The 168,238-nt window shown below is 66.8% G+C and carries 169 protein-coding genes and 2 tRNA genes; 71 read left to right on the top strand and 100 right to left on the bottom strand.

The features are described from left to right. Positions 1 to 511, top strand: a 511-nt coding sequence (locus RT97_RS10070; RefSeq protein ID WP_042578635.1) for a lysylphosphatidylglycerol synthase domain-containing protein, incomplete at its 5' end; no start/stop codon positions are given. Between the two features lie 22 nt (positions 512 to 533). Here the strand turns inward: RT97_RS10070 and RT97_RS10065 are convergent. From RT97_RS10065 to RT97_RS10050, 4 genes are all read right to left on the bottom strand, one after another. Then, positions 534 to 773: a hypothetical protein gene (locus RT97_RS10065; RefSeq protein WP_042578634.1), complete on the bottom strand. Its 240-nt coding sequence runs from the start codon at positions 771 to 773 to the stop codon at positions 534 to 536. 161 nt (positions 774 to 934) lie between these two features. Then, positions 935 to 2,059 (bottom strand): phosphatidate phosphatase App1 family protein, encoded by a 1,125-nt coding sequence (locus RT97_RS10060; protein ID WP_042578633.1) that lies wholly within the window; start codon positions 2,057 to 2,059, stop codon positions 935 to 937. Continuing rightward, the gene (locus RT97_RS10055) at positions 2,056 to 2,571 is read right to left on the bottom strand and encodes a dihydrofolate reductase (protein WP_042578632.1); all 516 of its coding nucleotides are present in this window, start codon (positions 2,569 to 2,571) and stop codon (positions 2,056 to 2,058) included. The genes RT97_RS10060 and RT97_RS10055 overlap by 4 nt, the downstream gene beginning before the upstream one ends. A gap of 13 nt (positions 2,572 to 2,584) precedes the next feature. Further along, positions 2,585 to 3,427 (bottom strand): thymidylate synthase, encoded by an 843-nt coding sequence (locus RT97_RS10050; protein WP_042578631.1) that lies wholly within the window; start codon positions 3,425 to 3,427, stop codon positions 2,585 to 2,587. Between the two features lie 63 nt (positions 3,428 to 3,490). On the opposite strand from RT97_RS10050, the gene nthA reads away from it, so the two are divergent. From nthA to RT97_RS10035, 3 genes are read left to right on the top strand one after another with little or no spacing between them, the layout of a single operon-like run. Next, positions 3,491 to 4,147 carry a nitrile hydratase subunit alpha gene (nthA, locus tag RT97_RS10045; RefSeq protein ID WP_042578630.1) on the top strand — a complete coding sequence of 219 codons (657 nt, stop codon included), beginning with the start codon at positions 3,491 to 3,493 and terminating at the stop codon, positions 4,145 to 4,147. Beyond that, positions 4,144 to 4,809, top strand: a complete 666-nt coding sequence (nthB, locus tag RT97_RS10040) for a nitrile hydratase subunit beta (protein ID WP_042578629.1) — start codon at positions 4,144 to 4,146, stop codon at positions 4,807 to 4,809. Before nthA ends, nthB begins: the two co-directional genes overlap by 4 nt. Beyond that, a complete protein-coding gene (locus RT97_RS10035; RefSeq protein WP_042578628.1) occupies positions 4,806 to 5,174 on the top strand; it encodes a nitrile hydratase accessory protein in 369 nt (122 codons plus the stop codon). The genes nthB and RT97_RS10035 overlap by 4 nt, the downstream gene beginning before the upstream one ends. Before the next feature lie 128 nt (positions 5,175 to 5,302). Here the strand turns inward: RT97_RS10035 and RT97_RS10030 are convergent, their stop codons facing one another. Further along, a complete protein-coding gene (locus RT97_RS10030) occupies positions 5,303 to 6,739 on the bottom strand; it encodes an FAD-binding oxidoreductase (protein ID WP_042578627.1) in 1,437 nt (478 codons plus the stop codon). Beyond that, positions 6,736 to 7,149 carry a DUF2069 domain-containing protein gene (locus RT97_RS10025; protein WP_042578626.1) on the bottom strand — a complete coding sequence of 138 codons (414 nt, stop codon included), beginning with the start codon at positions 7,147 to 7,149 and terminating at the stop codon, positions 6,736 to 6,738. The genes RT97_RS10030 and RT97_RS10025 overlap by 4 nt, the downstream gene beginning before the upstream one ends. Positions 7,150 to 7,256: 107 nt before the next feature. On the opposite strand from RT97_RS10025, the gene RT97_RS10020 reads away from it, so the two are divergent. Then, complete coding sequence (locus RT97_RS10020; protein WP_042578625.1) at positions 7,257 to 8,468, top strand: YihY family inner membrane protein; 1,212 nt, start codon at positions 7,257 to 7,259, stop codon at positions 8,466 to 8,468. A gap of 6 nt (positions 8,469 to 8,474) precedes the next feature. Here the strand turns inward: RT97_RS10020 and RT97_RS10015 are convergent, their stop codons facing one another. Further along, positions 8,475 to 8,813 (bottom strand): Mpo1-like protein, encoded by a 339-nt coding sequence (locus RT97_RS10015; protein WP_042578624.1) that lies wholly within the window; start codon positions 8,811 to 8,813, stop codon positions 8,475 to 8,477. 109 nt (positions 8,814 to 8,922) lie between these two features. On the opposite strand from RT97_RS10015, the gene RT97_RS10010 reads away from it, so the two are divergent. Genes RT97_RS10010 through RT97_RS10000 form a run of 3 tightly spaced genes read left to right on the top strand, consistent with a single transcriptional unit; the run spans position 8,923 to position 11,056 of the window. Then, positions 8,923 to 9,324, top strand: coding sequence for a thioredoxin family protein (locus RT97_RS10010; protein WP_042578623.1), 402 nt, complete (start codon positions 8,923 to 8,925; stop codon positions 9,322 to 9,324). Positions 9,325 to 9,339: 15 nt separating this feature from the next. Next, positions 9,340 to 10,002, top strand: a complete 663-nt coding sequence (locus tag RT97_RS10005) for an NAD-dependent epimerase/dehydratase family protein (RefSeq protein WP_042578622.1) — start codon at positions 9,340 to 9,342, stop codon at positions 10,000 to 10,002. Between the two features lie 55 nt (positions 10,003 to 10,057). After that, complete coding sequence (locus tag RT97_RS10000) at positions 10,058 to 11,056, top strand: Bug family tripartite tricarboxylate transporter substrate binding protein (RefSeq protein WP_253278200.1); 999 nt, start codon at positions 10,058 to 10,060, stop codon at positions 11,054 to 11,056. Between the two features lie 8 nt (positions 11,057 to 11,064). Here RT97_RS10000 and RT97_RS09995 read toward each other — a convergent pair whose 3' ends face one another. Together RT97_RS09995 and RT97_RS09990 are read right to left on the bottom strand one after the other, a co-directional pair. Beyond that, complete coding sequence (locus RT97_RS09995) at positions 11,065 to 11,880, bottom strand: alpha/beta fold hydrolase (protein WP_042578621.1); 816 nt, start codon at positions 11,878 to 11,880, stop codon at positions 11,065 to 11,067. A gap of 1 nt (position 11,881) precedes the next feature. Beyond that, complete coding sequence (locus RT97_RS09990; RefSeq protein WP_042578620.1) at positions 11,882 to 13,192, bottom strand: O-acetylhomoserine aminocarboxypropyltransferase; 1,311 nt, start codon at positions 13,190 to 13,192, stop codon at positions 11,882 to 11,884. A 152-nt stretch (positions 13,193 to 13,344) separates the two neighbouring features. Here RT97_RS09990 and RT97_RS09985 point away from each other — a divergent pair, with 152 nt between their 5' ends. Further along, entirely contained in the window at positions 13,345 to 13,800 is a 456-nt protein-coding gene (locus RT97_RS09985; RefSeq protein ID WP_042578619.1) for a CBS domain-containing protein, read from the top strand. A gap of 25 nt (positions 13,801 to 13,825) precedes the next feature. Here the strand turns inward: RT97_RS09985 and RT97_RS09980 are convergent, their stop codons facing one another. Beyond that, complete coding sequence (locus tag RT97_RS09980) at positions 13,826 to 14,803, bottom strand: Bug family tripartite tricarboxylate transporter substrate binding protein (RefSeq protein ID WP_042578649.1); 978 nt, start codon at positions 14,801 to 14,803, stop codon at positions 13,826 to 13,828. 8 nt (positions 14,804 to 14,811) lie between these two features. After that, positions 14,812 to 15,903, bottom strand: coding sequence for an adenosine deaminase family protein (locus tag RT97_RS09975; RefSeq protein WP_172672181.1), 1,092 nt, complete (start codon positions 15,901 to 15,903; stop codon positions 14,812 to 14,814). A 95-nt stretch (positions 15,904 to 15,998) separates the two neighbouring features. Between RT97_RS09975 and RT97_RS09970 the strand changes: the two genes are divergently transcribed. Next, entirely contained in the window at positions 15,999 to 16,961 is a 963-nt protein-coding gene (locus RT97_RS09970) for a LysR family transcriptional regulator (protein WP_042578617.1), read from the top strand. 232 nt (positions 16,962 to 17,193) lie between these two features. Here RT97_RS09970 and RT97_RS09965 read toward each other — a convergent pair whose 3' ends face one another. After that, the gene (locus tag RT97_RS09965; protein ID WP_042578616.1) at positions 17,194 to 18,411 is read right to left on the bottom strand and encodes a polyhydroxyalkanoate depolymerase; all 1,218 of its coding nucleotides are present in this window, start codon (positions 18,409 to 18,411) and stop codon (positions 17,194 to 17,196) included. Positions 18,412 to 18,493: 82 nt separating this feature from the next. On the opposite strand from RT97_RS09965, the gene RT97_RS09960 reads away from it, so the two are divergent. Continuing rightward, positions 18,494 to 19,150 (top strand): glutathione S-transferase, encoded by a 657-nt coding sequence (locus tag RT97_RS09960; protein WP_042578615.1) that lies wholly within the window; start codon positions 18,494 to 18,496, stop codon positions 19,148 to 19,150. Here the strand turns inward: RT97_RS09960 and RT97_RS09955 are convergent. From RT97_RS09955 to RT97_RS09930, 6 genes are read right to left on the bottom strand one after another with little or no spacing between them, the layout of a single operon-like run. Then, on the bottom strand, positions 19,147 to 19,494 hold the full coding sequence (locus tag RT97_RS09955; RefSeq protein ID WP_042578614.1) for a DOPA 4,5-dioxygenase family protein: 348 nt from the start codon (positions 19,492 to 19,494) through the stop codon (positions 19,147 to 19,149). The two genes, RT97_RS09960 and RT97_RS09955, sit on opposite strands and share 4 nt — an antisense overlap. 7 nt (positions 19,495 to 19,501) lie before the next feature. After that, complete coding sequence (locus tag RT97_RS09950; protein WP_042578613.1) at positions 19,502 to 20,140, bottom strand: DUF4166 domain-containing protein; 639 nt, start codon at positions 20,138 to 20,140, stop codon at positions 19,502 to 19,504. After that, entirely contained in the window at positions 20,137 to 21,186 is a 1,050-nt protein-coding gene (locus RT97_RS09945) for an SRPBCC domain-containing protein (RefSeq protein ID WP_155403773.1), read from the bottom strand. The genes RT97_RS09950 and RT97_RS09945 overlap by 4 nt, the downstream gene beginning before the upstream one ends. Positions 21,187 to 21,229: 43 nt before the next feature. After that, positions 21,230 to 22,180 (bottom strand): SAM-dependent methyltransferase, encoded by a 951-nt coding sequence (locus tag RT97_RS09940; protein ID WP_042578612.1) that lies wholly within the window; start codon positions 22,178 to 22,180, stop codon positions 21,230 to 21,232. A 58-nt stretch (positions 22,181 to 22,238) separates the two neighbouring features. Beyond that, on the bottom strand, positions 22,239 to 22,670 hold the full coding sequence (locus RT97_RS09935; protein ID WP_042578611.1) for a thiol-disulfide oxidoreductase DCC family protein: 432 nt from the start codon (positions 22,668 to 22,670) through the stop codon (positions 22,239 to 22,241). Between the two features lie 59 nt (positions 22,671 to 22,729). Next, positions 22,730 to 23,323 (bottom strand): GbsR/MarR family transcriptional regulator, encoded by a 594-nt coding sequence (locus RT97_RS09930; protein ID WP_042578610.1) that lies wholly within the window; start codon positions 23,321 to 23,323, stop codon positions 22,730 to 22,732. Between the two features lie 119 nt (positions 23,324 to 23,442). Here RT97_RS09930 and RT97_RS09925 point away from each other — a divergent pair, with 119 nt between their 5' ends. Further along, positions 23,443 to 24,549 (top strand): PA0069 family radical SAM protein, encoded by a 1,107-nt coding sequence (locus tag RT97_RS09925; RefSeq protein WP_042578609.1) that lies wholly within the window; start codon positions 23,443 to 23,445, stop codon positions 24,547 to 24,549. Between the two features lie 31 nt (positions 24,550 to 24,580). Here the strand turns inward: RT97_RS09925 and RT97_RS09920 are convergent, their stop codons facing one another. From RT97_RS09920 to RT97_RS09910, 3 genes are all read right to left on the bottom strand, one after another. Next, positions 24,581 to 26,026 carry an efflux transporter outer membrane subunit gene (locus RT97_RS09920; RefSeq protein WP_042578608.1) on the bottom strand — a complete coding sequence of 482 codons (1,446 nt, stop codon included), beginning with the start codon at positions 26,024 to 26,026 and terminating at the stop codon, positions 24,581 to 24,583. Further along, complete coding sequence (locus RT97_RS09915; RefSeq protein WP_042578607.1) at positions 26,023 to 27,276, bottom strand: efflux RND transporter periplasmic adaptor subunit; 1,254 nt, start codon at positions 27,274 to 27,276, stop codon at positions 26,023 to 26,025. The genes RT97_RS09920 and RT97_RS09915 overlap by 4 nt, the downstream gene beginning before the upstream one ends. Positions 27,277 to 27,368: 92 nt before the next feature. Then, positions 27,369 to 30,599 (bottom strand): efflux RND transporter permease subunit, encoded by a 3,231-nt coding sequence (locus tag RT97_RS09910; RefSeq protein ID WP_042578606.1) that lies wholly within the window; start codon positions 30,597 to 30,599, stop codon positions 27,369 to 27,371. Between the two features lie 247 nt (positions 30,600 to 30,846). Between RT97_RS09910 and RT97_RS09905 the strand changes: the two genes are divergently transcribed. Continuing rightward, on the top strand, positions 30,847 to 31,608 hold the full coding sequence (locus tag RT97_RS09905) for a TetR/AcrR family transcriptional regulator (RefSeq protein WP_042578605.1): 762 nt from the start codon (positions 30,847 to 30,849) through the stop codon (positions 31,606 to 31,608). Then, positions 31,605 to 32,045, top strand: a complete 441-nt coding sequence (locus RT97_RS09900) for a DUF2000 domain-containing protein (protein WP_042578604.1) — start codon at positions 31,605 to 31,607, stop codon at positions 32,043 to 32,045. Before RT97_RS09905 ends, RT97_RS09900 begins: the two co-directional genes overlap by 4 nt. Before the next feature lie 7 nt (positions 32,046 to 32,052). On the opposite strand, the gene RT97_RS09895 is transcribed toward RT97_RS09900, so the two are convergent. Beyond that, the gene (locus RT97_RS09895) at positions 32,053 to 32,616 is read right to left on the bottom strand and encodes a GNAT family N-acetyltransferase (protein WP_042578603.1); all 564 of its coding nucleotides are present in this window, start codon (positions 32,614 to 32,616) and stop codon (positions 32,053 to 32,055) included. Positions 32,617 to 32,769: 153 nt separating this feature from the next. Beyond that, entirely contained in the window at positions 32,770 to 34,191 is a 1,422-nt protein-coding gene (gnd, locus tag RT97_RS09890; protein WP_042578647.1) for a decarboxylating NADP(+)-dependent phosphogluconate dehydrogenase, read from the bottom strand. 137 nt (positions 34,192 to 34,328) lie between these two features. On the opposite strand from gnd, the gene RT97_RS09885 reads away from it, so the two are divergent. Further along, complete coding sequence (locus RT97_RS09885) at positions 34,329 to 35,300, top strand: helix-turn-helix domain-containing protein (RefSeq protein WP_042578602.1); 972 nt, start codon at positions 34,329 to 34,331, stop codon at positions 35,298 to 35,300. Between the two features lie 17 nt (positions 35,301 to 35,317). Here the strand turns inward: RT97_RS09885 and arsH are convergent, their stop codons facing one another. From arsH to RT97_RS09865, 4 genes are read right to left on the bottom strand one after another with little or no spacing between them, the layout of a single operon-like run. Further along, positions 35,318 to 36,073, bottom strand: coding sequence for an arsenical resistance protein ArsH (gene arsH / locus RT97_RS09880; protein WP_042578601.1), 756 nt, complete (start codon positions 36,071 to 36,073; stop codon positions 35,318 to 35,320). Continuing rightward, on the bottom strand, positions 36,024 to 36,455 hold the full coding sequence (gene arsC / locus RT97_RS09875) for an arsenate reductase (glutaredoxin) (protein ID WP_042578600.1): 432 nt from the start codon (positions 36,453 to 36,455) through the stop codon (positions 36,024 to 36,026). The genes arsH and arsC overlap by 50 nt, the downstream gene beginning before the upstream one ends. Next, positions 36,452 to 37,744 (bottom strand): arsenic transporter, encoded by a 1,293-nt coding sequence (locus RT97_RS09870; protein ID WP_042578599.1) that lies wholly within the window; start codon positions 37,742 to 37,744, stop codon positions 36,452 to 36,454. Before RT97_RS09870 ends, arsC begins: the two co-directional genes overlap by 4 nt. A 19-nt stretch (positions 37,745 to 37,763) precedes the next feature. Beyond that, positions 37,764 to 38,090 (bottom strand): ArsR/SmtB family transcription factor, encoded by a 327-nt coding sequence (locus tag RT97_RS09865; protein ID WP_042578646.1) that lies wholly within the window; start codon positions 38,088 to 38,090, stop codon positions 37,764 to 37,766. Between the two features lie 143 nt (positions 38,091 to 38,233). Here RT97_RS09865 and RT97_RS09860 point away from each other — a divergent pair, with 143 nt between their 5' ends. Then, complete coding sequence (locus tag RT97_RS09860; protein WP_042578598.1) at positions 38,234 to 38,962, top strand: alpha/beta fold hydrolase; 729 nt, start codon at positions 38,234 to 38,236, stop codon at positions 38,960 to 38,962. A gap of 24 nt (positions 38,963 to 38,986) precedes the next feature. Here the strand turns inward: RT97_RS09860 and RT97_RS09855 are convergent, their stop codons facing one another. Genes RT97_RS09855 through RT97_RS09805 form a run of 11 tightly spaced genes read right to left on the bottom strand, consistent with a single transcriptional unit; the run spans position 38,987 to position 46,485 of the window. Beyond that, entirely contained in the window at positions 38,987 to 39,598 is a 612-nt protein-coding gene (locus RT97_RS09855) for a 3'-5' exonuclease (RefSeq protein ID WP_042578597.1), read from the bottom strand. Next, positions 39,595 to 40,020 carry a TfoX/Sxy family protein gene (locus RT97_RS09850; RefSeq protein WP_042578596.1) on the bottom strand — a complete coding sequence of 142 codons (426 nt, stop codon included), beginning with the start codon at positions 40,018 to 40,020 and terminating at the stop codon, positions 39,595 to 39,597. Before RT97_RS09850 ends, RT97_RS09855 begins: the two co-directional genes overlap by 4 nt. Then, positions 40,017 to 40,334: a YciI-like protein gene (locus RT97_RS09845; RefSeq protein ID WP_042578595.1), complete on the bottom strand. Its 318-nt coding sequence runs from the start codon at positions 40,332 to 40,334 to the stop codon at positions 40,017 to 40,019. The genes RT97_RS09850 and RT97_RS09845 overlap by 4 nt, the downstream gene beginning before the upstream one ends. 19 nt (positions 40,335 to 40,353) lie before the next feature. Beyond that, complete coding sequence (locus RT97_RS09840) at positions 40,354 to 40,743, bottom strand: VOC family protein (RefSeq protein WP_042578594.1); 390 nt, start codon at positions 40,741 to 40,743, stop codon at positions 40,354 to 40,356. A 25-nt stretch (positions 40,744 to 40,768) separates the two neighbouring features. After that, a complete protein-coding gene (locus RT97_RS09835) occupies positions 40,769 to 41,263 on the bottom strand; it encodes a GNAT family N-acetyltransferase (protein ID WP_253278199.1) in 495 nt (164 codons plus the stop codon). A gap of 36 nt (positions 41,264 to 41,299) precedes the next feature. After that, the gene (gene fghA / locus RT97_RS09830) at positions 41,300 to 42,178 is read right to left on the bottom strand and encodes an S-formylglutathione hydrolase (RefSeq protein ID WP_042578592.1); all 879 of its coding nucleotides are present in this window, start codon (positions 42,176 to 42,178) and stop codon (positions 41,300 to 41,302) included. After that, positions 42,175 to 43,095, bottom strand: coding sequence for an alpha/beta fold hydrolase (locus RT97_RS09825; protein ID WP_042578591.1), 921 nt, complete (start codon positions 43,093 to 43,095; stop codon positions 42,175 to 42,177). The genes fghA and RT97_RS09825 overlap by 4 nt, the downstream gene beginning before the upstream one ends. Positions 43,096 to 43,114: 19 nt before the next feature. Next, positions 43,115 to 44,221, bottom strand: a complete 1,107-nt coding sequence (locus RT97_RS09820) for an S-(hydroxymethyl)glutathione dehydrogenase/class III alcohol dehydrogenase (protein WP_042578590.1) — start codon at positions 44,219 to 44,221, stop codon at positions 43,115 to 43,117. Positions 44,222 to 44,281: 60 nt separating this feature from the next. After that, complete coding sequence (locus tag RT97_RS09815) at positions 44,282 to 44,932, bottom strand: glutathione S-transferase family protein (protein ID WP_042578589.1); 651 nt, start codon at positions 44,930 to 44,932, stop codon at positions 44,282 to 44,284. Further along, entirely contained in the window at positions 44,929 to 45,792 is an 864-nt protein-coding gene (locus RT97_RS09810) for an aromatic ring-hydroxylating oxygenase subunit alpha (RefSeq protein WP_042578588.1), read from the bottom strand. Before RT97_RS09810 ends, RT97_RS09815 begins: the two co-directional genes overlap by 4 nt. A 9-nt stretch (positions 45,793 to 45,801) precedes the next feature. Next, a complete protein-coding gene (locus RT97_RS09805) occupies positions 45,802 to 46,485 on the bottom strand; it encodes a Rieske 2Fe-2S domain-containing protein (protein ID WP_042578587.1) in 684 nt (227 codons plus the stop codon). 71 nt (positions 46,486 to 46,556) lie between these two features. Between RT97_RS09805 and aroQ the strand changes: the two genes are divergently transcribed. Next, complete coding sequence (aroQ, locus tag RT97_RS09800; RefSeq protein ID WP_042578586.1) at positions 46,557 to 46,997, top strand: type II 3-dehydroquinate dehydratase; 441 nt, start codon at positions 46,557 to 46,559, stop codon at positions 46,995 to 46,997. A 16-nt stretch (positions 46,998 to 47,013) separates the two neighbouring features. On the opposite strand, the gene RT97_RS09795 is transcribed toward aroQ, so the two are convergent. The 19 genes from RT97_RS09795 to RT97_RS09705 all read right to left on the bottom strand — a co-directional run bounded on the left by RT97_RS09795 (position 47,014) and on the right by RT97_RS09705 (position 68,891). Beyond that, positions 47,014 to 48,567: a SpoVR family protein gene (locus RT97_RS09795; RefSeq protein WP_042578585.1), complete on the bottom strand. Its 1,554-nt coding sequence runs from the start codon at positions 48,565 to 48,567 to the stop codon at positions 47,014 to 47,016. 61 nt (positions 48,568 to 48,628) lie between these two features. Then, the gene (locus RT97_RS09790) at positions 48,629 to 49,921 is read right to left on the bottom strand and encodes a YeaH/YhbH family protein (RefSeq protein ID WP_042578584.1); all 1,293 of its coding nucleotides are present in this window, start codon (positions 49,919 to 49,921) and stop codon (positions 48,629 to 48,631) included. 49 nt (positions 49,922 to 49,970) lie between these two features. Continuing rightward, positions 49,971 to 51,893, bottom strand: coding sequence for a PrkA family serine protein kinase (locus RT97_RS09785; RefSeq protein WP_042578583.1), 1,923 nt, complete (start codon positions 51,891 to 51,893; stop codon positions 49,971 to 49,973). Positions 51,894 to 52,626: 733 nt separating this feature from the next. After that, positions 52,627 to 53,766 (bottom strand): molecular chaperone DnaJ, encoded by a 1,140-nt coding sequence (gene dnaJ, locus RT97_RS09780; RefSeq protein ID WP_042578582.1) that lies wholly within the window; start codon positions 53,764 to 53,766, stop codon positions 52,627 to 52,629. A 108-nt stretch (positions 53,767 to 53,874) separates the two neighbouring features. After that, entirely contained in the window at positions 53,875 to 55,812 is a 1,938-nt protein-coding gene (gene dnaK / locus RT97_RS09775) for a molecular chaperone DnaK (RefSeq protein WP_042578581.1), read from the bottom strand. 108 nt (positions 55,813 to 55,920) lie between these two features. After that, positions 55,921 to 56,487 (bottom strand): nucleotide exchange factor GrpE, encoded by a 567-nt coding sequence (grpE, locus tag RT97_RS09770; RefSeq protein ID WP_080898243.1) that lies wholly within the window; start codon positions 56,485 to 56,487, stop codon positions 55,921 to 55,923. A gap of 156 nt (positions 56,488 to 56,643) precedes the next feature. Then, positions 56,644 to 56,994: an FKBP-type peptidyl-prolyl cis-trans isomerase gene (locus RT97_RS09765; protein WP_042578579.1), complete on the bottom strand. Its 351-nt coding sequence runs from the start codon at positions 56,992 to 56,994 to the stop codon at positions 56,644 to 56,646. Positions 56,995 to 57,072: 78 nt separating this feature from the next. Beyond that, complete coding sequence (locus RT97_RS09760; protein ID WP_042578645.1) at positions 57,073 to 57,489, bottom strand: winged helix-turn-helix transcriptional regulator; 417 nt, start codon at positions 57,487 to 57,489, stop codon at positions 57,073 to 57,075. A 179-nt stretch (positions 57,490 to 57,668) separates the two neighbouring features. After that, positions 57,669 to 58,520, bottom strand: coding sequence for an archaetidylserine decarboxylase (asd, locus tag RT97_RS09755; protein WP_042578644.1), 852 nt, complete (start codon positions 58,518 to 58,520; stop codon positions 57,669 to 57,671). Positions 58,521 to 58,629: 109 nt separating this feature from the next. Further along, the gene (locus RT97_RS09750) at positions 58,630 to 59,622 is read right to left on the bottom strand and encodes a Bug family tripartite tricarboxylate transporter substrate binding protein (RefSeq protein WP_042578643.1); all 993 of its coding nucleotides are present in this window, start codon (positions 59,620 to 59,622) and stop codon (positions 58,630 to 58,632) included. A 60-nt stretch (positions 59,623 to 59,682) separates the two neighbouring features. Beyond that, positions 59,683 to 60,747, bottom strand: coding sequence for a lactonase family protein (locus RT97_RS09745; protein WP_042578578.1), 1,065 nt, complete (start codon positions 60,745 to 60,747; stop codon positions 59,683 to 59,685). Positions 60,748 to 60,757: 10 nt separating this feature from the next. Beyond that, complete coding sequence (locus tag RT97_RS09740; RefSeq protein WP_042578577.1) at positions 60,758 to 61,741, bottom strand: tripartite tricarboxylate transporter substrate binding protein; 984 nt, start codon at positions 61,739 to 61,741, stop codon at positions 60,758 to 60,760. 70 nt (positions 61,742 to 61,811) lie between these two features. After that, positions 61,812 to 62,573: an SDR family NAD(P)-dependent oxidoreductase gene (locus RT97_RS09735; RefSeq protein WP_042578576.1), complete on the bottom strand. Its 762-nt coding sequence runs from the start codon at positions 62,571 to 62,573 to the stop codon at positions 61,812 to 61,814. A gap of 19 nt (positions 62,574 to 62,592) precedes the next feature. Further along, complete coding sequence (gene garD, locus RT97_RS09730; RefSeq protein WP_042578575.1) at positions 62,593 to 64,179, bottom strand: galactarate dehydratase; 1,587 nt, start codon at positions 64,177 to 64,179, stop codon at positions 62,593 to 62,595. A 30-nt stretch (positions 64,180 to 64,209) separates the two neighbouring features. Beyond that, complete coding sequence (locus tag RT97_RS09725; protein ID WP_042578574.1) at positions 64,210 to 65,505, bottom strand: TRAP transporter large permease; 1,296 nt, start codon at positions 65,503 to 65,505, stop codon at positions 64,210 to 64,212. Positions 65,506 to 65,512: 7 nt separating this feature from the next. Then, entirely contained in the window at positions 65,513 to 66,001 is a 489-nt protein-coding gene (locus RT97_RS09720) for a TRAP transporter small permease (protein WP_042578573.1), read from the bottom strand. Between the two features lie 144 nt (positions 66,002 to 66,145). Further along, positions 66,146 to 67,123 (bottom strand): TRAP transporter substrate-binding protein, encoded by a 978-nt coding sequence (locus tag RT97_RS09715; protein ID WP_042578572.1) that lies wholly within the window; start codon positions 67,121 to 67,123, stop codon positions 66,146 to 66,148. Positions 67,124 to 67,171: 48 nt separating this feature from the next. Further along, positions 67,172 to 68,068: an SMP-30/gluconolactonase/LRE family protein gene (locus tag RT97_RS09710; RefSeq protein ID WP_042578571.1), complete on the bottom strand. Its 897-nt coding sequence runs from the start codon at positions 68,066 to 68,068 to the stop codon at positions 67,172 to 67,174. Next, positions 68,058 to 68,891: an NAD-dependent epimerase/dehydratase family protein gene (locus tag RT97_RS09705; protein ID WP_042578570.1), complete on the bottom strand. Its 834-nt coding sequence runs from the start codon at positions 68,889 to 68,891 to the stop codon at positions 68,058 to 68,060. Before RT97_RS09705 ends, RT97_RS09710 begins: the two co-directional genes overlap by 11 nt. A 146-nt stretch (positions 68,892 to 69,037) precedes the next feature. Between RT97_RS09705 and RT97_RS09700 the strand changes: the two genes are divergently transcribed. The 8 genes from RT97_RS09700 to RT97_RS09665 all read left to right on the top strand — a co-directional run bounded on the left by RT97_RS09700 (position 69,038) and on the right by RT97_RS09665 (position 77,715). Further along, entirely contained in the window at positions 69,038 to 69,904 is an 867-nt protein-coding gene (locus tag RT97_RS09700; RefSeq protein WP_042578569.1) for a FadR/GntR family transcriptional regulator, read from the top strand. A gap of 124 nt (positions 69,905 to 70,028) precedes the next feature. After that, complete coding sequence (locus tag RT97_RS09695) at positions 70,029 to 71,018, top strand: Bug family tripartite tricarboxylate transporter substrate binding protein (protein ID WP_042578568.1); 990 nt, start codon at positions 70,029 to 70,031, stop codon at positions 71,016 to 71,018. A 55-nt stretch (positions 71,019 to 71,073) separates the two neighbouring features. Beyond that, on the top strand, positions 71,074 to 71,985 hold the full coding sequence (gene kdgD, locus RT97_RS09690; protein ID WP_042578567.1) for a 5-dehydro-4-deoxyglucarate dehydratase: 912 nt from the start codon (positions 71,074 to 71,076) through the stop codon (positions 71,983 to 71,985). Positions 71,986 to 72,044: 59 nt separating this feature from the next. Then, on the top strand, positions 72,045 to 72,494 hold the full coding sequence (locus RT97_RS09685) for a nuclear transport factor 2 family protein (RefSeq protein WP_042578566.1): 450 nt from the start codon (positions 72,045 to 72,047) through the stop codon (positions 72,492 to 72,494). Positions 72,495 to 72,639: 145 nt separating this feature from the next. Then, complete coding sequence (locus RT97_RS09680) at positions 72,640 to 73,626, top strand: Bug family tripartite tricarboxylate transporter substrate binding protein (RefSeq protein ID WP_080898242.1); 987 nt, start codon at positions 72,640 to 72,642, stop codon at positions 73,624 to 73,626. Positions 73,627 to 73,642: 16 nt separating this feature from the next. Beyond that, positions 73,643 to 75,013: a glucarate dehydratase gene (gudD, locus tag RT97_RS09675; protein ID WP_042578565.1), complete on the top strand. Its 1,371-nt coding sequence runs from the start codon at positions 73,643 to 73,645 to the stop codon at positions 75,011 to 75,013. Positions 75,014 to 75,127: 114 nt separating this feature from the next. After that, positions 75,128 to 76,225 carry an SMP-30/gluconolactonase/LRE family protein gene (locus RT97_RS09670; RefSeq protein WP_042578564.1) on the top strand — a complete coding sequence of 366 codons (1,098 nt, stop codon included), beginning with the start codon at positions 75,128 to 75,130 and terminating at the stop codon, positions 76,223 to 76,225. A 53-nt stretch (positions 76,226 to 76,278) separates the two neighbouring features. After that, positions 76,279 to 77,715: an aldehyde dehydrogenase family protein gene (locus tag RT97_RS09665; RefSeq protein ID WP_042578563.1), complete on the top strand. Its 1,437-nt coding sequence runs from the start codon at positions 76,279 to 76,281 to the stop codon at positions 77,713 to 77,715. Positions 77,716 to 77,721: 6 nt separating this feature from the next. Here the strand turns inward: RT97_RS09665 and RT97_RS09660 are convergent, their stop codons facing one another. Beyond that, positions 77,722 to 79,281 carry an ABC transporter permease/substrate-binding protein gene (locus RT97_RS09660; RefSeq protein WP_042578562.1) on the bottom strand — a complete coding sequence of 520 codons (1,560 nt, stop codon included), beginning with the start codon at positions 79,279 to 79,281 and terminating at the stop codon, positions 77,722 to 77,724. A 111-nt stretch (positions 79,282 to 79,392) separates the two neighbouring features. Here RT97_RS09660 and RT97_RS09655 point away from each other — a divergent pair, with 111 nt between their 5' ends. Further along, on the top strand, positions 79,393 to 80,481 hold the full coding sequence (locus tag RT97_RS09655) for an ROK family protein (RefSeq protein ID WP_042578561.1): 1,089 nt from the start codon (positions 79,393 to 79,395) through the stop codon (positions 80,479 to 80,481). Here the strand turns inward: RT97_RS09655 and RT97_RS09650 are convergent. From RT97_RS09650 to RT97_RS09630, 5 genes are read right to left on the bottom strand one after another with little or no spacing between them, the layout of a single operon-like run. Further along, complete coding sequence (locus RT97_RS09650; RefSeq protein ID WP_042578560.1) at positions 80,465 to 82,000, bottom strand: efflux transporter outer membrane subunit; 1,536 nt, start codon at positions 81,998 to 82,000, stop codon at positions 80,465 to 80,467. The genes RT97_RS09655 and RT97_RS09650 overlap by 17 nt on opposite strands. A gap of 15 nt (positions 82,001 to 82,015) precedes the next feature. Then, a complete protein-coding gene (locus RT97_RS09645) occupies positions 82,016 to 83,134 on the bottom strand; it encodes an ABC transporter permease (protein ID WP_042578559.1) in 1,119 nt (372 codons plus the stop codon). Positions 83,135 to 83,147: 13 nt separating this feature from the next. Then, positions 83,148 to 84,284, bottom strand: coding sequence for an ABC transporter permease (locus RT97_RS09640; RefSeq protein ID WP_042578558.1), 1,137 nt, complete (start codon positions 84,282 to 84,284; stop codon positions 83,148 to 83,150). Then, the gene (locus RT97_RS09635; protein WP_042578557.1) at positions 84,281 to 86,071 is read right to left on the bottom strand and encodes an ATP-binding cassette domain-containing protein; all 1,791 of its coding nucleotides are present in this window, start codon (positions 86,069 to 86,071) and stop codon (positions 84,281 to 84,283) included. The genes RT97_RS09640 and RT97_RS09635 overlap by 4 nt, the downstream gene beginning before the upstream one ends. Then, positions 86,071 to 87,084: an HlyD family efflux transporter periplasmic adaptor subunit gene (locus RT97_RS09630; protein ID WP_042578556.1), complete on the bottom strand. Its 1,014-nt coding sequence runs from the start codon at positions 87,082 to 87,084 to the stop codon at positions 86,071 to 86,073. Before RT97_RS09630 ends, RT97_RS09635 begins: the two co-directional genes overlap by 1 nt. 100 nt (positions 87,085 to 87,184) lie before the next feature. On the opposite strand from RT97_RS09630, the gene RT97_RS09625 reads away from it, so the two are divergent. Next, positions 87,185 to 87,883: a TetR/AcrR family transcriptional regulator gene (locus tag RT97_RS09625; RefSeq protein ID WP_042578555.1), complete on the top strand. Its 699-nt coding sequence runs from the start codon at positions 87,185 to 87,187 to the stop codon at positions 87,881 to 87,883. On the opposite strand, the gene RT97_RS09620 is transcribed toward RT97_RS09625, so the two are convergent. Genes RT97_RS09620 through RT97_RS09610 form a run of 3 tightly spaced genes read right to left on the bottom strand, consistent with a single transcriptional unit; the run spans position 87,861 to position 91,099 of the window. Continuing rightward, a complete protein-coding gene (locus RT97_RS09620) occupies positions 87,861 to 89,240 on the bottom strand; it encodes a phospholipase D-like domain-containing protein (protein WP_052810611.1) in 1,380 nt (459 codons plus the stop codon). The two genes, RT97_RS09625 and RT97_RS09620, sit on opposite strands and share 23 nt — an antisense overlap. Positions 89,241 to 89,275: 35 nt before the next feature. Further along, positions 89,276 to 89,950 (bottom strand): glutathione S-transferase family protein, encoded by a 675-nt coding sequence (locus RT97_RS09615; RefSeq protein WP_042578554.1) that lies wholly within the window; start codon positions 89,948 to 89,950, stop codon positions 89,276 to 89,278. Between the two features lie 27 nt (positions 89,951 to 89,977). Beyond that, the gene (locus tag RT97_RS09610; RefSeq protein WP_013540365.1) at positions 89,978 to 91,099 is read right to left on the bottom strand and encodes a 5-methyltetrahydropteroyltriglutamate--homocysteine S-methyltransferase; all 1,122 of its coding nucleotides are present in this window, start codon (positions 91,097 to 91,099) and stop codon (positions 89,978 to 89,980) included. Positions 91,100 to 91,246: 147 nt separating this feature from the next. Between RT97_RS09610 and RT97_RS09605 the strand changes: the two genes are divergently transcribed. The 10 genes from RT97_RS09605 (at position 91,247) to RT97_RS09560 (ending at position 101,379) form a co-directional block, all read left to right on the top strand. Beyond that, positions 91,247 to 92,356 carry an aromatic ring-hydroxylating dioxygenase subunit alpha gene (locus tag RT97_RS09605; protein ID WP_042578553.1) on the top strand — a complete coding sequence of 370 codons (1,110 nt, stop codon included), beginning with the start codon at positions 91,247 to 91,249 and terminating at the stop codon, positions 92,354 to 92,356. Then, the gene (locus RT97_RS09600) at positions 92,353 to 93,126 is read left to right on the top strand and encodes a GntR family transcriptional regulator (protein ID WP_042578552.1); all 774 of its coding nucleotides are present in this window, start codon (positions 92,353 to 92,355) and stop codon (positions 93,124 to 93,126) included. Before RT97_RS09605 ends, RT97_RS09600 begins: the two co-directional genes overlap by 4 nt. Positions 93,127 to 93,159: 33 nt before the next feature. After that, complete coding sequence (locus tag RT97_RS09595) at positions 93,160 to 94,146, top strand: PDR/VanB family oxidoreductase (protein ID WP_042578551.1); 987 nt, start codon at positions 93,160 to 93,162, stop codon at positions 94,144 to 94,146. A 229-nt stretch (positions 94,147 to 94,375) separates the two neighbouring features. Continuing rightward, positions 94,376 to 95,560 carry an ABC transporter substrate-binding protein gene (locus tag RT97_RS09590; RefSeq protein ID WP_042578550.1) on the top strand — a complete coding sequence of 395 codons (1,185 nt, stop codon included), beginning with the start codon at positions 94,376 to 94,378 and terminating at the stop codon, positions 95,558 to 95,560. 190 nt (positions 95,561 to 95,750) lie between these two features. Then, positions 95,751 to 96,623: a branched-chain amino acid ABC transporter permease gene (locus RT97_RS09585; protein WP_042578549.1), complete on the top strand. Its 873-nt coding sequence runs from the start codon at positions 95,751 to 95,753 to the stop codon at positions 96,621 to 96,623. 121 nt (positions 96,624 to 96,744) lie between these two features. After that, positions 96,745 to 97,737 (top strand): branched-chain amino acid ABC transporter permease, encoded by a 993-nt coding sequence (locus tag RT97_RS09580; RefSeq protein ID WP_042578548.1) that lies wholly within the window; start codon positions 96,745 to 96,747, stop codon positions 97,735 to 97,737. After that, the gene (locus tag RT97_RS09575) at positions 97,734 to 98,507 is read left to right on the top strand and encodes an ABC transporter ATP-binding protein (protein ID WP_042578547.1); all 774 of its coding nucleotides are present in this window, start codon (positions 97,734 to 97,736) and stop codon (positions 98,505 to 98,507) included. Before RT97_RS09580 ends, RT97_RS09575 begins: the two co-directional genes overlap by 4 nt. Then, on the top strand, positions 98,500 to 99,204 hold the full coding sequence (locus tag RT97_RS09570) for an ABC transporter ATP-binding protein (protein ID WP_013540373.1): 705 nt from the start codon (positions 98,500 to 98,502) through the stop codon (positions 99,202 to 99,204). Before RT97_RS09575 ends, RT97_RS09570 begins: the two co-directional genes overlap by 8 nt. 32 nt (positions 99,205 to 99,236) lie before the next feature. Beyond that, positions 99,237 to 100,937: a tannase/feruloyl esterase family alpha/beta hydrolase gene (locus tag RT97_RS09565; RefSeq protein ID WP_042578546.1), complete on the top strand. Its 1,701-nt coding sequence runs from the start codon at positions 99,237 to 99,239 to the stop codon at positions 100,935 to 100,937. A 139-nt stretch (positions 100,938 to 101,076) separates the two neighbouring features. Then, complete coding sequence (locus tag RT97_RS09560; RefSeq protein ID WP_172672183.1) at positions 101,077 to 101,379, top strand: putative quinol monooxygenase; 303 nt, start codon at positions 101,077 to 101,079, stop codon at positions 101,377 to 101,379. Here the strand turns inward: RT97_RS09560 and RT97_RS09555 are convergent. From RT97_RS09555 to RT97_RS09545, 3 genes are all read right to left on the bottom strand, one after another. After that, positions 101,376 to 102,107, bottom strand: coding sequence for a DsbA family protein (locus RT97_RS09555; RefSeq protein WP_042578544.1), 732 nt, complete (start codon positions 102,105 to 102,107; stop codon positions 101,376 to 101,378). The genes RT97_RS09560 and RT97_RS09555 overlap by 4 nt on opposite strands. After that, on the bottom strand, positions 102,095 to 103,012 hold the full coding sequence (locus RT97_RS09550; protein ID WP_042578543.1) for an MBL fold metallo-hydrolase: 918 nt from the start codon (positions 103,010 to 103,012) through the stop codon (positions 102,095 to 102,097). Before RT97_RS09550 ends, RT97_RS09555 begins: the two co-directional genes overlap by 13 nt. A 118-nt stretch (positions 103,013 to 103,130) precedes the next feature. Then, a complete protein-coding gene (locus tag RT97_RS09545; RefSeq protein ID WP_042578542.1) occupies positions 103,131 to 104,048 on the bottom strand; it encodes a LysR family transcriptional regulator in 918 nt (305 codons plus the stop codon). Between the two features lie 100 nt (positions 104,049 to 104,148). Between RT97_RS09545 and RT97_RS09540 the strand changes: the two genes are divergently transcribed. Genes RT97_RS09540 through RT97_RS09530 form a run of 3 tightly spaced genes read left to right on the top strand, consistent with a single transcriptional unit; the run spans position 104,149 to position 107,344 of the window. After that, entirely contained in the window at positions 104,149 to 105,114 is a 966-nt protein-coding gene (locus RT97_RS09540) for a hydroxymethylglutaryl-CoA lyase (RefSeq protein ID WP_042578541.1), read from the top strand. After that, positions 105,111 to 106,319: a CaiB/BaiF CoA transferase family protein gene (locus RT97_RS09535; protein ID WP_042578540.1), complete on the top strand. Its 1,209-nt coding sequence runs from the start codon at positions 105,111 to 105,113 to the stop codon at positions 106,317 to 106,319. Before RT97_RS09540 ends, RT97_RS09535 begins: the two co-directional genes overlap by 4 nt. Before the next feature lie 38 nt (positions 106,320 to 106,357). Continuing rightward, the gene (locus RT97_RS09530) at positions 106,358 to 107,344 is read left to right on the top strand and encodes a Bug family tripartite tricarboxylate transporter substrate binding protein (RefSeq protein WP_042578539.1); all 987 of its coding nucleotides are present in this window, start codon (positions 106,358 to 106,360) and stop codon (positions 107,342 to 107,344) included. A gap of 13 nt (positions 107,345 to 107,357) precedes the next feature. On the opposite strand, the gene sugE is transcribed toward RT97_RS09530, so the two are convergent. From sugE to RT97_RS09515, 3 genes are all read right to left on the bottom strand, one after another. Further along, positions 107,358 to 107,678 (bottom strand): quaternary ammonium compound efflux SMR transporter SugE, encoded by a 321-nt coding sequence (gene sugE, locus RT97_RS09525; protein ID WP_042578538.1) that lies wholly within the window; start codon positions 107,676 to 107,678, stop codon positions 107,358 to 107,360. Positions 107,679 to 107,716: 38 nt separating this feature from the next. Beyond that, positions 107,717 to 108,859, bottom strand: coding sequence for an HPP family protein (locus tag RT97_RS09520; RefSeq protein WP_042578537.1), 1,143 nt, complete (start codon positions 108,857 to 108,859; stop codon positions 107,717 to 107,719). Positions 108,860 to 109,033: 174 nt separating this feature from the next. After that, the gene (locus tag RT97_RS09515; RefSeq protein WP_042578536.1) at positions 109,034 to 110,269 is read right to left on the bottom strand and encodes a multidrug effflux MFS transporter; all 1,236 of its coding nucleotides are present in this window, start codon (positions 110,267 to 110,269) and stop codon (positions 109,034 to 109,036) included. Between the two features lie 140 nt (positions 110,270 to 110,409). On the opposite strand from RT97_RS09515, the gene RT97_RS09510 reads away from it, so the two are divergent. Beyond that, a complete protein-coding gene (locus RT97_RS09510; RefSeq protein ID WP_042578535.1) occupies positions 110,410 to 111,585 on the top strand; it encodes a hypothetical protein in 1,176 nt (391 codons plus the stop codon). A gap of 104 nt (positions 111,586 to 111,689) precedes the next feature. On the opposite strand, the gene rpoD is transcribed toward RT97_RS09510, so the two are convergent. After that, positions 111,690 to 114,026, bottom strand: coding sequence for an RNA polymerase sigma factor RpoD (gene rpoD / locus RT97_RS09505; protein ID WP_042578534.1), 2,337 nt, complete (start codon positions 114,024 to 114,026; stop codon positions 111,690 to 111,692). Between the two features lie 299 nt (positions 114,027 to 114,325). Next, on the bottom strand, positions 114,326 to 116,317 hold the full coding sequence (gene dnaG, locus RT97_RS09500) for a DNA primase (protein WP_042578640.1): 1,992 nt from the start codon (positions 116,315 to 116,317) through the stop codon (positions 114,326 to 114,328). A gap of 85 nt (positions 116,318 to 116,402) precedes the next feature. On the opposite strand from dnaG, the gene RT97_RS09495 reads away from it, so the two are divergent. After that, positions 116,403 to 117,356 carry a YihY/virulence factor BrkB family protein gene (locus tag RT97_RS09495; protein ID WP_042578533.1) on the top strand — a complete coding sequence of 318 codons (954 nt, stop codon included), beginning with the start codon at positions 116,403 to 116,405 and terminating at the stop codon, positions 117,354 to 117,356. Here RT97_RS09495 and RT97_RS09490 read toward each other — a convergent pair. Next, positions 117,304 to 118,062, bottom strand: a complete 759-nt coding sequence (locus RT97_RS09490) for a 3-hydroxyacyl-CoA dehydrogenase (RefSeq protein WP_042578532.1) — start codon at positions 118,060 to 118,062, stop codon at positions 117,304 to 117,306. The genes RT97_RS09495 and RT97_RS09490 overlap by 53 nt on opposite strands. 232 nt (positions 118,063 to 118,294) lie before the next feature. Then, positions 118,295 to 118,846: a phasin family protein gene (locus RT97_RS09485; RefSeq protein ID WP_013540389.1), complete on the bottom strand. Its 552-nt coding sequence runs from the start codon at positions 118,844 to 118,846 to the stop codon at positions 118,295 to 118,297. A 169-nt stretch (positions 118,847 to 119,015) separates the two neighbouring features. On the opposite strand from RT97_RS09485, the gene RT97_RS09480 reads away from it, so the two are divergent. After that, a complete protein-coding gene (locus RT97_RS09480) occupies positions 119,016 to 119,951 on the top strand; it encodes a histone deacetylase family protein (RefSeq protein WP_042578531.1) in 936 nt (311 codons plus the stop codon). Then, positions 119,948 to 120,394 (top strand): acyl-CoA thioesterase, encoded by a 447-nt coding sequence (locus RT97_RS09475; RefSeq protein ID WP_042578530.1) that lies wholly within the window; start codon positions 119,948 to 119,950, stop codon positions 120,392 to 120,394. The genes RT97_RS09480 and RT97_RS09475 overlap by 4 nt, the downstream gene beginning before the upstream one ends. A gap of 76 nt (positions 120,395 to 120,470) precedes the next feature. Here the strand turns inward: RT97_RS09475 and RT97_RS09470 are convergent, their stop codons facing one another. Then, positions 120,471 to 120,878: a hypothetical protein gene (locus RT97_RS09470; protein WP_042578529.1), complete on the bottom strand. Its 408-nt coding sequence runs from the start codon at positions 120,876 to 120,878 to the stop codon at positions 120,471 to 120,473. Between the two features lie 67 nt (positions 120,879 to 120,945). Then, complete coding sequence (locus RT97_RS09465) at positions 120,946 to 121,179, bottom strand: CsbD family protein (RefSeq protein WP_042578528.1); 234 nt, start codon at positions 121,177 to 121,179, stop codon at positions 120,946 to 120,948. A 181-nt stretch (positions 121,180 to 121,360) separates the two neighbouring features. Here RT97_RS09465 and pncB point away from each other — a divergent pair, with 181 nt between their 5' ends. From pncB to RT97_RS09435, 6 genes are all read left to right on the top strand, one after another. After that, positions 121,361 to 122,581, top strand: a complete 1,221-nt coding sequence (pncB, locus tag RT97_RS09460; protein ID WP_042578527.1) for a nicotinate phosphoribosyltransferase — start codon at positions 121,361 to 121,363, stop codon at positions 122,579 to 122,581. A 26-nt stretch (positions 122,582 to 122,607) separates the two neighbouring features. Then, positions 122,608 to 124,029 (top strand): sodium:proton antiporter, encoded by a 1,422-nt coding sequence (locus RT97_RS09455; RefSeq protein WP_042578526.1) that lies wholly within the window; start codon positions 122,608 to 122,610, stop codon positions 124,027 to 124,029. 11 nt (positions 124,030 to 124,040) lie between these two features. Continuing rightward, entirely contained in the window at positions 124,041 to 125,027 is a 987-nt protein-coding gene (locus tag RT97_RS09450) for a 2-hydroxyacid dehydrogenase (protein ID WP_042578525.1), read from the top strand. A gap of 27 nt (positions 125,028 to 125,054) precedes the next feature. Beyond that, the gene (locus tag RT97_RS09445; protein WP_042578639.1) at positions 125,055 to 126,425 is read left to right on the top strand and encodes a DNA recombination protein RmuC; all 1,371 of its coding nucleotides are present in this window, start codon (positions 125,055 to 125,057) and stop codon (positions 126,423 to 126,425) included. Then, positions 126,422 to 127,585, top strand: coding sequence for an MFS transporter (locus RT97_RS09440; protein ID WP_042578524.1), 1,164 nt, complete (start codon positions 126,422 to 126,424; stop codon positions 127,583 to 127,585). The genes RT97_RS09445 and RT97_RS09440 overlap by 4 nt, the downstream gene beginning before the upstream one ends. Before the next feature lie 109 nt (positions 127,586 to 127,694). Next, entirely contained in the window at positions 127,695 to 128,339 is a 645-nt protein-coding gene (locus tag RT97_RS09435; protein WP_042578523.1) for a TetR/AcrR family transcriptional regulator, read from the top strand. Between the two features lie 123 nt (positions 128,340 to 128,462). Here the strand turns inward: RT97_RS09435 and RT97_RS09430 are convergent, their stop codons facing one another. The 3 genes from RT97_RS09430 to earP form a co-directional block, all read right to left on the bottom strand. After that, positions 128,463 to 129,326, bottom strand: coding sequence for a TIGR00730 family Rossman fold protein (locus RT97_RS09430; RefSeq protein ID WP_042578522.1), 864 nt, complete (start codon positions 129,324 to 129,326; stop codon positions 128,463 to 128,465). A 209-nt stretch (positions 129,327 to 129,535) separates the two neighbouring features. Next, positions 129,536 to 130,090: an elongation factor P gene (efp, locus tag RT97_RS09425; protein WP_007830687.1), complete on the bottom strand. Its 555-nt coding sequence runs from the start codon at positions 130,088 to 130,090 to the stop codon at positions 129,536 to 129,538. A 175-nt stretch (positions 130,091 to 130,265) separates the two neighbouring features. Then, positions 130,266 to 131,372, bottom strand: a complete 1,107-nt coding sequence (gene earP / locus RT97_RS09420) for an elongation factor P maturation arginine rhamnosyltransferase EarP (RefSeq protein WP_042578521.1) — start codon at positions 131,370 to 131,372, stop codon at positions 130,266 to 130,268. A gap of 87 nt (positions 131,373 to 131,459) precedes the next feature. On the opposite strand from earP, the gene RT97_RS09415 reads away from it, so the two are divergent. Next, a complete protein-coding gene (locus tag RT97_RS09415) occupies positions 131,460 to 132,911 on the top strand; it encodes a M20/M25/M40 family metallo-hydrolase (RefSeq protein WP_042578520.1) in 1,452 nt (483 codons plus the stop codon). 38 nt (positions 132,912 to 132,949) lie between these two features. Here RT97_RS09415 and ggt read toward each other — a convergent pair whose 3' ends face one another. Next, positions 132,950 to 135,022 (bottom strand): gamma-glutamyltransferase, encoded by a 2,073-nt coding sequence (gene ggt / locus RT97_RS09410; protein ID WP_042578519.1) that lies wholly within the window; start codon positions 135,020 to 135,022, stop codon positions 132,950 to 132,952. Positions 135,023 to 135,165: 143 nt separating this feature from the next. Here ggt and uvrC point away from each other — a divergent pair, with 143 nt between their 5' ends. The 3 genes from uvrC to RT97_RS09395 are packed head-to-tail and all read left to right on the top strand — an operon-like array spanning position 135,166 to position 138,668. Beyond that, the gene (gene uvrC, locus RT97_RS09405) at positions 135,166 to 137,148 is read left to right on the top strand and encodes an excinuclease ABC subunit UvrC (protein WP_042578518.1); all 1,983 of its coding nucleotides are present in this window, start codon (positions 135,166 to 135,168) and stop codon (positions 137,146 to 137,148) included. Positions 137,149 to 137,208: 60 nt separating this feature from the next. Further along, on the top strand, positions 137,209 to 137,775 hold the full coding sequence (gene pgsA / locus RT97_RS09400) for a CDP-diacylglycerol--glycerol-3-phosphate 3-phosphatidyltransferase (protein ID WP_042578517.1): 567 nt from the start codon (positions 137,209 to 137,211) through the stop codon (positions 137,773 to 137,775). Then, positions 137,772 to 138,668: a DMT family transporter gene (locus RT97_RS09395; RefSeq protein WP_042578516.1), complete on the top strand. Its 897-nt coding sequence runs from the start codon at positions 137,772 to 137,774 to the stop codon at positions 138,666 to 138,668. The genes pgsA and RT97_RS09395 overlap by 4 nt, the downstream gene beginning before the upstream one ends. Before the next feature lie 6 nt (positions 138,669 to 138,674). Here the strand turns inward: RT97_RS09395 and RT97_RS09390 are convergent, their stop codons facing one another. Continuing rightward, entirely contained in the window at positions 138,675 to 139,634 is a 960-nt protein-coding gene (locus RT97_RS09390) for a LysR substrate-binding domain-containing protein (protein ID WP_042578515.1), read from the bottom strand. A 38-nt stretch (positions 139,635 to 139,672) separates the two neighbouring features. On the opposite strand from RT97_RS09390, the gene RT97_RS09385 reads away from it, so the two are divergent. The 6 genes from RT97_RS09385 to RT97_RS09360 all read left to right on the top strand — a co-directional run bounded on the left by RT97_RS09385 (position 139,673) and on the right by RT97_RS09360 (position 145,099). After that, positions 139,673 to 140,638: an alpha/beta fold hydrolase gene (locus RT97_RS09385; protein WP_253278201.1), complete on the top strand. Its 966-nt coding sequence runs from the start codon at positions 139,673 to 139,675 to the stop codon at positions 140,636 to 140,638. Further along, positions 140,635 to 141,720, top strand: coding sequence for a tartrate dehydrogenase (locus tag RT97_RS09380; RefSeq protein WP_042578514.1), 1,086 nt, complete (start codon positions 140,635 to 140,637; stop codon positions 141,718 to 141,720). The genes RT97_RS09385 and RT97_RS09380 overlap by 4 nt, the downstream gene beginning before the upstream one ends. A 234-nt stretch (positions 141,721 to 141,954) precedes the next feature. Beyond that, entirely contained in the window at positions 141,955 to 142,227 is a 273-nt protein-coding gene (locus tag RT97_RS09375) for an HU family DNA-binding protein (protein ID WP_007830705.1), read from the top strand. Positions 142,228 to 142,253: 26 nt separating this feature from the next. Then, positions 142,254 to 142,329, top strand: a tRNA-Val gene (locus tag RT97_RS09370). 77 nt (positions 142,330 to 142,406) lie between these two features. Continuing rightward, positions 142,407 to 144,323: a SurA N-terminal domain-containing protein gene (locus tag RT97_RS09365; protein ID WP_042578513.1), complete on the top strand. Its 1,917-nt coding sequence runs from the start codon at positions 142,407 to 142,409 to the stop codon at positions 144,321 to 144,323. Between the two features lie 101 nt (positions 144,324 to 144,424). After that, positions 144,425 to 145,099, top strand: coding sequence for a histidine phosphatase family protein (locus RT97_RS09360; RefSeq protein WP_042578512.1), 675 nt, complete (start codon positions 144,425 to 144,427; stop codon positions 145,097 to 145,099). 27 nt (positions 145,100 to 145,126) lie between these two features. On the opposite strand, the gene RT97_RS09355 is transcribed toward RT97_RS09360, so the two are convergent. Both RT97_RS09355 and RT97_RS09350 read right to left on the bottom strand, forming a co-directional pair. Beyond that, positions 145,127 to 145,459, bottom strand: a complete 333-nt coding sequence (locus RT97_RS09355; RefSeq protein ID WP_013540414.1) for a hypothetical protein — start codon at positions 145,457 to 145,459, stop codon at positions 145,127 to 145,129. Positions 145,460 to 145,508: 49 nt separating this feature from the next. Continuing rightward, the gene (locus RT97_RS09350; RefSeq protein WP_013540415.1) at positions 145,509 to 145,757 is read right to left on the bottom strand and encodes a GlsB/YeaQ/YmgE family stress response membrane protein; all 249 of its coding nucleotides are present in this window, start codon (positions 145,755 to 145,757) and stop codon (positions 145,509 to 145,511) included. 185 nt (positions 145,758 to 145,942) lie between these two features. On the opposite strand from RT97_RS09350, the gene RT97_RS09345 reads away from it, so the two are divergent. The 3 genes from RT97_RS09345 (at position 145,943) to RT97_RS09335 (ending at position 147,370) form a co-directional block, all read left to right on the top strand. Continuing rightward, complete coding sequence (locus RT97_RS09345; protein WP_253278197.1) at positions 145,943 to 146,596, top strand: YbhB/YbcL family Raf kinase inhibitor-like protein; 654 nt, start codon at positions 145,943 to 145,945, stop codon at positions 146,594 to 146,596. A 76-nt stretch (positions 146,597 to 146,672) separates the two neighbouring features. Continuing rightward, positions 146,673 to 146,748 (top strand) — tRNA-His (locus RT97_RS09340). A 277-nt stretch (positions 146,749 to 147,025) separates the two neighbouring features. Beyond that, a complete protein-coding gene (locus RT97_RS09335; protein WP_042578511.1) occupies positions 147,026 to 147,370 on the top strand; it encodes an H-NS histone family protein in 345 nt (114 codons plus the stop codon). Between the two features lie 81 nt (positions 147,371 to 147,451). Here RT97_RS09335 and RT97_RS09330 read toward each other — a convergent pair whose 3' ends face one another. Next, a complete protein-coding gene (locus tag RT97_RS09330; protein WP_042578510.1) occupies positions 147,452 to 148,438 on the bottom strand; it encodes an NADPH:quinone oxidoreductase family protein in 987 nt (328 codons plus the stop codon). A 127-nt stretch (positions 148,439 to 148,565) separates the two neighbouring features. On the opposite strand from RT97_RS09330, the gene surE reads away from it, so the two are divergent. From surE to rlmD, 5 genes are read left to right on the top strand one after another with little or no spacing between them, the layout of a single operon-like run. Further along, positions 148,566 to 149,324 carry a 5'/3'-nucleotidase SurE gene (surE, locus tag RT97_RS09325; protein ID WP_042578509.1) on the top strand — a complete coding sequence of 253 codons (759 nt, stop codon included), beginning with the start codon at positions 148,566 to 148,568 and terminating at the stop codon, positions 149,322 to 149,324. A gap of 1 nt (position 149,325) precedes the next feature. Further along, a complete protein-coding gene (locus RT97_RS09320; RefSeq protein WP_042578508.1) occupies positions 149,326 to 150,099 on the top strand; it encodes a protein-L-isoaspartate(D-aspartate) O-methyltransferase in 774 nt (257 codons plus the stop codon). 11 nt (positions 150,100 to 150,110) lie between these two features. Next, positions 150,111 to 151,019 (top strand): peptidoglycan DD-metalloendopeptidase family protein, encoded by a 909-nt coding sequence (locus RT97_RS09315; protein ID WP_042578507.1) that lies wholly within the window; start codon positions 150,111 to 150,113, stop codon positions 151,017 to 151,019. Positions 151,020 to 151,023: 4 nt separating this feature from the next. Next, on the top strand, positions 151,024 to 152,046 hold the full coding sequence (locus tag RT97_RS09310; protein ID WP_042578506.1) for a sigma-70 family RNA polymerase sigma factor: 1,023 nt from the start codon (positions 151,024 to 151,026) through the stop codon (positions 152,044 to 152,046). A 42-nt stretch (positions 152,047 to 152,088) separates the two neighbouring features. Continuing rightward, entirely contained in the window at positions 152,089 to 153,525 is a 1,437-nt protein-coding gene (gene rlmD / locus RT97_RS09305) for a 23S rRNA (uracil(1939)-C(5))-methyltransferase RlmD (protein WP_042578505.1), read from the top strand. A 44-nt stretch (positions 153,526 to 153,569) separates the two neighbouring features. Here the strand turns inward: rlmD and RT97_RS09300 are convergent, their stop codons facing one another. Beyond that, on the bottom strand, positions 153,570 to 154,271 hold the full coding sequence (locus tag RT97_RS09300; RefSeq protein WP_042578504.1) for a Bax inhibitor-1/YccA family protein: 702 nt from the start codon (positions 154,269 to 154,271) through the stop codon (positions 153,570 to 153,572). Between the two features lie 162 nt (positions 154,272 to 154,433). Between RT97_RS09300 and RT97_RS09295 the strand changes: the two genes are divergently transcribed. Beyond that, a complete protein-coding gene (locus tag RT97_RS09295) occupies positions 154,434 to 154,841 on the top strand; it encodes a GlcG/HbpS family heme-binding protein (RefSeq protein ID WP_042578503.1) in 408 nt (135 codons plus the stop codon). A gap of 181 nt (positions 154,842 to 155,022) precedes the next feature. Here the strand turns inward: RT97_RS09295 and hemP are convergent, their stop codons facing one another. From hemP to bfr, 13 genes are all read right to left on the bottom strand, one after another. Then, the gene (gene hemP, locus RT97_RS09290) at positions 155,023 to 155,235 is read right to left on the bottom strand and encodes a hemin uptake protein HemP (protein ID WP_013540500.1); all 213 of its coding nucleotides are present in this window, start codon (positions 155,233 to 155,235) and stop codon (positions 155,023 to 155,025) included. Positions 155,236 to 155,332: 97 nt separating this feature from the next. Next, positions 155,333 to 155,746: an ExbD/TolR family protein gene (locus RT97_RS09285; RefSeq protein ID WP_042578502.1), complete on the bottom strand. Its 414-nt coding sequence runs from the start codon at positions 155,744 to 155,746 to the stop codon at positions 155,333 to 155,335. Between the two features lie 5 nt (positions 155,747 to 155,751). Beyond that, positions 155,752 to 156,468 carry a MotA/TolQ/ExbB proton channel family protein gene (locus tag RT97_RS09280; protein WP_042578501.1) on the bottom strand — a complete coding sequence of 239 codons (717 nt, stop codon included), beginning with the start codon at positions 156,466 to 156,468 and terminating at the stop codon, positions 155,752 to 155,754. Between the two features lie 12 nt (positions 156,469 to 156,480). Beyond that, the gene (locus RT97_RS09275) at positions 156,481 to 157,200 is read right to left on the bottom strand and encodes an energy transducer TonB (protein ID WP_080898241.1); all 720 of its coding nucleotides are present in this window, start codon (positions 157,198 to 157,200) and stop codon (positions 156,481 to 156,483) included. A gap of 80 nt (positions 157,201 to 157,280) precedes the next feature. After that, positions 157,281 to 157,553, bottom strand: coding sequence for a (2Fe-2S)-binding protein (locus RT97_RS32450; protein WP_080898240.1), 273 nt, complete (start codon positions 157,551 to 157,553; stop codon positions 157,281 to 157,283). Between the two features lie 115 nt (positions 157,554 to 157,668). Next, the gene (locus tag RT97_RS09270) at positions 157,669 to 158,349 is read right to left on the bottom strand and encodes a Fe2+-dependent dioxygenase (RefSeq protein ID WP_042578499.1); all 681 of its coding nucleotides are present in this window, start codon (positions 158,347 to 158,349) and stop codon (positions 157,669 to 157,671) included. An 87-nt stretch (positions 158,350 to 158,436) separates the two neighbouring features. Further along, positions 158,437 to 160,815 (bottom strand): catecholate siderophore receptor Fiu, encoded by a 2,379-nt coding sequence (locus tag RT97_RS09265; protein WP_042578498.1) that lies wholly within the window; start codon positions 160,813 to 160,815, stop codon positions 158,437 to 158,439. A gap of 235 nt (positions 160,816 to 161,050) precedes the next feature. Next, on the bottom strand, positions 161,051 to 162,409 hold the full coding sequence (locus RT97_RS09260; RefSeq protein ID WP_042578497.1) for a sulfite reductase subunit alpha: 1,359 nt from the start codon (positions 162,407 to 162,409) through the stop codon (positions 161,051 to 161,053). Beyond that, positions 162,406 to 163,410: an FAD:protein FMN transferase gene (locus tag RT97_RS09255; RefSeq protein WP_042578496.1), complete on the bottom strand. Its 1,005-nt coding sequence runs from the start codon at positions 163,408 to 163,410 to the stop codon at positions 162,406 to 162,408. Before RT97_RS09255 ends, RT97_RS09260 begins: the two co-directional genes overlap by 4 nt. A 15-nt stretch (positions 163,411 to 163,425) precedes the next feature. Further along, a complete protein-coding gene (locus RT97_RS09250; RefSeq protein ID WP_042578495.1) occupies positions 163,426 to 164,235 on the bottom strand; it encodes a DUF4198 domain-containing protein in 810 nt (269 codons plus the stop codon). A 51-nt stretch (positions 164,236 to 164,286) separates the two neighbouring features. Continuing rightward, positions 164,287 to 164,787: a DUF2271 domain-containing protein gene (locus tag RT97_RS09245; protein ID WP_172672182.1), complete on the bottom strand. Its 501-nt coding sequence runs from the start codon at positions 164,785 to 164,787 to the stop codon at positions 164,287 to 164,289. 65 nt (positions 164,788 to 164,852) lie between these two features. Continuing rightward, the gene (locus tag RT97_RS09240) at positions 164,853 to 165,497 is read right to left on the bottom strand and encodes a PepSY-associated TM helix domain-containing protein (RefSeq protein WP_042578494.1); all 645 of its coding nucleotides are present in this window, start codon (positions 165,495 to 165,497) and stop codon (positions 164,853 to 164,855) included. Positions 165,498 to 165,615: 118 nt separating this feature from the next. Continuing rightward, complete coding sequence (gene bfr / locus RT97_RS09235; protein WP_042578493.1) at positions 165,616 to 166,092, bottom strand: bacterioferritin; 477 nt, start codon at positions 166,090 to 166,092, stop codon at positions 165,616 to 165,618. Between the two features lie 251 nt (positions 166,093 to 166,343). Here bfr and ahpC point away from each other — a divergent pair, with 251 nt between their 5' ends. Together ahpC and ahpF are read left to right on the top strand one after the other, a co-directional pair. Continuing rightward, positions 166,344 to 166,907 carry an alkyl hydroperoxide reductase subunit C gene (ahpC, locus tag RT97_RS09230; RefSeq protein ID WP_007830764.1) on the top strand — a complete coding sequence of 188 codons (564 nt, stop codon included), beginning with the start codon at positions 166,344 to 166,346 and terminating at the stop codon, positions 166,905 to 166,907. Positions 166,908 to 166,997: 90 nt separating this feature from the next. Beyond that, positions 166,998 to 168,238: alkyl hydroperoxide reductase subunit F (ahpF, locus tag RT97_RS09225; RefSeq protein ID WP_042578492.1), on the top strand; the 1,241-nt coding region annotated here is incomplete at its 3' end.

The following is a 168,238-nucleotide window of genomic DNA, read 5'->3' as shown; positions in this document are numbered from 1 at the left end:
GGCGGGCGCCATCGCGCCGCCGAGCCGTGCGCCGATCGGATCGGGCGCATTGCGTGCGATCGGCGTTGTGATGATCCTGCTGGCCGTGGGCTATGTCGTCGCCTGCGCGATCCTGCGCGGACGTGAATGGCGCGTGAGGAACCGGCGGCTCAAGCTGCCTTCTGCACGACTTGCGTTGGTGCAACTCTCGCTGTCGGCAACCAATTGGGCGCTGATGGGTTCCGCGATGTACCTGCTGCTCGGCCAGCAGGTGCCGTATGCAACGACGCTGGGCGTCCTGTTGGCCGCATCCATCGTCGGTGTCATCACGCCGATTCCGGCGGGGCTCGGCGTGCTCGAAGGGGTTTATCTGGCGCTGCTGTCAGGCACCGTGAAGCAGGGTGCGCTGATGGGTGCGGTTCTGGCGTATCGCGCGCTGTATTACCTGTTGCCGTTGGCCGGCGGGTTGGTGCTCTATGTGTTCCTGGAGCGGTATGCAGCGAGCCATCCGCTGGAAGGTGCGCAGCCTTGATGCTGATGAGGGACCCGCGAACTCACAACTCGATGAATGCCGACGTGGCCTTGTTGAGAGCCAGCTTGCCCTTGGCGGTGATCGATTCGACCTGCGCGAGCTGACGAATCGCGCGCTCGTCCGGCGTGCGTTCGGATGGGGGAATGAATGCGGTGACCAGGTCGGCCGCACGCAGCACGCGCAGCCTGTCGATGTCTGCAGGCGTGTGCACGACATAGGGCAATCTCTGCTCCGAAATCACCCGAAGAAACTCCATGGACATGAGCCGTCTCCTTGTCTTGATGGCGGTTCGGACATTGTGCGCACAAACAATTAGCTGTGGCTAATCCCTCTGCAGGGCATGCCCTTTTGACACTTGTACTGAAGTCCTCACCTTGACCGGGCGGCGCATGCGCAACCGTTTGCCGCTGCACTGCAGCAGTGCTATCTGCTGGCTTGATGCGGCCAGTCGGTGGTGTCGGTCGTGAGGATGTGCCAGAGCACCGGGTCGATGCCTTCGAAGGTCGCGCGGTAGCGATCGGACAGCCGGCCTTCGTCGGTCACGTCGCGGATCACGATGCTGTCGATGCGCTGCGGGTTCGCGCGATACACCTGCGCGTAGATCTCCGGATCGGCTTCGCCCGAATCGCCCACGAGCACGAAACGGCGCTGCGGAAATTCGGTGAGCAGCCGGTCGATCACGCCCAGCTTGTGCGCGCGCGAATCTTCCGCGCCCGGGATCAGCGTGCGCCACGTGGTGCTCTCGCGCAGGTGCATGCTGCCGGCGGGAAAGTCGTTGTCGCGAACGAAATCCGCAAGCGCCGGATAGAGCTGCATCGGGCTGGCCGAGAGGTAGTGAAAGCGCGTGTCGGGCGCCTGCGCGAGCGCGCGGTAATACGCCGCCATGCGGGGCGCCGCCTCGAAGCGCCGCGCGAAGGTGTTCAGCAGCATCTCGCGCCGGTCGCGTACTTGCGTGCGCTTGATGGTGTCGTCGATGTCCGAGATCACGGACACGCCTTGTGCGGGCACGACCAGCGCCTGACCCCTGAAGCGATGCAGCAGTTCGCCCGGCCCCGTCACGCCGTGGAACTGCAGCCACTGCACCGGCGCCGTGGTGCGCGGCGCCTCGACCACCACGCGCAGGTTGGTGCGGCCGTCCGCGGCCGAGGCCGGCATCTTCACGCGGGTCTGCGTGCCGTCGAAGACGACGTCGATCACCTTGCCTTCTTCGGATTCCGCATGGAACAGCGCGGTGCGCTGGTTGAAGCGCAGCCTCGCCGTGGGCGAGAGCTTCTTGAGGTTCAGCCCGAGGTAGCGGGCCAGCGCGGCATCGAGGCCCCAGCGCCGTTCGCGCTCGAAGATCCAGGCGTGGATGTCGACCTCGATGCGGCCGTCGGCAGTCGGGCGCGCCGTGCCGGGCATGAACAGCGCTTCTTCGTCGGGTTCGAGCGGCTCGGCAGCCTGCAGCACCTGCAGTGGCGCCAGGCCCGCGAGCAGCACCGCGCCCATCACCAAGGACCGGCGCCGCGGTTGCGGCGCGGGCGGCTGCAAAGACCCGTCGTCGCTCATGCTTGCGCGATGCGTTCGTAGGTCACGAAGCTGAACGCCAGGCCGTCCTTGGCCGAGACGTGCGATTCGCGTTGTGTCTCGCGCCATGCAGCGCCGTCGAGCACCGGCGCATGCGCATCGCCTTCGTAGTCGCGCGCGATTTCGGTCACCACTGCGCGCTGTGCGAGCGGCTCGGCTTCGGCGTAGATCTGCGCGCCGCCGATCACCCACACCTCGGGGGATGCCGCCTCCGTGCAGAGCGAGAGCGCATCGCGGAGATTGCCCACCGGCAGCGCACCCTCGGCGCGCCAATCGGCCTGCCGCGTGACCACGATGTTCCGGCGTCCCGGCAGCGGGCGAAAGCGCGGCGGCAGCGAGTCCCAGGTCTTGCGGCCCATGATCACCGGCGCGCCAGCGGTCTGCTGCTTGAAGTGCGCCATGTCCTCCGGCAGGTGCCAGGGGATGGTGCCGTTGGCGCCGATGACGCCGTTGGCGGCGCGGGCGTAGATGAGGTTGATGCGGGGCTCGCTCATGGGGTCGGGCCGCTCAGACCGCCACAGGCGCCTTGATCGGATCACCGTGCTTGTAGTCGAGCACCTCGAAGTCCTCGTACTGGTAGTCGAAGATCGAGGCCGGCTTGCGCTTGATGTTCAGCGTGGGGTACGGGTACGGATCGCGGCTCAGCTGCAGCTTCACCTGCTCGGCGTGGTTGCTGTAGATGTGGCAGTCGCCGCCGGTCCAGATGAAGTCGCCCACGTCCAGGTCGCATTGCTGCGCGACCATGTGCGTGAGGAGCGCGTAGCTCGCGATGTTGAAGGGCACGCCCAGGAAGATGTCTGCGCTGCGCTGGTAGAGCTGGCAGCTGAGCTTGCCGCGTTCGCCCTCGGCCTGCGGCGGCGCCACGTAGAACTGGAAGAACGCATGGCAGGGCATCAGCGCCATCTTGGAGAGCTCGGCCACGTTCCAGGCGCTCACGATGATGCGGCGCGAATCGGGGTTGGTCTTCAGGGTCTTGATGACGTCGGAGATCTGGTCGATGTGCCCGCCATCGGGCGTGGGCCAGCTGCGCCATTGCACGCCGTACACCGGGCCCAGGTCGCCGTCTTCGCGCGCCCATTCGTCCCAGATGGTGACCCCGCGTTCCTTGAGCCAGTTGTTGTTGCTCGAGCCGGTCAGGAACCACAGCAGTTCCTGGATGATGGATTTGAGGTGCACCTTCTTCGTGGTCACCAGCGGAAAGCCCTCGTTCAGGTCGAAGCGCATCTGGTGGCCGAACACGCTCTTGGTGCCCGTGCCGGTGCGGTCGCTCTTGAACACGCCGTGGGTGTCCACGTGGCGCATGAAATCTTCGTACTGGGAGCGGACGGGGCGGGTGGGCGTGGAGGTCATGGAGGAGGGGGCTCTCGGGGACGGGTTTTCGAATTTTAAGTGCCCGGGCTTAGCATGGCGGGCATGAGCCAAGACCACCCCACGAATGGCCACGAACACGGCCACGAACACCCGCACGACCACAGCGAACTCGGCGAGATGGACCTGCGGGTCCGCGCCCTGGAAAGCGTGCTCACGCAGAAGGGCTACATCGACCCTGCCGCGCTCGACGCGCTGATCGACACCTACCAGACCCGCATCGGCCCGCGCAACGGTGCCCGGGTGGTGGCGCGGGCGTGGGTCGACCGCGCGTTCCACGACTGGCTGATGGCCGATGCCACGGCGGCCATCGCCTCGCTCGGCTACACCGGTCGACAGGGCGAGCACATGGTGGCGGTGGAAAACACCGACGAACAGCACCACATGGTCGTCTGCACGCTGTGCAGCTGCTACCCCTGGCCCGTGCTCGGCCTGCCACCCACCTGGTACAAGAGCGCGCCATACCGCTCGCGGGCCGTGAAGGACCCGCGCGGCGTGCTGGCCGATTTCGGCACGACGCTGCCCGAGACGACGCGCATCCGCGTCTGGGACTCGACCGCCGAGGTGCGCTACCTCGTGATTCCGCAGCGCCCCGCCGGCACCGAAGGGTTGAGCGAGGAAGAACTCGCCGCGCTGGTCTCGCGCGATTCGATGATCGGCACGCGGCTGGTCGAAGCGCCCTCCGCGGGGAGCGCCGCATGAGCTACCTCACGCATGCCGACCTCGGCGGCCAGCCCGGCTTCGGCGCGGTCACGCCCGAGCCCGAGGGCGAACTCTTCCACGCCGACTGGGAGCCGCGCGTGCTGGCCCTCACCCTCGCGATGGGCGCGACCGGCTCGTGGAACATCGATGCGAGCCGCGCCGTGCGCGAGACGCTGCCGAACTACCGCGACCTGAGCTATTACCAGATATGGCTCGGCGCCCTGGAGCAATTGATGCTGCAGCGCGCACAGGTCTTCCCAGACGAGATCGCTTCCGGCGAACTGAGGCATCCGCCCGCGCCCGTCGCCCGCGTGTTGCAGGCCGCGAACGTGCCGGCGGTGCTCGCGAAGGGCTCGCCCACCGAGCGCCCCGAGCCGGGCCCCGCGCTCTTCGCCGTCGGGCAGGCCGTGCGCATGCACCTGGGCAAGGTCGACCACCACACGCGGCTGCCGGGCTATGTGCAGGGCAAGCGCGGCACGATCGAGCATGTCCACGGCGCGCATGTGTTCGCCGATGCGCATGCGCAGGGTCTCGGCGAACAGCCGCAGTGGCTTTACACGGTGGTCTTCGACGAAGCCGAGCTTTGGGGCGAGCAGGCGGCGCCGCAGAATCTTTCGGTGTCGGTCGATGCGTGGGAAAGTTATCTGGAAGCGATCGCATGAAGGGCGGCGACATTCCGCTTGCACCCGGCATGCCGCGCGATGCCGACGGCCCGGTGTTCAAGGAGCCCTGGGAAGCGCAGGCCTTCGCGATGACGCTGGCGCTGCACGAGCGCGGCCTGTTCACCTGGGTCGAGTGGGCCGAGGCGCTGGCCGCGCAGATCGCCGCCGCGCAGGCCGCGGGCGACCCCGACATCGGCGACACCTACTACCGCCACTGGCTTGCAGCGCTCGAAGGCCTCGTGGCCCGCAAGGGCGCGAGCTCGGGCGACGAACTCGCGCGCTACCGCCACGCCTGGGACCACGCGGCCGATCGCACACCGCACGGGCAGCCGATCGAGCTGCGCGGCGAAGACTTTCCCGGCTGATCTGTCTTGCTCCTTCCCCCTTTGGGGAAGGTTGGGATGGGGGCAAGCGGCGCCAATTCGGCGCTGTGCTTCATCGAGCGCCGCGTGCCTCCACCCCAGCCCTCATCCAGAGAGGGAGGGGGAAAAATCTACACCCGGATCACGCGCCCGGGGTTGAGCGTGTTCTTCGGATCGAGCCCGCGCTTGATCGCCCGCATCATCTCCAGCGCCACCGGCGACTTGTGCTTCTCGAGCTTGTCGACCTTGAGCGAACCCACGCCATGTTCGGCCGAGAACGAACCGCCGAACTTCTCGACTGCGTCGTACACCAGCGTATTGATGCGGTCTTCCTCGTTCTTCAAAAAGGCCTTGGTGTCGATGTTCTCCGGTGCCTGCACGTTGTAGTGCAGGTTGCCGTCGCCCAGGTGGCCGAAGTTCACGAGCCGCACACCGGCGATTTCGCTTTTCAGCAGCGCATCGGTTTCGGCCACGAAGGCCGGAATGCGCGACACCGGAATGGAGATGTCGTGCTTGATGTTCAGGCCTTCCTCGGCCTGCGCGAGCGGAATGCTTTCGCGGATGTGCCAGAGCTGGTGCGCCTGCGTGAGGTTCTCGGCCACCACCGCATCGGTGACGCAGCCGTCCTCGAAGGCAGTTTCCAGCAGCGCTTCGAAGCGGGCGCGCGCATGGTCTTCGGATTCGCTGTCGGAGTTCTCCAGCAGCACGCAGTAGGGCACCGCCTCGTCGGCGATGAAGGGCACGAGCAGTTGCGGCATGTGCTTGTCGACCAGGCTCAGCGCGAACTTGCCCATCACCTCGAAGCCCGTGAGGCCCGAGCCCAGGTGCTTGTGTGCCAGGCCCAGCAGCGTGACCGCGTGGTCCAGCGAGGGTACGGCGGCCCAGGCCGTGAGCTGCGCGGCCGGCAGCGGGTAGAGCTTCATCGTCGCGGCGGTGATGATGCCCAGCGTGCCTTCGCTGCCGATCATGAGGTCGCGCAGGTCATAGCCCGTGTTGTCCTTGCGAAGGCCGCTCGTGCCCTCCCAGATCTCGCCCTGCGGCGTGACCACTTCCAGGCCCAGGCAGAGTTCCCGCGTGTTGCCGTAGCGCACGACCTGCGTGCCGCCCGCGTTGGTGGCGAGGTTGCCGCCGATGGTGCAGCTGCCCTCGGCCGCGAGGCTCAACGGGAACAGGTAGCCCTCTTTTTCCGCGGCCTCCTGCAGCGTCTGCAGGATGCAGCCGGACTCCACCGTCATCGTGAGGTTGGCGCCGTCGATGGTGCGGATCGCGTTCAGCCGCTGCAGGCTCAGCACCACCTGCGTGCCGCTGTCGTCGGGAATCGAGCCGACCGCCAGGCCCGTGTTGCCGCCCTGCGGCACGATGGCCGTGCCGGCCGCGGCACAGGCCTTGACCACGTCGGCCACCTGCTGCGCATTGGCCGGCCGCACCACCGCGAGCGACTTGCCGCGCGAACGCTTGCGCCAGTCCTGCTCGTAGGCGGTGAGGTCGCCCTCGTCGAGCACATGCGAGGCGCCGACGATGGCGCGCAGTCGGTCGATCAATGCAGCAGGGGAAACAGAAGAAGTCATTGGGCGGAAGCCTCCAGTTGACGGGCAGCGGCGGCCTTGGCGTGGCGCAGGCGAAGGCGCACATGCCAGGCGCAGGCCGCGAAGAGCACCAGGCACAGCAGCACCTCGACGAGGGCGAGCACCTGCCCCACGCCGTTGGTGTCGCTCCAGGCGCGCACCACGCCCTCGGTGAAATAGAGCCAGATCATCAGGCTGACCCAGCGGTAGGTGTACATGCGGTTCTTGTAGAGCCCCGCGAGCGGAATGACCAGCGGCAGCACCTTCAGCGCCAGCAGCGAGCCGCCGGGCCGCAGCGGTGCGAGCCACAGCTCCCAGGCCAGGCCCAGCACGATCAGGCCGACGAGGCTGCCCACGGCAAGCCATCGGGTGGCACGGACGGAAGAGGGCGGGAGCGGCGAGTTGGGTTGCATGGGCGGACACCGCGGAGCCGGCTTCGCCGGGCCGCTGGCGTTGCCCCCGGAAGGGGGTTGGCGCAGCGACACGAAGTGCGCGGAGGCTGGGGGAGAGTTCAGATCCTATGATACCGGCCATGAATCGCAGGCAGCTTTGGAGGGATCTTTCGCGTTTTCCGTGGCGCAATACCGCAGCGGTGTTGGGCGAGCGTTTTCGCGAAGACCGCCTGGGCCTCACGGCCAGCAGCCTGACCTTCACGACCACCATCGCGATGGTCCCGTTCTTCACGGTGGCGCTGGCCCTCTTCACCGTGTTCCCCATGTTCGCCAAGATGCAGGGCCGCCTGCAGCGCTGGCTCATCGAGAGCCTCATTCCCGACAACATCGCGCGCCAGGTGCTCGGCTACCTGAACCAGTTCGCGAGCAAGGCCAGCGGCCTCGGGATCGCGGGCCTGATCGTGCTGCTCATCACCGCCATCGCGCTGATCCTCACGATCGACAAGACGCTCAACAACATCTGGCGCGTGCCGCGGCCACGACCGCTGGCGCAGCGGGTGCTCATCTACTGGGCCACCATCACGCTCGGCCCGCTGATCCTGGCCGTGAGCCTGTCGACCACCTCGTACGTGTTCGCCGCCTCGCGCGACGTGGTGGGTGGCGCGATGGTGAAGCTGGCGTTCGACAGCCTCGAATTCTTGCTGCTCGCCGCCGGCATGGCGGCGCTCTACCACTACGTGCCGAACACCAACGTGCGCTGGTCGCATGCGTGGGCGGGCGGCATCTTCGTGGCCGCGGCCATCGAGATCGCCAAGCGCGTGCTGGGCTACTACCTCAGCCTGGTGCCGACCTACTCGGTGTTGTACGGCGCGTTCGCCACTTTCCCGATCCTCCTGGTGTGGATCTACGTGGCATGGGTGATCGTGCTGCTCGGCGCGGTGATCGCGGCCTACCTGCCGAGCCTGCTCACGGGCGTGGCGCGGCGCGGCGGGGCGGCGGGCTGGCCGCTGCAACTGGCCATGGAAGCGTTGCAGCACCTGGCGCGCGCGCAGGCGACGCCGGCCAAGGGCATGGGCGCGAGCGAGCTGGTGACGCGCATGCGGGTCGATACGCTGCAGCTCACGCCCGTGCTCGAGACGCTGGTCGCGCTCGACTGGATCGCGCCGCTGGCAGAGGAGCCCGCCAACGAAGACCCGCGCTACGTGCTGCTGGCCGACCCCTCCACGTCCATCGAGCCGCTGCTCAAGGCGTTGCTGATGCCGCAGGCCGAGCCGCTGGAAGACCTCTGGCAGAAGGGGCCGCTGCGGTCGCTGCGCCTGGGCGACGTGCTGCTGATCTAGCTGCAGCTAGATCTTCACCTTGCCCAGCCAGATGTCGCGGTACATCGCCCAGTCGCCCATGAAGGAATAGAGCGGCCGCTTGAACGAGGCCGGCTTGTTCTTCTCGAAGCCGAAGTGCCCCACCCAGGCGAAGGCGTAGCCCACCAGCACCCCGGCCAGGAGCCACCACGGGTTGAGCGTGACCGCCAGCGCCACGAGGCACAGCAGCGACAGCGTCGAGCCCGCGAAGTGCAGGCGCCGGCAGGTGCGGTTGGCGTGCTCGGTCAGGTAGAACGGGTAGAACCCCGCGAAGCTCTTGAAACGGCGCGGATCGACGGCAGATTCCGGGGCGGTCGTGGTGTTCATGGGCTTGTCTCCTGGCGCCGGAGCGCCTTGTGTGGGCTTTGTCCATAATAGCCACGACCCTGCGGCCGCACCACCCCGGCCACCCCTTCACACCACCGACGCATCAGCCTTGAGCGCCTTGCCCGATCCCTCCGCAGCCACAGATTCCGCCGGCCCCGCCGATCCGGCCGGCAATGCGCCGTGGGTCGTGTGCCTGTGCGCCGAATGGTGCGGCACCTGCCGCGACTACCGCCCGCTGTTCGAGCAGGTGGCACGCGCGCATCCGCAGTTGCGCTTCGGCTGGGTCGACATCGAGGACCACGCCGACATCGCCGACGGGTTCGACGTCGAGACCTTCCCCACGCTGCTGGTCGCCGGTGCCGACGGCACGCGCTTCCTGGGCCCGCTGCTGCCGCATGCCGAAACCTTGTCGCGCATGCTCGGCGCCTTGCAGACGCCGCAGCCTTCGAGCCTCGACGTCGACCTGCTCCTCGCCGTGCTGAACAAGAAGCCCGGAACGTTCTCGGTTTAACCGGACCCGTCTCCCATGAACATCCTGATCTTCGGTGCCACCGGCATGGTGGGGCAGGGCGTGCTGCGCGAGTGCCTTCTGGCCCCCGATGTGGAACGGGTCGTCGCGATCGGCCGCACGGCGACCGGAAAGCAAGACCCCAAGCTGCAGGAGCTGGTCGTGAAGGACATGTACGACTATTCGGCGGTCGAGCAGCAGCTGAAGGGCTTCGACGCCTGCTTCTTCTGTCTGGGCGTCTCGTCGGTCGGCATGAAGGAAGACGACTACCGCCGCATCACCTACGACCTCACGATGGCCGCGGCCACCGTGCTTGCGCGGCTCAACCCGGGCATGACTTTCACCTACATCACGGGCGCCGGCACCGACAGCAGCGAGCGCGGCAGCAGCATGTGGGCGCGCGTGAAGGGCGCGACCGAGAACGCCTTGCTGCGCCTGCCGTTCAAGGCGGCCTACATGTTCCGCCCCGGCGCGATCCAGCCGCTGCACGGCGCGCGCTCCAAGACGCCGCTGTACCACGGCATCTACGTGGTGATCGCCCCGCTCCTGAGCCTGGCCTTGCGGCTCTGGCCGGACAAGATGACGACCACCGAGCAGATCGGCCTGGCCATGCTGGCCGTGGCCCGCGGCGGCACGCCAAAGGTGCTGCTCGACCCGGCGGACATCAACGCGCTGCGTTGACCGGCCGACCTTCGCGACCCGCCGTGGCCCCTCATTCTCCGTGCCCACGCGCCCCTTGAAACAGACCGCCTTCGGCATCTCGCGCCGCGTGCTTCTGTTTGGCGCCTCGGGCGCGGCACTGGCGGCGCATGCGGCGGGAGCGGGCCTGGGGCCCTGGCCGCAGAAACCGATCCGCCTCGTCGTTCCGCTCGCGGCGGGCGGCGGCACGGACATCGTGGCGCGCATGATCGGCCAGGCTCTCTCGCAGCAGCTTGGCCAGCCCATCGTGATCGACAACCGGCCCGGCGCCTCCACCCTCATCGGCACCGAGATCGTGGCCCGCGCCCGGCCCGACGGCCACACGCTATTGCTGGCGGGCTCCACCAGCTACAGCGTGAACCCGGCACTGCGCGCCGCCCGCGCCTATCGCCCGTCGCGCGACCTGGCCCTCATCGCCATCGTGGCGCGGGTGCCGCTGGTGCTGGTCGTGGGCAGCGCAGCGCCGTGGAACTCGCTGACCGAGCTCATCGATGGGGCGAAGGCGCGTCCCGGGCGCATCCGCTATGCCACCTTCGGCACCGCATCGGGATCGCACCTCACGGGCGAACTGTTCGCGCTGGCCGCGGGCATCCAGTTGCAGGACATCGCGTACCGGGGCAGCAGCCAGGCGCTGGTGGGCGTGATGGGCGGGGAGGTCGAGATGGGCATCGACACCGTGGCCTCGGTCGCGCCCTACGTGCATTCGGGCAGGCTGCGCGCGCTGGGCGTCATGGGCGCTGCGCCCTCGAGCCTCCTGCCCGGCGTGCGCACGCTGGCAGAGCAGGGGCTGGCCGAGGCCAGCTTCGACGCCTGGTACGGCATTGCCGCACCGCCGCGCACGCCTGCGCCGGTGCTCGCCACGCTCACGCGCGCCATCGTGGAGACGATGGCCAGCCCCGCATTGCAGGCGCAGCTTCGCGCACAAGGCATCGAGCCGACGATGGTCGGCGCGGACGCCTTCATGGCGCAGATCGAGAAGGAGATCCCGCGCTACCGTGCGCTGGCGCACCGCGCGGGCATCGCCACGAACGAATAGTCCGCGGTTCAGGCCGCCGGAGAGCCGAGAAAATCGCGCAGTGCGAACAGCGTCTCGTCCGGTGCCTCGCTCATCAGCGAGTGGCCGGCACGCACCGTCACCACCTTCGCGTTGCGCGCCTTGCCGACCAGCGCCTTGGTGGCGCGCGCCGGCGTCATCTGGTCGGCATCGCCGAGCAGGAACAGCACCGGGCACTGCACCGCATCCATCGCGGCATCGCCCCCCGCGTAGTCGTTGCAGGCCTTGAAGCCGATGTGGAACACGTTGTGCGTGCGGTTGCTCGCGAGCACGCGGCGCATGAGCGCGCGCGAGCTGCCGTAGAGCCAGGTGCCGGGACCCAGCGACGAGGGCGGCGGTGCGAGCAGCGAATGCGAGAAGGTGTTGACCATCGCGATCGCGCGCTGCGGGTCGTTGAGCGCGCCCTCGAGCAGCGCCGGCGACACCACCATCGGATAGGCCGTGCCCACCAGCGCCAGGTGCGTCACGCGATCGGGCTTGCGCGAAGCCGCTTCTAACGCGATCAGCGAGCCGAAGCTGTGCCCCACGAGCGCCGCCTTCTGCACGCCGGCCGCGTCGAGCAGCGCGACGACGAACTGCGCGGCCTCTTCCACGCTCGCGGGCGGCGGTCCTTCGCTCTTGCAATGGCCCGGCAGGTCGACCGCGAGCACGTTCCAGCCATGGTTGGCGAACCAGCGGCTCTGCAGGATCCACACGCTGTGGTCGTTGAGCACGCCGTGGATGAAGGCGACCGTGGGTCTGGCCGGATCGAAGGGCTTGCCGCCGGTGTAGCAGTAGGTGGCGTGGCCGTTGACGGTGTAGTGCATGTCAGGCACCCACCTTTTCCGCGGCCTTCAGGGCGCGCTTCAAGTCGTCGATCAGGTCGGCGGGGTCTTCGAGCCCGATCGAGAGACGGATCGTTCCCTGCGAAATGCCCGCGCCCGCGAGCGCTTCGTCGGTCATGCGAAAGTGCGTGGTGCTGGCCGGATGGATCACCAGGCTGCGGCAGTCGCCCACGTTGGCCAGGTGGCTGAAGAGCTTGAGCGCCTCGATGAACGCCTTGCCCTGCGCACGGCTGCCCTTGATGTCGAAGCTGAACACCGCGCCCGCGCCGCGCGCGCCGTGGCGCAGCAGCTTCTGCGCGAGTGCGTGGCTCGGGTGCGACTCGATCAGCGGATGTCCCACACGCGAGACGAACGGATGGCTCGCGAGGAACTGGACCACCTTCTGCGTGTTGTCGATGTGCCGCTCCATGCGCAGCGGCAGCGTCTCGATGCCCTGCAGGATGAGCCACGCGGTGTGCGGGCTCATCGAGGCACCGAAGTCGCGCAGGCCCTCGCGGCGTGCGCGCAGGAGGAAGGCGCCGACGGTGCTTTCCTCGCTGAAGACCATGTTGTGGAAGCCGTCGTAGGCCTGGGTGAGCTCGGCGAATTTGCCCGACTTTTCCCAGTCGAAGCTGCCGCCATCGACCACCACGCCGCCGATCACCGTGCCGTGGCCCGAGAGGAACTTGGTCGCCGAGTGATAGACCAGGTCGGCGCCCCAGTCGAAGGGCTTGATGAGGTAGGGCGAGGTGAGCGTGGAATCGACCAGCAGCGGCACGCCGGCCTCATGTGCGATGTCGCTCACGGCGGGGATGTCCAGCACGTCGAGCCCGGGATTGCCCACCGTCTCGCCGAAGAAGAGCTTGGTCTCGGGCCGTACCGCGGCGCGCCAGCCGTCCAGGTCGCCGGGCTTCACGAACGTGGTCTCGATGCCGAAGCGGCGCATCGTGTAGTGCAGCAGGTTCTGCGAGCCGCCGTAGAGGGCGGTGCTCGCCACGATGTGCGAGCCGGCGCCCATCAGCGTGGCGATCGACAGGTGCAGCGCGGCCTGTCCGCTCGCGGTGGCGATGGCGCCGATGCCGCCTTCGAGCGCCGACACCCGCTGCTCCAGCACCGCGTTGGTCGGGTTGCTGATGCGCGAATACACGTGGCCCGCGCGCTCCAGGTTGAAGAGCGCGGCCGCATGGTCGCTCGACTCGAATACGAACGAGGTGGTCAGGTGGATCGGCACCGCCCGCGCGCCGGTGGCGGGGTCGGGCGAGGCGCCGGCGTGCAGCGCGAGGGTGTCGAAACCGGGGTCGGAATAGCCGGGCATGAGGGCCTTTCTGTTGTCTCTACGCAATGCCCCGTTACGTCTGCAAAGCATGCGTGGGCGACAGGGGCGTTCAGGTCGGCGTCGATTGTGGGCTATATTCAAATCGGCACCCCGCCCAGTACGAGAGTTCGAGAGTCCGAGAGGAGCACACGATGAAAGTCAGCGACATCCTTCGCGTCAAGGGCAACACGCTCTTCACCATCACGCCAGACGACCTGCTGGCAGAAGCCGCCACCACGATGGCGGAAAAGGACATCGGCTCCCTGGTGGTCATGGAACACGGCGACCTGGTGGGCATGCTCACTTTCCGCGAAGTTATCGTGGCCATCGTGGGCAACGGCGGACAGGTCGGGACCACGCTGGTGCGCAAGGCCATGGACGACGCCCCCGTCACCTGCACCCTGGAAACCGACCTCGACGAGATCCGCCGCATCATGCTGGAGCGCCACGCGCGCTACATGCCCGTGATGGACAAGCGCATGCTGATGGGCGTGATCAGCTTCTACGACGTGGCCAAGGCCGTGGTCGACAGCCAGAACTTCGAGAACAAGATGCTCAAGGCCTACATCCGCGACTGGCCGGCGGAAGACGAGAGCAAGACCGGCTGATCTGCCGGCCCGGCCGCTAGCAGCATCACTCCTTGATGTTGGCGGTCTGCACGATCTTCTGATTGCGGCTGTATTCGGCCTGCACGAACTTCCCGAACGCCTCCGGCGTGCCGCTGCCCGGCAGCGCGCCTTGCTCCATCAGCTTGGAGCGCACCCCTTCCTCCTGCAGCACCGCATTGAGTTCCTGGTTGATCTGCGCAACCACCGCCGGCGACGTCTTCGCGGGCGCGAAGATGCCCGTCCAGCTCACCATGTCGAAGCCTTTGAGGCCCGGCATCTCGTCGAAGGTGGGCACGCCGGGCAGCGCGGCCAGGCGCTTGTTGCTGGTGATGCCCAGCGCCTTCAGCCGCTTGCCGTTCACATGCGGAATGGCGCTGGTGCTCACCAGCATCGCGAGGTCGACCTGGTTGCCGATCACGTCGGTGGCGATCTGCGCGCCGCCGCGGTACGGCACGTGCGTGACGAAGATGCCGCTGCGCTCCTTGAGCAGTTCCATCGCCAGCTGCAGCACGGTGCCCACGCCCGAGGTCGCGTAGTTGTACTGGCCAGGCTTGGCCTTCGCGAGCTTCACGAAGTCGGCGAAGGTCTGCGCCTCCAGGCCCGGCCTTGCCACCAGCACCATCGGCGCCGTGTTGAGCAGGCCCACCGGCGCGAGGTCCTTGAGCGGATCGAAGCGGAAGGCCGTCGGGTTCACCAGCTTGCCGATGGCGATCGCGCTGTCGGGGCCGACCACCAGCGTGTAGCCGTCGGGCGCTGCATTCACCGCCTTGGCTACGCCGATGGCCCCGCCCGCGCCGCTCACGTTGTCGATCACGACCGATTGCTTCAACCGCTCGCCCAGGCGCTGCGCGACCAGGCGCGCGTTGACGTCCACGCTGCCGCCGGCCGTGTAAGGAACGATCAGCGTGATGGGCTTGGCCGTCGGCCATGCCTGGGCGAGCGCGGCGGTGGGCAGGGCGGCGCAGAGCGCGGCGGCGAGGAGAAGGCGGCGGGGCGTGTTCATGGCGTGGTTCATCCGGCAATAGAAGAGGTGGGTTCGATGTCGAGGCGGGCGCGCAGCGTGTCGAACGCCTCGCTCCACTGCGTGCGCCATGCGCGGCGCTGGGTGTCGTCGATCCAGGCGCCATCGAGGCCGTTGTGCATGAAGCCGCGCAGGTCATCCAGGCCGAAGCCGAAGTCGCGCACCATCATCAGCCAGGCCCCGGTGGGCGTGACCTTGTGCAGCGTCGGGTCGTCGGTGTTGGGGTGGATGCGAAGGCCCAGGCCCGGCATGCGGCGGATCGGATGGTCCAGCGCCCAGCGCTCGGGCGGCAGCGTGCGCAGGTAGTACGAGTTGGTCGGCACCACGGTGAAGAGCACGCCGCGCTCGGCGCATTCGCGCGCGAAGTCGGGCTGGTCGACCACCGTGTAGCCGTGGTCGATGCGGTCCACCTGCAGCACGTCGAGCGCGGTGCGCACGTTCGTCCAGGGCATGCCGAACTCGCCGGCGTGCGCGGTGGTCTTGAGGCCCGCCTTCTTCGCCGCGGCATAGGCCTCGGTGAACAGTTCGGGCGGCCGGTCGTTCTCGCGGTAGTCGATGCCGATGCCGATCACCTTGTCGCAGCGGTGGGCCTTGACCCACGCGACCATCTCCAGCGCCGCCTGCGGGCTCGCCTCGCGGTCGATGGCCGCGATGAGCCGGCCGGTGATGCCGAACTCCTGCTGCGCGTCCTGTATCGCGCGCACGATCGCGGCCTGCGCCATCGGGTACGGAATGCCCGAGGCGTGGACCGTGCCGGTCGGGTTCCAGAAGAACTCGGCGTAGCGCACGTTGTGCGAGGCCGCGTCCTGCAGGTATTCGAGCGTGAGCTGGTACAGGTCGCCGGGGCCGCGCACCAGTTGGGCGTCGAGCGCGCGCAGCACCCGCAGCACGCCGACCGGTTTCTCGCCGCGCGTATAGAAGCCTTCGATCTCGTCGGCCGCGAGCGGCGCGCCGGCGCGCAGGTTCAGCTGCTTGAACGTCTCGTGGCGCACCGTGCCGAACAGATGGCAGTGCAGCTCGACCTTGGGGATCGCGCGCAGGAACGATTCCAGGGTAAATGCAGGCGGGATGGGGCTGGTCATGCTGACCAGTCTAGGCAGCCGAGGCCCATAAGGAAAATTTTGAATTTCTATAATTTGATTCACCGGATCAATAACCACCAGTGACTGGAGATGCCATGGCCACTGCCGCCTTGCCCCTGCGTGCGCTCACGCTGCGCCAGCTGCAGTTCTTCTCGGTGCTGGTGGAGGAGGGGCAGTTCGGCCGCGCAGCCCGGCGCCTGGCCATCACGCAGCCCGCGCTCAGCAACGCCATCAAGCAGATGGAAAAGCTGCTCGGCGCCGAGCTGCTCACCCGTTCCACCCACCGCCTCGAACTCACGCCCGTGGGCGCCGAGGTGCTCGCGCGCACCGACTTCCTGGTCAACACCTTCGAGGTGGCGCTGCGCGACATCGAGAGCACCGTGCAGCGCGGCCGCGCCTTCGTGCGCGTGGGCGTGATCCCCTCGGCTGCCGCGCGCGTCGCCGCGGCCGTGAGCGAATTCCTCCAGCGGGACGGCCAGCGCGAGGTCGAGCTCGCCTGGCGCGATGCGCCCTCGACCACCCTGCTGGCCGAGTTGCGCAGCGGCCAGCTCGACATGGCGGTGGCCGCCATCACCGAGCCGCCGAACGGCCTGACCTGCATCGACCTGTTCCGCGACCCGCTCGTGCTGGTGGTGCGCCGCGACCACCCGCTGGCCGCGGCCGGCGATGCGGATTGGGAGGCCATCGGCAGCGAGCGCCTCGTGCTGTTCGAGAGCGGCAGCATGCCCGCGCTGGGCAACCCGGCGCGCGGGCAGTTCGCGCAGGGCGCGGAGCCGTACCGCGTGAGCTATTCCGAAACGCTCTATGCGCTGGTGCGCAGCGGCCAGGCGCTCGGGTTGATGCCGCGCCTGTACACCACGTCGCTGCGCGACCCGGAGCTCGCGGTGGTGCCGCTGCAGAAGCCCCGCATCGAGCGCCGCGTGGTGCTGGCCTATCTCCCGGGGCCGATGCGCAACGTGGTGGCGCAGGATCTCATCGCGTTGCTGCGCGACAGGTTGCCGCAGGCCGGGGAGGTGACGGTGCGCCGCATGACCAGGAGGACGCGCGCGCGGCGTTAGCGAAGTTTGCGGCGTCACGGCTCGATGCCGTCGAGAAGATAGAGGGGGTCACAAACTGTGATCACCTCTCGAAGCTGAAGTCTTGCAGATCACTGCCGTACGCATTCACGGAGTTCGAGGCAGGTCTTCGAGGCGATCCGCGAACTGACGATGCTGCCCAAGCGACCGATAGGGTTTGTGACGACCGAAGACAAGAAGGGCTGAGCGGCGGCGCTTGGATGCACCCGCGTGATCAGTGCAACTCCGACGCGGCGTGGATCGTCTCGCGGACCCGCGGATAGATCTGCGCGTTCCACTTGCTGCCGCTGAACACGCCGTAGTGCCCGACGCCCGCCTGGAGGTGGTGCGTCTTGAGGTATGGCCGGATACCGGTGCAGAGGTCTTGCGCGGCCACCGTCTGCCCGACCGCGCAGATGTCGTCGCGCTCGCCTTCGACCGTGAGCAGCGCGGTGCGTCGGATGGCCGCAGGGTTCACCGTGCGGTCGCCCACGGTGAGCACGCCGCGCGGCAGGTCGTAGGTCTGGAACACCCGCTCCACCGTCTCCAGGTAGAACTCGGCCGGCAGGTCGTTCACCGCGAGGTACTCTTCGTAGAAGTTGGCGATGGTGCCGGCCTTCTCGATGTCGCCTTCCACCAGGTGCTGGAACATGTCCTGGAACTGCTTCTTGTGGCGCTCGGGGTTCATGCTCATGAAGGCCGAGAGCTGCAAAAAGCCCGGGTACACCCGCCGCATCGCGCCCGCATGCGGCCACGGCACGTGGCTGATGAGGTTGCGGCGGAACCACTCGATGGGCTTGCTGGTTGCGAGCACGTTCACGCCCGTGGGGTTGATGCGGCAATCGACGGGCCCCGCCATCAGCGTGAGGCTGCGCGGCGTGGCGGGGTTGTCGTCCTCGGCCATGAGCGCGGTGGCAGCCAGCGCGGCTACGCAAGGCTGGCAGACCGCCACCATGTGCGCGCCGGGGCCGATGGCCTCGAGGAACCGGATGAGCTGCAGCGTGTAGTCGTCCAGGCTGAAGCCGCCATGCCACAGCGGCACGTCGCGCGCGTTGTGCCAGTCGGTCAGGTACACGTCGTGGTCGCGCAGCAGGGTGCGCACGGTTTCGCGCAGCAGCGTGGCGAAATGGCCCGACAGTGGTGCAACCAGCAGCACGGGCGGGTGCACGGTCTTGATGTCCTTTCGGAAGTGCAGCAGCGTTCCGAACGGCGAGACCAGCGTTTTCTCTTCGTGGACAACCACTTGCGCGCCATCGACCATCACCGAGTCGATGCCGTAGGCGGGCCGCGAGTGCGTCAGCCGCATGCGCGAGAACACATCGAACTGGGCCGCCAGGCGCCGCATCATGGTGCGGTCGGTCCCGTCCTTCCAGAGCGCCTTGCCCCAGTACTGCGCCGCGAGCCGCATGGGCGAGAGCAGGTCGGCTTGGTTCTGGTAGGCCCGGTACAGCATGGCTTGGATGCAGGCAAGTTGCGGGCCAGTACCAAGTGGCATGGCGCTTGCACGCGAAGCAGCAACGTCAAGGAGCTTCCCGATGGCCAAACCCGTTCTCACCATCAGCAGCAAGAACTACGGCGCGTGGTCGCTGCGTGGCTGGCTGATGTGCAGGCTGGCGGGGCTGGACTTCAGCGAGAAGATCATTCCGCCCGACGATCCGGCCATGAAGGCCGAGATGCTGCTGCTCTCTTCCTCGATGCTGGTGCCGTCGCTGCAGCACGGTGGCGTGAAGGTGTGGGACACGCTGGCCATCGGCGAATACCTCCACGAGATCAAGCCCAAGGCCGGGCTGCTGCCCGCCGACGCAGCGGCCCGCGCGCACTGCCGCGCGATCTGCGGCGAGATGCATTCGGGCTTCTCCTCGATGCGCGGCGCGCTGCCGATGAACATCAAGGCCCACTTCAAGAACTTCAAGGTGTGGTCGCGCGCGCAGGCCGACATCGACCGCATCGTGGCGATCTGGCGCGAGTGCCTGAAGGCCTACGGCGGGCCGTTTTTGTTCGGCAAGCAGCCGGGCATTGCCGATGCGATGTATGCGCCGGTGGTCACGCGGTTCCTGAGCTACGACGTGGCGCTCGACAGTGCGTGCGCGGCCTACTGCAAGCGGGTGATGGAGCTGCCGGCGATGAAGGAGTGGGTGGCGGCGGCCAAGCAGGAGCCGGAGGAAATCGACGAGCTGGACGCGGAGTTCTAGCGCCGGAACATCCGCAGGTCGAGCGCGCTTCCTTCGCCGAGCCACATCGCATGCGCCGTGTGGTCGGCGAGGTAGTCGCCCGTCACTCCGTGCACGAAGATGTCCAGGCCGTCGCGGTTGGCGTCGAGCCATGCGATGACCTGGTCGAACTCGGCCGCATCGAACGCGAGCTGGCAGCTCCAGTGCGGATGCGGCCCCACGAGCCGCTCGTGCACGCGGCCCACGACGACCATCAGCTCGCGGCCCGCGCGCTCGCAGAGCTCGCGCGCCTGCGCCACCGTGGCGGGGGCGAAGTAGACGTGGGCGTGGTACTGGGGATAGAGGTTCTCGGGGCGGCGCGGCATGGTGCGCTCATTGTGAACCCAGGCGCGGGCCCAGGTGGAAGCGCCCGCTGTAGCGGAACACGTCGCCGAACCAGCGGTGGCGCAGCAGCATCTTCATCGTGAAGTGATCGGGGCTCGTGGGGTCGGGCCGTTCCTCGACGTACGCGGTGCCCATGAAGAGCCCGAGCGGCAGCGGGATGCGCAGGCTCGCGATGCGCCAGACGTAGCCCTTGTCGCGAAACACCAGCGCGCCGTCTTCCGCGCTCACCGCCAGGCGCATGCCGATGCCGAAGCGAACGTACTCGACCACCTCGGCGCCGTGCGCGGCGGTGTGTTCCATGTGCGAGCGGAAGTGGAAGGGCTGGCGGCCCGCGAAGTGGAAGACGCGGTCCCAGTACAGGTTGGCGTCGTCGGGGTGGCAGCGGTAGTGCACCTCGATCGGCACGTCGGTGCCGGTGTAGGGCACGAGCGCGCCGAAGAGGCGGCCCAAGGGCATCAGCAGCGCGGCCCACGGCGCGTGATGGACCTCGTTCATGGTGCCGCGCACGCACACGTAGGCGTCGGAGAACGGCGCCATCGTGTAGTGCCGGCGAATCACGTCGCCCAGGCGTTCCCAGTCCGCGCCGAGCGCCTGCTGGAAGACCGGCCGTGCGTTGCTGCGCGTCATTGCGCCGCCACCGCCACGGTGCCTTCGCTGCGCGCCTTGTAGAAGCGCAGGATGTGCTCCGCGCCGTCGCCGAGCAGGAAACCCGCGACCCGGTCCGCATACCAGTTGAAGCGCGTGCTCACGCGCCACGCCACCTCGACGCGCAGCTCGGTGCCGCCGTCCTTCGGGGTGAGTGTGAAGGCCGAGTCGCGCAGGTCGAAGTACTGGCCGCCGATCATCACGTGGTCGTCCAGTGCGCCGGCCGGAAACGAGTCGGGCGCGAATCGGTAGCGCCACTTGAGCAGCCGCCCGGGTTGCCACTCGGTGATGACCTCCTCGAAGTGCACGTTCTTCTGCCACAGCACCTTGCGTACGCGGCCTTCGGGCGTCTCCTCGGTCACGCCGGCCAGCGGCAGCGGCACGCCGATGCGGTAGGCCCAGGCGTCGTCGACTTCGGCGGGCCGGATGTCGCGCGCATTGTTGAGCTCGTGCCACACGCGCTCGGCCGGTGCGGCGATGAAGAGCGTGCGCGAGGTGGTCGAGAACTGGTCGGGGTTGGGCAGGTGCGGCTCGATGGCGCCGAGCACGAGCGGCAGCATCGCGAAGCTGTAGAGCGCGGGCCGGGGCCAGTTGGTGACGCGGCACACGAGGCCCATCGCGAGGCCGCCTACGCTGCCCATGACCGCGAAGAGCGGCACGATGACGACGGCGCAGATCATTCCCTCGATGAAGACCAGCAGCGTGCCGATGACGAAGAGCGCGGTCGAGACCCACGGCGCCCAGAGGTAGTAGCCCCAGCTGCGCCGCTCGATGCGCTCGGCCATGTACACCGTGACCGCGCCGCACACCGCGGGCGCGAGGTAGACGAAGGCGCCGAGCATCGCCGAGAACGGATGGCCCGGCCCGCCGCTGAAGGCGATGCGCAGCACGAGCGCGGCGGCCGCGCCGACCAGCAGCGGCCAGAACCAGGCGAAGGGCATGCGGCGGCGGGGCGGCTCTTCGTCTGCATCGAGGGGGGTGATGGGAGCCAGCTCGGAGAGCCTGCCTTCTTCGGATTCGGTGCGCATGGAAACGTCTTCTCCTCGTTGTGTTTTATCTGCCGGTGCGTTTTCAGTTGCTGCGCGTGGCGGTCACCATGCCGTAGTCGAAGTCGCGCCAGAACATGCCCAGCGCCAGCGCGCAATAGCTCGCCACGATGTGCTTGCGGCGCCACGGGCTCAGCCTGCCGCGTGCCTTCCAGAGTTCGGACAGTGTGAAGCGCGTGGCCAGCAGCGGGATGTGCAGCGCGCTCGGTGCGACGCGCCAGCGCAGCGACTTGAATTCGATGTCCTCGAAGCCGTGATCGCCGAGCGCCGCGGTGAAGTCGTCGCGCGTGGCCAGCGTGGGCACGGCCCAGCTGTCGGCCCAGAGGCGGTGCAGCCAGCCGGCGATGCGGCCGGGGTTCTTCCGCAAGAGGAAGCCGTCGATCACCACGAGCCGTGCGCCGGGCTTGAGCAGGCGCGCCGCCTCGCGCACGAAATCGGCCTTGGCGGTGCCCTCGGCATAGCAGGCGCTCTCCAGCGCCCAGGCGCCATCGGCCTGCGCGGCGGGAAGGCCCGTGCACGTGTAGTCGGCCTCGATGTGGGCCACGCGGTCGGCGACGCCCGCCGCCGCATCGAGCCGCGCGGCGATGCGGTTCTGCACCGGCACGTTCGTGACAGTGACCGCGTAGAGCGATGCGTCGTCGCCGACCAGCGTGCGTGCGGTGGCGCCGGCGCCGCAGCCCATGTCGATGACGCAGCGGCGCGTGCCTGCGGCGGGTGGCGAATCATCGAGCCGCAGTGCGCGGCCGATCGCTCGGTTCATCTCGACCAGCATGCCTTCGCGGCGCAGCGGGTTGAGCCCCGCGCGCCAGAAGCCGAAGTGCATGTTGTAGCTCGGGCTCCAGGCGCTGTAGTCGACCGCCACTTCGGTGAAGTAGTCCTGCGTGTCCTCGGCCGTGACGGGGGCGCTGCCGCTGTGCGCGGATGCGTGGGGCGTGGCGGACGGCAGGCGGAAGTCGGGCTGGAAGACGGTGGGCATCGAGGCTCCTTTTGACGTTGGTTCTTGTTTTGCCCTGGCGCGTGACAGCGTGATCGGTTCAGAGGCGGCAGTGGTCGTCGGCGCAGGTGGCGGGCGCGATGGCGCCGCGGCCTGCCAGGCGTGCGACCAGCCAGCGGGGCAGGCGGTAGCGGTTGCGCGCGAGCACCGCATAGGCGCGGTCTGCGAGGGCGCCGACGATAGGCAGATCGAGCAGCGCGCCGCCCGCGGGCAGGCCGACCGCGGCGCGGCAAGCGCGGATCGCCGCGACGCCGGACAGAACCTGGCCTGCGGCATCGACCGCATGCATCGCCGTCATCAGCGCCTCGCGCGGTGCCGGGCCGGCGGAAAAGCCGGCAGGCGAACAGTCGACGAGGTTCAGCCGGCCCGCCGCGTCGCGTTCGCGCATCGCGCGCATCTCGGCCACGCACAGCGGGCAGGTGGCGTCGTAGTAGACGGTCAGCGGGTAGGTCGCGGCGGCGGTACGGGTCATGATGTTCTTGGTTCTCGATATTTCTGTCAGAACAGAAATTGATGGGCAAAAAAAGGAGGTCAGATCATCGGAAGGCTGGCGTGGTGCGCGTCCGGATCGTCGCCCTTGCCGGGAGGCGCGGCGGGCGCTGCATCGCCGCGCACGAACTTCTGCACGCTTGCCCCGAGCGTCAGCACCTTGTCGAGCGTGCCGGGCGAAAGCCGCAGCATTTCGTCGGCCCAGGTGGCGAGCTTGTTCATGAGGTCCATGGTGGAACGGATGCGGTCCTGCGCATCGGCCGGCTCCTTCTGGAAATCGGGGCTGGACACGAGCTCGCGCAGCACGCGGATGGTGGGATCGAACTCGCGCTCCTTGCGCTCGCGCACCACGGTGCGAAACAGCTCCCACACGTCGACGCTGGTCTCGAAATAGTCGCGCCGGTCGCCCAGGATGTGGGTCACGCGCACGAGGTTCCAGGCCTGCAGTTCCTTCAGGCTGTTGCTGATGTTGGAGCGGGCGACGCCCAGGGTGTCGCAGAGCTCTTCGGCGTGCATCGGCTTGCCGTGGGCGAAGAGCAGCGCGTGGATCTGCGAGACGGTGCGGTTGACGCCCCACATGGAGCCCATTTCGCCCCAGTGGACGACGAACTTGCGTTGAATTTCTGTGAGTTCCATGCGGTCGAGTCTAGGATTTCCTGAATTTCTGTCAAGAAAGAAATAGAAAATTCGACAGGCTCATGTGATTAGTGGAATACTGTATGAATAAACAGTAAATTCCATCCCGAGGATTTGCCATGCCACCCGCATCACCCTCATCCATCGTCCCCATCCACATCATCAAAGGCCGAGGCGCGGCCACGCGGCTGGCGCATCGCTTTTCCAAAGATGAGCGCAACGCCTTCGACGACGGCTGGGGCACGCTCGAAGAAGGCGCGGCCGAGGCCGACGAACTCATGCCGCTCGCGACCGAGGTGCGCTTGGAGGACGTGAAGTCGGTGCTCACCGGAAACGAGTCGCCCGACATCTACTTCGACCGGTCGCTCAACCCGTACCGCGGCTGCGAGCACGGTTGCATCTACTGCTTCGCGCGGCCTACCCACAGCTACCTGAACCTCTCGCCGGGCCTGGACTTCGAGACCAAGCTCATCGCCAAGCGCAACATCGTCGAGGTGCTGCGCGCCGAGCTCGGGCGCAAGGGCTATCGACCGAGCCAGATCGCGATCGGCACCGCCACCGATTGCTACCAGCCGATCGAGCGCGAGCTGCGGCTCACGCGCTCCGTCATCGAGTTGCTCAAGGAAGTGCGGCATCCGTTCGCGCTGGTCACCAAGTCGAGCGCCATCGAGCGCGACCTCGACCTGATCGGGCCGATGGCGGCCGAGCACCTCGCGGCGGTGTACGTGACCGTGACGACGCTCGACGGCGAACTCGCCCGCAAGCTCGAGCCGCGCGCCGCCGCGCCGCACCGGCGGCTGCGCACCATCCGCACCCTGGCCGAGGCGGGCGTGCCGGTGGGCGTGAGCGTGGCGCCGCAGATTCCCTTTGTCACCGAGGACATGGAGCACGTGCTCGAAGCCGCCTGGGAGGCCGGCGCGCGCAGCGCCTTCTACACCGTGGTGCGCCTGCCGTGGGAGGTGGCGCCTCTTTTCAAGGAATGGCTCGCGCTGCATTACCCGCAACGCGCGGACCGCATCATGGCCCGCATCCACGAGATGCGCGGCGGCAAGGACTACGACGCCGATTTCGCCACCCGCATGAAGGGCTCGGGCCTCTGGGCCGACCTGATCCACCAGCGCTTCCAGAAGGCGACGCAGCGCCTGGGCTTCAACCGCGAGCGCGTTCCGCTGGACCTCACGGCGTTCCGGCCGCCGGGAGCGGCGGGGCAGGGCAATCTGTTCTAGCGACCGCGCCGATGGACGGCGCCTGGTGCCGTCATTCCTTTTTTGCGAGCGGGCCGAGGGTGCCCGGGCCTTCCCAGTCGCCGCCCAGCGCCTTCACCAGAAACACCGCGGTCAAGAGACGCTGCCCCTGCAACTGCGCGGCCTGCCGCTCGACCGTCAGCAGCGATTGCTGCGAGGTGATCACATCCAGGTAGGTCGACGCGCCGCCTTCGTAGCGGCTGGTCGCCATGTCGAGCACGCGGCGCGCGGCGGCGACGGCCGCCTGCGCCTGCGTGGTGGCGCTGTCGAGCGCCGAGAGGCCTGTGATGCCGTCTTCCACTTCCTGCATCGCGGTGAGCACCGTGCGGCGGTAGTTGCCCACGGTGGCGTCGTAGCCGGCCCTGGCGAAGTCGACGTTCGCGCGCACGCGCCCACCGTCGAACAGCACCTGCGTGGCCGACACGCCCACCGACCACAGCAGGCTCGGTCCGTTGAACAGCGACTCGATCAACCGGCTGTCCACGCCCACGGTCGGCGAGATGATGAAGCTCGGATAGAACGCCGCGGTCGCAACGCCGATCTGCGCATTCGCGGCCGCCATCGATCGTTCGGCCGAAGCCACGTCGGGCCGGCGCTGGAGGATTTCGGACGGCACGCCGAGCGGCACCGCCGGGGGGCGGATCTCGCGCAGGTCCACCGGCAGCGCGAAGCTCGGCGCCGGCGTGCCGGTGAGCGTGGCGAGCGCGTGTTCGTACTGGGCGCGCTGCTTCTTCAGCACGTCGACCTGCGTCAGCGTGGTCTCCAGCAGCGCCTGCTGCTGCGCCACGTCGAGGCCCGAGACGGCGCCCAGGTCGTGCCGCGCCGTGACCAGCTCGAGCGCGCGGCGCTGCAGGCCGATGGAGCGCGAGATCACGTCGAGTTCGATGTCGGTCGAGCGCAGGTTGAAGTAGTTGTTCGCCACGTCGGCGGTGAGCACGAGGCGCGTGTTCGCGAGGTCGGCGGCCGACTGCTCGGCCGAGGCCGTCGCGCCTTCGACGGTGCGCTGCACGCGGCCCGCGAGGTCGAGCTCGTAGCTCGCGTTCAGCGACAGCGCGAAGTCGTTCTGCACCGTCGATGCGTTGGTGGTCGCGTAGTTCGTGAGCGGCCGGTTGGCCGAGATCTTCAGGCGCGAAGCGCGGGCGCCGAGGCCCAGCTGCGGGAACCGGCTGGCCGAGCTGACATCGAGATTGGCGCGCGCCTGGGCGAGCCGGGCGTTGGCGATCGTCAGCGTCGGGCTGCCGGCGAGGGCCTTGTCCTGCAGCGCGTCGAGCTGCGCATCGCTGAAGCGCTTCCACCACGGGCCCTTGTCGGCCACGTCGTTCGGCGTGGCCTGGCGCCAGGGCGCCTCGAGCGTCCAGCTGACGGGCAGCGGTGTCTCGGGCGTCTTGTAGTCGGGGCCGACCGCGCAGCCCGCGGCCAGCACGGCCGCGATGGCGGCGGCAATGACCCGCAGTCTCACGCCGGTTCCTTCTTCGCGGCTGCCTTCGCAGCGGGCGCGGGTTCGTCGGGCGCCACCGTCACCACGTCGCCTTCGGCGAGCGAGTCGGAGGGGTTGAGCACCATCCGGTCGTTGTTGCCGAGGCCGTCGATCACCTCGACGTTCTCGCCGTAGTTGCGGCCCAGCGTCACCGCGCGCAGGCCGACGCGGCCCTGCGCATCGACCACCGCGATGCGCGTGCCCTCGGCGCGGAACAGGAGCGCATTGGCCGGCACCGTGATCGTGCGGGCCGCGGCCAGCGGCAGCGACACCTGCACGTAGGCGCCCGGAAGCAGCACGCCGTCGCGGTTGGGCAGCGACACCTCGACCTGCATCATCCGCGTGGTCGCGTCGATGGAGCCCGAGGTGCGCGCCACCTCGCCCTTGAAGCTCTGGCCGCGCAGCTCGGACTGCGTCACCACCACAGGCTGGCCGGCCTTCACGAGCTGCGCATAGGCCTGCGGCACGTTGATGTACACGCGCAGCGGATCGGTCTGCGCCAGCATGAAGAGCGCGCGCCCGGCACCGCCGCCCGCGCCGGCATCGATGAGGTCGCCCACGTCCACGTTGCGGCGCGTGATGACGCCCGCGAACGGCGCGACGACGCGCTTGAAGCCTTCGGTCTGCTTCAGGCGCTGCACGTTGGCATCGGCGGCGGCCACGTTCGAGGTGGCCTGTGCGACGGCGCTGCGGCGCTCGTCCAGGTCCTGCTGGGAGACCACGTCCTTCTTGCGCAGGTTTTCCCAGCGCTCGGCCGTACTCTGCGCGAGCGAGAGGCCCGAGGCGGCCTGTGCGCGCGCGGCCACGGCCTGCGACAGCTGCTGGTCGATTTCGGGCGTTTCGATTTCCGCGAGCAGCTCGCCCTTTTCGACGCGGCTGCCGATGTCCTTGGTCCAGCGCTTCAGATACCCGCTCGCCCGCGCCGAGATCGGCGACTGCACGAAGCCCTGCAGCGTGCCCGGCAGCGCCAGCGTCTGGCCGGCGGTGGGCGTGCGCGGCAGCGCGGTCTGCACGTAGAGCTTGGCGCGCTCCGTGGTGCCCGCCTCGAGCGCGCGCGCGTTGGCGATGCGCACGAACACCGTGCGGGCCGCACCGAGCGCCAGCAGCACGAGCACGATCACGACGAGCCAGCGCGTGCGCTTGACGATCTGCCGGCGGCGCAGCAGTTCGCCTTCGCCTTCTTCGACGGCGATGGGGTGGATGGCCAATGCCGAGTGGCGTTGTTCCGTCATGACCAGCTCGGCGCCGGGCCGCTCCCAAGGCGAGCTGCGGCCCCCTCGGGGGGCAGCGAATACACGAAGTGAATGAGCGTGGGGGTCAAGTCCTAGTTCTCCTGGGGCGCTGCGCCCGCTGGCGGTTGCGCCGAATGGCCGGCTTCTTCGCGTGCCGCCTTGCGATGCGCAAGCCGACTGTGCACCCCCGCGAACACGGCGGGGACGAAAAACAATGTCGACACCGTGGCAAAAAGCAGGCCACCGATGACCGCTCGGCCGAGCGGCGCGTTCTGCTCGGCGCCTTCGCCCAGGCCCAGCGCCATGGGGATCATGCCGATGATCATCGCCAGCGCCGTCATCAGCACCGGGCGGATGCGGGTGGCGCCGCCTTCGAGCGCGGCCGAGAGCGGCGGAATGCCGGCCTGCAGGCGCTCGCGTGCGAACGACACCAGCAGGATCGAGTTGGCCGTGGCCACCCCCATCGTCATGATCGCGCCGGTGAGCGCGGGCACGCTCAGCGTGGTGCCGGTGATGAACAGCATCCAAGCGATGCCCGCGAGCGCCGCGGGCAGGGCGGTGATGATGATGGTGGCATCCAGCCACGACTGGAAGGTGACCACGATCAGCAGGTACACCAGCACGATCGCCATCACCAGACCCACGCCCAGCCCGATGAACGACGACTGCATCGTCTGCACCTGCCCGCGGATGGTGACCTGGCTGCCGCGCGAGAGCCTGGGCCGCATCTCGTCGACCAGCACCTGCACCTTGGAGGCGACGGTCGCGAGGTCGGTGCCCTGCACGCTCACGTACACGTCGATGACCGGCGCGATGTTGTAGCGCGACTGGATGGCCGGCTGGCGCGAGGCCTGCGCCTCGACCAGGTTGCCCAGCAGCTGTTGCGAGGCGCCGCTGGCCGCCGCGGCGCCGCCCGTGCCCACCGGGATGTTGAGCAGCGAATCGAGCGAGTCGATGTTGTATTGCGGCGTCTGCACCGCGATGCTGTAGACCACGCCGTTCACCGGGTTGAGCCAGAAGGCCGGCGCCGTCTGCGAGCTGCCCGACAGCGCGATCAGCACGTTCTGCCCGACGTTGGCCGCCGTGAGGCCGTACTGCTGCAGCCGCGTGCGGTCCATCTGCAGGCTGAGGCTGGGGCCGTCGAGCCGCTGGTGCACGTGCGCATCCACCGCGCCCGGGATCTGCTTGATCGCTTTCGTGAGCTCGGCCGCGCGGGCTGCGTTGCCGGCCGTGTCGTTGCCGCTGAACTGCACGTCGATGGCCGCGGGCAGGCCGAAGTTCAGGATCTGCGTGACGATGTCCGCCGGCTGAAAGAAGAACTCGATGCCCGGAAAACGCTTGGGGAGCTCCGCGCGCAGCACCGAGACGAAGTGCTCGGTGGGCCGGTGGCCTTCCTTCAGCGAGAGCAGCAGCTCCGCATCGAAGGTGCCGATGGTGCCGGCGTTGCTGTACGAGAGGTTGATGCCGCTGTTGGGGATGCCCAGGTTGTCCAGGATGGTCTCCAGTTGGTCGGGCGGCACCAGCTCGCGGATGGCCACTTCCACCCGGTCGGTGAGGCGCGCGGTTTCCTCGATGCGGGTGCCGGTGGGCGCGCGCACGTGCAGGCGGATCTGGCCGGCGTCCACGGTCGGGAAGAAGTCGCGGCCCAGCACCGGGTACAGCAGGCAGGACAGCAGGCAGAAGCCGAGGAAGAGGCCGATGAAGCCGCCGCGCTTCGAAAGCACCACCGACAGCAGCAGCGTGTAGGCGCGGCGCACGCGCTCGAAGCGGCGGTCGAAGCTTTGATAGACGCGCTGCAGCGCGCTGGGTTTCCTGGGCGCGGCACCGTCGGCCGGCTGCGTATGCACGCCGCCCATCAGCAGCATCACCAGCGTCGGCACCAGGGTGCGCGAGAGCAGGTAGGAGGCCAGCATCGCGAACACCACCGCCTCGGCCAGCGGCACGAACAGGAAGCGCGCCACGCCCGAGAGAAAGAACATCGGCACGAACACGATGCAGATGCACAGCGTGGAGACGAAGGCGGCGCTGCCGATTTCGCCCGCGCCCACCTCGATGGCTTCCTTCAGCGGCGTGCCCATGTGCAGGTGGCGCTCGATGTTCTCGATGGTCACGATCGCCTGGTCCACCAATATGCCCACCGAGAGTGCGAGGCCCCCGAGCGTCATGAGGTTGAGCGTTTCGCCCAGCGAATACAGGACCAGGATCGAGGCCAGGATCGACAGCGGAATCGTGAGGCCGATGATGAGCGTGCTGCGCCAGTTGCCCAGGAAGAGAAGCACCATCGCGGCCGTGAGCGCGGCCGCCAGGATGGCTTCGAACACCACGCCCTTCACGGCGGCTTTCACGAACACCGACTGGTCGAAGAGCGGCGTGACCTTGATGTCCTGCGGCATCGACTGGGTGGCGATCGGCAGCATCGCGCGGATGTTCGCCACGATGTCCAGCGTGGACGCGCCGCCGTTCTTGAGCACCGACAGCAGCACGCCGCGCACGCCGTCCTGGCGCACGATGTTGGTCTGCGGCGAGAAGCCGTCGCGCACGAAGGCCACGTCGCGCAGGTATGTGGTGGCGCCGTTCACGGTGCGCACCGGCAGGTCGTTCAGGCCTGCGATGGCGTCGGGCGAACCGTTCATGCGCACGCTGTATTCGGTGGCGCCGAACTTGGCGGTGCCCGAGGGGAGGATCAGGTTCTGCGTGTTGACCGCGTTCACCACGTCGGCCGGCGTGAGGCCGCGCGCCTGCATCGCCTGGGTGTCCAGGTCCACCGAAATGAGCCTGTTCTTGCCGCCGTAGGGAAAGGGAATCGCCGCGCCCGGCACGGTGATGAGCTGCGGGCGCAGCTGGTTGACGGTGGCGTCGAAGAGCGAGTTTTCAGAGCGCGTGGGGCTGGAGAGCGCCAGCTGGATCACCGGCACGCTGGAAGCCGAATACTTGATGACCAGCGGCGGCGTGATGCCCGGCGGCAATTGCCGCACCTGCGCCTGCATCGAGGCCACCACCTGCGAGATCGCCATCTCGATGTTGGCCGTGGGCTGGAAGAACACCTTGATGATCGACACGCCCGCGAGCGACTGCGACTCGATGTGCTCGATGTCGCTCACCGTGGTGGTCAGGCCCCGCTCGACCTGGCCCGAGATGCGCTGGCCCATCTCCTGGGCCGGCAGGCCGGTGTAGTTCCAGATGACGCTGACCACCGGGATGTTGATCTCCGGAAAGATGTCGGTGGCCATGCGCGCCAGGACAAAGGGCGTGGCCAGCACGATCAGCATCGCCATGACGATGAAGGTGTAAGGACGACGCAACGCGAGCTGGACCATGGACAGGGCTCTCTGCTTCCGGCGGAAAAAGGTTTCGCATCATAAGGAAGTAGATTTAAGTTTGCTGCCGCCATTTCTTCGGGTGTGGCGCTTTACCAAAAGGGTGCATGTGGACGGGGGCCGGCTGGTCGCCGCACAGCCTCGGAGCGCGGGCGCGGTGGTGCAATGGTTTTCAAGTAAGGCTCAATTAATCTGAGGAGCCGATGATTTTCAGAGTGAACTATGATCAAGTGACACTCAGAAAACTTCATTCATGCCCCAGAACGCCACCACGAAGCCGCCGCGCGCGGCCCACAGCGGGAAATCCGGCCGCCGCATCGAGAGCCTGCTTGCAGTTGCCAAGGAGGTCTTCGCCGAGAAGGGTTTCGAGCGCGCCACCACGCTGGAGATCGCGCAGCGCCTGGGCGTCTCCGAGGCCACCGTGTTCACCTATTTCGGCAGCAAGCGCGAGCTGTGCCTCGAAGTCATCCGCCGCTGGTACGACCAGATCTCCGAAGAGGTCGAGCGCGAGCTGCCGCAGCTCAACGGACTGCGCGCGCAGTTGGCATTTACCGTGCGCAAGCACCTGGTCAACCTGATGGGCGAGGGCGCCGGCATCTGCGCACTGGTGCTGAGCGAAGGGCGCACGGCCGATGCGGCGTTCGGCGGCGTCATCGCCGACCTCAAGCGCCGCTATACCGGGCCGTTCATGCATGCGCTGGCCGCTGCGCGCGAGGCTGGCGAGTTGCGCGACGGCTTGCCGCTGCGGCTGCTGCGCGACATGGTCTTCGGTTCGATGGAACACGTGCTTTGGGACTACGTGGTCTCCGGCAGGAAACCCGACATCGAGGAGACCGCGTCGCAGCTCACCGACCTGCTGTGGAGCGCCTTCGTGCCCGCCGATGCGTCGCTGCACGCGCTCTCGCGGTTCCGCGCCGAGGTGGGCCATGCGCTGCGGCGGCTCGATGCGCCTCCATCAGCGTCGCCGTCGTCCCCGTCGTCCCCGTCTTCAAAATCCCGCAAGACCTCTTCATGAACGATTCCGTCCCTTCCCCTTCTTCCGCACTTCCCGAACGCTGCGTGATCGTCGTCGACAACGCCTTGCCCGCCGGGCTCGCGGCCAACGCCGCGGCCGTCGTGGCGCTCACCGTCGGCCAACGCCATCCGGGGCTGGTGGGCGCGCCGCTGGTCGATGCGTCGGGCGGCGTGCATCCGGGCCTCATCCCGATCGGCATCGCCGTGCTCGGCGCGAGCCAGGACGAGCTGGCCGCGGTGCGCCACAAGGCGATGGCGACGACCGAATGCGACGTGGTCGATTTTCCGGTGCAGGGCCAGCAGACCACCAACTATGCGGCCTTCGGCGAAGCCGTGGCCGCCGTGCCGGGACAGGCGCTTCGCTACGTGGCGGTGGCGCTCGTGGGCGAGCGCAAGCCGCTGGGCAAGGTGGTGTCCAAGCTCGGGCTGCTGGGCTAGGGCCTCGTTACCGCGCGGGCGCATCGAGCGCCAGCTGCAGCCGCGTGACGTTCGGATTGCCCGGATCGCGCTGCACCTTGAACCCCAGCTTGCGCGCGAGCGCGAGCATGCCGACGTTGTCGTAGAGCGTGATGTCCGCCAGCTGCTTCACGCCAGCCGCGGTGGCCGCGTCGATCAGCTTCCGCAGGAGCTTGAGCGCGACGCCGCGGTGCTGCCACGCATCGCCGATCACCACGGCGAATTCGGCGACGTGCGCCGTCTCGGGCGTGTCGCCACGCACGTATCGCACCACGCCCATCTGCTGCTCGGCGCCATCGACCACCGTGGTCGCGATGAGCGCGAGCTCGCGGTCGTAGTCGATGTGGGTCATGCGCCAGAGCTCGTCGGGCTGCGGCTTGCGCGGCGAGAGCAGGCGGTGGTAGCCGGTTTCCTTCGAGAGTCCGTCCACGAACGCCGTGTGCATCGCCAGGTCGTCCGCGTGGATCGGCCGGATGCGCACGCGCGTGCCGTCCGCGAGCTGCCAGTCCTCCACGAGGTGACTGGGGTAGTCATGGGGTTCCGGCGCATGCATGCCGCGTTGTGCCACGCGAGCCCGTCACGGTCAATCGGGCAGGCCCTTTCGGGAAACACCGCGGAACCGGCTTTGCCGGGCCGCAGGTGTTGCCCCCGGAAGGGGGTTGGCGAAGCGACACGAAGTGCGCGCAGCCTGGGGGAGAGCCAGAACTTAGCCGATCACTTCGGGCCAGTCGGTATGGAAGAACTGGCCTTCGGGCTTGTCCGTGCGCTCGTAGGTGTGCGCGCCGAAGAAGTCGCGCTGTGCCTGCAAGAGGTTCGCCGGCAGGCGCTCGGTGCGGTAGCTGTCGTAGTAGGCGAGCGAGGCGCTGAACGCCGGCACCGGGATGCCGTTGCTCACCGCCAGCGCCACCACCTCGCGCCAGTTCTGCTGGGTGCGATTGAGCAGGTCCTTGAAGAACGGATCGAGCATCAGGTTGGCCAGCGCCGGGTCGGTGCGGAAGGCGTCGGTGATGCGGTTCAGGAAGCGCGCGCGGATGATGCAGCCGCCGCGCCAGATTGCCGCGATGCGGCCCAGGTCGAGCTTCCAGTCCTTCTTGTCGCCCATCGTCTTGATGAGGTCGAAGCCCTGCGTGTAGCTGATGACCTTGGAGGCATAGAGCGCGTCGTGCACCTTGGCCACCAGCGCCTTCTTCTCCAGCGAGAGTTCGATCTTCGGGCCCTGCAGCACCTTGCTCGCCGCCACGCGCGCCTTCTTCTGCGACGAGAGCACGCGCGCCTCGACCGCTGCGTTGATGGTGCTGATGACCACCGCGTTCTCGGCCGCGTTGATGAGCGTCCACTGGCCCGTTCCCTTCTGGCCGGCCTTGTCCAGGATCACGTCGACGATCGGCTTGCCCGTTTCGGGTTCCTTCTGCTCGAGCGCCTTGGCGGTGATCTGGATCAGGTAGCTCTGCAGCTCGCCGTCGTTCCACTCGTTGAAGATAGCGGCCATCTCGTCGGTGGTGAAGCCGGCGGCCTTGAACAGGCTGTAGGCCTCGCAGATCAGCTGCATGTCGCCGTACTCGATGCCGTTGTGCACCATCTTCACGTAGTGGCCCGCGCCGCCGGGGCCGATGTGGATCACGCAGGGCTCGCCGTCCACCTTGGCCGCGATGCTCTCGAAGATCGGCTTCATCACCTCCCAGGTGGAAAGCGGGCCGCCCGGCATGATCGAGGGTCCCTTGCGCGCGCCTTCCTCGCCGCCCGAGACGCCCGCGCCGATGAAGCGCAAGCCTTTGCTCGAGAGGTACGCGTCGCGGCGCTCGGTGTCGGTGTAGAGGCTGTTGCCTCCGTCGATGACGATGTCGTCCTTGTCCAGCAGCGGAATGAGTTGTTCGATCACCTGGTCCACCGGTGCGCCGGCCTTGACCATGATCTGGATCTTGCGGGGCTTGGCCAGGCTCTGGACGAACTCCTCGAGCGTCTTGGCGCCCACCAGCTTCTTGCCGGGGTTCGCGGCGACGAAGGCCTCGGTGGTGGCCTCGGTGCGGTTGTAGACGCTGACCTGGAAGCCGCGGCTTTCCACGTTTAGCACGAGGTTCTGGCCCATGACGGCCAGGCCGATCAGTCCGAAATCGCTTTTGTTGCTCATGTCCGTTGCGCCCTTCTTGCGTGTGCGGTTGGTGATGGTCGGTGTGGCGGCCATTGTGCCGGGGGCCATCGCCGCCCGCAGTCGGAGGGCGTCTATACCCGCTTGGCAAACGCGCCCGGGCTGGCTATGTTGGCGGGATGTCGCACGCCGTCGCCCCTGCCGCCATCCAGACCTGGTCGACCGAGGCCGTGCCGCAGCACCAGCGCCTGGACTACTGGATCGGCGCGATCTGCGAGGGCTTCCTCGAAATGGACGTGACCAGCACCGAGGCCCGCACCTTCGGCGCCACGCTCGAATCCGTGCCGCTCGGCCCGCTGGGCGTGAACCGGGTGCGCGGCACGGCGCAGGACGTCTACCGCACGCGCCGCGCCATCGCCCACAGCCGCAGCAACTACTACTACCTGCTCTGCAAGACCGACTCGCCCTGGGTGGTCGTGCAGGACGACCGCTCCGCGCGCATGCTGCCCGGCGACGTGGTGCTGGTCGATTCGCGGCGCTGCTACGCCTTTCACCTGCTGCAGTCGGCCGACACGATCTCGCTGGAGCTGCCGACCGCCTGGGTCGACGCATGGCTGCCCGATGCCGGCGACCTCGTGGCGCACCGCCTCGACGGGCGCACAGGCTGGGGCGGTGTGCTCGCCGGCTTCGCGCAGCAACTCTCGCCCGAGGTGGCCGCCCGGCCGCCGCTGCCGCCGGCGCTCCTGACCGACCAGCTGGGCGGGCTGCTTTCGCTGGCGTTCGGGCAATCGGCCGCAATGCCCGCGGCGCCCGATCGGGGGGGCCGCGCCGCGCTGCGGCAGCGCGTGCTCGACGCCACCCGCGAGCGCCATGCCGAGCCGGGCCTCACGGCCGCGGGCGTGGCGCGCGAGCTCGGCATTTCGGAACGCAGCCTGCACCGGTGCCTGGCCGATGGCGCCACCACCTTCGCCACCGCGCTCACCGGCTTTCGCATGCAGGTGGCGCAGCGCATGCTGGCCGATGCGCGCTTCGACCGGTTGAGCGTCGCCGAAATCGGCTTTCGCGTCGGGCTGAGCGATGCCTCGCACTTCGTGCGGCAGTGCCGCCGGCACCTGGGGCACACGCCGGGCGAGCTGCGGCGCCTGCGCTGAGCCGCGCCGCGCCGCGTTCAGATGCTGCGCAGGTTGACCCGCTTCGACAGGGCCTCCGCACTCTCGCGCCGCTCGCTGTAGCGGTCGACCAGGTGGTCCGCACAGTCGCGCGTGAGCAGCGTGAACTTCACCAGTTCTTCCATCACGTCCACCACGCGCTCGTAATACGGCGAAGGCTTCATGCGCCCGTCGTCGTCGAACTCCATGAATGCCTTGGCCACCGACGACTGGTTGGGGATCGTGATCATGCGCATCCAGCGGCCGAGCACGCGCAGCTGGTTCACCGCGTTGAACGACTGCGAGCCGCCCGACACCTCCATCACCGCGAGCGTCTTGCCCTGGGTGGGTCGCACCGAGCCGACGGCCAGCGGAATCCAGTCGATCTGCGCTTTCATGATGCCGGTCATCGCGCCGTGGCGTTCGGGCGATGTCCACACCATGCCTTCGGACCATTGCGCGAGCGTGCGAAGTTCCTGCACCTTCGGATGGTCTTCGGGTGCGCCGTCGGGCAGCGGCAGGCCGCGCGGATCGTAGATGCGCGGCTCGGCGCCCATCGCGCGCAGCAGGCGTGCGGCCTCTTCGGTCAGCAGCCGGCTGTAGGAACGCTCGCGCACCGAGCCGTAGAGCAGCAGGATGCGTGGTGCGTGCGCCGCGCGCCTGTCGGGCAGCAGCGCCTGCAGGGCGGGCTGGCGAAACGCTGCAGCGTCGAGGTTGGGAAGATCGTCAAGGCCTGGCAACACGCTGGCCTTTCGCGTCGACGACGGCTTCGCCATCTTCCTTGCTGAACGCGCCGCGCTGAGGGCGCGGCAGGATGTCGAGCACCGCTTCGGACGGCCGGCACAGGCGCGTGGCGATCGGCGTCACCACGATCGGGCGGTTGATGAGGATCGGGTGCTGAAGCATGAAGTCGATCAGCTCGTCGTCGCGCCACTTCGCATCGCCGAGGCCGAGTTCGTCGTAGGGCGTTCCCTTCTGGCGCAGCACCTCGCGCACCGGCACGCCCATCGCAGCAATCAGCCGTTGCAGCGTGGCGCGGTCGGGCGGGGTCTTCAGGTACTCGATGACGGTGGGCTCGTCGCCCGTGTTGCGGATCAGTGCGAGCACGTTGCGCGACGTGCCGCAGGCGGGGTTGTGATAGATGGTGATGTCGTTCATGGCAGTGGGAGGGTCAATCGGAGCGCCAGCGCGGCCAGCGCGGCGAGCAGCACTGGCACCGTCAGCACGATGCCGGTCCTGAAGTAGTGGCCCCAGGCGATGCGCGTGCCTTTCTTTTCGAGCACGTGCAGCCAGAGCAGCGTGGCGAGGCTGCCGATGGGCGTGATCTTCGGGCCGAGGTCGCAGCCGATCACGTTGGCGTAGACCATCGCTTCCTTCACGAGGCCGCTCGCGCCCGATGCGTCGATGGACAGCGCGCCGACCAGCACCGTCGGCATGTTGTTCATGACCGAAGAGAGCGCCGCCGCGAGAAAGCCGGTGCCCATGGCCGCGCCCCAGATGCCGCCCTGCGCGAAGACGTCCAGAAGCGAGGCGATCCGGCCGGTGAGCCCCGCATTCCGAAGGCCGTAGACCACCAGGTACATGCCCAGCGAGAACACGACGATCTGCCACGGCGCGCCATGCAGCACCTTGCGCGTGCTGATGACATGGCCGCGCGCAGCCACCGCGAGCAGGAGGGCCGCACCCGCGGCAGCCACCGCGCTGACCGGCACGCCCAGCGGCTCCAGGCCGAAGAAGCCCACGAGCAGCAGCACCAGCACGACCCAGCCCGCACGGAATGTCGCGCGGTCGCGCACGGCATCGGCCGGCGCCCTGAGCTGCGCCACGTCGTAGCGCGCGGGAATGTCGCGGCCGAAATACAGCATCAGCACCGCGAGGCTGGCGAGCACCGCCGCGATGTTCACGGGAACCATGACCGACGCATAGGCGTTGAAGCCGATCCCGAAGAAGTCGGCCGAGACGATGTTCACCAGGTTCGACACGACGAGCGGCAGGCTGGCGGTATCGGCAATGAAGCCTGCCGCCATGACGAATGCGAGCGTGGCGGCGGGGGTGAAGCCCAGCGCGACGAGCATGGCCATCACGATGGGCGTGAGGATCAGCGCCGCGCCGTCGTTGGCGAACAGCGCCGAGACCGCGGCGCCCAACAAAACGATGAATGCGAAGAGCAACCGCCCGCGCCCCTTGCCCCAGCGTGCCACGTGAAGCGCGGCCCACTCGAAGAAGCCGGCCTCGTCGAGCAGCAGGCTGATGAGGATGACGGCGATGAACGTGGCGGTCGCGTTCCACACGATGCCCCAGACGACCGGGATGTCGGCCAGTTGCACGACGCCGAAAAGCAAGGCGAGCACCGCGCCGAGCGAGGCGCTCCAGCCGATGCCCAGCCCGCGCGGCTGCCAGATCACCAGCACGAGCGTGAAGACGAAGATGAAGACGGCCGGGAGCATTCGGATGAAGGCTTCTGTCTCAGCAACCGCAGGCTGCGGCCTTGCCGTCGACCGCGCACGCTTCGCCTTCGCAGCAATGCTCGGTGAGATAGCCGAGGAGGGTGTTCATCCGCTCGAACGATGCGCGGCAGATGAGGTTGCGGCCCTGGCGCTCCTGCGAGATCAGGCCCGCGTGAACGAGCTCCTTGAGATGGAAAGACAGGCCCGTCGCCGGGACCCCCAGCGTTTCGGTCAGTGCGCCGGGCGTCAGGCCCGACGGGCCGGCCACCACGAGAGCGCGAAATACCCGCAGGCGTATCGGCTGCGCCAGCGCGGCGAGGGATCGGACGACGTCGTTTTCTTCCATCATTCAAGTATCGTTGAATTATTGAACCACAACAAACCCACGCGTGGCGCGAACCGGCCATGTCCGTGGCAGGCCGCGGCCATCCGCATCGCGCAGCCGTTCGTAAAGTCGTTCTCCTTGCCACCCCCAGAAAGGAGACACCCATGTCCGACACCTATGTTCTCGTCCACGGCGCCTGGCACACCGGCGCGGAAATCGAAGCCGTGGCCGATGGCCTGCGCAAAGCCGGCCACACCGTGCATTGCCCGACGCTTGCGGGTAACCGCGCCGGCGACGACCGCGCAGCGACCACCCTCGAAGACGCCATTGCCTCGGCCGTGCGCTACATCGAGGAGAAAGATTTGACCGAGGTTCGCCTGGCAGGCCACAGCTACGGCGGCATGGTGATCTCGGGCGTGGCGGACCGCATCGCGCACCGGTTGAAGCGCCTGGTCTACATCAACGCATTCGTGCCGCTCGACGGGGAATCGCTCAACGACATGGTGCCGCCGCACTACATCGCGATGTTCGACGCCATCGCCGCAGCGAACGGCAACGCCGTGACCTTGCCGTTCGAGGTGTGGCGCGATGCCTTCATCAACGACGCCGACCTGCCGCTTGCCCAGGCCGCCTACGAAAAGCTGAACCCGCACCCGTACCGCACCTTCACCGACAAGATCCGGTTGAAGCAGCCGCTTGCGGCCCTTGCGCTCGGGAAGTCCTACGTCAACTGCCAGCAGGACATCGCGCTGCCGCACAGCCTGCCGTGGCATCCGCGCCTGTCGGAGCGGCTGGGGCTTTTCAGGCTGGTGGAGTGCCCCGGCAGCCACGAGATGTTCTTCTCGAACCCCGCGCGGCTCGCGCAGGCGATCCTGGAGGCCGGGCGCGACTGAGGCGCCGTTATCGGCCCTGTGGGTTCAGGCGCCGGCGAATAGCGCGTCGTACACGCGGATCGATGCGTAGGCATCGTTGGCCGCATAGCGGATCTGCGAGTCGGTCAGCTGCCTGTTGGCCCAGTTCGAGGTGGTCGCCTTGCGCGACTTCATGAAGCGCCGGTCGAACACCAGCGCCACCGCGGTCTTCACGCCCACCGACTTGCGGTAGCCGCGCCGGCGGAATTCGTTGTCGATGTCGTACACCGCGCCCGGCTCGATATTCAGGCGGTTGCGGATCAGCGTGAGGTCGGTCGAAAGGCCGAAGCCGACCTTCTTCAGTTCGGTCGAGGCGATCAGCGCGGCGACCACCGGGTTGCATTCGGTGCGGTGCAGCTGGAAAAGCCAGGCCCGCTCGCGCGTGGCGAACTGCACCACGTGCGGGCCGCCCGAGACCTCGTTCTTCGCGAAGGTGGGCTTGGATTCGGTGTCGAAGCCAGCGACACCCGCCGCCAGCAAGGTGGCGGCGGCGTGCTCGGCCTCCTGCAGCGTGGTGACGACGACGATGTCTTTCAGGTCGAGGCCCTCGAAGGGCTCAAGCAGGGCGATCTGCTCGCGTTCGGGCAGGGGCTGCAACGTGGATGTGTCGTCGCTCACCGGGAGGATGCTTTCTTGGTCTTCACTGAGGCTTTCTTTGCGGGCGTCTTTTTCGCCGCGGATTTTTTTGCGACGGTCTTGGGTTTGGGTTGTTTCGGCGGCTGGCCCGAGCGCAGCGCGGCTTCGTAGGCCAGGCGGCCCCAGCGCGCGGCCTCTTCGCGGTCCTCGAAGAGATCGGCCGGTGCGAGCCGGTACGACATGGGCATCTCCTTGCCCTGGCGCACGTAGGTGAAGGGCGGCAGGTCGAGCCTGTCGAAATGCCCGGCGCTGCCGGTATCGGACTTCAGGTAGAGCGCGTCCTTCGCGACGAGCGCGATCATGCGGCCCTCGTGCCACACGCCGTGGCCGCCGAACATGCGGCGCGTCTGGATGCGGCCCAGCCGCTCGAAGACCTCGTGAAGGCTCTGGACGAAATCGCTCATCGCCGGGCGTTCGCCGCGGGCCTGACGGGTGTCGATGCCTCCGCGCCGACCACGGTGTTCCAGGCCGTGACGCGCCAGCCCGTCACGATGCCGTTGAGCACATACGGGTCGGCCTTGGCGAAAGCCTCGGGCACTTCGGGCGAGTCGGCTTCGAACAAGAGCAGCGCGCCGTCGGGCGGGTTGCCGGTGGCGCCGCCGAGCAGCAGCTCGCCGCGTTCCACGGCCTGCCACGCGAAGGCCAGGTGCACGTCGCGGAACTCGCCGCGGCGCTGGAGGTAGTCGGGGGCGGTGTCGTAGATCAACAGGAAGTGCATGAGGGTGTCTCCGTGAGGTTCAGGACGTGATCTCGATGCGGTTGCCGTCCGGGTCGAGCACCACGCTCTCGTAGTAGCCGCCGCCGGTGCGGCGCGGGCCGTCGAGCAGCGGATAGCCGTCGGCCTCGAGCCGCTGCGTGAGCGCATCGACCGCGGCATCGGAGCCCACGCTGATCGCCAGGTGCGTCCAGCCCATGCGCTGCGCGCCGGCTTCGGCCGCCACGGGTGAAAGGGTGCTGGTGGTCATCGCCTCGATGCGGGCGCCATCGCCCAGGCTCAGGAAGCACGAGGCGAAACCCTTGGCCGGGTTGACGTAGCCCGCGCCGGCCGTCGCACCGAAGTAATCGACATAGAAACGCTTGCAGCGTTCGAGATCGGTGGTCCAGAGTGCGATGTGGTCGATGCGCATGTGGCAAGACAAATGAAGGGGCCGCTCAGTTCGTGCGCCATGGCGGGCGCGAGGGCGACCAATGGTAGGCAATGCGTTCGCGCCCGCTGGTGGGGTGATGGTCGACCGTGCCGCGCAGGAGGCCGTAGCGTTCGTAGAAGCGCTGCGCGGCGGTGTTGGTGGTGGCCACGTGCAGGCGCCAGCCGGTCGGTATGCGCACGCAGGCTTCGTCGAGCAGCGCCTGTCCGAGGCCCTGGTTGCGCAGGTGCGGCTCGACGAACAGTTGCGCCACGTATTCGCGCCGCTCCAGCAGCACCATGAATGCAAGCACCTGGCCGTCGCGTTCGGCCAGCACCACATCGGCCGGCGGCACGAACTCGGCCTGTACGCGCTTGAGCCAGTGCGAGATGGGTTCGATGAAGGCGGCGCCGCGGTTGGCCGAGATCCATGCGCGGCGCCAGATGCCGGCCAGCACGATGCTCTCTTCGGCGGTGCCATCGCGCGACCGCAGGTGGAAGGCGGGGATTTGTGCGGCGGACATGCGTTTCATGATACGGCGGGCATCCGCCGCAGTCGATCAGGTGTGCAGCGATTGCGCGTGGTGCGCGATGTGGTCGGCCATGAAGCTCTGGATGAAGTAGTAGCCGTGGTCGTAGCCCGCGTGGCGGCGCAGCGTGAGCGGCTGGCCGGCGGCAAAGCAGGCGGCCTCGAAGGCCTCGGGCTTAAGTTGCTCGGTGAGGAATTTGTCGGCCAGCCCCTGGTCGATGAGGATGCCTTGCGGATAGGGCGCCACGGTCTGCGAGCGCATGAGCGCGCTCGCGTCGTGCGCGAGCCACTGCGCGCGGTCCACGCCGGGGGCACCCAGGTAGCCGCTGAACGCCTTCTCGCCCCATGGGCACTCGGTGGGCGCGCAGATCGGCGCGAATGCCGAGAGCGACTTGAAGCGCCCCGGATGCCGCAACGCCAGCGTGAGCGCGCCGTGGCCGCCCATGGAATGGCCGAAGATGCCGATGCGCTGGCCGTCGATCGCGAAGTGCTGCGCCACCAGGGGCAGCAGCTCGTGGACGATCCAGCTTTCCATGCGCCAGTGCGTGGCCCAGGGCTCGCGCGTGGCATCCAGGTAGAAGCCGGCGCCGATGCCGAAGTCCCAGTCGTCCTTCGCGCCGGGCGCGCTCTCCGCGGCGGGGCCGCGCGGGCTGGTGTCGGGCGCGATCAGCGCAAGTCCCAGGCTCGCGGCCATGCGCTGCGCGCCGGCCTTGATGGCGAAGGTTTCCTCGTTGCAGGTAAGGCCCGCGAGGTACAGCAAGGCCGGCACCGGCCCGTTTGCGGCCTGCGGCGGCAGGTAGACCGAGAAGCGCATCGGCAACCCGATTTCCTGCGAGGCGTGCTCGTGAAAACTCTGCACGCCGCCGAAGCAGGGGTGTTCGGACAAGGTCTTGGGGGTGTGGTCGGTCATGGCTTGTTGTTGCGCAATGCGGGCACCAGTTCCAGCACCGCATCGGCGAAGGTGCGGGGTGCTTCCTGCGGCAGGTTGTGGCCTGCGCCGGGCACGAGGCGGTGCGAGCGCGGGCCGCTGAAACGGTGCGCGTGCGCCGAGGCATCGGCCGGTGGCCGCACGCCGTCGTCGATGCCGTCGAAGGTGATGGCGGGCACGGCGATCGCGGGCTGCGCGGCGAGGCGGCGCTCGATGTCCGCATACGCCGGGTCGCCCGGCACGAGGCCGAAACGGTGGCGGTACGAATGGATCACCACGTCGACGAAGTCGGGGTGGTCGAAGGCGGCGGCGCTGCGGGCGAAGGTGGCGTCGTCGAACTGCCAGGTCGGCGACCACAGCTTCCACAGCAGCTTCGCGATGGCGTTGCGGTCCTTCGCGAGGCCGGCGCGGCCGCGCTCGCTGTGAAAGTAGTACTGGTACCAAAGGCTGTGCTCGTTCTCGGCCGTGTCCGGCTCCATCGCCTTGGCGATGTTCTGGATGTTGTAGCTGTTGAGCGAGACCAGCCCCGCGCAGCGCTCGGGCCACAGCGCCGCGACCACGCAGGCGGCGCGGCCGCCCCAGTCGTAACCGGCGAGGACCGCGCGATCGATCTTCAATGCATCGAGCAGCGCGAGCAGGTCGGCACCGAATGCGGCCTGCTCGCCCGAGCGCGGCGTGGCATCGGCCAGAAAGCGCGTGCCGCCGTAGCCGCGCATGTACGGCACGATGACGCGGCAGTCGTGGGCGGCGAGCATCGGCGCGACTTCGGCGTAGGTGTGGATGTCGTACGGAAAGCCGTGCATCAGCAGCACGGGCGGCCCGTCTGCGGGGCCGGTTTCGTAGTAGGCGACTTCGAGGACGCCTGCCTCGATCTTGCGCAATGGCTCCATGCGATTCATGGCTGGTGCCTTGCGAGCGTCAGTAAAGCACCACGCCGCGAATGGACTCGCCACGCTTCATGAGGTCGAAGCCCTTGTTGATGTCTTCGAGCGGCATCGTGTGCGTGATCAGGTCGTCGATGTTGATCTTGCCTTCCATGTACCAATCGACGATCTTGGGCACGTCGGTTCGGCCGCGCGCGCCGCCGAAGGCCGACCCTTCCCATTTGCGGCCGGTGACCAGCTGGAACGGCCGGGTGCTGATTTCCGCACCCGCCTCGGCCACGCCGATGATGATGCTGCGGCCCCAGCCCTTGTGCGTGCATTCGAGCGCCTGGCGCATCACCTTGGTGTTGCCGATGCACTCGAAGCTGTAGTCGGCGCCGCCGTCGGTCAGCTGCACGATCGCGTCGACCACGTTCTCGGTGTCCTTGGGGTTGATGAAGTGCGTCATGCCGAACTTGCGGGCCATGGCCTCGCGCTCGGGGTTCAGGTCAACGCCGATGATCTTGTCGGCGCCCACCATCCTGGCGCCCTGGATCACGTTGAGGCCGATGCCGCCGAGGCCGAACACCACCACGTTGGCGCCGGCTTCCACCTTGGCCGTGAAGATCACCGCGCCGATGCCGGTGGTGACGCCGCAGCCGATGTAGCAGACCTTGTCGAAGGGGGCGTCTTCGCGGATCTTGGCGAGCGAGATTTCGGGGGCGACCGTGTAGTTGCTGAAGGTCGAGGTGCCCATGTAGTGCGCGATGGGCTTGCCGTCCATGCTGAAGCGCGAGGTGCCGTCGGGCATCAGGCCCTTGCCCTGCGTGCCGCGGATCAGCTGGCACAGGTTGGTCTTGCGCGAGAGGCAGAACTTGCAGTGGCGGCACTCGGGCGTGTAGAGCGGGATGACGTGGTCGCCTTTCTTGAGCGTGGTGACGCCCGGGCCCACGTCGACCACGATGCCCGCGCCTTCATGGCCCAGGATCGCGGGGAAGATGCCTTCGGGGTCGGCGCCCGAGAGCGTGTAGTAGTCGGTGTGGCAGATGCCGGTGGCCTTGATCTCGACCAGCACTTCGCCGAACTTGGGGCCTTCGAGGTCCACGGTTTCGATGGTGAGGGGGGCTCCGGATTTCCAGGCGACGGCGGCTTTGGTTTTCATGGCGGATTCGGGGGAATGAGGGGGGAGGGAGGTAATGGGGAGGCGAGCGCCCAAGAATACTCAGGCCGGGCCAGCAGGGAAGATACCCGACATCCCGATGAACCCGGGCAGGTGTCGGAAATCCCAGACCCAGTTTCGGAGGGCCGGGAACTCGTCGAGCGAGATGCCGCCTTCGCTGGCCAGCGCGACATACGGGAAGCAGGCGAGGTCGGCAATCGTCGGATCGGACGCCGAAGCCAGCCAGCGCAGGCCTGCGCTCGCCTGCTCGGCGAGGTGGTCGTCGAGCACGCGGAAGATGGCGCGCGCGCCGCTGCGGCACGCCTCGATGTCCAGGTGGTGGTAGCCCAGCGCATCGTGGAGCCGGGCGGCCGAGGCGGTGCGGGTGATCTCGTCTGCGGTGGCGAGCCACATCGCGACCTGACCGCGCAGCCTGGAGTCGCCTGGGTACCAGCGGTGGTGCGCGTCATAGCCGCTCGCAAGGTAGACCAGGATCGCCTGGGCATCGCGCAGCACGAAGCCGCCGTCGTCGATCACCGGAATCTGCCCGAGCGGATTGACGTTCGCGAGGAACGCCGCCGACTTGTGCGCGCGGCCGGGATGGAAATCGACCGGTACGCACGCGTGCGCAACGCCGAGCCACGCCAGCATCTGCCGCACCTTGAAGCAATTGCCCGAAAGCGGGTGGTCGTAGAGCTTCAGCGTTGCCGTCATGCGGCCGCCCTCGTGCCGAAGCGCATGCCGCGCTCGCGCAGCCAGCGGCGGTAGGTGACCGAGGAGGTGTCGCCGCGCGTCGGCGTCTCGGCGCGGCCTTCGAGCGGCATGCGCTTGAACGCGTGGTTCTCCAGGATCGGCTTGTCCTGTCCGAAGATGGTCTGCTGGAAGGCGATGAGTTCGGCGTCGGTGGACACGTCGTCGAAGCAGGCGAGGATCGTGTGCGCGACCACATGCTCGTCGTCGATCGGCTGAAGGAAGAGGCCGATCGCGTCCTGCGCGTCGGGCCGCATGCTCGACTTGTAGAGCATCGCCGAGAAGGGCTGCATCACCCGGTAGGTGTAGCGCACGTCGGCGCCGCTGTCGTGCGCGGCCGAGGCGCGGGGCTGCCAGAAGCGGCAGTCGGTCGCCCAGATCTCGCCGGTGGCGGGGTCCATGTCCACTTTGTACTGCGCGACTTCGGTGTGCGGCACCTTGCCGAGATAGTCGGCGTGAACGAAGGGGAAGTGCGCCATGTCCAGGAAGTTCTCGATCACGCGCAAGCCCGACACCGCGACGCCGATGCCGCCGCAATCGACGGTCCGTCGGCCGGGCTCGGTGTATTCGGGGAACGCGAAAAGCGGTCGCGCGGGGCGGCCGCTGGGGCAGACCCAGAGGTAGCCGTAGCGCGATTGCACGGCCAGCGGTTGTGCGCCGATGCGGCATTGCGGTGCGCCGTCGGAATCGGCCCAGAGCGCCAGCGTTTCGCCGAGGAGGCGGGTGGCATGCGGCCTCTGTTCCGAGGCAACTGCGATCGCGGTCGCGGGGCCGGCGACGAGCCAGTCGTCGAGCATGTTGGGGTCGTCTGTGACGAAGGGCATCGGGTTCCTTCAGCCTTGGGTTTCGATGGCGCTGCGCAGGTTGCGGGCGGCGCTGTGGAGTGTCTTCATCGCATCGGAATCGGGGGAGGCCTCGGTCCACAGGTGGACGAAGGTGAGTTGCGGCTGGGCATCGAGGATCAGCGCGATGGTCTTCACCGCGTCGAGCGCGCCTTGCCATGCACCTTGCGCCACCCCGGCGACGAAACCGTGCCGCGCAAGCGCATCGCGCACCTCGTGCGCACCGGCACGCAGCGTCAGCGTGCGGCAGAAGTGCCAGCCGGCCGGCACGGCATCGGCCAGCGAGGGCGGTGCAGCCGCCGCGTCCTGCGCGAGGTTGACCCACAGCATGCCGGCCGCATCGACCGCGCCGAACACCTTGGCGCAGACGTTGCGCGGCGCCTGCATCGCCGGGTGCGCGGGAATGCTCACGCACTGCCCATTGCCCGCGGCGTACTGCCAGCCGTGGTACGCGCAGGCGAGGCGGTCCTCGATGACCTGGCCGAGCGTGAAGCGCACGCTGCGGTGCGGGCAGCGGTTCTCCCAGGCCTGGGCCGCACCGCCGGCGGAGCGCCAGAGCGCGAGCTCCTGGCCCTCTGCGAAGCCCGCGACGATGTTGGCTCCGGGGCGCAGGTCGGCCGAGGGGGCCACGGGGTGCCAGCGGGATATGTCGTGAGGGGTGGCGTCAGTGTTCATGGGGGCGGATTTCTCAGGGCCGGGAGGCGACCATAATTGTCGTCTCCGCCTCGACCCGACCCTCATTCATCATGAAGAAAATCCTCGTCCTCAACGGCCCGAACCTCAACCTGCTCGGCACGCGCGAGCCCGAGCAATACGGACGCGACACGCTGGCCGATGTCGAGCGCCTGTGCAAGGACACGGGCGCGAAGCTCGGCGTCGAGATCGAATGCCGACAGTCGAACCACGAGGGCGTGCTGGTCGACTGGATCCAGGAGGCAGGCCGCGAAGTGGCCGCGGGCCACATGCTCGGCGTGGTGATGAACCCCGGCGCCTACACCCACACCTCGATCGCGCTGCACGATGCCATCAAGGGCGCGAGCGTGCCGCTGATCGAGCTGCACATCTCGAACGTGCATGCGCGGGAGGAGTTCCGCCACAAGTCGTACATCTCGCCCGCGGCGCGCGGGATCATCGTGGGACTGGGCGTGAAGGGCTACACGCTGGCGATCGCCGCGCTGGTGCCCTGATGCGCCGACGCGCCAGCTAGTACATCTGCCTGGGGGCAGTCGCCTTCCAGCTGCGGCTGATGCGGCCCGCACTGTCGATGCTCTCCAGGTGCACATCGAAGCCCCAGAGCCGCGCGACGTGCTTGAGCACTTCTTCGGCCCCATCGTGCAGCGGCAGGTTGTTGCGCTGCGTGTGCCGCAGCGTGAGCGACCGGTCGCCGCGCGTGGCCACGTTCCACACCTGGATGTCGGGCTCGCGGCTGCTGATGTCGTACTGGCGCGAGAGCGATTCGCGCAGCGACTGGTAGCCGCTGTCGTCGTGTATGGCGGAGACCTCGAGCTCGGCTTCGCTCTGGAAGTCGCGAATCGAGAACAGGCGGAAGTCGCGCATCGTCTTCGGGCTCAGGAACTGACCGATGAAGCTCTCGTCCTTGAAGTTGCGCATCGCGTAGTCGAGCGTCTTGACCCAGTCGCTGCCCGCGAAGTCGGGGAACCAGCGGCGGTCTTCCGCGGTCGGCTTCTCGCAGATGCGGCGCAGCTCGGTGAACATCGCAAAGCCCAGCGCATAGGGGTTGATGCCGCTGTAGGCGCGGTGGCCCACCGGTGGCTGGAAGATCACGCCCGTGTGCGAGCTGAGCCATTCCATCATGAAGCCGTCGGCCAGCTGGCCGCGCTCGTACATCGTGTTGAGCAGCGTGTAGTGCCAGAAGGTGGCCCAGCCTTCGTTCATCACCTGGGTCTGGCGCTGCGGGTAGAAGTACTGCGCGATCTTGCGCACGATGCGCACCACTTCGCGCTGCCAGGGTTCGAGCAGCGCCGCATTCTTCTCGATGAAGTAGAGCAGGTTCTCCTGCGGTTCGGATGGAAAGCGGCGCGTCGCGTCGGATTCGGCCGCCTGCTCGGCGCGCTTGGGCAGCGTGCGCCACAGGTCGTTGACCTGCTGCTGCATGTGGCGCTCGCGGTCCGCGCGCTGCACGCTCTCTTGCGCGAGCGAGCGCTTCTGCGGACGGCGATAGCGGTCCACGCCGTAGTTCATCAGCGCGTGGCAGGAGTCGAGCAGTTCCTCGACCGCATCGAGGCCGTGCCGCTCCTCGCACTCGGCGATGTAGTGGCGCGCATAGACGAGGTAGTCGATGATCGACGACGCATCGGTCCACATCCGGAACAGGTAGTTGCCCTTGAAGAAGCTGTTGTGGCCATAGGCCGCGTGCGCGATCACCAGGGCCTGCATGGCCATGGTGTTTTCTTCCATGAGGTAGGCGATGCACGGGTCGGAGTTGATGACGATCTCGTACGCCAGGCCCATGTGGCCGCGCTTGTAGTTCTTCTCGGTCGCGATGAACTGTTTGCCGTACGACCAGTGGCGATAGATCATGGGCATGCCCACGCTGGCGTAGGCATCCATCATCTGCTCGGCGGTGATCACCTCCAGCTGGTTGGGGTAGGTGTCCAGGCCGAAGCCCTTGGCCGTCTTGGCGATTTCGGTGTGGTAAGTCTCGATGAGCTCGAAGGTCCAGTCCGAGGGGCTGGGCAGGCGCTCCAGTTTCGGGCCCGACTCTGCAGGAGGGCGGTCGGTGGCGGAAGTGGTCATTGGAGTACCTCCGTGCTTCGCACTGCGGTGCGAGCTTGCTTGGGGCGGCCGGGCGCGGCGCTCATGAGGTCACCCCTTCCTTCTTGAACAGGTCGCGAAACACGGGGTAGATGTCCTGTGCGTCGGAGACCTTGCGCATCGCGAAGTTGGGCTGCACGCCCTCGAGCTGCGCGTATTCCTGCCAGAGGTTCTGCTCGGTCTCGGCCACCTGCACGTAGGCGTAGTAGCGCACCATCGGCAGGATGTCGTTGACCAGCAGCTCGCGGCAGCGGCCGCTGTCCTGGTGCCAGTTGTCGCCGTCGCTGGCCTGCGCGCCGTAGACATTCCATTCGCCGCTGGGGTAGCGCGCCTTGATGATCTCGTCCATCAGCACCAGCGCGCTCGAGACCACGGTGCCGCCGGTCTCGGTGGCGTGGAAGAACTCTTCCTCGGTCACTTCCTGCGCCTGCGTGTGGTGGCGCAGGAACACGAGGTCGATCTTCTCGTAGTGCCGCGTGAGGAACATATAAAGCAGCATGAAGAAGCGCTTGGCCATGTCCTTGCGCGCCTCGTCCATCGAGCCCGACACGTCCATGAGGCAGAACATCACGGCCTTGGCGCTGGGCACCGGGGTCTTCACGCGGTTGCGGTAGCGCAGGTCGATCGGATCGATGTAGGGCACGTGCCGCATGGTGCGGCGCAGTTCGGCGATGAGCTCCTCGGTCTCGCGGATTTCCTTCTCGATCAGCGCCGTCGCGGCCTGCGGATGCGCCTTCAGATGGAGCAAATGTGCCTCGAGGCGCTTGAGCTCCTTGCGCGGTTCGCCGCCCAGCGCGATGCGGCGCGCGAGCGCCCCGCGCATCGAGCGCACCACATGCAGGTTGTTGGGCGACCCGTCGCTCGTGAAGCCCGCGCGATGGCTCTTCCACTCGGGCACGTCGGCGATCTGCGTGCGGATGAGATGCGGCAGCGCCAGGTCGTCGAAGAAGACGCGCATGAACTCTTCGCGCGTGAGGCGAAAGACGAAGTCGTCCTCGCCTTCGCCCCCGTCGCCCGCCTCGCCGCTGCCCGAGCCGCCGCCGCCCTGGCCTTCGGGGCGCGCGATGCGGTCGCCTTTCAGGTACTCCTGGTTTCCCGGATGCACGTATTCGCGGTCACCGCCACGGGCGTGCCCGAACACCGGCTCGGACACATCGTGCCGCGGCAGGGTCACGTCTTCGCCTTGCTCCAGCTCGCGGATGTTGCGGCCGCTCACTGCGCGCCGCACCGCCTCCTGGATCTGCCCCTTGTAGCGCCGAAGGAAGCGCTCGCGGTTGCCGATGGACTTGTTCTTGCCCGATAGCCGGCGGTCGATGATCTGCTGCAGGATGGCCACGATGATGTCAAAGCTCCTTGCAAAGAAGAGGACGATTCAGGTGCCGACGTTATGAACTCTTGCGCACGCGCAGGTACCACTCGCAGAGCAGGCGCACCTGCTTGGCGGTGTAGCCCTTCTCGACCATGCGCGTGACGAAGTCCTCGTGCTTCTTCTGCTCGTCGGCGCTGCTCTTGGTGTTGAAGCTGATCACCGGCAGAAGCTCTTCGGTGTTGGAGAACATCTTCTTCTCGATCACTGCGCGCAGCTTTTCATAACTGGTCCACGCCGGGTTGCGCCCCGCGTTGCCGGCCCGTGCGCGCAGCACGAAGTTGACGATCTCGTTGCGGAAGTCCTTCGGGTTGCCGATGCCAGCGGGCCGCTCGATCTTCTCGAGTTCGGCGTTGAGCGAGGCGCGGTCGAACACTTCGCCCGTGTCCACGTCGCGGAACTCCTGGTCTTGGATCCAGTAGTCGGCGTAGGTGACGTAGCGGTCGAAGATGTTCTGGCCGTACTCGCTGTAGCTCTCCAAGTACGCGGTCTGGATCTCCTTGCCGATGAACTCGGCATAGCGCGGCGCCAGCAACTCCTTGATGTAGCTGATGTACTTCTGCTCGACCTCCGGCGCGAACTGCTCGCGCTCGATCTGCTGCTCGAGCACGTACATCAGGTGCACCGGGTTGGCTGCGACCTCGGAGCTGTCGAAGTTGAAGACCTTGGAGATGATCTTGAAGGCGAAGCGCGTGGAGACGCCGCTCATGCCCTCGTCGACGCCCGCGTAGTCGCGGTACTCCTGGATCGACTTGGCCTTGGGGTCGGTGTCCTTCAGGCTTTCGCCGTCGTACACCTGCATCTTGCTGAAGGTGCTGGAGTTCTCGGGCTCCTTCAGGCGGGTGAGCACCGACAGCTGCGCCATCATGCGCAAGGTGCCGGGCGCGCAGGGCGCCTGGGCAAGGGACGAGTTGCGCACCAGCTTCTCGTAGATCTTGATCTCTTCCGATGCGCGCAGGCAGTAGGGCACCTTGACGATGTAGATCCGGTCGAGGAAGGCCTCGTTGTTCTTGTTGTTGCGGAAGGCCTTCCACTCGCTCTCGTTGCTGTGGGCCAGCACGATGCCGTCGAACGGGATGGCGCCGAAACCTTCGGTGCCCTTGAAGTTGCTCTCCTGCGTCGCCGTGAGCAGCGGGTGCAGCACCTTGATGGGCGCCTTGAACATTTCCACGAATTCCAGGAGGCCCTGGTTGGCCAGGCACAGCCCACCGGAGTAGGCGTAGGCGTCCGGGTCATCCTGGGCATAGGTCTCCAGCTTGCGGATGTCGACCTTGCCGACCAGCGAGGAGATGTCCTGGTTGTTCTCGTCGCCCGGCTCGGTCTTGGCGACCGCGATCTGCCTGAGCACCGACGGGAAGCGCTTGACCACCTTGAACTGGCGGATGTCGCCGCCGTATTCCTCCAGGCGCTTGACGGCCCAGGGAGAGAGAATTCGATTCAGGTAACGGCGCGGAATGCCGTATTCCTTTTCAAGGATCTCGCCGTCTTCGAGCAGGTCGAAGAGCCCCAGCGGCGATTCGTTCACCGGAGAGCCGTGGATCGCATAGAAGGGCACGTGCTCCATGAGCTGCTTCAGGCGCTCCGCGATGGAGCTCTTGCCGCCGCCGACCGGACCCAGGAGGTAAAGGATTTGCTTCTTTTCTTCCAGCCCCTGCGCGGCATGTCGGAAATAGGACACCACCTGTTCGATGGCGTCCTCCATGCCGTAGAACTCCTTGAACGCCGGGTAGATCTTGATGACCTTGTTGGCGAAGATGCGCGAAAGGCGGGGGTCGTTGCGCGTATCGACCAGCTCCGGCTCGCCAATGGCCTTGAGCATTCGCTCGGAGGCAGTGGCGTAGGCGGTGCGATCTCGCTTGCAGATATCCAGGTATTCCTGCAGGGAGATCACCTCCTCGCGGGTGCGCTCGTAGCGGGCGGCAAAGTTGCTGATCACATCCATGGTCACGCCTCCATCAGGTCAGTGGGGCTTTTGGCCCCGAGGCCTGCAGCAAAGGCAATGCGCGCCATTTAAAAGGTGCCCGCCCCGCTGCATGCGGTGGAAAACTCCCCTACAACATTCTGCTAACAATCAGGATAAAGCAAACATTGAACCTGGCAAATCTTTTATTTATTGCGAACCACACCGGCAAGTAAAGTTCCTGAAAAAAGACGGAACTAGTTTTCAAATTTCGGCTAAATTAAAAGGCTCGTCTCGCGTAATTCTCTCCGGGTGAAATGCCTATATCGAATGGCATTGGTGTTTTCCCGAGAACACAACGCCTATTGAGCGCTCCAGCTCAATAAAAACATACGCTCCTGTGCAATAACGCGCGATCTGTCGTTTGGTTTATTGCACATCCAAAAAATATCTAAAAGCAATCATCACGCCACCCCGGGATAGGCGCCTGGCTCATGTACGCGTGGGATGCGAGCGCGGATGCCGACCGGCAGGTGTTGCATTGGTGCGATGCGCACCGCCCGTGTGCTTCAACGCGGTTTGGCATCTCGGAGTGCACCAGTCCGAGGAGATATGGCGCTCTGGCGCGGCGCCTTGCCTCTTCAGCCGGGTGAGACGCGAATGCTTGTTACAGACGAAGAAAAGCCCCGAGGCCTGCGGCAATCGATGCGCGCAGAGGCTCGGGGCCTCGAACATTCCCGCACGGCTTTGGTGCCCGGGGGGTTGGCCGCTCAGGTCAGCTGAAAAATTCCTTGGCCTTGTCGAACCAGCCCTTGTCGGTCGGGCTGTGCTTGTCGCCGCCCTTCTTGAGCGACTCGTCCAGTTCCTTCAGCAGCTTGCGTTGGTGCTCGGTGAGCTTGACTGGCGTCTCCACGCGCACGTGGCAGTACAGGTCGCCCGGGTAGCTCGAGCGCACGCCCTTGATGCCCTTGCCGCGGAGGCGGAACTGCTTGCCGCTTTGCGTGCCGTCGGGAATGTCGATGGCTGCCGCGCCCTTGAGCGTGGGTACGCTGATCTCGCCGCCGAGCGCCGCCGTGGTCACGCTGACCGGCACCACACAGTGCAGGTCGTCGCCGTCGCGCTCGAAGAGCTCGTGCTTCTTCAGGCGGATCTCGATGTACAGGTCGCCCGGAGGCCCGCCGTTGGTGCCCGGCTCGCCGTTGCCGGTGCTGCGGATGCGCATGCCGTCGTCGATGCCGGCCGGGATCTTCACCTCGAGCGTCTTGTTGTTCTTGATCTTGCCCTGGCCATGGCACACCGTGCAGGGCTCGGGAATGATCTTGCCGCTGCCGTGGCAGGTGGGGCAGGTCTGCTGCACGCTGAAGAAGCCCTGGCGCATCTGCACCGCGCCCGCGCCGTGGCAGGTCGTGCAGGTGATCGGCTTGGTGCCGGGCTTGGCGCCCGAGCCCTTGCAGGTGTCGCAGTTGTCCCAGCTGGGAATGCGGATCTGGGCTTCCTTGCCCTCGGCCGCTTCCTCGAGCGTGACTTCCATCGCGTAGCTCAGGTCGCTGCCGCGGAACACCTGGCGCCCGCCGCTCTGGCGGCCGCCGCGCGCTCCGCCGAACACGTCGCCGAAGATGTCGCCGAAGGCCTCCGCGAAGCCGCCGAAGCCTTCCGCGCCCGGGCCGCCGCGCATGTTGGGATCGACGCCGGCATGGCCGTACTGGTCGTAGGCCGCGCGCTTCTGGCCGTCCGACAGCATTTCGTAGGCTTCCTTCACCTCCTTGAACTTGGCCTCGGCGTCCTTGCTGGTGTCGCCGTGGTTGCGGTCAGGGTGGTGCTTCATCGCAAGCTTGCGATAAGCCTTCTTGATTTCTTCCTCGCTGGCGTTCTTTGGGACGCCGAGGGTTTCGTAGTAGTCGCGTTTGGTGGCCATGGCAGGTCGATCAGGGGGCTCGGGAGACAGCGGGAACTCGGGTGACTTGAAGCGAGAAAGGCTGGAGCACCCCGCAGGGTGATCCAGCCTTGGTCAAGCGGCTGCGGATCAGCCCTTCTTGACTTCCTTGACTTCGGCGTCGACCACGTTGTCGTCGGCCTGCGCATGCGCAGCAGCTTCCGCGCCAGCCGGGCCGCTCGCTGCCGAGGCGCCTGCCGCAGCCTGCGATTCCGCGTACATCTTCTCGCCGAGCTTCTGGCTAGCCGTCATCAGCGTGTTGGTCTTTTCCTCGATCACGGTCTTGTCTTCACCCTTGAGGGCTTCTTCCAGGTCCTTGATCGCGGCTTCGATCGCATCCTTTTCGGCCGCTTCCAGGCTCGCACCATGTTCGCCCAGCGACTTCTTCACGCTGTGCACCATGGCCTCGCCCTGGTTGCGGGCCTGCACGATCTCGAGCTTCTTCTTGTCGTCTTCGGCATTGAGCTCGGCGTCCTTCACCATCTTCTGGATTTCGTCCTCCGACAGGCCCGAGTTCGCCTTGATGGTGATCTTGTTTTCCTTGCCGGTGCCCTTGTCCTTGGCGCCCACGTGCAGGATGCCGTTGGCGTCGATGTCGAAGCTCACTTCGATCTGCGGCGTGCCGCGCGATGCCGGCGGAATGCCTTCGAGGTTGAATTCGCCCAGCGCCTTGTTGCCCGAGGCGATGTCGCGCTCGCCCTGGAACACCTTGATCGTCACGGCCGGCTGGTTGTCCTCGGCGGTCGAGAAGGTCTGCGCGAACTTCGTCGGGATCGTGGTGTTCTTCGTGATCATCTTGGTCATCACGCCGCCCATCGTCTCGATGCCGAGCGACAGCGGGGTCACGTCCAGCAGCAGCACGTCCTTGCGGTCGCCCGAGAGCACTTGCCCTTGAATGGCGGCGCCGACAGCCACGGCTTCGTCGGGGTTCACGTCCTTGCGCGGTTCCTTGCCGAAGAAGGCCTTCACCTTTTCCTGCACCTTGGGCATGCGGGTCATGCCGCCGACCAGGATCACGTCGTTGATGTCGCTCACGCTGATGCCGGCATCCTTGATGGCCAGGCGGCAGGGCGCGATGGTGCGCTCGACCAGCTCGTCGACCAGGCTCTCCAGCTTGGCGCGGGTGAGCTTGATGTTCAGGTGCTTCGGACCCGAGGCGTCGGCGGTGATGTAGGGCAGATTGATGTCGGTCTGCGCGCTGTTCGACAGTTCGATCTTGGCTTTTTCAGCGGCTTCCTTCAGGCGCTGCAGTGCCAGCACGTCCTTGCTCAGGTCGACGCCCTGTTCCTTTTTGAACTCGGCAATGATGTAGTCGATGATGCGCTGGTCGAAGTCTTCGCCGCCCAGGAAGGTGTCGCCGTTGGTCGACAACACTTCGAACTGCTTCTCGCCGTCCACGTCCGCGATCTCGATGATCGACACGTCGAAGGTACCGCCACCCAGGTCATACACGGCGATCTTGCGGTCGGCCTTGTCCTGCTTGTCCAGGCCGAAGGCCAGGGCCGCAGCGGTGGGCTCGTTGATGATGCGCTTGACGTCCAGGCCCGCGATGCGGCCGGCGTCTTTCGTGGCTTGGCGCTGGGCGTCGTTGAAGTAGGCCGGCACCGTGATCACGGCTTCGGTCACGGGCTCGCCCAGGTAGTCCTCGGCGGTCTTCTTCATCTTGCGCAGGATGTCGGCGCTGACCTGCTGCGGGGCCATCTTCTTGCCGCGCACTTCGACCCATGCGTCGCCGTTGTCTGCCTTGGCGATGGTGTAGGGCATCAGGTCGATGTCCTTCTGCACTTCCTTTTCCTCGAACTTGCGGCCGATCAGACGCTTGATCGCGTACAGCGTGTTCTTGGGGTTGGTCACGGCCTGGCGCTTGGCCGAGGCACCGACCAGCACTTCACCGTCTTCCTGGTACGCGACGATCGACGGCGTGGTGCGTGCACCTTCCGAGTTCTCGATCACACGCGTGGTGTTGCCTTCCATGATCGACACGCACGAGTTGGTGGTGCCGAGGTCGATGCCGATGATCTTTGCCATGTTCTTTACTCCTGAAAGCCTGAAAAATATGTTGTTATGAACTTGTGGATAACCCAGCTCGATTCAAGGGACGGAGCGGGGATTTCCTGTGGGAATCTTGTGTGCTGATTACTTCGGTGCGCTGACGGTGACCAGCGCCGGGCGCAGCACGCGCTCGTTGATGGTGTAGCCCTTCTGGAGCACGCTCACCACGGTGTTGGGTTCCTGTTCGGGCGCGGGCACCACCGAGATGGCCTGGTGCTGGTGCGGATCGAATCTGGCGCCGGCGGCCGGGGCCACTTCGATCACCTTGTTGCGCTCGAGCGCGCTCTTGAGTTGCCGCAGCGTGGCTTCGGCACCTTCGCGGATCTGCTCCGGCGTGGCGTCCTTGATGGCCAGGCCCGCTTCCAGGCTGTCGGTCACCGGCAGCAGGCTCTCGGCAAAGGCCTCGACCGCGAATTTGCGGGCCTTGGTGATTTCGTCGTCGGCGCGGCGGCGGGCGTTTTGAACGTCGGCCTGGGCGCGCAGGTATTGATCGGCCAATTCGGCGTTCTTGGCCTGCAGCGCTGCGAGCTCGCCTTGCGCCGCGGCCAGAGCGTCGGCTTCGTTGGCGGCCTGCGCGGCCTCCAGTTCTTCGGGACTGGGCTCGCCTTGCAGCATTTGCGAATTCTGTGCGGATTGTTGCGGGTCAGACATTTTTCAAAGAACGGCGTGCGCCGGAAAACAAACGATAGCCAGCCACTTGGGGCTGGCTGGGGGCATTTCAAGCGAAAAAATGCGGAAAAAGGGGCCGCGTGGGCATGAAAAAGGCCCGAAATCGGGCCTGTGCGCCAAGACTTGGCTCGGGAGCGATCAGTGCGCGTCGAGCAGCTCGACGTCGAACTTGAGGGTAGCGTTCGGGGGAATGACACCGCCAGCGCCGCGGGCGCCATAGCCCAGCGATGCCGGAATGATCAGCGTGCGCTTGCCGCCGATCTTCATGCCGGCGACGCCTTCGTCCCAGCCCTTGATGACCTGGCCTGCACCCAGCGAGAAGGCGAAAGGGTCGTTGCGGTCGCGGCTCGAATCGAACTTGGCGCCTTGCACGCCGTCGTTGTAGAGCCAGCCGGTGTAGTGCACATGCACGTGCTGGCCAGCCTTGGCTTCGGGGCCGGTGCCGACTTCGGTGTCTTCGTACTGGAGGCCGGAGGGGGTGGTAGGCATGGGAAAACGCTCCTTGCGTCGATGAATGGTGAATCGGATCGAAGGCGCGAAGTTTACCGATGCCCGATGTCGGCCTGCTCAGTTCGTCGTATCGGTGGGCGGCGCAGGGGGCGGGGGAGGCGGCGAAGAGGGCGCCTGAGGCGCGACGGGCACGGCCGGCGCACTGGCCGCGGGGGCAGCCGGCGCGGCCGCCTTCTTGAGCTGGCCCAGCTGCCATTTGCCAGCAAAGGCCTGCAGGTCGGACAGCCGCTTGAGCAGGTCCTGCCCGCTGAGGGTGAGGCAATAACCGTCGCTGCCGTGGCTCACGATGCCGGCTTCGCGCAGTTCCTTGATGCGGGTGTTCAGGGTGTTGGGAGTGATGCCGCCCACGCTGTCCTGCAGCAGGCGGAAGGTCTGGGCATGTCCGTCGCGAAGGGCCCAGAGCACACGCAGTGCATAGCGGGCTTCGAGCAGTGCGAGCAACTGGCTGACGGCTGCATTTTCCTTGGTACTCATCGACATCATCTCCTCGAAGCTGGGCGGGCCGCGGGCCTGTGGGTGGCCGATGCCGCGCGCTCTTGTTTGTGATTGGTTATGGACCGTCCTGCCGGCCGGCGACTATAGCGCAAACGATGTGGATGCTACTAGTTTTATAGCTGTAAGGGCAAGCTGCATGCGGGTTGTGAGACAAAGCCTCACAAATTCGTGTAGTCGGCCATGGCTTCGCCCAGACGGATCGCGCGGGTGGGCGACCAGTCGGGGTTGAACGCCAGCGCGGGCGCCGGGAACAGCATGACGACGGTGGAGCCGAGCAAGAAGCGGCCCATCTCGTCGCCCTTCTTGATGTCGATCTGCTGGTCGTTGTAGTGCCACTCGCGCAACTCGCCCACGCGCGGCGGATTGACCACGCCGTGCCACACGGTGGCCATGCTGCCGACGATGGTGGCGCCCACCAGCACCAGCACGAAGGGGCCGCGCGCCGATTCGAAGACGCACACCACGCGCTCGTTGCGCGCGAAGAGCCCCGGCACGCCGCGCGCGGTGGTCGGGTTCACCGAGAAGAGGTCGCCGGGCACGTGGATCATGCGCACCAGGCGCCCGTCGCACGGCATGTGGATGCGGTGGTAATCCTTGGGGCTCAGGTAGAGCGTGGCGAAGCTGCCGTGCGCGAACTTCGCGGCGAGCGCCGCGTCGCCGCCGACCAGCGCGGTGGTCGTGTAGTTGTGGCCCTTGGCCTGGAAGATCTGGTCGCCTTCGATCGCGCCGAACTGGCTGATCGCGCCATCCACGGGGCACACCAGGTCGGCCTGCGCGAGCGGGCGCATGCCGGGCTTGAGCGCGCGCGTGAAGAACTGGTTAAAGCTTTTGTAGTGCTCGATGTCCGACTCGAGCGCCTCGCCCATGTCCACGCCGTACTTGGCGACGAAGCGGCGAATGATCCATGTCGTGACGGCGCCGCGTTCCTTCCCCGCGACCCAGCCAGCGAAATTGGTCAGGGCCTGTTTGGGAAACAGGTATTGGGGCAGAACTGCGGAGCGGTCGGACACGTTGGGGGAAGCCTCGAATGCGGATCGGAGGGGCATTCTATAAAGCGCCTCCGCTGAGGAGCGTAGGAGGCTTCCCTCGGTTTTGCGAGTGCGAAGATGCAGCGGCGAATTACTCCGCCTTGATATTCGCTGCCTTGATCACCGCGGCCCACTTCTCCACTTCGCCCTTCTGGAACGCCGCGATCTGCGCGGTCGTCAGGTCGGTGGGCTCCATGCCGAAGCCCTTGAGCTTGTCCTGCATCTCCGGCGTCGCGAGGATCTTGCGGATCTCGGTGTGCAGCCGCTCCACGACCGGCGCCGGCGTGCCCGCGGGCACGAAGATCGCCTGCCAGGACACCACCTCGAAATCCTTCAGCCCCGCGATGCCCGACTCGGCCACCGTCGGCACGTCGGGCATCGAGGCCAGGCGCTTGGACGAGGTCACGGCAATGGCGCGCAGCTTGCCGCTCTGGATGTGCGGGCCTGCGACCACCGTGGTGTCGAACATCATGTCGACCTGGCCGCCGATCACGTCCTGGATCGCCGGGCCGCTGCCCTTGTACGGGATGTGCGTGAACTTCACGCCCGACTTGAACGCCAGCAGCTCCAGCGCCAGGTGCTGCGAGGTGCCCGTGCCGGCCGATGCCGACGAGAGCCCGCCCGACTTGGCCTTGCTCGCATCCAGCACGTCCTTGAGCGTCTTGTAGGGGCTCGCCTGGTTCACCACCAGCACCACAGGGTTGGTGCCGATCAGCGTGACCGGCGCGAACGACTTCTGCGGGTCGTAGCCGATCTTGGGGTACAGGCTCACGTTGATCGCGTGCGAGCTGATCGTGCCGCCCACCAGCGTGAAGCCGTCGGGCGCTGCGCGCGCGCCGACCTCCGAGCCCACGCTGCCGCCGGCACCGCCCTTGTTGTCGATGATCACGCTCGTGCCGAGCACGGTGCCCAGCTTCTGCCCGATCAGCCGGCCCAGCACGTCGGTGGTGCCGCCCGCAGGAAAGGGCACGAGATAGGTGATGGCCTTGCCCGTGGGCCAGGTGTTGCCGCCCTGCGCGAACGCGGGCAGTGCCGTCGCGAGCGAGGCGGCCAGGGTGGTTCGAATGAGCGTGCGGCGTTGCATGGTCATGGCGTCTGTCTCCGGTTTGTTGAAAGTCGGTGGAATGCGATGGATGCCGGCCGCTCAGGGCAACTCGACGATCTCGATCCAGTTCGGGTTCTTGCCCACGGCAAGGCGCTCGGGCCTGCCGAGCGCGCCCGTCGCGGCGTCGATGGCGTAGAGCGCGACGCTGTGCGACTCCTGCCCCGCGGCGATCAGGTAGCGCCCGGCCGGATCGATCGCGAAGCCGCGCGGACCCTTCTCGGTCGGCGTCTGGCCGAGCGGTTGCAGCTGCCCGGAGGCCGCATCGACACGGAATGCCGACAGCGTGCTCGACGTGCGCTCCGATGCGTACAGGTAGCGCCCGTCGGGCGTGAGATGCAGGTCCGCGGCCCAGGGCTTGCCGCTGAATCCTGTAGGCAGCGTGGTCGTGCTCTGCACGAGCTTCAGCGTGCCGCGCGCGGCATCCCAGTCGAACACGTGCAGCGCCGCATCGAGCTCGTCGAGCAGGTAGACGTGGCGCTGCGCCTTGTCCCAGACGAAGTGGCGCGGCCCGGCTTTCGCCGCTGTGGTGGTCAGTGGCGGATCGTTCGGCGACAGCAGGCCCTTGTCGGCGTCGAAGCGCCAGCTGGAGACGTTGTCGCCGCCCAGGCTGGTTGCGAGCACGAAGCGGTTGGCCGCATCCGCATGGATCGCGTGCGCGTTGGGCCCCGTTGGCACCAGCTGCTGGATGGCACCGACCGCGCCATCCTTGCCGATGGCATTCACCGAGATCTTGCCGCCCTGGTAGGAGGCCGCGAAGAGCCACTTGCCGCTCGCGTCGATGTCGATGTTGGCCATGCTGTCGGCCAGCGGCGCCTCGCCGAGCTTCTGCAGCCGGCCGGTGGCGGCGTCGATCGAGATCGACGCCACGCGAAACGGCTGCGAGCGCAGCGCGGCGTACAGCACCCGCTTGTCGTGGCTCACCGCCATCGGCATCACCGTGCCACCGACGTTGAGCGTCTGCACCGGCGCGAGCGTGCCCTTTTCGCGGTCCAGCGCCAGCACCGAGATCTCCTGGCTGTCCGCGTTCGACACATAGACCCAGGTCGCGGCGCATGCGTGGCCGGCCAGGCCCAGCCACAGCAGCGATGCGATGGTTTTTTTCATGGCCGCGGACTCAGGGCTTGATGTTGAGCTTGGTGATCAGCTGCTTGAAGTAGACGTTGTCCTTGGCCAGCGTCTCCTTGAACACGGCGCCGTCGGTGTAGACGTAGCCCAGGTTCTGCTTGTCCATCACCTCGTGCATGAGCGGCTCGGCCGCCGTCTTGGCGGTGATCTCGCGCAGCTTGGCCATCACTTCGGGCGGCGTGTTCTTCGGCGCGCCGATGCCGCGCCAGGTGCCGATCGACAGGTCGATGCCGCGCTCCTTGGCGGTGGGCACCTTCTCGAAGCCCTTCACGCGCTTGTCGGCCATCACCATCAGCACCTTGAGCTTGCCGCCCTGCACGTGCGTCGTCACTTCGGCAGGGCTGACCGCCACCGCTTCGATGTGGCCGCCCAGGAGGGCGAGCACCGCGGGCGCCGCGCCCTGGAAGGGGATGTGGCCGAACTTCGTGCCGGTCTTGTCTTCGAGCGCCGCGGCCGCCAGGTGCCAGATCGAGCCGTTGCCCGAGTTGCCCACGCGGATGCCTTCGGGCGACTTCTTCGCGGCGGCAAGGAACTCCTCGACGGTGTTCCACGGCGCATCGGCCTTCACGGTGATCGCGGCCGGATCGGCGTTGAGCTGCGCGATCGGCTGGAAGTCGTCGTAGTTGAACTTTGCAAGACCCAGGTGTGGCAGCGTGAGCAGCTCGACCGTGAGCACCGCGAGCTTGTAGCCGTCGGGCTTGGCGTTGATCACCTCGGTCCAGCCGATGGCGCCGCCCGCGCCGGGGCGATTGACGATCACGATGCTCTGCGAGATGTGCTTGCGGCTCGCTTCCGAGAAGGCGCGCGCGAGGCCGTCGGTGCCGCCGCCCGGCTGGTAGGGCACCAGCAGTTCGATGCTGCGGTTCGGAAAGTCGTTGGCCGCCTGCGCCGCGGCCGTCGAGGCGAGGCCGAGCGAGAGCGTGGCCGTGGCCGAGAGGGCGGCGAGGCCGCGAACGAGGGTGCTTCTTTTCATGATGTCTCTTGTCTCCGTTGTTGATCCGATCCACGAACGCCCTTGTTGCGAGGGCGTCTCTCCAAAAATGTCAGGGCATGTACTGCCCGCCATTCACCTCGATGACCTGGCCCGTCACATAGCCCGAGAGCTGCTCCGAAGCGAGGTACAGGAAAGCACCGACGCATTCCTCGGGCTCGCCGATGCGGCCCATCGGAATGCTCGCCCTGAAGTTCTCCAGCATCGCGGGCGTCGAGAAGCGGTCTTGAAACGGCGTCTGGATGACGCCCGGCGCCACCGCGTTCACACGAATCCTGTCGCCCACCAGTTCCTTGGCCAGGCCGTGCGTCGCCGTGCTCACGAAGCCCTTGGAGCCCGCGTACAGGTATGCGGCCGGTCCGCCACCGGTGCGCGCCGCGACCGAGGTCACGTTGATGATGTTGCCGCTGCCCTGCGTGCGCATCAGTGGAACCACCTCCCGGCAGAACGCGAGCACCGAGCGCGCGTTGATGTGCATCACCTCGTCGAAGAGCGCATCGTCGAATTCGGCGATCGGCACGCGCTTGACCAGGCTGCCCGCGTTGTTCACCAGCACGTCGATGCGGCCGAACTCCGCCTGCGTCTTCTTCACGCACTCGCGGATCGCGCCGGTGTCGCGCACGTCGGCCTGCACCGCGAACGCGGTGCCGCCGGCCGCGCGGATCGTCTCGACGACCTGGTTGGCCGCATCGGCCGAGCTGTTGTAGTGCACCGCCACGCGCATGCCGCGCGCGGCGAAGGCGATGGCCACCGCGGCGCCGATGCCGGTGCTGGCACCGGTCACGAGGGCGGTCTTGTCCTTGAGGTCTTCCATGGTTGTTTCCTTTTCGATGTCAGGTCACGGGGGCGGGATTGAAGAGCACGAGTGCGTTGTGCAGCTTCCATTGCTCCGCCCAGGTCTTCTTCTTGCCGCTGGCCACGTCGAGCATCAGCCGGAACAGCTCCCAGCCCACGTCCTCGATGGTGGCGTCGCCGTCGGCGATGCGGCCCGCGTTCACGTCCATCAGGTCGTGCCAGCGGCGCGCGAGGTCGCTGCGCGTGGCGACCTTGATGACCGGCACTTCGGCCAGGCCGTAAGGCGTGCCGCGGCCGGTCGTGAAGATGTGCAGGTTGATGCCCGCTGCCAGCTGCAGCGTGCCGCAGATGAAATCGCTGGCGGGCGTCGCCGCGTAGATCAGGCCCTTCTGCCTGACCTTCTCGCCTGGCGAGAGAACGCCCGAGATCGGCGCGGAGCCCGATTTCACGATCGAGCCCATCGCCTTCTCGACGATGTTCGAGAGCCCGCCCTTCTTGTTGCCCGGCGTGGTGTTGGCGCTGCGGTCGACGCGCCCCTTCTGCAGGTAGGCGTCGTACCAGGCCATCTCTCGGATCATGGCCTCGGCCACTTCGGGCGACGACGCGCGCGAGGTGAGCTGGTCGATGCCGTCGCGCACCTCGGTGGTTTCCGAGAACATCACGGTGGCGCCTGCGCGCACCAGGAGGTCGGTGGCAAAGCCCACGGCCGGATTCGCGGTCACACCGGAAAAGGCATCGCTGCCGCCGCATTGCACGCCCACCACGAGTTCGCTCGCGGGCACGGTTTCGCGCCGGCGTGCGTTCAGCCGCGCGAGGTGCACCTCGGCCTGGCGCATCACCGAATCGATCATCGACATGAAGCCGACGTGCGCGTCGTCCTGCAGGCACACGACGTCGAGCGCCTCGGCCGCACTGGATGCGGCGCCTTCGCCGCGCTGGTCCGTGATCGGAATGGTGCCGGGCGGCAGCAGGCGCTCGGGCTGCAGCTTCTCGCAGCCCAGGCTCACCACCATCACCTCGCCGCCGAAATTCGGATTGAGGCTGATGTTGCGCAGCGTGCGGATCGGAATGATCGCGTCGGGCGCGTCGATGGCAACGCCGCAGCCGTAGCTGTGTTCCAGCGCCACCACGTCGTCGACGTTGGGAAACTTCGGCAGCAGCTCGGCCTTGATGCGCTGCACCGCGAACTCGGTGACGCCGGCCACGCACTGCACGGTCTGCGTGATGGCCAGGATGTTGCGCGAGCCCACCGAGCCGTCCGCATTGCGGTAGCCCTCGAAGGTGTAGCCCTCCAATGGCGACAGGGCAGGGGGCTTGACCGTCGCGATGGGCAGCCCGTCGAGCTCGGGCGCCGTGGGCATGCGCATCACGCGCTCGTGCACCCAGCTGCCGCGCGGCAGCGCCTTCTGCGCGTAGCCGATCACCACGTTGTAGCGAACGATGGCGTCGCCCTCGGACAGGTCGGCGAGCGCCACCTTGTGGCCTTGCGGCACGTTGTCCACCAGCACGAGGCCGTCGGCGAACGTGGCTCCCGCCTTCAGGCCTCCGTCGTTGGCGACGATGGCGACGTTGTCGGCCGCGTGGATGCGGATGTAGAGCGGAGGGCGGGTGTTCGTATCGGCCATCGTGGGGCCCTTTCTTGCTTGCTTCTTTGCTTACTTCACGACCATGAAGAGGCCCGGCAGCCAGGTCGAGAACGCGGGCACGAAGGTGACCACGCCGAGCGCGAAGATCAGCGCGCCGTAGAACGGCCAGATGGTCTTCATCACCGTGCCCACCGAGACACCGCCGATCGCGCAGCCCACGAATTGCGTGGTGCCCACCGGTGGCGTGTTCAGGCCGAGCGCGCAGTTGATGAGCATCACCACGCCGAACTGCACCGAGGTCATGCCGTAGTGCTGGGCGATCGGCAGGAAGATCGGCGTGCACAGGAGGATCGTCGCGGCCATGTCCAGGAAAGTGCCCAGCACGAACAGGATGATGTTGATGAGCAGGAAGATCATCCACGGCGTGGTGGTCACCTGCGACAGCATCTGGCCCGTGAGCTCGGCCACGCCGTAGAGGCTGATGAGGTAGCCGAAGGTGCTCGAGATGCCGATCAGCAGCAGGATCACGCCCGTGGTGCGCACCGCCTTCGATGCGGCCTTGATGAAGTGCTCCCACTTCAGCGTGCGGTACACGAAGATCGTGAGGCCCAGCGCATAGAGCACTGCCACCGCGGCAGACTCGGTCGCCGTGAAGATGCCCGACAGGATGCCGCCGAGGATCAGCACCACGATGAAGAGGCCCGGCAGTGCCGCCGCGAACGAACGCGCCACGATCGACCAGCCCGGGAAGCTGCCGGCCGGGTAGCCGCGCTTTACGGCGACCAGGTAGGCGGCCGCGAGGTTGCTGATGGTGAGCACGGCTGCCGGCAGCAGCGCCGCCAGGATCAGCGCGGCGATCGACACCTTGCCGCCCGCCGCGAGCGAATAGATGATCAGGTTGTGGCTGGTCGGCATCAGCGCGCCGACCAGGGCCGCGTGGGTCGTCACGTTGACCGCGTAGTCGGCGTGGTAGCCCTCCTTCTTCATCATCGGGATCATCACGGCGCCCATGGCCGAGACGTCCGCCACGGGCGAGCCCGAAACCCCGCCGAAGAGGGTGCAGGCCACCACGTTCGACATGCCCAGGCCCCCGCGCACATGGCCCACGAGGTTGCGTGCGAAGTTGACGATGCGGTCCGCGATGCCGCCGTAGAGCATCAGCTCGCCGGCGAAGATGAAGAACGGAATCGCAAGGAACGAGAAGATGCCCATGCCCGAGGTCATCTGCTGGAAGCCCACCGCGAGCGGCAGGCCTTCATAGAGCAGCGTGGCCAGAGCCGACAGGCCGATCGAGAAAGCGACCGGCACGCCCAGCAGCAGGAAGACCGTGAACGAGAGGCAAAGAATGAGGAGAGGGATCGTCATGGTTCGTTCAGCCCCAGGCGGGTTCGACTTCGCGGCCCTGGGCCAGGGCGATGATGTGTTCGATGGAGAACATCACGATGAGCACGCCGGCGATCGTCGCGGGCACGTATTTCCAGCCTTCGGAAATCCAGAGCGTGGGCAAGCGGTAGTCCCACACCGATTCGGCGAGCGAGGCGCAGTTCCAGGCCATGGCCATGCCGAAGACGAGGATGAGCGCGTGGATCAGGTATTCCATCTTCAGGCGCAGCCAGTCGGGCGCGAGCACGAGGAACGACTCCAGGCCGATGTGGCCCGCGTCGCGCACACCCACGGCCACGCCGAACATCGTGACGTAGAGCACCAGCAGGAGCGCCAGGCTTTCGGCCCAGGTGGGGGTGTTGTTGAGCACGTAGCGGCCGAACACCTGCCAGCTCACCGCGCAGATCACCGCGACGAGACCGAGGATGCCCAACCACATGCAGGCACGGGCGAGGGTGCGGCAAAGTTTGGTGTACATGTGAGTTCTTCTTTGTCTTTCTCCCTCCCCTTCCGGGGGAGGGCAGGGGTGGGGGCAATCGGCGCCTCTATGCCAGCGCCGTGGTGACCCCAACCCAACCTTCCCCCGGGAAGGGGAAGGAGCCAATTCAACGATCCGACTTGCTTACTTCGTGTCCTGCACGCGCTTGACCAGGTCCTTGAGCTTCGCGTCGGTGATGAACTTGTCGTACACCGGCTTCATCGCGGCCTGGAACGGGGCCTTGTCGACTTCGATGATCTCGGCGCCGCCGGCCTTCACCGTGGCGAGCGACTTGATCTCGCGCTCTTCCCATTGCTTGCGCATGTAGGGCACCGACTCCTTGGCGGCCTGGCGGATCCAGCCTTGCTCTTCGGGCGAGAGCTTGTCCCATACGCGCTTGGAGAACAGCAGCATCTCGGGCGCCATCGAGTGCTCGGTCTTGCTGTAGTACTTGGCCACTTCGAAGGCGCGGGCGCTTTCATAGGTGGGGTAGTTGTTCTCGGCGGCGTCGATCAGGCCGGTCTTCAGGCCCGTGTAGACCTCGCCCATGGGCATCGGCGTGGCGTTGGCGCCCATGGCTTCGAGCATCGACACCCACAGGTCCGACTGCTGCACGCGGACCTTCAGGCCCTTCATGTCGGCGAAGGTGCGCACCGGCTTCTTGGCGGTGAACATCGAGCGCGCGCCGCTGTCGTAGTAGGCCAGGCCCACGAAGCCCTGCTTCTCGCACGACTTCAGGATCTCCTCGCCGATCGGGCCGTCCAGCACCTTGTGCAGGTGGTCCACCGAGCGGAACAGGAAGGGCATGGTCGGCACCTGCGTCTCGGCGCAGATGTTGTTCATGGGGGCGATGTTCACGCGCACCATCTGCAGCGCGCCGATCTTGGTCTGCTCGATGGTGTCTTTCTCGCTGCCGAGCGAGCTGTTGTTGAACACCTTGATGGTGTGCTTGCCGCCCGACAGTGCCTTGAGCCGTTCGCTCATGAACTTGACCGCGGTCACGGTCGGATAGTCGTCGGGGTGGATGTCTGCCGAGCGGAACTCGGTGGCACTGGCAGCCAGTGTGGACAGCGCGGCTGCGGCGCCGACGGCAAGTGCGATCAGGGTCTTGTGGAGTTTCATTTGTCTCTTCCTATGCTTGGTGGTTATCGAAAACGTGAAAAGAAATGGTCAGCCGACCGCGCTGAACGCGGGCTCCGGCACACCCGCCACGCCAGGCCGCAGCGCGAACACGCCGCCAGCCAGCGGCTGGTCTGCGAGGTCGATGCCGCCGGGGCGGATGGAGGTGACGAACAGCGTGTCGAGCGACGCACCGCCGAAGGCGCACATCGCGGGCTTCTTCACCGGCACTTCGAGCGAGCGGTCCAGGCGGCCGTCGGGCGTGAAGCGGTGCACCAGGCCGGCGTCGTTGCCGCAGATCCAGTAGCAGCCGTCCACGTCGATCGCCGCGCCGTCGGGCCGGCCGGGCAGGGGCTTCATGTCGACGAAGAGGCGGCGGTTGCTTGGCGTTCCGGTGTCGGCGTCGTAGTCGAAGGCCCAGATCGCCTGCACGCTCGGATGCGAGTCCGAGAGGTACATGGTGCGGCCGTCGGGGCTGAAGGCCAGGCCGTTGGGCACGATGAGATCGTCCAGCTGCACGGTGGCGCTGTCGCTGCCCTTGCCGTAGCTGTAGAGGCGGCCCACGCGCGCGCCGGCGGCCATGTCCAGCAGCATCGTGCCGGCCCAGAAGCGGCCCTGGCGGTCGCAGCGGCCGTCGTTGAAGCGCATGGCAGGCGCCGCGTGCGCAACGGGCGCGACCGACGTGCTCACCAGCGTTCCGTCAGCCTGCGGCATCAGCGAGAACAGGCCGCTTTCCATGCCGGCGATCCAGGCGCCGGGCATGTCGGCGCGCGGCGCGATGCAGGCGATCATTTCATCGGCCTGCCAATGGGTATGGCCTTCGCTCGCGTGCCAGCTGTTGAGCGTGCGCGCGGGAATGTCCACCCAGTAGAGCGCCTGCTCGGCGGCGTGCCACACCGGGCTTTCGCCGGTGCCGTTGCGCGCATCGAGGACGAGCTCAGCCTTCATCGCCGAAGGGCCCCTGTGCGGTGAAGGCGCCGCCCTGGTAGATGGCGTTCGGGTCGGTCGGTGCAACGGGCGGTTGCGCCTCGACCTTGTCGCGGAACACCTCGGAGCCGTCCTGCGGCACGAAGCCCAGGTGCGCGGCCGCGCTGTTGTCCCACCACACGTTGCGGTTGGCCGACATGCCGTAGACGACGGTGTGCTTCACGCCGGGCGTGAAGAGCGACTTCTCGATCAGCGTCGTGAGGTCGCGGTAGCTCAGCCAGGTGCTCATCATCCGGCGGTTGAGCGGCTCGGGGAACGACGAACCGATCCGGATGCTCACCGTCTCGATACCCCAGCGGTCGAAGTAGAACTGCGCCATGTCTTCGCCGAAGGACTTCGACAAGCCGTAGTAGCCGTCGGGCCGGCGCGCCGCGTGCGCGTCGATGTGCTCGGTCTGCTTGTAGAAGCCGATCACGTGGTTAGAGCTCGCGAACACCACGCGCTTGACGCCGTGGCGGCGCGCAGCTTCGTAGACGTTGAAGATGCCCTTGATGTTGGCTTCGAGGATTTCCTCGAACGGCCGCTCGACCGACACGCCGCCCAGGTGCACGATGGCGTCGCAGCCTTCGAGCAGCGCGTGCACGGCGGCCTTGTCCGAGAGGTCGCAGGGCACGACCTCTTCGCTCGCATCGGCGGCCGGGGCCAGCGATGCGATGTCCGAGAGGCGCAGAACTCTCGCGCAGGGCTTGAGCCGCTCGCGCAGCACCTTGCCCAGGCCGCCGGCCGCGCCGGTCAGCAGGAGGCGGTCGAGCTTGTTGTGGGGAGCTTGTTGGGGCGTCGACATGTGTTTCCGGGATGTGATGACTGGTGCAGCGCGGCAGGCACGGGAGCTGAGCCGTCGATACGATGCCGTGCGGGACAACTTTTGGATCGGTTCAAGTGATGAGTTATCTGTTGTCGTACAACTAATAGGGGATTATCATCGTGGCCATGGTTCAGACGACTGCGGGTAATCCCTTGGTAGATGTGTCGGCGGAGGCCGGCTCGACGGCAGGCCCCGCGGCCTTCGTGGGGCGGCCGCGCCAGCGTGCCCGCGGTCTGGCGCACGGGCTCGTGGAAGACCTGGGCGAGAAGATCCGCAGCCAGTCGCTGCGCCCGGGCGACAAGCTCCCCACCGAGTCGGCCATCATGCAGGCCTACGGCGTGAGCCGCACCGTGGTGCGCGAGGCGCTCTCCAAGCTGCAGGCCGGCGGGCTCGTCGAAACGCTGCACGGTGTGGGCACTTTCGTCCTGCAGCCGCGGCCGGGTGGGGTGTTTCGCCTCGACCCGGGCGAGATCGCCGCGTCGGTCGATGTGCTGTCGGTGCTGGAACTGCGCATCAGCCTGGAGACCGAATCCGCCGGGCTCGCCGCGAGCCGCCGCACCGACGAGCAGCTGGTGGCAATGCGCCACGCGCTCGACGACTTCGAGCACAACGTGACGATCGCCGGCGACACCGTTGCGCCCGACTTCCGCTTTCACCTGCAGATCGCGCAGTCGACCGGCAACCCGTATTTCGCCGACATCATGCGACACCTGGGCACCACGATCATTCCGCGGACGCGCATCAGCGCCATCCGCATCCAGGACGGCGGGGCGTACCTGAGCCGCGTGAACCGCGAGCACGAAGAAATCTATGCGGCCATCGCGCGCCGCGATCCCGAGTCGGCCCGCGCCGCCATGCGCATCCACCTGACCAACAGCCGCGAGCGCCTGCGCATCGCGCAAGAGGCCGCGCAGCAGCAGAAGGCGAAAGCCGAAGGTGCGAGCGCCGCGGGCAAGGGCAATGGCGCGGGCGCCGCTTCGTCCGACAGCTGAGTCTTTTGCCGAAATTTTTGGGTTCGAATCTGGACAAGTCGTTTTTCTAGTTGTACGATGACTGACCTCTCGCTTCGACAACGGGCGAAGCCATGGCACAGATCGAATAACTGGAGACATCCGCATGACCATCAACCGACGCGGCGCACTCGGCGCCGCCCTCGCCACGACCCTGGCCGCGAGCCTGCCGGTGCGCGCATTCGCGCAGAGCGGTGGCGGCAACTGGCCTTCCAAGCCGATCCGGCTCATCGTTCCTTACCCGCCGGGCGGCTCGTCCGACATCATTGCGCGCTCGATCAGCCAACCGCTGTCGGACGCACTGGGTCAGCCCGTGGTGATCGAGAACCGCGCGGGCGCCAACGGCAACCTGGGCGCCGACATGCTGGCCAAGGCGCCGGCCGACGGCCACACGCTCATGCTGTGCGACCTCGGCGCGCTGGCCATCAGCCCGTCGCTGTATCCCAAGCTCCCGTTCGATCCGACCAAGGACCTGCGCAGCGTGGCCATGCTGGCCTACTCGCCGCACCTCTTGGTGGTGCACCCCTCGGTGCAGGCCAACACGCTGAAGGAGCTCGTCGAGCTCTCCAAGAAGAGCGACTTCAACTTCGCCGTCACCGCCAGCGGCAGCACCGCGCACCTGGCCGGCGTCGAACTGCAGCGCAAGAGCGGCGCCAAGTGGGAATACGTGCCTTACAAGGGCGGCGTGCAGGCCGTGCTCGACACCGTCGCCGGCCAGACGCAGGTGCTGATGAACGGCATGCTCGCCACTTACCCGCACGTGCAGAGCGGCAAGCTCAAGCTGATCGCGGTTTCCAAGCCCACGCGCATGCCCCTCATCGGCAACGTGCCGACCATCTCGGAGCAGGGCGTTCCCGGCTACGAGTCGGGCACCTGGCAGGGCGTGGTCACCGCGCGCGGCACGCCCGACGCGGTGGTCGCCCGGCTCAACAAGGAGCTGGTGCGCATCATCCGCACCCCCGACATCCGCGCGCGTCTGGCAGGCCAGGGCGCCGAGGTCGTGACCATGACCGCGCCCGAGCAGGACCAGTTCTTCGCCAAGGAGCGCGCGCGCTGGGCCCAGGTGATCAAGGAAGCCAACGTCAAGCTCGATTGACCGGCCATCCACCACCCTCATTTTTCTTTTTCACATCTTCACTGGACGTTTCCCGATGAACCCGCAAGAACTCAAGACCATCATGGGCTCCGGCCTGCTCTCGTTCCCGCTGACCGACTTCGACAGCAACGGCGACTTCAACGCGCAGGGCTACGTCAAGCGCCTCGAATGGCTGCAGCCCTACGGCGCGAGCGCGCTGTTCGCCGCCGGCGGCACGGGCGAGTTCTTCTCGCTGACCGGCGACGAGTACCCCGGCATCATCAAGACCGCGGTCGACACCTGCCGCGGCGTGGTGCCGATCATTGCCGGCGCCGGCGGCCCGACGCGCTTTGCCATCCAGTGCGCGCAAGCCGCCGAGAAGGCCGGCGCGCACGGCATCCTGCTGCTGCCGCACTACCTCACCGAAGCCGGCCAGGAAGGCCTGGCCGCGCACGTGGAAGCCGTCTGCAAGAGCGTGAAGTTCGGCGTGATCGTCTACAACCGCGCCTCCAGCCGCCTGAAGCCCGACACGCTCGCGGGCCTGGCCGAACGCAACCCGAACCTCGTGGGCTTCAAGGACGGCGTGGGCGACATCGAGGCAATGGTCGCGATCTACCAGAAGATGGGCGACCGCTTCGCCTACCTGGGTGGCCTGCCGACCGCCGAGGTCTATGCCGCCGCCTACAAGGCCATGGGCACGCCGGTGTACTCGTCGGCCGTCTTCAACTTCATCCCCAAGACGGCGATGGACTTCTATCACGCGGTCGCCAACGACGACATGGCCACGCAGCACCGCCTGCTGAAGAACTTCTTCATGCCCTACCTCGAGCTTCGCAACCGCACGCCGGGCTATGCAGTGAGCATCGTGAAGGCCGGCGCCAAGATCGTCGGCCACGACGCGGGCCCGGTGCGCGCACCGCTCACCGATCTCAAGCCCGCCGAGATGGAAGAGCTCAAGGCGCTGATCGCCACGCTCGGCCCGCAGTAAGAAGCCTCGGGTTTTCGCAGTCGACAAGCAAGCATCAACATAACAACGGAGTCAACGACATGCTCATCAAGAAACTCTTCCTCATCGCCGCTTCGGCCGCCGTGTTCTCGGGCTGCGCAATGGCGCCCGCCGGCGGCGGCGCATCGGACCAGCCCGCGGTGGCCGCGGCTGCCGAGCGCCTGCGCATCGCAATGATCGATCCGACCGCCGCCGCCCTGGGCGCGCTCGTGGCCGACGACCTGAGCTACGGCCATTCGGGCGGCAAGGTCGACACCAAGGCCAGCTTCATCAGCGACCTGCTCGACGCGAAGTCGGACTTCGTGACCATCACGATCACCGAGCAGACCATCAAGGTGGTCGACGCCAACACGGCCATCGTGCGCCACACGCTCGCGGCCGACACCAACGATTCGGGCAAGCCCGGCAAGGTCGCGCTGAAGATCCTCGGTGTGTGGCAGAAGCAGGGCGGCAACTGGAAGCTGCTCGCGCGCCAGGCCGTAAGGATCTAGTACGCCCCCAGGCTTCGCGCACTTCGCGTCGCTTCGCCAACCCCCTCGCCGGGGGCGACACCAGGGGCCCGGCAAAGCCGGTTCCCCGGTGTTTCGCGAAGAATGCCAAGGGCGTTCCGAGTCCAGCCACTCATCGGATGTGCGAATGAACAAAAGAGCGCTTCTTGCCGCGGGCCTCGTGCTCGCCGCCACCGCGATGCTGCCCCTGCATGCCTCGGCGCAAGCCGACGCATGGCCGCAGCAGAAGCCCGTGACCATCATCGTGCCGTTTCCCGCCGGCGGCTCCACCGACATGGTGGCGCGCGCGCTGGCGCTGCAACTGCAGACCCGGCTGGGCGGCAGCTTCGTCGTCGACAACCGGCCCGGTGCCACGGGCACCATCGGCACCGGCTTCGTCAAGCGCGCGGCGCCCGACGGCTACACGCTGCTGGTGTCGTCGCTCGGCGCGTTCGTCGTCACGCCGCACCTGCAAAAGAGCGTGCCCTACGACGCGACCAAGGACTTCGACTACATCAGCGTGCCCGTGCAGGCGCCCAACGTGCTCGTCGCCAATGTGGCGCGGCCCGAGCACACGGTGGCCGACGTGCTCGCGCTCCTGCGCAAGACGCCGGGCAAGGTCTCGTTCGCGAGTTCGGGCAACGGCTCGTCCGATCACCTGTCGGCCGAACTCTTCTGGCAGCAGACCAAGACAGAAGGCGTGCACGTGCCCTACAAGGGCGGCGCGCCTGCCGTGAACGACCTGCTGGGCAACCAGGTCGACTTCTCGTTCCAGAACGTGAATGCCGTGCTGCCGCACATCCGCGCAGGCAAGCTGCGCGCGATTGCCGTGAGCGGCGACAGGCGTTCGCCCGTGCTGCCCGACGTGCCCACGCTGGCCGAGGCCGGCGTGAAGGGCGCGGAGGTCTATTCTTGGCAGGGCGTGGCGGCGCCGAAGGGCCTGCCGCCTGCGCTCAAGAAGAAACTGGGCGATGCGGTCGTTGCCGCGATGCAGGACCCCGAGACGAAGAAGCGCATGCTCGACCAGGGCCTGGAAATCGTCGCGAGCACGCCCGAGGACTTCACCGCCTTCCAGTTGCGCGAATGGACGCGATGGAAGACGCTCATCGACACCCGCCACATCACCGCAGACTGAGACACCGAGCCTGAAGATGACAAGTCCTGAATCCGTTTCCAACGCCATCTCCAACGTCGTTCGGGGCGCGCCCGTCGTCACCGGCATGCGCGTGGTCCCCGTCGCGGGCCACGACAGCATGCTGATGAACCTGAGCGGCGCGCACGGCCCGTTCTTCACCCGCAACCTCCTGATCCTGACCGACAGCGCCGGCCACACCGGCGTGGGCGAAGTGCCGGGCGGCGAGAAGATCCGCCAGACGCTCGAAGACGCGCGCGACCTCATCGTGGGCCAGCCCATCGGCCGCCACAACGCGGTGCTCAACAGCCTGCGCAGCGCCTTCGCCGGCCGCGACAGCGGCGGCCGCGGCCAGCAGACCTTCGACCTGCGCGTGACCATCCATGCGGTCACGGCGGTGGAGGCCGCGCTGCTCGACCTCTTGGGCCAGTTCCTCGAAGTGCCCGTTGCGGCCCTGCTGGGCGAAGGCCAGCAGCGCGATGCGGTGCAGATGCTCGGCTACCTCTTCTACGTGGGCGACCGCACGAAGACCGACCTGCCGTACGAGACCGACCCCGGTGCCGACAACGACTGGTTTCGCCTCCGCCACGAAGAGGCGATGACGCCCGAATCCGTCGTGCGCCTGGCCGAAGCCACGCATGCGCGCTACGGCTTCACCGACTTCAAGCTCAAGGGCGGCGTGCTCCGCGGCGAAGAAGAAGTCGAGGCGATCCGCGCGCTGCACGAGCGCTTTCCGAATGCGCGCGTCACGCTCGACCCGAACGGCGGCTGGCTGCTGGCCGATGCGATCCGCCTCTGCCGCGACCTGCACGGCGTGATGGCCTATGCCGAAGACCCGTGCGGCGCCGAAGGCGTGTTCTCGGGCCGCGAGGTGATGGCCGAGTTCCGCCGCGCCACGGGCCTGCCCACCGCCACCAACATGGTCGCCACCGATTGGCGCGAGATGGTGCACAGCCTCTCGCTGCAGTCGGTCGACATCCCGCTGGCCGACCCGCACTTCTGGACGATGCAGGGCTCGGTGCGCGTGGCGCAGCTGTGCCAGGCCTGGGGTCTCACCTGGGGCTCGCATTCGAACAACCACTTCGACGTGTCGCTGGCGATGTTCACACACGTGGCCGCCGCCGCACCGGGCAAGGTGACGGCCATCGACACGCACTGGATCTGGCAGGACGGCCAGCGCCTGACGAAATCGCCGCTGCAGATCGAGGAGGGCTTCGTGAAGGTGCCCACGCGTGGCGGCCTGGGCATCGAGCTCGACATGGCCGAGGTCGAGAAGGCGCACCAGCTGTACCTGAAGCATGGCCTGGGCGCGCGCAACGATGCGCAAGCCATGCAATACCTGATTCCCAACTGGACCTTCGACAACAAACGGCCCTGCATGGTCCGCTGAGGCGGATTCACGACAACCGTTCGGGCTGAGCCTGTCGAAGCCCCGCGCGGCGCTTCGACAGGCCCAGCGGGAACGGACTTGCGCCGCAAGCACAGACATCGCCAAGGAGACTGCATGAACAACCACATGGACCGTCGCCGCCTGCTCCAGGCGGCTGCCGGCTCGGCACTCGGCGCCGTGGCTGCCGCTGCCGGCGCCCAGTCGTTTCCGTTCAAGCCGCAGCAGCGCTACCCCGACCCGGCGGTGCTGATCCTTGACCCGAGCTTCGCCAAGTACCGTCTCTACAGCAGCACGCTCGAGCAGGTCGGCACGGGCATGCGCTGGGCCGAAGGTCCCGTGTACATGCCGCGCGAGGGCTATCTCGTGTGCAGCGACATCCCGAACAACCGGCTGATGCGCTACGAGGAAAAGACGGGCGAGTTCAAGGTCCACAAGTCGAACGTGAACCACTGCAACGGCAACACGCGCGACCGCCAGGGGCGCCTCGTGAGCTGCGAGCATTCGCTGACGCGGCGCGTGGTGCGCACCGAGCACGACGGGCGCATGACCGTGCTGGCCGACCGGTTCCAGGGCAAGCGGCTGAATTCGCCGAACGACGTGGTGGTGAAGTCGGACGACACCGTCTGGTTCACCGATCCGCTCTTCGGCATCTCGGGCACCTGGGAAGGCGAGAGGGCCGCGCCCGAGCAGGCCACGACCAACGTGTACCGCCTCACGCCCGATGGCCAGCTCTCGGCGGTCATCACCGACCTGGTGAACCCGAACGGCCTGGCCTTCTCGCCGGACGAGAAGAAGCTCTACGTCATCGAGTGGAAGGGCACCCCCAACCGCAGCCTCTGGAGCTACGACGTGGCCTCCGATGGCAGCGTGTCGAACAAGGCCAAGCTGATCGACGGCGTGGGCGCGGCCGCGCTCGACGGCTTTCGCGTCGACCGCGACGGCAACATCTGGATGGGCTGGGGCTGGAACGGCGCGCTGGCAGCCGAGCCCACCGATGCCGGCAACGGCATGAAGGTCTATCAGCCGCAGGCGAAGTCCGAAGACCTCGATGGCGTCAAGATCTTCAACTCGAGGGGCTTGCCGATCGGTTTCATCCGCCTGCCCGAACGCTGTGCCAACCTCACGTTCGGCGGCCCCAAGAACAATCGCCTCTACATGGCGGCCAGCCATTCGCTGTACGCCCTCTACGTGGAGTCCGAAGGCGCAACCTAGCCTTCGATTCTCCAGACCCCATTACCGCAACAGGCAAACGAAGGACATCGACGATGACTGAATTCAACAACCTCATCAATGGCGAGTGGCTGGCCGGCAAGAGCTACAGCCCCAACGTCAACCCCAGCAACCTGGCCGACGTGCTGGGCCAGTACACGCAGGGCGACGCGGCGCACGTCGATGCCGCCGTGGCAGCCGCCACCGCCGCCTTCCCGGCATGGGCCACGGGCAGCATCCAGGCGCGCTCCGATGCGCTCGACAAGATCGGCACCGAGATCCTCGCGCGCAAGGAAGAGCTCGGCACCCTGCTGGCGCGCGAAGAAGGCAAGACCAAGGCCGAAGGCATCGGCGAGGCCACGCGCGCGGGCCAGATCTTCAAGTTCTTCGCGGGCGAGTGCCTGCGCCTCTCGGGCGAGGTGCTGCCTTCGGTGCGCCCGAACATCGGCGTGGAAATCACGCGCGAGCCGGTCGGCGTGGTCGGCCTCATCACGCCGTGGAACTTCCCCATTGCCATTCCCGCCTGGAAGATCGCCCCCGCGCTCGCCTTCGGCAACTGCGTGGTCCTGAAGCCTGCGGACCTCGTGCCGGGCAGCGCCTGGGCACTGAGTGAAATCATCAGCCGCTCGGGCATTCCGGCGGGCGTCTTCAACCTGGTGATGGGCCGCGGCAGCGTGATCGGCGAGGCGCTGGTCAACCACCCGGGCATCCACGCGATCAGCTTCACCGGCTCGGTGGGGGTGGGCCGCAACATCGCGATCCAGTGCGTTACCAACCACAAGAAGGTGCAGCTCGAGATGGGCGGCAAGAACCCGCAAGTCATCCTGGACGACGCAGACCTCGCGCAGGCCGTGGAGCTGAGCGTGCAGAGCGCGTTCTATTCGACCGGCCAGCGTTGCACCGCATCGAGCCGCCTGATCGTGACCGAAGGCATCTACCCGAAGTTCATCGAGGCGATGAAGGCGCGCATGGCCAAGATCAAGGTCGGCGACGCGCTCGCGCAGGGCACCGACGTGGGCCCGGTCTCGTCGAAGTCGCAGCTCAACCAGGACATGGAATACATCGCCATCGGCAAGGGCGAAGGCGCCACGCTGGCCGCCGGCGGCGAGCTGCTGAAGCTGGAGACCGACGGCTACTTCATGTCGCCCGCGCTGTTCAGCGAATCGGCCGCGACGATGCGCATCAACAAGGAAGAAATCTTCGGCCCGGTCGCCAGCGTGATCCGCGTCAAGAACTACGAAGAAGCACTGGCCACGGCCAACGACACCGAGTTCGGCCTCTCGGCCGGCATCGCGACCACGTCGCTCAAGTACGCAACGCACTTCAAGCGCCACAGCCAGGCCGGCATGGTGATGGTCAACCTGCCGACCGCGGGTGTTGATTACCACGTGCCGTTCGGCGGCCGCAAGGGTTCGAGCTACGGCCCGCGCGAGCAGGGCAAGTACGCGCAGGAGTTCTTCACCACGGTGAAGACGGCCTACACGCTGGCCTGATCTTCCTCAGGCCGGCGGCAGCGAACTGGGCGGTGCCCGCCGGCGGCGGCGCATCGTCCACTCGATCAGCTCGAAGATCCCTTCGCTGATCAGCGCCATCGCTGCGGCCGGCAGCGCGCCGGCCAGCAGCAATTCGCGGTCGTTCAGGGCCAGGCCCGTGACGATGCGTTCGCCGAATCCACCCGCGCCGATGAAGGCTGCAATCGTCGCCGTGCCGATGGCAATGGCCGTGGCCGTGCGCACGCCCGCCAGCAGCGTGGGCAGCGCCAGCGGCAGCAGCACCAGCCGAAGGCTCTGCGGCGGCGTCATGCCGAGCGCGGTGCCGGCCAGGCGCAGCCCGTTCGGCACCTCTGCGAGGCCAGTCACCGTGTTGCGCATGATCGGCAGCAGCGAGTAGAGCGTGAGCGCGATCAGCGCAGGCAGCGCACCGATCGCGCCGAGCATCGAGATCAGCACCGCCAACAGCGCGAGCGAAGGCACGGTCTGCATCAGGCTCGCGATGCCGAGCACCACGGCGCGCAGCCGCACATGCGAGAACACCAGGATCGCGATCGGCACGCCGATCAGGATGGCGATGCCCACCGACACCGCCACCAGCAGCAGGTGCTGGCGCGCGAGCTTCCAGAGGTCGGGGCCGAAGAGCTTGGCGGTGAAGCCGCGCCGGGCCTCCTGCGAGGGCGCTGCGCCCGTCTTGCCCGTGCTGGAGATGAAGTCGCGCGCGATCACATCGAACGGCACGCTCTGCAGCTCGGCGCGCGCGTTCATCGCGATCATCGCGTGCTCGTCGACCTTGCCTTCGAGCGCCTGCAGCGCGGCCCAGGCCTTGGGCAGGCGGGTGGGCAGGTCGAGCTTGTAGAGCACCACCGCGTCGTAGCGCGGAAAGAACTTCCTGTCGTCTTCGAGCACGCGCAGGCCGAGGTGGTCGATCTTCGCGTCGGTGGTGTAGATGTCGATCGCATCGATCTGCTTGGCAGCCACCGCTTCGTAGGCCAGGCCGTGGTCCAGGCCGGTCGGCGTCTGCGTGAAGCCGTAGCGCGCGGCCAGCCCCTTCCAGCCGTCGGCGCGGCCGAGAAATTCGTTCGAGAGGCCGAGCTTGAGTTCGGGGTGCTTTGCCAGGTCGCTGAGCGTGCGGAGCCCGAGCCGCTCCGCGTCGGCCGCGCGCACCGCCAGCGCATAGCCGTCGTTGAAGCCGAGCGGGATGGCCACGCCCAGGCCCATCGGCGCGAGCGCGGCGTTCATCGCCTCGCGCGTGTCCGCGGGCGAGCCCTTGAGGATTTCCAGTGCGATGGTGCCGGTGTACTCGGCGTAGAGATCGATGGCCCCCGAGCGCAGCGCCTCGTAGACGATGGCCGTGTTGCCCAGGCCCTGGCGAACGACGGGCGGCGATGCGATGTGCGGCGCGGCCGTCTGCGCGAGCAGCTCGGCGAGGATGTACGACTCGGTGAAGCGCTTGGAGCCGATGCGCAGCGCCTCGTCCGCGGCCTGCGCGGGGGCGGCGGCAAGCCAGGCCATCGAGACCCCTAGCAGGAGGAGGGCGGCGCGCCGGAAGCTGCGGAGCAGGTGCATCGCGGGCAGTGTATAGACAACGCTTCGTTTGGCGTACCCGTCAATCTCCTACATGGCGTGGCGCGCGGAGCCGATGCGGACAAAGGGCGGCGGGCCCCATAGTCTGTGGCCATGAAGTCCAAGACCTCGAAGAAGAAACCCGCCCCCGTCCCCCAGGACGATCTTCCCCGTCCCGAAGTCCATGGCCTGCGGGAACTCCCGGGCCTGCAGGTCGACGGCTATAGCCTGCAGCTGCGCGACAAGGACGGCTTCGTCGGCGACCAGGCCAGCCAGACCGCCTTCAGGGAGTTGCTCGAGCGCTGGCGCAAGCGCCGCCGCAAGGAAGGCCGCGACCCGCTGGGCCTCTCGCATTCGCGCAACCTCAGCAAGAAGGAACTCGACCACGCGCTGCAGGCAAAGAAGACCTCCGAAGCCGCCGACGTGATGCATGGCGCCATCGAGGAATTCGCCGAGGAGCTCGCCTACGTGATCCAGCGCTTCACACGCCAGCCGTCGTGGCAGAAGGTGCAGCGCATCGTGATCGGCGGCGGCTTCCCCGAAAGCGACGTGGGCGAGCGGGCCATCCTGCAGGCCAGCGCCATCCTCGAGGAAATGGGCGTGCACGTGCAACTGGGCCGGCTCTCGCACAACGTGGACGACGGCGGCCTGATCGGCTGGGTGCACCTCACGCCGCCGGCCATGCTCAAGGGGCACGACGCCATTCTTGCGGTGGACATCGGCGGCACCAACATCCGCTGCGGCATCGTCAAGACGCGCCATCGCAAGGCGCGCGACTTCTCGCTCGCGAAGGTGGTGCGGCGCATGAAGTGGCGCCATGCCGACGACGGCCCGAACCGCGGCGGCATCGTCGAGCACATCGCCCAGATGCTGGAGGAGATGGTGCTCTACAGCGAGCGCAAGAAGATCCGGCTCGCGCCGTTCATCGGCATCGGCTGCCCGGGGCTGATCCGCCAGGACGGCTCCATCGCGCGCGGTGCGCAGAACCTGCCGGGCGACTGGGAGGGGCATGCCTTCCACCTGCCGAGCGAAGTGTGGCGACGCATGCCGATGATCGGCTCGGGCCCGACGCTGGTGCTGATGCACAACGACGCGGTGGTGCAGGGCCTGAGCGAACTGCCCTTCATGCGCGATGCGAAGCACTGGGGCGTGCTGACCATCGGCACGGGGCTGGGCAACGCGAGCTTCACGAACCTGGGTTGAGTTCCTTCGGCGTCACACCGCCCGCAAGCGCCTTGTAGACACCGACCAGGCTCACCGACAGGCGGCTCGTGCTTTGCGCCTGGTCGCGGCGGGCCTGCAGCAGCGCGCGCTGCGCGTCGAGTTCGACGCCGAAGTCGGTGAGCCCGTTGGCATAGCGCGCATGCGCCAGCGTGAGCGCATCGCGGCTCTGGCGTTCGCGCTCGATGAGTTCGGCATGGCGCAGGCGCTCGGCGCTGTAGGCGTTGAGCGCTGAGTCGATTTCGTGCCAGGCCTTGAGCACTGTCTGCTGGAAGGCCACGGCCGCCTCCTGCTGCTGCAGCTCGCGCAAGTCGATCGTGCTGCGGCGCCGGCCGTTGTCGAAGATCGGCAGGCTGAGCGACGGGCCGACATGCCATTGCCGGCTGCCCCAGTCGCCGAAGCGATCGCTCCCCACCGACTCATAGCCGAAGCCCGCGCCCAGCGTGATGCGCGGATACAGATCCGCCATGGCCACGCCGACGCGTGCGGTGGCGGCGTGCAGCTGCGCTTCGGCCGCGGCGATGTCGGGGCGGCGCCGCGCGAGGTCCGCGGGGAGGCCGAGCGCGAGGTCGGGCAGCGGCGGTGCATGGCCCGCGCTGTCGGCGGCGGCCTCGGCCAGTTCGGTGTTCAGCGTGCCGGGCGGTGCGCCGATCAGCTGCGTGATGCGGTTCATCGCATCGGCCTCCTGTTGCAGCAGCGAGGGAATGCGCGCGCGCAGTTCGGCCAGCAGGGTGCGCTGGCGCACCGGATCGAGATCGGTGACGAGCCCGCCATCGGCGCGCGCCTGCACGAGGTCGAGCGACTCGGCGGCGGCCGCGATGTCGGCGCGCGCAATGCGCAGTTCGCGCTGCGTGCCGCGCAACTCGAAGTAGTTGCGCGCGAGCTCGGCCTGCACGGTGAGTTCGGCCTGCAGCCGCATCGCGGCCGAGGCGGCGGCATCGGCATCGGCCGCTTCCACTGCGCGGCGCACGCGGCCCCAGAGGTCGATTTCCCACGAGGCATCGAAGCCCGCCTGGTAGAGGTCGTAGGGCTCGCTGAGCGTGCGGATCAGCTGCTCCTTGTTGGTGGCAGAGGAGCCCAGCGCATCGATGACCCGCGTGGCCGCGCCGCTCTCGCTCTGCCGTTGCCGGTTGGCGCCCGCGCTGGCGTTGACCTGCGGGCCGCGCTGGGCCGCCGCGGTGGCGCGCTGCACGCGGCTCTGCGCAAAGCGCAGTGCGGCGGTCTGCAGGTCGGGGTTGGCGGCGAGCACCATCGCCTGCAGGCGGTCGAGCATCGGGTCGTCGAAGGCCTTCCAGTCGCCGGGCGCGAGGGATGCCGTTGCGGGCGCGGCGCTGCGTTCGGCACCGAGCAACGCGGGCGAGCCGCCGTGCCATGCGGACCAGCCGGTGGGCGCGCGCGGTTCCGCGGGCTTGTGGTCCGGGCCCACGGCGCAACCGCCGACGAGGAGCGCCAGCGAGGCGGTGGCCACCGCGTTGCATGTGAGATGGAAAGTGAGAGGCATGAGGTGCTCCCGTGGTCAGACAAGACGATTGCGAAAGAGCCAGGCCGCCAGCGGCAGCGTGACGACCGCGATGATCGAGAGCGGAATCAGGTTGTGCCAGACCGTGCCCAGCCCCACGCCCTCCAGGTACACGCGCTGCACCAGGTCGATGGCGAAGCGCAGCGGATTGGCCATGGTAATCACCTGCAGCACATGCGGCATGTTGCGCACCGGCGTGGTCAGGCCCGACAGCAGCATCATCGGCATCAGCAGCACGAAGGTGTAGAGCATGGCCTGCTGCATGTTGGCCGACACGGCAGAGATCGACAGGCCGATGCCCACGCTCGCGACGGTGAAGAAGACAAGCCCGGTGTAGAGCGTGACGAGCGAACCCGCCATCGGAATGCCGAACCAGAACATCGCCACCACGAGGATCAGCGACGACTGCGCAAGGCCAACCAGCACCGGCGGCAGCGCCTTGCCGATCATGATTTCGAGCGGCGACATCGGCGTCACCAGCAACTGGTCGAAGGTGCCTTGCTCGCGCTCGCGCGCCACCGAGAGAGCGGTGAGCAACAGCGTCTGCAGCATGCTGAGCGCGGCGATCATGCCGGGCAGGAGATTCCAGCGCGTCTCCAGGTTCGGGTTGAACCAGGCGCGCGATTCGACGACCAGCGGTGCCGGCGGTACGCCCGCGCGGGTGCGCAGCTCGGCGTTGTAGCGCTCGACCACCGCGCTCACATAGCCGGCCGCCGAGCCCGCGGTGTTGGAGTTGCGCGCATCCAGGATCAGCTGGATGGGCGCTGGCTGCCCCGCGCTGAGTCGGCGCTCGAAGTCGGGCGCGATCTGGATCACGAGCAGCGCGCGCTCGGTGTCGATCACTTCGCGGATGTCGGCCTGTGTGCGCAGCGTGGCCACGCGGTGAAACACACCGGTGCTGTCCAGGTGCGCGATGAGCTCGGTCGCGGCGCCCGTGCGGCTCTGGTCCAGCAGCGCATACGGCACGTTCGCCAGGTCGTAGGTGGCGCCGTAGCCGAAGATCAGGCTCTGCAGCAGCGCGGGCGCAAAGAGAATGGTGCGCGTGGCCGGGTCCTTGAGAATCGCGAGCAGCTCCTTCCTGCAGAGGTTGGCGATGCGCAGCACGAAGTCGATCATGTTCTTTCGCTCCTCAATCGAGGCTCTTGCGCGTGACGGCGCGCGCGACCAGCAACAGGCCGATGGCGTAGCAGAGCAGGATGGCGCAGTTGCGCCAGATCAGCAGCCAGACGTCGCCCGCGAGGAACAGCGTCTTGATCAGGTCCATGAAGTAGGTGGCCGGCAGCACATGGCCGATGACGCGCACGGCCGTGGGCACGTTGCGCAGGTCGAACAGGAAGCCCGACAGCATCATCGAAGGCATGAAGGTCGCGATCAGTGCGACCTGGCTCGCGAGGAACTGGTTGCGCGTGACCGACGAGATCACCAGGCCCAGGCTCACAGCGACGATCAGGTAGAGCATCGAGCTGAACACCACCACGAAGAGCGATCCGTACATCGGCACCGCGAAGAGGAAGCGCGCGGCCAGCAGGCACAGCGCCAGGCCCAGCATGCCGACGCCGAAGTACGGAATGATCTTGGCCAGCAGTATCTCGACCGGCCGCACCGGCGTGACGAACAGCGCCTCGAGCGTGCCGCGCTCCCATTCGCGCGCCATCACCAGCGCGGTGAGGAAGGCGCCCACCAGCGTCATGATCAGCACGATGAGCCCCGGCACGAGGTACCAGGTGCTGGTGTTCGCGGCGTTGAACCACATGCGCTGCTCGACGGTGACGCGGCCCACGGGCGGAGCACCCGCGCCCGAGTTGCTGCCCAGGCGGTCGGCCTGCCGCACGGCCGCCTGGGAGAGGGCGCCGCTCACGTAGGCCAGGATGATGGTCGCGCGGCCCGCGTCGGCGCCATGCACGATCAGCTGCACGCGCGCGTTGCCTGCGGCCAGCGCGCGCGAGAAGTCGCTCGGGATGCGCACGATGCCGTCGACCTTGCGCTCGCGCATGAGGTCCTCGGCGTCGTGCATCGAGCCGAGCAGCACCGGCGCGATGGTGGGCGAGAGCTGCAGGCCCGCGATGGCTTCGTGCGCGGTGGGCGAGGCGTCTTCCATCACCACGGCCACCGGCGCGTTCTTCACGTCGAGCGACATGCCGTAGCCGAAGATCAGGATCAGCACCATCGGCAGCAGGATGCCGATCGCGAGGTTGCTGCGGTCGCGCAGCAGCTGGCGGAATTCCTTGCGCGTGAGGGAGACCAACCGTGACCAGAAGCCGCTCATGCCGTCGCTCCTTCCGGTTGCCTGGCGTTGCGCCGTGCCTTCTCCACGATGCCGATGAAGGCCTGCTCCATGTCGATGCGCTTGCCGCCGGCTTCGCCATCGAGCGCTTGCGCGCGCACTTCCTGCGGCGTGCCGATGGCGAGCACCTTGCCTGCGTCCTGGATCACGATGCGGTCGCAGTACTCGGCCTCTTCCATGAAGTGCGTGGTGATGACGATGGTGGTGCCGCCTTTCGCCAGCGCGGTGATGCGGCGCCAGAACTCGCGGCGCGCGAGCGGATCGGCGCCGCTCGTGGGTTCGTCGAGGAACAGGATTTCGGGTTCGTGCAAGAGGCCGGTCGCCATCGCGAGGCGCTGCCGGTAGCCGCCGGGCAGTTGGCCGCTGGGCGCATCGAGTTCGCGTTCGAGGTCGAACTGGCGCAGCACCGTCGCGATGCGCTCTTGCAGTCGCTGCCCGCGCAGGCCGTAGGCGCCGCCGAAGAACGAGAGGTTCTCGCGCACCGTGAGGTTGCCGTAGAGCGCGAATTTCTGCGAGACGTAGCCGATGCGCTGGCGCGCCGCTGAGCGCGCATGGCGCAGGTCGACGCCGGCCACGCGCAACTGGCCGCCGCTCGCGGGCAGGAGGCCGCAGAGCATGCGGAAGGTGGTGGTCTTGCCCGCGCCGTTGGGGCCGAGGAGGCCGAAGATCTCGCCGCGCCGCACCGAGAAGCTGGTGCTGGCCACGGCGACGAAATCGCCGAAGCGGCGCACGAGGTCCTTCACTTCGATGACGACTTCGTCGGGGTCGCCCCTGGCGGCGATGGTGGTGGCGACTGCGGGGTTGCCCGGCGCCGATGCCTTTGCCTGTTGCGTGCGTAGCAGCGTCATGAAGCCGTCTTCGAGCCGCGGCGGCACCGGCTCCGCGCGTGCGCCGGCCAGCAGCGTGGCGAGCGCCGCGTCGTTTGCGCCAGGGCGGCGGATGAAGTGCACCTGGCCGCCTTGCGGCACGGCATCGACGATGTCCTGCTGCGCATCGAGGAGGCGCGCCTGCATCAGGCGCGGCGGCTCGCCCTCAGGCGGCGCGGCGATGAAGCACAGGCCCTTTGCATGGTCGCGAATCTCGGCCGGCGCGCCTTCGGCCAGCAGCTTGCCCTCGCGCAGCACGAAGACATGGCTGCAGCGCTCGGCCTCGTCGAGGTAGGCGGTGCTCACGATGACCGAGAGCTTCTCGTCGTCCACCAGCTGCTGCACGATCTGCCAGAGCTCGCGGCGCGAGAGCGGATCGACGCCCACGGTCGGCTCGTCCAGCAGCAGCAGGTCGGGCGAACGCACCAGCGTGCAGGCCAGGCCCAGCTTCTGCTTCATGCCGCCCGAGAGCTTGCCCGCGGGGCGGTCGGTGAAGCGGCCGAGGTCGGTCATCTCCATCAGCCGGGCATAGCGCGCGCGGCGCTGGTCCTTCGACACGCCGTGCAGGTCGGCGTAGAGGTCGAGGTTCTCCTGCACGCTCAGGTCGTCGTACAGGCCGAAGCGCTGGGGCATGTAGCTGATGCGGTCCTGCACCGCCTGCGGGTCGGCCGCCACGTCGATGCCCAGCACGCGCAGCTCGCCTTCGTCGGCGCGCATGAGGCCCGCCATCAGGCGCAGCAGCGTGGTCTTGCCGGCGCCGTCCGGTCCGACCAGCGCGGTGAGCGTGCCCGCGGGGATGTCGAGCGAGACGCCGGCCAGCGCATGCACGGGCTGCTTCGACGACTTGAGCGTGAAGCGCTTGTGCAGCGAGCGTCCGGCCACGGCCGGCCCATGAGCAGTCATCAGGGCTTGCCAGTGGCGTCGGAGAGCTGCAGCCGCACGGTGGCCGGCATGCCCAGGCGGAGGCGATCCTGCCTGTCTTCGACCATCACGCGGATCTCGTAGACGAGGCTGCTGCGCAGCTCTTCCGTCTGCACGGTCTTGGGCGTGAACTCGGCCACCGACGCGATGTAGCCGACCTTGCCGGGGATGGCTTCGCCCGGCTGGCTGTCGGTGCTCACGCGTGCGGCCTGGCCGGGCTTCACGCGGCCGAGGTCGGCCTCGGCCACATAGGCGCGCACCCATTTGGGGTCGGTGATCGCGAGCGTGAAGGCAGGGCGCTGCGGCGAGGCCATGTCGCCGGGCTCGAGCAGGCGGGCGCGCACCACGGCGTCGATGGGCGCCTTCAGCTCGGCCTCGGCGAGCTGGTGGTTCATGAGCGCGAGGTCGGCGCGCGCGGATTCGAGCTGGGCCTGCGCCTGCGCGATGTCTTCCTTGCGCGGGCCGGTGACGACCAGCTCCCGCGCCTTGCGGGCGTTGTCGAGCTGCGCGAGCGCGACCTTGCGCCTGGCCTGCGCGCCATCGAGGTCCTGCTGGCTCACCGCGCGCCCGGCGGTGGTCTGGCTGATGCCCTGCAAGCGCGCGAGCTGCTGCTGCGCAAGGTCGGCATCGGCCTGCGCGGCGGCCACCTGCGCGCCGGCCTGCGCCACTTCCTCGGGGCGGCTGCCGGTCTTCAGGCGCAGCAGGGCCTGCTCCTGCACGCCGATGCGCGCCTGCGACTGCGCCACGCGCAGCACGAGCGTGCGGGTGTCGAGCTTGCCGAGCAATTGCCCCGCGCGGACGTGGTCGCCTTCGCGCACCGCGAGTTCGGCCACGCGGTCGTTGGCGTTGAAGGCGAGCGAGACCTGGCGCACATCGACGTTGCCGTACAGCACGAGCTGGTCGGTGGGCGTGGCCGAGCGGTTGAAGTACCACCAGCCGCCCGCCGCGGCGACCAATGCGACGACGGCCACGGCGATGAGGGGTTTCTTGTTCATGGGGCGGGCTCCTGCCGGTTTCGGGACCGGGATGCGGCCGGATGTTATCAAATTGAAATTTGAATTTGAAGTATTTTTTCAGTTCGATTAACCTTGGCCCATGGCCACCCGCTCCTCCAGTTCTCCCCTGCGCACGCAGCGCACCGACGGCAACACCACGCGCCTTCACATCCTCGAGACCGCGGGCCAGCTGTTCGCCGAGCGCGGTTTTGCCGAGGCCACGAGCAAGGAAATCTGCACCCGCGCCGGCACCAACATGGCCGCGATCAACTACCACTTCAACGGCCGCGACGGCCTCTACGAAGCCGTGCTGATCGAGGCGCACCGCCAGCTCGTGAGCATCGACGAGCTGGTCAGCCTGGCCAGCGTGCAGACCGATCCGCGCCTGAAGCTGCGCGCCTTTCTCACGCACATGGTCGAGCTGAGCGGCCAGCCCAAGGCGCCCTGGGGATTCCGCGTGGTGCTGCGCGAAGCCCTGTCGCCGTCGCCGGCGCTACCAGTGATGATCAGGCGGGCGGTGCTGCCCAAGGCCAAGCTCCTGCGCGGGCTGATCGGCGAGATCATGGCGTTGCCCGAGGACCATCCCACGGTGCAGCGCACGTTGATGTTTACGGTGCTGCCGTGCATCGTGATGATGGTGGCGCCCAAGGACCTCGGCAACAAGGTGCTGCCGGCGCTCAATGACACCGAAGCCCTCGCGGACGACCTGATGCGCTATGTGTTCGCCGGCATCGACGCCCTGATGAACGAGGCGAAGGACGCGAAGGCGCCCGCTCCTAGAGCTGGAAAGCGACGGTGAGCAGCAGCCCCTCGGCCACGTCGCGCACGAGGCCGGGGCGCCGCGCGCGATAGGGCTCGCCGGCCGAGGCGGTGGTCTCGATCCACTCGGCGAGCCAGTCGATTTCATCCGGGCCGTAGAACACGACCGCGGCCTCGTGGTTCAGCAGCAGGCTGCGCAGGTCCAGGTTGATCGAGCCGCACATCGCCAGTTCGTGGTCGACCACCACCGCCTTGGCGTGCGCCATGAAGGGCAGCATGCGAAAGCCCACGCCCGCGCGCGCCAGGTCGCGCATGGCGCGGGCGCGAACGAAGTCGGCCAGGCGGTGGTTCGATTGCGCGGGCATCGCGATCGTCACCTGCACGCCGCGCCGGGCCGCGAGCCGCAGCGCATCGCGCAGGCCATCGCCGGGCACGAAGTAGGGCGTGATCGCCAGGATGCGGTGCTCGGCGCGGAAGCACGCGTCGATGAGCAGCGCGTGCGCGGTGTCCTCGGTCTGGTCGGGGCCGCTCGGCAGGAACTGGGCCATCGCGGTGCCGGGGCCCTCGGGCACGTCGTCGCAGGCGATGGCGCGCGCCTTGCGCACGCGCACCGAGCCCCAGTCGTGGTCGAACTGGCGCGCCGCGGCGGCGGCCACGTCGCCGCGCAGGTCGAACGAGAGATCGCGCCACGCCTCGGGGTGCTGGGCGTTGCCCGTGAAGTATTCGCCCGCGAGGTTGCGCCCGCCCGACCAGAGCCAGCTGTCGTCGGCGATGGTGAACTTGCGGTGGTTGCGCAGGTTGCGCGGCCCGGTGCGGCGCAGGCTGAAGAAGGGGCGGAACACCGCCACTTCGCCGCCCGCCGCGCGCAGCAGGTCGAAGTGATGGCGCGGGAGCGACAGCGCGCCGAAGCCGTCGAGCAGCACGCGCACCTTGATGCCGTCGCGCGCGCGCTGCGCGAGCCGCGCGATCACCGCATGGCCCAGCGGGTCGTCGCCGATGATGAAGGTGCACACGTCGATGCGCTCGCGCGCGCCGTCGATCACCTGCCACAGCGCCTCGCGCGCGGCCTCGCCGTCGGCATGCAGCCGCACCGCGCAACGCCCGGGCGGTGCGAGGCCGAAGCTCTCGATCAGGTCGGCCGCCCAGTGCCCCGGCGGCACCGAGCGCGGCGGGCGCGGCGAGCCGGCCGGGCGCAGCTTGCGCTGGCCGAACAGGAGGTACATCGGCAGGATCAGGTAGGGCATCAGCACCAGCCCCATCACCCAGGCGATGGCGGTGGTGGGCGCGCGCTGCTCGCGACGCGCGCGCGTCGTGAGGACGTAGACAAGCAGCGCAAAAGTGACGACGAGGAAATGCTGCGAGGGCGAGGGCAGCCAGTCGAACTCTGTATTCGGCATGGGCACCATGATGCCTCAGCGTGCCGCCGGACCGGTCAGCGCTGCAGGAAGGCCGGCACGCCCCGGCCCTGAGAGGCGAGGAATTTCATCATCGGCTCGACCACCGCGTGCACCGCGGGCCGGTCGCGCACGCGGTCGCGCCAGGCGACCAGGCGCGGCGTGGCATCGGTCATGGCGGCGCCCTTGCGGTCGGCAAAGATGCAGGCCATGTAGAAGGCGATGTCCGCGAAGGAATAGCGGCCCGCGAGGTAGTCGTGCGTGGCCAGGAGGCCTTCCATCTCGGCGTAGTAGCGCGCGCAGGCGGTGCACGCGGCCACGGCGGGGGCGCTCTGCATGTCGTTCTGCAGGCCGAAGAGCCGGATCACGTTCGGGAAGAACACCTCGTCGGACTTGTGCTCCAGCTGCCGCGCCCGCGCCCGGCCGGCAATGCCTTCGGGCCACAGTGCGGGGTTGGGATAGCGGTCTTCGAGGTACTCGAAGATCTGCGTCGAGTCGAAGAGTTCGACCTCGCCGTCGATCAGCACCGGCACCTGCTGCTTGACGGGGTTGATGCGCAGCACGTCCGGGTGCCTGGGCTCGTAGGCGTCGTCCTTGGTGAACGGCACCATCGTGAGCTCGAACTGAATGCCTTTCTCGAGCGCGGCGATCTGCACCTTCGCGCCGAACATGCTGAGGGGGCCTGAGAGGATTTTCGTGATGGTCGTCGTCATGCCCCCGACTTCACCAGAAACCGCGCGTCAGGTCGAGCCCCAGACCTCCTGCGCGGTCTCGACCACCAGGCGCAGCTTGTTGCGCTGCGCTTCCACCGCGATGTTGTTGCCGTGCACGGTGCTGGAGAAGCCGCACTGCGGCGAGAGCGCCAGCTGCTCGAGCGGCGCGTACTTGGCGGCGTCCTCGATGCGGCGCTTGAGCTCGTCCTTGTCTTCCATCTCGCCGAACTTGGTGGTCACCAGGCCCAGCACCACCGTCTTGCCCTTGGGCAGGTAGCGCAGCGGCTTGAAGTCGCCCGAGCGGGCGTCGTCGTATTCCATGAAGTAGGCGTCCAGGTCCATCTCCTTCAGGAGCGCCTCGGCCACCGGCTCGTAGTTGCCGGCCGCCGCGTGCGTGCTCTTGAAGTTGCCGCGGCACAGGTGCATGGCCAGGAGCATGCCCGGCGGCTTCTGCGCGACCACCTTGTTGATGAAGGCGGCATAGCGGTGCGGCAGCTCGTTCGGGTCGTCGCCGCGCTTGCGGGCGGCTTCGCGCATGTGCTCGTCGCAGAGGTAGGCGAGGTTGGTGTCGTCCATCTGCACGTAGGTGCAGCCGGCCGCGGCCAGCGAGCGCAGTTCGTCGCCGTAGGCCTTGGCCACGTCGTCGTAGAACACCGGGTCGAGCTCGGGATACGCGTCCTTGCTGATGCCGGCGCGGCCGCCGCGAAAGTGCAGCATGGTCGGCGAGGGGATCGTCACCTTGGGTGTGCGGCCCGCGGAGACCTGGCTCTTCAAGTACTGGAAGTCGGCGAGTTGGATGTCCTTGACGTGGCGCACCTTGTCGATCACGCGCATCGCGGGCGGCGCCAGTTCCTCGGTGCCGTCGGGCTTGCGGATGGTGACCGGAATGTCGGTCTTCACGCCGCCGAGCTGGTCGAGGAAGTCGATGTGGAAATACGTGCGGCGGAACTCGCCGTCCGTGATGCTTTTGAGGCCGATGTCTTCCTGGAAGCGGACGATCTCGGTGATGGCCTTGTCTTCGACCGTGCGCAGTTGCTCGGGCGTGATCTCGCCCTTGGCCTTCTGCTCGCGCGCTTCGAGCAGGTATTTGGGGCGCAGGAAACTGCCGACGTGGTCGTAGCGGGCGGGCAGGGCGGCGTGCTGGGACATGGGGTGAACTCCGTCGTGGCTGATAACGAACGGAGCATCCTAGCGCCTTCGAACTCGGCGTGTCTGTATACGTTGTAGTCAGTGTTTACCCTTGATTTAGCCGCTTCGAGGTAGAAAAGTTCTGATATCTGTATACATTGGGTATTCATGAAAACGCCCACGACTGCCTTTCCACTGAACGCCTGGTACGCCGCCGCCTACGACGTCGAAGTGCGCCACGCGCTGTTGCCCCGCACCATCTGCAACCAGAAGGTGGTGCTCTTTCGCCGCACTGACGGGCAGGTCGCCGTGCTCGAAGACGCCTGCTGGCACCGCCTCATGCCGCTGTCGCTCGGCCGCCTCGAAGGCGACGAGCTGGTCTGCGGCTACCACGGCCTGGTCTACAACAGCCAGGGCCGCTGCACCCACATGCCCAGCCAGGAAACGCTCAACCCCTCGGCGTGCGTGCGAAGCTTTCCGGTGGTCGAGAAGCACCGCTTCGTCTGGATCTGGCCCGGCGATCCGGCCAAGGCCGACCCGGCGCTCGTGCCCGACATGCACTGGAACGACGACCCCGCCTGGGCCGGCGACGGCAAGATGATCCGCGTCAACTGCGACTACCGGCTTGTGGTCGACAACCTCATGGACCTGACGCACGAGACCTTCGTGCACGGCTCCTCGATCGGCAACCGCGAAGTGGCCGAGGCGCCTTTCGTCGCCACGCACGGCGACCGTTCGGCCACCGTCACGCGCTGGATGCAGAACATCGACGCGCCGCCGTTCTGGGGCGGGCAGATCCGCCATGCGCGCGGCTACACGGGCAAGGTCGACCGCTGGCAGATCATTCGCTTCGAAGGCCCGTGCACGGTGAACATCGACGTCGGCGTGGCCGAGGCGGGCAGCGGCGCGGTGCCGAGTGGCGACAACCCTGGCGACCGCAGCAAGGGCGTCAACGGCTACGTGCTCAACACGATCACGCCCGAGACCGACAAGACGTGCCTCTACTTCTGGGCGTTCGCGCGCAACTACTGCATCGGCGAGCAGCGCCTCACGCATGAACTGCGGGAGGGCGTGGCCGGCATCTTCCGCGAGGATGAACTCGTGCTCGAAGCCCAGCAGAAGGCGATGGACGACCACCCCGATCACCAGTTCTACAACCTCAACATCGATGCCGGCTCGATGTGGGCGCGCCGACTGATCGACCGCATGGTCGAGAAGGAAAAGCCCGCGCGCGCCGCGATCCCGATCCGTCCCGTCGAAGAGAAGCAGGCCGCATGAAGGCCGCGGTGGTTTCTCCGATCGAGCCCGGCGACACCGGCAGTTCGCAGGCCGTGAAGGCTCAGCTGCGGCTGCGCGAAATGATTCTTGCGGGCGAGCTGCCCGGCGGTGCGCGCATCGCCGAGGTCGCCATCTCCGAACAGCTCGGCGTCTCGCGCACCCCCGTGCGCAGCGCGCTGATGCGCCTTGAGCAGGAAGGCCTGCTCGAAGCGCTGCCCAACGGCGGTTACGCGGTGCGCACGTTTTCCGAGCGCGACGTGGCCGATGCGATCGAGCTGCGCGGCACGCTCGAAGGGCTGGTCGCACGCCTGGCGGCCGAGCGCGGCGCGGCGCCTGTGGTGCTGCGCGAAGCGCGCGCCTGCCTCACGCGCATCGACGAACTGCTGCGCGAGCCCGCGCTCGACGATGCGGCGTTCTCGCGCTACGTCACGCATAACGAGAAATTCCACGCGCTGCTGTGCGAGATGGCCGGCAGCCCGGTCATCGCGCAGCAGCTCGAACGCGTGGTCAACCTGCCGTTCGCCTCGCCCTCGGGCTTCGTCATCGTGCAGGCCAACTCGCCGGCCGCACGCGACATGCTCGTGATCGCGCAGGACCAGCACCTGCAGGTGCTCGATGCCATCGAGTCCGGCGAAGGCTCGCGTGCCGAGGCGCTGATGCGCGAGCACAGCCGCATCGCGCGGCGCAACCTGCGCGAGGCGTTGCACGGCACGCCGACCGCCGGCGAGCGCGCGCTTCCCGGCGTGCAGCTTATCCGCCGCCGCGGCTGACCGGCTTCTCTTTTTCCTTGTTGGTGTTCCCCGATGAAAAGCGATCTTCAATGGATGCAGGCGCAGGTCGCTGCGCTGCGCGATGTCACGCCCACGGTGCGCGAGTTCGAAATCCGGCCCGAGTCGGGCTTTGCCGCGTCGTATGAACCCGGCGCCCACCTGCAGGTGCAGGTGATGACGGCGCAGGGCAGGTTGCAGACGCGCTCCTACTCGTTGGTGGGCGAGGGCGACGGCAAGTGCTGGCGCATCGCGGTCAAGCGCCTGGACGACGGCCGCGGCGGCTCGCTCGCCATGTGGCAACTGGCGCCCGGCGACCGGCTGCAGGTGAGCGCGCCGCAGAACCACTTCGCGCTCGACCTCTCCGCGCCCGGCTACCTGCTGGTGGCGGGCGGCATCGGCATCACGCCGCTGGTGCTGATGGCGCAGCGCCTGGGCGCCCATGCAAAGCGCAGCGGCGTGCCCGTGAAGATGCTCTACGGCGCGCGCCATGCCGGAGAGTTCGGCTACCTGCCGCATCTGCAGGCGGCGTTGGGCGAAGCCGTCGTCGCGCATGAAGGCTCGGCGCCCATCGACTTCGCCGCCGCCATTGCCGAGCTGCCGCCTGGCGGCCAGCTCTACACCTGCGGCCCGGTGCCGATGCTCGAAGCCGTCAAGCGCGCCTGGGAGGCGGCCGGCCGCGCCCCGGCGGACCTGCGCTTCGAGACCTTCGGCAGCAGCGGCCGCCTTGCGACGCAGGCCTTCACGGTGCGCATTCCCCGCCACGACCTGGCGATCACGGTGCCCGCCGACTGCACGCTGCTCGAGGCGCTCGACGCAGCCGGCGTTCAGACGCTCTGGGACTGCAAGCGCGGCGAATGCGGCCTCTGCGCGATGGACGTGCTCGCCGTCGACGGCGAGGTCGATCACCGTGACGTGTTCCTGAGCGCCCACGAGAAGGCGGCCACCACCCGCATCTGCGCCTGCGTGTCACGCGCCGTGGGTACGCTCACGCTCGATTCCGCCTACCGCGCCGACAGTTGATTCCCCCGGCCGTTCGGGCTGAGCCTGTCGAAGCCGTGCGCAAGGCTTCGACAAGCTCAGCCCGAACGTGGTGGCAAAGCGTGCTGCGCGATCATCGCGCAGTTCATTTATTGATCGCGCAACAAAGGCCCGCGCGAAGGGCCGGCTAGGTGATTGCCTGCTCCGCCGAATGTTGCAAAGTGTTGAAAATAGCCCCGGTTTCGCATTCCGTCCCCCAAAGGAAATCCTCATGCAAAGACGCCATCTCATCCAGACCGCAGGCCTCTCGGCGATTGCGCTCGCAACCGCGCTCACGCTGCCGCTGGCCAGCGCGCAGGACAACAAGTTCAAGATCGGCCTGATCCTTCCGATGACGGGCCAGTCGGCCTCCACCGGCCGTCAGATCGAAGCCGCCGCCCGCCTTTACATGGCGCAGAACGGCGACACCGTGGCCGGCAAGAAGATCGAGCTGATCGTCAAGGACGACACGGGCCTGCCCGACGTGACCAAGCGCCTCGCGCAGGAACTGGTGGTGAACGACAAGGTCAACGTGCTGGCCGGCTTCGGCCTCACGCCGCTGGCCCTGGCCGTGGCGCCCATCGCCACCCAGTCGAAGACGCCTGAAGTGGTCATGGCCGCGGCCACGTCGAGCATCACCGAGGCTTCGCCCTACATCGTGCGTTCGAGCTTCACGCTGCCCCAGGTGTCGGTCGCCATGGGCGACTGGGCGCCCAAGAACGGCGTGAAGACGGTGGTCACCCTCGTGGCCGACTACGGCCCCGGCAACGACGCCGAGAAGTTCTTCAGCGAGCGCTTCCAGCTCAACGGCGGCAAGGTGATCGAAAAACTCCGCGTGCCGCTGCGCAACCCCGACTTCGCGCCCTTCCTGCAGAAGGTGCGCGACGCCAAGCCCGATGCGCTGTTCGTCTTCGTGCCCTCGGGCGCGGGCGCGGCGGTGATGAAGCAGTTCCTCGAACGCGGCATGGACAAGGCCGGCATCCGCATGATCGCCACCGGCGACGTGACCGATGACGACCAGCTCAACGACATGGGCGACGGCGCGCTCGGCGTGGTCACCTCGCACCACTACTCGGCCGCGCACCCCTCGGCCGCGAACAAGAAGTTCGTCGAGGCCTTCCAGAAGGCCAACCCCAAGATGCGCCCCAACTTCATGGCCGTCGGCGGCTACGACGGCATGCGCGTGATCTACGAAGCGCTCAAGACCACCAAGGGCCAGGGCGGCGGCGAAGCGCTGCTGGCGGCCATGAAGGGCCAGGTCTTCGAGAGCCCGCGCGGCCAGGTGCTGATCGATGCGCAGACGCGCGACATCGTGCAGGACGTGTACCTGCGCAAGGTCGAGAAGAAGGACGGGCAGCTCTACAACGTCGAGTTCGACGTGATCAAGGGCGTGAAGGACCCCGGCAAAGCCAAGTAAGGCCCCAACCGTTCGGACAACCCCATCCGTTCGGCCTGAGCTTGTAGAAGGCTTGCGCACACCGCGCCCCGGCTTCGACAGGCTCAGCCCGAACGGTGGTCGACGAAATCCAACGGTGGCGGCAAACCTCGTACGGTAGTCAGCGAATCCGAACGGCAGCAGGCCCCTCCGAACGGCTGTCAGAAATCTCATGCTCACCATCCTTTTCGACGGCATCGCCTACGGCATGCTGCTCTTCGTTCTCGCCGTCGGCTTGGCCGTGACGCTCGGGTTGATGAACTTCATCAACCTCGCGCACGGCGCCTTCGCCATGGCGGGCGGCTACCTCACCGTGTTCGCGATGCAGAAGCTCGGCATGCCGTTCTTGGCCTGCCTGCCGTTCGCGTTCATCGTCGTTGCGCTCGCCGGAGCCTTGCTCGAACGCACGCTCTACCGGCCGATGTACGGCAAGCCGCACCTGGACCAGGTGCTCTTTTCCATCGGCCTCGCGTTCATGGCGGTGGCCGCCATCGATTACTTCGTGGGCTCTTCGCAGCAAAACGTGCAACTGCCCGAATGGCTGCGCGGCCGCACCGAGATCGGCGACGGCGCGCTGCTGCTGGGCATGGGGCATTACCGGCTCTTCATCATCGGCGTGTGCGCTGTGCTCACCGTGGTGCTGCAACTCATCCTCTCGAAGACACGCTTCGGCAGCCGGCTGCGCGCCGCGGTGGACGACCCGCGCGTGGCCGCGGGCCTGGGCATCAACGTGAACGTCGTGTTCCTGTTGACCTTCGCCGCGGGCTCGGGTCTCGCGGGGCTGGGCGGCGCGCTGGGCGCGGAAATCCTCGGGCTCGATCCGACCTTTCCGCTCAAGTACATGATCTATTTCCTGATCGTGGTGTCGGTCGGCGGCACCTCGTCGATCACCGGGCCGCTCGCGGCCGCGCTGCTGCTGGGCATTGCCGACGTGGCGGGCAAGTACTTCATTCCGAAGATGGGCGCGTTCACCGTCTACCTGCTGATGATCCTGATCCTGATGTGGCGGCCGCAAGGGCTGTTCACGCGCAAGGGAGGCCGATAGATGAGCTCGCCCCCAGTCTTCGCGCACTTCGTGTCGCTTCGCCAACCCCCTTTCAGGTGGCAACGCCAGCGGCCCGGCAAAGCCGGTTCCGCGGCGTTCCTCGCATGGACCGGGAACTGAAATGAGAAACCTCGATACATCGGCCGAGTTCCAATCGGCCCTGCTGCGCACCGCGCGCTGGCGGCCCTGGGAGTTCGTGGTCTGGGCGGTCGCCTTCGCGCTGCCGCTGCTGGTGCCTTCGCATTCGCTGCTGGTCAACGAAATCGCCATCGTCGCGCTGTTCGCGATGTCGCTCGACCTGATCCTTGGCTACACCGGCATCGTCTCGCTCGGGCATGCCGCCTTCTTCGGCTTCGGCGCGTATGCCGCGGCGCTGTTCGCCAAGCTCGTGATGCCTGACCCGACCGTCGGGCTGGTGTTCGCGACCGTGCTCTCGGCGCTGCTCGGCCTCGTGGCCAGCGTGACGATCCTGCGCGGCAGCGACCTCACGCGGCTCATGGTCACGCTGGGCACCGCGCTGCTGCTGCTGGAGCTGGCCAACAAGCTCGACTGGCTCACCGGCGGGGCCGATGGCCTGCAGGGCGTGGTCATGGGGCCGGTACTCGGGCTCTTCGAGTTCGACCTCTACGGCCGCACGGCCGCCTGGTATTCGCTCGCGGTGATGCTGGTGCTGTTCCTGGTGATGCGCCGGCTCGTACATTCGCCGTTCGGTGCGACGTTGAAGGCGATCCGCGACAACCGCTTGCGTGCGATGGCCATCGGCATTCCGGTGGTCTCGCGCCTCGCGGTCATCTACACCGTGGCGGCCGGCATCGCGGGTGCGGCGGGCGCGCTGCTCGCGCAGACCACCGGCTTCGCCTCGCTCGATGTGCTGGCCTTCGACCGCTCGGCCGACGTGCTGCTGATGCTGGTGATCGGCGGCGTGGGCTGGCTCTATGGCGGCGTGGCGGGCGCCATCGTCTTCAAGCTGCTGCAGAACTGGCTCTCGGCCGTGACGCCGCAGTACTGGATGTTCTGGATCGGCCTCATCCTCGTGCTGCTGGTGCTCGTGGGGCGCGACCGACTGCTCAAGCCGTGGACCTGGTTCGGCAAGAAGAAGGGCGGTGCGGCATGACCACCGCCACCACAGAGACCGTGCTCTCGACGCAAGGCCTGGTGATGCGCTTCGGCGGCATCACGGCCACCAACAACGTCACGATGGAACTGAAGCGCGGCGCACGCCACGCGCTCATCGGCCCGAACGGCGCCGGCAAGACCACGCTGATCAACCTGCTGACCGGCGTGCTCACGCCGACCGAAGGCCGCATCACGCTGCTCGGCGAAGACATCACCACGCTCGCGCCGCACAAGCGCGTGGCGCGCGGGCTGGTGCGCACCTTCCAGATCAACCAGCTGTTCGATTCGATGACGCCGCTGGAGACGCTGGCGCTCGTGGTGTCGCAACACAAGGGCATCGCCGCGCAATGGTGGCGTCCGCTCGGTGGCACCAAGGGCATCGCCGAACGGGCAGGGCAACTGCTGGAGCAGTTCCACCTGGCGGACGTCGCGAAGCAGCAGACGAAATTCATGGCCTACGGCAAGCGCCGCCTGCTGGAGATCGCCATCGCGCTCGCCTGCGAGCCGCGCGTGCTGCTGCTGGACGAGCCCGTGGCGGGCGTGCCGGCCGGCGAGCGCGAAGAGCTGCTGCAGACCGTGGCCGCACTGCCTGCCGATGTGTCGGTGCTGCTGATCGAGCACGACATGGATTTGGTGTTCAGCTTCGCCGACCGCATGACGGTGCTGGTCAACGGCACTCTGCTGACCGAGGGCGACCCCGAGACCATCGCCAACGATCCGAAGGTGAAAGAGGTCTATCTGGGCCATGGAGAGAACGCCCATGTCTGAACTGCTGCGCATCGAGAACCTGAGCGCGGGCTACGGCGAGGCCGTGGTGCTGCACGACGTGGCGTTCGCGCTCGGCGAAGGCCAGACGCTCGCGCTGCTCGGCCGCAACGGCACGGGCAAGACGACGCTGATCAACACGCTGGCGGGCGCCACGCGCCAGCACGGCGGCACCATCGCGCTCGGCGGGCAGGCGCTGCACAAGCTGGCACCGCATCAACGTGCCGCAGCGGGCATCGGCTGGGTGCCGCAGGAGCGCAACATCTTCAAGTCGCTCACGGTTCACGAGAACCTGACGGCCGTGGAGCGCCCGGGCAAGTGGAATCCGCAGCGCGTCTACGAGATGTTCCCGCGCCTGGCCGAACGCAAGACCAACTTGGGCACGCAGCTCTCGGGCGGCGAGCAGCAGATGCTGGCCGTGGGCCGCGCGCTGGTGCTGAACCCCAAGCTGCTGCTGCTGGACGAGCCGCTCGAAGGCCTCGCGCCGATCATCGTGGAAGAACTGCTGCGCGCGATCCGCCGCATCACGCAGGACGAGGGGCTGGCCGCGATCATCGTGGAGCAGCACCCGCAGGCGATCCTTGCGATTTCCGACCACGCGGTGGTGCTCGACCACGGCACCATCGTCCACACCGACAGCGCGGCGGCATTGCGTAGCCAGCCGCAGGTGCTGGAGCGGTTGCTGGGCGTGGCACGGTAGCGGCTCTCACGAACAACGAAGGAGACAGACAGATGGCGATCCCGAAGACAGTGTTTTGCGGGGGCGCCATGCTGGCGGCCGCCGCGTTGCTCGCCGCGTGCGGCACCCCCACCGGCCCGAGGGCGCTCACGCTCGGCGGAGACCCGGCGACATCCTGCGCAGCCCTCGTGGCGCCGATCGCACCCGCTGCGATCGGCCTGCCGAGCGGCGCTGCGACCATCGACTCGGCGACCCTCGTTGCCGCGTCCCCGCTGGCGGTCGCCGAACGCGGGCCCAGCCCCGCGGCGCGCATCACGCCGGTGACGCCCGCGCACTGCAAGGTGCTCGGGCGCATCGCGCCGCTCGATGCGAGCGCGCCGCCGATCCTGTTCCAGGTCAACCTGCCGCTCGCGTGGAACGGGCGCAGCGTGCAGTACGGCGGCGGTGGCTTCAACGGCGTGCTCATCACGGGCCTTTCGCTGGTGCCGGCGGGCCGCTTCGACCAGCCGACGCCGCTCGCGCAGGGCTACGTGACCTACGGCACCGACTCCGGCCACCAGAACGTGCAGGGCCAGCCGCCGCAGTCCTTCGCGCTCAATGACGAGGCGCTCGTGAACTTCGCGCACGCCTCGTACAAGAAGGTGCGCGACGTGGCGGTGGCGCTGATGCAGCGCGCCTACGGGCAGGCCCCGCAGAAGCTCTACTTCATGGGCAGCTCCGAGGGCGGGCGCGAGGCGCTCACGATGGCGCAGCGCTATCCGCAGGACTTCGACGGCATCTTCAGCCGCGTGCCGGTGATCAACTGGACCGGCCTGCAACATGCCGGCACGCGCAACGGCATCGCGACCTTCGGCGAAGGGTGGCTCAGGCCCGCGCAGGTGCAATTAGTGCACAACGCGGTGCTCGCGTCGTGCGATGCCGCGGACGGCGTGGCGGACCGCATCGTGTCGAACCCGGTGGCGTGCCTGCAGCGCTTCGATCCGGCCAGCCTGCGCTGCGCAGCGGGCACGAGCGGCGACAACTGCCTCAACGATGCGCAGGTGCAGGCCGTGCGCACGCTGCGCTCGCCGTGGCGCGCGCCGGTGCCGCTGGCCCACGGTGTCACCGAATATCCGGGCTGGGGCATCGGCGGCGAAGGCACGCCGGCCTTCGCCTCGATGGGCGGCTGGAACGCGTGGTGGACCGGCACCGCCGCACCGACCGTGCCGCCGCAGCCGAGCAACGGCATCGCATGGTTCTACGGCAGTGGCGCTCTGCAGTATTTCTACGCACGCAATCCATCGCTCGACGTGCGCAACTACCGCGCCGAAGACTTCGCCGCGCGCATCGCCACCGTGTCGCAGCTGATGGACTCGACCAACCCCGACCTCGCCGCCTTCAACGCGCGCGGCGGCAAGCTGCTGATGCTGGAGCACATGGCCGACTACGCGCAGAGCCCGTTCGCCGGCATCCGCTACTACGAGGCGGTGGTGGCGCGCATGGGGCGCGACAACGTGGACCGTTTCATGCGCCTCTACACCGCGCCCGGCGTGGACCATGTGGGCAGCGGCGCGCCCGCCAATGTCGACATGCTCGGCGCGCTGGCCGACTGGGTCGAGCGCGGCCGTGCGCCGGCCGGGCTGCAACTGCTCGAGCAGGAAGTGCAGCCGCCGTTCAAGACCACCCGCGCACGCCCGCTGTGCGAGTGGCCGCTGTGGCCGCGCTATGTGAGCGGGGATGCCTCGCAGGCGGCGAGCTTCCAGTGCAGCAGATAGCGCACGCCATCGCACGGGCACTCTTCTGAGAGGGTGATCTTCAAGGTCCGATTGAAAGTGTTTCCGGATCGAGGGCCTTTTTCAAACGGTGCTGTCACCGGAAACTGCGGGAATCCGAACTTCATGCCGCAGGAAATGAATACATGAGCACCCCCCTCTGATCAGCATCGCCGTGCTGAAGGCCAAGGCCGGCCAGCGCGATGCGCTTCGCGCCGCCTTGAGCGCACTGGTGCCCTCCACGCGGGAGGAGCCCGGCTGCCTCGACTACACCTTGTTCGAACTGCGCGACGAGCCCGGGAGCTTCTACATGCGCGAGTCGTTCAGGGACCAGGCAGCGCTGGACGCGCACTTCGCCACGCCGTACTTCCAGGCGTTCGAGAAGCGGGTCGACGAGTTGCTGGATGCGCCGATCCGGCTGGTCTTCCTGGAGAAAGTCGCCTAGATCGCGCAGCCGTCGGGCCCACACACGGCGGGCGGTGCTTCGGATCGCGGCGGCGCGGCCGGCGTGGCGAGCTGCGCCTTCCATTCGACCGCGCGGCCGAGCCAGGGGCCGATGTCGATGCGGCCTGCGACGCCGTCGGGTTGCGTCAGCACGAAGGTCGGAAAGCCCTGGCCGCCCGCGCGTTGCAGGAACTGCCGGCTCGCTGCAATGTGCTGCGAGGTCGCTTCGCCAGAGAGGCGCGCGAAGGCCGATACGAAAGCCGCTGTGTCGAAGCCGAGTTCGGCGGCCACTGCGGCGAGCACGTCCGCATCGGCGATGCGCCGGCCTTCGACGTAGTGGGCGTGCTGCAGGCGATGGATCATGTCGAGCCCGCCGCCGTCGCGCAGCGCCTCGGCCGCGAGGACCGCGGTGGTCGGCGGTTCGGAGTCCATCACCGCACCCGTGTCCCGCAGCAGTCCTTCGAAGTAGGCCTCGCCGAACGGCTGGCCTGTGAGGTCGGCGATGCGCCGGTCGTGCGGCATCACGTATTCGCGCCACTGCGGGGACATGGCACGCCGGTTCGCGCCGGTCATCATGCCGCCGCCGTGGAACTCGACCTTCAGGCCCGGAACGCTGCGTGCCGCATCGACCAGCGGCGCGGCGGCGTAGCACCAGCCGCACATCGGATCGAAGATGTAGTGCAGCGTGGCGGTCTCGGCGGTCTCGGCTGTGTCGTTCACTGCGGCCATTTCATTTCTCCCTTGATGACCTTGGCACCGAGCTCCAGCGACGAGGCGCCTTCCAGCGTCGGGTAGCGCTTCTTCATCGCGGCGACGAGCGCGGCCGAGTCCTTGGCCTTCTTCGCCTCGGTCTCGAAAGCCTGCAGGTAGCCGCGCGTGAACTTCACTGCCGCGAGCGAGTGGGGCGCGCTGCCATCGGCGTTCGGCAGGTAGTGGCCGGGCACCACGGTCTTGGGGTGCAGTGCTTCGATGCGGCCCAGCGTCCTCGCCCAGTCGCGGCGGGAGCCGGGCGTTTGCGTATCGGCCATCCATACATGGGCGTTGGCCCACACGGGGATGCCGCCGGCCACCGCCTTCAGCGACGGAATCCACGCGAAGGTGCGGTCGGGCGTGGGGCCGTCGAGCCCGACGATCCGGATCTTGCGGCCTTCGAGCGTCAGGCTGTCGCCCACGAGCGGCTCGGGAACGACCACTGCCTTGGGCGCGTTGTCCTTGAGGATCGGGCCCCAGTGCGCGAGCTTGCCGTCCTTGGAGGCCTGGATCGCGGCCACGGTCTGCGGCGTGGCGACGATCTTCGCGTCGGGGAAGGCGGCCTGGATCACGTCGAGGCCGAAGTAGAAGTCGGGGTCGCTGTGGCTGATGTAGACGGTGGTGAGCTTCTTGCCGCTGGCCTTGATCTTCTCGACCAGCGCCTGGGCATCGTTGCGCTGGAACTGCGCGTCGATCAGCACGGCATCGGTCTGGCCGGTGATGAGTTCGGACGACACCGGGAACATCGACCTGGCGCCGGGGTTGTAGACGTCGAGCTTCAGTGGCTCGGCGGCGCCGGCGGCCTGGGCGGCCAGCGGAGCGAAGGCGAGCGTGGCGGAAAGGGCGGACAGGGCGGCGGTGGAAAGGAGGGCTCTGCGGAACATGGCGGTGTCTTTCGGTCGATTGGATGAGGTGACAGCGTGAACAGACCGAATGCTAGGTTGCTGGAAACGAAACAAAAACCACCGCTGCCGCAATGGATCGTTTCTGTTATCGGACGAATCAGGCGTTCTCTCCCCTGCTCGTGGCGCAGCGCTCGAGGTGCGCGATCAGGAGCTGGGCCGAGGGCGACAGCGTCGCCTCGCTGCGAAAGCAGATCGCAAACCGCCGGCGCGCCCAGTCGTCCGTGAGCGGCATCAGGCGCAGCCCGAAGGCCTCGGTGAACGGCCGCGCGACTTCCGCCGGCACCACACTGATCGCAAGCCCCGCGCGCACCACGCGCAGCGCCGCATCGAAGTTGGACACCAGCACCCGGTAGACGAGCGGCTTGCCGGCAACGGCGGCCTCGCGCGCGAGCATCAGCTGCACGGCGCTCAGCGCGGGCATGCCGACGAATTCGTGGTCGAGCACGTCTTCGAAGCGCACCGCGTCGTGGCGGGCCACGGCGTGCGACGGGTGCGCGACGATCGCCAGGTGGTCCGAGCGGTAGTCGCGCCGCTCCAGCCCTTCGAGGTCGGCCGCGTCCCAGCACAGGCCGATGGACGCGCTGCCTTCGCGGATGCCCCGGACGATCTCGGGGCTCACGCGCTCTTCCATGTCGACCCGGATGTTGCGGTGCGCCGGGTGCTGCAGGAAGCCGGCCACGTCCTCTGCCAGCGATTCGGCCATGACCGACGCCGAAGCCAGGATGCGCACGTGCCCGCGCGCCCCGCCGGCATAGGCGGCCATGTCGCGCTCGATGCGGTGGGCGCTGCCGAGCATGGCGCGGGCGTGTTCGAGCAGGGTTTCGCCGGCCGGCGTGGGCACCACGCCCCGGCGCTTGCGCAGCAGGAGCGGCGTGCCGACGGTGTCTTCGAGCTGCGCGAGGCGCTTGCTGATCGCCGAGCCGACGATGCTGGCCTCTTCGCCGGCGCGGGCGATGCTGCGCGTTTCGCAGACGGCGACGAACAGGCGCAGCGTGGTGAGGTCGAGGTCTCTCATGATGTTCCGTTCTGGAAGCAGATGGCTTCCAAAATGTACCTTCAAGACCGAATCGGAACTTCTAACATCGACGCGTACCACTCACGACGGAGACAAAGACTTGATTCACGCCTTCCTGCCGCCCCGCGCGGTCGTTCGCGAAGTGGGGCTGCGCGACGGGCTCCAGAGCATCGCCCGCGTCCTGCCAACCGCACGCAAGCTCGAATGGATCCGCGACGCGTACGCGGCCGGGCAGCGAGAGATCGAAGTCGGCTCGTTCGTGCCGGCGCACCTGCTGCCGCAACTGGCCGACACGGCCGAATTGCTGGCTTATGCCAAGACGCTGCCGGGGCTTTTCGCCTCGGTCCTCGTGCCCAACCTCAAGGGCGCCGAGCGCGCCATCGCGGGCGAGGCCGACCTGATGATGGTGCCGCTCTCGGCGAGCCACGCGCACAGCCTCGCCAACCTGCGCAAGACACCCGACGAGGTGGTCGCCGAGGTCGGCCGCATGCGCGCCGCGCGCGATGCGGCGGGCTCCAGGACGCTGATCGACGGCGGCGTCGGCACCGCGTTCGGCTGCACGATCCAGGGCCGCGTCGAACCCGACGAGGTGCTGCGCCTGATGCAGGCGCTGCTCGACGCGGGCGCCGATCGCGTGAGCCTGGCCGACACGGTGGGCTATGCCGATCCGGCGATGGTGCGCAGCCTGTTCGAGCGCGCGCTGCGCATCGCGGGCGACCGCCTCTGGTGCGGCCATTTCCACGACACGCGCGGCCTCGGGCTCGCCAATGCCTATGCGGCGCTGGAGGTCGGCATCACGCGCTTCGACGCGTGCCTGGCCGGCATCGGCGGCTGTCCGCACGCGCCGGGCGCGAGCGGCAACGTCGACACCGAAGACCTCGTCTTCATGCTGGAAAGCATGGGCGTTGCGACCGGTGTCGATCTGACGAAACTGCTCGACCTGCGCAAGCGCGTGGCCGGCTGGCTCGACGGCGAGACGCTGCAGGGCACGGTGTGGCGGGCGGGGTTCCCGAAGACCTTTGCGCCGGCCGCAGCGGCCGCAGCGGCCGAAGGGGTGGCCGCATGAGCGCCGCGTCTGCCGAGCCGAAACGCCTGCCGCTCGCGGGCATCCGCGTGGTCGAGTTCACGCACATGGTGATGGGGCCGACCTGCGGCATGGTGCTGGCCGACCTGGGCGCGGAAGTCATCAAGGTCGAGCCGATCGACGGCGACCGCACGCGGCACTTGCTGGGCGCGGGCGCGGGCTTCTTCCCGATGTTCAACCGCAACAAGAAGAGCATCGCGCTCGACCTGCGCAACCCGCAGGGGCTGGAGGCGGCGCTGCGCCTGTGCGCCACGGCCGACGTGGTGGCGCAGAACTTCAGGCCCGGCACGATGGACAAGTACGGGCTGGGCTACGCCGCGCTCGGCAAGCTCAATCCGCGCCTCGTGTACGTGAACCACACCGGCTTCCTGCCGGGGCCCTACGAGCACCGCACCGCGCTCGACGAGGTGGTGCAGATGATGGGCGGCCTGGCCTACATGACGGGGCGCCCGGGCGACCCGCTGCGCGCGGGCACGAGCGTGAACGACATCATGGGCGGCATGTTCGGCGCCATCGGCGCCATCGCTGCGCTGATGCAGCGCGCGGAAACCGGCAAGGGGCAGGAGGTGCAGTCGGCGCTGTTCGAAAACAACGTGTTCCTGGTCGGCCAGCACATGCTGCAGTACGCGATCACGGGGCAGGCGGCGGCGCCGATGCCCGAGCGCATCTCGGCCTGGGCGCTGTACGACGTGTTCACCGTGAAGGACGGCGAGCAGATCTTCCTGGCCGCCGTGAGCGATGCGCAGTGGACGGTGTTCTGCGACGCGCTCGGCTTCGACGACCTGAAGGCCGACCCGGCCCTTCGCACCAACAACGACCGCGTGCGCCTGCGGCCCACGCTGCTGGCCGACCTGCGCGCGCGGCTCGCCGACCGCTCGGCGGCGGAGCTCTCGGCGATCTTCGAGGCACGGGGCCTGCCGTTCGCGCCGATCACCCGGCCCGAGGACCTGTATGCCGACCCGCACCTGAAGGCCACCGGCGGCCTTGCAGACATCCGCCTTCCCGACGGCGAGCGCGCGGGGCAGATCGCGCAGACGACGCTGTTCCCGATCACGCTCGATGGCGATCGCCTGGGCGTGCGCCTGCATCCGCCGACGCTGGGCGAACACACGCGCGAGCTGCTGGCCGAACTGGGTTATGGCGATGCGCAGGTCGATGCGATGCATGCCGACGCGGCCGTGAGTTGAAGCCGGCGATTCTTCAAAACCATAAAGAGAGACAAACCATGACCACGAACTTCCTTCCGATAAACCGCCGCACGATGCTGGGATTCGGCGCCAGCACCGCGGCGCTGGCCGCGTTCCCCACGTTCGCGCAGGGCTCGGACAAGCCGATCCGCTTCATCCTGCCGATCAGCGCCGGCTCGGGCGTGGACAACATCGTGCGCGCCGCATCGGTGGCGTTGGGCAAGGCCTTCGGCCAGCCGGTGGTGATCGAGAACATGCCGGGCGCGGGCGGCATTACCGGCACCGCGGCCATCGTCAAGGCCGCACCCGACGGGCTCACGCTGGGCATGGTGTCGAACAACCACGTGATCAACCCGAGCGTGTTCAAGAAGATGCCGTTCGATGCGATCGCCGACATCACGCCGATCAGCGTGGTCGGCGCAACGCCGCTGGTGCTGATGGTGAACCCGAAGCTGCCCGCCAAGAACGTGAAGGAGCTGGTGGCGCTCCTGCGCGCCAGGCCCGAGGGCTACAACTACGCCTCGTCGGGCAACGGCACCATCATTCACCTGGCCGGCGAGATGTTCATGGACGAGGCCGGTGTGAAGGCTCGGCACATTCCCTACAAGGGCACCGGCCCGATGGTGACCGACATGATGGCGGGGCAGGTCGAGATTGGCGTGGTCGCGCTGCCTGCGGTGCAGCAGCACATCAGGAGCGGCGCGCTGCGCGCCATCGGCGTTTGCGGGCCGGCGCGCTCGCCGGCCGCGCCGGACATCCCGACGATCGCGGAGCAGGGGCTGCCGAACTACGCGGTCGAAGGCTGGTTCGCGGTGATCGGCCCGCCGAAGATGCAGGCGGCCGACGTCAAGCGCGTGCACGACGCCGTGGTCGCCGCCTACACCAGCGCCGAGGTGCGCGAGGCGATGGACAAGCAGGGCAACGTCATCAAGCCCACCTCGTCCGAGGAGGCCGCGAGCTACTTCCGCACCGAGGCCGCGCGCTATGCGGCGCTCGTGAAGAAGGCGAACGTGGTGCTGGAGTAGCCGGCCGAGCTATTTATGCCGGGCTCGTGAGCTTGAGCCCGAGGATGCCCGCGACGATGAGGCCGACGCAGGCCAGACGCGCCGCGTTGGCCGGCTCGTGGAACAGCACGATGCCCAGGATCACCGTGCCCACGGCGCCGATGCCGGTCCACACCGCGTAGGCCGTGCCCACCGGCAGCGAGCGCATCGCCCAGCCCAGCAGCACCACGCTGAGGATCATCGAGATCGCGGTGCCGACCGAGGGCCAGAACTTGGTGAATCCTTCGGTGTACTTGAGGCCGATGGCCCATCCCATTTCAAGCAGACCAGCCACCAGCAATACGACCCAGGCCATGCGCGCTCCTTGGTAAGGCAAAAAGACAAAAAGGGGTTTCAGTTCTCCGGCCGCACGGCACGGTAGAGGGCGCGCACGAAATCCGACTGAGTGATCATGCCGGTGAGACGCTTTTCACCATCGATGATGGGGATATGGTGGTGGCCGCCTTCGGAGAAAAGCGGCACGAGGTCGACCACCGGCCGGTCGGCACTGGCCACGCGCACCTGGCGCGTCATGATCTGGCCAACCACCTCGGGCTTGTTCGAGACCACGGTGCGCGTGGCGCGGATCAGGTCGCGCAGTCGGCCCGCGATGCCTTCGTGGTTCTGCAGGTCGAGCTGGCGGAAGAAGTCGGCCTGCGTGACGATGCCCACCACGCGGCGCGTGCGGTCGGTGACCGGCAGCGCCTTGATGCGCTTCTCGTGCATCAGCGCCCAGGCCTCCTGCAGCGGCGTTCCGAACTCCACCGAGATCGGGTGGGGCGACATGATGTCGCCGCAATCGAGCGTGCCCAGGCGCCGCTTGTACGACTCGAGCTCGGTCTGCTGGATCAGCGATTCGAGGTCGTCGCGGCTGATGTCCAGCACCTGGTTGTAGCGGGCGAGCACCGCGTCGATGTCGGCCTGGCTGAAGCGGGCATCGGCGCGCGGCGGTTGCGCCAACTGCACATGCGGATAACGCCGGCCGGTCAACGAGTTGTAGGCCACGCCGGCCAGCACCAGCAGCAGCGAGTTGGTGAAGAACGGAAAGAGCGCCGACGAGAAATGCGTGGTGTGCGTGAGCACCGCGAGCAGCGCCGCCGCCCCGCCCGGCGGGTGCAGGCAGCGCGCGAAGAACATCACGCCGATCGCGCCTGCCACCGCGATCGCGGCGGCCAGGGCCGGGTCGGGAATGAAGCTCGCGCAGGCGATGCCGACCACGGCTGAGAGCGTGTTGCCGCCGATCACCGACCAGGGCTGCGCGAGCGGGCTCGCGGGCACCGCGAACACCAGCACCGCGCTCGCGCCCAGCGGCGCGATCAGCCAGACGGCGCTGCCCAGCACGCCGGCAAGTGGGCCGGCCAGCCAGCGGCACAGCACCGCGGTGACGAAAAGGCCGATGGCGGCGCCGCACACGGCGCGCAGGCGCTCGCGCCTGTCGACGGTGGTGCGGCCCGGCAACCAGGCGCGTGCATGGGCGAGAACCGCGGAGAGCCGCATCGCGCCGTTCCTTCAGAAGGTGTGAATGAATTCGGCGTGCCCGGGCAGCCCGCCCAGGCGCGCCCGATCAAGGCGCAAAGCGCAGCCATAGCTCGGGCTATGGCGAGTATTTGCAACGCCGAGCGGGTGTGTCTGGGCGGGATGAGCGGGCATGGCGGATTCGTTCACACCTTCTCAGGTTTCGTTGGCGAGGCTGCGGCCGATCTCGGGCCAGCGGCCGTGCAGCCAGACCCAGGCCACGAGGCCGATGCCCAGCATCAGCGTGGAGGTGACTGCCAGGGCCAGTGTGGAATGCATCACCAGCGGTGCGATGGCGCCCGCGACAACGCCGTTGGCGGTCGAGCCGATCACCGCCTGCAGCGACGAGGCCATGCCGCGGCGCTCGGGGTGCAGGTCGAGCACCAGCAGCGTGACCACCGGCACCATCAGCGCCCAGCCGAAGGCGAACACCGCGAGCGGCCACAGCGCCCATGCCACGTGCGCGTCGAAGAAGAAGTTGGCCACCACGTTGACCACCGAGGTCACCAGCATGATGAGGAAGCCGTCGCGGATCTGCCGCTTGGGCGTCACCTTGCCGGCCATGCGGCCGCTGGCGCGCGCGCCGAGCATGATGCCGCCGATGGTGAGCAGGAAGAACCAGAAGAATTGCTGCGGCTGCAGCGCGAGGTGGTCGCCAAGAAATGCGGGCGCGGCCAGCACGTAGAGGAACATGCCGTTGAAGGGCACGCCGCTTGCGAGCGCGAGCAGCAAAAAGCGCGGGTCGGAGCACAGGTCCCAGTAGCCGCGCATCAGGTGCCGCACGTGGAACGACTGGCGGTGCGAGGGATGCAGCGTCTCGGGCAGCAGCTTGTAGTTGGCCACGAACAGCACCACGCCCACGGCCACGAGGAACCAGAACACCGCGTGCCAGCCCGCATGCACGAAGAGGAAGCCGCCGATGATCGGCGCGATGGCCGGCGCCACGCCGAAGTAGATCGTCACCTGGCTCATCACGCGCTGCGCCTCGGCGGGCGGGAACATGTCGCGGATCACCGCGCGCGAGACCACGATGCCCGCGCCGGTCGAGAGGCCCTGCAGCCCGCGGAACAGCACCAGCTGCGTGATGTTCTGCGAGAGCGCGCAGCCCAGCGAGGCGATGGTGAATACTGCGAGGCCCCACAGCACCACGGGCCGGCGGCCGAAGCTGTCCGACAGCGCGCCGTGGAACAGGTTCATGAACGCAAAGCCGAATAGGTAGGCCGAGAGCGTCTGCTGCATCTCGGCCGGCGTCGCGCCGATGGAGCGCGCGATGCCCGAGAAGGCCGGGATGTAGGTGTCGATGGAGAAGGGCCCGAGCATGCCGAGCACCGCGAGCAGGACGGCCAGCGCCCAACGCGGGGCCTGCCAGAGTTTGTCGGCGTCGGGATTCATGGGTTGGACGGGAGAGGAGAAAGGGCGCGCGAGGCACGCACCGAAAGAGTGCGAGCGTAGCAGACGTGCCAGGCGGTTGCCGAACTGCCCGCCCACTAAACTGCGCGCCTGCGTGCATTGAAGAAAAGAAGGGACGAGGAATGAGTCAGGAGTTTCTGTCGATCACCCGTGGCGAGCTGTGGCTGCGCGGTGGCGGAGCCGCACCGGTGCAGATCGAATCGCCGTTTGCGCGCGAGCTGATCCAGCGCGAAGCCAACAGCCGCCGCACCACCTCCTGGAAGCATGCCGAGCGCGAGGAGTCCAAGGGCATGCTCTCGGGCGCCGCGCTGTGGGGCCGGGGTGGCCCGGGCGGCGCGATGGCGCCGGCGCGCTTCCAGCACGTCTGCCGCGGCGGCCCGCGCACCATCTATTACGTGCTGAGCGTGGGACGCAGCATCGGCCTGTTCCGCTACGAGCTGGACGAGAAGCGCGAGGTACGCCTTTTCCATCGGCAGCACACGCCGATTCTCGGCATGGCCTACGTGCCCGAGACCCGCCACCTGGTGCTGGCCGTGGGGCAACCCGACGGTACCGCGCAGCTGGAGGTGTTCGACGAAGAGGGCAATGCCAAGGGCGCGATCACCGGCGGCGACAGTCTGGACGCGGCGCCGGCTGCGATGCCGGGCGCGACCTCGACGTTGGTGTACCAGTCGTGCGGCGTGGCGCGGCATGCCGAGAGCGGTGTCGTCGTCGCGATGGCGCATTCGACGGTGAACTGGCTCGACTACAAGAGCGCCGAGATGGACAGCCTGCTCGACGACCCCGAGTGGGACTACATCGTTCCGCGCATCGCGGCTGACGGCACGCTCTATGCCATCCGCCGGCCGGTGGAGAAGCCCGCGCACGAGCGCGCCGGCGGCGCGATCAAGGACACGCTGATGATGCCGCTGCGCCTGGGCAAGGCGGTCTTCGGCTATCTCAACTTCTTCTCGATGATCTACGGCAAGGAGCCGCTGCGCTCGGCCGGCGGCCCGCGCACGCCGGAGCTCGACCAGGACCTGGGCCAGTTGTGGCTGCACGGCCGGATGATCGAGCTGTCGAAGGTGCGCAATGACCCGCAATACGCGGGCAACCTGGTGCCGGGATCGTGGCAGCTGATCGCGCAGGAAGGCCGCCGCGCGAGCCCGCGCGTGGTCGCCTCGCACGTGGCGCACTTCGATCTCGCCCCGGACGGCGCCGTGCTCTACAGCAACGGCTACGACATCTTTTCGTGGTCGCGCGGCGAGCAGCGCAAGCTGGACCGCGAAGCGCTGGTGGAGGGGCTCGCGGCGCTCTGAAGCGGCGCAATGGCCAAAGAAAAAGGCCCTGAACCGCGCGTGCGGTTCAGGGCCTTTTTTTCGGGCGATGCCGGCACCTCTGCGGGTGCCGGAAAACGCCAGCCTTACAGCGTGTCGATGAAGCTGCGCAGCTTGTCCGAACGCGACGGGTGCTTGAGCTTGCGCAGCGCCTTCGCCTCGATCTGGCGAATGCGCTCGCGGGTCACGTCGAACTGCTTGCCGACTTCTTCCAGCGTGTGGTCGGTCGACATCTCGATGCCGAAGCGCATGCGCAGCACCTTGGCTTCGCGCGGCGTGAGGGAGTCGAGGATGTCTTTCACCACGTCGCGAAGACCTGCCTGCATCGCGGCCTCGATGGGGGCCGTGTTGCTGCTGTCCTCGATGAAGTCGCCCAGGTGCGAATCGTCGTCGTCGCCGATGGGGGTTTCCATCGAGATCGGCTCCTTGGCGATCTTCATGATCTTGCGGATCTTGTCTTCCGGGATCTCCATCTTGGCGGCCAGGATGCCGGCGTCGGGCTCGAAGCCGAACTCCTGCAGATGCTGGCGCGAGATGCGGTTCATCTTGTTGATCGTCTCGATCATGTGCACCGGGATGCGGATGGTGCGGGCCTGGTCGGCGATCGAGCGGGTGATCGCCTGGCGAATCCACCACGTGGCGTACGTCGAGAATTTGTAGCCGCGACGGTATTCGAACTTGTCCACCGCCTTCATGAGGCCGATGTTGCCTTCCTGGATCAGGTCGAGGAACTGCAGGCCGCGGTTGGTGTACTTCTTGGCGATGGAGATCACGAGACGCAGGTTGGCCTCGATCATTTCCTTCTTGGCATCGCGCGAAGACGATTCGCCTTCGTTCATGCGCTTGTTGATGTCCTTCAACTGCGTGAGCGGCACCACCACGCGCGACTGGATGTCGGTCAGGCGCTGCTGCAGTTCCTGCACCGGCGGAATGTTGCGCGCGAGCACGGCGCTCCAGGGCTTGCCGGCGGCGGCCTGCTTCTCGACCCACTTGAGGTTCAGGAGGTTCGACGCGATGCGATTGCCGTTCTTGTCGTAGCCGCTGAAGTCGCGGATGAACTCGTCCTGCGGGAAGCCGCACTTGTCCACGATGATGCGGCGCAGTTCGCGTTCCTTCTTGCGAACGTCGTCCACCTGCGTGCGTACCAGGTCGCACAGCTTCTCGATGGTCTTGGCCGTGAAGCGGATGGTCATCAGCTCTTCGGACAGGGCCTCCTGGGCCTTGACGTACGCGGGCGTGCCGTAGCCTTCCTTGTCGTAGATCTTGTGGACCTTCTCGAACATGCCGGCGATGCGGTCGAAACGCTCCAGCGCGTCGCGCTTGAGTTCTTCGAGCTTCTTGGTGAGCGCCTTGGAGCCGCCCTTGCCGTCGTCGTCGTCTTCTTCGTCGAATTCGTCGAAGTCTTCTTCGGCCACGTAGTCGTCGGCCTCGTTGGGATTCGAGAAGCCGTCCACGATGGTGGAGATGACGACCTTGCCTTCGCGGATCTCGGCGGCCAGGCGCAGGATTTCGGCGATGGTGGCGGGAGAGGCCGAAATGGCTTCCATCATGGCCATCAGGCCGCCTTCGATGCGCTTGGCGATTTCGATTTCGCCTTCGCGCGTCAGCAGCTCGACCGTGCCCATTTCGCGCATGTACATGCGGACCGGGTCGGTGGTGCGGCCGAATTCGCTGTCCACCGTGGAGAGCGCCGCTTCGGCTTCTTCCTCGGCTTCTTCCACCGTGGTGGCGGTGGGCGCGGTGTTGTTCAGCAGCAGGGTTTCGGCGTCGGGCGTCTGCTCGTACACCGCCACGCCCATGTCGTTGAGCATGGTGACCACGACTTCCATGGTCTCGGCGTCGACCAGCTTGTCGGGCAGGTGGTCGGAAATTTCGCCGTGCGTGAGGTAGCCGCGGGTCTTGCCCAGCGTGATCAGGGTCTTCAGGCGCGAACGGCGCTTGGCCAGGTCTTCTTCGGAGAGCACGGTCTCGTCGAGGCCGAACTCCTTCATCAAGGCGCGTTCCTTCGCCTTGCTGATCTTCATGCGCAGCGGCTTGACCTTTTCTTCGGTGGTCGTGGCGACCGCCGGCTCGTCGCCGGCCAGGTCTTCCTCGATGTCCGACAGGTCGACATCGCTCTCGGGCGCGTCGTTGCCGGCCTTGGGCTTGCGGCCGCGCTTGGCGCCGGTGGCAGGTGCGGCGGCACCGGCAGCCTTGGGCGGACGGCCGACTTTCTTGGCAGCGGGAGCGGCGACTTTCTTGGGATCGTCGAGGGTGGTCGTTTTCGTGGGCACGGTTTTCACTTTCGTTGCGGGCGCCGATTTGGACGCGGCGGCACCCGTCTTAGATGCCGGCGTCTTGCCGGCTTTCAACGGTTTCTCTGCTACAGGCTTTTTGGCGACGCTTTTGGCAAGTGAAATAGCAGGCTTCTTTGAACTGGGCATACGACCTCGTTACGACAAGAATGGACAAGCGGAAATCACAGGCGCACTGCCATTCGGGCAGCGCCACCACAGCCCGCGCACAGGCACGGACATAAAACAATTGGGAACGAGGAATTAATTCCTCAGCAGACAAGATGTCGGGCGAACATTTGGTGTGCAGTCCTTGCGGTTATTGACCCTTTCCGCCGGAATTTACCGTTGGAGTGCGTTGCGCTAGGGGTCGGCCCGGAGGTGCTGCTGTCGCTCTTGTCTGATTTCGCCAGTTGCGAAGCCCTACATTATAGCGTATTGCACAAATTTCAAGCAGTTTCTGAACCGCGCGGACTCAGCCGGTTGCGCAATTCCAGCCGCCGTGCTTCGAGCGCCTTGTAGCGCTCCAGCGCTTTCGGGTCTTTTCCGACCGCGGCAATGGCTTCGCTTTGCTGGGCCTTGAGCCGGTCGTCGAGCATGAAGTCGAGCACGCTCGAAAGCTCCTTGGCCGCATCTGCGAGGTGCTCTTCTTCCTCGCCCTCGGGCACCGGCGCCGCATCGGCGACGTTCATGAGCCGCTCGGCGAGCGATTCGAAATCCAGCCCGCGCATGCCTTCTCGCAGCGCCGCCCAGGGCTGCACACCGTGCTCGTGCAACTGGCTGTCGAGCCATGTAAAGAGCGCCCCGTGCGTGCCGGGCAGGTCGCACAGCATGAGGTGCAGCTCGTGCGAGAGCGCATCCCATTGCGCCATGTTCGAGAGCAGCAGCCGCACCGCCACATCGGGCCGGCTCGGCGGCTTGCCGCGTCCGCGCAGCGGCTCGATGGGCTCTTCGAACTTGCCGCCCCAGCGCTTGCCCTTGACGAACTTGCGCGGCTTGCTATCGGTTTCATAGCGCGGCGCTTCGTACTCCATGGGCGGCGGCATGTCCGGGTAGTCCCCGCCGTCGCCGTTGGACTCGCTGTAGCGCGGTGCAGGCGGGGCGGCCGCCTTGCGCGGACCGGGCGTGGAGGCCCAGAGGTCCGAGAGCGCCGCTGCATCGAGCTGCACGAGCGTGGCGATCTCGCTGAGCAGTTGCCGCTTGAGCGCGCCATCGGGCATGGCGCTCCATAGCGGGCGCACGTTGCTCGTCATGTGGGCGCGGCCCTCGGCGGCGGTCAGGTCGCAGCCTTCGCGGGCAGCTTCGAGCATGAAGCGTGACAGCGGCGTGGCCTCGGTCACGAATCGGGCGAAGGCGTCCGCGCCGTGTTCGCGGATGAAGCTGTCGGGGTCATGCTCGGCCGGCAGGAAAAGGAACTTGATGCTGCGCACGTCGGTGGCATAGGGCAGGGCGCCGTCCAGGGCCTTGCGCGCGGCGCGTCGGCCGGCGGCGTCGCCGTCGAAGCTGAACACCACCGATTCGGTGAAGCGGAAGAGCTTCTGCACGTGCTCGGTCGTGCAGGCGGTGCCGAGCGTAGCCACCGCGTTCGGAAAACCGAGCTGGGCGAGGGCGACCACGTCCATGTAGCCCTCGGTGACGAGCGCATAGCCGCGGTCGCGGAAGGCGGCGCGCGCCTCGTAGAGGCCGTAGAGCTCGCGGCCCTTGCTGAAAACGGGCGTCTCGGGCGAATTCAGGTACTTGGGCTTTTCGTCGCCGAGCACGCGCCCGCCGAAGCCGATGCATTCGCCCTTGACGTTGCGGATCGGGAACATCACGCGGTCGCGGAAACGGTCGTAGCGCTTGGCTTCGCTCGCTTCCAGCTGGCCGTCCTCGGTGTTGACGATCACCAGGCCGCTCTCTGCGAGCAGCGGATCGTCGTAGTCGGGAAACACGCTGGCCAGCGCCCTCCATCCCGCGGGCGCATAGCCGATGCCGAATTGCTTGGCCACTTCGCCGGAGACGCCGCGGCCCTTGAGGTATTCGATGGCGCCGGGTGCCTGCCGCAGCGACTTGCGGTACGACTCGCCGGCTTTTTCGAGCACGTCGGTTAGCGTGGCCTGTTTTTGGCGCTGGCTGGCGGCGCGGGCGCGTTCGGCGGGGGAGGCGTCGTCTTCGGGCACCTGCAGGCCGTACTGGCCGGCCAGGTCGTGCACCGCCTCGACGAAGCCCATGCCCGCGTGTTCCATGAGAAAACCGATGGCGTTGCCATGCACCCCGCAGCCGAAGCAGTGATAGAACTGCTTGGTCGGGCTGACCGAGAAAGAGGGGGATTTCTCGCCGTGGAAGGGGCACAGCCCCATGAAATTGGCGCCGGCCTTCTTGAGCTGCACATAACGGCCGACGATCTCGACCACATCGGCGCGCGCGATGAGTTCCTGGATGAATGAAGCGGGGATGGTCATGTAGGCGAAGAGCGGCAAATCATACGCAAGCGGCCGGCCTCCCGCGGTGGGACGGCATACTGGTTGCGATCCGGATTCCCAACGCATGACGTCGCCCAACCCATTGCAACACGCCGCGCCGCTGCTGCGGCACCCGCTCCGATTCATCTGGGACGCGCTGAAGGCCTTTCGCGCCAACCAGGGGTTGCTGCTCGCGGGCGCGGTGGCTTATTACGCGTTGCTGTCCATCGTGCCGCTCCTGATCGTGAGCGTGATCGTGATCTCGCACATCATCGACCAGGCCGAGTTGCTGCGCACCATCGGACGGTATCTCGAATGGCTGTTGCCGGGGCAATCGAAGGCGATCGTGACCGAGCTGTCGAGCTTTCTCGACCATCGCGACGTGATGGGCCCGGTGCTGCTGGTGACGATGATCTTCTTCAGCTCGCTGGCCTTCAGCATCCTGGAGAGCGCCATGGCGGTGATCTTTCACCACCGAAAGGCCGACCACAAGCGCCACTTCCTGGTCTCGGTGGCCATGCCGTACATCTACATCCTGTGCCTGTGCGTGGGGCTGCTGCTGGTCACGCTGGTGTCGGGCGCGCTGCAGCTGGTGGGGCAGGAAAGCGTCGACCTGTTCGGGCGCAACTGGTCGCTCTCGGGCGTCTCGGGGCTGCTGCTGTACCTGCTGGGGCTGGGTGGCGAGATCTTCATGCTGACGTCGCTCTACCTCGTGATGCCCGCCGGCCGGATGTCGCTGCGCCACGCGCTGCTCGGCGGCATTACCGCCGCGCTGCTGTGGGAGGCGACGCGGCGGGTGCTGATCTGGTACTTCTCGACCCTGTCGCAGGTCAACGTGGTCTACGGCTCGCTCACCACGGCGATCGTGGTGCTGCTGAGCCTGGAGATCGCCGCCACGCTGGTGTTGCTGGGCGCCCAGGTGATCGCGCAGTACGAGCGGCTGGACCGCACGGGCAGCACCGCAGTTCCGCCCGCGGTTCCTGGCGTCAGCGTGGAGGGAGTCGAATCGCTCCGTCCAGACGAATCACCTCGCCGTTGAGCATGTCGTTCTCGATGATGTGCTTGGCGAGCTTGGCGTAGTCCTCGGGCGTGCCCAGGCGCGACGGGAAGGGCACGCTGGCCGCGAGCGCGTCCTGCACCTCCTGCGGCATGCCGAAGAGCATGGGCGTGCCGAAGATGCCGGGGGCGATGGTCATGTTGCGGATGCCGTTGCGCGCGAGGTCGCGGGCGATGGGGAGGGTCATGCCGACCACGCCGCCCTTGGAGGCGCTGTAGGCAGCCTGGCCGATCTGGCCGTCGTAGGCGGCGACCGAGGCGGTCGAGATCAGCACGCCGCGTTCGCCGGTGGCTTCTGGCTCGTTCTTGCTCATCGCGTCGGCCGCGAGGCGGATCATGTTGAAGCTGCCGATCAGGTTGACCGTGACGGTCTTGCTGAACACGGCCAGAGCGTGGGGGCCGTTCTTGCCCACGGTTTTCTCGGCCGGGGCAATGCCGGCGCAGTTCACGAGGCCAACCAGCTTGCCGAGCTTCGTGGCCGCTGCAACCGCGGCCTGGCCATCGGCTTCCTGGCTCACGTCGCACTTGACGAAGACACCGCCGATCTCCTTGGCGACGGCTTCGCCCTTTTCAGCCTGCATGTCGGCGATCACCACCTTGCCGCCATTGGCGGCCAGCATGCGCGCCGCGCCTTCGCCGAGGCCCGAAGCGCCACCGGTCACGATAAAAACCTTGCCGTCGATCTGCATTGAAGTCTCCTGAAGATAAGCCGGCCATTATCGAAGAGCTGGAAATGCGGGAACACCGAGGAACCGGCTTTGCCGGGCCTCAGGTGTTGCCCCCGGTAGGGAGAAGGAGCAGCGACACGTAGTGCGCGTAGCCTGGGAGCGAGCAACAGGCATAAAAAAAGGCCTCATCCGAAGATGAGGCCCTGAATTGGATCCGTGAGGACCCAAGGAGACAACTGGTGGTGGTCGGTGCTTAGCGCTTGCGCGAAGCGGTGGCCGTCTTGGCGGCGGCGACGGCTTGCGTCGACACGGCGTTGAAGTTGGCTTCGGCGACGTCGGAGGCTTGCTTGACAGCCTTCTGGACCGATTCGAATGCATTGTTGGCGGCAGCCACGGCGCTCTTGAGGACGGCGACGGCGGTTTCCGAACCGGCCGGTGCGTTCTTGGAAGCGCTGTCGACCAGGCCGACGAAGGCTTGCTGGGCTTCAGAGGCCTTGGCTTCGAAAGCCTTGGAGAATTCTGCGCCGGTGCCTTGGGCGATGTCGTACAGGTGACGGCTGTAGGCGGCGGTCTTTTCGGCCAGGGGCTGGAACAGGCTGGCTTGCAGCGTGAGCAGTTCTTGCGCGTCCTTGACGTTCAGGGCAGCTTGGGCGGTGCCGGCGGCTTCGGCCAGTGCAGCCTTCGAAGCGGTCACGTTCAGTTCGACGAGCTTCTCGACGCCTTCGAAAGCCTTGGTGGTCAGGCCGAACAGGGTTTCGAGGTTTGCTTTTTGGGCGGCGAGGATTTGGTCAGCGGTCAGGGCCATTTGGGATCTCCGAAAGGATGGTGGGCTATTCACGTTGCGCTGCGCCTCGTCGTCTTTGTTGCGGTGCAGCATGGCCTCAAGTATAGGCAGCTGAGTTTTGCGATCAAGGGGTTTTTGCTGCTCTGCAGCAATCTAGAGGCCGCCTTCTAAAACAGGCCCGCACCGCAAAATGCCAGGCATGCGCGCCTTCTATTCCGGCCAGTTCGTCTTGCCCCTGCCACCCGGGCATCGCTTCCCCATGTCGCGCTACGCATTGCTGCGCGACCGCCTCGAGGAGCACCTGCCCGCCGTCGAGACGGACCAGGCCCCCCGCGCCAGCGACGGCGAACTGGCCTTGGCCCACACCCCGCAGTGGATCGCCGCCATCAGCAACGGCAGCGTGAGCCCCCAGGCCATGCGCGAAATCGGCTTCCCCTGGAGCGAGGCGATGGTCGAGCGCTCGCGCCGCTCCACGGGCGCGACCATCGCCGCCTGCCGGGCGGCTTTCTCGGGGGGCATTGCCGCCAACATGGCCGGCGGCACGCACCACGCCTACGCCGACAAGGGCAGCGGCTTCTGCGTGTTCAACGATGCCGCGGTGGCGGCACGGCTGATGCAGGCCGAGCACGGCCGCACCTGCCGGCAACTCAAAGTGGCGGTGATCGACCTGGACGTCCACCAGGGCAACGGCACGGCAAGCATCTTTCGCAACGACCCGAGCGTCTTCACGCTGTCGATGCACGGCCAGAAGAACTTTCCGTTCCGAAAGGAAGCCAGCGACCTGGACGTCGAACTGCCCGACGGCTGCGGCGACGCCGACTACCTCACCGCGCTGGAGCACGCGCTGGACGAACTCAACCGCCGTTTCTCCCCGGGCCTCGTGATCTACCTCGCCGGCGCCGACCCCTTCGAGCGCGACCGCCTCGGCCGCCTGAAACTCAGCTTCGACGGCCTGGAGGCGCGAGACCGCCGCGTGTTCGACTGGACGTGGCAGCGCCGCATCCCCGTGGCCTTCGCCATGGCTGGCGGCTACGCCAGCGACATCGCGGAGACCGTGCAGGTGCAACTGGGCACTTTCCGGGTCGCCTTCGACTACTGGCGCCGCTGGCAAAATGCCGCGCGATGAGCTCCTCCGCCGCCAAACCCACCCCGAATTCCCGCAGCGGCTACCGCGCGTTCCGCAGCATCCCGACACGCTGGGCCGACAACGACATGTACGGCCACGTCAACAACGTCGTCTACTACAGCTGGTTCGATACGGCAGTGAACGCGCTTCTCATCGAACGCGGCGCGCTCGACATTCACCAGGGCCAGACCATCGGCTTCGTCGTCGAGACCCAGTGCAATTACTTCGCGCCGATCGCGTTCCCGCAGACGGTGGAAGCCGGTATCCGTGTGGCGCAGGCAGGGCGCTCGAGCGTGCGCTATGAAATCGCGCTGTTTGCCGAGGGCTCCGACACCGCGGCCGCGCAGGGCCACTTCGTTCATGTCTACGTGGACCGCGAGACGCAGCGGCCGGTGGCGTTGCCAGAGGCGCTGCAGCGCGTGGTCGACGCGCTGAAAGCCTGATCCACAAGAAAAACGACGCCCGAGGGCGCCGTTGTCTTTTGTATTGCGGCCGATCGACCGATCGAACCGCAGTGCCTTACATGGCCTTCTTCATGGCCTTGACTTCGGCCTTGCCCTGGGCTTCGTCAGCCTTGGCTTGCTTCTGGCAGGCATCCTTGGCCGCGCCGTTCTGGTCGTCGCACTTTTCCTTGGCGACTTCGTAGGTGGCCTTCACCTTTTCTTCAGCGACCTTGCGGGCGTTGCTATCGCTCGGCTTGTATTGCTGCTCCAGTTCAGCCTTGGCGACGTCTTCCTTGCCCTTGGCTTCCTTTTGGCAGACATCCTTTGCGTTGTCCTTTAGCGTGTCGCACTGGGCCTTGGCGACCTTGTAGTCGGCCTCGATCTTTTCCTTGGCGACCTTGTGTTCGTCACCGGTCATCGCACTGGCTTGCGTGGCGACGAAACAGGTAGAAGCGAGGGCGAGCATGAGCAGGTGTTTTTTCATTTGAGTTTTCCTTCGAGGTTGTTGAAATTCGGTTGTTTCCGGCCAGCCGGCGGCTGGCCGCTATTGATCAGTACTTCTCGTACCAGAGGGCATCGGGCGTGCGGCCGTCGCGCGCTTCCCAGTCCTTGACCTGCTTTTCGGCTTCGTCGCGGCTGATGCCGTGGCGTTCCTGGATGCGGCCGAGCAGCTGGTCGCGCTTGCCGGCGATGACGTCGAAGTCGTCGTCGGTGAGCTTGCCCCATTGCTCCTTGACCTTGCCCTTGAGTTGTTTCCAGTTGCCTTCGATGGTGTCCTTGTTCATTGCGAATCTCCTTGAGAGGTTGATTCGGCGGGCTCTGTCGCCGCCGTGAAAACAATGTCTCTTCATCGATTCGCCCTGCCGGTAGGACGTGCTGTTCAGCCCCCGTAGGCAGAGGCCGACGCTGCCCGTGATAATCGAGCGGACGCCGAAAAGTTTGAGACACCGCGCACCGACGACGACCATGATCATTCACAGCCTGCTCGACACCGACCTCTACAAGTTCACGATGATGCAGGTCGTCCTGCATCACTTCCCGGGCGCCCGGGTCGAGTACCGCTTCAAGTGCCGCAACCCTGGCGTCGACCTGGCGCAGTTCGCGGGCCAGATCCGCGACGAGGTGCGCAGCCTCTGTTCGCTGCAGTTCCGCGATGCGGAGCTGGCCTACCTGAGGTCCATGCGCTTCATCAAGAGCGACTTCGTCGACTTCCTCGGGCTCTTCCGGCTCAACGAGAAGTACATCAACATCATTCCCCAGCCCTCGGGCGAGCTCGAGATCCGCATCCAGGGGCCGTGGCTGCACACCATCCTGTTCGAGATCCCGGTGCTGGCCATCGTCAACGAGGTCTACTTCCGCAACACGCAGAAGAAGCCCGACTTCGAGGAAGGCCGCCGCCGCCTGGAGACCAAGATCGCCCAGCTGCAGGACGCCGGCCTCGCGGACCTGAAGATCGCCGACTACGGCACACGCCGCCGCTTCTCGAAAGACTGGCACGAAGAGGTCCTGCGCACCCTGAACTCGCGCCTGGGTGCCGTCACGCCGCCGCCGATGCAGGCCAAGCCGGGCGCCCGGCTGCCGCAGCTCGCGGGCACCAGCAACGTGCTGTACGCCATGAAGCTGGGCCTCATCCCGCTGGGCACCATGGCGCACGAATACCTTCAAGCCTGCCAGGCGCTCGGCCCGCGGCTGCGCGACAGCCAGATCTTCGGCTTCGAGAGCTGGGCGCGCGAATACCGCGGCGACCTGGGCATCGCGCTGTCCGACGTGTACGGCATGAGCGCGTTCCTGCGCGACTTCGACCTTTACTTCTGCAAGCTCTTCGACGGCGCCCGCCACGACAGCGGCGACCCGTTCCAGTGGGGCGAGCGCATGCTGGCGCACTACGTGGCGAACCGGGTCGATCCGCTCACAAAGACGCTGATCTTCAGCGACGGCCTCACGGTGCCGCGCACCATCGAGCTCTACCAGCAGTTCCGCGGCCGCTGCCAGCTGGCCTTCGGCATCGGCACCAACCTCACCAACGACCTGGGCTACGAGCCGCTGCAGATCGTCATCAAGATGATCCACTGCAACGGCCAGCCCGTGGCCAAGCTGTCGGACACGCCGTCCAAGAACATGTGCGAGGACGAAAAATACCTTGCGTACCTGCGCCAGGTGTTCGAGATCGAGCAGCCGGCCGCCTGACCTCGGTCTGGTACGGTACGGCACCCATGAACAGAACCCTTCGCCTCGCGGCAGCCGCGGCGCTGCCGCTGCTTTTTCCGGCGCTCGCTTCGGCTGCCGATTTCGATGGTGCCTCGCTTTCGCCGCTGTGGGGCGTGCCGTTCGCCGGCATCCTTCTGTCGATCGCTCTGCTGCCGCTGCTGGCCCCGTCGTTCTGGCACCACCATTACGGCAAGATTTCCACAGCCTGGGCGCTGGCCTTCCTGTTGCCCTTCGCCGCCATCTACGGCGCGCGTCTGGCGGGGGTGCAGCTGGTGCATGCGATGTTGGCCGAGTACATCCCGTTCATTATCCTGCTCACGGCGCTTTTCACCGTGGCGGGGGGCATCCACATTCGCGGCAACCTGCGCGGCGCGCCGGGGCTCAACACCGCGATCCTCGCGATCGGCGCTGTGCTCGCAAGCTTCATGGGAACCACCGGCGCCTCGATGCTGCTGATCCGCCCGCTCATCCGCGCTAACGACGACCGCGTGCACAAGGTGCATGTGATCGTGTTCTTCATCTTCATCGTCTCGAACGCGGGGGGGGCGCTCACGCCGCTGGGCGATCCGCCGCTGTTCCTCGGCTTCCTCAAGGGCGTGGGCTTCTTCTGGACCGCGCAGAACATCCTCTTCGAGACGCTCTTCATCCTGGCCGTGCTGCTGGGGCTGTTCTATGCCATCGACAGCCACTACTACCGCAAGGAAGGCGTGCTGCCGGTCGACCCGACGCCCACGACGCCCGAGACCCGGCGCGTGGGCTTCGACGGCGCCGCCAACTTCTGGCTGCTCGGCGGCGTGGTCGCGCTGGTCCTGCTCAGCGGCTTCTGGAAATCGCCGGTGAAGTTCGACGTGTTCGGCACCGAGGTGGGCCTGCCGGGCCTCGTGCGCGACCTGGGGCTGGTGCTGATCGCCATCGTCTCCTACAAGCTCACCGCACCCAAGGTCCACGCCGACAACCAGTTCGAATGGGAGCCCATGGCCGAGGTGGCCAAGCTCTTCGCGGGGATCTTCCTCACCATCATCCCGGTGATCGCGATGCTCAAGGCCGGCACTCAAGGCCCCTTCGGCGCCATCGTCTCGGCCGTGACGCGCGCCGATGGGCAGCCCGACCCGGCGATGTACTTCTGGGCCACCGGCGTGCTCAGCTCGTTCCTGGACAACGCGCCGACCTACCTCGTGTTCTTCAACACCGCGGGCGGGGACCCGGCCGCGCTCATGACCACCTACGCGAGCACGCTCGCCGCCATCTCGGCGGGCGCCGTCTTCATGGGCGCCAACACCTACATCGGCAACGCGCCCAATCTCATGGTCAAGGCCATCGCCGAGAGCCGCGGCGTGCGCATGCCGAGTTTCTTCGGCTACATGGCGTGGTCCGTGGCCATCCTGGTTCCGCTGTTCGTCCTTTCCACCGTCATCTTCTTCCGTTGAGTGCACACATCATGAACAAGCCCAAGATCCTGGTCGCGCGCGCGATCTTTCCCGAAACCATCGAGCGCCTGTCGCAGCATTTCGATGTCGAGTCGAACCAGTCCGACGAGAGCTGGAGCAAGGACCAGCTGATTGCCAGGCTCAAGGGCAAGCAGGGCGCCTTCACCACCGGCAGCGAGCGCATCGACGCCGCGGTGCTCGACGCGAACCCCGACCTGAAGATCTGCGCCAACATGGCCGTGGGCTACAACAACTTCGACGTCGACGCGATGGCCGCGCACGGCGTGCTCGGCACCAACGCGCCCGACGTGCTGACCGAGACCACGGCCGATTTCGGCTTCGCGCTGCTCATGGCCACGGCACGCCGCATCACCGAGAGCGAGCATTTCCTGCGCGCCGGCAAGTGGGAGAAGTGGAGCTACGACATGTTCGCGGGCTCCGACATCCACGGCGCCACGCTCGGCATCATCGGCATGGGCCGCATCGGGCAGGGCATCGCCAAGCGCGGCGCGCACGGCTTCGGCATGAAGGTGATCTATCACAACCGCTCGCGTCTCGATGCCACGCTCGAAGCCGACTGCAAGGCCAGCTACGTGAGCAAGGAAGAGCTGCTCAAGACCGCCGACCACGTCGTGCTGGTCGTGCCGTACTCACCCGCTTCGCACCACACCATCGGCGCCGCCGAGATCGCGCTGATGAAGCCGACCGCCACGCTGGTGAACATCGCGCGCGGCGGCATCGTCGACGACGCGGCGCTGGCCGTGGCACTGCGCGAGAAGCGCATCGCGGCGGCGGGCCTGGATGTGTTCGAGGGCGAGCCCAAGGTCCACCCCGACCTGCTGACCGTGCCCAATGTCGTGCTCACGCCGCACATCGCGAGTGCCACCGTGCCCACGCGCCGCGCGATGGCCGATCTCGCGGCCGACAACCTCATCGCTTACTTCAGCGGCAAGGGGCCGCTCACGCCCGTCACGCCCGTTCCCGCGCCCGCGAAGTAAACACCGGATTCATCGACCGCCTTGGAACTGACGGAATTGATTCTTCTCGCGCTGGCTGCGCTCGCGGCGGTCCAGCTCGTGCTGGTGATCTGGCTGCTCGCGCGCCGGCAGCCCAAGCCGGACCACGGCGAGATGCTGGCGGCGTTGGCCGCATTGGCCTCGGCCAACGAGCGGACCGAGCGCGAACTGCGCCGCGAGATCGGCGAAAACTCGCGCGGCATGCGTCAGGAAACCGCGCAGGCCTTCGCCACCTTCCAGCAGTCGCTGGTGCAGCAGGGGGCCGAGGCCACGCGCACGCAGAACGCACAGCTCGATGCCTTCGCGCTGCAGCTTGCATCGCTGCAGAAGTCGCTGGCCGACACGCTCAACACCCAGCTTCAGGGCCTGAGCGAATCGAACGCGCGCCGCCTGGCCGAGGTGCGCACGACGATGGAAACGCAGCTTGCGCAACTGCAGCAGAGCAACACCGCCAAGCTCGACGAGATGCGCAAGACCGTCGACGAGAAGCTGCAGAGCACGCTCGAGGCGCGCCTGGGCGAGAGCTTCAAGCAGGTGGCCGACCGGCTCGAGCAGGTGCACAAGGGCCTGGGCGAAATGCAGACGCTGGCCGTCGGCGTCGGCAGCCTGCAGCGCGTGCTGACCAACGTGAAGACGCGCGGCGTGTTCGGCGAGGTGCAGCTCGAGGCATTGCTCGAGCAGGTGCTCACGCCCGAGCAGTACGCCAAGCAGGTCGAGACCAAGCCGCGCAGCGGCCAGCGCGTAGATTTCGCGATCCGTTTTCCGGGCCGCGGCGACGACGGTGCGCCGGTCTGGCTGCCCATCGATGCCAAGTTCCCGCGCGACGACTACGAGCGCCTGATCGACGCGCACGAGCGCGCCGACGCGCCCGCCGCCGAACTCGCGGCCAAGGCGCTCGAAGCGCGCATCCGCCTGGAAGCCCGCTCGATCGCCGAGAACTACCTTGCTGCGCCGCACACCACCGATTTCGCGATTCTTTTCCTGCCGGTCGAGAGCCTCTACGCCGAGGTGCTGCGCCGGCCCGGGCTGATGGACGCCATCCAGCGCCAGCACCGCGTGACGCTGGCCGGCCCGACCACCTTGCTCGCCATGCTCAACAGCCTGCACATGGGCTTTCGCACGCTCGCACTGGAGCAGCAGGCCTCCGAGGTGTGGAAGGTGCTGGGCGCGGTCAAGACCGAGTTCGAGCGCTATGGCGAATGGGTCGCGCGCATCAAGGAGCAGGTGGCCAAGGCCTCCGACACGCTCGACAAGGCCGACACGCGCGCCAAGCAGATGCGCCTGGCGCTGCGCAAGGTCGAGGCGCTGCCCGAGGCACAGGCGCAGGTGCTGCTTCCTCCCTCCGCCAATACCGACTCCGAGGGCGACGACACCCCGTGAAAGGCTCCGAACTGCTGCGTGTGATCGGCGCCCAGGTCTGCCTGCACGCCACGATGGCCGGCATGCGGCTGGCCACGCCGCTGCTGGCGCTGCAGCAGGGCTACAGCGCAGCGGCGGTCGGCGTGCTGATCGCGCTGTTCGCGCTGACCCAGGTGTTCCTGGCGCTGCCGGCGGGGCGCTTCGCGGACCGGCATGGCTTCAAGCGGCCGCTCTGGTGGTCGGTGATCGCGGCTTCGGTGGGCGCGGGGCTCGTGCTGGTGTTTCCGATCTTTCCGGTCATGTGCATCGCGGCGCTGCTGACCGGCGGCTCCACGGGTGCCACCGTCATCGCCCTGCAGCGGCACGTGGGCCGCTCGGCCACCAATGCGACGCAGCTCAAGCGCGTGTTCAGCTGGCTGGCGATCGCGCCTGCGGTGGCCAATTTCGTCGGCCCCTTCCTGGCCGGCATGCTGATCGACCACGCCGGCCGCGCGCCCGCGGACATGCTGGCGTTTCGCGTCTGCTTCGCGGCAATGGCTTTCCTGCCGGTCCTCTGCTGGATGCTCGCGCGCGGTGCGTACGAGCCGCCGCGCACCGCACCGACGCCCGGCGCCGCGCCCACGCGCGCCTGGGACCTGCTGCGCGAGCCGATGTTCCGCCGCCTGCTGTTCGTGAACTGGCTGCAGTCGTCCAGCTGGGACGTGCACGCCTTCGTGCTGCCCGTGCTGGGCCACGACCGCGGCATCAGCGCCTCGGTGATCGGCTCGATCCTCGGCGCGTTCGCCATCGCGGCGGCCGCGATCCGCGTGGTGCTGCCGCTCATCGCCTCGCGCGCCTCCGAGCGCAGCGTGATCCTGAGCTCCACCATCGTCACCGCTTCCGTTTTCGCGGTCTACCCGCTGCTCGACTCCGCCCTGACCATGGGCGTGTGCTCGGTGATCCTGGGTTTCGCGCTCGGCGCGGTGCAGCCGATGGTGATGAGCATGCTGCACCAGATCACGCCGCACGCGCGGCACGGCGAGGCGCTGGGGCTGCGGCTCATGACCATCAATGCCTCGAGCGTGGCGATGCCGATGCTGTTCGGATCGCTGGGCGCCCTGATCGGCATTGCGGGCGTGTTCTGGGTCGTGGGCGGCGTGCTGGCGCTGGGCGCCCGGGCCACCTGGGGGCTGAAGCTCTAGGACGCCTTCAGGTGAAATCCACGTTCCGCACAAGCGCAATCCTTATCCGTTTGACTTTCAACTGACTCGAAGTCAGTATCGGCGCCTTCTTCAACGACCTGATGGCGTCATGGACACCCCGAACCCGGCTGCGACCGATCCGCGCCGCCGCACCAAAGCCCCCGAGACGCGCGCCGTCGCGCTGATGGACGCGGCCGAGCGTCTCTTCATCGCCAAGGGCATCGCCGCCACCAGCATCGACGACATCGCGGCCGGCGCGCAGGTGGCCAAGGGCACGTTCTATCTGTACTTTCCGTCGAAGGAGGCGATGCTCGGTGCGCTGCAGCAGCGCTTCGTCGACATCTTCTGCGAGCGCCTGCAGAACGCCATGGACCGCCATCGTCCCGACAACCATCACGCGCGCCTGAAGGCCTGGGTGGAGACGGGGCTGGAAACCTACCTGGACAACGTTGCCCTGCACGACGTGGTGTTCCATGAATACCGGCCCGAGAACCGGCGCATGCGCAACGACAACGCGGTCATCACGCAGCTCGTGGGCCTGCTCCAGCGGGGTGATGCGGCGGGGGTGTGGGAGGTCGAGGACGCGATGCTCACCGCAGTGATCCTCTTCAATGCGCTGCACGGCGTGGCCGACGACGCGGTGGCCATGGGCCCGGCCGGCGACCCCGTTGCCGACCGCCGCCGCCGCGCCCGCGCGCTCACACGGTTCTTCGAGCAGGCGCTGCACCCGGACGTGGTCGATCCCGACGTGTGAGTGTGAAGGAGCCGGCCGTACTCCTTCGTGGAACACCGAGGAACCGGCTTTGCCGGGCCTCAGGTGTTGCCCCCGGTAGGGGGTTGGCGAAGCGACACGAAGTGCGCTCGGCCTGGGGGCGGGCTACAACTTGTAGAAGCGCTTGATCGCGTCCCAGGCGTCGTCCGGCGCGTCGACGTACTCGAAGAGCTTCACGTCGCCGGGTGAAATCACGCCTTCGTCGACCAGGAAGTCGAAGTCGATCATCCGCTTCCAGTAGTCCGAGCCGAACAGAACGATCGGCACGGGCTTGGACTTTTTCGTCTGCACCAGCGTGATGACTTCGAACAGTTCGTCGAGCGTGCCGAAGCCGCCCGGGAACGCCACCAGCGCCTTCGCACGCATCATGAAATGCATCTTGCGGATCGCGAAGTAGTGGAACTTGAAGCTCAGCGCGGGGGTGACGTAGGGGTTGGCTTCTTCCTCCATCGGCAGTGCGATCGCAAGGCCCACCGAGAGGCCGCCGCCTTCGTGCGCGCCGCGGTTAGCCGCCTGCATGATGCCGGGGCCGCCGCCGGTGCAGACGAAGAGCTTGTCCTGCGGCTCCTTGTCGTTGCTGTATTGCGCGACCAGCTTGCCGAAGGCACGCGCCTTCTCGTAGTAGTGCGAGCTGCGCGCCAGGCGCCGCCAGCGCTCGGCCGCCACCGCATCGCCCGCGGCATCGGCCTGCGCGATCAGCGCGGCGGAGTCTTCCTCGCTGCGAAAGCGGGCGCTGCCGAAGACCACCACGGTGTTCTCGATCCCATGCGCGCGCTGCTCGACGTCGGGCTTCATCAGCTCCAGCTGCATGCGGATGCCACGCGTCTCTCGGCGCAGCAGGAATTCGGGATCGGCGAAGGCGATTCGCGAAGGATCGGGATCGAGCGGGAGGCCCTTGTCGGAATGGGCGCGGAGCGTGGCCCAGGCGTCGGCCAGGCGTTTGTCGTGAAGGTCGTGCGTGTTGTTCATGAAGGACTCGGACAGGAAGACCCGATGGATTGTGCAGCGTTGCAATCGCCATGCCCAAGAAACAGAAAAGGCCCCCGAAGGAGCCTTGACCATTCACCGAAAAAGAGGCTTTTCGGCAAACCCGAGGAACCGGCTTCGCGGGGCCTCAGGTGTTGCCCCCGCTAGGGGGTTGGCGAAGCGACACGAAGTGCGCGATGCCTGGGCGAACCTTAGACCCGCTTGCGGTATTCGCCGGTGCGCGTGTCGATTTCGATCTTGTCGCCTTGCGAGACGAAGAGCGGAACCGGCACTTCGAAGCCGGTGGCGATCTTGGCGGGCTTCAGGACCTTGCCCGAGGTGTCGCCCTTGACGGCCGGCTCGGTCCAGGTGATTTCGCGCTCGACGCTGGTGGGCAGTTCGACCGAGATGGCCTTGCCGTCGTAGAACACCACTTCGACGGCCATGCCGTCTTCCAGGTAGTTCAGGGCGTCGCCCATGTTCTCGGCTTCGACTTCGTACTGGTTGTAGTCGGCGTCCATGCAGACATACATCGGGTCGGCGAAGTAGGAGTAGGTGCAATCCTTCTTCTCGAGCACGATCTGGTCGATCTTGTCGTCGGCCTTGAAGACCACTTCGGTGTTGAAGTTGGCGATCAGGCTCTTCATCTTCATGCGCACGGTGGCGGAATTGCGGCCGCCGCGGCTGTATTCGGTCTTGAGGACGACCATCGGGTCCTTGCCGTGCATGATGACGTTGCCGGCGCGGATTTCTTGAGCGATTTTCATAACAGGTTCTCTGGATGTTGGCCGCTCGGTGCACGGGGCCTTCTCTCGACATCCGGCGGCATTCGAAACGCGTTTGCCGGTGTGTCTGGCCCCGCGGTACATGTCCCGCGGCAGGTTTGGCGGAGAGCATCTCGGGTCCTGACGACCCGGGCCGAAATCCGCAAAGCCCGCTATTTTAGCTTTTTTGGGCGATCAGATGCCGCAGTTGAGCGACCAGATCGTCCTGCGCGCGCAGCGTTTCACGCGCGGACTCTGCGGTTCGCCGCCACGGGCCCTGTGTTTCCAGGGGGGGCAGCGGGCTCGCGTCGAACCCGTTCCAGACGTGGTGAAAGCGCCTCAGCGAGGGAGGCGCGCCGAGCCAGTCGAGCCATGCGTTCAGCTTGGCATGGTGGGCGTCGTCGTCCTGCGGGTAGATCTGCCACACCAGCGGCGCGCCGGCCCAGAGGGCGCGCACGAGCGAATCCTCGCCCCGTACGAAATTCAGGTCGCAGGCCCAGAGCAGGTGGTCGAAATCAGGCTGCGTGAGATACGGGAGGTATGAAATCGATAGCGCGCCATGCCCGTGGGCGGCGCGGTTCCCGGCGTTTTCGCTCGCAAGATGCGCCTTCACGGCCTGCGTGGCGCGGCCCGCGGTCACCAGCAATCGAGTCGGCTCCTGGCCGTCGGCGAGCTGGGTCCACAGATCCGCCAGCGCGGAAGGCTCATAGCAGAAGAGCGATACCAGCCGTTCGCCCTCCCTCCATGGAATCTGCTGCGCCGCCAGCCATTGCGCACGGTCGAAGCGTGCTTGCCGCTCCAGCAGACCGGGCTCCCGCAGCAGCCCACCGGTCGCGGGCGTGAAGCCGGGATAGAAAAAACGCTTGGTCAACCCCGCGCCGGCCCCCTTGAACACCGGCGAGGGCAGCCCGTGCAGACGTTCGACGTACGGCTCGGCCGAGAGGTATTCGAGGTTGATCCACGGCCGGGGCCCGCAGGCGTTCGATGCTTCGGCAAACCGTGCGATCAGTTCCGGCGCGGGCTCGCAGCCGAAGGCCTCGATCAGCACGTCCGGCGCCGGCCCGGCCACGGCTTCGGTCACTGCCGCCGGGTCGAGCCAATCGATCACCTGTACGCCGTCGCAGCCCGCGGGCGCCATCCAGTGCAGCGCGGTCGCATCGTCGATCCACAGCCGCACGCGTTCGCCGAGCGCGGCCAGCTGAGAGGCCAGCCGCCAGCACACGCCCAGGTCGCCGTGGTTGTCGATGACCTGGCAGAAGATGTCCCATTGCTTGCGCGTTCCCATGGTCGCGAGTGTGCCTGTCCCGGGAGCCCGCTCGGGGTCCGGCTTGCTATGCTGGCCGCCACAACAACCACCGGAGAGAGAAAGACCATGAGGATGCAGACCCGTTCGCCGTTTCCCCATCGTTGCGCGAGAACCGTGCTCGCCTTGTCGCTGGCCTTGTGCGGCATCGCCGGCATGACCGGCGCGTCGGCCCAGACGAGCACCGCGCCGGCTTCGCTCACGCCACAGCAGCAGCGCTTTCACGACATCTACAAGGAGTTGATCGAGATCAACACCACCCACTCGACGGGTGACAACACGCTGGCCGCACGCGCCATGGAAAAGCGCCTGGTCGAATCGGGCTTCGCCCCCGGCGACATCCAGATCTTCGAACCCTTCCCGAAGAAGGGCAACCTGGTGCTGCGCTTCAAGGGCAACGGCAGCAAGAAGCCGCTGCTCCTGCTGGCCCACATCGACGTGGTCGAGGCGCGGCGCGAAGACTGGAAGACCGACCCTTTCAAGCTGCAAGAAACCGGCGGCTACTTCACCGCGCGCGGCTCCATCGACGACAAGGCGATGGCCTCGGCGCTGGTGTCGGTGCTCGGGCAGCTCAAGCAGGAGGGCTTCAAGCCCAGCCGCGACATCATCCTGGCGCTCACCGCCGACGAAGAGCGCGGCGATGCGCTGAGCAACGGCGCCTTCTGGCTCATCAGCAACAAGCCCGAGCTGCTGCAGGCCGAGTTCGGCATCAACGAGGGCGGTGGCGGCGAACTGCGCGGCGGCAAGCCGAACCTGCACCGCATGCAGGTGGCCGAGAAGATGTACACGACCTACATGCTGGAGGCGCGCGACGTGGGCGGCCACAGTTCGGTGCCGACGAAGAGCAACCCGATCTACGCGCTCTCGGCGGGCCTGGAGCGGCTGGGCAACTACGCCTTCCCGATCAAACTCGCGGACGTCACCAAGACCTACTTCTCGCGCAGCGCGCCCTTCGCCACCGGCCAGCTGGCCGACGACATGCGCGCCATCGGCACCGGCAACCCCGATGCCGGCGTGCTCGAGCGCATGACGGCCAACCCGGCCTACAACGCACAGCTGCGCACCACCTGCGTGGCGACGATGGTGCAGGCCGGCCATGCCGAGAACGCGCTGCCGCAATCGGCCAAGGCGACGGTCAACTGCCGCATCCTGCCCCACGACGATCCCGATGAAGTCGAGCGCCTGCTGACCCAGGCCGTGGGCAACGACAAGATCGTGGTGCGCAACATGGGCAAGCCGCTGCGCAGCCCGGCATCGCCCTTGAACGGCGACCTGGTGAAGACGGTGGAATCGCTCACGCAGCAGATGTGGCCCGGCGTGCCCGTGGTGCCCGCGATGAGCACCGGCGCCACCGACAGCCGGTTCCTGCGCAATGCCGGCATCCCGATGTATGGCGTGACCGGCATGTTCCTGGAGCCGGCCGATGCGCGCGCCCACGGGCTGGACGAGCGCATCGAGATCCAGCGCCTGTACGACGGCCGCGAGTTCCTGTACCGGCTGGTGTCGGAAGTCGCGAAGTAACCAGCGCGGGGCAGGCATCGCGCTCGCCCCTTCTTCCGTCAGGGCGTGAAGGTATCGCCCAGCACGATGCCTTCGCGCCGCGGGTCCGCGCCGCCGGTGAGCACCGGCTTGCCGCCGACGGTCGTTCGGATGATGGTGCTGATGCCGCTGGACTGCGGCCCGAACGCCACCGTGTGACCGAGTGCGCGCAGACCGGCGATCAGCGGGTCGTTGTTGCCAGAGTTCGACGTGTCGATCGCCGGATGCTCGCCGCCCACGTTGGTCGGCGAGACGGTGGAGTTGGGTGCCGGCGTGTTGTTGGCGCCGAAGTCCACCAGCGAGGTCGCCTGCTGCGCATCGAGCCCCCAGTCGAGCGCCCCGACCACGGTCTTGACCACGTACTGGATGATCGTGCCGCCACCCGGCGAACCGGTGCCCATCACGAACTCGCCCATGCTGCCGTCGCCGTTCTTCCTGAACACCATCGTGGGCGCCATCGTGCTGCGCGGGCGCTTGCCCGGGGCGACGCGGTTGGCGACCTTGATGCTCGGGTCCACGGTGTCGTTCGGGTTGGCCGCGAAGTCTGTCAGCTGGTTGTTCAGCATGAAGCCCTGCGTCATGTGGAACGAGCCGAGCGTGCTTTCGACGGTGGTCGTCATCGTCACGACGTTGCCCTGCTTGTCGACCACGGTGAAGTGCGTGGTGCCGTGCTCCTCGGTCTTGTCGATGCCCAGCGGTACGCTGCCCAGGTTGCCCGCTGCCGCCGTGCCCATGCTCTTGGACAGGCTGATGAGGCTCGCGCGCTGCTGCAGGTAGGGCTTGTTGAGCAGCGTGTCGGCCGAGCCGCCCGGCAGCGGCACGAAGTCGGTGTCGGCCACGTACTTGTCGCGGTCGGCGTAGGCCAGGCGCTCGGCCTCGCTCACCAGGTGCACGCCCATCACCGTCGGCTTGCCGCCTTCGATGTCGATGGCGGTGGGCTTGTAGAGGCTCAGGTTGAAGGTCTCCAGGATGCCCAGCGCCTGCACCACCGCGATGCCGCCCGAGGACGGCGGCGACATGCTGCACACGTAGTAGTCGCGGTAGGTGCCGCAGACCGGGTCGCGGCGCTTGGCCACGTAGTTGGCCATGTCGGCCATGGTCGTCACGCCGGGCGTGATGGCCGAGCCGTCGTTGGCCGCGGTCGTGACGGCGACCTTGTCGACGATGGCCTGCGCGATCGGGCCGGTGTAGAACGCGTTGGCGCCTTCGGTCGCGAGGGTGTTCAGCGTCTTCGCATAGGCCGGGTTCTTGAGCTTCGTGCCCAGCGCCTTGGGCGTGCCGTCGGCGTTGAAGAAGTAGGCCGTCGCCTCGGCATCGCGCTTGAGGCTCGCTTCCGACGAGGCGATCGCGGCGGCCATGCGGCCCCCGATCGAGAAGCCGTCCGATGCCAGCGTGATGCCGTAGCTGAAGAGGTCTTTCCACGGCAGTTTGCCGTGGTCCTTGTAGGCGATGTCGAGCATGCGCACCGCGCCGGGCGTGCCGATCGAGCGGCCGCTGGCACGGGCGCTGGGCTTGGGCAGCCCGCTGGCCGAATCGGTCTGCACGGCGTAGCGCAGGTAGTTCTCGGTGGCGGCGGCCGGCGCCATCTCGCGCCCGTCGTAGGCCTGCACCTTCTTCGTCGCCGCGTCGTAGTGCAGCATGAACGCACCGCCGCCCAGGCCGCTCGATTGCGGCTCGACCAGGCCGAGCACGGCCTGCACCGCCACCGCCGCGTCGACTGCGCTGCCGCCGGCCTTGAGCACGTCGCAGCCCGCGCGGGTGGCCAGCGGATGGTTGGCCACCACCATGTAGTTCTTCGCGTAGACGAGTTTGTGGCCGAGCACGTAGCCCGAGGCGGGCTCGGGCGCAGCAGGGTCGCCCGGATCGCCGGACCCCACCACCACCGGCGTGCCGCTGTCGCCGATCAGGCAGCCCTTGTCGACCGGTGGCGGGGCTGGCGGTTGGTTGTTGGCCGCGTTGATGGCGGCGATCGCGGCGATGAGCGCCGCGTTGTCCTGGCCGCCGCCACCGCCGCCGCCGCAGCCGGCCACGGTCAATGCAAGCGCCAGGGGCGGGAGCGCCCGCCAAGCGCGCGCCTGGATCTTCTTTGTCATGGAATCTTCCCGGGTAGTTTTGGTGAAAAAGACACGGGCGCTCCTCGCGCCCGTCTTCATCATCAGCACATTTCATTCCAGCCACCTCGGGGTTTGCGCGCAGGCCTGCGACGCGCCTTGCGCGTGACGCCACAATAGCCGCCATGTCAGACGTGCATTCCGATCAACTGCTCAGCGAGGTCGCGGCGCTTCCGCAACTGCCGGGCGTGTACCGCTATTTCGACGCTGCCGGCGCAGTGCTCTACGTGGGCAAGGCGCGCAACCTCAAGAAGCGGGTCGCCAACTACTTCCAGAAGAGTCACAGTGGCACGCGCATCGGCCACATGATCTCGAAGATCGTGCGCATGGAGACCACGGCGGTGCGCTCCGAGGCCGAGGCGCTGCTGCTCGAGAACAACCTCATCAAGACGCTCAAGCCGCGCTACAACATCCTGTTTCGCGACGACAAGAGCTACCCGTACCTGAAGATCGCGTCGCACGCATTTCCGCGGCTGGCCTACTACCGAGGCTCGGTCGACAAGAAGCATCGCTACTTCGGGCCGTACCCGAGTGCCTGGGCGGTGAAGGAATCGATCCAGCTGCTGCAGAAGGTGTTCAAGCTGCGTACCTGCGAGGACACGGTGTACGCCAACCGCACGCGGCCTTGCCTGCTGTACCAGATCAAGCGCTGCACCGGCCCCTGCGTGGACTACATCACGCCCGAGGCCTACGCGCAGGACGTGGCCAGCGCCGAAGCCTTTCTCATGGGCGACACGCAGCTCGTGCTCTCCAGGCTCGAAGCGCGCATGACCGCGCACGCCGAGAAGCTCGAGTTCGAGCAGGCGGCCGAGCTGCGCAACCAGATGTCGGCGATCTCGCGGGTCCTGCACCAGCAGTCGATCGAGATCGCGTCGGACAAGGACGTGGACATCCTCGCGGTCAAGGTGCAGGGCGGCAAGGCCTGCGTCAACCTCGCGATGGTGCGCGGCGGCCGGCACCTGGGCGACCGGCCCTATTTCCCGGTGCACGTGGAAGACGCGGCGCAGATCCACCACGGCGAGATGGACGATGTGGAGGAGGGCGCCGCGCCCGTCGCGGCCGACCCCATAGAGGTGCAGGTGCTCGAAGCCTTCATCGCCCAGCACTACATCGACGTGCCGGTGCCGGCCACGCTGGTGCTCAGCCACCTGGTGAGCCGCGAGCTGATCGAGGCGATCTCGCAGCAGGCCGGCGGGCGCGTGACGGCGGTGTTCCAGCCGCGCGAGCAACGCCGCCACTGGCTCGAGATGGCCGAGACGAATGCCGGCCTGCAACTGGCCCGCCTGCTGGCCGAAGAAGGGTCGCAACAGGCGCGCACCCGGGCGCTGGCCGAGGCGCTCGAGCTCGCGTGCGACGACCTGGACAATTTCCGCGTCGAATGCTTCGACATCTCGCATACCGCCGGCGAAGCCACGCAGGCCTCGTGCGTGGTGTTCGAGCACCATTCGATGCAGAACAAGGAATACCGCCGCTACAACATCGAGGGCATCACGCCCGGCGACGACTATGCCGCGATGCGCCAGGTGCTGCACCGCCGCTACGGCAAGCTGGCCGAGGCGATGGCGGCCGAGACCGAGGCGCTGCCGCCCGGCGACGCCGAAAGCGAGAGTCCCGCCGGCGCCGGCGGCAGCGAAGCATCGCCAAAGACCCGCACCGCGCGCATGCCCGAGCTGGTGCTCGTCGATGGCGGCAAGGGGCAGGTGTCGATGGCGCGCGAGGTGTTCAGCGAACTGGGCCTGCCGCTCTCGCTGATCGTCGGCGTCGAGAAGGGCGAGGGCCGCAAGGTCGGCCTGGAGGAGCTGGTGTTCGCCGATGGCCGCGAGAAGGTCTACCTCGGCAAGGACTCGGCGGCGCTGATGCTGGTGGCGCAGATCCGCGACGAGGCGCACCGATTCGCCATCACCGGCATGCGGGCCAAGCGCGCAAAGGTGCGGGTGGGCGGCAGCCAGCTGGAAGACATCCCGGGCATCGGGCCAAAGCGCCGCGCGCGCCTGCTGCAGCGCTTCGGCGGCATCCGCGGCGTGGCGGCGGCGAGCATGGAGGACATCGCCTCGGTCGAGGGCATCGCCGCCGAATTGGCCGAGGAGATCTACAAGGCCCTGCACTGAGAGCTTGCAACAAGAGATAGGCAACCCGGTGGGGTCATCCCGCCATGACACAATCAAGCGATGTTCTGGACCCTACCGACCATCATGACCTGGACGCGCATCGTCGCGATCCCATTGATCGTCGGGGTGTTCTATCTGCCGATGGCCGAGCCGATGCGCAACCTGATCGCCACGGTCATGTTCATCGTCTTCGCCGCCACCGACTGGCTCGACGGCTACCTGGCACGCAAGCTCAACCAGACCTCGGCCTTCGGCGCGTTCCTCGATCCGGTGGCCGACAAGTTCCTCGTGTGCGCCGCGCTGCTGGTGCTGGTGCATCTGCAGCGCGCCGATGTGTTCGTGGCGCTCATCATCATCGGCCGCGAGATCGCCATCTCGGCACTGCGCGAATGGATGGCGCGGATCGGCGCCGGCAAGAGCGTGGCGGTTCACATGATCGGCAAGGTCAAGACGACCGTGCAGATGGTCGCGATTCCCTTCCTGCTCTATGACGGGCACCTCTTCAAGGTGATCGACACCGGCCTCTGGGGCCAGTGGCTGATCTGGATCTCGGCGGTACTCACCGTCTGGTCGATGGTCTATTACCTGCAGAAGGCCATTCCCGAGATTCGGGCCCACAGCAAATGACGGCGGCGGCCGCGGTGCCCGGCCCCGGCGGCTCGGGGTGGCTGCGGGCCATGCCGGCGATCTTCGTGTTGATCTGGAGCACGGGCTTCATCGTCGCGCGCTATGGCATGCCCTATGCGCCGCCTCTCAAGTTCCTTGCCGTGCGCTATGCGTTGTCGCTCGTGTGCTTCGGCCTGTGGGTCGCGCTCGCGAAGGTCGCATGGCCGAAGGAGCGTGCGCAATGGGGGCACCTCGCAGTCACGGGCGTGTTGATGCAGGCGGGGTACCTTGGCGGTGTCTGGGCCGCGGTGCACGCGGGGATGGGCGCGGGGCTCGTGGCGCTGCTCGTCGGCGTGCAGCCGGTGCTCACCGCGATCTGGCTGTCGTTGAACGGCGGGCGCATTTCCAGGCGGCAGTGGGCTGGGCTGGTTCTGGGTTTTGCGGGACTCGTGCTCGTGGTCTCGCGCAAGTTCGGCCAGGGCGCCGAGGTCAATGCGCTGACGATGGCGCTCGCGGTCTTCGCGCTGCTTTCGATCACCGCGGGCACGCTGTACCAGAAGCGCTTTGTTGCGCCGTGCGACGTGCGCAGCGCGAGCGCGGTGCAGATGGCAGCGGCGCTGCTGGTGACCTTGCCTTTCGCGGCGATGGAAACCCAGGCCATCGAATGGAACGCGCACTCGACCGGCGCGATGGCCTGGTCGGTGCTGGCACTGTCGCTGGGCGGCAGCTCGCTGCTCTACATGCTGATCCAGCGCGGGACTGCTACTGCGGTCACGAGCCTGCTTTACCTGGTGCCGCCTTGCACCGCGGTGATGGCGTGGCTGCTGTTCGCGGAGCCGATCACGCTGGTGACGCTGCTGGGCATCGGGCTCACCGCGATCGGCGTGAGCCTGGTGGTGCGCAGCGAGCGCTAAGAAGCTTCAGCGCGCGCCCGTCTTCGCCGGTTTCCAAGGCTCGCCCCGAAACTGCTCGGCCAGATGGTCGAGCAGGAGGCGCACACGGCGCGGCGTTTTAGGCCGCCAGGGCGCGACCCAGTGGATGTCGGCATCGGGCATCACGTATTGCGGCAGCACGCGCACCAGTTCGCCTGTGGCCAGTTGCGGCGCGATGTCCCAGAGGCTGCGCAGCATGATGCCGTGGCCCGCCATGCACCAGTCGCGCACCATCTCTCCTGAATTGCTTGCGAGCGGGCCCTGCACGCGAACGCGTGCGGTGCTGCTGTCGCGCGCGTGGCGCAGCGTCCAGAGCGCGAACTGGCGCTGATTGACCTCGCCGTTCTCGCGCGCGACCAGGCAGGCGTGCGAGGCGAGTGCATCGACCGTCGTCGGCATGCCGTGCTGCGCGATATACGAAGGCGCGGCAGCCAGCACGCGCTGATTCCGCGCGATGCGGCGCGTGACCCAGTCGGCCGCGCGCTGCTGCTGCACGGCCCACAGCCAGAGCGCGCCGTCATAGCCTTCTGCACCCAGGTCGGGCAGGTGCTCGGTCAGCAGCAGCTCGATCTGCAGCGCGGGGTGACGGGCCTGGAAGGCGGCCAGCGCCGGCCCGAGCCAGCGCCTGCCGAAGCCGAAGGTGGCGGCGAGGCGGATGGTGCCGACCAGCGCGTTCTGCCGCTCGCCGAGTTCGCTTTCGAGTGCCGCAAAACCTTCGAGCAGCGCGCGGGCGTGCAGGCACACCGCCTCGCCCTCGGCCGTGACGCTGAGCCGCCGCGTGGTGCGGTCGAACAGCCGCTGCCCGAGCCGCCCCTCGAGCGCACCGAGCCGCTTGGTGATGACGGAGGGCACGACATCGAGCGTGGCGGCTGCGCCGGCCAGGCTGCCCTGGTCGCGAATTGCCAGCACCAGTTCAAGATCGCCGCGTTCCAGCGAAGAGGGATTCATGCCAATCCGGAAAGTATGAATTGGCCGATTGTTGCTTGATGATCGCCGGGGCGCAACGCACAATCGTTCTCGTGACCGCCTCCTTTCTCACCTCGTCCGCTTTCGCCACCTTCGACATCGAGCGCGACGGCGTGCGCATCCACGGCCGCATCGGCGGCAAGGGCGCACCGCTGCTGTTGCTGCATGGTCATCCGCAAACGCACGCGATCTGGCATCGCGTCGCGCCGCAACTGGCCGAGCGATTCACCGTGGTCGCGGTGGACCTGCGCGGCTACGGCGACTCTGGCCGACCGGCGGCCGATGCCGATCACGCGGTCTACAGCAAGCGCGAGATGGCGCTCGATGCACTCGCGGCCATGCGGCACCACGGCTTCGAGCGCTTCGGCGTGCTGGCGCACGACCGCGGCGCGCGCGTGGCGCACAGGCTCGCGGCGGACCATCCTTCCGCGGTCGAGCGCATGCTGTTGCTGGACATCGCGCCCACGCTCGCGATGTACGAGAACACCTCCGAGGCCTTCGCGAAAGCCTATTGGCACTGGTTCTTCCTGATTCAGCCGCAGCCTTTGCCCGAGGCACTGATCGCTTCCGATCCGGTGCGCTACGTGCGCAGCGTGATGGGCGGACGGCACGCGGGACTGGCGCCTTTCGCGCCCGAGGTGCTGGCCGAGTACGAGCGCTGCGCGAGTATTCCGGGCACGGCCGAATCCATCTGCGAGGACTACCGCGCCTCCGCCACCATCGATCTCGTGCACGACCGCGCGGACATCGCCGCCGGCCGCAAGCTTTCGCAGCCGCTTCGCGTGCTGTGGGGCGAGCACGGCGCGGTGGGCAAGTGCTTCGACGTGCTCGCGCTCTGGCGCGCGTACGCCGCCGATATCTCGGGCCGCGCCTTGCCGTGCGGCCACTATGTTCCCGAGGAAGCCCCGGCCGAATTGCTCGCCGAGGCGCTCGCATTCTTTTCACCTCTCCAACCATCTCTCCCGCAGACAGGAGCCACTCCATGAGCACTCACAGAATCGCAGTCATCGCCGGCGACGGCATCGGCAAGGAAACCATGCCCGAGGGCCTGCGCGTGGTCGATGCGGCAGCGCGCAAGTTCGGCATCGACCTGAAGTTCGATCACTTCGATTTCTCCAGCTGGGACTATTGCGAGAAGCACGGCAAGATGCTGCCCGACAACTGGAAGGACCAGATCGGCGGCCACGACGCGATCTTCTTCGGCGCGGTCGGCTGGCCCGAGAAGATTCCCGACCACATTTCGCTGTGGGGATCGCTGCTGCTGTTCCGCCGCGAGTTCGACCAGTACATCAACCTGCGCCCCGCGCGCCTCATGCCCGGCATCGTCGCGCCCGTGGTGCGCCGCGACGGCACGCCGCGCCAGCCCGGCGAGATCGACATGTACATCGTGCGCGAGAACACCGAAGGCGAGTACTCCAGCATCGGCGGGCGGATGTACGAAGGCACGCCTCGCGAGATCGTGGTGCAGGAAACCGTGATGTCGCGCGTGGGCGTGGACCGCGTGCTCAAGTTCGCGTTCGAGCTCGCGCAGTCGCGGCCGAAGAAGCACCTCACGAGCGCCACCAAGTCGAACGGCATCTCGATCACCATGCCCTACTGGGATGAGCGCGTGGCCGAGATGGCGAAGAACTACGCCGGCGTGAAGCTGGACAAGTTCCACATCGACATCCTCACCGCGCACTTCGTGCAGCGCCCCGACTTCTTCGACGTGGTGGTCGCGAGCAACCTCTTCGGCGACATCCTCTCGGACCTCGGCCCGGCCTGCACCGGCACCATCGGCATTGCGCCGAGCGCCAACCTGAACCCCGAGCGCACCACGCCGTCGCTGTTCGAGCCGGTGCACGGTTCGGCGCCCGACATCGCCGGCAAGGGCATCGCGAACCCGATCGGTCAGATCTGGTGCGGCGCGATGATGCTGGAATTCTTGGGTCACAAGGAAGCGCACGACGCGATCCTCTCGACCGTCGAGAAAGTGCTCGCGCCCCAAAGCGGCGCACCGCGCACGCCCGATATCGGAGGCACGGCAAGCACCAGCGACCTCGGAAAGGCCATCGCCGAGGCGCTTTGAAAAGTACTTCACGAAACGTCCTGGAAAGTGCGCAACGAAACGCCCCTAAAATCGCGCGCTCCGCTGTTTTGCATGGCCTCGTGTCTTATTGACACCCTGCAGGGCAGTGGTTGTAATCCTCGCTGGCAGTGCGCTGCCGAGGCGTCAGGCCTGCCAAGCTCTTGAGTCGCACCCACCCGCGGCCAGGTCGCAGCTGACGAAAGCCGACCAACTTTTTCTCTACAAGGGGCCCTTGTGAACAAGACCGAACTGATTGAGCACATCGCAAAGAACGCCGATATTTCCAAAGCAGCTGCCACCCGTGCGCTCGAATCCACCATCGGCGCCATTCGTACCACGCTCAAAAAGGGCGGCTCCGTTTCGCTCGTCGGTTTCGGCACTTTCGCAGTAGGCAAACGGGCCGCCCGCACCGGCCGGAATCCCCGCACCGGCGACGCGATTAAAATCAAGGCAGCCAAGATTCCGAAGTTTCGTCCGGGCAAGGCGCTGAAAGACGCGCTGAACTGAGACTAGACTCGGAGAGTATTCCGGTGGGGTGCTTAGCTCAGTTGGTAGAGCGGCGCCCTTACAAGGCGTAGGTCGGGGGTTCGAGCCCCTCAGCACCCACCACCACCCAGATGCAAAGGCGAACACCAGTTCGCCTTTTTTATTGCCGTCCGACATCCGTCGAAAAAGAGTGTTCAAGCATGTTTGATTTCTTCCGCAGGTACAACAAGATCGTCATGATTTTCTTGTTCTTGCTGATCATTCCCTCGTTCGTGCTCTTCGGCGTCGAGCGTTATCAGGGCTCTGGCAGCGACGAGAAAGTGGCCCGCATCGATGGCCACGACATCACGAAGCCCGAGTGGGATGCGGCGCACCGCAACGAGACGGACCGCATCCGCCAGCAATCGCCCAACGTCGATCCGACGGTGCTCGACTCGGACGCCTTGCGCTATGCCACGCTGGAGCGCCTGGTGCGCGACCGCGTGCTGGCCGCAGCCGCCTCCAAGGCGAACATGACCGTCTCCGAAGATCGCCTCGCGCGGATCTTTGCGCAAGACCAGGGCCTTGCGTCGTTCCGCACGCCCGACGGCAAGTTCGACCGCGAGACCTTTCTGCGCGTGACGGGCCGCACGCCCGAGCAGTACGAAGCCTCGGTGCGTGCCGAGATGTCCACGCAGCAGGTGCTGCTCGGCGTATCGGGCACGGCCCTCACGCCGCCCGCACTGGTAGCTGCCACGGTCAATGCCTTCTATGACCGCCGCGAGATCCAGGTCGCGCGCTTCGCGCCCGAGAGCTTCGCCTCGAAGGTGACCGTGAGCGACGCCGACATCGAGGCCTACTACAAGGATCACACCTCGCAGTTCCAGGCGCCCGAGCAGGCCAGCATCGAATACCTCGTGCTCGACCTCGACGCGGCCAAGAAGAACGTTTCCGTGAGCGAGGCGGATCTCAAGACCTACTACGAACAGAACACCGCGCGCTTCGGCACGAAGGAAGAGCGTCGTGCCAGCCACATCCTGATCACCGCGCCGGCCAGCATGTCCGCTGGCGATCGTGAAAAGGCCAAGGCCAAGGCCGAGCAACTGCTGGCCGACGTGAAGAAGGCGCCGAACACTTTCGCCGATGTGGCGCGCAAGAATTCGCAGGACCCAGGCTCGGCGGAGAAGGGCGGCGACCTCGACTTCGTCACCAAGGGCGCGATGGTCAAGCCGTTCGAAGACGCGATGTTCGCGCTGAAGAAGGGCGAGATCAGCAACCTCGTCGAAACCGAGTTCGGCTATCACATCATCCATCTGACCGACATCAAGCCAGCAGTGGTGCCGCCTTTCGAGCAGGTGCGCGCCACCATCGAGAGCGAAGTTCGCGCCGCACAGGCCACGCAGGAATTCGCGAAGGCCGCCGAGGCCTTCACCGATGCCGTGTACCAGCAGCCCGACAGCCTCAAGCCCGCCGCGGAAAAGCTCAAGCTCACGATTCAGACTGCGACCAACGTCCCGCGCATCCCCGCGCCGGGCGCCAAGGGCCCGCTGGCCAGCCGCAACTTCCTGAGCGCGCTCTACGCCAGCGACTCGCTCGAACGCAAGCAGAATACCGAGGCTATCGAGGTCGGCTCCAGCCAGCTTGCCTCGGGCCGCGTGACGCAATACACGCCTGCGCATCCGATCCCGCTGGCAGAGGTCAAGGACAAGATCCGCGCGCAGCTCGTCACCGAGCGTGCTGCGGTGCTGGCCAAAGCCGAGGGCGAAGCCAAGCTCGCGGCATGGACCGCCAAGGCGGACGGCGCGACCTTCGCCGCGCCCGTCACCGTCTCGCGCATCGATGCGCAATCGCAGCCCGTTCCGGTGATCGATGCCGCGCTGCGCGCCGACGCCGCCAAGCTGCCTTCGCTGGTGGGCGTGGACCTGGGCACGCAGGGTTACGCGGTGGTCCGCGTGACCAAGGTGGTCCCGCGCACGCCGCCGCCGCCCGAGCAGGCGCAGCAGGAAAGCGCGCAGGTCGGCCAGTCGGTGACGGCGGCCGAAGCCGCCGCCTACTACAACCTGCTGAAGGAACGTTTCAAGGCCGAGATCCTCGTGCCGAAGCCGGCGGACACGCTGCCTGTCGCATCGGTGCGCTGACAAGGCGCCACGCAGGACATACGCCCGGGTCGATGACCCGGGCTTTTTTTTGGTCGCACGAGGGACAAGCGTCGCCCTTGCTTCTTGCCAGAATCCGGCGCATGGGAACCCTCTACCTCGTGCGCCACGGACAGGCCAGCTTCGGCGCTGCCGACTATGACAACCTGAGCGAGCTCGGGCATCAACAGTCTGTGCGACTGGGCGAATATTGGCGCGAGCGCGGCATGGCGTTCGACGCGGTCATCACCGGCACCTTGAAGCGCCATCGCCAGACTTGGGAGGGCATCGCCAAGGGCCTGGGCCTTGAGCGAGACGACGTGCTGCCGTGGCCCGGACTCAATGAATACGACAGCGAGGCGGTCATCGCCACGATCCACGAAGGCAAGCTCGAGAAGCCCGACTCGCCCGAGATGTACCGCCATCACTTCCGCCTGCTGCGCGAAGGCCTGGGCGCTTGGATGCAAGGCAAGACCGCGCCGGTCGGCATGCCGAGCTACGTCGACTTTCTGGCCGGCGTGACCACGGCGCTCGACCATGTGCGCGACCGGCACCATGGCGCGAAGGTGCTGGTCGTATCCAGTGGCGGGCCGATCAGCACCGCGGTCGGTCATGTGCTGGGCACGAGCGCGGAGACGACCATCGAACTCAACCTGCGCATCCGCAATACCTCTGTGACGGAGTTCGCATTCACGCCAAAGCGCCACATGCTCGTGACCTACAACACGCTGCCGCATCTCGACGGCCCGGCGTACGAGGACTGGGTTACCTACTCCTGATATTCAAGATGCGCGTCGCGCGGCGCATCAGGCCTGCCAGACGCCGTAGCCCGCCTTGCGCAACGCGATGCCGAGGTCGACCTCCATCAGCCGCGCGTCGTCATAGGGCATCGGGTTGTAGCGCTCGTAGAGCGCGGGCAAGAGGCGCAAGCCGAACTCCTGCACGAAGCTGTTGGCCTGGATGCCAGCCTTGTGCTTGTCGAAGCGGATGTCGGGATCCAGCCCGGTCATGCCCACATAGACGAAGGGCTTGCCGAGTTGGTAATCGGGATTTGCGCGCCTGAAGCGGCTGCTGTTCCACACGCGATCGTCGAGCTCGACCACATAGACGTGGTGCTTGGCGCGTGGCTTGCGGGGCATGGGGTTCGCGGCCTGGCCGCTGCGCGGCTTCGGCGAGGCCGCGCGGGCATCAGCTCTTGCGCTTGATCAGGCCGTAGAGGATCAGCAGCACGATCGCGCCCAGCACGGAAGCGATGAAGCCGGCGCCCTGGCCCGCGGTGTACCAACCCATGGCCTGGCCGACGTAGGTGACGATCAGCGAGCCCGCGATACCGATGAGCGTGGTGACGATGAAGCCCGCGGAATCGTCGCCCGGCTTGACGGCGCGTGCCACCAGACCCACGACGAACCCGATCAGAATAGTCCAGACGATGCTCATGAAGAAATTCCTTTGGTGGTGAAGTGGAAGTGGCCAGAAGACGCGCCCGTCTGCGCGGGCCGCGTCGATGATAGCGGAGCCATTCGAGCAGTCGCACCAGCGATTTGCATCGGCGCAGGCGCCAGAGGATTTTTGCCGCAAGGGCGGCGGCAAGAGCGCTGCGGCGTCCTACAGCACGTGGTGGCATGCAGGGCTATACCGGCTGCATGCTTGAAAAACTACCTGAAGTCGTCGGCCGCGCATTGCAGGGCGTGCGCGCGGGACTGGACAACATCGTGTTCAACGCGCTCGGCCTGCGCGAAGGCATGGCGTCGATCGCGCTGACCAGCGTGGCCTTCGCCGACCATGCGCCGATGCCGCCGCGCTACACGGCCGATGGCGAAGGCGTTTCACCGCCCTTGCAATGGACGGGACTGCCTTCCGGCGCGGCATCGCTGGTGCTGATCGTCGAGGACGCTGATTCGCCCACGCCGAATCCGCTGGTGCATGCCATCGTGGTCGGCCTGGGGCCTGGAGACGACAGGTTGGTGGAGGCTGCGATTCCCAGCGGCGATCAGGAAGGCACCGGTTTGCACGTCGGGCGCAATTCGAGCCTGCAGGCGACCTGGTTGCCGCCCGATCCGCCGCCCGGCCATGGCGTGCACCGGTATGCCTTTCAGCTGTTCGCGCTTGACAACGTGCCTGTGTTCTCCGAGGAGCCGGGTCGCGATGAAGTATTCGGCGAATTGCGCGACCACGCCATCGCCAGCGGCCTGCTGATCGGCACTTGCGAGCGGTCCGATGGCTCCATCAAGATCGAGGAGGGCGTCGGAGCCGCGGGACCGCTGGCGGCAGGCTGAATGTGAATTTCAAACCACGTCGCAGCCTGTTGAAGCCAAAACGGCGATTTTTGACGCTACAATTGCGGGCTCTGCGGTGGCTGTAGCTCAGCTGGTAGAGTCCCAGATTGTGATTCTGGTCGTCGTGGGTTCGAGTCCCATCAGCCACCCCAAAAAATATCTCCCTGTCGCTATTGCGAAATGGCATTCAAGGGATTCCAACGCCGGGTTTACCCGGCGTTGTCATTTCCGGCGCACTGTTCGTTGCAGCAGTTGCCCGCCGACTTCTCTCCTTGTTCTCCCTCGATATACAGCGCCAAAGCGGTGCGCTTTACGTTGCGCGCTGTTGCATTGAGCCATTGGCCAAGCATTTTTTCTGCTGCCGCAGGACTTGTGACAAATGCAAATTGAATTAAAATCCACCCGTTTTCAATTTTCAGGAGTCCAACAATGGCTTCGACACTCGCCGATATCAATTCCCAGATCAAGAAGCACGACGAGCAGATTGCGCAATTGCGCAAGCAGGCCGAGGACCTGCGCAACCAGGAACGCGCCGGCGTGATCGAAGAGTTGCGCAAGAAGATTGCGGAATTCGGTTTGACCGCTTCCGACCTGAAACTCGGCGGCCGTGGTCCGGCGACAAAGCGCACTGCAGGTACCTCCGCACCCAAGGCCGCCGCCAAATACCGCGGCCCAACGGGCGAAACCTGGTCCGGCGGCCGTGGTCGCAAGCCGCGCTGGGTTACCGAAGCATTGGCTGCCGGCAAGTCGCTTTCCGATTACGAGATCAAGTAAGCGCTGCGAATCGCCGAACTTTCATCAATAAAAAAGCCCGCGCAAGCGGGCTTTTTTATTGGGTGCTGAAACGAGCTTCGCTCAGTTCACCATCACTAGTTTTCCTTTGACCCCGCGCGAACCCATGTGCGCATACGCAGCCTTCAATTCGGCCATCGGCATCGTGCTGTCGATCACCGGCTTGATCTTTCCCTGGCCGTACCACTGCGCCAATTCGGCCATCATCTGTGCATTGGCCTTCGGTTCGCGCCTTGCGAAATCGCCCCAGAACACGCCCACGATCGAAGCGCCTTTCAACAGCGTCAGATTCAATGGCAGCGACGGAATGGGGCCGGAAGCAAAACCCACCACCAAATAGCGGCCGCGCCAGCCAATGGAGCGAAAAGCGGGCTCTGCAAAATCGCCGCCGACGGGGTCGTAAATGACATCCGGACCCTTGCCTTCGGTTGCGGCCTTCACGGCATCGCGAAAACCGTTGGGGAGGGCATGCGTCGTGTAGTTGATCGTCGCGTCAGCGCCAATGGAGCGGCAGAGTTCGCATTTCTCGTCGGTGGATGCGGCTGCAATCACCTTGGCCCCGGCCGCCTTCGCGATCTGGATGGCTGCAGTCCCCACGCCGCCTGCCGCGCCGAGCACCAGCACGGTTTCGCCGGCCTTGAGCTGCGCGCGGTCCATCAGCGCGTGCCACGAGGTGGCGTAGATCATGATGAACGCGGCCGCATCGACATGGCCGAAGCCTTCGGGCAGCGGCATGCACAGTGCCGCAGGGGCCAGCGTGTGGGTGCCGAAGCCGCCGGTGCCCGAAAGGCACGCCACGTTCTGGCCCACCTTCAGATGCGTCACGCCTTCGCCGACCGCCTGGATGACGCCCGCGTATTCCGAGCCGGGAACGAAGGGCAGGGGTGGCTTCATCTGGTACTTGTTCTGCACGATCAGCAGATCGGGGAAATTCAGGCTCGCGGCCTTGATCTCGATCAGCACCTGCCCCGGGCCCGGCGCGGGCGTCGGCAGTTCTTTCCAGGTGAGCGCGTCGACGCCAACGGGGTTTTCGCAAAGCCATGCGTGCATGCTCGGGTCTCCTTCGGATGGGTAATGTTGAGGCAATGACTGCGGGCATGATAGGTGTCGCGGCAAGGCGCCCTTGTCCCTGCTGCGACGCACCCGACGCCTACAATCCGGTGCATCGAAAAGCACCATGAAGATACTTATTTCCAATGACGACGGCTTCCAGGCGCCGGGCATCGTCGCACTGCACGACGCGCTCAAGGACATTGCCGAAGTCGAGGTGGTCGCACCCGAGCACAACAACAGCGCCAAGTCGAACGCACTGACCCTGGCCGCACCGCTCTACGTGCACAAGGCGCACAACGGTTTTCGCTACGTGACAGGCACCCCGGCCGATTGCGTGCACATCGCGCTCAAGGGCCTGCTCGACTACCGGCCCGACCTGGTGGTTTCGGGCATCAACAACGGCGCCAACATGGGCGACGACACCATCTATTCGGGCACCGTCGGCGCTGCCATGGAGGCTTACCTCTTCGGCATTCCGGCCATCGCCTTCTCGCAGATCGAAAAGGGCTGGGCGCACGTGGATGCGGCAGCGCAGGTCGCGCGCCGCCTGGTGCAGCAGATCGAGCGCGAGAGGATGATCGGCGGACCCGCCTTCCTGCTCAACGTGAACGTGCCGAACCGGCCGTTCGACGAGTTGAAGCCGGTCAAGGTCTGCCGCCTCGGCCGCCGCCACGCGGCGGAGAAAGTCATCACGCAGGACAGCCCGCGCGGCGAGACGATGTACTGGATCGCCGGCGCAGGTGGCGCCAAGGACAGCGGCGAGGGCACCGACTTCCACGCCACCGCGTCCGGCCACATCGCACTCACGCCGCTGCAGATCGACCTGACCGACCACGCCAACCTGGGCCAATGGCGCGAGACGGTGGCCCGTCTTGGCAATTGACATGGCCACGCAACGGCCGAGTTTCCCGGTTCGCCTGACACCCACCGCTTCGGCTGCCACGCGCGGGCGCATGCCCGCCGTGCCGGCCAAGCCGATGGTGCCTTCGACGCCCTCGATGGCTTCCGACGCCGTGCGTACGCGCATGGTCCAGAAGCTTGCGGCCCAGGGCATTTCCGATCCGCGCGTGCTGCGCGCGATGGGCGCCGTCGAGCGACATCGTTTCGTCGACAGCGCGCTGGTCAACCAGGCCTACGAAGACACAAGCCTCCCGATCGGGCTGGGGCAGACCATCTCCAAGCCGAGCGTCGTGGCTCGCATGATCGAACTCCTGCTCGCGGCGCCGGCTTTGGCCGGCAAGCCGCAGGAGCGCCTGGGGCGCGTGCTCGAGATCGGCACCGGTTGCGGCTACCAGGCTGCGGTGCTGAACCATGTGGCCACCGAGGTCTACAGCATCGAGCGCCTGCGAGGCCTGCACGAACGTGCGCGGGCCAATCTGCGGCACTTCCGGCTGGCCACGGTCCATCTGATGCTGGGCGATGGAATGGTGGGTTATGCCAAGGGCGCCCCCTACGCGGGCATCATCGCGGCGGCTGGCGGCGAAGCCGTTCCTCAGGCCTGGATCGAACAACTCGCGGTTGGCGGGCGCATCGTCGCGCCGACACATTCGGCCAAGGGCGGACAGGCCCTCGTCGTCATCGATAAAACTGCCCGTGGGCTGGAGCGCCTCATTCTTGAGGCCGTTCACTTTGTCCCCCTAAAATCGGGCATCGCTTGAAGGAATAACAAATGCAGGGTTTTGGCAATCGGAGTTTGTTCGCGGGCATCACGTTGGCCGTTGTGCTCGTGATCGCGGGCTGCTCCGCACCGCGCGGGCCGGCGCCCGTCGAGGACCGCGGCACCATGACGCGGGCGCCCGGTGCTACGCCAGGTGGTTCTCCCCTCACGGTCGATGCCAACGGCAAGCCGCTTGCGGGCATCGAGAACTACGGCAAGCCGGGCTATTACGCGGTGCGCCCCGGTGACACGATCCGCCGCATCGGCAGCGACACCGGACAACGCTGGCAGGACATTGCCCGCTGGAACAACCTCGACAACCCCGACCTGATCGAAGTGGGCCAGGTGCTGCGCGTGATTCCGCCGTCGGGCTCGAGCACGGCCGTTGCAACCGCTCCCGCAGCTTCCAGTTCGGAAGGCGCAGTCGCCAAGCCGGTAACGCCGCCCTCGGTGGTGGCGCCCGTGCCTGCAACCGGCGCGAGCGCGCCAGTCAAGCCGGTTGCTCCTGTCACGGCGTCTCCTGCAAGTCCCGGCAGCGGAAGCTCGGGCGACGAAGATCTTGGCTGGATCTGGCCCGCGAGCGGTTCGCTGATCGCCGGCTTCGACGAAGCCAAGAACAAGGGCTACGACATCAGCGGCAAGGCGGGCGACCCTGTGTTGGCCGCAGCCGACGGACGCGTGGTGTATGCCGGCGCGGGCCTTCGCGGCTACGGCAACCTGATCATCCTGAAGCACAACAACACCTACCTCACGGCCTATGCGCACAACCAGGCGCTGCTCGTGAAGGAAGACCAGTCGGTTCAGAAGGGCCAGAAGATCGCCGAGATGGGCAACAGCGACGCCGATCGCGTGAAGCTGCATTTCGAGATCCGCCGCCAGGGCAAGCCTGTCGACCCGTCACGCTACCTGCCCGGCCGGTGATGCCATGGCTGCCTCCCGCCCTCGCCGCACGCTGCCCGTGCGCGGGCTGGCGGGCCGAGGCAGCCGGTCTTCCGGCGACAAGGACATCTCGCCCGACGAGGCACTCCCTGCAGACCCGCTGACGCTCAACGCGGCATTGCCGCGCGGCGCGATGAGCGAGCTGATCGGCGGTGAGGGCGCAGACGCGCTGACCATCTACCTGCGCCAGGTCCGGCGCACCGAACTCTTCACGCCTGACGAGGAATTCCAGACCGCCTGCGCCGCGCGGTCCGGCGATTTTGCGGCTCGGCAATCGATGATCGAGCACAACCTCCGGCTCGTGGTCAACATCGCCAAGGGCTACCTGGGCCGCGGCGTGCCGCTGTCGGACCTCATCGAAGAGGGCAATCTCGGGCTGATGCATGCCATCACCAAGTTCGAGCCGGAGCGCGGCTTCCGTTTCTCCACCTATGCGACCTGGTGGATCCGCCAATCGGTCGAGCGCGCGGTCATGACGCAGGCGCGCGCGATTCGCCTGCCGGTGCATGTGGTGCGTGAACTGCAGCAGGTGCTGCGGGCCCGCCGTGCGCTCGAAGGCGATGCGGAGTTCGTTGCGCGCCGCCCCGACGGCGTGCGCGTGGAAGACATCGCCGCGCTGCTCGGCCGCGACGTGCAGGCGGTGGCCGACCTGCTGGCCCTGTCTGAGGCGCCGCGCTCGCTCGATGCCGGCGATGCGCGCGGCGACGAGGGCTTCACGCTGGCCGACACCGTGGCATCCGACGACGAGCAGGGCAATCCGAGCGGCGTGACACAGGCTCACGAGGTGGAGCGCCTGCTCGACCAGTGGGTCCATGCGCTCGACGCGCGCGAGCGCGAGGTGCTGGAGGGACGCTACGGCCTGCATGACAGGGAGCCTGAAACCCTCGAGGTGCTGAGCGTGCGCCTGGGCCTCACGCGCGAGCGCGTCAGGCAGATACAGAACGAGGCGCTCGCCAAGATGCGCCGGCAACTGGCGCGCTCGGGCATCGGGCGGGACGCGCTGTTCTAGCGGGGCAAGAAGCGGGGGCGGCCGCACTGAGACAATCGGGGGATGACGGAATCCATCGAAGAAAAGAAAGTCCCCACGAATCCCGGCGAAGAATGGCTGAAGGTCGAGTCGCTCGACCTCGACGCGCAGGGCGTTTCCCACAAGGCCGACGGCATGGTCGTGTTCATCGAGGGCGCATTGCCTTTCGAGGAAGTGCAGTTCAACGTGCATCGCCGCAAGAACAACTGGGAGCAGGGCACGGTCACGCAAATCTGGCGCGAATCGTCACAACGGGTGCGCCCGGGCTGTCCGCATTTCGGCCTCCATACAGGCGCCTGCGGCGGCTGCAAGATGCAGCACCTGGACGCGGCCGCGCAAGTTGCCGTGAAGCAGCGCGCGATGGAGGACAACCTGTGGCACCTGGGCAAGGTGCGCCCCGACAACGTGCTGCGCCCGCTCGAAGGGCCGGCGTGGCATTACCGCTACCGCGCGCGCCTGTCGGTGCGCCATGTGGTCAAGAAGGGCACGGTGCTGATCGGCTTTCACGAGCGCAAGAGCCGCTACCTGGCCGACATGCAGGTGTGCCCGGTGCTGCCCAGGCAGGTCAGCGACATGCTGATGCCCCTGCGCGCGCTGATCGGTTCCATGGACGCGCGCGAGACCTGCCCGCAGATCGAGCTGGCCTGCGGCGACGCGCCGGGCTCGACGGCGCTCGGCACCATCGCCTTGGTGCTGCGGCACCTGCAGCCCCTGTCTGCCGCAGACATCGACCGTCTGAAGGCGTTTGCCGCGCAGAACGAAGGCGTGCAGTGGTGGCTGCAGGCCAAGGGGCCGGAGACGGTGAAGCTGCTGGAAGAAGGCGGCACGCCGCTCGCGTACCGCCTCCCTGAATTCGGCGTGACGATGCCGTTCAAGCCGACCGATTTCACGCAGGTCAATCCGCACATCAACCGCGCGCTGGTGGGCAAGGCGCTTCGCCTGCTCGACGTGCAATCGGACGAACGGGTCATCGACTGGTTCTGCGGCCTAGGCAATTTCACCTTGCCGTTGGCGAGCCAGGCGCGCGAGGTACTGGGCATCGAGGGCAGCGACACGTTGGTGGCGCGCGCGACCGATAACTTCAAGAAGAACCAGCCCGCGACGAGCGCGCGTCGAGCGCTTTCGGCCACGCAATTCGTGACACGCAATCTGTTCGAGATGACACCAGCGATGCTGGTCGCCGATGGCACTGCCGACAAGTGGCTGGTCGACCCGCCGCGCGAAGGCGCTTTCGCGCTGGCCAAGGCGATGGCCGACCTGCATCAGCAGCCCGAACTCCGCACCAATGGCTGGACGCCGCCCAAGCGCATCGTCTACGTGAGTTGCAACCCGTCGACGCTGGCGCGCGATGCGGGTCTGCTGGTGCATCAGGCGGGGTACCGGTGCACGTTCGCGGGAGTGGTCAACATGTTCCCGCACACGGCGCACGTCGAGTCGATTGCCGTCTTCGACCTGCAATGAAAAAGGGCCCCTCGGGGCCCTTTGTCTTTGCGTGGTGTGCTTGCTCAGTCGCGTTCGCCGCCGAAGATGCCCAAGAGCGCCAACAGGCTTTGGAACACGTTGAAGAGGTCCAGGTACAAGGCCAGCGTGGCGGTGATGTAGTTGGTTTCGCCGCCATCCATGATCTGCTTGAGGTCATAGAGCATGTAGGCCGAGAAGATGCCGATGGCGGCCACCGAGATGACCAGCATGCCCGTGGTCGAACCGACGAATACGTTGATGATCGCGCCGAACATCAGCACCAGCGCCCCGACGAACAGGAACTTGCCCATGCCCGACAGGTCGCGCTTGATGAAAGTGGCCAGGGTGGCCATCACCAGGAACACGCCGGCCGTGCCGCCGAACGCCGTCATGACGAGTTCGGAGCCGTTCTTGAAGCCGAGCACCATCGCGATCAGGCGCGAGAGCATGAGGCCCATGAAGAAGGTGAAGGCCAGCAGCACCGGCACGCCGGCGGCCGAGTTCTTGGTCTTTTCGATGGCGAACATGAAACCGAAGGCGCCGCCGAGGAACACGATCAGCCCGAGTCCGCCCGTGAGCGATCGCGTGATGCCGGTGCTTACGCCGAGCCAGGCGCCCAGCACGGTAGGCAGCATGCTGAGGGCCAACAGCCAATAAGTGTTGCGCAGGACGCGTTGGCGCTCCGCCTGCGGCAACGTCTGGCCGTAGCCAGCGGAAGTGTCGAGGGTGGTGACGCGGTCGTTCATGGCCGAAGCTCCTGTGGTTGCTGCTACGCAGTTGGGCGCATTCTAGGTGTCTGCAAGAGGGGTGCGTCTGAAAGACCGTATCGGGGTTGTTCTTAAGCGGCCCGGGCGTTTCGAGGCGGGCGGCCGTTATGCTGTCGGGTTTTTACGCAACCTGAGCTCAACATGAAGACCAAATCATTCCTCGAACTTGCCGACGTCAAGGCCATCGCCGCAGCGGCCGAGGCCGAGGCCTTGAAGAACAACTGGGCGGTGACCATCGCCATCTCGGACGACGCTGGCAACCTGCTCTGGCTGCAGCGCCTGGACGGCGCCGCGGCACTGTCTTCGCACATTGCCCCGGCCAAGGCGCACACGGCCGCGATGGGCCGGCGCGAGAGCAAGGTCTACGAAGACATCATCAACGGCGGCCGTACGGCGTTCCTGACGGCGCCTGCGGTCCATGGCCTGCTCGAAGGCGGCGTGCCGATCGTGAAGGACGGCCAGGTCATCGGCGCTGTCGGCGTGAGCGGCGTGAAGTCGAACGAAGACGCACAGATCGCCAAGGCGGGCATCGCGGCGATCGGCCTCTGAGTCTTTCTCGCCGCACAAAGCAAAACGCCGACTTCGAGGTCGGCGTTTTCTTTGGAGCGTTCAGCGTGAAAAAAAGCTTGGCTAGTCGGCGAACCGTTGGCTAGCAAAAAACGACCCTTCGGAGATGAATCTCCTTGAGTCGCCCCACGATGAAACTTGCGCGAAGGGCGGGCTGAGCGACTTATTTGGTCAGGATCAGCTTGCCGAGTTTGGTGGCTTGAAGCCGATAGAGCGAACCGTTGTGCATGATGCCCACGGTCTTGCTTCCCTTGAGAAGCTCCGTGCTTTCGACCATCGGCACCGGACGCGATGCCTGGATCGACGCATGACCGCCACCCGATTGGTCGAGCGAAGGATGGTTCAGAACAGTGAAGGCGTTCGGTGTGGCTGGCATTTGGAGTTCCCGTATCGGAGCGATGAGTGAATGATAATGATTCTCAACAAGAAGTCAATCGCGAAGATTGATTTTTTTCACACACTTCGAATTCAGATTACTTCGCGTCGGGTTCGGTGATGAAACCGATCTTGCGCACGCCAGCTTCCCGCGCTTCCGACATGGCCTTGGCCACGCGCTCATAGCGCACGGCCTTGTCGCCGCGGATATGCAACTCGGGCTGCGGCTCCTTGGCGGCTTCGGCAGCGAGGCGGCTGGGCAGCTCGCTGTCGTCGATCTTCTGTTCGTTCCAGTAATAGCTGCCGTCGGCCGTGACGCTGAACAGGATGTTCTGCGGCTTGGGCTGTTCGGGCTCGCTGCTGGCGCGGGGAAGGTCGATGTTGACCGCATGTTTCATCACCGGCACGGTGATGATGAAGATGATCAGGAGCACCAGCATGACGTCGACCAGCGGCGTCATGTTGATCTCGTTCATCACCTCATCGGGTTCGTCTTGTGTTCCGAAGGCCATGGTGCTCAGCCCTTCTTGAGTGGAACCACGATGGCGTCGCCGCTACCGCTTTGCACGCGGGCGCCGGTGACGAAGTAGGCATGCAGGTCGTGTGCGAAGCTGTTGAGCTTGGTTAGCACGAACTTGTTGCCGCGAACCAGTGCGTTGTAGCCGAGCACTGCGGGGATTGCCACCGCCAGGCCCAATGCCGTCATGATCAGCGCCTCGCCGATCGGGCCTGCCACCTTGTCGATGGTCGCCTGGCCGGCCGAGCCGATGCTCATCAGTGCGTGATAGATGCCCCAGACCGTGCCGAAAAGGCCGATGAAGGGGGCCGTGGAGCCCACCGACGCCAGGATGGCGAGGCCGGTTTGCAGGCGAGCGGTGAACGCGTCGATGCCATTGCGCAGCGCGCGCGTGATCCAGTCGCTCACGTCGAGCGCATCGTGCAGGTGGGCCTTGGTGTTGCGGTGGTGTGCCGCCGCTTCGCGGCCTTCGAGCGCCAGCGCGCGGAAGGGGTTGCTGTCGTCCTTGCCGAGCTTGTTCAAGGCGGTGGCGAAGTCTTCGCTGTGCCAGAAATCCTGCGAATGCTTTGCGAGGCGCTTGTACTTGATGACGTCGAGTGCCTTGACGACGATCACGATCCACGATGCGAGCGACATGCCGATCAAAAGCACCGCGACGGCTTTGGTGACGAAATCGCCCTGATTCCAGACGTTCATCAAGCCGAATTGGGAGTCCATAAAAGTGCCCTGTTACTGAGGTTGGTTAAAAACAATGGGTGCCGGCAGCATGAAGAGCGTGTCTTCGTTCGTGTCGGGATGCCGCGTGACGGTCACCGATGAGAGCAGCACGGCATCGCGCGCGGCCTTGTCGAGGCGCTCGTAGCCGCTAGATTTCAGGATTTCAGCTCTCCGAACGTTGCCGTTGCGATTGAAGTAGACCGCGATGGTGACCGTTCCATATTCGCCAAGCCGGCTGCTCAACGCAGGGTACTTGGGCGCGGGCTGGCGCAGCCACTGTGCCTGAGCCGCAGTGACCTCGACGACTTTGGGTGCCGCGGGCGGTGACGGCGGCGGCGAAGGTGGTGCCGGCGGCGCGGGCTCGGGTGCCGGTGGGGCTGGCGGCGGCGGGGGCTCGGTAGTTCCTACCGGGGCAGAAGGTGCCGGAGTCGGCTTGGGCTCGCGAATCGCCTGTGGACGGGGAGGTGGCGGCGCCTTGGTCACTTTGGGCGGGGGGGGCGGCGGTGGCGGCGGGTCGACCTTGGGCTTGGGCGGCTCGACGAACTGGCTCATGATTTCGACCGGAATCACCACTTCGGCGGCCCGCCTCAGAAGGCCGCTTTGCAGCGCCCAGAGCGCGGCCGCGTGAAACAGGATGACGCCGCTCGCAATGACGACATTGCGCGAGAGGCCAAAAACCGAGGGGGGAGGGGCAAAGCGGTCAGACACGATCAACCATTCGAGTGCGGGCACACCGAAACGTGCCCCGATTGCAGCAAAACCGCTACGACGTTACTTGCGAAAAATCCACCAGACCGAGCCTGCAACCAGGATCAGGCTGCCGCCGAGTGCCGAGACGAGTTCCATGCCTTGCTTTCCGTGATGGAGCTGGCAAGCTGGATCGCCCTCGAACCCGATTCGCGATTCAGCGCGGCGACAGGGTGCGAGGCGCTGCATTGCGCGACGATATCGCGCGCACAACCTTCACATTGGCCACACTGGGTGGCTACGCCAAGCTCGAATTGCACTTCGTCGAAGGTCATGCCGGCTCGCACATGACGTGCGATTTCACGGTCGGAGACTCGGCGGCAGACGCAAACGATCATGGCTGTGAAAGCGGCAGTTGGCTGGCTGTTGGTTGATCGATTATAAATAAGAATCCGTCGCATTTGCAATAACTATGGTGTTACTGGGCATTGCGACGGGGCCGCGAGGTAAACGCTAGACCTCCGACCAGAGCCGCAAAAGGTTGTGATAGTGGCCCGTGAGCGCCACCGTCTCTTCGCATTCGCCGAGCCGCGCGCGCAATTTCTGGATGTTCTGGTCGAGTTCGAACAGCATGCTGCGTTGCTGGTCGTTGCGCACCATGCTTTGAAGCCAGAAGAAGGAGCAGACCCGCGCCCCGCGCGTTACGGGGTGAACGCGATGCAGGCTGCTTGCGGGATAAAGAATGAGATCGCCCGCCGGCAGCTTGACCTCGTGCGACCCGTAGGTGTCGATCACTTCGAGCTCCCCGCCGTCGTAGTCCTCCGGATCGCACAGGAACAGCGTGCAGGACAGGTCCGTGCGCAGTTGCTGGCCGCTTCCTGGCAGCGCACGGACCGCACCGTCGACGTGAACGCCATAGTGCTCGCCGCCTTCATAGCGGTTGAAGAGCGGCGGCACGAACCGCAAGGGCAGCGCCGCCGAAAAGAATAGCGAATGACGCGCGAGCGCTGCAAGCACCGTGCTGGCGAGTTCTCGGCCAACGGACGATGACTCCGGTAGTTGCCGGTTGCGCTTGACCTGCGCGCCCTGTTCGCCAACGGTTTCGCGGCCATCGATCCAGTTCGTGGCGTTCAGGGCCGCGCGCATTTCGCGCACTTGGTCGGCGTTCAGGACGTCGGGCACATGCAGCATCATTTTTCAGGCACTCCGCAAAGAGAAAAGCCCCGGCACAGGGCCGGGGCTCGAGTTTCGCACCGTGCCGGGCGAACCCGGCAGCAAGCATCAGAACGCGAAGTTCGCGGTGATCTTCGCCGAGCGGGGCGTACCCGGCGTGTAGCGGTAGCCGCTCTTGTTGATGGCTGCCGCGTACTGCTTGTCGAACAGGTTGGAGACGTTCAACTGGATGTCGACGTTCTTGTTGATGCGGTAGGACGCCATGGCGTCGAACACCCAGTAGGCGTCGATGTAGGCTGGCGTACCCACCGCGCCGTCCGTGCCGCGGTGCAGCTTGCCGTTGTAGCGCGCGCCGCCGCCGATCGTCAGGCCGAAGGGGAACTGGTAGGTGGTCCAGGCCGTGAAGGCGTTCTTCGGGGTGTAGACCAGCACGTTGGTGCCGTCGGCGGTGACGTTGGGACCGCTCTGGACCTTGGTGTCCATCGTCGTGAAACCGGCGGTCACGCCCCAGCGCTCGGTGATGCTGCCCGCGAGACCCAGCTCGATGCCCTGGACGCGCTTCTTGCCGCTCTGGTAGTAGAGCGACGTGTTGGTGGGGTCCTGCACCACTTCATTGGTCACGTCGGTGCGATAGATCGCGCCGGTCAGCGACAGCTTGTCGTTCATCACGTCCCACTTCGTGCCGATTTCGAAGGTCTTGGCCTTCTGTGGCAGGAAGTCGGTGCGCGCGGCGCTGTTGCCCGAGCCGGCAGCCGACAGCGAGAAGTTCGCGCCGCCCGGAGGTTGGGCCGAGGTGCCGTAGGCCGCATAGATGCTGCCGTTCTTCACTGGCTTGTAGACCACGCCGATCTTGCCGGTGAACAGGTTGTCCGAGAGCTTGAGCGACGAAGGCACGAGCGTGCCGACCGGCAGGCCCGGGTTGGTGGTCGCGGTCGACAGCGTCGAGCTCTGGAACGATGTGTTGTAGTGGTCGAAGCGCAGGCCGCCCGTGATCTGCCATTGCTCGTTGAGCTTGACGGTGTCGAAGGCATAGAGGCCGACGGTGTTGGTCACGCCCTTGCTGTCGGCGCCGCTCTGGATGCGGCTGTAGCCGTTGACATACGGGTTCGGCGCGTACAGGTTGGCAGCGGGCCATGCGCCGTTCTGCACGGCCCGGCCGTTGAACGTCGCGCCGGGGGAGAAGTACCCCAGATTCGTCTGTTCTTCGCGGATCAATTCAACGCCTGCGCTGAGCGAGTGACTCACGCTGCCGGTGTCGAACTTGGCGGTCACGTTCGTCTGGTTGACGAAGATCGTGTTTTCCTGGTTCTTGTTGGTCGGCGAATTGCGTGTGACCGACCAGGTGGAGGGCAGGCCGGGGATTGGCGTATCGAGGAATGCCGTGCCGGCAGCCGGCCGCGCACCGGAGGCCGTGAGGCCGCCGAGCATGAACGACGTCAGCATGTAGTCCTGCTTCGTCTTGCCGTAACGGGTGGTGTTGCGCAGCGTGACGTCGGGCGTGAAATCGTGCTCGACGCGCGCGGTGAACATGTCCGCCGTCACCTTGTTGAAGTCGTAGGCCGTGCCGTAGAAGTTCTTCGGATCGACCGGCGCGGCGAAGTTCAGGAAGTTGCGGCGGCGGGCACCGAGTGCCGTCGGATCGGGGTTCGAATAGCTGGGCAGGCCGATGGTCGGCACGCCGCCGTCGGGGACGTTGTCCTGGTCGACGTGCAGGTAGTCGAAGTAGAAGCGCGTAGGCGAATTCAGGCCGAGCGCGATCGACGGTGCGATGGCCGTGTGCTTGTTCTTGACGAAGTCGCGGCCGGCAACGCCCGAGTCTTCCACCACGGCGTTCAGGCGGAATGCGGCGCCGATGCCGTTGGCGCTGCTGAGCGACTTGTTCCAGTCGATGCTGCCGCGCTTGTAGTCGGCGCTGCCGAAACCGATCGAGCCCAAGAAGCTGTCTTCCAGCTTCGGCTTCTTGGTGACCAGGTTGATGTAGCCGGTGGGCGAGGTGCGGCCGACGTCGGTACCCGACGGGCCCTTGACGACTTCGACCTGCTCGATGTTGAACACGTCGCGCGAGACGGAACCGAGGTCGCGAATGCCGTCCACGAAGATGCTGCTCGAGCTGTCGAAACCGCGCATGAAGACGGCGTCGCCGGTGTTCGTGTTGCCGTTCTCCCCGAGGAAGAAGGTGCCCACGCCCGGCGTGTTGCGCAGCGCTTCGGTCAGCGTCGTCGCGCCCTGTTCACGGATGACCTGTTCCTTGATCACCTGGACGGTTTGCGGCGTGTTCAGCAGCGGCGCGGTGAACTTGGGATTGGCCGAGGTGTCGGCCTTGTAGTCGGTTGCGGGGGTGTCCTGCACGCGAATCTCGGGCAGCGAGCCGCCGGCTTGGGCGAACGCGGCGGGGGCCGCAATGGCCATCAGCGTGGCCGCAGCAGCGCCAGAGAGGTGTGGAACGGCGCGCGCGACGACGTGTTTGCGGCTTTTGATGTAGGCCATGTAGTTATCTCCGAAAAGAGCAGCAGGGAGAACTCGACTGGCGATGTCCGGGGCTCTTGCGGAGAACGCAGGCGGGACTGGCTGGGTGAGTTGATTTGCAGTGAATGCAAAGCGGTGCGAATGATAGTGTTTCGCAATAACTTTTGAATCAACGACGCCGCGTTTAATTTGAAAGTTCGCAGTTTTGTTGCTCCCGAGCAACTGCGAAACGGGCTTGGCGCCTTCGACGACAGCCTCAGTAGACATCGCGGCGACAGCGTCCCTCGGACACCATGTCGCTCCAGAGCGGCTCGCCCGCAACCTGTCGCAGTGCCGCATCCACCCCCGCGGCCATGCCCTGGAGACTCCCGCACACATACACGGCCGCGCCGTTGCGCAGCCACGCACGCAGCGCATCCGCCGATTGCAGCAAGCGATGTTGCACGTAGAGGCGCTCGGGCTGATCGCGCGAAAACACCATGTCCAGCCGCTGCAGCACCCCGCTGGCTTGCCAGGCTTCGATCTCCTCGCGACACAGGAAATCGTGAGCCGCCTGGCGTTCGCCGAACACCAGCCAGTTGTCGTGCTCGCCCGCCGCCGCACGGGCGCGCAGATGGGCGCGCAGGCCCGCCAGCCCGGTGCCGTTGCCGATGAGGATCAGCGGCCGGCTCTCGTTGCCGTCGAGGCGGAAGGTGCGATGCGGCCGAAGACGCAGTGCGACCGTGTCGCCGAGCGTGAGCGTCGATGTGAGCAGGCCCGACGCCGTGCCTAGGGTGCCATCCGGATGCTGCTCCTGTCGCACCAGCAATTGCAGTTCGCCATCGGTATGCAGCGAAGCGATCGAATAGTCGCGCGGCCGCGCGGGATCGCTTGCGACGGCGATCTGCGCCAGGTCGCCGGAAGCCCACTGGGGCATCGCGCCTGAATGCGGCACCAGACCGAGTTGGAAGACTGGCGCGCCGGCGCTGCCGGCATTGAGCAGCTCACGCCTCGCAAGCCGCCATGGCGCGAAGGCATCGGCCGGATCTTCATGATCGATGGCAGCTTCGCCCCATCGTGACTGCCAGGCAGCCAGCGCGACTGGATCGCTGTTGTCGACCTCGATGCATTCGAAGTCGCGCTTGGCGCCCGCCGCATGCAGCCATGCATCGAGCGTGCGGCCGAAGCCGCAGAAATTCTTGTATTGGCGGTCGCCCAATGCCAGCACGGCATAGCGAAGCGAAGAGAGGGTGAGGGGCGAATCCATCACGCGTTCGGCGAACACGCTGGCGCCGTCGGGTGCATCGCCCTCGCCGTACGTGCTTGCCACGAAGAGCGCGCGGCTCGCGGAACCGAGCGTGACGGCGTCGAGGGCGTTGAGCTCCATCACGCGCACCGGGGTGCCTGCCGCACGCAGTTGCCGCGCGGTCTGCCAGGCGATGGTCTCCGCCTGGCCGGTCTGGCTGGCGAACACCACGAGGGTGGGCGCCGTGTCGCCGTCGGCCGAGAGCGACGCTGCCTCGCGGACCGCCGCGGTGCGCAGCCGCCGCTGGCGCGCATAGACGGCAAGGCAGAGCGCCGCGTAGGCCGCCGTCGTGGCGCCCGCACCCAGGGCGCGCAGCATCGCCTCGCTCATGCGCCGGCCTGCGCGAGCCAGGCGCGCGTGGCTCGCGGCGCCGACGACGTGTCGTCGTGGCTGACAAACAGGGCCGCGACCTCGTGCCGCTCTGCGAAGGCCAGGCCATCGTCCGGTCCGAGCACGGTCAGCACGGTGGCCAGCGCGTCGGCCTGCATGCATTGCGCATGAAGCACCGTGACGCTCGCCAGCGCATGCGCGACCGGTTCGCCGTTGCGCGGATCGATGGTGTGCGACCAGCGGCGCCCCTCATGCTCGCGGCGATGCCAGCGGTCGCCCGATGTGGCGATCGCCATGTCCGCCAATGCAATGCGCTGAGCGACCGGCGCTTCGCCGTCGATGAGCACCTGCCACGGTTGGCCGTCGGGGCGGTGACCGGAGCCGCGCAGCTCTCCACCGATTTCGAACAGCAGGTCGGTGAGGCCGAGCCCGTGCAAGGCTTCGACCCCCTGATCGACTGCGAAGCCCTTGGCAATGCCTGAGAGGTCGAGCACGATGCCTCCCGGCTGCAGCAGGGTGGCGCTTGCTTCGTCGAACTGCAGCCGCTCCCAGCCGATGCGCGCACGCACGGCGGCAACGACCTCGGCTGCGGGCAGGCTGCTCGGATTCGCATCAGGGCCGAACCCCCAGCAAGCGACCAGCGGACCGACCGTCGGATCGATCGCGCCTTCGCTTGCGTGCGCCCAATGCGAGGCACAGGCCATCACGTCGGCGAACTCCTTGGGCAGCACATGACGCGAGCCCGCGGACGCGCGGTTGAACCGGCTGATGTCCGAGGCCGGTTCCCAGTGGCTCATCTGTGCGATCACCCGTGCAAGCGCGGTCTCCACCGCCTCGCGCGCCTGCTCCAGCGCAAGCATCCGCGGGTTGTCGAAGCGCAGCGACCAGGTCGTGCCCATCGTCTGCCCGCCCAGTTGCTGCAATGTGGCGGGGTCTGCGCGGCGCGGGACGGCCGCGTTGGCGTAGCCGCCCGCGCGCCAGGTGCTGAAGGAAATTCCCAAGGGAGCGCGCGGGCGTCAGGGCATCACTTCGAGGGTTGCCGCATAGCTCAGGCGGCGTTCCTTGGCTTGCGGCACGGTGGTCTTGGTGTCCTTGGTGCTGGCGTCGAGCCAGTACATGCCGGCGGTCGGCCAGGTCACGCTGAACTGGCCCTTGTCGTCGGTCTTGAGCTTGATTTCCTCGAGCTTGTCGCGGTACTGCGTGTTGCCTGCGGTCACGGTCACTTCGAGGTTCTTCGCGGGCTGGCCGTCGAGGTTCAGCGTGAAGCTGGCTTTCTCGCCCTTGACCAGGTCGGTCGGGCTGCCGGAAACGATCAGCTCCAGACCCTGGCCGATCGGCTTGAGCGACGAGGGCTTGCCGACCGTCACGAAGGTCTCGATGCGGCCGGACGACTGGGAGATCGTCACATCCTGCGCGTCGGCCGGCACTTCCTTGGCGATCGTCTCGGCCGTGCCGCGTGCACGCTTGTTCTGGCCCGTGGCCTTGTCCTTCCAGCTCGCGAAGGCGCCCGCATTGACCACGGCGATGCGGTAGGTGCCCGGTTGCGCAACGCTCACGTCGAACACGTTGCGCGACTTGAGCTTGGCTTCGCTCTCGGGCTTGACGGTGTTGCCATCGGGCGCGGTGATCTGCAGGCCCTCGAGCCGCAGCGGCGCGTGGTTCGCGACGAACAGGTCGTTGGACACGGCGGCATCGACGCTCACGGTGTCGGCCTTGGAGAACACGGTGGAAGAGGGGAGCAGCCAGGCGTTGTGCGCCATGGAAACGGAAGCGATGGCCGACAGGGCGATGGCGAGGCCGGTGGCGCGCAGGGTGGAACGGGTCATGGGAGGTCCTTGATGGATGAAGCTTGCGAAGAAGGGGAGGTTCGTCGTCGATCAGGGCTTGAGATCGAGCTTGATCTCGCCGAGCTCTTCCTTGCCGGTCGCGGTCGGCTGCGTTGCAGCGGTCGGCGGCCACTGGAACGGGATGCTTACGACCTCGCGGCCGCCGACTTCCCGAGCGGCTTCGACCACCAGCTTGTAGGCGCCGGGTACGAGCTTGGGCATTGGCGCCGTGCCTTCGTTGAAGCTCAGCTGGTGCTTGCCGGCGGGCTTGGTGGCACCGGTCACGCCATCGACGGGCACCGCGAGTTCGCGGCCGCCGCGGCGCCACCACTGGCGCATGTCCTTGAGCCACTTCGTGCCTTCGCCTTCGGGATTGTTCGTCTTGGTGCGCACGTCGTACCAGACGGCCAGCGTGCCCGCGACCGTGTTGTCGGCGCGCTCGATCCACGTTGCCACGTAGGGGCGGTGGTATTCGGAGGCGTTCAACCGCGGAATCTCGATGTTGACGGCCAGGCTCGCCGCGAAGGCCGGGGTGGCGAGCAGCGCCGACATGGCGATCGGCGCGAGTGAATAGCGAACGTGCACGGAGAACCTCTTTTCCTGAATCAATCGGTCAATCAATGAATGAACAACAACGCGAGCAGCACCGGCACGACCAGCCCCATGCCCACCATCGGCCAGGTGAACGGCCGGTTGCCCGCGTGCATCTTGAGAATGAACAGCCCGGTGATCGAGAAGACCAGCGCGGCGCCCGCGAAGATGTCGATGAACCAGCTCCAGGCGGCGCCGGTGTTGCGGCCCTTGTGCAGGTCGTTGAAGTACGAGAGCCAGCCGCGATCGGTGCGCTCGTATTCGATCTCGCCGTCGGCCAGGCTCAGGCGCAGCCAGGCGTCGCCGCCGGGGCGGGGGAGCGAGAGGTAGATTTCGTCTTCCGACCATTCGGCCTCGCGGCCTGCGGTAGCGACATCCCAGGTCTTCTGGACCCAGCCCTGCAGTTCGGACGGAAGTGGCGCCTTGCCTTTTTGCGCCTTGGCGGCAGCCAGTTGTTGTTCGATTCGGGCACGCAGGGCTTCGTCGAGCGTGCCGTTCAACTTCGTGATGGCCGGCTTGGCCTCGATCTGTCCCGCGTGGTTGAGGGTGAAGCCCGTGACGCTGAACAGGATCATGCCAATGAGGCATATCGCCGAGCTGACCCAATGCCATTCGTGCAGGGTCTTGAGCCAGTAGGCACGGCGGCGGTTGTCGGGGCGGGCAGCAGTCATCGAAGGCGCGGATTCTATCCGTCCAGATGAGAATGACTGCTATTTGACAGTGGTTAAGTTACGTAAAGCAATAAAAAACGGGACCGAAGTCCCGCTGATTGAAGTCGAAAGCTCGCGCTTATTCGAGTTCGCCCATTTGCGATTGCAGGTAGTTCTGCAGCCCGACGCGGTCGACCAGATCGATCTGGGTCTCGAGGAAGTCGATGTGCTCTTCCGTGTCGTCCAGGATCTCCTGCAGGAGGTCGCGCGAGACATAGTCGCGCACCGATTCGCAATGCGCGATGCCATCCTTGATGGTGGCCTGTGCGCCGGTTTCTGCGCCGAGGTCGCAACGCAGAAGCTCTGGCACGTCTTCACCGATGTTCAGCTTGCCGAGGTCCTGCAGATTGGGCAGGCCGTCGAGCATGAAGATGCGGTCCATGAGCTTGTCGGCGTGCTTCATCTCGCCGATCGATTCCTCGTATTCCTTCTTGGCCAGCTTGTCCAGACCCCAATGCTTGAGCATGCGGTAGTGCAGGAAGTACTGGTTGATTGCGGTGAGCTCGTTCTTGAGCTGCGCCTGCAGATGTTCGATGACCTTGGGGTCGCCCTTCATGATTTTTTCCTTGTTCTGAAAGCGTGATTGTCAGAGGGGCAGATGCGGGCTTGCAAGCAATCCCATGCTGCGCCGGTCTGCATGCGTGTGATGGTGATACACGTTCGTATTGAGGTGCGCGAAAACCGATCGCAACATCATCGCAAACATAGCAAGCTCCAATACTTTTAATAGCTCATGACTATTGATAATATGGGATTGGTAGCTATACTCATGGTTCGCCTTTTTCATCAGCCACCAAGGAATCACCAATGTCCCTGATCAACACCCAAGTCCAGCCCTTCAAGACCCAGGCCTACCTCAACGGCAAGTTCATCGACGTGTCCGACGAGACGCTCAAGGGCAAATGGTCCGTGCTGATCTTCATGCCGGCGGCCTTCACCTTCAACTGCCCGACCGAAGTCGAAGACGCTGCCGACAACTACCCCGAATTCCAGAAGCTGGGTGCCGAGGTCTATATCGTCACCACCGACACGCACTTCTCGCACAAGGTCTGGCACGACACGTCGCCGGCCGTTGGCAAGGCCAAGTTCCCCCTGGTTGGCGACCCGACCCACACCCTGACCAACGCTTTCGGCGTGCATATTCCTGAAGAAGGCCTGGCACTGCGCGGCACCTTCGTGATCAACCCCGAGGGCATCATCAAGACCGCCGAAGTTCACTCCAACGAAATCGCCCGCGACGTCAAGGAAACCCTGCGCAAGCTCAAGGCAGCCGTCTACACCGCCGCACACCCGAACGAAGTCTGCCCGGCCAAGTGGAATGAAGGCGACAAGACCATCGCCCCGTCGTTCGACCTCGTCGGCAAGATCTAAGCGCTCCCGTGCGAAAGCCCGGGTGCTCATAAGGCCCCGGGCTTTTTTGTCCCCAGTTGATAGTTTTCAGTTATCGAAAGTGAGTCCGTCATGCTCGACGCCAGCACCAAAGCCCAATTGAAGAGTTACCTCGAACGCGCCACGCAACCGATCGAAATCGTTGCCTCGCTCGACGACAGCAAGGCCTCGGGCGAGATGTTGTCGCTGCTGAAGGACGTCGCCGAGTCTTCGCCGCTGGTCAAGCTGACCGAGAGCCGCGACGACAGCCACCGCAAGCCTTCTTTCTCGGTCAACCGCCCGAGCGAGAACCACGGCCCGCGTTTCGCCGGCCTGCCGATGGGCCACGAATTCACCTCGCTGATCCTTGCCTTGCTGCAGATCGGCGGCTACCCGCCCAAGGTCGAACAAGCCGTGCTCGACCAGATCAAGGCGCTCGACGGCGACTTCGAGTTCGAGATCTACGTTTCGCTCACCTGCCACAACTGCCCCGACGTCGTCCAGGCGCTGAACCTGATGGCGATCCAGAACCCGCGCATCCGCACCACGATGATCGAAGGTGGCACCTTCCAGGACGAAGTGAAGGAACGCCAGATCATGGCTGTGCCGACCGTCTTCCTGAACGGCACCGAATTCGGCCAGGGCCGCATGAGCCTGGAAGAAATCCTCGCCAAGATCGACACCAGCGGCGTCGAGCGCGAAGCAAAGAAGATCGACGCCAAGGACCCGTTCGACGTGCTGATCGTCGGCGGTGGCCCGGCCGGCGCCGCAGCCGCCGTGTATGCGGCTCGCAAGGGCATTCGCACCGGCGTGGCGTCGGAGCGTTTCGGCGGCCAGGTGCTCGACACGCTGGGCATCGAGAACTTCATCTCGATCAAGGAAACCGAGGGCCCGAAGTTCGCCCATGCGCTCGAGGAGCACGTGCGCGACTACGACGTCGACATCATGAATCTGCAGCGCGCCAAGGCCCTGGTGCCCGGCAAGGACCTGATCGAGGTGCAGCTCGAAAGCGGCGCTGCGCTCAAGAGCAAGTCGATCATCATCTCGACCGGCGCGCGCTGGCGCAACATCAATGTGCCCGGCGAGCACGAGTTCAAGAACAAGGGCGTGGCCTACTGCCCGCATTGCGACGGCCCGCTGTTCAAGGGCAAGCGCGTCGCGGTCATCGGCGGCGGCAACTCGGGCGTCGAAGCGGCGATCGACCTGGCCGGCATCGTGGGCCACGTCACGCTGATCGAGTTCGACACTGCCCTTCGCGCCGATGCGGTGCTGCAGCGCAAGCTCAAGAGCCTGGCGAACGTCGACGTTTTCACCAATGCGCAGACCACCGAGAT

Source organism: Variovorax paradoxus (assembly GCF_000834655.1).
GTDB classification, from domain to species: domain Bacteria; phylum Pseudomonadota; class Gammaproteobacteria; order Burkholderiales; family Burkholderiaceae_C; genus Variovorax; species Variovorax paradoxus_F.
This window is presented reverse-complemented; position numbering and strand designations above follow the sequence as displayed.

Bases quoted from the DNA above. Each gene is read 5' to 3' on its own strand.
- RT97_RS09940 (WP_042578612.1), bottom strand. From the start codon at position 22,180: ATGCCCACCGTCTTCCAGCCCGACTTCCGCCTGCCGTCCGCCACGCCC.
- RT97_RS09710 (WP_042578571.1), bottom strand. From the start codon at position 68,068: ATGAAGGCTGAGCTCGTCCTCGATGCGCGCAACGGCACCGGCGAAAGC.
- RT97_RS09590 (WP_042578550.1), top strand. From the start codon at position 94,376: ATGCAAAGACGCCATCTCATCCAGACCGCAGGCCTCTCGGCGATTGCG.
- RT97_RS09280 (WP_042578501.1), bottom strand. From the start codon at position 156,468: ATGGACTCCCAATTCGGCTTGATGAACGTCTGGAATCAGGGCGATTTC.
- RT97_RS09865 (WP_042578646.1), bottom strand. From the start codon at position 38,090: ATGGAAGAAAACGACGTCGTCCGATCCCTCGCCGCGCTGGCGCAGCCG.
- RT97_RS09685 (WP_042578566.1), top strand. From the start codon at position 72,045: ATGCTCATCAAGAAACTCTTCCTCATCGCCGCTTCGGCCGCCGTGTTC.
- RT97_RS09625 (WP_042578555.1), top strand. From the start codon at position 87,185: ATGGCCACCCGCTCCTCCAGTTCTCCCCTGCGCACGCAGCGCACCGAC.
- RT97_RS09640 (WP_042578558.1), bottom strand. From the start codon at position 84,284: ATGAGCGGCTTCTGGTCACGGTTGGTCTCCCTCACGCGCAAGGAATTC.
- RT97_RS09355 (WP_013540414.1), bottom strand. From the start codon at position 145,459: ATGCCCCGCAAGCCACGCGCCAAGCACCACGTCTATGTGGTCGAGCTC.
- RT97_RS09835 (WP_253278199.1), bottom strand. From the start codon at position 41,263: ATGTCCGCCGCACAAATCCCCGCCTTCCACCTGCGGTCGCGCGATGGC.
- RT97_RS09430 (WP_042578522.1), bottom strand. From the start codon at position 129,326: ATGAACAACACGCACGACCTTCACGACAAACGCCTGGCCGACGCCTGG.
- RT97_RS09545 (WP_042578542.1), bottom strand. From the start codon at position 104,048: ATGAGAGACCTCGACCTCACCACGCTGCGCCTGTTCGTCGCCGTCTGC.
- RT97_RS09975 (WP_172672181.1), bottom strand. From the start codon at position 15,903: ATGACCAGCCCCATCCCGCCTGCATTTACCCTGGAATCGTTCCTGCGC.
- RT97_RS09660 (WP_042578562.1), bottom strand. From the start codon at position 79,281: ATGCACCTGCTCCGCAGCTTCCGGCGCGCCGCCCTCCTCCTGCTAGGG.
- RT97_RS09725 (WP_042578574.1), bottom strand. From the start codon at position 65,505: ATGACGATCCCTCTCCTCATTCTTTGCCTCTCGTTCACGGTCTTCCTG.
- aroQ (WP_042578586.1), top strand. From the start codon at position 46,557: ATGAAGAAAATCCTCGTCCTCAACGGCCCGAACCTCAACCTGCTCGGC.
- gnd (WP_042578647.1), bottom strand. From the start codon at position 34,191: ATGAGCAACAAAAGCGATTTCGGACTGATCGGCCTGGCCGTCATGGGC.
- RT97_RS09260 (WP_042578497.1), bottom strand. From the start codon at position 162,409: ATGAGCGAGGCGATGCTGCGCGCCCTGGGTGCGGGCGCCACGACGGCG.
- RT97_RS10055 (WP_042578632.1), bottom strand. From the start codon at position 2,571: ATGAGCGAGCCCCGCATCAACCTCATCTACGCCCGCGCCGCCAACGGC.
- RT97_RS09760 (WP_042578645.1), bottom strand. From the start codon at position 57,489: ATGAGTACCAAGGAAAATGCAGCCGTCAGCCAGTTGCTCGCACTGCTC.
- RT97_RS09365 (WP_042578513.1), top strand. From the start codon at position 142,407: ATGTTTGATTTCTTCCGCAGGTACAACAAGATCGTCATGATTTTCTTG.
- uvrC (WP_042578518.1), top strand. From the start codon at position 135,166: ATGTCAGACGTGCATTCCGATCAACTGCTCAGCGAGGTCGCGGCGCTT.
- RT97_RS09840 (WP_042578594.1), bottom strand. From the start codon at position 40,743: ATGCGCATCGACCACATCGCACTCTGGACCACCGATCTCGAACGCTGC.
- RT97_RS09905 (WP_042578605.1), top strand. From the start codon at position 30,847: ATGCCCCAGAACGCCACCACGAAGCCGCCGCGCGCGGCCCACAGCGGG.
- RT97_RS09300 (WP_042578504.1), bottom strand. From the start codon at position 154,271: ATGAACGACCGCGTCACCACCCTCGACACTTCCGCTGGCTACGGCCAG.
- RT97_RS09475 (WP_042578530.1), top strand. From the start codon at position 119,948: ATGAGCTCCTCCGCCGCCAAACCCACCCCGAATTCCCGCAGCGGCTAC.
- RT97_RS09315 (WP_042578507.1), top strand. From the start codon at position 150,111: ATGCAGGGTTTTGGCAATCGGAGTTTGTTCGCGGGCATCACGTTGGCC.
- RT97_RS09915 (WP_042578607.1), bottom strand. From the start codon at position 27,276: ATGACGGAACAACGCCACTCGGCATTGGCCATCCACCCCATCGCCGTC.
- RT97_RS09580 (WP_042578548.1), top strand. From the start codon at position 96,745: ATGAGAAACCTCGATACATCGGCCGAGTTCCAATCGGCCCTGCTGCGC.
- RT97_RS09850 (WP_042578596.1), bottom strand. From the start codon at position 40,020: ATGAGCGATTTCGTCCAGAGCCTTCACGAGGTCTTCGAGCGGCTGGGC.
- RT97_RS09930 (WP_042578610.1), bottom strand. From the start codon at position 23,323: ATGGAACTCACAGAAATTCAACGCAAGTTCGTCGTCCACTGGGGCGAA.
- RT97_RS09965 (WP_042578616.1), bottom strand. From the start codon at position 18,411: ATGCTGTACCGGGCCTACCAGAACCAAGCCGACCTGCTCTCGCCCATG.
- RT97_RS09825 (WP_042578591.1), bottom strand. From the start codon at position 43,095: ATGAATCGCATGGAGCCATTGCGCAAGATCGAGGCAGGCGTCCTCGAA.
- RT97_RS09705 (WP_042578570.1), bottom strand. From the start codon at position 68,891: ATGTCGACGCCCCAACAAGCTCCCCACAACAAGCTCGACCGCCTCCTG.
- dnaG (WP_042578640.1), bottom strand. From the start codon at position 116,317: ATGACCATCCCCGCTTCATTCATCCAGGAACTCATCGCGCGCGCCGAT.
- RT97_RS09845 (WP_042578595.1), bottom strand. From the start codon at position 40,334: ATGCACTTCCTGTTGATCTACGACACCGCCCCCGACTACCTCCAGCGC.
- rpoD (WP_042578534.1), bottom strand. From the start codon at position 114,026: ATGCCCAGTTCAAAGAAGCCTGCTATTTCACTTGCCAAAAGCGTCGCC.
- RT97_RS32450 (WP_080898240.1), bottom strand. From the start codon at position 157,553: ATGATCGTTTGCGTCTGCCGCCGAGTCTCCGACCGTGAAATCGCACGT.
- RT97_RS09895 (WP_042578603.1), bottom strand. From the start codon at position 32,616: ATGCATGCGCCGGAACCCCATGACTACCCCAGTCACCTCGTGGAGGAC.
- rlmD (WP_042578505.1), top strand. From the start codon at position 152,089: ATGACGGAATCCATCGAAGAAAAGAAAGTCCCCACGAATCCCGGCGAA.
- arsH (WP_042578601.1), bottom strand. From the start codon at position 36,073: ATGGCGAAGCCGTCGTCGACGCGAAAGGCCAGCGTGTTGCCAGGCCTT.
- RT97_RS09695 (WP_042578568.1), top strand. From the start codon at position 70,029: ATGACCATCAACCGACGCGGCGCACTCGGCGCCGCCCTCGCCACGACC.
- bfr (WP_042578493.1), bottom strand. From the start codon at position 166,092: ATGAAGGGCGACCCCAAGGTCATCGAACATCTGCAGGCGCAGCTCAAG.
- RT97_RS09990 (WP_042578620.1), bottom strand. From the start codon at position 13,192: ATGCCCGGCTATTCCGACCCCGGTTTCGACACCCTCGCGCTGCACGCC.
- pgsA (WP_042578517.1), top strand. From the start codon at position 137,209: ATGTTCTGGACCCTACCGACCATCATGACCTGGACGCGCATCGTCGCG.
- RT97_RS09265 (WP_042578498.1), bottom strand. From the start codon at position 160,815: ATGGCCTACATCAAAAGCCGCAAACACGTCGTCGCGCGCGCCGTTCCA.
- RT97_RS09740 (WP_042578577.1), bottom strand. From the start codon at position 61,741: ATGAAAAGAAGCACCCTCGTTCGCGGCCTCGCCGCCCTCTCGGCCACG.
- RT97_RS09600 (WP_042578552.1), top strand. From the start codon at position 92,353: ATGAAGGCCGCGGTGGTTTCTCCGATCGAGCCCGGCGACACCGGCAGT.
- RT97_RS09610 (WP_013540365.1), bottom strand. From the start codon at position 91,099: ATGTCCCAGCACGCCGCCCTGCCCGCCCGCTACGACCACGTCGGCAGT.
- RT97_RS09805 (WP_042578587.1), bottom strand. From the start codon at position 46,485: ATGAACACTGACGCCACCCCTCACGACATATCCCGCTGGCACCCCGTG.
- RT97_RS09720 (WP_042578573.1), bottom strand. From the start codon at position 66,001: ATGTACACCAAACTTTGCCGCACCCTCGCCCGTGCCTGCATGTGGTTG.
- RT97_RS09750 (WP_042578643.1), bottom strand. From the start codon at position 59,622: ATGCAACGCCGCACGCTCATTCGAACCACCCTGGCCGCCTCGCTCGCG.
- RT97_RS10005 (WP_042578622.1), top strand. From the start codon at position 9,340: ATGAACATCCTGATCTTCGGTGCCACCGGCATGGTGGGGCAGGGCGTG.
- RT97_RS09550 (WP_042578543.1), bottom strand. From the start codon at position 103,012: ATGTTCCGCAGAGCCCTCCTTTCCACCGCCGCCCTGTCCGCCCTTTCC.
- RT97_RS09635 (WP_042578557.1), bottom strand. From the start codon at position 86,071: ATGACTGCTCATGGGCCGGCCGTGGCCGGACGCTCGCTGCACAAGCGC.
- RT97_RS09950 (WP_042578613.1), bottom strand. From the start codon at position 20,140: ATGACGCGCAGCAACGCACGGCCGGTCTTCCAGCAGGCGCTCGGCGCG.
- RT97_RS09785 (WP_042578583.1), bottom strand. From the start codon at position 51,893: ATGGATGTGATCAGCAACTTTGCCGCCCGCTACGAGCGCACCCGCGAG.
- RT97_RS09435 (WP_042578523.1), top strand. From the start codon at position 127,695: ATGGACACCCCGAACCCGGCTGCGACCGATCCGCGCCGCCGCACCAAA.
- RT97_RS09820 (WP_042578590.1), bottom strand. From the start codon at position 44,221: ATGAAAACCAAAGCCGCCGTCGCCTGGAAATCCGGAGCCCCCCTCACC.
- RT97_RS09945 (WP_155403773.1), bottom strand. From the start codon at position 21,186: ATGCGCACCGAATCCGAAGAAGGCAGGCTCTCCGAGCTGGCTCCCATC.
- RT97_RS09385 (WP_253278201.1), top strand. From the start codon at position 139,673: ATGATCGCCGGGGCGCAACGCACAATCGTTCTCGTGACCGCCTCCTTT.
- RT97_RS09390 (WP_042578515.1), bottom strand. From the start codon at position 139,634: ATGAATCCCTCTTCGCTGGAACGCGGCGATCTTGAACTGGTGCTGGCA.
- sugE (WP_042578538.1), bottom strand. From the start codon at position 107,678: ATGGCCTGGGTCGTATTGCTGGTGGCTGGTCTGCTTGAAATGGGATGG.
- gudD (WP_042578565.1), top strand. From the start codon at position 73,643: ATGACAAGTCCTGAATCCGTTTCCAACGCCATCTCCAACGTCGTTCGG.
- RT97_RS10025 (WP_042578626.1), bottom strand. From the start codon at position 7,149: ATGCAACCCAACTCGCCGCTCCCGCCCTCTTCCGTCCGTGCCACCCGA.
- RT97_RS09240 (WP_042578494.1), bottom strand. From the start codon at position 165,497: ATGACTGCTGCCCGCCCCGACAACCGCCGCCGTGCCTACTGGCTCAAG.
- RT97_RS09645 (WP_042578559.1), bottom strand. From the start codon at position 83,134: ATGATCGACTTCGTGCTGCGCATCGCCAACCTCTGCAGGAAGGAGCTG.
- RT97_RS09585 (WP_042578549.1), top strand. From the start codon at position 95,751: ATGCTCACCATCCTTTTCGACGGCATCGCCTACGGCATGCTGCTCTTC.
- garD (WP_042578575.1), bottom strand. From the start codon at position 64,179: ATGGCCGATACGAACACCCGCCCTCCGCTCTACATCCGCATCCACGCG.
- nthB (WP_042578629.1), top strand. From the start codon at position 4,144: ATGAGCTACCTCACGCATGCCGACCTCGGCGGCCAGCCCGGCTTCGGC.
- fghA (WP_042578592.1), bottom strand. From the start codon at position 42,178: ATGACCGACCACACCCCCAAGACCTTGTCCGAACACCCCTGCTTCGGC.
- RT97_RS09250 (WP_042578495.1), bottom strand. From the start codon at position 164,235: ATGACCCGTTCCACCCTGCGCGCCACCGGCCTCGCCATCGCCCTGTCG.
- RT97_RS09575 (WP_042578547.1), top strand. From the start codon at position 97,734: ATGACCACCGCCACCACAGAGACCGTGCTCTCGACGCAAGGCCTGGTG.
- RT97_RS09335 (WP_042578511.1), top strand. From the start codon at position 147,026: ATGGCTTCGACACTCGCCGATATCAATTCCCAGATCAAGAAGCACGAC.
- RT97_RS09980 (WP_042578649.1), bottom strand. From the start codon at position 14,803: ATGAACACGCCCCGCCGCCTTCTCCTCGCCGCCGCGCTCTGCGCCGCC.
- RT97_RS09380 (WP_042578514.1), top strand. From the start codon at position 140,635: ATGAGCACTCACAGAATCGCAGTCATCGCCGGCGACGGCATCGGCAAG.
- RT97_RS09555 (WP_042578544.1), bottom strand. From the start codon at position 102,107: ATGGCCGCAGTGAACGACACAGCCGAGACCGCCGAGACCGCCACGCTG.
- RT97_RS09810 (WP_042578588.1), bottom strand. From the start codon at position 45,792: ATGCCCTTCGTCACAGACGACCCCAACATGCTCGACGACTGGCTCGTC.
- RT97_RS09605 (WP_042578553.1), top strand. From the start codon at position 91,247: ATGAAAACGCCCACGACTGCCTTTCCACTGAACGCCTGGTACGCCGCC.
- RT97_RS09655 (WP_042578561.1), top strand. From the start codon at position 79,393: ATGAAGTCCAAGACCTCGAAGAAGAAACCCGCCCCCGTCCCCCAGGAC.
- RT97_RS09455 (WP_042578526.1), top strand. From the start codon at position 122,608: ATGAACAGAACCCTTCGCCTCGCGGCAGCCGCGGCGCTGCCGCTGCTT.
- RT97_RS09415 (WP_042578520.1), top strand. From the start codon at position 131,460: ATGAGGATGCAGACCCGTTCGCCGTTTCCCCATCGTTGCGCGAGAACC.
- RT97_RS10030 (WP_042578627.1), bottom strand. From the start codon at position 6,739: ATGACTTCTTCTGTTTCCCCTGCTGCATTGATCGACCGACTGCGCGCC.
- RT97_RS09470 (WP_042578529.1), bottom strand. From the start codon at position 120,878: ATGAAAAAACACCTGCTCATGCTCGCCCTCGCTTCTACCTGTTTCGTC.
- RT97_RS09985 (WP_042578619.1), top strand. From the start codon at position 13,345: ATGAAAGTCAGCGACATCCTTCGCGTCAAGGGCAACACGCTCTTCACC.
- RT97_RS09350 (WP_013540415.1), bottom strand. From the start codon at position 145,757: ATGAGCATCGTCTGGACTATTCTGATCGGGTTCGTCGTGGGTCTGGTG.
- RT97_RS09450 (WP_042578525.1), top strand. From the start codon at position 124,041: ATGAACAAGCCCAAGATCCTGGTCGCGCGCGCGATCTTTCCCGAAACC.
- RT97_RS09960 (WP_042578615.1), top strand. From the start codon at position 18,494: ATGGCCAAACCCGTTCTCACCATCAGCAGCAAGAACTACGGCGCGTGG.
- RT97_RS09270 (WP_042578499.1), bottom strand. From the start codon at position 158,349: ATGATGCTGCATGTGCCCGACGTCCTGAACGCCGACCAAGTGCGCGAA.
- RT97_RS09330 (WP_042578510.1), bottom strand. From the start codon at position 148,438: ATGCACGCATGGCTTTGCGAAAACCCCGTTGGCGTCGACGCGCTCACC.
- RT97_RS09970 (WP_042578617.1), top strand. From the start codon at position 15,999: ATGGCCACTGCCGCCTTGCCCCTGCGTGCGCTCACGCTGCGCCAGCTG.
- RT97_RS09735 (WP_042578576.1), bottom strand. From the start codon at position 62,573: ATGGAAGACCTCAAGGACAAGACCGCCCTCGTGACCGGTGCCAGCACC.
- kdgD (WP_042578567.1), top strand. From the start codon at position 71,074: ATGAACCCGCAAGAACTCAAGACCATCATGGGCTCCGGCCTGCTCTCG.
- RT97_RS09530 (WP_042578539.1), top strand. From the start codon at position 106,358: ATGACCACGAACTTCCTTCCGATAAACCGCCGCACGATGCTGGGATTC.
- RT97_RS09900 (WP_042578604.1), top strand. From the start codon at position 31,605: ATGAACGATTCCGTCCCTTCCCCTTCTTCCGCACTTCCCGAACGCTGC.
- RT97_RS09520 (WP_042578537.1), bottom strand. From the start codon at position 108,859: ATGCGGCTCTCCGCGGTTCTCGCCCATGCACGCGCCTGGTTGCCGGGC.
- RT97_RS09860 (WP_042578598.1), top strand. From the start codon at position 38,234: ATGTCCGACACCTATGTTCTCGTCCACGGCGCCTGGCACACCGGCGCG.
- RT97_RS09795 (WP_042578585.1), bottom strand. From the start codon at position 48,567: ATGACCACTTCCGCCACCGACCGCCCTCCTGCAGAGTCGGGCCCGAAA.
- dnaK (WP_042578581.1), bottom strand. From the start codon at position 55,812: ATGGCAAAGATCATCGGCATCGACCTCGGCACCACCAACTCGTGCGTG.
- RT97_RS09515 (WP_042578536.1), bottom strand. From the start codon at position 110,269: ATGAATCCCGACGCCGACAAACTCTGGCAGGCCCCGCGTTGGGCGCTG.
- RT97_RS09620 (WP_052810611.1), bottom strand. From the start codon at position 89,240: ATGCCGAATACAGAGTTCGACTGGCTGCCCTCGCCCTCGCAGCATTTC.
- RT97_RS09745 (WP_042578578.1), bottom strand. From the start codon at position 60,747: ATGAAAAAAACCATCGCATCGCTGCTGTGGCTGGGCCTGGCCGGCCAC.
- RT97_RS09955 (WP_042578614.1), bottom strand. From the start codon at position 19,494: ATGCCGCGCCGCCCCGAGAACCTCTATCCCCAGTACCACGCCCACGTC.
- ahpC (WP_007830764.1), top strand. From the start codon at position 166,344: ATGTCCCTGATCAACACCCAAGTCCAGCCCTTCAAGACCCAGGCCTAC.
- RT97_RS09565 (WP_042578546.1), top strand. From the start codon at position 99,237: ATGGCGATCCCGAAGACAGTGTTTTGCGGGGGCGCCATGCTGGCGGCC.
- RT97_RS10015 (WP_042578624.1), bottom strand. From the start codon at position 8,813: ATGAACACCACGACCGCCCCGGAATCTGCCGTCGATCCGCGCCGTTTC.
- RT97_RS09715 (WP_042578572.1), bottom strand. From the start codon at position 67,123: ATGAAACTCCACAAGACCCTGATCGCACTTGCCGTCGGCGCCGCAGCC.
- RT97_RS09510 (WP_042578535.1), top strand. From the start codon at position 110,410: ATGAGTCAGGAGTTTCTGTCGATCACCCGTGGCGAGCTGTGGCTGCGC.
- dnaJ (WP_042578582.1), bottom strand. From the start codon at position 53,766: ATGGCCACCAAACGCGACTACTACGAAACCCTCGGCGTCCCAAAGAAC.
- RT97_RS09245 (WP_172672182.1), bottom strand. From the start codon at position 164,787: ATGTCGGCGCTGCTCGCCACCCCGGCCTTCGCGGCGAGCCTGGCCGTC.
- hemP (WP_013540500.1), bottom strand. From the start codon at position 155,235: ATGCCAGCCACACCGAACGCCTTCACTGTTCTGAACCATCCTTCGCTC.
- RT97_RS10020 (WP_042578625.1), top strand. From the start codon at position 7,257: ATGATACCGGCCATGAATCGCAGGCAGCTTTGGAGGGATCTTTCGCGT.
- RT97_RS09310 (WP_042578506.1), top strand. From the start codon at position 151,024: ATGGCTGCCTCCCGCCCTCGCCGCACGCTGCCCGTGCGCGGGCTGGCG.
- efp (WP_007830687.1), bottom strand. From the start codon at position 130,090: ATGAAAATCGCTCAAGAAATCCGCGCCGGCAACGTCATCATGCACGGC.
- RT97_RS09535 (WP_042578540.1), top strand. From the start codon at position 105,111: ATGAGCGCCGCGTCTGCCGAGCCGAAACGCCTGCCGCTCGCGGGCATC.
- RT97_RS09680 (WP_080898242.1), top strand. From the start codon at position 72,640: ATGAACAAAAGAGCGCTTCTTGCCGCGGGCCTCGTGCTCGCCGCCACC.
- RT97_RS09765 (WP_042578579.1), bottom strand. From the start codon at position 56,994: ATGCCTACCACCCCCTCCGGCCTCCAGTACGAAGACACCGAAGTCGGC.
- RT97_RS09285 (WP_042578502.1), bottom strand. From the start codon at position 155,746: ATGGCCTTCGGAACACAAGACGAACCCGATGAGGTGATGAACGAGATC.
- RT97_RS09490 (WP_042578532.1), bottom strand. From the start codon at position 118,062: ATGCAGATCGACGGCAAGGTTTTTATCGTGACCGGTGGCGCTTCGGGC.
- RT97_RS09935 (WP_042578611.1), bottom strand. From the start codon at position 22,670: ATGACCCGTACCGCCGCCGCGACCTACCCGCTGACCGTCTACTACGAC.
- surE (WP_042578509.1), top strand. From the start codon at position 148,566: ATGAAGATACTTATTTCCAATGACGACGGCTTCCAGGCGCCGGGCATC.
- RT97_RS09595 (WP_042578551.1), top strand. From the start codon at position 93,160: ATGAAAAGCGATCTTCAATGGATGCAGGCGCAGGTCGCTGCGCTGCGC.
- pncB (WP_042578527.1), top strand. From the start codon at position 121,361: ATGATCATTCACAGCCTGCTCGACACCGACCTCTACAAGTTCACGATG.
- RT97_RS09495 (WP_042578533.1), top strand. From the start codon at position 116,403: ATGACGTCGCCCAACCCATTGCAACACGCCGCGCCGCTGCTGCGGCAC.
- RT97_RS09700 (WP_042578569.1), top strand. From the start codon at position 69,038: ATGGTTCAGACGACTGCGGGTAATCCCTTGGTAGATGTGTCGGCGGAG.
- nthA (WP_042578630.1), top strand. From the start codon at position 3,491: ATGAGCCAAGACCACCCCACGAATGGCCACGAACACGGCCACGAACAC.
- RT97_RS10035 (WP_042578628.1), top strand. From the start codon at position 4,806: ATGAAGGGCGGCGACATTCCGCTTGCACCCGGCATGCCGCGCGATGCC.
- RT97_RS09465 (WP_042578528.1), bottom strand. From the start codon at position 121,179: ATGAACAAGGACACCATCGAAGGCAACTGGAAACAACTCAAGGGCAAG.
- RT97_RS09995 (WP_042578621.1), bottom strand. From the start codon at position 11,880: ATGCACTACACCGTCAACGGCCACGCCACCTACTGCTACACCGGCGGC.
- RT97_RS09665 (WP_042578563.1), top strand. From the start codon at position 76,279: ATGACTGAATTCAACAACCTCATCAATGGCGAGTGGCTGGCCGGCAAG.
- RT97_RS09360 (WP_042578512.1), top strand. From the start codon at position 144,425: ATGGGAACCCTCTACCTCGTGCGCCACGGACAGGCCAGCTTCGGCGCT.
- RT97_RS09295 (WP_042578503.1), top strand. From the start codon at position 154,434: ATGAAGACCAAATCATTCCTCGAACTTGCCGACGTCAAGGCCATCGCC.
- RT97_RS09815 (WP_042578589.1), bottom strand. From the start codon at position 44,932: ATGACGGCAACGCTGAAGCTCTACGACCACCCGCTTTCGGGCAATTGC.
- RT97_RS09870 (WP_042578599.1), bottom strand. From the start codon at position 37,744: ATGCTCCCGGCCGTCTTCATCTTCGTCTTCACGCTCGTGCTGGTGATC.
- RT97_RS09320 (WP_042578508.1), top strand. From the start codon at position 149,326: ATGGCCACGCAACGGCCGAGTTTCCCGGTTCGCCTGACACCCACCGCT.
- RT97_RS09885 (WP_042578602.1), top strand. From the start codon at position 34,329: ATGTCGCACGCCGTCGCCCCTGCCGCCATCCAGACCTGGTCGACCGAG.
- RT97_RS10050 (WP_042578631.1), bottom strand. From the start codon at position 3,427: ATGACCTCCACGCCCACCCGCCCCGTCCGCTCCCAGTACGAAGATTTC.
- RT97_RS09670 (WP_042578564.1), top strand. From the start codon at position 75,128: ATGAACAACCACATGGACCGTCGCCGCCTGCTCCAGGCGGCTGCCGGC.
- RT97_RS09395 (WP_042578516.1), top strand. From the start codon at position 137,772: ATGACGGCGGCGGCCGCGGTGCCCGGCCCCGGCGGCTCGGGGTGGCTG.
- ggt (WP_042578519.1), bottom strand. From the start codon at position 135,022: ATGACAAAGAAGATCCAGGCGCGCGCTTGGCGGGCGCTCCCGCCCCTG.
- RT97_RS09480 (WP_042578531.1), top strand. From the start codon at position 119,016: ATGCCAGGCATGCGCGCCTTCTATTCCGGCCAGTTCGTCTTGCCCCTG.
- earP (WP_042578521.1), bottom strand. From the start codon at position 131,372: ATGGGAACGCGCAAGCAATGGGACATCTTCTGCCAGGTCATCGACAAC.
- RT97_RS09925 (WP_042578609.1), top strand. From the start codon at position 23,443: ATGCCACCCGCATCACCCTCATCCATCGTCCCCATCCACATCATCAAA.
- RT97_RS10060 (WP_042578633.1), bottom strand. From the start codon at position 2,059: ATGAGCGACGACGGGTCTTTGCAGCCGCCCGCGCCGCAACCGCGGCGC.
- RT97_RS09345 (WP_253278197.1), top strand. From the start codon at position 145,943: ATGCAGGGCTATACCGGCTGCATGCTTGAAAAACTACCTGAAGTCGTC.
- RT97_RS09570 (WP_013540373.1), top strand. From the start codon at position 98,500: ATGTCTGAACTGCTGCGCATCGAGAACCTGAGCGCGGGCTACGGCGAG.
- grpE (WP_080898243.1), bottom strand. From the start codon at position 56,487: ATGTCTGACCCGCAACAATCCGCACAGAATTCGCAAATGCTGCAAGGC.
- RT97_RS09650 (WP_042578560.1), bottom strand. From the start codon at position 82,000: ATGCCTCTCACTTTCCATCTCACATGCAACGCGGTGGCCACCGCCTCG.
- RT97_RS09630 (WP_042578556.1), bottom strand. From the start codon at position 87,084: ATGAACAAGAAACCCCTCATCGCCGTGGCCGTCGTCGCATTGGTCGCC.
- RT97_RS10065 (WP_042578634.1), bottom strand. From the start codon at position 773: ATGTCCATGGAGTTTCTTCGGGTGATTTCGGAGCAGAGATTGCCCTAT.
- RT97_RS09615 (WP_042578554.1), bottom strand. From the start codon at position 89,950: ATGACGACGACCATCACGAAAATCCTCTCAGGCCCCCTCAGCATGTTC.
- RT97_RS09485 (WP_013540389.1), bottom strand. From the start codon at position 118,846: ATGGCCCTGACCGCTGACCAAATCCTCGCCGCCCAAAAAGCAAACCTC.
- arsC (WP_042578600.1), bottom strand. From the start codon at position 36,455: ATGAACGACATCACCATCTATCACAACCCCGCCTGCGGCACGTCGCGC.